The 228162-nt window shown below is 68.9% G+C and carries 214 protein-coding genes, 2 pseudogenes and 1 riboswitch (1 of these 217 only partly in view); of the genes and pseudogenes, 77 read left to right on the plus strand and 139 right to left on the minus strand.

Features of this window, described 5'->3' with window-relative positions; all coding sequences use genetic code 11:
• Positions 1–242: 242 nt before the first annotated feature.
• Positions 243–1397 carry a DUF2332 domain-containing protein gene (locus tag EV137_RS06140; protein WP_134127071.1) on the plus strand — a complete coding sequence of 385 codons (1155 nt, stop codon included), beginning with the start codon at positions 243–245 and terminating at the stop codon, positions 1395–1397.
• On the opposite strand, the gene pgsA is transcribed toward EV137_RS06140, so the two are convergent.
• The 7 genes from pgsA to EV137_RS06175 form a co-directional block, all read right to left on the minus strand.
• Positions 1398–2021, minus strand: coding sequence for a CDP-diacylglycerol--glycerol-3-phosphate 3-phosphatidyltransferase (gene pgsA, locus EV137_RS06145; RefSeq protein ID WP_134127073.1), 624 nt, complete (start codon positions 2019–2021; stop codon positions 1398–1400). It abuts the gene before it with no gap.
• A complete protein-coding gene (locus tag EV137_RS06150; protein ID WP_134127075.1) occupies positions 2018–3700 on the minus strand; it encodes a MiaB/RimO family radical SAM methylthiotransferase in 1683 nt (560 codons plus the stop codon). Before EV137_RS06150 ends, pgsA begins: the two co-directional genes overlap by 4 nt.
• Before the next feature lie 51 nt (positions 3701–3751).
• Positions 3752–4516 (minus strand): helix-turn-helix domain-containing protein, encoded by a 765-nt coding sequence (locus tag EV137_RS06155; protein WP_238175119.1) that lies wholly within the window; start codon positions 4514–4516, stop codon positions 3752–3754.
• A gap of 117 nt (positions 4517–4633) precedes the next feature.
• Positions 4634–5200, minus strand: a complete 567-nt coding sequence (locus EV137_RS06160) for a hypothetical protein (RefSeq protein ID WP_134127077.1) — start codon at positions 5198–5200, stop codon at positions 4634–4636.
• A gap of 4 nt (positions 5201–5204) precedes the next feature.
• A complete protein-coding gene (locus EV137_RS06165) occupies positions 5205–7820 on the minus strand; it encodes an FtsK/SpoIIIE family DNA translocase (protein ID WP_202870822.1) in 2616 nt (871 codons plus the stop codon).
• 73 nt (positions 7821–7893) lie between these two features.
• Entirely contained in the window at positions 7894–8688 is a 795-nt protein-coding gene (locus EV137_RS06170) for a DUF4184 family protein (RefSeq protein ID WP_134127079.1), read from the minus strand.
• Positions 8689–8718: 30 nt separating this feature from the next.
• Positions 8719–9246, minus strand: a complete 528-nt coding sequence (locus EV137_RS06175) for a DinB family protein (RefSeq protein WP_238175120.1) — start codon at positions 9244–9246, stop codon at positions 8719–8721.
• An 84-nt stretch (positions 9247–9330) separates the two neighbouring features.
• Positions 9331–9444, plus strand: a riboswitch (SAM riboswitch).
• Between the two features lie 17 nt (positions 9445–9461).
• On the opposite strand from EV137_RS06175, the gene EV137_RS06180 reads away from it, so the two are divergent.
• Positions 9462–10826: an aminotransferase class V-fold PLP-dependent enzyme gene (locus EV137_RS06180; RefSeq protein WP_134127081.1), complete on the plus strand. Its 1365-nt coding sequence runs from the start codon at positions 9462–9464 to the stop codon at positions 10824–10826.
• A gap of 10 nt (positions 10827–10836) precedes the next feature.
• Here the strand turns inward: EV137_RS06180 and EV137_RS06185 are convergent, their stop codons facing one another.
• Positions 10837–12894: a prolyl oligopeptidase family serine peptidase gene (locus tag EV137_RS06185; RefSeq protein WP_134127083.1), complete on the minus strand. Its 2058-nt coding sequence runs from the start codon at positions 12892–12894 to the stop codon at positions 10837–10839.
• A gap of 156 nt (positions 12895–13050) precedes the next feature.
• Between EV137_RS06185 and EV137_RS41305 the strand changes: the two genes are divergently transcribed.
• From EV137_RS41305 to EV137_RS06200, 3 genes are read left to right on the plus strand one after another with little or no spacing between them, the layout of a single operon-like run.
• Positions 13051–14889: a helix-turn-helix transcriptional regulator gene (locus tag EV137_RS41305; RefSeq protein WP_166679787.1), complete on the plus strand. Its 1839-nt coding sequence runs from the start codon at positions 13051–13053 to the stop codon at positions 14887–14889.
• A 48-nt stretch (positions 14890–14937) separates the two neighbouring features.
• Complete coding sequence (locus tag EV137_RS06195; RefSeq protein ID WP_238175121.1) at positions 14938–15693, plus strand: mycothiol-dependent nitroreductase Rv2466c family protein; 756 nt, start codon at positions 14938–14940, stop codon at positions 15691–15693.
• Positions 15690–16331 carry a maleylpyruvate isomerase family mycothiol-dependent enzyme gene (locus EV137_RS06200; RefSeq protein ID WP_134127087.1) on the plus strand — a complete coding sequence of 214 codons (642 nt, stop codon included), beginning with the start codon at positions 15690–15692 and terminating at the stop codon, positions 16329–16331. The genes EV137_RS06195 and EV137_RS06200 overlap by 4 nt, the downstream gene beginning before the upstream one ends.
• Before the next feature lie 8 nt (positions 16332–16339).
• On the opposite strand, the gene EV137_RS06205 is transcribed toward EV137_RS06200, so the two are convergent.
• Positions 16340–17866, minus strand: coding sequence for an alkaline phosphatase D family protein (locus EV137_RS06205; RefSeq protein ID WP_134127089.1), 1527 nt, complete (start codon positions 17864–17866; stop codon positions 16340–16342).
• A 197-nt stretch (positions 17867–18063) separates the two neighbouring features.
• On the opposite strand from EV137_RS06205, the gene EV137_RS06210 reads away from it, so the two are divergent.
• Entirely contained in the window at positions 18064–19143 is a 1080-nt protein-coding gene (locus tag EV137_RS06210) for a fatty acid desaturase family protein (RefSeq protein ID WP_134127091.1), read from the plus strand.
• Between the two features lie 75 nt (positions 19144–19218).
• Positions 19219–20301, plus strand: a complete 1083-nt coding sequence (locus tag EV137_RS06215; protein WP_238175122.1) for a fatty acid desaturase family protein — start codon at positions 19219–19221, stop codon at positions 20299–20301.
• On the opposite strand, the gene EV137_RS06220 is transcribed toward EV137_RS06215, so the two are convergent.
• The 3 genes from EV137_RS06220 to dapA are packed head-to-tail and all read right to left on the minus strand — an operon-like array spanning position 20275 to position 23957.
• Entirely contained in the window at positions 20275–21306 is a 1032-nt protein-coding gene (locus tag EV137_RS06220) for a LacI family DNA-binding transcriptional regulator (RefSeq protein WP_131293231.1), read from the minus strand. The two genes, EV137_RS06215 and EV137_RS06220, sit on opposite strands and share 27 nt — an antisense overlap.
• A 45-nt stretch (positions 21307–21351) precedes the next feature.
• The gene (locus EV137_RS06225) at positions 21352–23046 is read right to left on the minus strand and encodes a ribonuclease J (protein ID WP_133786294.1); all 1695 of its coding nucleotides are present in this window, start codon (positions 23044–23046) and stop codon (positions 21352–21354) included.
• Complete coding sequence (dapA, locus tag EV137_RS06230) at positions 23043–23957, minus strand: 4-hydroxy-tetrahydrodipicolinate synthase (protein ID WP_134127093.1); 915 nt, start codon at positions 23955–23957, stop codon at positions 23043–23045. Before dapA ends, EV137_RS06225 begins: the two co-directional genes overlap by 4 nt.
• 218 nt (positions 23958–24175) lie before the next feature.
• On the opposite strand from dapA, the gene EV137_RS06235 reads away from it, so the two are divergent.
• The gene (locus EV137_RS06235; protein WP_133998466.1) at positions 24176–24697 is read left to right on the plus strand and encodes a hypothetical protein; all 522 of its coding nucleotides are present in this window, start codon (positions 24176–24178) and stop codon (positions 24695–24697) included.
• Here the strand turns inward: EV137_RS06235 and EV137_RS06240 are convergent.
• Positions 24688–25491 carry a metal-dependent hydrolase gene (locus tag EV137_RS06240; protein ID WP_311136375.1) on the minus strand — a complete coding sequence of 268 codons (804 nt, stop codon included), beginning with the start codon at positions 25489–25491 and terminating at the stop codon, positions 24688–24690. The genes EV137_RS06235 and EV137_RS06240 overlap by 10 nt on opposite strands.
• Positions 25492–25730: 239 nt before the next feature.
• On the opposite strand from EV137_RS06240, the gene argG reads away from it, so the two are divergent.
• Positions 25731–27164, plus strand: coding sequence for an argininosuccinate synthase (gene argG / locus EV137_RS06245; RefSeq protein ID WP_133998469.1), 1434 nt, complete (start codon positions 25731–25733; stop codon positions 27162–27164).
• Positions 27165–27300: 136 nt separating this feature from the next.
• Here the strand turns inward: argG and EV137_RS06250 are convergent, their stop codons facing one another.
• The 6 genes from EV137_RS06250 to paaA are packed head-to-tail and all read right to left on the minus strand — an operon-like array spanning position 27301 to position 31464.
• Positions 27301–27900, minus strand: a complete 600-nt coding sequence (locus EV137_RS06250) for a hypothetical protein (protein ID WP_134127097.1) — start codon at positions 27898–27900, stop codon at positions 27301–27303.
• A gap of 27 nt (positions 27901–27927) precedes the next feature.
• Complete coding sequence (paaE, locus tag EV137_RS06255; RefSeq protein WP_134127099.1) at positions 27928–29013, minus strand: 1,2-phenylacetyl-CoA epoxidase subunit PaaE; 1086 nt, start codon at positions 29011–29013, stop codon at positions 27928–27930.
• A complete protein-coding gene (paaD, locus tag EV137_RS06260) occupies positions 29014–29523 on the minus strand; it encodes a 1,2-phenylacetyl-CoA epoxidase subunit PaaD (protein ID WP_133998479.1) in 510 nt (169 codons plus the stop codon).
• On the minus strand, positions 29517–30251 hold the full coding sequence (gene paaC / locus EV137_RS06265) for a 1,2-phenylacetyl-CoA epoxidase subunit PaaC (protein WP_134127101.1): 735 nt from the start codon (positions 30249–30251) through the stop codon (positions 29517–29519). The genes paaD and paaC overlap by 7 nt, the downstream gene beginning before the upstream one ends.
• The gene (paaB, locus tag EV137_RS06270; RefSeq protein WP_133998486.1) at positions 30248–30559 is read right to left on the minus strand and encodes a 1,2-phenylacetyl-CoA epoxidase subunit PaaB; all 312 of its coding nucleotides are present in this window, start codon (positions 30557–30559) and stop codon (positions 30248–30250) included. The genes paaC and paaB overlap by 4 nt, the downstream gene beginning before the upstream one ends.
• Positions 30556–31464: a 1,2-phenylacetyl-CoA epoxidase subunit PaaA gene (gene paaA / locus EV137_RS06275; RefSeq protein ID WP_134127103.1), complete on the minus strand. Its 909-nt coding sequence runs from the start codon at positions 31462–31464 to the stop codon at positions 30556–30558. The genes paaB and paaA overlap by 4 nt, the downstream gene beginning before the upstream one ends.
• Positions 31465–31626: 162 nt before the next feature.
• Here paaA and EV137_RS06280 point away from each other — a divergent pair, with 162 nt between their 5' ends.
• The 3 genes from EV137_RS06280 (at position 31627) to EV137_RS06290 (ending at position 35251) form a co-directional block, all read left to right on the plus strand.
• Positions 31627–32811: a DUF418 domain-containing protein gene (locus EV137_RS06280; RefSeq protein ID WP_238175123.1), complete on the plus strand. Its 1185-nt coding sequence runs from the start codon at positions 31627–31629 to the stop codon at positions 32809–32811.
• A gap of 18 nt (positions 32812–32829) precedes the next feature.
• Positions 32830–33432, plus strand: a complete 603-nt coding sequence (locus EV137_RS06285; RefSeq protein ID WP_133998489.1) for a GNAT family N-acetyltransferase — start codon at positions 32830–32832, stop codon at positions 33430–33432.
• 121 nt (positions 33433–33553) lie between these two features.
• Entirely contained in the window at positions 33554–35251 is a 1698-nt protein-coding gene (locus EV137_RS06290) for an alpha/beta hydrolase (protein WP_134127105.1), read from the plus strand.
• A gap of 371 nt (positions 35252–35622) precedes the next feature.
• Here the strand turns inward: EV137_RS06290 and EV137_RS06295 are convergent, their stop codons facing one another.
• From EV137_RS06295 to EV137_RS06360, 14 genes are all read right to left on the minus strand, one after another.
• On the minus strand, positions 35623–38133 hold the full coding sequence (locus EV137_RS06295) for an ATP-binding protein (RefSeq protein WP_134127107.1): 2511 nt from the start codon (positions 38131–38133) through the stop codon (positions 35623–35625).
• A gap of 109 nt (positions 38134–38242) precedes the next feature.
• The gene (locus EV137_RS06300) at positions 38243–38686 is read right to left on the minus strand and encodes a hypothetical protein (protein ID WP_133998498.1); all 444 of its coding nucleotides are present in this window, start codon (positions 38684–38686) and stop codon (positions 38243–38245) included.
• A 1-nt stretch (position 38687) separates the two neighbouring features.
• Positions 38688–39434: a 4-hydroxy-tetrahydrodipicolinate reductase gene (gene dapB / locus EV137_RS06305; RefSeq protein WP_202870823.1), complete on the minus strand. Its 747-nt coding sequence runs from the start codon at positions 39432–39434 to the stop codon at positions 38688–38690.
• Between the two features lie 46 nt (positions 39435–39480).
• Positions 39481–41301 (minus strand): hypothetical protein, encoded by a 1821-nt coding sequence (locus EV137_RS06310; RefSeq protein WP_134127111.1) that lies wholly within the window; start codon positions 41299–41301, stop codon positions 39481–39483.
• 36 nt (positions 41302–41337) lie between these two features.
• On the minus strand, positions 41338–42345 hold the full coding sequence (locus EV137_RS06315) for an ABC transporter ATP-binding protein (RefSeq protein ID WP_133998508.1): 1008 nt from the start codon (positions 42343–42345) through the stop codon (positions 41338–41340).
• Positions 42345–43346, minus strand: coding sequence for an ABC transporter ATP-binding protein (locus EV137_RS06320; protein ID WP_134127113.1), 1002 nt, complete (start codon positions 43344–43346; stop codon positions 42345–42347). Before EV137_RS06320 ends, EV137_RS06315 begins: the two co-directional genes overlap by 1 nt.
• Positions 43343–44242 (minus strand): ABC transporter permease, encoded by a 900-nt coding sequence (locus tag EV137_RS06325; RefSeq protein WP_131341838.1) that lies wholly within the window; start codon positions 44240–44242, stop codon positions 43343–43345. The genes EV137_RS06320 and EV137_RS06325 overlap by 4 nt, the downstream gene beginning before the upstream one ends.
• Positions 44243–44250: 8 nt before the next feature.
• Positions 44251–45177 (minus strand): ABC transporter permease, encoded by a 927-nt coding sequence (locus EV137_RS06330; protein ID WP_133786276.1) that lies wholly within the window; start codon positions 45175–45177, stop codon positions 44251–44253.
• Positions 45174–46757: a peptide ABC transporter substrate-binding protein gene (locus EV137_RS06335; RefSeq protein WP_238175124.1), complete on the minus strand. Its 1584-nt coding sequence runs from the start codon at positions 46755–46757 to the stop codon at positions 45174–45176. The genes EV137_RS06330 and EV137_RS06335 overlap by 4 nt, the downstream gene beginning before the upstream one ends.
• Positions 46758–47051: 294 nt before the next feature.
• A complete protein-coding gene (locus EV137_RS06340; protein ID WP_134127115.1) occupies positions 47052–48803 on the minus strand; it encodes an ABC transporter ATP-binding protein in 1752 nt (583 codons plus the stop codon).
• On the minus strand, positions 48800–50566 hold the full coding sequence (locus tag EV137_RS06345) for an ABC transporter ATP-binding protein (RefSeq protein ID WP_202870824.1): 1767 nt from the start codon (positions 50564–50566) through the stop codon (positions 48800–48802). Before EV137_RS06345 ends, EV137_RS06340 begins: the two co-directional genes overlap by 4 nt.
• A 25-nt stretch (positions 50567–50591) precedes the next feature.
• Positions 50592–51767 (minus strand): ATP-binding cassette domain-containing protein, encoded by a 1176-nt coding sequence (locus EV137_RS06355; protein WP_238175125.1) that lies wholly within the window; start codon positions 51765–51767, stop codon positions 50592–50594.
• 8 nt (positions 51768–51775) lie between these two features.
• Entirely contained in the window at positions 51776–52291 is a 516-nt protein-coding gene (locus EV137_RS41310) for a 6TM ABC transporter family protein (protein WP_238175126.1), read from the minus strand.
• Positions 52292–52438: 147 nt separating this feature from the next.
• Positions 52439–53056 (minus strand): TetR/AcrR family transcriptional regulator, encoded by a 618-nt coding sequence (locus EV137_RS06360; RefSeq protein ID WP_202870825.1) that lies wholly within the window; start codon positions 53054–53056, stop codon positions 52439–52441.
• Between the two features lie 78 nt (positions 53057–53134).
• Here EV137_RS06360 and EV137_RS06365 point away from each other — a divergent pair, with 78 nt between their 5' ends.
• On the plus strand, positions 53135–53761 hold the full coding sequence (locus EV137_RS06365; protein ID WP_134127119.1) for a hypothetical protein: 627 nt from the start codon (positions 53135–53137) through the stop codon (positions 53759–53761).
• On the plus strand, positions 53758–54879 hold the full coding sequence (locus EV137_RS06370; protein ID WP_134127121.1) for a cytochrome P450: 1122 nt from the start codon (positions 53758–53760) through the stop codon (positions 54877–54879). The genes EV137_RS06365 and EV137_RS06370 overlap by 4 nt, the downstream gene beginning before the upstream one ends.
• Here EV137_RS06370 and EV137_RS06375 read toward each other — a convergent pair.
• Positions 54857–56044: an MFS transporter gene (locus EV137_RS06375; protein WP_134127123.1), complete on the minus strand. Its 1188-nt coding sequence runs from the start codon at positions 56042–56044 to the stop codon at positions 54857–54859. The genes EV137_RS06370 and EV137_RS06375 overlap by 23 nt on opposite strands.
• A gap of 79 nt (positions 56045–56123) precedes the next feature.
• On the opposite strand from EV137_RS06375, the gene EV137_RS06380 reads away from it, so the two are divergent.
• The 3 genes from EV137_RS06380 (at position 56124) to EV137_RS06390 (ending at position 57843) form a co-directional block, all read left to right on the plus strand.
• Positions 56124–56993: a LysR family transcriptional regulator gene (locus EV137_RS06380; protein ID WP_238175127.1), complete on the plus strand. Its 870-nt coding sequence runs from the start codon at positions 56124–56126 to the stop codon at positions 56991–56993.
• A 121-nt stretch (positions 56994–57114) separates the two neighbouring features.
• The gene (locus tag EV137_RS06385; protein WP_133998538.1) at positions 57115–57345 is read left to right on the plus strand and encodes a hypothetical protein; all 231 of its coding nucleotides are present in this window, start codon (positions 57115–57117) and stop codon (positions 57343–57345) included.
• A 33-nt stretch (positions 57346–57378) separates the two neighbouring features.
• Entirely contained in the window at positions 57379–57843 is a 465-nt protein-coding gene (locus EV137_RS06390; RefSeq protein ID WP_134127127.1) for a hypothetical protein, read from the plus strand.
• A 104-nt stretch (positions 57844–57947) separates the two neighbouring features.
• Here the strand turns inward: EV137_RS06390 and EV137_RS06395 are convergent, their stop codons facing one another.
• The 4 genes from EV137_RS06395 to EV137_RS06410 form a co-directional block, all read right to left on the minus strand.
• Positions 57948–59261 (minus strand): M16 family metallopeptidase, encoded by a 1314-nt coding sequence (locus tag EV137_RS06395; RefSeq protein WP_134127129.1) that lies wholly within the window; start codon positions 59259–59261, stop codon positions 57948–57950.
• Positions 59258–61471, minus strand: a complete 2214-nt coding sequence (locus EV137_RS06400; protein ID WP_134127131.1) for a polyribonucleotide nucleotidyltransferase — start codon at positions 61469–61471, stop codon at positions 59258–59260. The genes EV137_RS06395 and EV137_RS06400 overlap by 4 nt, the downstream gene beginning before the upstream one ends.
• 278 nt (positions 61472–61749) lie before the next feature.
• On the minus strand, positions 61750–62022 hold the full coding sequence (gene rpsO / locus EV137_RS06405) for a 30S ribosomal protein S15 (RefSeq protein WP_130379758.1): 273 nt from the start codon (positions 62020–62022) through the stop codon (positions 61750–61752).
• A 135-nt stretch (positions 62023–62157) separates the two neighbouring features.
• Positions 62158–63120 carry a bifunctional riboflavin kinase/FAD synthetase gene (locus tag EV137_RS06410; protein WP_133998550.1) on the minus strand — a complete coding sequence of 321 codons (963 nt, stop codon included), beginning with the start codon at positions 63118–63120 and terminating at the stop codon, positions 62158–62160.
• A gap of 119 nt (positions 63121–63239) precedes the next feature.
• On the opposite strand from EV137_RS06410, the gene EV137_RS06415 reads away from it, so the two are divergent.
• On the plus strand, positions 63240–64310 hold the full coding sequence (locus EV137_RS06415) for an SGNH/GDSL hydrolase family protein (RefSeq protein ID WP_134127133.1): 1071 nt from the start codon (positions 63240–63242) through the stop codon (positions 64308–64310).
• A 40-nt stretch (positions 64311–64350) separates the two neighbouring features.
• On the opposite strand, the gene EV137_RS06420 is transcribed toward EV137_RS06415, so the two are convergent.
• From EV137_RS06420 to rimP, 8 genes are all read right to left on the minus strand, one after another.
• Positions 64351–65256: an NAD-dependent protein deacetylase gene (locus tag EV137_RS06420; RefSeq protein ID WP_134127135.1), complete on the minus strand. Its 906-nt coding sequence runs from the start codon at positions 65254–65256 to the stop codon at positions 64351–64353.
• A 20-nt stretch (positions 65257–65276) separates the two neighbouring features.
• Positions 65277–66119, minus strand: a complete 843-nt coding sequence (locus tag EV137_RS06425; RefSeq protein ID WP_134127137.1) for an LLM class flavin-dependent oxidoreductase — start codon at positions 66117–66119, stop codon at positions 65277–65279.
• 34 nt (positions 66120–66153) lie between these two features.
• Positions 66154–67044, minus strand: a complete 891-nt coding sequence (gene truB, locus EV137_RS06430; protein WP_134127139.1) for a tRNA pseudouridine(55) synthase TruB — start codon at positions 67042–67044, stop codon at positions 66154–66156.
• Positions 67045–67064: 20 nt separating this feature from the next.
• Positions 67065–67502: a 30S ribosome-binding factor RbfA gene (gene rbfA, locus EV137_RS06435; protein WP_202870369.1), complete on the minus strand. Its 438-nt coding sequence runs from the start codon at positions 67500–67502 to the stop codon at positions 67065–67067.
• Between the two features lie 100 nt (positions 67503–67602).
• On the minus strand, positions 67603–70815 hold the full coding sequence (gene infB, locus EV137_RS06440) for a translation initiation factor IF-2 (protein WP_134127141.1): 3213 nt from the start codon (positions 70813–70815) through the stop codon (positions 67603–67605).
• Between the two features lie 135 nt (positions 70816–70950).
• A complete protein-coding gene (locus EV137_RS06445; RefSeq protein WP_134127143.1) occupies positions 70951–71280 on the minus strand; it encodes a YlxR family protein in 330 nt (109 codons plus the stop codon).
• Between the two features lie 44 nt (positions 71281–71324).
• On the minus strand, positions 71325–72317 hold the full coding sequence (gene nusA / locus EV137_RS06450) for a transcription termination factor NusA (RefSeq protein WP_133786256.1): 993 nt from the start codon (positions 72315–72317) through the stop codon (positions 71325–71327).
• Between the two features lies 1 nt (position 72318).
• Positions 72319–72849 carry a ribosome maturation factor RimP gene (rimP, locus tag EV137_RS06455; RefSeq protein WP_238175129.1) on the minus strand — a complete coding sequence of 177 codons (531 nt, stop codon included), beginning with the start codon at positions 72847–72849 and terminating at the stop codon, positions 72319–72321.
• Positions 72850–72999: 150 nt separating this feature from the next.
• Between rimP and EV137_RS06460 the strand changes: the two genes are divergently transcribed.
• Both EV137_RS06460 and EV137_RS06465 read left to right on the plus strand, forming a co-directional pair.
• Positions 73000–73551 carry a cell division protein FtsK gene (locus EV137_RS06460; RefSeq protein ID WP_134127146.1) on the plus strand — a complete coding sequence of 184 codons (552 nt, stop codon included), beginning with the start codon at positions 73000–73002 and terminating at the stop codon, positions 73549–73551.
• Positions 73548–73961 carry a ferritin-like domain-containing protein gene (locus tag EV137_RS06465; RefSeq protein ID WP_134127148.1) on the plus strand — a complete coding sequence of 138 codons (414 nt, stop codon included), beginning with the start codon at positions 73548–73550 and terminating at the stop codon, positions 73959–73961. Before EV137_RS06460 ends, EV137_RS06465 begins: the two co-directional genes overlap by 4 nt.
• Here the strand turns inward: EV137_RS06465 and EV137_RS06470 are convergent.
• The 5 genes from EV137_RS06470 to hisD all read right to left on the minus strand — a co-directional run bounded on the left by EV137_RS06470 (position 73958) and on the right by hisD (position 79129).
• Positions 73958–75361 carry an alkaline phosphatase PhoX gene (locus tag EV137_RS06470; protein ID WP_134127150.1) on the minus strand — a complete coding sequence of 468 codons (1404 nt, stop codon included), beginning with the start codon at positions 75359–75361 and terminating at the stop codon, positions 73958–73960. The two genes, EV137_RS06465 and EV137_RS06470, sit on opposite strands and share 4 nt — an antisense overlap.
• 90 nt (positions 75362–75451) lie before the next feature.
• Positions 75452–76093 carry an imidazole glycerol phosphate synthase subunit HisH gene (hisH, locus tag EV137_RS06475; protein ID WP_134127152.1) on the minus strand — a complete coding sequence of 214 codons (642 nt, stop codon included), beginning with the start codon at positions 76091–76093 and terminating at the stop codon, positions 75452–75454.
• A complete protein-coding gene (hisB, locus tag EV137_RS06480) occupies positions 76090–76689 on the minus strand; it encodes an imidazoleglycerol-phosphate dehydratase HisB (protein ID WP_133786250.1) in 600 nt (199 codons plus the stop codon). Before hisB ends, hisH begins: the two co-directional genes overlap by 4 nt.
• On the minus strand, positions 76686–77804 hold the full coding sequence (locus EV137_RS06485) for a histidinol-phosphate transaminase (RefSeq protein WP_134127154.1): 1119 nt from the start codon (positions 77802–77804) through the stop codon (positions 76686–76688). The genes hisB and EV137_RS06485 overlap by 4 nt, the downstream gene beginning before the upstream one ends.
• Complete coding sequence (hisD, locus tag EV137_RS06490; RefSeq protein ID WP_134127156.1) at positions 77804–79129, minus strand: histidinol dehydrogenase; 1326 nt, start codon at positions 79127–79129, stop codon at positions 77804–77806. Before hisD ends, EV137_RS06485 begins: the two co-directional genes overlap by 1 nt.
• Before the next feature lie 147 nt (positions 79130–79276).
• On the opposite strand from hisD, the gene EV137_RS06495 reads away from it, so the two are divergent.
• The 3 genes from EV137_RS06495 to EV137_RS06505 are packed head-to-tail and all read left to right on the plus strand — an operon-like array spanning position 79277 to position 80536.
• On the plus strand, positions 79277–79948 hold the full coding sequence (locus EV137_RS06495; protein ID WP_133998591.1) for an LON peptidase substrate-binding domain-containing protein: 672 nt from the start codon (positions 79277–79279) through the stop codon (positions 79946–79948).
• A 38-nt stretch (positions 79949–79986) separates the two neighbouring features.
• The gene (locus tag EV137_RS06500; protein WP_133998594.1) at positions 79987–80223 is read left to right on the plus strand and encodes a ribbon-helix-helix domain-containing protein; all 237 of its coding nucleotides are present in this window, start codon (positions 79987–79989) and stop codon (positions 80221–80223) included.
• 10 nt (positions 80224–80233) lie between these two features.
• Entirely contained in the window at positions 80234–80536 is a 303-nt protein-coding gene (locus EV137_RS06505) for a type II toxin-antitoxin system PemK/MazF family toxin (protein ID WP_130379809.1), read from the plus strand.
• Here the strand turns inward: EV137_RS06505 and EV137_RS06510 are convergent.
• Both EV137_RS06510 and ilvD read right to left on the minus strand, forming a co-directional pair.
• Positions 80533–81315, minus strand: a complete 783-nt coding sequence (locus EV137_RS06510; RefSeq protein ID WP_134127158.1) for a phosphotransferase enzyme family protein — start codon at positions 81313–81315, stop codon at positions 80533–80535. The genes EV137_RS06505 and EV137_RS06510 overlap by 4 nt on opposite strands.
• Positions 81315–83165, minus strand: coding sequence for a dihydroxy-acid dehydratase (gene ilvD, locus EV137_RS06515; protein WP_134127160.1), 1851 nt, complete (start codon positions 83163–83165; stop codon positions 81315–81317). Before ilvD ends, EV137_RS06510 begins: the two co-directional genes overlap by 1 nt.
• Positions 83166–83287: 122 nt before the next feature.
• Between ilvD and EV137_RS06520 the strand changes: the two genes are divergently transcribed.
• From EV137_RS06520 to EV137_RS06530, 3 genes are all read left to right on the plus strand, one after another.
• Positions 83288–84157 carry a helix-turn-helix domain-containing protein gene (locus EV137_RS06520; protein WP_134127163.1) on the plus strand — a complete coding sequence of 290 codons (870 nt, stop codon included), beginning with the start codon at positions 83288–83290 and terminating at the stop codon, positions 84155–84157.
• Between the two features lie 10 nt (positions 84158–84167).
• Positions 84168–86000 carry a DNA helicase RecQ gene (gene recQ / locus EV137_RS06525; protein WP_133998606.1) on the plus strand — a complete coding sequence of 611 codons (1833 nt, stop codon included), beginning with the start codon at positions 84168–84170 and terminating at the stop codon, positions 85998–86000.
• Positions 86001–86079: 79 nt separating this feature from the next.
• Positions 86080–86649 carry a dihydrofolate reductase family protein gene (locus tag EV137_RS06530; protein ID WP_134127164.1) on the plus strand — a complete coding sequence of 190 codons (570 nt, stop codon included), beginning with the start codon at positions 86080–86082 and terminating at the stop codon, positions 86647–86649.
• Positions 86650–86653: 4 nt separating this feature from the next.
• On the opposite strand, the gene EV137_RS06535 is transcribed toward EV137_RS06530, so the two are convergent.
• Positions 86654–87523 carry a LysR family transcriptional regulator gene (locus EV137_RS06535; RefSeq protein ID WP_134127166.1) on the minus strand — a complete coding sequence of 290 codons (870 nt, stop codon included), beginning with the start codon at positions 87521–87523 and terminating at the stop codon, positions 86654–86656.
• Positions 87524–87623: 100 nt separating this feature from the next.
• Between EV137_RS06535 and EV137_RS06540 the strand changes: the two genes are divergently transcribed.
• Entirely contained in the window at positions 87624–88325 is a 702-nt protein-coding gene (locus EV137_RS06540) for an SDR family oxidoreductase (protein WP_134127168.1), read from the plus strand.
• Between the two features lies 1 nt (position 88326).
• Here the strand turns inward: EV137_RS06540 and EV137_RS06545 are convergent, their stop codons facing one another.
• From EV137_RS06545 to EV137_RS06595, 11 genes are all read right to left on the minus strand, one after another.
• A complete protein-coding gene (locus EV137_RS06545; protein ID WP_134127170.1) occupies positions 88327–88698 on the minus strand; it encodes a VOC family protein in 372 nt (123 codons plus the stop codon).
• 166 nt (positions 88699–88864) lie between these two features.
• Positions 88865–90697: a DUF3352 domain-containing protein gene (locus tag EV137_RS06550; protein WP_134127172.1), complete on the minus strand. Its 1833-nt coding sequence runs from the start codon at positions 90695–90697 to the stop codon at positions 88865–88867.
• Between the two features lie 47 nt (positions 90698–90744).
• Positions 90745–91365 carry a hypothetical protein gene (locus EV137_RS06555; protein ID WP_238175130.1) on the minus strand — a complete coding sequence of 207 codons (621 nt, stop codon included), beginning with the start codon at positions 91363–91365 and terminating at the stop codon, positions 90745–90747.
• Positions 91366–91398: 33 nt separating this feature from the next.
• The gene (dnaE, locus tag EV137_RS06560) at positions 91399–94947 is read right to left on the minus strand and encodes a DNA polymerase III subunit alpha (RefSeq protein WP_134127174.1); all 3549 of its coding nucleotides are present in this window, start codon (positions 94945–94947) and stop codon (positions 91399–91401) included.
• 183 nt (positions 94948–95130) lie between these two features.
• Positions 95131–95457, minus strand: a complete 327-nt coding sequence (locus tag EV137_RS06565; RefSeq protein WP_133998626.1) for a hypothetical protein — start codon at positions 95455–95457, stop codon at positions 95131–95133.
• Positions 95457–97127 (minus strand): glycoside hydrolase family 13 protein, encoded by a 1671-nt coding sequence (locus tag EV137_RS06570; RefSeq protein WP_134127176.1) that lies wholly within the window; start codon positions 97125–97127, stop codon positions 95457–95459. The genes EV137_RS06565 and EV137_RS06570 overlap by 1 nt, the downstream gene beginning before the upstream one ends.
• A gap of 106 nt (positions 97128–97233) precedes the next feature.
• Positions 97234–99546: an ATP-binding protein gene (locus tag EV137_RS06575; RefSeq protein WP_134127178.1), complete on the minus strand. Its 2313-nt coding sequence runs from the start codon at positions 99544–99546 to the stop codon at positions 97234–97236.
• Between the two features lie 47 nt (positions 99547–99593).
• A complete protein-coding gene (locus tag EV137_RS06580; protein ID WP_134129408.1) occupies positions 99594–100502 on the minus strand; it encodes an RluA family pseudouridine synthase in 909 nt (302 codons plus the stop codon).
• A gap of 23 nt (positions 100503–100525) precedes the next feature.
• Positions 100526–101137, minus strand: coding sequence for a signal peptidase II (gene lspA, locus EV137_RS06585; protein WP_134127180.1), 612 nt, complete (start codon positions 101135–101137; stop codon positions 100526–100528).
• Positions 101110–101796, minus strand: coding sequence for a TraR/DksA family transcriptional regulator (locus EV137_RS06590; protein WP_133998638.1), 687 nt, complete (start codon positions 101794–101796; stop codon positions 101110–101112). The genes lspA and EV137_RS06590 overlap by 28 nt, the downstream gene beginning before the upstream one ends.
• Before the next feature lie 186 nt (positions 101797–101982).
• The gene (locus EV137_RS06595; RefSeq protein ID WP_134127182.1) at positions 101983–102258 is read right to left on the minus strand and encodes a DUF167 domain-containing protein; all 276 of its coding nucleotides are present in this window, start codon (positions 102256–102258) and stop codon (positions 101983–101985) included.
• Between the two features lie 280 nt (positions 102259–102538).
• On the opposite strand from EV137_RS06595, the gene ileS reads away from it, so the two are divergent.
• The gene (gene ileS / locus EV137_RS06600; RefSeq protein WP_134127184.1) at positions 102539–105697 is read left to right on the plus strand and encodes an isoleucine--tRNA ligase; all 3159 of its coding nucleotides are present in this window, start codon (positions 102539–102541) and stop codon (positions 105695–105697) included.
• A 143-nt stretch (positions 105698–105840) separates the two neighbouring features.
• On the opposite strand, the gene EV137_RS06605 is transcribed toward ileS, so the two are convergent.
• The gene (locus EV137_RS06605) at positions 105841–106317 is read right to left on the minus strand and encodes a MarR family winged helix-turn-helix transcriptional regulator (protein ID WP_133998647.1); all 477 of its coding nucleotides are present in this window, start codon (positions 106315–106317) and stop codon (positions 105841–105843) included.
• A 46-nt stretch (positions 106318–106363) separates the two neighbouring features.
• On the opposite strand from EV137_RS06605, the gene EV137_RS06610 reads away from it, so the two are divergent.
• On the plus strand, positions 106364–106819 hold the full coding sequence (locus EV137_RS06610; protein WP_134127186.1) for a pyridoxamine 5'-phosphate oxidase family protein: 456 nt from the start codon (positions 106364–106366) through the stop codon (positions 106817–106819).
• 113 nt (positions 106820–106932) lie between these two features.
• Here EV137_RS06610 and EV137_RS06615 read toward each other — a convergent pair whose 3' ends face one another.
• The 6 genes from EV137_RS06615 to EV137_RS06640 form a co-directional block, all read right to left on the minus strand.
• Positions 106933–107682, minus strand: a complete 750-nt coding sequence (locus tag EV137_RS06615; RefSeq protein ID WP_130379855.1) for a DivIVA domain-containing protein — start codon at positions 107680–107682, stop codon at positions 106933–106935.
• A gap of 135 nt (positions 107683–107817) precedes the next feature.
• Positions 107818–108123: a YggT family protein gene (locus EV137_RS06620; protein ID WP_130379857.1), complete on the minus strand. Its 306-nt coding sequence runs from the start codon at positions 108121–108123 to the stop codon at positions 107818–107820.
• Between the two features lie 38 nt (positions 108124–108161).
• Positions 108162–108731: a cell division protein SepF gene (locus tag EV137_RS06625; RefSeq protein ID WP_133998653.1), complete on the minus strand. Its 570-nt coding sequence runs from the start codon at positions 108729–108731 to the stop codon at positions 108162–108164.
• Between the two features lie 71 nt (positions 108732–108802).
• Positions 108803–109516 (minus strand): YggS family pyridoxal phosphate-dependent enzyme, encoded by a 714-nt coding sequence (locus EV137_RS06630; RefSeq protein WP_134127188.1) that lies wholly within the window; start codon positions 109514–109516, stop codon positions 108803–108805.
• Between the two features lie 76 nt (positions 109517–109592).
• Positions 109593–110321 (minus strand): peptidoglycan editing factor PgeF, encoded by a 729-nt coding sequence (gene pgeF, locus EV137_RS06635; protein WP_134127190.1) that lies wholly within the window; start codon positions 110319–110321, stop codon positions 109593–109595.
• Positions 110322–110330: 9 nt separating this feature from the next.
• Positions 110331–111236, minus strand: coding sequence for a S41 family peptidase (locus EV137_RS06640; RefSeq protein ID WP_134127192.1), 906 nt, complete (start codon positions 111234–111236; stop codon positions 110331–110333).
• A 57-nt stretch (positions 111237–111293) separates the two neighbouring features.
• Between EV137_RS06640 and EV137_RS06645 the strand changes: the two genes are divergently transcribed.
• Positions 111294–111818 carry an ArsR/SmtB family transcription factor gene (locus EV137_RS06645; RefSeq protein ID WP_134127194.1) on the plus strand — a complete coding sequence of 175 codons (525 nt, stop codon included), beginning with the start codon at positions 111294–111296 and terminating at the stop codon, positions 111816–111818.
• 435 nt (positions 111819–112253) lie between these two features.
• On the opposite strand, the pseudogene ftsZ reads toward EV137_RS06645, so the two are convergent.
• From ftsZ to mraZ, 13 genes and pseudogenes are all read right to left on the minus strand, one after another.
• Positions 112254–113450, minus strand: a pseudogene (gene ftsZ / locus EV137_RS41315) (cell division protein FtsZ); the annotation flags it as partial.
• Between the two features lie 159 nt (positions 113451–113609).
• A complete protein-coding gene (locus EV137_RS06655) occupies positions 113610–114350 on the minus strand; it encodes a cell division protein FtsQ/DivIB (RefSeq protein ID WP_134127198.1) in 741 nt (246 codons plus the stop codon).
• A gap of 18 nt (positions 114351–114368) precedes the next feature.
• Positions 114369–115841: a UDP-N-acetylmuramate--L-alanine ligase gene (gene murC, locus EV137_RS06660; protein WP_133998674.1), complete on the minus strand. Its 1473-nt coding sequence runs from the start codon at positions 115839–115841 to the stop codon at positions 114369–114371.
• Positions 115838–116926 carry an undecaprenyldiphospho-muramoylpentapeptide beta-N-acetylglucosaminyltransferase gene (gene murG, locus EV137_RS06665; protein WP_134127200.1) on the minus strand — a complete coding sequence of 363 codons (1089 nt, stop codon included), beginning with the start codon at positions 116924–116926 and terminating at the stop codon, positions 115838–115840. Before murG ends, murC begins: the two co-directional genes overlap by 4 nt.
• A gap of 22 nt (positions 116927–116948) precedes the next feature.
• On the minus strand, positions 116949–118199 hold the full coding sequence (gene ftsW / locus EV137_RS06670) for a putative lipid II flippase FtsW (protein WP_134127202.1): 1251 nt from the start codon (positions 118197–118199) through the stop codon (positions 116949–116951).
• Positions 118200–118214: 15 nt separating this feature from the next.
• On the minus strand, positions 118215–119645 hold the full coding sequence (murD, locus tag EV137_RS06675) for a UDP-N-acetylmuramoyl-L-alanine--D-glutamate ligase (RefSeq protein ID WP_375372030.1): 1431 nt from the start codon (positions 119643–119645) through the stop codon (positions 118215–118217).
• 124 nt (positions 119646–119769) lie between these two features.
• Complete coding sequence (gene mraY, locus EV137_RS06680) at positions 119770–120846, minus strand: phospho-N-acetylmuramoyl-pentapeptide-transferase (RefSeq protein WP_133998687.1); 1077 nt, start codon at positions 120844–120846, stop codon at positions 119770–119772.
• Positions 120843–122234, minus strand: a complete 1392-nt coding sequence (locus EV137_RS06685; protein ID WP_134127206.1) for a UDP-N-acetylmuramoyl-tripeptide--D-alanyl-D-alanine ligase — start codon at positions 122232–122234, stop codon at positions 120843–120845. Before EV137_RS06685 ends, mraY begins: the two co-directional genes overlap by 4 nt.
• A complete protein-coding gene (locus EV137_RS06690; RefSeq protein ID WP_134127208.1) occupies positions 122231–123757 on the minus strand; it encodes a UDP-N-acetylmuramoyl-L-alanyl-D-glutamate--2,6-diaminopimelate ligase in 1527 nt (508 codons plus the stop codon). The genes EV137_RS06685 and EV137_RS06690 overlap by 4 nt, the downstream gene beginning before the upstream one ends.
• Positions 123758–123837: 80 nt before the next feature.
• Positions 123838–126081 carry a peptidoglycan D,D-transpeptidase FtsI family protein gene (locus tag EV137_RS06695; RefSeq protein ID WP_238175132.1) on the minus strand — a complete coding sequence of 748 codons (2244 nt, stop codon included), beginning with the start codon at positions 126079–126081 and terminating at the stop codon, positions 123838–123840.
• Positions 126082–126085: 4 nt separating this feature from the next.
• Positions 126086–126724 (minus strand): cell division protein FtsL, encoded by a 639-nt coding sequence (gene ftsL / locus EV137_RS06700; protein WP_202870826.1) that lies wholly within the window; start codon positions 126722–126724, stop codon positions 126086–126088.
• Positions 126724–127689: a 16S rRNA (cytosine(1402)-N(4))-methyltransferase RsmH gene (rsmH, locus tag EV137_RS06705; protein WP_133998699.1), complete on the minus strand. Its 966-nt coding sequence runs from the start codon at positions 127687–127689 to the stop codon at positions 126724–126726. The genes ftsL and rsmH overlap by 1 nt, the downstream gene beginning before the upstream one ends.
• A 243-nt stretch (positions 127690–127932) precedes the next feature.
• Positions 127933–128364, minus strand: coding sequence for a division/cell wall cluster transcriptional repressor MraZ (gene mraZ / locus EV137_RS06710; RefSeq protein WP_131341982.1), 432 nt, complete (start codon positions 128362–128364; stop codon positions 127933–127935).
• 569 nt (positions 128365–128933) lie between these two features.
• Between mraZ and EV137_RS06715 the strand changes: the two genes are divergently transcribed.
• The 3 genes from EV137_RS06715 to EV137_RS06725 all read left to right on the plus strand — a co-directional run bounded on the left by EV137_RS06715 (position 128934) and on the right by EV137_RS06725 (position 133545).
• On the plus strand, positions 128934–129839 hold the full coding sequence (locus EV137_RS06715; protein WP_238151032.1) for an AAA family ATPase: 906 nt from the start codon (positions 128934–128936) through the stop codon (positions 129837–129839).
• Between the two features lie 3 nt (positions 129840–129842).
• Positions 129843–131129 (plus strand): DUF58 domain-containing protein, encoded by a 1287-nt coding sequence (locus EV137_RS06720; protein WP_133998703.1) that lies wholly within the window; start codon positions 129843–129845, stop codon positions 131127–131129.
• A gap of 97 nt (positions 131130–131226) precedes the next feature.
• The gene (locus EV137_RS06725) at positions 131227–133545 is read left to right on the plus strand and encodes a transglutaminase TgpA family protein (RefSeq protein ID WP_238175133.1); all 2319 of its coding nucleotides are present in this window, start codon (positions 131227–131229) and stop codon (positions 133543–133545) included.
• On the opposite strand, the gene EV137_RS06730 is transcribed toward EV137_RS06725, so the two are convergent.
• From EV137_RS06730 to EV137_RS06740, 3 genes are all read right to left on the minus strand, one after another.
• Positions 133542–133979, minus strand: coding sequence for a GNAT family N-acetyltransferase (locus EV137_RS06730; protein ID WP_133998709.1), 438 nt, complete (start codon positions 133977–133979; stop codon positions 133542–133544). The genes EV137_RS06725 and EV137_RS06730 overlap by 4 nt on opposite strands.
• Positions 133980–134085: 106 nt before the next feature.
• Positions 134086–134502, minus strand: a complete 417-nt coding sequence (locus EV137_RS06735; RefSeq protein ID WP_238156975.1) for an SCO2097 family morphological protein — start codon at positions 134500–134502, stop codon at positions 134086–134088.
• A gap of 242 nt (positions 134503–134744) precedes the next feature.
• Positions 134745–135521, minus strand: a complete 777-nt coding sequence (locus EV137_RS06740; RefSeq protein WP_133998712.1) for a methyltransferase domain-containing protein — start codon at positions 135519–135521, stop codon at positions 134745–134747.
• A gap of 172 nt (positions 135522–135693) precedes the next feature.
• Here EV137_RS06740 and EV137_RS06745 point away from each other — a divergent pair, with 172 nt between their 5' ends.
• Entirely contained in the window at positions 135694–136053 is a 360-nt protein-coding gene (locus tag EV137_RS06745; RefSeq protein ID WP_133998717.1) for a cupin domain-containing protein, read from the plus strand.
• Between the two features lie 47 nt (positions 136054–136100).
• On the opposite strand, the gene EV137_RS06750 is transcribed toward EV137_RS06745, so the two are convergent.
• From EV137_RS06750 to EV137_RS06765, 4 genes are all read right to left on the minus strand, one after another.
• Positions 136101–137315: a DUF480 domain-containing protein gene (locus EV137_RS06750; protein WP_202870827.1), complete on the minus strand. Its 1215-nt coding sequence runs from the start codon at positions 137313–137315 to the stop codon at positions 136101–136103.
• A 63-nt stretch (positions 137316–137378) separates the two neighbouring features.
• Positions 137379–137651 carry a hypothetical protein gene (locus tag EV137_RS06755; RefSeq protein WP_134127212.1) on the minus strand — a complete coding sequence of 91 codons (273 nt, stop codon included), beginning with the start codon at positions 137649–137651 and terminating at the stop codon, positions 137379–137381.
• A 31-nt stretch (positions 137652–137682) separates the two neighbouring features.
• Positions 137683–138156, minus strand: a complete 474-nt coding sequence (locus EV137_RS06760) for an SAV_6107 family HEPN domain-containing protein (RefSeq protein WP_134127214.1) — start codon at positions 138154–138156, stop codon at positions 137683–137685.
• Entirely contained in the window at positions 138153–138662 is a 510-nt protein-coding gene (locus EV137_RS06765) for a DUF6504 family protein (protein WP_133998727.1), read from the minus strand. Before EV137_RS06765 ends, EV137_RS06760 begins: the two co-directional genes overlap by 4 nt.
• Before the next feature lie 364 nt (positions 138663–139026).
• Here EV137_RS06765 and EV137_RS06770 point away from each other — a divergent pair, with 364 nt between their 5' ends.
• Entirely contained in the window at positions 139027–139590 is a 564-nt protein-coding gene (locus tag EV137_RS06770) for a DM13 domain-containing protein (RefSeq protein ID WP_133998730.1), read from the plus strand.
• Between the two features lie 10 nt (positions 139591–139600).
• Positions 139601–140071 carry a YbaK/EbsC family protein gene (locus tag EV137_RS06775; RefSeq protein WP_134127216.1) on the plus strand — a complete coding sequence of 157 codons (471 nt, stop codon included), beginning with the start codon at positions 139601–139603 and terminating at the stop codon, positions 140069–140071.
• A gap of 3 nt (positions 140072–140074) precedes the next feature.
• Here EV137_RS06775 and EV137_RS06780 read toward each other — a convergent pair whose 3' ends face one another.
• Together EV137_RS06780 and EV137_RS06785 are read right to left on the minus strand one after the other, a co-directional pair.
• Positions 140075–140809 (minus strand): nucleotidyltransferase domain-containing protein, encoded by a 735-nt coding sequence (locus tag EV137_RS06780; protein WP_133998737.1) that lies wholly within the window; start codon positions 140807–140809, stop codon positions 140075–140077.
• A gap of 10 nt (positions 140810–140819) precedes the next feature.
• On the minus strand, positions 140820–142742 hold the full coding sequence (locus EV137_RS06785) for an N-acetylmuramoyl-L-alanine amidase (RefSeq protein WP_134127218.1): 1923 nt from the start codon (positions 142740–142742) through the stop codon (positions 140820–140822).
• 163 nt (positions 142743–142905) lie between these two features.
• On the opposite strand from EV137_RS06785, the gene EV137_RS06790 reads away from it, so the two are divergent.
• The 3 genes from EV137_RS06790 (at position 142906) to EV137_RS06800 (ending at position 147150) form a co-directional block, all read left to right on the plus strand.
• The gene (locus EV137_RS06790) at positions 142906–143517 is read left to right on the plus strand and encodes a DUF4126 domain-containing protein (protein WP_134127220.1); all 612 of its coding nucleotides are present in this window, start codon (positions 142906–142908) and stop codon (positions 143515–143517) included.
• On the plus strand, positions 143517–144824 hold the full coding sequence (locus tag EV137_RS06795; RefSeq protein ID WP_134127222.1) for a phytoene desaturase family protein: 1308 nt from the start codon (positions 143517–143519) through the stop codon (positions 144822–144824). The genes EV137_RS06790 and EV137_RS06795 overlap by 1 nt, the downstream gene beginning before the upstream one ends.
• Positions 144825–144978: 154 nt before the next feature.
• Entirely contained in the window at positions 144979–147150 is a 2172-nt protein-coding gene (locus EV137_RS06800) for a HelD family protein (protein WP_166679789.1), read from the plus strand.
• A gap of 6 nt (positions 147151–147156) precedes the next feature.
• Here the strand turns inward: EV137_RS06800 and EV137_RS06805 are convergent, their stop codons facing one another.
• Positions 147157–147687 carry a SixA phosphatase family protein gene (locus EV137_RS06805; protein ID WP_133998752.1) on the minus strand — a complete coding sequence of 177 codons (531 nt, stop codon included), beginning with the start codon at positions 147685–147687 and terminating at the stop codon, positions 147157–147159.
• 4 nt (positions 147688–147691) lie between these two features.
• On the minus strand, positions 147692–148609 hold the full coding sequence (gene metF / locus EV137_RS06810) for a methylenetetrahydrofolate reductase [NAD(P)H] (protein WP_133998755.1): 918 nt from the start codon (positions 148607–148609) through the stop codon (positions 147692–147694).
• A 57-nt stretch (positions 148610–148666) separates the two neighbouring features.
• On the opposite strand from metF, the gene EV137_RS06815 reads away from it, so the two are divergent.
• Positions 148667–149737 (plus strand): polyprenyl synthetase family protein, encoded by a 1071-nt coding sequence (locus EV137_RS06815; protein WP_134127224.1) that lies wholly within the window; start codon positions 148667–148669, stop codon positions 149735–149737.
• On the opposite strand, the gene EV137_RS06820 is transcribed toward EV137_RS06815, so the two are convergent.
• On the minus strand, positions 149738–150157 hold the full coding sequence (locus EV137_RS06820) for a helix-turn-helix domain-containing protein (RefSeq protein ID WP_133998762.1): 420 nt from the start codon (positions 150155–150157) through the stop codon (positions 149738–149740). It abuts the gene before it with no gap.
• A gap of 76 nt (positions 150158–150233) precedes the next feature.
• Between EV137_RS06820 and EV137_RS06825 the strand changes: the two genes are divergently transcribed.
• Positions 150234–150587 carry a DUF4180 domain-containing protein gene (locus EV137_RS06825; RefSeq protein WP_134127226.1) on the plus strand — a complete coding sequence of 118 codons (354 nt, stop codon included), beginning with the start codon at positions 150234–150236 and terminating at the stop codon, positions 150585–150587.
• Here EV137_RS06825 and EV137_RS06830 read toward each other — a convergent pair.
• From EV137_RS06830 to thiE, 3 genes are read right to left on the minus strand one after another with little or no spacing between them, the layout of a single operon-like run.
• Positions 150570–150995 carry a barstar family protein gene (locus tag EV137_RS06830; RefSeq protein WP_134127228.1) on the minus strand — a complete coding sequence of 142 codons (426 nt, stop codon included), beginning with the start codon at positions 150993–150995 and terminating at the stop codon, positions 150570–150572. The genes EV137_RS06825 and EV137_RS06830 overlap by 18 nt on opposite strands.
• 56 nt (positions 150996–151051) lie before the next feature.
• On the minus strand, positions 151052–151420 hold the full coding sequence (locus EV137_RS06835; protein ID WP_238175134.1) for a guanyl-specific ribonuclease: 369 nt from the start codon (positions 151418–151420) through the stop codon (positions 151052–151054).
• Entirely contained in the window at positions 151417–152055 is a 639-nt protein-coding gene (thiE, locus tag EV137_RS06840) for a thiamine phosphate synthase (protein WP_238175135.1), read from the minus strand. Before thiE ends, EV137_RS06835 begins: the two co-directional genes overlap by 4 nt.
• Positions 152056–152098: 43 nt before the next feature.
• Between thiE and thiO the strand changes: the two genes are divergently transcribed.
• From thiO to EV137_RS06865, 5 genes are all read left to right on the plus strand, one after another.
• On the plus strand, positions 152099–153226 hold the full coding sequence (gene thiO, locus EV137_RS06845; RefSeq protein ID WP_133998774.1) for a glycine oxidase ThiO: 1128 nt from the start codon (positions 152099–152101) through the stop codon (positions 153224–153226).
• Between the two features lie 168 nt (positions 153227–153394).
• A complete protein-coding gene (locus tag EV137_RS06850) occupies positions 153395–154333 on the plus strand; it encodes a lytic transglycosylase (RefSeq protein ID WP_134127232.1) in 939 nt (312 codons plus the stop codon).
• Between the two features lie 74 nt (positions 154334–154407).
• Positions 154408–156357, plus strand: a complete 1950-nt coding sequence (gene pknB, locus EV137_RS06855) for a Stk1 family PASTA domain-containing Ser/Thr kinase (protein ID WP_134127234.1) — start codon at positions 154408–154410, stop codon at positions 156355–156357.
• Positions 156358–156387: 30 nt separating this feature from the next.
• Complete coding sequence (locus tag EV137_RS06860) at positions 156388–157278, plus strand: DMT family transporter (protein ID WP_134127236.1); 891 nt, start codon at positions 156388–156390, stop codon at positions 157276–157278.
• 13 nt (positions 157279–157291) lie between these two features.
• Complete coding sequence (locus EV137_RS06865; RefSeq protein WP_134127238.1) at positions 157292–158500, plus strand: glycoside hydrolase family 15 protein; 1209 nt, start codon at positions 157292–157294, stop codon at positions 158498–158500.
• A 9-nt stretch (positions 158501–158509) separates the two neighbouring features.
• Here the strand turns inward: EV137_RS06865 and EV137_RS06870 are convergent, their stop codons facing one another.
• A complete protein-coding gene (locus tag EV137_RS06870; protein WP_133786185.1) occupies positions 158510–159580 on the minus strand; it encodes a glycoside hydrolase family 172 protein in 1071 nt (356 codons plus the stop codon).
• Positions 159581–159744: 164 nt separating this feature from the next.
• Between EV137_RS06870 and EV137_RS06875 the strand changes: the two genes are divergently transcribed.
• The 3 genes from EV137_RS06875 to EV137_RS06885 are packed head-to-tail and all read left to right on the plus strand — an operon-like array spanning position 159745 to position 162007.
• Positions 159745–160236: a SigE family RNA polymerase sigma factor gene (locus tag EV137_RS06875; RefSeq protein ID WP_134127241.1), complete on the plus strand. Its 492-nt coding sequence runs from the start codon at positions 159745–159747 to the stop codon at positions 160234–160236.
• Positions 160226–161470 carry a hypothetical protein gene (locus EV137_RS06880; protein ID WP_134127243.1) on the plus strand — a complete coding sequence of 415 codons (1245 nt, stop codon included), beginning with the start codon at positions 160226–160228 and terminating at the stop codon, positions 161468–161470. Before EV137_RS06875 ends, EV137_RS06880 begins: the two co-directional genes overlap by 11 nt.
• 33 nt (positions 161471–161503) lie before the next feature.
• Entirely contained in the window at positions 161504–162007 is a 504-nt protein-coding gene (locus EV137_RS06885) for an SRPBCC domain-containing protein (protein WP_166679790.1), read from the plus strand.
• A 5-nt stretch (positions 162008–162012) separates the two neighbouring features.
• On the opposite strand, the gene EV137_RS06890 is transcribed toward EV137_RS06885, so the two are convergent.
• On the minus strand, positions 162013–162531 hold the full coding sequence (locus EV137_RS06890; RefSeq protein ID WP_134127247.1) for a hypothetical protein: 519 nt from the start codon (positions 162529–162531) through the stop codon (positions 162013–162015).
• A 379-nt stretch (positions 162532–162910) separates the two neighbouring features.
• Between EV137_RS06890 and EV137_RS06895 the strand changes: the two genes are divergently transcribed.
• Positions 162911–166039: an amidohydrolase family protein gene (locus tag EV137_RS06895; protein ID WP_238175136.1), complete on the plus strand. Its 3129-nt coding sequence runs from the start codon at positions 162911–162913 to the stop codon at positions 166037–166039.
• Between the two features lie 150 nt (positions 166040–166189).
• On the opposite strand, the gene EV137_RS06900 is transcribed toward EV137_RS06895, so the two are convergent.
• From EV137_RS06900 to EV137_RS06945, 10 genes and pseudogenes are all read right to left on the minus strand, one after another.
• Positions 166190–167311 (minus strand): Gfo/Idh/MocA family protein, encoded by a 1122-nt coding sequence (locus EV137_RS06900; protein ID WP_134127249.1) that lies wholly within the window; start codon positions 167309–167311, stop codon positions 166190–166192.
• Between the two features lie 53 nt (positions 167312–167364).
• Positions 167365–168345, minus strand: coding sequence for a serine hydrolase domain-containing protein (locus EV137_RS06905; RefSeq protein WP_134127251.1), 981 nt, complete (start codon positions 168343–168345; stop codon positions 167365–167367).
• Positions 168346–168362: 17 nt separating this feature from the next.
• On the minus strand, positions 168363–169121 hold the full coding sequence (locus EV137_RS06910; RefSeq protein WP_202870828.1) for an SAM-dependent methyltransferase: 759 nt from the start codon (positions 169119–169121) through the stop codon (positions 168363–168365).
• Between the two features lie 532 nt (positions 169122–169653).
• Positions 169654–170295, minus strand: a complete 642-nt coding sequence (locus EV137_RS06915; RefSeq protein ID WP_134127255.1) for a hypothetical protein — start codon at positions 170293–170295, stop codon at positions 169654–169656.
• A gap of 178 nt (positions 170296–170473) precedes the next feature.
• Positions 170474–170689, minus strand: coding sequence for a hypothetical protein (locus tag EV137_RS06920; protein ID WP_134127257.1), 216 nt, complete (start codon positions 170687–170689; stop codon positions 170474–170476).
• A 1102-nt stretch (positions 170690–171791) separates the two neighbouring features.
• Positions 171792–172769 carry a ribose-phosphate diphosphokinase gene (locus EV137_RS06925; RefSeq protein WP_133998812.1) on the minus strand — a complete coding sequence of 326 codons (978 nt, stop codon included), beginning with the start codon at positions 172767–172769 and terminating at the stop codon, positions 171792–171794.
• Between the two features lie 37 nt (positions 172770–172806).
• The gene (locus EV137_RS06930; RefSeq protein ID WP_134127259.1) at positions 172807–173829 is read right to left on the minus strand and encodes a threonine aldolase family protein; all 1023 of its coding nucleotides are present in this window, start codon (positions 173827–173829) and stop codon (positions 172807–172809) included.
• Positions 173826–175199, minus strand: a complete 1374-nt coding sequence (locus EV137_RS06935) for a class II 3-deoxy-7-phosphoheptulonate synthase (protein ID WP_238175137.1) — start codon at positions 175197–175199, stop codon at positions 173826–173828. The genes EV137_RS06930 and EV137_RS06935 overlap by 4 nt, the downstream gene beginning before the upstream one ends.
• 43 nt (positions 175200–175242) lie before the next feature.
• Positions 175243–175635 (minus strand): annotated as a pseudogene (locus EV137_RS06940) (DUF2237 family protein).
• A 36-nt stretch (positions 175636–175671) separates the two neighbouring features.
• The gene (locus EV137_RS06945; protein WP_133998821.1) at positions 175672–176436 is read right to left on the minus strand and encodes a lysophospholipid acyltransferase family protein; all 765 of its coding nucleotides are present in this window, start codon (positions 176434–176436) and stop codon (positions 175672–175674) included.
• 345 nt (positions 176437–176781) lie between these two features.
• Here EV137_RS06945 and EV137_RS06950 point away from each other — a divergent pair, with 345 nt between their 5' ends.
• From EV137_RS06950 to EV137_RS06965, 4 genes are read left to right on the plus strand one after another with little or no spacing between them, the layout of a single operon-like run.
• Entirely contained in the window at positions 176782–177576 is a 795-nt protein-coding gene (locus tag EV137_RS06950) for an alpha/beta hydrolase (protein ID WP_238175138.1), read from the plus strand.
• Positions 177569–178279 carry a hypothetical protein gene (locus tag EV137_RS06955; protein WP_133998825.1) on the plus strand — a complete coding sequence of 237 codons (711 nt, stop codon included), beginning with the start codon at positions 177569–177571 and terminating at the stop codon, positions 178277–178279. The genes EV137_RS06950 and EV137_RS06955 overlap by 8 nt, the downstream gene beginning before the upstream one ends.
• A gap of 56 nt (positions 178280–178335) precedes the next feature.
• Positions 178336–179577: an ornithine cyclodeaminase, nickel-pincer nucleotide-dependent gene (locus EV137_RS06960; protein WP_134127261.1), complete on the plus strand. Its 1242-nt coding sequence runs from the start codon at positions 178336–178338 to the stop codon at positions 179575–179577.
• Positions 179578–179602: 25 nt separating this feature from the next.
• Positions 179603–180028: a YybH family protein gene (locus tag EV137_RS06965; protein ID WP_134127263.1), complete on the plus strand. Its 426-nt coding sequence runs from the start codon at positions 179603–179605 to the stop codon at positions 180026–180028.
• On the opposite strand, the gene EV137_RS06970 is transcribed toward EV137_RS06965, so the two are convergent.
• Entirely contained in the window at positions 180025–180543 is a 519-nt protein-coding gene (locus EV137_RS06970) for a hypothetical protein (protein WP_134127265.1), read from the minus strand. The genes EV137_RS06965 and EV137_RS06970 overlap by 4 nt on opposite strands.
• Positions 180544–180636: 93 nt before the next feature.
• On the opposite strand from EV137_RS06970, the gene EV137_RS06975 reads away from it, so the two are divergent.
• A complete protein-coding gene (locus tag EV137_RS06975; protein ID WP_134127267.1) occupies positions 180637–181386 on the plus strand; it encodes an enoyl-CoA hydratase-related protein in 750 nt (249 codons plus the stop codon).
• A gap of 40 nt (positions 181387–181426) precedes the next feature.
• On the plus strand, positions 181427–182170 hold the full coding sequence (locus tag EV137_RS06980; protein ID WP_134127269.1) for a phytanoyl-CoA dioxygenase family protein: 744 nt from the start codon (positions 181427–181429) through the stop codon (positions 182168–182170).
• On the opposite strand, the gene EV137_RS06985 is transcribed toward EV137_RS06980, so the two are convergent.
• The 7 genes from EV137_RS06985 to EV137_RS07015 form a co-directional block, all read right to left on the minus strand.
• A complete protein-coding gene (locus EV137_RS06985; protein ID WP_134127271.1) occupies positions 182160–182855 on the minus strand; it encodes an endonuclease/exonuclease/phosphatase family protein in 696 nt (231 codons plus the stop codon). The genes EV137_RS06980 and EV137_RS06985 overlap by 11 nt on opposite strands.
• Complete coding sequence (locus EV137_RS06990) at positions 182852–183994, minus strand: ROK family glucokinase (protein WP_133998846.1); 1143 nt, start codon at positions 183992–183994, stop codon at positions 182852–182854. Before EV137_RS06990 ends, EV137_RS06985 begins: the two co-directional genes overlap by 4 nt.
• 81 nt (positions 183995–184075) lie before the next feature.
• The gene (locus EV137_RS06995; RefSeq protein ID WP_134127273.1) at positions 184076–185035 is read right to left on the minus strand and encodes an ROK family glucokinase; all 960 of its coding nucleotides are present in this window, start codon (positions 185033–185035) and stop codon (positions 184076–184078) included.
• Positions 185026–185427 (minus strand): hypothetical protein, encoded by a 402-nt coding sequence (locus EV137_RS07000; protein ID WP_134127275.1) that lies wholly within the window; start codon positions 185425–185427, stop codon positions 185026–185028. Before EV137_RS07000 ends, EV137_RS06995 begins: the two co-directional genes overlap by 10 nt.
• Positions 185424–186728, minus strand: coding sequence for an ArsA family ATPase (locus EV137_RS07005; RefSeq protein WP_133998855.1), 1305 nt, complete (start codon positions 186726–186728; stop codon positions 185424–185426). The genes EV137_RS07000 and EV137_RS07005 overlap by 4 nt, the downstream gene beginning before the upstream one ends.
• 4 nt (positions 186729–186732) lie before the next feature.
• Positions 186733–187164, minus strand: a complete 432-nt coding sequence (locus EV137_RS07010) for an SRPBCC family protein (RefSeq protein ID WP_131342091.1) — start codon at positions 187162–187164, stop codon at positions 186733–186735.
• Between the two features lie 4 nt (positions 187165–187168).
• Positions 187169–187630 (minus strand): polyketide cyclase / dehydrase and lipid transport, encoded by a 462-nt coding sequence (locus EV137_RS07015; RefSeq protein WP_133998858.1) that lies wholly within the window; start codon positions 187628–187630, stop codon positions 187169–187171.
• Positions 187631–187735: 105 nt separating this feature from the next.
• Here EV137_RS07015 and EV137_RS07020 point away from each other — a divergent pair, with 105 nt between their 5' ends.
• From EV137_RS07020 to EV137_RS40415, 6 genes are all read left to right on the plus strand, one after another.
• Positions 187736–189523 carry an AMP-dependent synthetase/ligase gene (locus EV137_RS07020; protein WP_133998861.1) on the plus strand — a complete coding sequence of 596 codons (1788 nt, stop codon included), beginning with the start codon at positions 187736–187738 and terminating at the stop codon, positions 189521–189523.
• Between the two features lie 93 nt (positions 189524–189616).
• Entirely contained in the window at positions 189617–190531 is a 915-nt protein-coding gene (locus EV137_RS07025) for an ABC transporter ATP-binding protein (RefSeq protein ID WP_202870829.1), read from the plus strand.
• Positions 190528–191292, plus strand: a complete 765-nt coding sequence (locus EV137_RS07030; RefSeq protein WP_134127277.1) for an ABC transporter permease — start codon at positions 190528–190530, stop codon at positions 191290–191292. Before EV137_RS07025 ends, EV137_RS07030 begins: the two co-directional genes overlap by 4 nt.
• A 24-nt stretch (positions 191293–191316) precedes the next feature.
• On the plus strand, positions 191317–192552 hold the full coding sequence (locus EV137_RS07035; protein ID WP_134127279.1) for a sensor histidine kinase: 1236 nt from the start codon (positions 191317–191319) through the stop codon (positions 192550–192552).
• Entirely contained in the window at positions 192545–193186 is a 642-nt protein-coding gene (locus EV137_RS07040) for a response regulator (RefSeq protein WP_134127281.1), read from the plus strand. Before EV137_RS07035 ends, EV137_RS07040 begins: the two co-directional genes overlap by 8 nt.
• A gap of 58 nt (positions 193187–193244) precedes the next feature.
• Positions 193245–193670, plus strand: coding sequence for an STAS domain-containing protein (locus EV137_RS40415; protein WP_370342332.1), 426 nt, complete (start codon positions 193245–193247; stop codon positions 193668–193670).
• A gap of 51 nt (positions 193671–193721) precedes the next feature.
• Here EV137_RS40415 and EV137_RS07050 read toward each other — a convergent pair whose 3' ends face one another.
• Genes EV137_RS07050 through EV137_RS07060 form a run of 3 tightly spaced genes read right to left on the minus strand, consistent with a single transcriptional unit; the run spans position 193722 to position 196882 of the window.
• Positions 193722–194627 (minus strand): carbohydrate ABC transporter permease, encoded by a 906-nt coding sequence (locus EV137_RS07050; RefSeq protein ID WP_134127285.1) that lies wholly within the window; start codon positions 194625–194627, stop codon positions 193722–193724.
• Positions 194624–195526, minus strand: a complete 903-nt coding sequence (locus EV137_RS07055) for a carbohydrate ABC transporter permease (protein ID WP_133998880.1) — start codon at positions 195524–195526, stop codon at positions 194624–194626. The genes EV137_RS07050 and EV137_RS07055 overlap by 4 nt, the downstream gene beginning before the upstream one ends.
• Positions 195527–195529: 3 nt before the next feature.
• Entirely contained in the window at positions 195530–196882 is a 1353-nt protein-coding gene (locus EV137_RS07060) for an ABC transporter substrate-binding protein (RefSeq protein ID WP_133998883.1), read from the minus strand.
• Positions 196883–197059: 177 nt separating this feature from the next.
• Between EV137_RS07060 and EV137_RS07065 the strand changes: the two genes are divergently transcribed.
• Together EV137_RS07065 and EV137_RS07070 are read left to right on the plus strand one after the other, a co-directional pair.
• Complete coding sequence (locus EV137_RS07065; RefSeq protein WP_134127286.1) at positions 197060–198790, plus strand: glycoside hydrolase family 36 protein; 1731 nt, start codon at positions 197060–197062, stop codon at positions 198788–198790.
• 10 nt (positions 198791–198800) lie between these two features.
• Positions 198801–199805 (plus strand): LacI family DNA-binding transcriptional regulator, encoded by a 1005-nt coding sequence (locus EV137_RS07070; RefSeq protein ID WP_133998889.1) that lies wholly within the window; start codon positions 198801–198803, stop codon positions 199803–199805.
• On the opposite strand, the gene EV137_RS07075 is transcribed toward EV137_RS07070, so the two are convergent.
• Genes EV137_RS07075 through EV137_RS07085 form a run of 3 tightly spaced genes read right to left on the minus strand, consistent with a single transcriptional unit; the run spans position 199802 to position 201647 of the window.
• The gene (locus EV137_RS07075; protein WP_134127288.1) at positions 199802–200839 is read right to left on the minus strand and encodes a zinc-binding dehydrogenase; all 1038 of its coding nucleotides are present in this window, start codon (positions 200837–200839) and stop codon (positions 199802–199804) included. The genes EV137_RS07070 and EV137_RS07075 overlap by 4 nt on opposite strands.
• Positions 200840–200862: 23 nt before the next feature.
• On the minus strand, positions 200863–201237 hold the full coding sequence (locus tag EV137_RS07080) for a DUF2255 family protein (protein ID WP_134127290.1): 375 nt from the start codon (positions 201235–201237) through the stop codon (positions 200863–200865).
• Positions 201234–201647, minus strand: coding sequence for a (R)-mandelonitrile lyase (locus EV137_RS07085; protein ID WP_134127292.1), 414 nt, complete (start codon positions 201645–201647; stop codon positions 201234–201236). Before EV137_RS07085 ends, EV137_RS07080 begins: the two co-directional genes overlap by 4 nt.
• 101 nt (positions 201648–201748) lie before the next feature.
• Here EV137_RS07085 and EV137_RS07090 point away from each other — a divergent pair, with 101 nt between their 5' ends.
• Positions 201749–202609: a helix-turn-helix transcriptional regulator gene (locus EV137_RS07090; RefSeq protein ID WP_134127294.1), complete on the plus strand. Its 861-nt coding sequence runs from the start codon at positions 201749–201751 to the stop codon at positions 202607–202609.
• Here EV137_RS07090 and EV137_RS07095 read toward each other — a convergent pair.
• Positions 202606–203478, minus strand: a complete 873-nt coding sequence (locus tag EV137_RS07095) for a LysR family transcriptional regulator (RefSeq protein ID WP_133998904.1) — start codon at positions 203476–203478, stop codon at positions 202606–202608. The genes EV137_RS07090 and EV137_RS07095 overlap by 4 nt on opposite strands.
• A 70-nt stretch (positions 203479–203548) precedes the next feature.
• On the opposite strand from EV137_RS07095, the gene EV137_RS07100 reads away from it, so the two are divergent.
• The gene (locus tag EV137_RS07100; protein ID WP_134127296.1) at positions 203549–204289 is read left to right on the plus strand and encodes an SDR family NAD(P)-dependent oxidoreductase; all 741 of its coding nucleotides are present in this window, start codon (positions 203549–203551) and stop codon (positions 204287–204289) included.
• Here the strand turns inward: EV137_RS07100 and EV137_RS07105 are convergent.
• On the minus strand, positions 204249–205451 hold the full coding sequence (locus EV137_RS07105; protein WP_238175139.1) for an MFS transporter: 1203 nt from the start codon (positions 205449–205451) through the stop codon (positions 204249–204251). The two genes, EV137_RS07100 and EV137_RS07105, sit on opposite strands and share 41 nt — an antisense overlap.
• A 67-nt stretch (positions 205452–205518) precedes the next feature.
• On the opposite strand from EV137_RS07105, the gene EV137_RS41320 reads away from it, so the two are divergent.
• From EV137_RS41320 to EV137_RS07120, 3 genes are read left to right on the plus strand one after another with little or no spacing between them, the layout of a single operon-like run.
• Positions 205519–206496, plus strand: coding sequence for a DUF5937 family protein (locus tag EV137_RS41320; protein WP_238175140.1), 978 nt, complete (start codon positions 205519–205521; stop codon positions 206494–206496).
• Between the two features lie 26 nt (positions 206497–206522).
• The gene (locus EV137_RS07115; protein WP_202870830.1) at positions 206523–207194 is read left to right on the plus strand and encodes a DUF1345 domain-containing protein; all 672 of its coding nucleotides are present in this window, start codon (positions 206523–206525) and stop codon (positions 207192–207194) included.
• A 39-nt stretch (positions 207195–207233) separates the two neighbouring features.
• Complete coding sequence (locus EV137_RS07120) at positions 207234–208205, plus strand: EamA family transporter (RefSeq protein ID WP_133998917.1); 972 nt, start codon at positions 207234–207236, stop codon at positions 208203–208205.
• Here the strand turns inward: EV137_RS07120 and EV137_RS07125 are convergent.
• From EV137_RS07125 to EV137_RS07155, 7 genes are all read right to left on the minus strand, one after another.
• Positions 208198–209358 (minus strand): alanine--tRNA ligase-related protein, encoded by a 1161-nt coding sequence (locus EV137_RS07125; protein WP_134127300.1) that lies wholly within the window; start codon positions 209356–209358, stop codon positions 208198–208200. The genes EV137_RS07120 and EV137_RS07125 overlap by 8 nt on opposite strands.
• Before the next feature lie 229 nt (positions 209359–209587).
• The gene (locus tag EV137_RS07130; RefSeq protein WP_134127302.1) at positions 209588–210706 is read right to left on the minus strand and encodes a glycosyltransferase family 4 protein; all 1119 of its coding nucleotides are present in this window, start codon (positions 210704–210706) and stop codon (positions 209588–209590) included.
• Positions 210703–211950: a M48 family metallopeptidase gene (locus tag EV137_RS07135; protein ID WP_134127304.1), complete on the minus strand. Its 1248-nt coding sequence runs from the start codon at positions 211948–211950 to the stop codon at positions 210703–210705. The genes EV137_RS07130 and EV137_RS07135 overlap by 4 nt, the downstream gene beginning before the upstream one ends.
• On the minus strand, positions 211943–213427 hold the full coding sequence (locus tag EV137_RS07140) for a hypothetical protein (protein ID WP_134127306.1): 1485 nt from the start codon (positions 213425–213427) through the stop codon (positions 211943–211945). Before EV137_RS07140 ends, EV137_RS07135 begins: the two co-directional genes overlap by 8 nt.
• 88 nt (positions 213428–213515) lie before the next feature.
• Positions 213516–214577, minus strand: a complete 1062-nt coding sequence (locus tag EV137_RS07145) for a C40 family peptidase (protein WP_134127308.1) — start codon at positions 214575–214577, stop codon at positions 213516–213518.
• Between the two features lie 213 nt (positions 214578–214790).
• Entirely contained in the window at positions 214791–215021 is a 231-nt protein-coding gene (locus tag EV137_RS07150) for a hypothetical protein (RefSeq protein ID WP_311136370.1), read from the minus strand.
• Positions 215022–215140: 119 nt separating this feature from the next.
• Positions 215141–216448, minus strand: a complete 1308-nt coding sequence (locus EV137_RS07155; protein ID WP_133998935.1) for an NYN domain-containing protein — start codon at positions 216446–216448, stop codon at positions 215141–215143.
• Between the two features lie 174 nt (positions 216449–216622).
• Here EV137_RS07155 and EV137_RS07160 point away from each other — a divergent pair, with 174 nt between their 5' ends.
• From EV137_RS07160 to EV137_RS07170, 3 genes are all read left to right on the plus strand, one after another.
• A complete protein-coding gene (locus tag EV137_RS07160) occupies positions 216623–218428 on the plus strand; it encodes a DEDD exonuclease domain-containing protein (RefSeq protein ID WP_134127310.1) in 1806 nt (601 codons plus the stop codon).
• A 95-nt stretch (positions 218429–218523) separates the two neighbouring features.
• On the plus strand, positions 218524–218811 hold the full coding sequence (locus EV137_RS07165) for an Lrp/AsnC family transcriptional regulator (RefSeq protein WP_133786133.1): 288 nt from the start codon (positions 218524–218526) through the stop codon (positions 218809–218811).
• Between the two features lie 128 nt (positions 218812–218939).
• Positions 218940–221891: a hypothetical protein gene (locus tag EV137_RS07170; protein ID WP_134127312.1), complete on the plus strand. Its 2952-nt coding sequence runs from the start codon at positions 218940–218942 to the stop codon at positions 221889–221891.
• A 103-nt stretch (positions 221892–221994) separates the two neighbouring features.
• Here EV137_RS07170 and EV137_RS07175 read toward each other — a convergent pair whose 3' ends face one another.
• On the minus strand, positions 221995–222327 hold the full coding sequence (locus tag EV137_RS07175) for a hypothetical protein (RefSeq protein WP_166679792.1): 333 nt from the start codon (positions 222325–222327) through the stop codon (positions 221995–221997).
• A 361-nt stretch (positions 222328–222688) separates the two neighbouring features.
• Here EV137_RS07175 and EV137_RS07180 point away from each other — a divergent pair, with 361 nt between their 5' ends.
• Both EV137_RS07180 and EV137_RS07185 read left to right on the plus strand, forming a co-directional pair.
• Positions 222689–223009, plus strand: coding sequence for a hypothetical protein (locus tag EV137_RS07180; RefSeq protein WP_134127315.1), 321 nt, complete (start codon positions 222689–222691; stop codon positions 223007–223009).
• Positions 222982–223656 carry a hypothetical protein gene (locus EV137_RS07185; protein ID WP_238175141.1) on the plus strand — a complete coding sequence of 225 codons (675 nt, stop codon included), beginning with the start codon at positions 222982–222984 and terminating at the stop codon, positions 223654–223656. The genes EV137_RS07180 and EV137_RS07185 overlap by 28 nt, the downstream gene beginning before the upstream one ends.
• A 49-nt stretch (positions 223657–223705) precedes the next feature.
• Here EV137_RS07185 and trpD read toward each other — a convergent pair whose 3' ends face one another.
• The 3 genes from trpD to EV137_RS07200 are packed head-to-tail and all read right to left on the minus strand — an operon-like array spanning position 223706 to position 226151.
• Positions 223706–224761, minus strand: coding sequence for an anthranilate phosphoribosyltransferase (gene trpD / locus EV137_RS07190; RefSeq protein ID WP_134127317.1), 1056 nt, complete (start codon positions 224759–224761; stop codon positions 223706–223708).
• A gap of 6 nt (positions 224762–224767) precedes the next feature.
• A complete protein-coding gene (locus tag EV137_RS07195) occupies positions 224768–225187 on the minus strand; it encodes an Rv3143 family two-component system response regulator (RefSeq protein ID WP_133998957.1) in 420 nt (139 codons plus the stop codon).
• A gap of 46 nt (positions 225188–225233) precedes the next feature.
• Entirely contained in the window at positions 225234–226151 is a 918-nt protein-coding gene (locus tag EV137_RS07200; protein WP_134127319.1) for a cytochrome c oxidase assembly protein, read from the minus strand.
• Positions 226152–226233: 82 nt separating this feature from the next.
• Here EV137_RS07200 and ctaE point away from each other — a divergent pair, with 82 nt between their 5' ends.
• The 3 genes in view from ctaE to qcrA are tightly spaced (at most 17 nt apart) and all read left to right on the plus strand, a layout consistent with a single transcriptional unit that may run on beyond the window.
• Positions 226234–226896: an aa3-type cytochrome oxidase subunit III gene (gene ctaE, locus EV137_RS07205; RefSeq protein WP_133998964.1), complete on the plus strand. Its 663-nt coding sequence runs from the start codon at positions 226234–226236 to the stop codon at positions 226894–226896.
• Positions 226893–227759 (plus strand): cytochrome bc1 complex diheme cytochrome c subunit, encoded by an 867-nt coding sequence (gene qcrC / locus EV137_RS07210; RefSeq protein WP_133998967.1) that lies wholly within the window; start codon positions 226893–226895, stop codon positions 227757–227759. The genes ctaE and qcrC overlap by 4 nt, the downstream gene beginning before the upstream one ends.
• A gap of 17 nt (positions 227760–227776) precedes the next feature.
• A protein-coding gene (gene qcrA / locus EV137_RS07215) for a cytochrome bc1 complex Rieske iron-sulfur subunit (RefSeq protein WP_370342795.1) crosses the window boundary here: on the plus strand, positions 227777–228162 show its 5' end (the start). Its footprint extends 640 nt past the window's final position; 386 of the gene's 1026 nt are visible here — the first part of the coding sequence; the start codon lies at positions 227777–227779; its stop codon lies beyond the right edge, outside the window.

Consider the following 228162-nt stretch of genomic DNA (forward strand, 5'->3'; position numbering starts at 1 on the left):
CGGCACCAGCTGAACCACCCCTCCGACACCAGCTGAACCACCCCTCCGACACCAGCTGAACCACCCCTCCGACACCAGCTGAACCACCCCTCCGACACCAGCTGAACCACCCCTCCGACACCAGCTGAACCGCCCCTCCGGCACCGGCTGGGTCGCCTCTCCGGGCCGAGCAGTGCCCCGGACAGCCCCGGCTCGGTTCAGGTCGCGGCCTGGGTGGGGTGTGCGTGGCTAGACTCGTTCGAATGCCGGAGGCGACTGGTGGGAGCGCGAAGAGTGGGGTGCGCGGGCGTCCTCTCGCGCAGGCGTATCGGCGGTTCGGTGAAGGCGATGGGCTGAAGATTTCGCCGCTGTACGCGCGCATGGCGATTGCCCTGAGCGAGTCACCTGATGCGCTACGCGTGATCGAGAGTGCGCCGGCCCGACGCCGGCATCCGACCGCGATCCTCGCCGCACTTCACCATCTCGCCCTGTCCGGCCAGGCCCCTGACCTGGCCGAAGCCATCGCCGCCGCAAACGCCACCGCCACCGCCACTGCCGCTGCCAATGCCAATGCCACGACGGATGCAGCCGGGCTGGATGTGGTTGGGGCGGTGGGTGTTGAGGTGGTTCGGCGGGCGGGGGACTTGGTTTTGGAGGTTGGTGCCGGGCGGAAGGTTCGGGGGGACGAGGGTGGACGGCATGCGGTGCTGTATCCGGCCGTTGCTGAGGTGGCACGGCGGGTTGGAGCAACCTCGGTCGGGCTGATCGATGTGGGGCGGGCGGCTGGGCTGAATCTGACGGTTGATCGGGTAGGGATCTCGTACTCCAACGGGCAGTCGTTGGGTGACGCAGGTTCTGCGGTGCAGGTGTCGGCGTCAGTTGTGGGTGATGGGCGCGTGCCGCAACATGCGATGCCGGAGGTTGTGGCTCGGGTTGTGGTCGATGTTGACCCGATTGATGTGACTGAGGTGGACGAGGCGCGCTGGCTGCGGGCGTGTGTACCGCCGGATCAGGTGCAGCGGTTGACCAGGCTCGACGCGGAACTGGCGTTGGCGGAGGCGGCTCCTCCGGTGCCGGTGCGAGGTGGCGTGGTCGACGTTCTGCCGGATGCGATCGCCTCGGTGCCTGACGACGTACTCCCCGTGGTGATCACGACCTGGGCGTTGTCGGGGCTGGATCTCGATGGGCGGTTGCGGTTTCTGCAGCGGCTCGACGAGGCGGCCACCCGGCGGCCGGTGGCGTGGGTGTCGGTCGAGGGGGTCGGGGTCGCGCCGGGGATGCCGACGTACGGCGATCGACGGGCGTCGGGGCACAGCATCATCGGCCTGGGCGTGTTCGAGCACGCCTCAATGCATGCCACGGCGGTTGGCCGCTGCTGGCTCCGCGGCGAGATGCTTGCCTGGCTGGCCGACTCGTAGCTACGGGAGCGGACGTTTGGCCGCGGCTCTGAGGCGGAGGGCTCGGGAGAGGTAGTCGAGGCCGGTGGCGAGCGTTACCACGACGGCGGCGGCCATGATCGCTACTGCGGGCCAGTGGATCAGGGCCAAGTGTTGCCATGGGAGGAGGTAGAGGCCCAGCGCTACCGCCTGGAGGACCGTCTTCAGCTTGCCGCCTCGGCTGGCGGGCATGACGCCGTGGCGGATGACCCAGAAGCGGAGGGCGGTGACGCCCCACTCGCGGACCATGACGACGACGGTAACCCACCACGGGAGTTCGCCGAGGTACGAGAGGCCGAGGAACGCGGCGCCGGTCAGGGCCTTGTCGGCGATCGGGTCGGCGATCTTGCCGAAGTTCGTGACCAGGTTCCAGCGGCGGGCGATGTCGCCGTCGAAGCGGTCGGTGACGATGGCGACGACGAACGCGGCGGTCGCGAGGAGCCGGTCGCCGGTGGCGTGGCCGCCGTCGCGGAGCAGAAGCCAGACGAACAGCGGCACCAGGACCAGCCGGAGAACCGTGAGCGCGTTCGGCACGTTCCAGGCGCTGGGCGCGTGGAGATGGCCGCCGGCTGCGTGCGGCGCCGGGTTCGTCTCCGGGTTGGTCACGCGGTCAGGTTAGCTGCCGAGCGGGCGTCTGGGGTGTCCACGAGTGCCGCGAACTCGGCGATCAGGTCGACACCGTCGTTCGACACCACCTTCGCGGAGACCAGATCCCCGACCCGGATCCCCTCCGGGAGACCGGTCACCGTCGTCATGCCGTCCACCTCGGGGCCTTGGTGCGCCGCACGGCCCTCGGCGTCGCCGGAGTCCGTCGAGTCGAGGGACTCGACGAGAACCTCCAGGAGTTCGCCGATGCGGGATTCGGCGCGCGCAGAGGTGAGGTCTTCGGCCAGGCGGGTGACGCGGTCCAGGCGGTCGGCGATGGTGTCCTCGTCGAGTTTGCCGTCGTACGTCTCGGCCTCCGTGCCGTCCTCGTCGGAGTAGCCGAAGACGCCGATCGCGTCCAGGCCAGCGCGGGAGAGGAAGTCGCAGAGGATGTCGACGTCCTCTTCGGTCTCGCCGGGGAAGCCGACGATGACGTTGCTGCGGATGCCGGCGGTCGGGGCGGCGGCGCGGACCTGGGCGATGAGTTCGAGGAAGCGCTCGGAGTCGCCGAAGCGGCGCATCCGGCGCAGGAGCGGGCCGGAGGCGTGCTGGAAGGACAGGTCGAAGTACGGGACGACGCCGGGGGTGGCGGTCATCGCGGCGATCAGGGTGGGGCGCATCTCGGCGGGCTGCAGGTACGAGACGCGGACGCGGGTGATGCCGGGGACCTGGGCGATCTCGCCGACCAGGGTCTCGAGGAGGCGGAGGTCGCCGAGGTCCTTGCCGTAGGAGGTGGAGTTCTCGGAGACCAGGAAGAGCTCCCGTACGCCGTTCTCGGCGAGCCACTCGGCTTCGCGGAGTACCTCGGCCGGACGGCGGGACATGAAGGCGCCGCGGAACATCGGGATCGCGCAGAACGCGCAACGGCGGTCGCAGCCGGAGGCGAGTTTCAGCGGGGCCATCGGGCCGCCGTCGAGGCGACGGCGCATGACGCGGGGGCCGCTGGCGGGGGCGGTCGCGAGGTCGGGGGCGTCGATCTTCAACTCTTCCGGTGCGCCGGTGACGAATCGTCCCTTGAGTTCGCCAGGAGCATCCGAGCCGACCGGCCGGAGCGCCTCCGGGATGTGGTCACCGAGCACAGCCGTCCGCCCGCCGCCGGCGGAGGTCGCTGCGGAGGCCTCGGTGTTTCCGGTGGAGGTCGCGGCGACATCTGTCGTGGCGGACGGGTCGCCGTGGCCGGGGATTGCGACACCGGCAGTGGTGTGGCGATCGGCCGGGGCCAGTGGGAGGAGCTTGCGGCGGTCGCGCGGCACGTGGGCCTGGTGCTTGGTGCCGGCGAGGATCGCGCGGAGGCGGTCCGAGATGTCGGTGTAGTCGTCGAAGCTGAGTACGGCGTCCGTCTCCGGGAGAGCGTCCGCGAGTTGCTCGCCGTACCGCTCGGCAAGGCAGCCGACCGCGACGACGGCCTGCGTGCGTCCGGAGTCCTTGTAGTCGGCCGCCGCGAGCAGCGTGTCGACGGAGTCCTTCTTCGCGGCCTCGACGAAGCCGCAGGTGTTCACCACCACCGTGTCCGCCTCGGCGGCGTCGTCGACCAGTTGGAATCCGCCGGCTTCGAGCCGGCCGGCGAGTTCCTCGGAGTCGACATCGTTACGGGCACAGCCCAGCGTGACCAGGGCGACGGTGGTGGGTGGCGTAGTCATCCCCACGAGTATGACGCGCTGTGCACGTCCGTACCTAACTCAGAAGCCTGATTACTGGTTGGCGGTGGTCTTGCTGAGGGTGCCGTTCGGGTGCGCGGTGAACTTGTAGAGCTTGGTGGGGATCCGCTTGCCGTTGAGCACGACGACGAGGTTGCCGGGGTTGCCCACGGTCACGCGGATGTCGCCGGCGCTGGTGACGGACTGCGCGATGCCCGGGCTGAGGCGGCCCTGGAAAAGGCGGCGATTCTTCCTGTCCCGGATTGTCAGGTACGTACCGTCGCCCGTCGCGGTCAGTCTCAGCGCGGTCTGCAGCGCCGGTGGTTTGGCCGACGTCGGCTTCTTCGTGGGTCGCACCGTCGGCTGCGGCGATGCCTTCGGGGTCGGTGTGGTGACCGTTGCCGTGGTGGTCGCGGTCTTGGACGCGTTGGCCTCGATGTCACTGGGCAGCGTGAAGAGCCGCACCATCCCCCAGCCCATCAGGATCACCAGGATCGCGCCGACCACCAGGGCCCAGCGCGGACGGGCCGGGCGGAGGGTCGGGGCCTTGGCAGCGGCGCGTTCCTCGCGCCGGGACTTCTCCTCCTCGACGGCATGTTCGGCGTCGAAGCTGGCGAGCAACGGTGCGGGGTCAGCCTTGACCACGCGAGCGATCGACCGGATGTGCCCACGGGCGTAGAAGTTCCCGCCGCAGCGGGAGAAATCGTCGGCCTCCATGGCGATCAACAACCCGGATCTGATCCGGGTGGCGGCGCTCAGCTGCTCGATCGTCATGTCGGCCCGTTCGCGGGCCGCCGTGAGCTCGCTGCCGATGCTCACGTCCCCACCATCCTCTCCTCGTCCGACCTGTTCGCGCGGACCATCGACAGCCGGTGCATCGATATCAACACAACGACATCAACTCAACGGCTTGGGTTCGTCGGGGTCACGGACGAGTCAGAGCTGTTCCCTGACCGGACATCTGGCATCGGCCAGCATGTGCAGTGCCTGCACCACTTCCCCGTTGGACGGCCGGGCCGTCAGACCGAACGGTATCGCGAGTGAGGATCCGGTCAGGCGGCGGTTGGCATCGGTTGTCTTGCGGGTCGAACTCGGCAGCGCACCGAGGACGGGCCCAGGATCCTGCAGATGTACGGCGATCCGCCCGTCGTCGAGCGGATGCCGCCGCTGCAGCACCGTCACCTCTTCGATGTCCTCCCACCGGGTACCCACCCACTCGCTGCCGATGCGCAGGCGGATGCCGACGTCGTCGGCGACCAGCATGTCCCCCACGGTCAGCGCGCGGGCGCACACCACGGCGAGTACGGCGAACGCGGCCGCCACGATCCAGCGCAGGATGCCGGCCGGACTCGAGGACGCCGACGCCGCGAAGCCGATCGCGACCAGGGCCGCGCCGGCGGCGAGCCCGCCGTGCACCCTCTGCGAAGCGCGAACCGTGAACGGCACGGGCTCGGGGTCGACGTCGAATCTGTCGTGCCTGGGCAGTGCGCTCGCGGCGGTCACGGTCTCACTCTCCTCGGAGGGTGGTGATGAAGTCCTCTAGGTCGTCGGGCTTGACCAGGACGTCCCGGGCCTTCGAACCCTCACTGGGACCGACGACGCCGCGGCTCTCCAGGATGTCCATCAGCCGCCCGGCCTTGGCGAAGCCGACGCGGAGCTTACGCTGCAGCATCGACGTCGAGCCGAACTGGGTGGAAACAATCAGCTCCGCTGCCTGCACCACCAGATCGAGGTCGTCGCCGATCTCGTCGTCGAGGTCCTTGCTCGGCCCCGGCGCCGCGGTGACGTCCTCGCGGTACGTCGGCTCCAGTTGCGCCTTGCAGTGCTCGACGACGCCGTGGATCTCGGACTCGTCCACCCATGCGCCCTGGATACGCATCGGCTTGCTCGCACCCATCGGAAGGAACAGGCCGTCCCCCTGACCCACCAGCTTCTCCGCGCCCGGCTGATCGAGGATGACCCGACTGTCGGCCAGCGACGAGGTCGCGAAGGCGAGCCGTGACGGCACGTTCGCCTTGATCAGACCCGTGACGACGTCGACCGACGGCCGCTGCGTGGCGAGCACCAGGTGGATGCCGGCGGCCCGGGCCAACTGGGTGATGCGGACGATCGAGTCCTCGACGTCGCGCGGTGCGACCATCATCAGGTCGGCGAGCTCGTCGACGATCACCAGCAGATACGGGTACGGCGTCAGCACGCGCTCGGATCCGGGGAGCGGCTTCACCTTCCCGCCGCGGACCGCCTTGTTGAAGTCGTCGACGTGCCGGAACCCGAACGCGGCGAGGTCGTCGTACCGCATGTCCATCTCGCGGACGACCCACTGCAGCGCCTCGGCCGCCTTCTTGGCGTTGGTGATGATCGGCGTGATCAGGTGGGGGATGCCCTCGTAATGGTTCAGCTCGACCCGCTTCGGGTCGATCAGGATCATCCGTACCTCGTCGGGCGTGGCCCGCATCAGGATCGAGGTGATCAGCGAGTTGACGAATACCGACTTACCGGAGCCGGTCGCACCCGCGACCAACAGGTGCGGCATCTTCGCCATGTTCGCGACCACGAAGCCGCCCTCGACGTCCTTGCCCAGCCCGGCCACCATCGGGTGGTGGTCGTTGCGGGCGGTCGCGGACCGGATCACGTCGCCGAGGCTGACGGTCTCCTTGTCGACGTTCGGGATCTCGATCCCGATCGCGGACTTGCCCGGGATCGGCGACAGGATCCGGACGTCGGCCGACGCGACGGCGTACGCGATGTTCTTGGAGAGCGCGGTGACCTTCTCGACCTTGACCGCGGAGCCGAGCTCGACCTCGTACCGGGTGACTGTCGGGCCGCGGGTGTAGCCGGTGATCTGCGCGTCGATGCCGAACTGCTCGAACACCTCGGTCAGCCGGTCGACCACCGCGTCGGACGCCTTGGTCCGCGCCTTGTGTATCGAACCCGGCTTGAGCATCTGCCCGTCGGGCAGCGTGTACGTGATGTCGCCGGACAGGCTGAGCTGCTCGACACGCTGCGGCAGCGGCGTGTGCGGCGGCGGCTCAGGTGCCGGTGCCGGCGGCTTGGCCGGAGCGGGAGCCTCGAAGGCGGGCTCGACTGCGGCGGCGGAGGGTGCGTCGTCGACGTCGTAGGGCTCCTCGACCACCGGCTGCGCCTTCGCCTTGCGGCCGCGCTTCGGGGTCTCCTCGAGCACCGGTGAGTCGTACGGCTTGATGGTCGGCTCGCCGTCCTCCTCGAGCTCGGCCTTGGCGCGCCGCTGCTTGCGGGTCAATCGGACCGTGTCGTCGGTCGGAGCCGCCATCACGGACGGAGCGTCCTCCGGCAGCTCGGTCCGCCCCATCAGTACGTCGAACGCCGCCCGGAACCGCAGCGGGATCGCGTAGACCGGCGTCCCGGTGATCACCAGGGCGCCGAAGATCGACAGCAGCACCAGCAGCGGTGCTGCGACGTACTGCGTGAGCAGGTCCGAGAGGAACGACGAGACGAAGTACCCGATCGCGCCGCCGGCGTCTCGCAGCGGTCCGTCGGCCGGGTTGCTCGGCCGCGGCAGGCCGTTGGCGATGTGGATCAGGCCCAGTACGCCGAGGCTCACCGCGGTCCACCCGATGACCTGACGGCCGGCCGGGCCGTTGCGGTCGGGGTGACGCAGCGTGCGGATCGCGATGACCACCAGCATCAGCGGGAGGGCCCAGCCGAGCATGCCGATGCTGCCACCGACCACGGTCCGTACACCGTCGCCGACCGAGCCCGGGAGATCCCACCAGATCGCGGCAGCCACGACGACCGCCAGGCCGATCAGGAACAGGCCGGCACCGTCACGGCGATGCTCCGGCTCCAGGTCACGGGCGCTGTGGCCGATCCCCCGCACCATGCCGCCGAGCAGGTGCGCGATCCCGATCCAGATCTTCACCACCCCGCGGCAGAGCGCGAGCATGGCGGCCGCGAACGGGCCCGGTCCGCTGTTTTTGGGCGTGCTGGTCCGCGCGGCGGTGGATCCACCGCCGCGCTTCGTGCTCTGCCCACGCTTCTGGGCGCCTGACGGACGGGAGCGTCCACCGGCAGCCGAACGGGCCGTGCTCGGCCGTTTAGCTGCCGACTTCTGCGCCCGCGCCGGGGAAGACGTGCGGGTCGCCATATCGATCAGGCTACCCCGACTACCCCTTGAGTCCCATGTGTCACACGCCGGTCACACTGCCCCATCCGTAGCGTCACGGAACGTGTGTTCGCCGTCGCAATCGCTCCAGGTGCCACACAACGACGTACGCACCCACAGCGATCAGACCGCCGGACATGAGGCCATTGAGCACCGTGCGTACGCCGATTTCGCCGCCGAACCCGCCGTCGACCCTGCCGAGTTCCACGACCGCTCCCCCGACGGCCAGACCGATGGCCGCGACGTAGACGAGGTATCGCATCCATGCCGGCATGCGCTCGTCGACAGGCTGCGGTGCCGAACGGCGGTACCAGCGATAGAGCCACGCCGCGAGGACGAGGCAGCCGCCCAGTGTGCTGACGTACTGGAGGATGCGGTTGACGTCCCACGCTCCTGTCACCTGAGCCCGGAAGAACCCGGGGAACTGGCGGACGAAGTAGCCGTCACCGTGGGTGAACGAGTCCCAGACGACGTGAGTGACCGCTCCCACCACGGCTGATACGACCGTCCAGAGCACGACAGCGACGCTGGGGATGCGGAACGGCCGGCGAAAGGTCTCCAGCCGACTGGCGAGCAGAGGTGGTGCGAGAGCAATCAGGGGCCGCTTGAGGCCCACGTTGAAGACAGCAAGCAGCAGCACTGCCAGCAACGGGTCCAGCCACAAAGCAGAGGTGAACTCGTGGGTGAGCGTCAGCGTGAAGTTGCCGTTGATCTGCCGCGTGGCGATCCGGTAGATCGGGTCGACGTACAGCAGGTCAGGCGCCACCGCACCGGCCACCAGAGCTGACGCCACGAAGGGCCGGCGGAACAGCGGGAGCACGGCCGCAGGGTGGGCGAGGGTGAACGGCACGGCGGCAGCCTAGGGGTGCGGCAGGTCGTGTTACGCGCCTGTGGTGCCGTCGAGTTGCTCCCGCAAGAGGTCGGCGTGACCACAGTGGCGGCCGTATTCGCCGATCAGGTGGATGTAGATCATCCGCAGCGTCGACTCCGTGCCGTTGAACGTGAAGCGGTCGTCCAGCGAGTGACCGGCGGCAGCGTCGTCAGAGAGCTTCCACTCGGCGATCAGACCGTCGTACGCCGCCTGCGCGTCAGCAGGGTCGATCAGCTCGAAGTCCGCGTCCTTGCCGAGCTCCGGCGCGAACAGCGGCTCGGCGGGCTCGTCGGCGAAGTGGATGCGGAACCAGATCCGCTCGACCTTCGTGAGATGCCTGATCAGGCCCAGCAGCGACAGGTTGGACGGCGGTGACGGCCGTTCGGCCAGTTGCTCGGCGGTCAGCCCCGCGCACTTGAAGAGCAGTGTGGTGCGGTAGAACTGCAGGTAGCCGTGCAGCAGTTCCGCTTCGGGTGCGGTCAGCGAGCCGTCCGGTCGCTCGACGGCAGGTGCTCTCCAGGTCATCAAGTTCCTCACGTTGTCCCACGATGTGTTCGGCCATCTCATCACATGAGATGGGCACTGGCGGTGCCCGTATCCCGTTCGTTACCGTTCTCGGCAGGTCATGAGTGTCAGCGACAAGCCCCGGCTAGCTGGCCGGCAACCCTCCTCCGCGGTGGGGTGCCCCGGGTGAAGACCAGGCCGTGCGGATACCCCGTTCGGCAAGTGCGGACTTCCCTGGGAGCAGCATCATGTCGATCCTGTCCATTCTCGAGCCGGCCAGTACGACGACGCCGCGGCCGGCGATCGCCCGGCTCGCGACCGGCAGCATCCCGGCCACGGTCGGCTCGGACCTCTTGGTCCCGCTCGCCGACGGCCGGGTCACCGACTACGCGAACTTCGACCACGGTGCGAGCGCGCCGTGTCTGGAGTCCGTCCGGGCCAGCGTCGAGGCCGCGCTGCCGTCGTACGCGTCGGTGCACCGCGGCAACGGGTACGCCTCGCGGATCACCACCCAGTGGTACGAGAGGGCGCGCGCCGAGGTGCACGCGTTCGTCGGAGCGCGTGCGGACGACCAGGTGATCTTCACCCGGCAGACCACCGACGCCCTGAACCTGCTGGCCCGCGCGGTGCCGGTGGACGCGACCGTGATCGTGTTCGAGTCCGAGCACCACGCGGCGCTGCTGCCCTGGCCGGCCGAGCGGACCGTTCGCCTGGCCGCGCCGTCGAGCCCGGCCGAGGCCGTGACCCGTGTCGCCGACGCGCTCCGCCAGGCGCCTGAGGGCCCGCGGCTCGTGGTGATCACCGGCGCGTCCAACGTCACCGGCGAGATCTTCCCGATCGCCGACATCGCCAAGGTGGCCAAGGCACACGGCGCGCGCGTCTGCCTGGACGCCGCGCAGCTCGCCCCGCACCGCCCGGTGGACATCGCCACCCTGGACGTCGACTGGGTCGCCCTGTCCGGTCACAAGCTCTACGCGCCGTACGGCGCGGGTGCGCTGATCGGCCGCTCCGACTGGCTCGACGCCGCCGACCCGTACCTGCACGGCGGCGGCGCGACCCACGCGGTCACGAGCGACACCGTGGTGTGGACGACCGGCCCGGCCCGCCACGAGGGCGGCTCCCCGAACGTCATCGGTGCCATTGCCCTGGCGAGTGCGTGTGCCGCGATCAGCAAGCACCGCGACGCCATCGAGCAGCACGAGCGCAGCCTGCTGGCCCGCTTGCGCGCCGGGCTCGCACAGATCGACAACGTCACGACGTACTCGATCTTCGGCGAGGACGCGGACCGTGTCGGCACCGTCTGTTTCACGGTCGCCGGTCTGACCTCGACGCTGGTGTCCGCGGCGCTGAGCGCGGAGTACGGCATCGGTGTCCGGGACGGCAAGTTCTGCGCACACCCGCTGGTCGGCCACCTCCTGTCCGGCTCCCCCGAGCACGGTACGGCGGTCCGCGCCAGCCTCGGCCTCGGGACGACCCGTGAGCACGTGGACCGGCTCGTCGACGCGGTACGCACGCTCGCCACGAGTGGCCCGCGCACGGAGTACACGGAGAACGCGCACGGCTGTCAGCCGGCGGACGATCCCCGCGATCTCCAAGCGCCCCGCATCTGGTGAAGCAGCCCTCCTACTGCTCAGGAGGTACGAGACCTACGTGGTGAGCAGCGAACGCCAGTAGGTCCGCCCACTCCGCCGCGATCATCGCGGCGGGCTTTCCGAAGCCATGGCCGGTGTTGACCTCGACCCGGGTCAAGACAGGCCGCGGACCGGACTGGGCATGCTGCAGCGCCGCGATGAACTTGTGGCTGTGCAACGGAACCACCCGGTCGTCGTGGTCACCGGTGACCACGAGAGTCGCCGGGTACGACGTACCGTCGCTGATGCGATGCAGTGGCGAGTACGCCAACAGGTCCTCGAACTGCTCCGGATCGTCCGGCAGACCGAAGTCGGACGCCCACGCTGCTCCCACGGTGAACAGGTGGAACCGCAGCATGTCCATGACGCCCACGCCGGGCAGTGCGACTGCGAACAGGTCCGGCCGTTGCGTCATGACCGCGCCTACGAGCAGTCCGCCGTTGCTGCGACCGTGAATGGCCAGCTGCTCCGGTGTTGTCACGCCGGTGTCCCGCAGGTGTTCAGCGACCGCGATGAAGTCGTCGAACACGTTCTGCTTGTTCTTGAGTCGCCCCGCGTCGTGCCACTCGGCTCCGTACTCACCGCCGCCACGCAGGTTCGTGATGACCAGTACGCCGCCTGCAGCAAGCCACGCCGGCCAGCCGGGGCGGTAGTCGGCCTCGACCGGGATGCGGAATCCGCCGTACCCCCACATAAGCGTCGGACGCGGCGCGTCGAAGTCCAGGTCGGACCGGGTGATCAGGAAGTACGGCACGTCGCGGCCAGGAGCGATCCGGCGCCTCACGGTGACCTGCGGCGATGTGAATCCGCCGGAGCCACGGACCAGCTCCGGCAGTGCGCGTACGTCGCCTGACCCGGTCGAAACGGCGTACGACAGCGTGGGGTCGGTTGTCGTCGACAGCCCGATGAAGAGCTCGTCGTACTCCGCTCCGGCGTTGAGGCCGACCACTCCCCCGCCAGGTACGTCGACCACACGCCGGCCGGACCCGTCCAACGCGTAGAGCGTCAGCACCGGCTGTGCGTCGACGAGCGTCAGCGTTGCCAGGCCGTCCGCAGTACCGCGAACTGCCTGCAGTGTCGACTCTCCCTCCGGGATGAGGTCGGTGAACTCACCGTCCAGCGTGGAGAGCACCACGCGGCCCCGGGACGCGTCCCGGTCGGTGCGCAGTACCAGCTGGTCGCCGGACATCCGTACGAAGGCGATCTCGTCGATGAACTCGTCGACGACCTTCACCGGCTCGCCCAGCCCGTCCGAGCTGATCGGGTACACCCAGAGCCGCGTGCTCGGGTCGGTCCCCTCGGTGATGTGGACCACCAGGTAGCGGTCGTCGTCGGACACCTCAGGCGTGATGAAGTACTGGTCCTGGCCCGGGAAGCTCAGCACCAGCTCGTCCTCGGACTGCGGCGTGCCGACCCTGTGCAGCATCAGCCGCCCACCCGAGAGCGACGCCGTCCCGGTCCCCTCGCTACGCCCGCTCGCCGGGTAGTGCAGATAGAGGTACGCCGAACTGTCCGGAAGCCAAGTCGCCTCGCTGAACTTGGCTTCCGACACCACATCGTCGACCGGAGTACCAGTGGCGATGTCGAGCAGCCGGAACGTCGTCCAGTCGCTGCCGCTCTCGTTGATGCCGTACGCGAAGTACTTCCCGTCAGGGCTGACGGTAAATGACCCCAGCGAGTCGGTGCCGTCCTCGGAGAGGGTGTTCGGGTCGATCAACACGCGGCCGCGGGACAGCAGCTCGTCGAGCGAATCGGCAACGTAGATCACGTCCTGTGCCTGCGTGCCGTCGTTGCGCCCGACGAAGTACCAGCCCGCCTTCTTGACCGGTACGCCGGCGCGTGGGCGCGCGAGGATCGCGGACATGGTGGTCTGGAACCAGGCACGCTCCGAGTACCCAGCCAGCTCGGCCTGCGTGTAGTCGTTCTGCCGGTTGACCCAGTCCTGGGTATCGGCCGAGTCAGGGTCTTCCAGCCAGCGGTACGGGTCAGTGATCTGGTGCCCGTGCAACGTCTCGACCACATCGTCGCGGCGGCTCTCCGGACCGGTCATGGGGCCTCCCGGCCTGGACTGAGGAGTGGAGGGAGCGAAGCGACCGGAGCGACGAGGGAAGGGCGGGAGTTACAGCCCCATGACCCGCCGCGACGGAGTCGCGGCATCGATACTGTCATGCTGACAAACCTAACCTGTGACGGTCACACTGCGAGCGTGATTGATGACCTGCTCCTGGGCGCCGCTGCGGTGGCCGGTGAGCGGGTGCGTCTCGACGTCCTCCAGCAGGTCGTCGGCCTGCCACCCAACGACTTCCTGAACGCCTTGGATGCACTGGTCCGTGCTGGTGCTTTGGTCGTCACGGCTGGCGAGGCCTGGTTCGCCGACGAGTCGGTACGCCGGGATGCCGAGGCACGGCTGTCCCTGACCGAGCGCGCCGACCTGCACCGCCGTACCGCTGAGGCCGTCGACGCACCGGCCGAGGCCCTGCGTCACTGGTCCGCAGCCGTCGCAGTGACACCAGATCCACGAGAACGAGCGCGTCTGCAACTCAACCTCGCAAAGGCAGCTGTGCGCGCCGGTGACCTCCCGGCAGCACACGCCGCCGTCCGGGCCGCGGTCACGACCGCACGCACCTTGCAGGACCTCATCCTGCTCGCGGACGCAGCAGTGACGTTGGAGCCGATCGGCCAGTCCGCGTGGGACGGCGACATCCACCAATGGTGCACCGAAGCGCTGGCGGCGCCCGGCCAGTCAGCAGAGCGCATGGTCCGGCTACGAGCCCGGCAAGCACAGGCGGCCATTTACCTTGGCCGCTGGTCAGAGGCTTCGACTGCGAGCAGCGAGGCCCTCAGCCAAGCCGAGAGCATCCACGACGACGAGCTGCTCGTCGAGGCGCTCACTGCACGCCAACTCGCCACCAGCGGACCTGACGACGTCGACGAACTGGCCACCGCAGCACGCCGCATGATCGGACTCGGTACGTCGACCGGACGCGCCGAGATCGAGCTCCGCGGACGCCTGTGGCAGGTCGACGCGCTGTGGTACGCCGGCGACCTGGCCGCGATCGCAGCCGAGACAGGCCGACTCGCGAGCTGTGCCGGTCGTGTCAGCGGTCCGCACGGCCGCTGGCACGTGCTGCTGACGCGGGCCTCGCTCGCACTGGCCCGGGCTGAGTTCGAGGATGCCGAAGCCCTGCATGAGGACGCACTCACCGGCTTCCGGCAGATCGATCACCCGGCGGCGCATGGCGCCGAGGTCGCGTTCCACATGCTGCTAGGCCACCACCGCGGTCACACCGAGGACCTGCTGAGCCCAGCGACCTGGCAGTTCGGGACGGATGTCCGCTGGGACCTGTCCGCCCGCCTGGCCCGCGCGTTCGTTCTCGTGGACGCAGGTCGGTTCGACGAAGCAGCCGCGGCGTACGAACGCTGCGGCCGCCCGGAGTCCTGGCAACCGATGCGGGCCGCCGAGCTCTTGATGGACGCCATCGCAGCGCGAGTAGCAGCCGCACTCGGCCGCACAGACGACGTACGGCTCTTTCGTGCCCGGCTAGAACCCCGTCGTGGCCGGTACGTCGTCGGCGGCGCCGGCGCGACCAACTTCCTCGGTCCGGTCGAGCTGGTGCTCGGTGCGTGCGCTGCCGCGCTCAGCGACTGGGATGCGGCCGCTGCAGACCTCCAGAAGGCCGGTGCGCTCTGCCGGGCGATCGGTGCGCCCGGCTTCGCGGTCGAGGCCGCCTGTCTGCTGGCCGACGTGTACGAGCGGTCCGGTGATCTGGTGCATGCCCACGCACTGGCCGCCGAGACGCTGCCCCTCGCGAAGACCCTCGGCATGACTCCCTGGGTGGAACGACTGCACAGATCGCCGACCGACCCGCTGAGCCAGCGCGAGCGAGAGGTCGCCGGTTTGGTCGCCAAGGGCCTCAGCAACCGCGAGATCGCCGCCGCACTGGTCATCTCCGAACGAACGGCCCAGAACCACGTCCAGCACATCCTGACCAAGCTCGGCTTCGCGAACCGCGCCCAGGTCGCTGCCTGGGTGAGTAAGGGATGAGCAATTCGGACGATGCGCGGCGTACCTCCGCGGCGGACGCTGAGCTTCATGACGCGACACGACCAGAACGGCGCCGACCTCGACCTGTGGGACCAGGTCACCAGGACCTACTTTACTGAGCGCCTGGGCGTCGTCCCCACCAATGACACCCGCCAATACCAGCGCACAGCACCAGGCGTCGACCTGTACGTCGACCCCGTCTGCCCGTACACGTGGGTGGTGGCCTGCTGGCTGCGAGAGGTCGCCCAGCACCGCGACCTCGACCTCCGCTACCACGTAATGAGCCTGCTCATGCTCAACGAAGGCCATGACGACACCTACAGCCGACAGTTGGACGCGTCGACCGGCCCGTCCCGGGTAGCGACCGCAGTCGTCACGCACCACGGCAGTGAAGCGTTCCGGACCTGGCACGGTGCTTTCGGCAACCTGATCTTCGACCACTGGCGCTACCCGACGCCGACGGAGTACCGCGACGCCTCGGTAGCAGCTCTGAGCGAGGTCGGTCTGCCCGTGACGCTCGCGGACGCCGCCGACACCACGGAGTACGACGAGGCCCTGCGCCGCAGCCACAACGAAGGCACTCTTCCGGTGGGGATCGACGGCGGTACGCCGGTTGTCCACATCGACGGGACCGCCTTCTTCGGACCGGTCCTGAACGCGGTCCCCCGTGGCGACGACGCGCTCCGCCTGTTCGACGGCGTACGGCTGCTTGCGGGGTGTCCTGACTTCTACGAACTGAAGCGCACGCGCTCCACACCGCCCGATGTGAGCTACCGTCCGATGGAGGGGAAGGCACCGCGATGAACGACGATGAACTCTGGGCCGCGATCGATGCGCAGCGCCGGCGCACGACCGACCTGCTCGCCACGCTCACACCGTCAGACTGGTCCCACCGCTCGCTGTGCGACGGCTGGACCGTACGCGACGTCGCCGGTCACCTCACCCTCCAGCAGATGACCATCGGTGGCGTACTCCGCCTGACGCTGAAGCATCCCGGCATCCACAGCCTCAACTGGATGATCCAGACCTCCGCCCGTGACCAGGCAGCCCTGCCGACCGAACAGCTCATCGGCGAGATCCGCGGCATGGTCGGCTCCCGGCGGCACAACCTCGGCGTCACTGCGCGAGAGACGCTGATCGACATCGTCGTTCACGGGCAGGACATCGCGATCCCACTCGGCCGGACACTCCCGGTTCCGCCGGAGGTCGCCGCGACGGCGGCCTCGCGGGTGTGGGAGTGCCGAGGCACGCGGCTGTCCAAGGTCTTCAAACCGGTGCCGTACGACGGTCTGAGACTGGTCGCCGACGACATCGACTGGAGCGTAGGCGACGGGCCGGATCTCCGCGGTCCCGTGCTGTCGTTGCTCCTGCTGCTCACCGGACGTCGCGTCGTCCTGCCGCAGCTCGACGGCCCCGGCGCGGAGGTCCTACAGCGTGTATGACGTCGTACTCAAGGACGGGCCGGGGTGAGGTCCTTGGTCCAGAGCACCGTGCCGAACAGGTTCCGCACTGAGACCGTGAAGACGCCGGTCCGCGGGTCGATCCGGGTGTGCCCGAAGAACTGGTTGCCGGACGCCGGTGACTGGCTCGGGAAGTCGGCCGCCTTCGACCACACCACCTCAGGTCCGAACGTGCTGTCCAACGCGTTCGGCCCGAAGGTGCCGGCGTTGATCGGCCCGGCCACGATCTCCCAGAACGGGTCGAAGTCGGTGAACGCCGCGCGCGACGGGTCGTAGTGGTGCGCCGCCGCGTAGTGCACGTCGGCAGTCAGCCAGATCGCATTGCGGACCTTGCGCTTCTTGAACTGGCTGAGCACCCAGGCGATCTCGTGCTCACGACCGCCGGGCGCCCCCGGCAGACCGTTCGCGACCGCCTCGATCAGGTTGCCGTCCGGAACCAGCACGCCTAGCGGCATGTCGCTGGCGATCACCTTCCAGGTCGCCCGCGACGCCGCGACCTCACGCACCAGCCAGGCGGCCTGCTCGGCACCGAGCATCGCGACCGGCCCGACCGTCGACGGCACCGGGTTCGCGCCGCGGAACGTGCGCATGTCCAGGCAGAACACGTCGAGCAGCGGGCCGTGGCTCACCTTGCGGTAGATCCGGTCCCGCCCGCCGACGTGCTCCATCGGCAGGTACTCGAGGAACGCCTTCTTCGCCCGCGCCGCGAGGACGTCGACCCGCTTCTCGGCGTACCGGTCGTCGGTGAGGATCTCCCCCGGGTACCAGTTGTTCAGCGTCTCGTGGTCGTCCCACTGCGCGACCAGCGGTACGTCGGCGTACAGCGAGCGCACGTTCTCGTCGAGCAGGTTGTACTTGTACCGGCCGCGGTACTCGGCCAGGGTCTCGGCGACCTTCGACACCTCCTCGGTCACCACGTTCTTCCACACGGTGCCGTCGGCAACTTTCAGCTCGGCCTGGATCGGGCCGTCGGCGTAGATGTTGTCGCCGGAGTGCAGGAAGAAGTCCGGCCGGGTGTCGTGCATCGTCTTGTAGGCGATCATCCCGCCGAGCTCGGGGTTGATGCCGTAGCCCTGCCCCGCGGTGTCGCCGGTGAACACGAACGACACCGGCCGGTTGCGGCCCGGGGTGCTGAACGAGCCGTCGAGCGTCTGACCGATGCGGCCGTTCTCGTCCTCGAAGCCGAGGCGGTAGTCGTACCGCTGCCCCGGGCGCAGGCCGCGCAGCGGCAGCCGAGCGGTGAAGTCGTCCGCGGCGTCCGTCTTCGGGCCACGCAGGCAGACGGCCTTGTCGAAGCGGCCGTGGCTGGTCAGCTGGACGACCAGCCGGCCGGGGCGGTCGGCACGCGACCAGACGACAGCCGAGTTCGGCGTCACGTCGGCGCTCGCGATACCGGACGGCAGAGCGGCCCGATCACGACGGACAAGGTTCGGGGCCGCGACTGCGACACCAGGTACGGCGAGGGACGCTCCGGCGACCGTGGACGCGGCAAGGAGTTGACGACGACTCAGTTTCATGACCCGAAGGTGCGCCTCGCGGATGACGGTCAGGTGACAGCCGGGCGAACTGAGCCTCAAATCACCCCCGGGACTCGGCCACCGCCTTGCGTGCGGCTACCGGGCGTGGTTCCGTTGAAGGCCTCAGCACCTCCTTGTGACGCTGCCCCAGACCTGGTGGCGCATCGGCCGATGCACTACTGGAATGGGGCATTCCCATGTCGCAGCTTCTTGCCGAAGACCATGACCCCTTGCGGGCTCAGAACAAGTACACCCATCTCTACACCGACCTGCTCCGGACCGTCCGCGAACTCGGACTGCTCCGGCGGCGTCGCGGGTACTACTTCACCCGGATCGGCCTGGTCCTGGCTGCCTTCGCCGGTGTCTGGGTCGGCGTCGGACTGCTCGGCAACTCCTGGTTGCAGCTGCTGATGGCTGGTGCGCTGGCGCTGGTGCTCACGCAGGTCGCCTTCCTCAGCCACGACAGCGCGCACCGGCAGGTCTTCGACTCCGCCGCCTGGAACGACTGGACCGCCCGCCTGCTGGCCGGTGGTCTCGTCGGGATGAGCGCTGCGTGGTGGAAGTCGAAGCACAGCCGCCACCACGGTGCGCCGAACCAGCTGGGGAAGGACCCGGACATCGCCATCGGCGTCGTCGCGTTCACCCCTGAGCACGTCGGCAGACGCAAGGGCTTCCAGGCCTGGCTGACCCGCCGCCAAGGCTGGCTCTTCTTCCCCTTGCTGACTCTGGAAGGCCTGAGCCTCTACGTCTCGAGCATCCAGCACCTGTTCCGACGCGGAGCGAGCACGGTCGAGCGCATCGAGGCCGCGATCGTGGTCACCCGGCTCGCCGGTTATCTGACCGTGCTGTTCCTCGTGCTGCCGATCGGCAAGGCCGGAGCCTTCCTCGGGCTGCAGCTCGCCGTCTTCGGCGTCTGTCTCGGCGGTTCGTTCGCCCCGAACCACAAAGGCATGCCGCTCGTCCCCAAGACGATGAAGCTCGATTTCCTCCGCCGCCAGGTGCTGATGTCACGCAACATCCGCGGCGGCGTCCTCACCGACTTCGCGATGGGCGGGCTGAACTACCAGATCGAGCACCACCTGTTCCCGAGCATGCCGCGGCCCACGCTGCGCAAGGTCCAGCCGATCGTCCGCGAGTACTGCGAGCTGCACGGAGTGAAGTACACCGAGGTCGGCCTGTTCACGTCGTACAAGATCATCGTCGGCTACCTGAACAACGTCGGTCTGCGCGCCCGGGACCCGTTCGACTGCCCGCTGGCCTCGCAGTACGGGCGATAGCACTTTGCCGACCCGACCTCGTCGGGTCACGTGTCCGCAGAGGTGACGTTGCACGAGGTCACTAGGCTGACCGAGGTGAGTGCCCAGCAGCAGTACGTCAGCGTCTACACCGATCTCCTGCAGACCGTCCGCGACCTCGGTCTGCTCAGACGGCGGCAGGGCTACTACGTCACCCGGATGAGCATCGTCCTCGGTGCCCTGCTCGCGGTCGTCGCGTGCATGATCCTGCTCGGCAACTCGTGGCACCAGCTCTGGCTCGCCGGTGCCCTGGCGCTCGTGCTGGTGCAGGTGGCGTTCCTCAGCCACGACAGCGCCCATCGGCAGATCTTCCACTCCAACGCCCGCAACGACTGGACCGCGCGGATCCTCGCCGGCTGCGTCCTCGGGATGAGCGTCAGCTGGTGGCGCAGCAAGCACAACAAGCATCACGCCGCCCCCAACCAGGCGGACCGCGATCCCGACGTACAGCTCAAGGTGCTCGCCTTCACGCCCGACGCCGTCGTCGAACGCGGGCCGGTGGGCCGCTGGTTCGCCGCACGTCAGGGCTGGCTGTTCTTCCCGCTCCTCACGCTCGAGGGCGTCGGCCTGCACGCGTCCAGCCTGACGCACCTCCTCCGGCGCGGCGCGAGCCGCGCGGACCGCGTCGACGCTGCCGTCGTCGCGTCGCGCATCGCGGTGTACGTCGCTGCGCTCTACTTCCTGCTGCCGCCCGGAAAGGCCACCGCGTTCCTCGGTCTGCAGCTCGCCGTGTTCGGGGTCTTCCTCGGCGCCGCGTTCGCCCCGAACCACAAGGGCATGCCGATCGTGCCGGCCGGCATGAAACTCGACTTCCTCCGCCGCCAGGTGCTGACGTCACGCAACATCCGCGGCGGCGTCCTCACCGACTTCGCGATGGGCGGGCTGAACTACCAGATCGAGCACCACCTGTTCCCGAGCATGCCGCGACCGACGCTGCGGCGGGTGCGGCCGATCGTCCGCGAGTACTGCGAGCGGCACGGCATCGCGTACGCCGAGGTCGGCCTGTTCACGTCGTACCGGGTCGTCGTCGACTACCTGAACAACGTCGGCCTCCGCGCCCGCGACCCCTTCGACTGCCCACTCGCCGCCGAACTGCGGTCAGCAGGCGGGCCGTCAGCGGGCGGGCGGGATCTCGCCTGAGCCGCGGATCGTCAGTTTCACCGGGACGCGGACGGTGCGGCCGGGGCGGTGGGGCTCCGGGAGGCGCTCAGTCATCAGCTGGATCGCTGTACGAGCCATCACGTCGGCCGACTGCGCGACCGCGGTCAGGCCGGGGCTGAGCAGGTCCCCGAGCGCCAGGTCGTCGAAGGACACCAGCGCCACCTGGTCCCGCCGGCCCGCGAGGCCTCGCAGTACCTCGGCGGTGGTCATGTTGTTTGCCGACAGCAACGCCGTGGCCGGCTCGGAGCGGTCGAGGACGGCCGAGAGCGTGATGCCGATGCCCTCGGTGGTCGGCTCGGACAGGTGCACCAGGTCCTCGTCGACGACGATCCCGTGCCGGGCCATCGCCGCCCGATAGGCCACCACCCGCTCACGGGCGGTGAAGATCCGCTCGTCGTCACCGAGGTACGCGATCCGGCGGTGACCCTGCCGGACCAGGTGGTCGATCGCCTGGTCGATGCCGCCGGCGTTGTCCGCGAGGACGGCGTCCGCCTCGATCCCGTGCGCGGGACGGTCGATCGTGACAACCGCCATCCCGGCGTCGACGTGCGGCGCCAGGTACTCCTGGGTCTCCCCGATCGGCGCCATGATCAGCGCGTCCGGCCGCCGGGCGACGAACTCCAGGCAGACCTCCCGCTCGCGCTCCGGGTCCTCGTCGGTCAGGCCGATCATCACGACCGAACCGGACGAGCGGGCCCAGAGCTCGACCGCGCGCCCGAGCGAGGCGAAGAACGGGTCGCCGATGTCGCGGATCACCACCGCGATCGTCCCGGTCTTGCCGCGGCGCAGCATCCGGGCGGACTCGTTCGGGGTGTAGTTGAGCTCCTTGATCGCGGCCTGGACCTTGGCGGTCAGCTCCGGGCTGACGTTCGGTTCCTCGTTCACCACCCGGGACACGGTCTTCAACGCGACCCCGGCCCGGGCGGCGACCTCCTTCATCGTGGGCCGGCGCTGGCCCGTCCCGTTCACCCCGCTGACACTCATCGCCGGCCCACCCTTTCGTCGTCGCGCAGAGGTTACACCGGGTGACTAGCTTTCGACCACGACCGGAATGATCATGGGCCGGCGGCGGTGGGTGTCGCTGACCCATTTGCCGACCACCCGGCGGATCACCTGCTGCAGCTGGTACATGTCGTCCAGCCCGCTGCCGATCGCCTTCTCGATCTCCGCCTCGATCTTCGGCTTGAGGTCGTCGAACACGGTGTCGTCCTCGGCGAACCCGCGGGCCTGGATCTCCGGGCCGGCGGTCAGCTTGCCGGTCACCGAGTCCATCACCGCGATCACCGAGATGAAGCCCTCGTCACCGAGGATCCGGCGGTCCTTCAGCGAGGTCTCGGTGATGTCCCCGACGGTCGAGCCGTCGACGAACACGTAGCCGCAGTCCACCTTGCCGGCCACCACGGCCTTGCGGTCGATCAGGTCGACCACCACGCCGTCCTCGACGACCACCACGTTCTCCCGCGGTACGCCGGTCTGCACCGCCAGGTCGGCGTTCGCGTGCAGGTGCCGGACCTCGCCGTGCACCGGCATCACGTTGCGCGGCTTCACGATGTTGTAGCAGTACAGCAACTCGCCCGCGCTCGCGTGACCGGACACGTGCACCAGCGCGTTGCCCTTGTGGATCACGTTCGCACCGTGCCGGATCAGGCCGTTGATCACCCGGTACACCGAGTTCTCGTTGCCCGGGATCAGGGAAGACGCCAGTACGACGGTGTCACCCGGCTGCAGGTGTACGACGTTGTGGTCGTTGGCGGCGATCCGGGACAGCGCCGACATCGGCTCGCCCTGCGAACCGGTCGACACCAGCACCACCTGCTCCGGCGGGTAGTTGTCCAGGTCGCGCATGTCGATCAGCGTGTCGCCGGGCACGTTCAGGAAGCCGAGGTCCCGGGCCACGCCCATGTTGCGGACCATCGAGCGGCCGACGTACGCGACCTTGCGGTGATGCTTCACCGCGGCGTCCATCACCTGCTGCACGCGGTGCACGTGCGAGGCGAAACAGGCGACGATGATGCGCTGGTTCTTCGCCTTGGTGAAGACCCGGTCCAGGACCGGGGCGATGTCGCGCTCGTGGGTGGTGAAGCCGGGCACCTCGGAGTTGGTGGAGTCGACCATGAACAGGTCGACGCCCTCCTCGCCGAGCCGCGCGAACGCGCGCAGGTCGGTGATCCGGTTGTCCAGCGGCAGCTGGTCCATCTTGAAGTCACCGGTGTGCAGCACCACGCCGGCCGGTGTCTTGATCGCGACGGCGAGCGCGTCCGGGATCGAGTGGTTGACCGCGACGAACTCGCAGACGAACGGCCCGATCTGGAGCTTCTCGCCCTCGACCACGGTCTGCTGCGGCACGTTGCGGTGCCGGTGCTCCTTCAGCTTGCCCTCGAGCAACGCGAGCGTGAGCTGCGACCCCACCACCGGGATGTCGCCCCGCTCACGCAGCAGGTAGGGCAAGCCGCCGATGTGGTCCTCGTGGCCGTGCGTCAGGACGACCGCGACGACGTCGTCCAGCCGGTCCCGGATCGGCTCGAAGTCCGGCAGGATCAGGTCCACGCCGGGCTGGTTCTCGTCCGGGAAGAGTACGCCGCAGTCCACGATCAGCAGCTTGCCGTCGTACTCGAAGACCGTCATGTTCCGGCCGACCTCGCCGAGGCCGCCGAGCGGGATGACCCGCAAAGCGCCCGGAGCGAGAGGTCCGGGCGCGGAGAGATCTGGATGGGGATGGCTCATGCAATCAGTCCTGCCGTCTTGAGGTCGGTGGTGAGCCAGTCCACTTGCTCGGCGGTCGCCTCAACCAGCGGCAACCGAAGGGTCGCATGCTCGATGACGCCGGCCAGCTTGAGCGCGGCCTTCACCATGATGGCGCCCTGGGTCCTGGTCATGATCGTCTCGACGGCGGGCACCAGCCGTCGATCAATTTCCTGTGCTCCTGCGAGGTCGCCGGCCACCACGGCGTCGATCAGCTGCCGGTACTCCCGACTTGCCACGTGCGCCACGACACTCGCGATGCCGATCGCGCCGATCGCCAGTGAGGCGAGGTTCAGCTCGTCGGCACCGCAGTAGTAGAACAGATCGGTGTTCGCCAGCACCTTGGTGGTCCCGGCGATGTCGCCCTTGGCGTCCTTCACCGCGACGATCCGCGGGTGCTCGGCGAGCGTGATCAAGGTCTCGGACCTGATCTCCACGCCGGCCCGGCCGGGGATGTCGTACAGCATGTTCGGCAGACCGGTGGCGTCGGCGACCGCGGTGAAGTGCGCGCGCAGCCCTTCCTGCGGGGGCTTGTTGTAGTACGGCGTGACGACCAGCAGCCCGTCCGCGCCGGCGGCCTCGGCCTGCTTGGCGCACTCGATCGTGTGCGCGGTGTCGTTGGTCCCGACACCGGCGACGAGCTTGGCGCGGTCACCGACGGCCTCACGGACCGCCTCGATGATCCGGACCTTCTCCTGGTCGGACGTGGTCGGCGCCTCGCCGGTGGTCCCGTTCAGCACCAGGGCGTCGTTACCGCCGTCGACGAGATACGTCGCGACCTTCTGGGCGGCGTCCAGGTCGAGGGAGCCGTCAGGCCGGAACGGGGTGATCATCGCGGTCGTCAAACGGCCGAACGGCGGCGCTGACGAGGGCGTGGATGCTGGCGAGGACATGGGCCTCAGATTACCGCTCCCGAACCCTGAAGAAATGGGTAGGCCTGGTGGCTGTCCGCTCGGGGGTCCGGGCAGCCACCAGGCTCACTCGTCCTATCGGGCCCCGCCCGGCAGTCGTTACAGCTTCCACCAAAAAAATCCGGAAAAACTTCTGTAAATACTCTCTGTAAGCAAATGGCTGCGTCGTGTGAATGATCCGATGCTTTAGTCTCATCGGCGTGTCGACACCTTCTGCCACCCCTGCCACTCCTGCCACCCCGGCGGCCCGCCAGAGCCTGATCATGGTGTGCGCGTCGATGGCCGGGGTGATCCCGGTCATGACGCTCGCCCTGTGGTTCGTCCTCGCCACTGATGGGATCGGCGAGTTCCCGACGGACTGGCCGCCGCTTGTGGTGCTCGCCGCCGCGGTCGGCGCGTACTCCATCTGCGAACTGGTCGGCTTCCGCACTCCCCCGCTGGAGTACTCGAACCGCCCCGCCGCCGAGATCCAGGCAGACTCGTGGCGCCGTTTCACCACGTCGACGTTCACCCGCTTCGCGATCTGCGAGGCCGTGTTCCTGATCTCCGTTGCGTTGTCGTTCGTCGCCGAGAGCTTCTGGGTGGTCCTGATCGGGGCGGTCATCGCCCTGCCACTGTTCTTCTGGGAGGCGTGGCCGGGTGAGCGCAACCAGCGCCGGTTCGCGGCGGCGCTGGAGTCCGGCGGGATTCCGTCGTACCTGACCGGCCGCCTTCAGGACTGACCGGCGAGCCAGATCGAGGTCGCGTCGAACAGTTGCCGCAGCGCCTGGAGAGCGCCGGGGAGAAGCAGTACGCCGGCGAGGGTCAGCACCGGCACGATCACTACGTGCTCGAACCACTTGCCGGTGCTGAAGCGCAGCGGTTTGGGGAGGCGCAGCTCGTACCAGGTCTCGCCCCGGATGGGCAGCGGCCAGAGCCAGGGGCAGCCGGAGCGGGTCAGGCTGTCCCCTAGGCAGTGAACGAACATGCCGACGGCCACGGCGGCGCCGATCCAGCCGCCGATCTGACTGAGGCCGGCCTGCAGCGCGTCGGCGGCCGCTGTGCCGGGTAGCGCGTCGCCGGTGCCGACGACCGACCAGCCGGCTGCTGCGAGGACGGCCAGGATGATCCAGTCCCCGAGCGCGTCGGCGGCCAGGACGAGGCCGGTCACTGCGACAGCCAGCACTGCCCACTTGCCGCGGTCGCCGAGGCTTGCGGCGAGCATCCCGAGCAGGATCGCGGCGACGAGCGTATGAGTCGCGTGCCGGTGTTTGCCGGTGCTCTCCTCGTCGCGCGGGCCCTTCGTCACGTTGTAGAGGACGCCTGAGAACGCCCGTACCGCCGCCGACACCAGCCGGGTCACCGGGCCGAGCAGGCGCGATGCGCTCGCGCCCGGATGGTCCAGGTCCGGCACCAGCGCGTACCCGGCGGTGGCCGCCGCGAACGGCACCACTTCCGCCACCGAGGTCAGCCCGACCAGCGGCGCCACCGCCAACCCGGCACACCACCCCGACAAAGCATGCGACCGCCCCATCATCCCGCGCCTCACCCCTCCACTCACTCTCTCCACATCCTCCCCCACCAGCCCCACCAACCCCACGCATCACACGCCCCCACACGCCCGACGAACGCGTCTTTGAGTCCCCACCAACCAAATCTCGCCGCCGAATTCGGTTGGCCGGGACTCAAGGAGGGCTTGAAAGGGTTGATGGGGGCCCAAAGAGAGGCGTGAGGGGCGGCTTTGCATAATCATTCAGAGTGGTGCATACTTTTCCTGTGTCCAAGGTGCTTACTTCTTTGCCGGTCGGTGAGCGGGTCGGGATTGCCTTCTCGGGTGGTCTCGACACGTCGGTTGCGGTTGCGTGGATGCGGGACAAGGGTGCGATTCCCTGCACGTACACCGCTGATCTCGGGCAGTACGACGAGCCCGACATCGGGTCGGTCCCCGGCCGCGCGACGGCGTACGGGGCCGAGATCACCCGGCTCGTGGACTGCCGTGCGGCGCTCGTCGAGGAAGGGCTCGCGGCGCTGGCCTGCGGCGCGTTCCACATCCGGTCCGGCGGGCGGACGTACTTCAACACCACCCCGATCGGCCGGGCGGTGACCGGCACGATGCTGGTCAAGGCGATGCTCGACGACGACGTCCAGATCTGGGGCGACGGCTCGACCTTCAAGGGCAACGACATCGAGCGGTTCTACCGCTACGGCCTCCTCGCGAACCCGCAGCTGCGGATCTACAAGCCGTGGCTGGACGCGCAGTTCGTGCACGAGCTTGGCGGCCGGAAGGAAATGTCCGAGTGGCTGGTCGCGCACGGCCTGCCGTACCGCGACAGCACCGAGAAGGCATACTCCACCGACGCGAACATCTGGGGCGCGACCCACGAGGCGAAGACCCTCGAGCACCTCGACACCGGGGTGGAGACGGTCGACCCGATCATGGGCGTCGCGCACTGGGACCCGGCGGTCGAGATCCCCGCCGAGGACGTCACGATCGGCTTCGTGCAGGGCCGGCCGGTGACGATCAACGGCAAGGAGTTCGGTACGGCGGTCGACCTGGTCCTGGAGGCCAACGCGATCGGCGGCCGGCACGGGCTCGGCATGTCGGACCAGATCGAGAACCGGGTCATCGAGGCGAAGAGCCGGGGCATCTACGAGGCGCCCGGGATGGCGCTGCTGCACGCGGCGTACGAGCGGCTGGTGAACGCGATCCACAACGAGGACACGATCGCGAGCTACCACAACGAAGGCCGCAAGCTCGGGCGGCTGATGTACGAAGGCCGTTGGCTCGACCCCCAGGCGCTGATGGTCCGGGAAGGGCTGCAGCGGTGGGTCGGTACGGCGGTGACCGGCGAGGTCACGCTCCGGCTCCGGCGCGGCGAGGACTACTCGATCATCGACACCACCGGGCCCGCGCTCAGCTACCATCCGGACAAGCTGTCGATGGAGCGGATCGAGGACTCGGCGTTCGGCCCGGTCGACCGGATCGGCCAGCTGACCATGCGGAACCTGGACATCGCGGACTCGCGCGCGAAGCTGGAGCAGTACGCCGGTCTCGGCATGTTCGGCTCGTCCAACCCCGCGCTCGCGTCGTCCACCGAACTGATCGGCGAACTCCCGACGGGCGGCGCCGAAGCCATCGCCTCCCGCGGCGAGGCCACCGAGGAGGACGAGCTCCTCGACCGCGCCGCCATGGAATCCGGCACGGACTGAGTCACCCCCAGAGTCACCCCCAGAGTCACCCCCCAGAGTCATCCACAGAGTTTCAGTCGCAGGCCGCGGTTAACGGCATCCCGTGAGATGCAACCGCGACCTCGCGACTGAGCAGTCTGGATCGGCCAGGCTCCGGTCAGTGGCGGAGTTGTCCGCGCGTGGCCTTGGTCCGGTCGACCGGCTTCGCGGCGACGTCCTCGGCTGCGCCGGAGGTGCTCCGCGGTGGGGCGCCGGGCGGCGTCAGGCCGGCGCCGGCCTGACGACGGATGTCCGCCAGCTCCACCTGCAGCAAGTGCGCCCGGCCGGCGGCGCCACCCAGCACCAAGCCCGCCTGTCCCGCGGCCTGCTGAGCCAGGTCCTTGTACTGCCCGCGAAGAAGGCGATCGGCTCCCTGTCCGACGAGGTCACCCAGCCGGCCGTTGGCGGTCTGCACGGTCAGCTGCGAGACAGTCCTGGCGACGACCAGCGCGGCCTGCTGAGCGGCTGCGGAGCGTTCGTCGGCGGGCAACGCGTCGAGGTGCCGATGCGCGTCGATGTTCGCCTGAACGGCCGTCTGCAGACGGTGCCCAGGAGCCGCTGCGGACATCCGCTCCACGATCCCGTCCGCCGGCTGACCGTCCGCGAACTCGCGGGCGACCTCGGCCAGGAACGCGGGCCTCATCGTGTTCTCCACCGTCGCGATGAACTCACGTTCTTCGGTCGTGATCGGGCGCGGGGCGGGAATGGGTACGGCCATGCTCGGAAGTGAAGCAGATCGGTGGGGTCAGGCGTCGAAGTCCAGGGTGACGGTCGGGGTGGTCGGGTGGGACTGGCAGGTGAGAACGTAGCCGGCACGGATCTCGTCGGGCTCCAAGGCCCAGTTCGTGTCCATCCGGACGCTGCCGTCGAGGACCTTGGCGCGGCACGTGCCGCACACTCCGCCCTTGCACGCGAACGGAGCATCGGACCGTACGGCGAGAGTCGCGTCCAGCACCGCCTTCGAGAGCTCCCCCAGCGCGAACGTCGACCGGCGGCCGTCGAGGATCACCGTCACCTGGGCCGCGTCTTCGTCGACGGCGGCCTCCTCGATCGGCGCCTTCGGAGCCTCGTCGCCGACATGGAACAGCTCGGCGTGGACGTGTTCGCGCGCGACCCCCTCGGACAGCAGGAGGTCCTGCGCGCCGACGACCATCGCGTACGGGCCGCACAGGAACCACTCGTCGACGGTGTCCAGCGGGAGGATCGTCGCGAACATTCGCCGCAGGCGGTCCGCGTCGATGCGGCCGCTGAAGAGCTCCACCTCGGTCGTCTCGCGCGACAACACGTGCACGAGGTGCAGGCGCTCGGCGTACCGGTCCTTCAGGTCGGCCAGTTCGTCGGCGAACATCACCGAGCCCGCGGTCCGGTTGCCGTACAGCAAGGTCACCCGGCTGGCGGGTTCGATCGCGAGGACCGTCGCGACCAGCGACAGGACAGGCGTGATTCCGCTGCCCGCGGCAACGAACGCGTAGTGCTTCGCGTTGGCGGCGTCGAACGCCGTACCGAAGCGGCCGAGCGGGGTCATCACCTCGAGCTCGTCGCCGACCTTCAGGTCCTTGGCGGCGTACGACGAGAACTCGCCGCCGGGGAGGCGCTTCACCCCGATCCGCAGCACGCCTGATCCCGCGGGCGAGCAGATCGAGTAGCTGCGGCGTACCTCTTCTCCGGTACGGCGGATCGTGAGGTGCTGGCCCGCGGTGAACTCGTACTCGTCCGCAAGCTCCGGCGGTACGGCGAAGGTGATCGCGACCGCGTCGTCGGTGACGGGCTCGATCGCGGCGACCTTCAGCGAGTGGAACGTTGCACGCCGGCGAGGGGCGATGGTCGTCATCTAGATCGCCTTGAAGTGATCGAAGGGTTCGCGGCAGGAGTTGCAGCGCCAGAGCGATTTGCAGGAGGTCGAGCCGAAGCGGCTGAGCTCCGAGGTGTTGGGCGAGCCGCACAAGGGGCAGCGGATGCTCAACTGCAGCAGGACCGGGGCGTTGGCCCGGGACTGGGATGGAGGGAAGGGGGCGGGGGCGCTCGTGCCGGGTGGCGGGGCGATGCCGTAGTCCGTCAGCTTCGCCTTTCCTGCTTCCGTCATCCAGTCGGTCGTCCACGGCGGCGACAGGACCGTCTCGACCCTTCCGTGGACGTGCAACGCCTGGAGTGTCAGTTCGACCTCGTGGCGGATCAGGTCCATGGCGGGACAGCCGGAGTACGTCGGGGTGATCGTCACGACGACCTCGTCGCCCTCGTGCCGCACGCCGCGCAGTACGCCGAGGTCCGCGATCGTGAGCACCGGCACCTCGGGATCCACGACCTCGCCGACGGCCTCGAGGATCGCCGCGTCGGTCACCATGTCGCACCCGGATGCGAACGCGCCACGTGCTGCAGTTCGGCCAGCAGATAGCCCATGTGCTCGGTATGACGACCCGAACGACCGCCGGAGTGCTGGTACGACGATGTCGGCCGCTCACACGTCGACTCGTCGATGACCGCCGTCACGCGCCGGGTCCACTCCTCCTCCAGCGTGGACGGATCGACGGCGACCGACAGCTGCCGTACGACGTCGTCCGACGCGAACATCTCAGCGGTGTAAGGCCACAGCGCGTCCAGCGCAGCCTGCATCCGCCGGTGGCTCTCCTCGGTCCCGTCGCCCAGCCGCAGCACCCACTGCGTCGCGTGGTCGACGTGGTACGCCACCTCCTTGACCGCCTTCCCCGCCACACCGGCCAGCGTCTCGTCGGCACACGACCGCAGCTCGTCGTACAGCAGGTGCTGGTACGTCGCGAAGTACAGCAACCGTGCCATTGCGAACGCGAAGTCGCCGTTCGGCAGCTCGCACAACTGCAGGTTCCGGAACTCGCGCTCGTCCCGGAAGTACGCGAGCTCGTCCTCGGTGCGGCCGTCCAGCGAGCCGGCGTACTGCAGCAGCGAACGCGCCTGCCCCAGCTGGTCCAGCCCGATGTTGCCGAGCGCAACATCCTCCTCGAGCTGCGGCGCGGCCGCGATCCACTCGCCGGTGCGCTGCGCCGCGATCAGCGCGTCGTCACCGAGGCGAAGCGTGTATTCGAGCAGGTCGTTCACAGGTGCTCGACGCCTTCCGGGACCTCGTAGAACGTCGGATGCCGGTACACCTTGTCGCCGGCCGGGTCGAAGAACTCGTCCTTCTCGTCCGGCGAAGACGCAGTGATGTCCGACGCCCGCACCACCCAGATCGACACGCCTTCCTGGCGGCGGGTGTACACGTCCCGCGCGTTCCGCAACGCCATCGTCGCGTCCGGCGCATGCAGGCTCCCCACATGCGTGTGCGACAGCCCGCGGCGCGACCGCACGAACACCTCGTAGAGCGGCTCGACGCTGTGCTTGCTGATGAACTCGCTCCGTTCGTTCATGCGGCACGCTCCGCTCGCTTGGCCGCATAGGCGGCCGCGGCCTCGCGGACCCAGGCGCCGTCCTCGTGCGCCTTCACGCGATGCGACAGCCGCTGCTGGTTGCACGGACCGTTGCCCTTCACCACGTCGTACAGCTCGGTGTAGTCGGGCTCGGTGAACCGGTAGTGCCCGTCCTCGTACACCAGTCCGTCGTCAGGGACGCGCAGCCCGAGTACGTCGGCCTGCGGCACGGTCATGTCCACGAACCGCTGCCGCAGCTCGTCGTTGCTGTGCCGCTTGATCCCCCACGCCATCGACTGCTCCGAATGCGTCGACGCCGCGTCCGGCGGGCCGAACATCATCAGCGACGGCCACCACCAGCGGTTCAAGGCGTCCTGCGCCATCGCCTTCTGCGCCTCAGTGCCTTTCGACAACGTGTACAGGATCTCGAACCCCTGCCGCTGGTGGAACGACTCCTCCTTGCAGACCCGCACCATCGCCCGCGCGTACGGCCCGTAGGAGCAGCGGCACAGCGGGACCTGGTTGACGATCGCCGCGCCGTCGACCAGCCAGCCGATCGCACCGATGTCGGCCCAGGTCAGCGTCGGGTAGTTGAAGATGCTGGAGTACTTCTGCTTGCCGCTGTGCAGCAGGTCGAGCAGGTCCGCGCGGTCCACGCCGAGCGTTTCCGCGGCGGCGTACAGGTAGAGACCGTGGCCGGCCTCGTCCTGCACCTTCGCCATCAGGATCGCCTTGCGGCGCAGCGACGGCGCGCGACTGATCCAGTTGCCCTCCGGCTGCATGCCGATGATCTCGGAGTGCGCGTGCTGCGCGATCTGCCGGATCAGGGTCTTGCGGTACCCGTCCGGCATCGCGTCCCGCGGCTCGATCCGGCCGTCGGCGTCGATGGTCGCCTGGAAGTCCATACCGACAGCATATGTGACACTTTTTCTCAGAATCAACAACAGGTGTCACAAAGGTGGTGCTGGACCCACCCAGGAAGTGGGTTTGACGCACTGGGGACGGCCGGTCGGGGTCGCGAGGATTGAGTCAACAGCTCAACCCTTCCACAGTTTTCGGAGGACCCCGTGACTACAACCACCCTCCCGGCCGTCGATCATCGCGGCCCGGTCACCGGCCGGGAGCGTGCGCTCGCACCCGACCTGATCCGGGGCGCGATGCTGCTGCTGATCGGCCTGGCGAACAGCGCCAACTTCGCGTTCGCCGGCCAGCCCGGCGTGGAGAGCGCGCCGCACGGCTTCGAGCGCATCCTGAACTTCCTCAAACTCACCTTCGTCGACGCCCGGGCGTACCCGGTGTTCGCGGTGATGTTCGGCTACGGCCTCGTGCAGCTGGCCCGGCGGCAGCGGTCCTCGGGCGCCACCACCGGTGCTGTCCGGCGGATCCTGCTCAGGCGCAACGCCTGGCTGATCGGCTTCGGCGTCGTCCACGCGACGCTGCTGTACTTCGGTGACTTCCTCGGCGCCTACGGAATCGTGGGCATCATCTGCACGCTGTTCCTGCTCAACCGCGGCGACAAGTTCCACCGGATCGTCCTCGCGATCTGGGCGTTCATGACCGTCGAGGTCTTGTTCGTCGGGGCCAAGGCCACGCTCGCGATCGTCAACAGCTCCGGCCCCGCGCACGCGCTGACGAACTCCCCGAACCCGTCGCTGGCCGCCTCGTCCTACCTGGGCAGCCTGGTCGACCGGCTGCACGAGTACCCGCTGCACGCCGCGAGCGTCATCCCCTTCATCATCATCGTCTGGCTCGGCATCTGGGCCGCCCGCAAGCAGATCCTGGAGAACCCGGGCGCCCACAAGACCCTGCTCACCCGGGTGGCAGTCGGCGGTCTCGGCCTCACCGTCCTGGGCGGCCTGCCGCTCGCGCTGGTCGGAGCCGGCTGGATGCACGTCGACGAGAGTGCGGTGGACGCGCTGAGCCTGCTGTCCCACGTGTCCGGCATGTTCGGCGGACCTGGGTACGTCGCTCTGTTCGGCCTGCTCGTCCTGCGGATCCGCAAGCTGTCGCTGCCGGTCCGTGCGATCTCCGCACTTGGTCAGCGCTCGCTGTCCGGGTACCTCTTCCAGTCGGTCTCGTGGATGATCCTGCTGGCGCCGTTCACGCTGGACCTGCGGTTCGGAAGTACGGCGTACACCGCGGCGCTGGTCGCGATCGGCGTCTGGGTCATGTCGGTCGCCGGCGCTTATCTGATGAGCCGGCGTTCCTACCGCGGTCCGGCCGAGACCCTGCTGCGCAAGCTCGTGTACTGACTTGCGAGGATTGCGTTCATGAGTGACTTCGGCGTACCGGAACCGGCCAACCTCTCGGATCTGTCCGGCGACACTCCGGTAGCTGAAACGAGCGTCAGGCTCGCACTGCCCGCGGAGGCAGGAGAGATCGGCGAGATCCAGGTCGCGGCCTGGCGTACGGCGTACGCCGGGCTGCTGCCGGCCGACGTCCTCGCCGATCTCAACCCGGCGCAGTTCGCGGCCCAGTGGCGGGCCGCGCTGCTCGCTCCGGGCGAGGCGCGGAACCGGGTCATGGTCGCGCTGGCCGGCCGCACGCTGGTCGGCTTCGCGGCCATCACACCGTCCGACGACCCGGACGGCGACCCGCAGCACGACGCGTTGATCGCCGAGCTGGCGGTCAACCCGGAGGCGACCCGCGCCGGCCACGGCTCCCGCCTCCTGAACGCCGTCGTCGACACGGTCCGCGCCGACGGCTTCCGCCGGGTCACCGTCTGGGTCAACTCGACCGACGACGTACTCCGCGCCTTCTACACCGAGGCCGGCTGGGCCCCCGACGGCGCCCACCGCGAACTCGACCTCTACGGCGACGAGTCCGTCCGCATCAAGCAGATCCGCCTCCACACCGACCCCGGCACGGAGTAATCCCCCGCGGCCAATAGCAGGTCGCCGATCGGCGACGGGCCGGGGGTGGTGCTCGACGGCCACTGGTGGGCATGACAGATTGTCACGGACCGATCACGCATGGCCATCCGCTGGAGTCTGCATGAAGTACCTCACCCTGGCCGTCGGCCTGGGCCTGTCCGCTGCAGCCGTTCTCGTCGTTCCCGGTTCCGGTGCGACCGCCTCGACGCAAGAGGCGACCGTTGTCGACAAGCCACATCAGGTGGCGACCAAGTACCTCGAGCAGAAACCGCGCTGGTTGGAGTGCGGCGACGCCGAGCTCCGCACGTACTGCGCGAAGATCACCGTCCCGCGCGACTGGGCCAACCAGTACGCCGGGAACGACCTGCAGATCGCCGTCAGCAAGGTCGCCCCGGCCAAAGGCAAGCCGAGCCGGGTCGTGTTCGGCAACCCCGGCGGACCCGGTGGCGCCGGCCTCGGAATGGCGCCGTACCTCGCGAGCCAGGGACCGCTCGCCAAGGACCACCTCGCCGTCGGCTTCGACCCGCGCGGCACCGGCGGCAGCTCGAACGTGAGCTGCGACGGCGCCCCCGGCTTCACGATGGACGCGCGCGACCGCGCTCCCGCGACCCGCGACCTGATCGCCGAGGCCTCGGAGATGACGCAGACGTACTGCGACCAGCAGTCCCGCGGCCTGCTCCCCTACATCACCACCGCGCAGACGGTGCAGGACATGGACCTGATCCGGCGGCTGCTCGGCTTCGACAAGCTGGACTACGTCGGGTACTCCGGCGGCACCTGGCTCGGGGCGTACTACCAGACCTACTTCCCCGAGCACGTCGGCCGGTTCGTGCTGGACTCGAACACGGACTTCACCAAGGGCTGGCTGGACACGTTCGTCAGCCAGCCGCAGGCGTTCGAGCGCCGGTTCCGCGAGGACTTCGCGCCCTGGGCGGCCAAGTACGACGACCAGCTGCACCTCGGTTCGTCACCGGGTGCGATCATCCGCCTGTACGAACGGTTACGACGGGCCCTCAAGGAGGAGCCCGCGACCGAAGAGTTCCTGGACGGCGCGGTCAACGTCAGGTACGACGAGAACACCCTCGACCTGATGGTGACCGGGGATATGTACTCGAAGCTCGACTTCCATTCCCTCGCGGCCGACCTGCTATTTCTCCATGACCTTTCCGCGGCGCAGGCAAAGGGCGGTCCGCGGGCCGCGCAACGCAAGGTCGACGGGCTCTCGAAGGCCCGCCAGCAGCAACTGGTCGAACGCGCCGGCCGGTCCCCCGTCGGCCTCCGGATGCTCGGTGAGGACGACGCCGAGGACGCGACGTTCACCGCCATCACCTGCAACGACACGGTCTGGCCGCAAGGCCGCGAGTACGGCGAACAACTCGCCGCCCGTCTCGGTCCGCACTTCCCGCTGGTCGGCTGGACGATGTCCGAGAACCCCTGCTTCTACTGGGACCGTCCGAACCTGACCATGCCGACACCGACCGGCAAAGGCTTGCCCACAACGCTGATGGTGCAGTCCGTGCACGATCCCGCGACCAGCTACAGCCTCGCTGCGGCGGCCCACAGCCGGTACGCCGGTTCGCGGCTGCTGACTGTCACGCGCGAAGGCGACCACGGCATCTACGGCGGTGTGAACCGCTGCGCGGACCGGATCGTCAACACGTTCCTCACCACCGGGGTCGCGCCGGCCAAGGACGTGAGCTGCGCCGGCGAAGGCATCCCCGCACCAGTGGCCGAGGAGCCCGGTCTCGACGAAGGCGCCGGTGCTCCTTTACGAAAGGTCGCCGGATTCACAAAAGCTGTTTCCGGCTATCTGCCGTGACGAGCGCTTGAAAGCGGACTGCATTTCCCCTACGGACCGGCAGGTCGCGGTCACGGTCGGCGAAATCCGGCCGGGGATTTCGTTGTCAGGACAAATTTGTCAGGGCGATGTCAGGGTTGCGTCCCTGTGCGACGCAGCGTGATCACGGCACTCTTGAGGTAGCGCGGAGGAACCGATCGTCGACTGGGAGGGCCCGACGACTGGTGACCATCGCGGACGTGGCTTCGGCCGGCTGTGGTGTGGGGGGACTGCCTGGGGGGTCAGACAGAGGACACAGCCGGCCGGGCCACGAATCTGGATCCGCGCCCTCAGATCCCTCGCGGGGCATCGTCGATCCCCCAGGTCGTGGTGCTCCGCGAGGCACGCCCGGTTCAGAACGGATCGCGCGTCCGCTCCGCCGGTGTAGCTGCTGAGCTGGATTCCGGCGGCGGGTAACCGTCCGCAACCGCGGCCAGTGGCGCCGCGCGGCCGGCCGACCAAGCCGCCCGGAAGGCCCGCCGCTCGAGCGACGCTTCGACCGCGGCTCGCGTGGCCTCGCAACCGGCCTTCTCGATCTCCGGCACCGGCGCCCCGATGACCTCGCGGACTCCGTCGGCGGCACCGAGCAGAAATGCGGCGTACTCGCTGCGCTCGCGTTGCTGTGCGACCGCGGCGAGTTCCTCCAGCACACTGGCCGACCGCCACCGGTCCCCCAGATCCCGATGCTCGGCCAGGCTTTCGTCGAGCAGGTGTACGGCGCGGTCGGTCAGGCCACGCCGGCGTTCGACGATACCGAGCTGGTTCAGCGACCAGGCGGCACCCTCGCGATATCCGAGCCGTTGCGACAGCGCGAGGCTCTCCTGCAGCAGATCCTCGGCCTCGACCAGTTCACCGCCGTACTGCGCGATGGCGCCGAGGCTGATCAGCGACCAGGCGAGTCCTTCGCCGTCACCGACGGCCCGGAAGCTGTCGCGAGCTCGCCGGCACCGGCGCGCGCCGATCTCGAGGTCGCCGCGGAGCCAGGCCACGAAGCCGAGGTAATTGTGCGCCCAGGCCATTCCGACCCGGTCGCCGAGACTCTCGTACAGGTCGTAACTCTCGCAGTGCAGGTCCTCCGCCGCTTCGTAGTCGCCCCGTTCGCGTGCGACACCGCCGAGTCGTTGCAGCACCAACGCAGTGCCGGACGTGTCGCCAAGCGCCTTGTACTGCCGCAAGGCGGTCTTCAGTCGCTCGGTCGCGGCGTCGTACTCGCACTGGAGGAACGCCAGTGTCCCGGCGCCCAGGTTGGCCTTCGCATACACCGGCGCGAGCTCCGCGATCCGTTCGGGCGGCACCGACTCGCCGAGTTGCAGGGCACGCTCGAGCCACTGGCTGCCCTCGGCGTAGTGCCCGCGAAGGTAGCAGAACAGCCACAGCCCACCGGCCAGTCGCAACGCCTCGTCGATCGAGCTGGTCCGCAGCGCCCACGCCATCGCGGATCGCAGGTTCGCGAGCTCACCGTCCAACCGGTCGAGCCACTCCCCCTGTTCCGGTCCACGCAGCCGGCTCTCCGATTCCTCGGCCAGGCCGACGTAGTACTGCGCATGCCGCGCGGCTGCGTCGTCCGTCTGTCCAGCGGCCCGCAGGCGATCGGCCGCGAACTCCCGGATCACGCCGAGCATGTAGTACCGCGCGACGCCGTCGCGCCTGGTCACCCGGATCAGCGACTTGTCGGCCAGCCGCCCGATGAGGTCGAGAGCCTCGACCCGGGTCGCGGCACCGGGCATGACCGCTGCCGCCGCGCCCAGCGTCCAGCCGCCGGCGAACACCGACAGCCGGGCGAACACGTCCCGCTCGGCCTCGCTGAGCAGTGCATGGCTCCACTCGATCGCGCCGTACATCGACTGCTGGCGAGGTGACGCGGTGCGTGGACCGCCGGCCAGGATGCCGAACGACGTGTCGAGCTCGCTCGCGAGTTCCTCGATCGTCATCACGTTCGTCCGCGCCGCGGCCAGCTCGATCGCGAGCGGCATCCCCTCCAGGCGGCGTACCACGCGCGCGACCTGGTCGAGCTCGCCGGCCGGGTCGTAGCCGCGGGCGATGGCGCGTTCGACGAACAGCCGCACCGCTTCCGACGACGTCAACCGGTCCTCGTCGTGCGGCAGGGACAGGGCGGGTACGACGTACACGCTCTCTCCCGCCAGCCGCAGCAGCTCCCGGCTGGACGCGAGGATGGACAGGTTGGGGCAGGACTCGAGCAAGATCGAGCAGACCTGCCCGACCGTCGCGACCTGGTGCGAGCAGTTGTCGAACACCAGCAGCATCGTGCTCCGGCCGATCTGCTCGGCGATGTCCTCGACCAGCCGGGTGCTTTCCTGCCGATGCATGCCGATCGACGCGGCGACGGCGAGAGCGACCGCGGCGGAGTCGGTGACCGACGCGAGCGGCACCCAGCAGACGCCGTCGGGGAACTTGTCCGCCACGTCGCCGGCGAGTGCCAGGGTGAGGCGGGTCTTGCCGACACCACCTGGTCCGGTCAAGGTCAGCAAGCGAGTCAGTCGCTGCCCGAGCAGGCGCGTCGTCGCGGTCAGCTCGGTCGTCCGTCCGATCAGCTCGTTGGCCGGCGCGGGTGGTTGCCGCATCGGTAGGCGAACCGAGCCGGCCTCCTTGCGGGCTGTCGCGGTCAGCAGGGCCCGCTCCGGCTCACCGAGCTTCAGCGCGTCCGCGAGCAGACGCAGCGTCTGCGCCCGCGGCGCACGCCTGCGTCCTCGCTCCAACGCCGCGATCGCGTCGACGCTGAGACCGGCTCGTTCGGCCAGCGCTTCCTGCGACAGCCCCGCCTCGCGTCGGTGCCGGCGCAGTAGCCCGCCGAACCCAGCCCCCTGTACGTCGCCCGTGCCGCGGCGAGATCCGTCTGATGGCACAGGACGGCCCCACCCAGTCTCCGACCTTTACGTGGCGGCTGCCACGTACCTGCGAAAATATCGCGTTCCACACCCAGTTGTCAGTTATCCCGGGGAACTGCCCCGGAACTCATGCGGTCCGGCCGTGGTGCGCGATAGCCGTTCGCATGGCCTCGCGGGCCCGTTTCCGGTCCCCTGCGGCGTCGTACGCCGTCGACAGCCGGAACCACACCCGCCAGTCGTCGGGGGCCGCTTCCGCCTCTGACTTGTACCGTCCGAAGGCCTCGTCCGCCGCTGCCCGGTCCACCCGGCCCGACGGCCGGCGCGGCAGATCATCGACCGGCAGACCGCCGGCCGCCTCCAGCTCACGTGCCAGCACCTCGGTCCGGCGGCCGAACTGGATCTCGCGCCAGACCAGATACGCGCCGACCAGCGGGATCACCAGGACCGCGAGCCCGAGCACGACCGGCACCGGCGTACCGACCTTGATCAGCAGAACGCCCCGCCAGCCGATCAGCACGGCGTACGCGACGAACACGACCGCCAGGACGAACGCGGTCTGCTTGGCTCTCATTTCAGGAGAGGTCCATGAAGTGCTCGAGCCCGACGGTCAGACCGGGCGCGCCGCCGATCCGCCGTACGCCGAGCAGGACGCCGGCCATGAACGAGACCCGGGCCATCGAGTCGTGGCGGATCGTCAGCGTCTCGCCCTCGTCGCCGAACAGCACCTCCTGGTGCGCGATCAGGCCACGCAGCCGGACGCCGTGCACCCGGATCCCCTCGACGTCCGCGCCGCGGGCGCCGTCGAGTGCCGTCGTGGTCGCATCCGGGATCGGGCCGGAGCCGGCCTCCCGACGGGCGTCCGCGATCAGTTCCGCCGTACGCCGGGCCGTGCCGGACGGAGCGTCCACCTTGTCCGGGTGGTGCAGCTCGACGATCTCGACGGACTCGTAGTACGGCGCGGCCTTCGCGGCGAACTGCATCATCAGCACGGCCCCGATCGAGAAGTTCGGCGCGATCAGTACGCCGGTCTCCGGGACCTTCTCCAAGAGACCGCGAAGGGTGGCGAGCCGCTCGTCGTCGAAGCCGGTGGTGCCGACGACCGCGTGGATGCCGTGCTCGATGCACCAGGCAAGATTGTCCATCACGACCTCAGGCCGGGTGAAGTCGACGACGACCTCGGCGCCGGCCGCGGTCAGCGCGTCGAGCGCGTCGCCCTGGTCGAGCTGCGCGACCAGCTCACAGTCGGCAGCCTCCTCGACCGCGAGGCACGTCTGAGCGCCCATCCTGCCCTTGGCCCCGAGGACACCGACCTTGATCATGCGCAACCTTCCTGTCCGAACCCACGGCACCGAAGGCAACAGGATCTCATCCGGCCGCGTGGCCGGCCCGCTCGGCCTTCGGTATCCACACCTGCAGACCGATCGTCTGCCGCGCCGGGGCAAGTTGTTCGTAGTCCGCGTGAAAGTCCAGCCCGCAGACCCGCAGGGCGTTGATCTCGACGTCGGAGATCTCGCGGTTCAGGATGACGAGCGGCGGCCTGGACGGGCGCTCCCTGCGGCAGACCTCCTCGATACCGGCGGCGGTCCGCGCACGCTCCTTCGGCGCGATCCACGCTTCACCGAGCGGTCGACCGCCGAGCATCAGCACCAGGCCGGCCATCTTGTCGAACGCGAGCATCGGCCGCCCAGGCGGCTCGGTGTACGGGCGGAGATCGGCGGCCAGGCTGCTGAAGTTCTCCTCGGCCGGCGGCGACAGGTACAGGCCGTCCAACGCGGGGATCGTCGAGGCCGCGGTCAGCTGCGAGTGGCCGACAGAGCGATACGGGTACCGGAACAGGCCGGTGTACGCGATCGTCGATGTCGCGACCAGGGACCCGACCAGCACCAGTCCGACGGTCACCCGGGCCACGACCGGGGCCGCCCAGATGCCGGTCAGGACGGCGATCATGACCGCGGCCCAGGCGGCGAACGCGTTGAAGCCGATCGTGAAGAGCGGGGTGTTCGTGCCGAACGCCTGCACGAGCGGCAGCAGCACGAGCAGCGCGAGGATCACCCAGGTCCGCGTGTTCTCACGGCTGAGCCGGGAGCGGGGCGTGACGCCGAAGCGGCCCGCGATCACGGCGCCGGCTGCGGCCACGACGGCGACCAGTACGGCGGCCAGCAGGGTCTCGGCGTACATCAGGATGTGTTGCGAGCCGCCGACGGCGCCGTCGTCGACGATCACCCGTCGTACGGACAGGATCAGTGCCGCCAGGGCGAAGATCGCGGCGGCGATCCGGAGACGGCGCCAGCGGGCGATGACCGCTACGGCGGTCGCGAGGAGCAGGAGGCCGTGCGCGCTCAGTGTCCGGCCGATCAGTTTGATCGTGCTCGACCAGTAGAGTTGCAGCAGCTCGGCCGGCGAGTACGACGTACCGGCGATGAACTTGTTGACGTCGAGGATGCCCGGCACGGCCACGTTCAGCCGGACCACGAAGAGCTGTACGACGAGGGCCACGAGGGCCAGGCCGCCGAGCGCGAAAAGGATGCCGCGGGCAACGGCTCGCCCGCCCTGGCCGGCCAGTACGACCACCGCGGTGATCACGATCAGTCCGATCACGACGACCGACGTCCACTTGGCCAGCACCATCATGCCGATCACCAGTCCGGCGACGACGAAGATCCAGGACGGGACCGGCGTACCGCGATCGACCGCGGTCGCCATCCACAGCACGCAGGACACCAGCGTCAGCGCGCCGAGCAGCACCACATCGTTGTAGCCGGGCGACTGCGGCAGCCAGCTGTAACACATCCCGCCCGCGGCGAGGATGACCGCCGTACCCGCGGCCTCCCACAGCCGGGTCGGTGGCAGCCCCGGCCGTCGCCCGCGCAGCCAGCGCATGAAGCTGTAGCCGAAGACGAGATGTACGGCGACCACCGTGAACAGCCGGAAGAACCGGAGTTTCACGATGTCGTACCCGAGCCACTCGAACACCGGGCCGTACAGATACTGCACACCGGTCAGCGCCAACGGGTTGCTGTCCCACCACCGGTACGAGAGCAGGTAGTAGCCCTCGTCGGTGATGTCGAACCCTTCGTTGGCGGCCCGGCCCGCGGTGAGAATCCACCACGCCGCCAGCCCGCCGGCCACGACGATCACCCCGGCAAGCAGGACGAACCGTCTGCCTGCCGAGGAAACCGTACTCACGGCCGCAACCCTAGGCCATCACTCTGCAACTATTGCCTAGGCGTGGGAGTAGGCGGCCTGCGCATCCTCCGCGAAGTGGCACGAGACGGTCTGGCCGGACTTGATCTCCCGGAGCGCCGGTACATCGGTACTGCACTTGGCCTCCGCCCGCAGGCATCGGGTGTGGAACCGGCAGCCCGAAGGGGGCATGACCGGCGACGGCGGGTCACCGGCCAGCACGATCCGCTGCCGGCCCTGCCGCGCCAGACCGGGCTCGGCGGACAGCAGCGCCTGCGTGTACGGATGGGCGGGTACGTCGTACACGTGCTGGTGCTCGCCCAGCTCGGCGACCTTGCCGAGGTACATGACCGCGACCCGGTCGGAGACGTGCCGGACCACGGACAGGTCGTGGGCGACGAAGATGATGCTCAGGCCGAGCTCGCGCTGCAGCCGCATCAACAGGTTCACCACCTGCGCCTGCACCGACAGGTCGAGCGCCGACACGGGCTCGTCGCAGAGCAGTACGTCGGGGTTGAGCGCGATCGCCCGCGCGATCCCGATCCGCTGCCGCTGCCCGCCGGAGAACTGGTGCGGGAACTTGGTCTCGTCCTCGGGCCGCAGACCGACCAGCTCGAGCAGCTCGCGGACCCTGGTCCGGATATCGATGCCCTTGCCGACGTCGGGGTGCACCTCGAACGGCTCGCCCACGATCTCACCGACTCGCATCCGCGGGTTGAGACTGGAGTACGGGTCCTGGAACACGACCTGGACGTTGCGCCGCCAGCGCCGCAGCTCGCGGCCCCGGAGCTTGCTGACGTCCACACCGCCGTACTCGATCTGACCCGACGTCGGCTTCTCGAGTGCGGCGAGCAGCCGGACCAGCGTCGACTTCCCGCAACCGGACTCGCCGACGATGCCGAGCGACTCGCCCTTGCGCAGCGTCAGGTCGACGCCGTCGACCGCGCGGACGACGGTCTTGGCGCCGAAGTTCAGCGCCGGACTGATGTCGTAGTGCTTCACGACATCCTTTGCCACCAGCAACTCTTCTGAGGTCGATCCGGGCATCAGACAGCCTCCTTCGCGACGAGCGACGTACGGCGGATGCACGCGGCCTCACGTCCGGGCGCGATCGTCAGCAACGGCGGCACGTCGGCCGCGCAGTCGTCGACGGCGATCGGGCACCGGGTCCGGAACGCGCAGCCGGACGGGATCGCGTGCAGCGACGGCGGCGTCCCGGGGATGGTCGGCAGCTCGCGGCCCTTGAGCTCGGCCGACGGCATCGAGCCCAGCAGCCCTTCGGTATAAGGGTGTACGGGGTTCTCGAGGGCTTCTGCCGTCGCGGCCCGCTCGACCACGTGGCCGGCGTACATCACCACGACGTTGTCGGCGACGTCCGAGACCACGCCGAGGTCGTGCGTGATCAGCACCACGCCCATGTCCCGCTCGGCCTGCAGTTCCGCGATCAGCTCGAGGATCTGGGCCTGCACCGTCACGTCGAGCGCCGTGGTCGGCTCGTCGGCGATCAGTACGTCGGGATCCAGCGCGAGCGCCATCGCCAGCATCACGCGCTGCCGCATCCCGCCGGAGAACTCGTGCGGGTAGTCGCCGACCCGTTTCGCCGCGGCCGGGATCCGCACCTGGTCGAGCATCTCCGCGGCCTTCTTCATCGCGTCGCGCTTCGACATCCCGCGGTGCACCCGGTAGCACTCGGCGATCTGGGTCCCGACCGACTGCACCGGGTTCAGCGCCGACAGCGAGTCCTGGAACACCATCGTGATCCGGTCGCCCACGACCTTGCGGCGTTCCTTCGTGGTCATCTGGATCAGGTCCGCGCCGCGATACTCCGCCGTGCCGGACACGATCCGGCCCGGCGGCATCTCCAGGATCCCGGTCAGTGCCTGCGTCGAGACGCTCTTCCCGGACCCGGACTCGCCCAGGATCGCCAGCATCTCCCCCGCCCGCACCTGCCAGGACACCCCGTCCACGGCCCGCACCGGGCCCCGCGGCGTATCGAACTCGACCGACAGGTTCTCGACCTTGAGCAGTACTTCGCCAGTAGCAGTCATCGCATGAGTTTCGGGTCGAGGGCGTCCCGGATGGAGTCGCCGATGATCATGAACGAGATCGTCATCGTGGAGATGAACAACGCCGGCCAGATGAACAGGTGCGGCGTGTCCCGGTACGACGCCGCGACGCCGAACTGCGAGCCCCACGAGATCGACGGCGGTTGCAGCCCGACCCCGAGGAACGTCAGCGCGGCCTCGAGCCCGACCATGCCGCCGATGCCGAGCGTGGTCATCGCCAGCAGCGGCGCCATCGCGTTCGGGAACACGTGCTTGCGCAGGATCCGCACCGGCGGCACGCCGATCGACCGGGCCGCGAGAACGTACTCGCGGTTGCGGACCGAGAAGACCGTGGCCCGCATCAGCCGCATCCCGCCCGGCCAGCCGATCAGCAGGATGACGCCGACGATGATCCAGATGCTCCGGTTCGCGACCGAGTTCAGGATCACGATCAGCACCACGATGCCGGGGATCGAGAACAGTACGTCGGCGGTCCGCGAGATCAGGCCGTCCACGAAACCCGGGAAGTACCCGGCCAGCAGGCCGAGCGATCCGGCCAGCACGAACACGCCGAAACTCGCGCAGATACTGACCAGCACCGACGGCCGCGCGCCGTAGATGACATTGGCGAAGTAGTCGCAGCCCTGGATGTCGAACCCGAACGGATGCCCCGAACTGCGGCCCTGCCGGCTCTTGGCCAGTTCGCAGAACCGCGGATCGGCGGACGTGAACAGCTTCGGCACCGCCGCCATCGTGAAGAACCCGAGCAGCAGCAGGCTGCAGACGATGAACTGCGGCTTGCGCAGCAGGGCCCGGAGCAGCTCGCGGTTGGACAGGGTGCGGCCGTCGCCGAGTTCCTGCGCCTCGGCGCCGACCGCCGCGGAGATCTGTTCAGACATGGCTTACCTCAAACATTGCGCACCCTCGGATCCAGGACGCCGTACAGGAGGTCGATCAGCAGGTTGATCAGGATGAACGAGATGAACGCGAGCGTGGACAGCAGCACCACGACCCCGCCCTCCTTCAGCTTGATCGCCTGGAACATGAACTGGCCGAGTCCCGGCAGGTTGAAGATGCTCTCGGTGATGATCGCGCCGCCGAACATGCCGGCCAGGTCGAGCCCGATGAACGTGACCACCGGCAGCAGCGCGTTCGGCAGGATGTGCCGCCACAGCACCCGCTGCTCGCCCAGTCCCTTGGCCCGCGCGGTCTTCACGAAGTCGGCGTTCACCGTCTCCACGATCGACGTCCGCAGCAGCCGGGCCAGGCCGGCGAACCCGAGGACGCCGATCACCAGCGCGGGCAGCAGGTACGCGTGCGGGAACCCTTCCAGCACGCCGGACACCGGGAACCATTTCAGCTCGACCCCGAACAGGTACTGCGCGGCGAAGTACGCCACCAGTCCGGGCACCGCGAGCAGCACGAGTGTTGCCAGCAGCAACGACCGGTCGACCCAGCCGTTGCGCTTGAAGCCGGCGTAGATGCCGAAGAACAGTCCGAGCGTCCACTGCACGGCGTTCGCCAGCAGCGTCAGCTTCAGCGTCACCGGGATCCGCAGCCGGAGCTGGTCGGCGATATCCGCACCCGCGAACGTCGTACCGAAGTGCCCGGTGAGGATGTCCTTCATGCTCAGCAGGTACTGGACGATGAAGGGGTCGTCCAGGTGGTACTGCGCGCGCTTGGCGGCGAGCACCGCGGCGGGGATCGGCTTGTCGCCGGCCAGCTCCCGCAGGGGGTCTCCGGGCATCGCGAAGACGAGCGCGAAGACCCCCAGCGTCACCAGCACACCGATCGGTACCGCCGCCAGTGCACGGCGCAGGACGAAACGGATCACTTGAAGGTGGCCCAGAGCGCCGAGACGCCGACGAACTTCGAGACCCGCGGCTCGATCTTCGCCGAGTGCAGGTACGCGTTCGACTTCGTGTAGAGCGGGATCAGCGGCATGTCCTCGAGCGCGATGTCCTCGGCCTGCTGGTACAGCTTGATCGCCTTCTCCGGATCCGGTTCGGCGTCACCCTTGGCCAGTACGGCGTCCAGCGCCGGATTGGCGTAGCCGGCGAAGTTCGCGTCACCGTTGGACTTGAACATCGGCGTCAGGTAGTCCTCGATCGACGGGTAGTCGTGACCCCAGCCGCTGAAGCGCAACCCGTCCAGCTTGCGGCTGTCGGCCAGCTCGCCGATCTCCGATCCCTGCTTACCGGTGTACTTGACGGTCAGGCCGAGGTTCTGCCGGAGCATGTTGCCGATCGCCTCGGCGAAGATCTGGCCGGTCGCCGACGAGGTGTTGTAGTTGATGTTCACCGGGCCGGAGAAACCGCCGGCCTCCTGCAGCAGCTGCTTGGCCTTGGCGGCGTCGAAATCGCAGTACTTGCAGGCGTTGTCGCGGTACCCGGCCATGTCCGGCGCGACCAGACCCTTGGCGGGCTCGGACAGGCCGACCAGGTCCGCGAAGGCCTTCCGGTCGATCGCCATCGAGAACGCGTGCCGCAGCTTCGGGTTCTTGAACCGGGCGTCCCAGGCCGGGATCACCAGGTAGTTGGCGCCGGAGCTGATGCTGGTCACCCATTGGTCGGGGGCGTCGGTCTTGAAGCTCTTCACCTTGGTCGGCGGCACATCGACGAAGTCCACGTTGCCGGCCAGGAACTCGTTGTACGCCGTGTCCGCGTTCGGGATGAACCGGTACGTGATCTCGTCGGCCTGCGGTACCAGCGGGCCCTTGTAGCCGTCCCACTTGGCCAGCTTGATGTCGTCACCGGCGTTCCAGTCGGCGGCGAGCTTGAACGGGCCGTTGCCGATCGGCTTGCGCTTGTACGCGTCCGGGTTCTTCCGCACTTCTTCCGGCAGCGGCGCGAGGCCGAGGTACTGCAGCGTCAGGCCGAACTGCGAGAACGGCACCTTCAGCTTGACCGAGAAGGTCAGGTCGTCGATCTGCTTCAGGCCGCTCAGCGCCTTCACCGCCGTCGGCTTCGGTGTGGCACCGTCCGGGGTCGGCGGGTTCAGGGCGTCGTACCCGTCGACCTTGGAGAAGAAGCCGTTGTTCTTCCAGGCGTTCGAGCCCATCGCGGTCATGTTCCAGCTGTCCACGTAGTCCTTCGCGGTCAGCGGCTGGCCGTTCTGGAAGGTGTTGCCGGCCTTCAGCTTGATCGTCCAGGTCTGGCTGGTCTTGTCCGGCGTGACCGAGTCGGCCATCACGTTCTGCAGCTTGCCGGTCTCCGGGTCCGTGGTCACCAGCGGGGCGAACATCGCCATCGCGACCTGAATGCCCGGACTGCCGTTCTCGTTCAGCGGGTTGATGTACTCCAGCGGGTCGGCAGCGATCGCGATGACCTCGCTCTTGCTGCCGGAGCCGCCGCCGGAGCCGCTGCTCTTGCCGTCTCCACACGAGGCGAGCACGAGAGCCAATCCCAGTGCCACCCCCACTACCCCACTCAGACGTCGCACGGTCAAACCAACTTTCCTCGGCGGGAGGGCCGCTAGGCGGGCGGATCAAGCGTCATGGTGGCTGGTCGAAACTGCACATGTCAACGTTGTCAGGTGCAAAGCGGCGGCGTGTAACTCAGGCGTTACTTTGCCAAGACCTCAGATGACCAGCCCACAGTCGCGGAGCGAGCGTCCACTTAATCAGATCAGTACGCCAGAGTCATCTGATGACAGGTCAGATCCTGGCAAAACTCATCTCTGCGCACAGTTGCGCACTCCGAGCACTTGTCAGCGGTAACCGGCCGCTTGCAGACTGTAGAGCTCGGCGTAGGTGCCGCCCGTTGTCATCAGTTCGTCATGCGTACCGCGCTCGGTCACGAGGCCCTTCCCCAGTACCACGATGAGATCCGCCGAGCGCACGGTCGAGAAGCGATGTGAGATGAGCAACGTGATCCGCCCGTCCGCACGTCCGGCCCGTGCCTCGGCGGCCAACCGGTCGAAGACGGCCGCCTCGGTCTGCGGGTCCAGTGAGGCGCTCGGTTCGTCCATGATCATCAGCAGCGGCGCCGGGCGGACGAGTGCGCGGGCGATCGCCAGCTTCTGCCATTGCCCGCCGGAGAGTTCGACGCCGTCGACCCACGAAGTACCGAGTTGGGTATCGAGGCCCTGCGGCAACGTGTCCACGAAGCTCGCGTCCGCCTTCGTGAGGGCGGTTCGCACTTGGTCCGGCGGCTCGGACAGTCCACCGACCGCGACGGCCTCGCCAACCGTCAGCTGGTATCTGACGAAGTCCTGGAAACCGGCGCTGACCTTCTGCCGGTACTCCTCGAGGTCCATCGTGGCGAGATCGACGCCGTCGACCAGCACCGCACCCGTGGCGGGCCGGTACATACCGGTGAGGAGCTTGACCAGGGTCGACTTGCCCGCGCCGTTCTCGCCGACGATGGCGACCGTGCGACCGGCAGGGAGGAACAGGTCGGTCCCGGGGAGGGCGAGGCGATCTGAGCCGTAGCCGAAGGTGACCTGCTTCAGCTCGATGCCGTGCGTCAGACGATCCGGCGTCGGCACGGTGCCGGGTTCCTCTTCGGCCTGCTGTGCAAGCCAGAAGTAGTGCTCGGCCGTTGTGCGCACGCGCAGTACGGTGCCTGCGAGGTCGAGGACGCGGTTCGCCGCGCTCACCACGGCGCCGGCCAGTGCGAGGGCCAAGGCCACGTCACCTGGGGTGACACTCGCCTCATGAAGGATCAGCACCATTGCGGCGACGTACGCGAGCGGGAACACCGACCAGCCGACGGACCCGATCAGGACCGAGCGGAAGAGCGCCTCGTGGGCGATTGAGTTGGCCTTGTCGGATGCGTCGCGGTGGTGCCTCAACAGCTCGTCGCCCATTGAGGCGACGTGTAGTTCCTGTGCCGACGTCGGGGCGACCGACAGCATGAACAGCTGTTGTGCGAGCCTGCGTTGCGAAGCGGCCTCCAGCTCCGATCGTCGGCGAATCCGTTCGGCCCGGCGGCTCAACCACAGCGAGGGAATCGCTACCAGCGGCAGCACCACGAGTATCGGCATCAGGTCCGCCAGCAGGACAGTGCTGATCACCAGTTGGGCCACGACGAACAGGCCGATGAACGGCATGGTGACGCTGTCCGCGAGATCCGGTGCCTCCCGCCGCAGTGTCTGTAGCCGGTCCAGGAACTCGGGTCGCTCGAAGTGCTGGATCTGCGGTGCACCGGCGGCCAGCCTCAGTACCCTGCGCTCGGCGACGAAGCTGGAGCGCTCGCGCATCCGGATCGTTGCCCAGCGATACCCGATCGGGGCCACCAGTACGAAGGTGAGTGCGACGCCGACCGCGATGCCTCCGGCAACTATCTGCCGCGGTTCGCCGGACACCACGCCGTCGACCAACGGCCGTACGCCGAGCGCGACGAGCAGCGGGCTGATGAAACTCGACATCGTGACGACTGTGTAGAGCGTGAACAGGCCGGGACCGATCTCCCAGCCGAGGCCGATCAGCAGACGCGCGGTGGCGACCCATGACTTCATTCCGGGCCTCCCTCGAAGCGAGCCGCCTGAAGGCGGAACAGGTGGGCGTAGGTGCCGTCTCGCTCGAGTAGCTCGTCGTGCGATCCCCGCTCGATCACCCTGCCTTCGTCGAGGACGACGATGGACGAGGCCTGGCGCACGGTCGAGAAGCGGTGCGAGATCAGGATCGTGGTCAGCCCTGCGGTCAGGTCGAGGAAACGCCGGTAGAGCTCGGCTTCGGAGCGGGCGTCCAGGTGCGCCGCCGGTTCGTCCAGTACCAGTACGGATGCACCCTGTTGGACGGCGTACAGCGCTCTCGCGAGGCCGAGCCGTTGCCACTCGCCGCCGGACAGCTCGACACCGCCGTCGAACTCCGCGGAGAGCACCGTCTCCCCGCCGTTCGGCAGCGCCTCGACGATGCTCTTCGCTCCTGCACGCTCGACTGCGATCCCAATGTCTGCGTCACCGCGACCGAACCGGACATTGGCGTGCGCCGACATCGGCAGCCGCACGGGCTGTTGGAAAACGACCGCCAGTCTGCGCCGCCAGTCGTCGGTGTCGAGATCCTGCAGCTCGACGCCGTCGATCAGGACTGTGCCCTCGTTCGGTTCGTACAGACCGCAGAGCAGCTTGACGAGGCTGGTCTTGCCGGCACCGTTCGCGCCGACGACTGCGAGCGATTTCCCGGCCGGAATGACCAGGTCGAGGTCCTTCAGTACCCGCCGGTTCGTGCCCGGATAGCCGAAAGACACGTTGCGGAAGGCGATCTCGCGTTCCGGCATGCCGGTTGCCGGCTGCGATCCATGAGCGATTGTGGCCGTCGGTGCGATCGCGCCCATCGCCTCGTCGTACCGATCGAGGGTTGCGAGGGCGAGTTCCGTCTGCAGGCCGGACCACGACGACTGCTGGATGCCGCCCAACGCGATCAGGAACGTCTGGACGTACGTCGCCGTCGGGCCGACGGCGAGGCGCCCGGCCATCGCCTCGCGGACCACGAGCACGATGCCGCCCAGCACGACAACACCCAGGAACGCAGTCGCAATGAGCGGACGACGGCCGGCCGGAGTCAGGATCCGCTGCATCGTCGCGGCCCAGGTCTCGCCATGGCGACCGACGAGGAACTCCGGCAGTCCGAACAGGCGGATCTCCTTGGCGGCCGGCGGTGTGGTTCCCAAGTCGTTGAAGTACCGCATCCGGCGCGCCGACTCTGTCGCGCCGTAGTGGTGCCCCGCTTCGGTGCGGGACGCGACCCGGTCCTCGTACGCCGCCCACACACCGGCCACGAGCAAACCCGCGCCGAGCCACCAATGGAATCCGGCGAGGATGACGCCCGAGGCCAGCAGAATGATCCGGCCGGTGGCCAATCCACCGATCGTGTTCGCGAGCCGGCCCGGCCGCGCCCAGTCCGCCCGGAAGGTGTCACGCCCAACTTCCACGAGCGCCGCCGTCGCAGGATCCTCCAAGTGCCGAACGCCGCTAGGCGCGGCCACAGCCCGCATCAACTCGTGCTGCAGCCGCGCATCCACCCGCTCCCCCAACGCAGTAGCCGCTGCCCGCTGCAACGCCCCACCGAGCCACTGCAGCAACAAACACACACCGGCCACCACAGCCCACCCCACCGCGTGACCCCGATCCCCCCGAGCAACCCCCGCAACCACCTGCCCCAGCGCCACCGCAGTCCCCACCGGCGCCCCAGCCGCCAACACCACCATGCCCGTCGTGAGCACCACCAGCCCGCGCCCCGCTCCCCAGGCCACGCCCGCAAACCGCCAGAGCCCACTCACCACCCAAGTCAACAACACGAGGCGTTCACCGGGTATGGGTGAGGGCTTGGGTGGCGAACAGGCGGGCAAAGCGGGTGGTTGGGTCGGTCATCAGTTCGTCGTACGTGCCTTGCTGGGCGACTGTGCCGTTGTCGATGACGTAGATGCGGTCCATCTCGCGGAGGGTCCAGGCTCGGTGGGAGACGACGATCGTGATGCGGTCGGCGCTGGTACGGCGGAGGTCGGTGAAGATCTCGTGCTCCGCCTTGGCGTCGATCGCGGAGGTCGGCTCGTCGAGGATCCAGACGCCGGCGTCACGCAGCCGGATCCGCGCCAGCGCCAGCCGCTGCCACTGGCCGCCGGAGATGCCGGTGCCGCCCCATTGCTGACCGAGTTGCATGTCGAGTGGGAGATCGGCGGCGAAGGTGCCGGCCAGCGCGTCGCGGATGGCCTGGTCCGTGACGACATCCGGCGCGCCGAGGCCGACCGCGTCCCGGAGCGTGAACTCGAAACGTCCGAACTCCTGCACCAGCAGGCCGAAGTGTGCGAGCCGCTCGTCCTCTGCCAGCGCGTCGGCATCTGCTCCGTCGATCAGCACCCGCCCGCTGTCGGGGGTCAACGCACCGACCAGCAAGTTGATCGCGGTCGACTTGCCCGCCCCGTTCACGCCGACGAGCGCAATCATTTCGCCTCGACGAGCTTCGATGGACACGTCCCGAAGGCTCGGCTCGGCGGTGCCCGGGTAGCCGAACGTGACGTTGTCCAAGGCAACGGAATCGACGCGTCGGACCACCGCACTGCGCGGGCCGGCAGGCACGCTGCGCACGAACCTGCGGTAGATCGCGGCCTGCGGAGCCGCGGTGACGATACTGCCGAATGCGTACCCACACTGGCGAATCGCGTTCAGTCCGGTGATCGTGCCGGCCACCGCCGCAGCCGCCGCGCCCCCAGTCGCACCGCCGCGCACCAAAGCGACCAGCGCACCCCCGAACAGCAGCACCGTGACCAGCGCCGCACCCAGCTCGTACAACAACGCCGCACGAATCATCCGATCGAGGACCCAGGTCGCCCCCGCACGACTACCAGCGACGAGACCGGCCACTTTCCACCCCGAACCCAGCACCGCCAGCTCGGTCCCGGGGCGCTGCTGGATCAGTTGCTCGGTCGCGTATGCCGCTCTGCGTTCGTGCTCGGCGACCCACGGCCAGCCCTGGGCCTCCATCCTCGAGATCAACGTGAACGCGAGAACGGTGGCGCCAACGCACCAAGCACGAGCAGGCCGGAGACGAGATTGATCGACGCGATCGCCAGGCACAGTACGACGGACGTCACCGCCGCGCTGAGCAACTGCACCGGCTTGCCGGCCACGTCACTGATCGGATGCGTCGCACTCTGACTCGCTTCCAGATCGCGAACCGTCTCGGGCTCGGCCAGCCGGCTCGGGCTCAGCCGGGCGGCGACGCGAGCAAGCTCGATCCGCAACTCGAGCCGGAGACGCAGCATCATCCGCTGGCCGACGCAGTTCGACACCTGGGTCAGCGGATACATCGACCCGACCACCACGGTCAGCCCGAGCAAGGGACGCCAGACGTCACCGCTGTCGACCAAGTCGCGGATCAGCACGACCTGCGCACCGGGCAGAATTGCCAGCAGTAGTTGGAGAACCGAGTACGTCGTGAGCCATCCCGGGGTGATCCGGACGGCGTCGGTCAACGATTCACGGGCAGTACGGAACGCGTCGAGCACGATGATCCTCGCAAGGCAGGCCGGAGCCGCACCGGTGTTCCGGCGCGGATCGCGTCGGCCGCAAATTGCATGTCATCCCAGCAAGCAGGCCCAGCCCGTGCATCCAGGGATCCAGTGGCAGATCACGCATGACGTCTTCGGTTCAACCTATCCCGGCGGGAGGAGCTGGGTCACCAGGGCGTCCGCCGTCCAGCTCTCCCAGCGGGACGGGTCCCAGCCGCGGCGGGCCGTCAGCAGGTGGTACAGCTCAGGGCTCAGCAGGGCGAGCGTGATGTCGGTCGCCATCGCCGTGTCGAGACCTTCGCGGAGGGCCGTCTTGGCGGCGAGTGCTGCGGTCATCCGCTCCATCACGACGGCACGCTGGGCATTGTTGGTCTCCCAGAGCTCATGGATCTCCGGATCAGCAGTGGCCGCATGCGCGACGACCTGGAGAATCGGCGCGACCCGCTCGTAGACCTCGCGGGCCAGCCGTGTCTGCGTGCGCAACTGCGCCACCGGATCCGGGTCGTCGATCGCCGCCAGCACCTGCGGACGCTCCAGGTTCGGTACGGGCTCGTCGTCGCCGGCCACCGCCACGTCGAGGAGCTCGCCGAGCAGCGCCCGCTTGGTGCGGAAGGTGAAGTACAGCGTCTGCACCGCCATGCCGGCCTCGTCGGCGATCGCCTGCATCGACGTCGCGGCGTACCCCCGGGTCGTGAACAGCGTTTGCGCCGCCCTGCGCATCCGCTGCCGGTTGGCCTGGGTCTGTTCCGCTCGTCGTGTCATGGACGGACAGCATAGCAGTTGACTAGAGCGAGCCTCTAGTGATTCGCTAGTGGAACACTCTAGCGAAAGCAGACCGCCATGACCGAGACCCTCCCCGCGCCGACCGGCCTGCGCCGGCAGTTGCGCGCCACCGCCCGCTTGACCGCCTTCAGCGGCGGGCCGCTGTTCTGGCTCGGCACCCTGCTGCATCCCGCCCGCGACGGCTGGAGCATCGCAGCGGTCGGCGAGCGGTACGGACTCACCCACGACCTCCAAGCCCTCGGCCTCGGCCTGCAGGTCGTCAGCCTGGCCAGCATGATTGCGCTGAGCAACCAACGCCGTGAGCTCCGGTCCTGGTACGCCGCGATGGCCGGGACGCTGTTCTGGTTCGCGTTGATCGTCTTCGACGGATCGCACAACCCGGTGCGCGCGGAGTACGCGCCGAGCATGGTCCACGAGCCGGCCGACCTGAGCACACCGGCCGCACTCATCGTGTTCCCGGCGCTGCTGATCTTCCCGCTGGGCTACGTCTGGCTCGGGCGGACGCTGAGCCGGCGGGGGCTGCGTCTGGCCGGCATACTCCTCGGCGTCGGCGCCATCGCTTACACCCTCGGCGGCCTGTTCATCTTCACGTCCGGTCCGCGCTTCGGGTTGATCCAGATCTTCGAGGTCGCCGGCGCGACGCTGTACGCAATCGGCTACTTCTTGCTGGGACGCCGCGCATGACCCCCACCGAGATCCTCCAGGACCTGATGTCGCCTGCGGGGCGTGCCGATCCGTTCCCGCTGTACGCCGCTGCGCATCGCCTCGGCCCGCTGCTCCCGGTGACCGACGACATCTTCCTGGTCGTCGGGTACGCCGCCGTGAACGAAGTCCTGCGCAACCCGGTGTTCGAGATCCCGGCCGAGCCGTCGAGCCAGCCGTCGCTCGAATTGATGCAGCGCTCGATCCTGCGCGCGAATCCACCGGACCACGGGCGGATGCGCTCACTGCTCTCGCAGGTCTTCACACCGCGCCGGGTCGCGGGGCTGCAGCCTGCCATCGAGGCCGCGGTCGACGAGCTGCTCAACGGGCTTGCGGCGGAGGTCGACTTCATGGACAGGTTCGCGTTCCAGCTCCCGGTGACAGTCATCTGCGAGCTGCTCGGCGTACCGACGGACGACCGGCATCGCTTCCGCCCACTCGCCTCAGATCTCACAGCGGCGCTCGAGCTCACCGATGCGTCGGACGCCGCTGCTGACGCGGCGGCCCGAGAGCTGGGTGAATACTTCGCTTACCTGATCCAGGACCCGCCGCCCGACGGCCTGGTCGCTGCGCTGGTCGCCGCCCGGCAGCGCTTGTCGGACGAGGAACTGCTCGCCAACCTGATCCTGTTGCTGGTGGCCGGCTTCGAGACCACCACGGATCTGCTGGGCAACGGCCTGGCGATCCTGCTCCGACAGCCCGATCTGCCAACGAATGCAGCCTTCGTCGAGGAGGTACTGCGCTACGACTCCCCCGTGCAGGTGACGACCCGCGTCGCCCGGGAACGCTCGGAGATCGTGGGCACGCCGATTCCAGCAGCGAGCAATCTCGTGCTCTTGCTGGGTGCGGCGAATCGTGACCCCGAGCGCTTCCCCGACCCCGACAGGTTCGACCCACTGCGCCCCGGCAACAAGCCGTTGAGCTTCGGCGCCGGCGCGCACATCTGTCTCGGCAACAGCCTCGCCCGGCTGGAGGCCACGGTCGCCTTCGACCGCCTGCGCCCCTTCACGATCACACCGAACGGCGAACCGACCCGGCGCGACCGCCTGGTCCTGCGCGGCTACCAGACCCTACCGATCAGACTCTCGGGCGGCCGGTGACGAGCGTGAGCAGGAGCGACGCGGCGATGAGCGTGATGCCGAAGTAGATGACGCTGTTCACGCCTGCGTGGTCGGCGAACAGGCCGCCGAAGAGTGCGCCGAGGGCGATCGAGGTGTTGTACGCCATCGTGTTGAGCGACATGGCTGCCTCGAAGGTCTCGGGAGCGGCGGCCTGCGTGAGGTTCACCTGGCACAGCTGGACCACGCCGAACGACGTACCCCACAGCACCAGTGCGACGACCTGACCGACAGGCCACTGACCGACGGTCAGCAACAGCAGCAGGGCCGCGGCGGCACCCGCACAGCCCGCCATGAAACCGGCGCGGCTGTTCCAGGACACCACTCGTCCGCCGATGAAGTTGCCGGCCGCCCCAGCCGCGCCGTACGCCATCAGCACGGCGGTGATGAACGCCGGTGACGCGGACGACTCGCCTTCCAGGAAGGGCCGGACGAAGGTGTACGCGCCGAAGTGCCCGAGGACGAACAGCATCACCATCAGCATCACCACCCGAAGTCGCGCGTTGCTGACCGGGAGCGCGAACACTGCCCGCACGGGCACCGCGTTGTCGGACGGCAACGAGGGAATCGCGACGACGACCGCGACCAGGACGAGCAGGCTCAGCCCCGACCAGATCAGGAACGTGGCGCGCCAGTCGGTCCGGCTCTCGAGGAAGATCCCGAGCGGGATGCCGACGACCGCCGCGACCGAGATGCCGGACATGACGACCGCGGCCGCCTTGCTCGCGTCCCGCTCGGCCACCAGGCGCATCGCCATGCTGACGCCGATCGCCCAGAACACCCCGCTGGCGAACCCCATGCACAGCCGGGTGGCCAGCATCAACGGGAAGTTGGGCGCGATCGCGGTCACCAGGTTTCCCACGGTCAGCACCGACAACAGGACGGCCAGCAGGAGGCGGCGATTGACCCGCCGGCTCCACGCGACGATGAACGGTACGCCGAGGCCGGCCGAGACGCCGTACAGCGTCACCATCAGGCCGGCGACCCCGACCGGGACGCCGAGGCTGGTACTCAACGGGGTGAGGAGGCCGACGGGCATCAGTTCGGTGGTCAGGAAGACGAACAGGCTGGCGGTGATCGCGGCGACCCCCAGCCACGAACGAGTCGTCGAGGCCCGCTGCTTCGTGAGGACGGGTTGATTGGTCACCCTGGCAGTTTCCGGCCGGGACGATCAATGAGTCCAACACATGTTCGTCACGCCATCGATCGTGATTCAAGATAGTTCCATGGAACTCCAGCAACTCCGGTACGTCGTCGCGGTTGCCGAGACGAACAACTTCACCCGCGCCGCCGAACGGTGCCTGGTCGTGCAGTCTGCGCTGAGCCACCAGATCGCCCGCCTGGAACGGGAACTCGGCGCACGCCTGTTCGACCGCACCAGCCGACGTGTGCGCCTGACACCGGCCGGTACGGCGTTCCTGCCGGCGGCCCGTCAGTGCCTGGACGCCGCCGAGCGCGCCGCCGCAGAGGCCGCCGCCGCGGTCGGTCTGGTCCGCGGACGGCTCGCCGTCGGGCTGATCCCGACCGTCGCCGCGGTCGATATTCCAGCCGCGCTACGGGACTTCCGGCGTGAGTATCCCGACGTCCGGATCTCGCTGCGCGTCGGTGCGAGCGAGAAGCTGGCCGACCAGGTCAAGGAAGGCATCCTCGACGTTGCGTTCCTCGGACTGCCCACCACCGCTCGGCCCCAGGGCGTGGAGACGCGTGAACTGGCCCGCGACCGGCTGGTCGCGGTGGTTCCGCCCGATCACGCGCTCGCGGCCGAGTCGTCGGTGACGCTGCAGCGCCTCGCGAGTGAGGTGTTCGTGGACCTGCCGCCCCGGACAGCCGGTCGTCTGCAGAGCGACCAGGCTTTCGAGGCCGCGGGACTCGTCCGCGACGTCGCCTTCGAGGTGAGCACCGCCGAGCTGATGGCGCGGCTCGTCAGCGAACGGCTCGCCGTTGCCCTGTTCGCCTCGACCTACGCACCACAATTGACCGGCGTCGCCACGGTCGAGATCACCGACGCACCAGGCCGGATCGAGTACGTCGTCTGGAGCGCGGCCGGCCGCTCCCCCGCCGCATCCGCCTTCCTCACCCTACTTGGAATCAGCTGACCATTCAGACCAGTGTCTTCTTTGTCGGCGGTGATGTTGCCGCGGGCAATCGACTCGAGCTCACCGCGATCACGTCCAGGACCTCAGGAGCCTATCCTTCCGCAATTCAGTCTCCAGTTCGGTGGATCGCCAGCAGGTCTTCCAACCGAATGCCAAAATCTGGAGTGTCGACACATCCAAGCTGCCGAAGGGCTCAGCCATTGCAGACAATGACTCGGCCGGTCACGTCAGTGTCTTTCGCTACCCCGAGCAGATCAAAGCCGCAGTGGTGCAGAGTGGTCCAGAGAACTTCCTCGAGCAGCTCGGGCTGAAGCCGATGGAGGAATTCGGTTCGTACCGTCTACCGAAGTGAGAACCCGACATGACGTCCCCGATGTCGCTTCAATTGGCCGGGCATGAGGTTCTGGCCAGACGCTGGAGCAAGCTACGGGCCGATGTCATCGTCCTCGAACGTCTGGCCAGGGCTGGAGGCGCTGCACGATGGTTCATGGTGCGCTCACCCCAAGAGGTGACGGAGCTGTACGACAAACTCTTGCCCGGAAGCCGTGTCTCCTTCTACTTCGCAGGTGGTCCGCACGTGGGAAGGGACGACGAGCGCACCCGGCAACAGATGTTCGAGGAGATCACGTCAACCGGCGAAATCGTCCTGGGATACCCCAGCGCATCCGACATCGTCGTGGAGATGGACATCATCAGCGGTCCCAGCGAGTTGACCGAGCATTTGATGCACCACCCCGGCGGGGAACTGGTGATCTGGGGTACCTGGCCGGCTCAACTGGACGACGGAGACAAGACCGTAACCCTGAACCTGGTCGACGCCGACGGAGTGCTGCGGTCACATCCGCACTAAAGCGAGCAACACCAACCGAGGCCGTATCGGTCCGCCCGACGATGATGCGCCGGTCCCCAGGCCATCCTCACACCGGTGTGCGCTTGTCCAGAGGCTCTTGAGATTCAGAGGGTGAAGGCGGTGGTGGTTTCTTTGAAGGGGCCCATGACGGTGAGGGCGGGGGTGCCGGCGTAGAGGTCGGCGGCCAGGGCCGTCACGTCGTCGAGGGTGACCGAGTCGATGCGGTGCAGGATCTCGTCGACGGTGGGGAGTTCGCCGTACACGAGTTCGGCCTTCGCGATCCGGGTCATCTTGGCGCCGGTGTCCTCGAGGCCCATCACGACCGAGCCGCGCATCTGGCCCTTGCCGCGGAGCAGTTCGTCGGGGGTGATGTTGCCGCGGGCAATCGACTCGAGCTCGCCGCGGATCACGTCCAGGACCTCGGGAGCCTTCTTCGGCAGACAGCCCGCGTACACGCCGACCATGCCCGCGTCGGCGTACGCCGAACCGAACGTGAACACCGAATACGCCAGTCCGCGCTTCTCCCGCACCTCCTGGAACAACCGCGACGACATCCCGCCGCCGACGATCCCGTGCAGTACGCCGGCGATGTAGCGGCGCTCGTCGCTCCGGACCAGCCCGGGCATCCCGAGCACCAGGTGCGCCTGCTCGACGTCACGGTGGTGCACCTGCACCCCGCCGTACGTCGGAACGGTCTTGCCGGAACCACGTCGTACAGCGGCCGGCTCGGCCTCGGCCGTCACCCAATGACGCTCGAACGCCTTGCGAACCAGGCGAACCACGTCGGCGTGGTCGACGTTGGCGGCCACCGAGACGACGATGTTGGAGGGCTTGTAGCGGCGCCGGTACCAGCCGACGACCTGCTGGCGGGACAGCCCGGCGACCGATTCCGGCGTACCGGTGATCGAGCGACCGAGCGGGGACTTGCCCCAGAGCTGTTCGGCGAACAGGTCGTGGATGTGGTCCGACGTCTCGTCGGCGTGCATCGCGATCTCTTCGTCGATGACGTCGCGCTCACTCTCCACGTCCGCGTTCGTCAGCGTGGCGGAGGTGATCATGTCGCAGATCACGTCGACCGCGAGCGGCAGGTCGGAGTCGAGCACCCGCGCGTAGTAGCAGGTGTACTCCTTGCCGGTGAACGCGTTCATCTCGCCGCCGACCGCGTCGATCGCGGCGGAGATCTCCAGTGCGTCGCGGCGCTCGGTGCCCTTGAACAGCAGGTGTTCGAGGAAATGCGTCGCACCGGCCAGCTGCTCCGGCTCGTCGCGGGAGCCGACGCCGACCCAGAGGCCGAACGTGACCGAGCGGAAGCCCGGCACCGACTGGGAGAGCACGCGAAGCCCGGAGGGCAGGACGGTCCGTTTGACCGGACCGCCCGCCTCCGGGCTCAGCAAGGTGCTCGTGATTGCGCGAGTCACTCGGCGGCGTCTGCCTCCGCCTTCTTGTCGTCCTCACCCTCGATGACCGGGATCAGCGAGAGCTTGCCGCGGTCGTCGATCTCGGCGATCTCGACCTGCAGCTTCTGACCGACCGAGAGCACGTCCTCGACGGCCTCGACGCGCTTGCCACCGGCCAGCGGACGCAGCTTGCTGATGTGCAGCAGGCCGTCCTTGCCCGGCAGCAGGCTGATGAACGCACCGAAGTTGGTCGTCTTCACGACCGTGCCCAGGTAGCGCTCGCCCTTCTCCGGCATGGTCGGGTTCGCGATCGCGTTGATCGCGGCCCGGGCCGCCTCGGCCGACGGGCCGTCGGTCGCGCCGATGTACACGGTGCCGTCGTCCTCGATCGAGATGTCGGCGCCGGTGTCCTCGGTGATCTGGTTGATCATCTTGCCCTTCGGGCCGATGACCTCGCCGATCTTGTCGACCGGGACCTTCACCGAGATGACCCGCGGCGCGAACTCGCTCATCTCACCCGGCGCGTCGATGGCCTTGGCCATCACGTCCAGGATCGTCAGGCGGGCGTCCTTGGCCTGGGTCAGCGCGCCGCCGAGCACGCTGGCCGGGATGCCGTCCAGCTTGGTGTCCAGCTGCAGGGCGGTGACGAAGTCCTTCGTACCGGCGACCTTGAAGTCCATGTCGCCGAACGCGTCCTCCGCGCCCAGGATGTCGGTGAGCGCGACGTACTGCGTCTCGCCGTCGATCTCACCGGAGATCAGGCCCATCGCGATACCGGCGACCGGGGCCTTCAGCGGCACACCGGCGTTCAGCAGCGACAGCGTCGAGGCGCAGACCGAACCCATCGAGGTCGACCCGTTCGAACCGAGCGCCTCGGACACCTGGCGCAGCGCGTACGGGAAGTCCTCGCGGGACGGCAGCACCGGCACCAGGGCCCGCTCGGCCAGCGCGCCGTGACCGATCTCGCGGCGCTTCGGCGAACCGACCCGGCCGGTCTCACCGGTCGAGTACGGCGGGAAGTTGTAGTTGTGCATGTACCGCTTGCGGGTCTCCGGGGAGAGCGTGTCCAGCTGCTGCTCCATCCGGAGCATGTTCAGCGTGGTGACACCCATGATCTGGGTCTCGCCGCGCTCGAACAGCGCCGAACCGTGCACCCGCGGGAGCACGCCGACCTGGGCCTTCAGCGGCCGGATGTCGGCCAGCCCGCGGCCGTCGATGCGGACCTTCTCCTTCAGCACCCGCTGCCGGACCAGCTTCTTGGTCAGCGAGCGGAAGGCTGCGGACAGCTCCTTCTCGCGGCCCTCGAAGTCGGCGGCCAGCTTGTCCACCGTGGCGGCCTTGACCGCGTCGGTGGCGTCCTCACGCTCGTGCTTGCCGGCGATCGTCAGCGCCTGCGCGAGCTCCTCGCTCGCGGAAGCCTCGACCGCGGCGAACGCGTCGTCCTGGTAGTCCGGGAAGACCGGGAACTCACCGGTCGGCTTCGCGGCCTTGGCCGCCAGCTCGGACTGCGCGTCGACCAGGGTCTTGATGAATGCCTTGGAGGCCTCGAGGCCCTCGGCGACGATCTCCTCGGTCGGCGCCTGCGCGCCCGCGGCCACCTTGTCGAAGGTGGTCGGGGTCGACTCGGCCTCGACCATCATGATCGCGACGTCACCGGACTCGGTGACACGACCGGCGACCACCATGTCGAAGACGGCGTCCTCGAGCTCGGTGTGCGTCGGGAAGGCGACCCACTGGGTGCCGATGAGCGCGACGCGGGTGGCGCCGATCGGGCCCGAGAACGGCAGCCCGGCGATCTGGGTGGACATCGACGCCGCGTTGATCGCGAGCACGTCGTACAGCTTGTCCGGGTTCAGCGCCAGGACCGTGATGACGACCTGGATCTCGTTGCGCAGGCCGGACACGAACGACGGCCGCAGCGGGCGGTCGATCAGCCGGCAGGTCAGGATGGCCTCCTCGGAAGGACGGCCCTCCCGGCGGAAGAACGAGCCCGGGATGCGGCCCGCGGCGTACATCCGCTCCTCGACGTCCACCGTCAACGGGAAGAAGTCGAACTGGTCCTTGGGCTTCTTGCTGGCCGTGGTGGCCGACAGCACCATCGTGTCGCCGTCGAGGTAGGCAGCCGCGGAGCCCGCGGCCTGCTGGGCCAGACGGCCCGTCTCGAAGCGGATGGTACGGGTGCCGAAGCTGCCGTTGTCGATGACGGCCTCAGCGAATTCGGCGCCCTCCATGGGCGCACGTGTGGATCCCGACACGGGATACCCCTCTCTCACAGTGTGACGACTGCGAGGCGCGAGCTTCCGGGATGCCGGTCTTCGATCGAGGCTCGCGGGTCTGTGCCAACCATCTGGCTGTACCCGAAAGCCACTACCGAGGACCGGTCGTGGTCCCGCCACGCGCTTCGCGTCGCCTCGTACGTCTTACGTGATTCGATATTCAGTTGTTCCACACCAAGGCGTGGATACGCCAGGAGCGGCCACCCGAGTCTCGGGGGCCGCTCCTCGCGAAGTCATCGGCGAAGGCCGAGCCGCTCGATCAGGGACCGGTAGCGGTTGATGTCCTTCTTCGCCAGGTAGTTCAGCAGCCGGCGGCGCTGACCGACCAGGAGCAGCAGGCCACGACGGCTGTGGTGGTCGTGCTTGTGCTCCTTCAGGTGCTCGGTGAGGTGAGCGATGCGGTGCGTCAGGAGCGCAACCTGGACCTCGGGGGACCCGGTGTCGCCCTCGGTCAGGGCGTACTCGCCCATGATCTTCTTCTTCGTTGCGGCATCAACAGATGACACAGGAGTCCTCTCGATTTCCGTTGCGCGGCGCACCGGGGCATTCTTCACCCGAGCACTCTCGATCCGCGGCCGTTCAGACGGCAGCAGCCAGCGTATCAGCCTGTGGACGCGCCCCCTAATCAGCCCTGCCGGTGCCTAATCGGCCCTGAGCAGGCGTCGCGCACCGTCGACATCGGCCTTCATCTGCACCAGCAGCTCGTCGATGCTGTCGAACCGGATCTGCGTACCGCGCAGCCGGGCCACGAAATCGATCGCGACCGTGGCGCCGTACAGCTCGAGGTCGTCGCGGTCCAGCACGTACGACTCCACCCGGCGGTCCACGCCGTCGAAGGTCGGGTTGCTGCCGACACTGATCGCCGCGGGCAGCGGATCCGGGTACGCCGGGGCGCCCGGTGCCGGTGTCAGCACGGTGAGCCATCCGGCGTACACGCCGTCCTGCGGGACCGCTGCGCCCGGGTCGGCCGGGATGTTCGCCGTCGGGTAGCCGAGCTCGCGGCCGCGCTTGTCGCCCTCGACGACCACGCCGGTGACCCGCAGCGGGCGGCCGAGCGCCTCCGCGGCGGCCTCCACGTCGCCGTCGGCGAGCCGCTGCCGCACGTACGTCGACGACCAGGGCTGCTCGTCCCCCGCGAGGCTCAGCCCCTCGACCTGGAAGCCGTACTGCGTTCCCGCCTGGACGAGCGTGTCGACGTGGCCGGCTGCCTTGTGGCCGAAGCGGAAGTTCTCACCCACCACGATCGCCTTCGCGTGCAGCGCGTTCACCAGCGTGCGCTCGATGAACTCCTCCGGCGACCAGTGCGACACCTCCTTGGTGAACGGGAGGATCAGCACCGCGTCCGCGCCGGCCTCGCCGAGCAGCTCGGCGCGCCGGGCGGGATCACTGAGCTGCAGCGGCGCATGGTCGGGCCGCAGGACCCGCATCGGGTGCGGGTCGAAGGTCATCGCCACCACCGGCAGACCACCCAGCTCGGCCGCACGCGCGCGGGCGTGCGCGAGCACCTCCTGGTGACCCCGGTGCACGCCGTCGAAGTTGCCGATGGTGACGACGGTCGGCCCGAAGTCCGGGCTCACCTCGTCCAATCCGTGCCAGACACGCATGGCAGCAGGATTCCATGCCCCGCCTCCCTTGCGTCCACCAGGTCCGCGATCACCCCTTGTAATCATGCGGTGACTCAACTTATGGTGGGCCGCGCACTGGATGAGCCCGGGGAGGTCTCGTGAAGCTACGCCGTCTGGTTGCTGTCTGCGCTGCACTCGCTCTGGTGGCCGGCCTACCTGCCGCTGCCGCCACCGCTGCGCCGAGCTCCACGACATCCACCGGCTTCGAGCGGTACGTCGCACTGGGCGACTCGTACACGTCCGCGCCGTTCGTCCCCGTGGCCGACCTGTTGTCGCTCGGGTGCGCCCGCTCGTACAGCAACTATCCGAAGCTGCTGGCCGGGGCGCTCGGCGTCCACCGGTTCACCGACGTGAGCTGCGGCGGGGCGGACACCACGAACATGACCCAGCCGCAGCGCACGATCCTCGGCACCGCCGCGCCGCAGTTCGACGCGCTGACGCCGGACACCGACCTGGTGACGCTCGGGATCGGCGGCAACGACTTCGGTGTCTTCGGCGACATCATCGGCACTTGCCCCGGGCTGCGAGCCTCCGACCCGACCGGAGCGCCGTGCAAGGCGCACTTCACCGTCGACGGCGTGGACACGCTGAAAGCCAAGATCGCCCAGACGCAGACCCGGATCGCGATCGTCGTCCAGGGCATCCGGGCGAGGTCGCCGCAGGCCACCGTCGTGCTGGTCGGCTACCCGAAGATCGCGCCGGAGCACGGGACCTGCCCGTCGATCCTCCCGTTCGCCGACGGCGACTACGCGTACCTGTACTCGATCGAGGAGGAGCTGAACGCGGCCGTCTCCGCGGCAGCCGAGGCCGGCGGAGCGACGTACGTCGACACCTTCGGGCCGTCCACCGGGCACGACGCGTGCGCCCCGGACGGTCAGGCGTGGATCCAGGGCAAGGACATCAACCTGCTGCGGGCACTGAACTACCACCCGCGCTTCGAGGGTGAGGCCGGCATGGCCGCGCTCACCTACAAGACGCTCATCGGCGCACAGCCGGTCGTCACCGCCGCCGAGCAGGCCGCGTGGGCCGCCCGGGCGCGCACGCTGGCGAAGCAGGCCGCCGCATCACCCCGAGCCGCGTCACCCCGAGCCGCATCACTCCAGGCCGCTCTCTCCCCCAAGGCCCTCGAGGCCTCCCTGAACCGCGTACGGACCAGCGCGCAACGCTGACCCTTTCCAATCCGTACTGCGGACCACGGGCCGGGCCACCTCACGCGTGGCTCGGCCCGCTGGCTTCTTCCAGCAGTTCCGTCAGCGCCGTCAGGGCCCGTCCGAGCGGGAGATCGACGCGGTACGTCGCGTACGGGTCGCCGCGGGTCAAGCCCTGGTTGACGATCAGCACCGGCGTACCGGCCTTGGCGGCGTGCCGGACGAAGCGGAACCCGGACATCACGGTGAGGGACGAACCGAGGACGAGGACGGCGTTCGCGTCCTCGATCAGCCGGTAGCAGCGCTCGACGCGGCTCCTCGGGACGTTCTCGCCGAAGAACACCACGTCGGGTTTGAGCACGCCGCCGCAGACCGTGCACGGAACGACGGTGAACGTGCGGACGACGTCCTCGGGGAGTTCGACGTCGCCGTCCGGGTTGATGCGGGTCGCCTCGGCCGTGAACGCCTGGTTGGCGGCGCGGAGGCGGCGGTCGAGAACCTCGCGGGCGGACGTCGTACCGCAGCCGAGGCAGATCACCCGGTCGAGGTTGCCGTGCAGTTCGATCACATCGCGGGCGCCGGCCGCCTGGTGCAGTCCGTCGACGTTCTGCGTGATGATGCCCCTCAGGTGGCCGCGGGCCTGGAGGGCTGCGACGGCGCGATGGCCGTCGTTCGGGGCGGCGCGGGCGATGGTGCGCCAGCCGAGGTGGCTGCGTGCCCAGTACCGCCGGCGGGCGGCCTCGCTCGCGGTGAAGTCGCCGTACGTCATCGGGGTGTGCGTCCGCAGGCTGCCGGTCTCGCCGCGGTAGTCCGGGATCCCCGATTCGGTCGAGATGCCGGCGCCACTCAGTACGACGACGCGCCCGGCGGCCACGGTCTGCGCGACCGGGCCGATGTCCGTCGCGCCCGGCTCCAAAGCCAGCACCTCAGGGCCCGGGGACCACTCCAACGTCGGACGAGAACGCACCACTCCAGCGTACGTGCAGATCAATCGACGCGTGGCGGACCCGCTTTCAGGCGGCGCTCGGCAGCCTGGCGGACGGTGACCGGATCCATCGAGGACCAGTCGGCGTCGATCCACCAGGTCGCGCCCGCCTCGGCCCACGGACGGACCGTGTCCGCTGCCTTGGCGTCGCCGGCGTGGGTCGTGCCTTCCGCGACCACGTCGTACCCGTCCATCGTCAGGCCCTGTGCCTCGCGTTCCTTGCGGATCCAGTCGACGCCCTCGGCCACGACCTCTGGCGTCACCTCGCCGTCGCCGACGTACGCCGGGAGCCAGCCGTCCTGCAGCGCCGCGCGGCGCATCGACTTCGGCCGCGGCCAACCGCCCACGACCCAGGTCGGGACCCGCGGCTGCTGCACGGGCGGCGGTGGCGCCGGTGGCATCAGCTCGGCGATCTTGCGGGCCTGGTAGTGCTTGCCGGAGTACTCGAACGGTTGGTCGCGCCACAGATGCGGCAAGAGCTCCAGCGACTCGTCCATGAGCTCCGCGCGGACCTTCCGTCCGGGATCGTCCTCGAACAGCCAGAACCGGTCGTCTCCCGTCACGCCCAGCCCGACCGAGAGGATCACCCGGCCGCCGCTGAGGTTGTCGACGGTCGAGACCTGTCCCGCCACGTCCCACGGTTTTCGGCGCGGCAGCGGCGTGAGCATCGTCCCGAGCCTGATCCGCTCGGTCGTCATCGCCGCGGCGCCGAGCATGACCCAGGCGTCGATCCCCCAGATCGACTCCCACACGAAGAACCCGTCCCAGCCGTGCGCCTCGGCGATCGGCGCGAGCTCAGCCGCGGCCCGCGCATCGCCGTACGCCATCACGAACCCGTATTTCATGCGACAGGACGGTACGCCGCCCCACCGACAGAAATCAGCTGACGAAGACCGCGGTGGGTTTGGCGACCGGGCCGTGCGGTTCGTAGAGCGCCAGGAAGGTGCCGTCCGGGGCGAACATCGCGGTTTGGCCGACGGGCAGTTCGAGGCCTGGCAGTGGGCGGCCGGTGCGGATCGCGGTCGACTGGGCGTCGTCGGCGTCGTACCGCGGGAAGGTGCCTGCGGCAACGTCCGCGATCGGGAGCCAGTCGAAGGACTCGGCGAGGGACTCCAGAGTGTGCGCCGTCGTGAGGTCGAAGGATCCGACCCGGGTACGGCGCAGCGCGGTCAGGTGACCGCCGACGCCGAGTTCGGCGCCGAGGTCGCGGGCCAGCGCCCGGATGTACGTGCCGCTGGAGCAGTCGACCGAGATGTCGACCGAGATCCCGTCGGCGTCGGGCCGGACGTCGAGGACGTCGTAGCGCGACACGGTCACCGCCCGGGCCTTGAGCGCGACCTCTTCGCCGGCTCGCACCCGTTCGTACGCACGCCGGCCGTCGACCTTGATCGCCGACACCTTCGACGGGATCTGCGAGATCTCCCCGCGGAACCCCTCGACGGCCGCCGAGATCGCCTCGGCGGTGATGCCGTCGACGGGAGCCGTGGACATGATCTCGCCCTCGGCGTCGTCGGTCGTCGTGGTGGCGCCGAGCCGGATCGTGGCGTCGTACGACTTGTCGGCCAGCTGCAAGTGGCCGAGCAGCCGCGTCGCCCGGTTCAGGCCGACCACCAGGACACCGGTCGCCATCGGGTCCAGCGTGCCGGCGTGACCGACCTTCCGGGTGCCCGCCAGCCGGCGGATCCGGGCGACGACGGTGTGCGAGGTCAGGCCGGCAGGCTTGTCGACGACCACGATCCCGTCCGACGCCGGCGTGAAGTCAAGGCTCAACGACGTACCCCAAGTCCCACTCAGTCCTGCTCGTCCTCGTCGTCGTCCTTGTGCTTGTACGGATCCGCGTCGCCGGCCGGCTTCGCGCCCGCGGCGGCCTTGGCCACCTCGGCGTCGGCCGTCCGGGCCTTCTCGAGCAGTTCCTCGATGTGCCCCGCGGTCTCCGGCACGGCGTCCAGGAAGAACGCCACGCTCGGGGTGTGCCGCAGACCGAGCGCCTTGCCGACCTCGCTGCGGATCAGGCCCTTCGACGACTCCAGAGCGGCCGCGGTGCTCGCGCGGGCCTGCTCGTCGCCGTACACCGTGTAGAAGACGCTGGCCTCGCGCAGATCGCCGGTCAGCCGGGCGTCGGTGACCGTGACGAATCCGAGCCGCGGGTCCTTGACCCGGCGCTCCAGCAGCTCCGCGACGAGCACCTGGATCCGGTCGGCCAACTGCTTCGCCCTTGCTTCACCCATCAGGGCTCACCCCTTCATTCATGAACAACGTCCGGAGAGGCGACCAGCGCCTCTCCGGACGTTACTCCGGTGCCCCTGGGATCAGGGGCACCACCTGCTGTCAGCTCCGCGGCTTCTCGCGCAGCTCGAACGCCTCGACGACGTCGCCGATCTTGATGTCGTTGAAGTTGTTGATGGTCAGACCGCACTCGAAGCCCTCGCGGACCTCGGACGCGTCGTCCTTGAACCTCTTCAGCGACGACAGCTCGGTGTTGTCGACGACCACCGCGCCGTCCCGGATCAACCGGACCTTCGCGTTCCGCTTGAGCAGGCCGCTGGTCACCCAGCAACCCGCGATGTTGCCCACCTTCGAGGAGCGGAAGATCTCCCGGATCTCGGCCTGGCCGAGGGTGACCTCTTCGTAGATCGGCTTGAGCATGCCCTTCAGGGCGGCCTCGATGTCGTCGATCGCCGAGTAGATGACCGAGTAGTACCGGACATCCACGCCTTCGCGCTCGGCCAGGTCCCCGGCCTTGCCCGCCGGCCGCACGTTGAAGCCGATGATGACGGCGTTCGACGCGATGGCCAGGTTGACGTCGTTCTCGTTGATCGCACCGACACCGCGGTCGATGATCCGCAGGTTGACCTCGTCGCCGACCTCGATCCGGACCAGCGCGTCTTCCAGCGCCTCGACCGAACCGGACACGTCGCCCTTGAGGATCAGCAGCAGCTCCTGGGCCTCGCCCTTCTCCATCGAGGCCATGAAGTCCTCGAGGGTACGACGGACACGACGCTTGGCGTTCGCGGCCGCACGGGCACGGGCTTCGCGCCGCTCGGCGATCTGCCGGGCCCGGCGGTCGTCGTCGACGACCAGGAACTTGTCACCCGCACCTGGTACGGCGGTCAGACCGAGCACCAGGACCGGACGCGACGGGGTCGCCTCCTCGACGGTGTTGCCGTGCTCGTCGAGCATGGCCCGGACCCGGCCGTACGCCGGACCGACCACCATCGAGTCGCCGACCCGGAGCGTGCCGCGCTGCACCAGCACGGTCGCCACCGGACCACGGCCCTTGTCGAGGTTCGCCTCGATCGCGATGCCTTCGGCGTGCATCTTCGGGTTGGCCCGCAGATCCAGCGCCGCGTCCGCGGTCAGTACGACGCCCTCGAGCAGGCCGTCGATGTTGATCCGGGACTTGGCCGAGACGTCGACGAACATGGTGTCGCCGCCGTACTCCTCGGGGACCAGGCCGTACTCGGTCAGCTGACCGCGCACCTTGGTCGGGTCCGCCGCCGGGACGTCGATCTTGTTCACCGCGACCACGATCGGGACACCTGCCGCGCGGGCGTGGTTCAGCGCCTCGATCGTCTGCGGCATCACGCCGTCGTCGGCCGCGACCACCAGGATGACGATGTCGGTGGCCTGCGCACCACGGGCACGCATGGCCGTGAAGGCCTCGTGACCCGGGGTGTCGACGAAGGTGATCGCCCGCTCCTGGCCGTCGACCTCGGTGGTCACCTGGTACGCACCGATGTGCTGGGTGATCCCGCCGGCCTCGTCGGCCACGACGTTCGCCATCCGGATCGCGTCCAGCAGCTTCGTCTTACCGTGGTCGACGTGACCCATGACGGTCACCACCGGCGGCCGCGGAGCCAGGTCGCTGTCGTCGCCCTCGTCGTTGCCGAAGTCGATGTCGAACGACTGCAGCAGCTCGCGGTCCTCGTCCTCCGGCGAGACGATCTGGACGTCGTAGTTCAGCTCGGTACCGAGCAGCTCGAGCGTCTCCTCGTTCACCGACTGGGTCGCGGTCACCATCTCACCGAGGTGGAACAGCACCTGGACCAGCGACGCCGGGTCGACTCCGACCTTCTCGGCGAAGTCCGTCAGCGACGCACCACGCGGCAGCTTCACGACCTCGCCGTCACCGTGCTTGACGCGCACGCCGCCGACGGCCGGAGCCTGCATATTGTCGAATTCCTGGCGCTTCGCCCGCTTCGACTTCCGGCCACGACGCGCCGGACCGCCCGGACGCCCGAAGGCACCCTGCGTCCCGCCACGACCGCGGTTGCCCGGACCCGGACGGCCACCGCCGCCACCGGGCGGGCCGCTCGGGCCGCCGCCACCGGGACGGAAGCCGCCACCGGCGCCGCCACCGCCACCGCCACGCGGACCGGCACCCGGGCCGCCGCCGGGACGACCACGGCCGCCGCCACCGCCGCCACCGGGACCGCCGGAGCCGCCGCCGGGACGGCCGGTGAACGTACCGGCCGAGGACTTCGGCATCATCGCCGGGTTCGGACGCGGGGCGCCCGGAACACCACCGGAACGCGGACGGTCGCTACCGCCGCGCTCGCCGCCGCCACTGCGACCCTGCGGCGGACGCGGAGCCATCCCGGCCGGGCTCGGAGCCTGCCGGTCCCCACCGCCGCCACCCGGGCCGGGACGTGCGCCACCGCGCTGCATGCCCTGGGTCGAGCTGAACGGGTTGTTGCCCGGACGCGGCGCACCCGGACGCGGACCGCCGCCACCCTGGCCGCCCTGACGGGGCGCACCGGGACGCGGGGCGCCCGGACGAGGCGCACCCGGACGCGGACCTGCACCCGGACCACCCTGGCCACCCGGACGCGGACCAGCACCCTGGCCGCCGCCCTGACCGCCCGGACGCGGGCTCGCACCCGGCGCCGGACGCGGACCCGGACGGGCCGCGGACTCGCCACCGGTACGACGCGGCCCAGTGGACGGAGCCGACGGGGCCGACGGGCCACGGGTCTCCGGGGCTGCCTTCGCGGCCGGAGCCTCGAACGACGGCGCTGCCGGGGACTCCGTCCTCGCCGCCGGAGCGGACTCGACCGGAGCCGACTCGACCGGGGCAGGCGCAGCCGGCTCGGCCGGAGCGGACTCCTGGCGCGGACCCGGCTTCGGGCCCGGACGCGGACCCGGCTTGATTCCCGGCGTCGACTTCACCGGCGCCGACTCGGCCGCAGGGGCCGCAGCCGCCGGGGCCTCGGCGACCGGAGCCACCTCGGTGCGCACCTCAGCGGCCGGCGCGGTGCGCTCGGCCGGAGCCTTCGGGGCAGCCGGCTGGGCCGGCTTGGGCGCCGGTGCGACCGGTGCGGTCGCCTGCGGCGCGGCAGACGTGCTGGCGGCGGCCTTCTTGGCCGCACGCTTCTTCGGCGGGTTCTTCTCGAACTCCTCCGCCAACCTCCGAACAACCGGTGCCTCGATGGTCGAGGATGCCGATCGGACGAACTCGCCCATGTCGTTCAGTCTGGTCAGAACGACCTTGCTGGTAACTCCGAGCTCTTTCGCGAGCTCGTAGACCCGGACCTTTGCCACTACTCTCCCTCTGGTCCGAGCCTGGGCGCGGACCGTTAGTTGACGTACATGCTCATCGCATTGCACTCATCGTTCGACACTCATCGAGTGGTCATGAGTCGATGACCCGCCTTCATGTCGGTCACGACGGTCCGGTCAGACCGCCGCGGACGGCCGGGTGGCCGCCTTTTGCACTGCTTCTTGCTTATCACGCTGCGCGACGTACTCCCGCAGCCCGGTCACGTCGAGCGGACCCTGGACCTTGAAGGCCCGTGGGAACGCCTTGCGCCGGACGGCCAACTCGAAGCACTCGATCGCCGGGTGCAGATGCGCCCCGCGACCGGGTGCCCGACGACCGGGATCCGGAAGGACAAGTCCTTCGGACACCGTCATCCGCAGCAGGTCAGTCGGACTGCACCGTCTCCGGCACCCGATACAGGTGCGCTCCCGAAGCTTCTCAGGGCGCGCGTCTGCAGTTTCTGTCACAGTTCCTCGGGGTGTGGTGACGACTCAGTCGACCGACCGAGAGATCAGTCTACCTTCTCGCTCTCACCAGTCACATCGGTATCCGGCCGGATGTCGATCCGCCAGCCGGTGAGCCGGGCGGCGAGGCGGGCGTTCTGCCCTTCCTTGCCGATCGCCAGCGAGAGCTGGTAGTCGGGTACGACGACGCGCGCGGCACGGGCCGCGGCGTCCACCACCTCGACAGACGTAACCTGCGCCGGGGACAGCGCATTCCCGACGAAGGTCGCCGGATCGTCGCTGTGGTCGATGATGTCGATCTTCTCGCCGTGCAGCTCGTGCATGATGTTGCGCACCCGCTGACCCATCGGCCCGATGCACGCGCCCTTGCCGTTCACCGACGGGTTCAGGGTCCGTACGGCGATCTTGGTCCGGTGCCCCGCCTCGCGGGCGATCGCGGTGATCTCGACGGTGCCGTCGGCGATCTCCGGGACCTCCAGCGCGAACAGCTTCTTCACCAGGTTCGGGTGGGTCCGGCTGACCGTGATCTGCGGTCCCTTGAAGCCCTTCCGGACGCCGACGACGTACACCCGCAGGCGGGAGCCGTGCTCGTACTTCTCCCCCGGCACCTGCTCGGGCGCCGGCAGTACGGCCTCGATCTTGCCGAGGTCGACCATCACCGACCGCGGGTCGCGGCCCTGCTGGACGACACCGGAGACGATGTCGCCCTCCTTGCCGGAGAACTCGCCGTACCGCACCTCGTCCTCGGCGTCGCGCAGCCGCTGCAGGATGATCTGCTTGGCCGTGGTGGCGGCGATCCGGCCGAAGTCGGCGGGGGTGTCGTCGTACTCCCGGGCCAGCGTGCCGTCCTCGGCCAGTTCGCGGGCGAAGACGGTCACGTGCCCGGTCTTGCGGTCCAGCTCGGCGCGGGCGTGCTGCTGCGCGCCCTCGGTGCGGTGGTACGCGACCAGCAGCGCCTGCTCGATCGCCTCGACGACCACGTCCAGGGAGATGTCCTTCTCCCGTTCCAGCGACCGCAGCACGGCCATGTCGATGTCCATGTCAGTTCTCCTCCACCGTGCCGTCGGCAGGTGTTTCTTTTTCGTCGTTGCCGGCGGTCCGGTTGAACTCGATCTGGATCTTGGCCTTGGCCACGTCGGCGTACGCGACGCTCTGCCGCTTGCCGTCGACGTCCAGTTCGGCCGCCTCCTCGGAGGCGGACTTGATGCGGCCGGTCAGCTTCGTGTCGTCGCTCAGCGTGACCGCGACCAGCCGGCTGATGTTGCGGCGCCAGTGCCGGGGCAGGGTGAGCGGCCGGTCGACGCCGGGGCTGGAGACCTCCAGCGTGTAGGCGCCCTCGCCCATGATGTCGTCGGCGTCGAGCGCCTTGGAGATGGCCCGGGTCACCTCGGCGATGTCGTCCAGGCTGATGCCGCCGTCGCGGTCGACCAGGACGCGCAGCAGGCGGCGGCGCCCGGCCGGCGTGATGTCCGCTGCCTCCAGGTCGCAGCCGAACTGCTCGACGATCGGCCGCAGGAAATTCTCGAGGCTCGTGGTGTCCGTGTGGCTCGTGGGGCCCGGCTTTCGGCTCACAGGTTGACCTGCCTCTCTCCAGTTGTGCACCCGTTCGGCTCCCGGCGGTTCGGCCGAGAGCAGTAGCCCACCATATCCGCCCGGTGCTTCGATCCAGGTCATCGGCTCTCCCGAACCGGTCGTGGGCGCCGCACCGGGTATCGTTCCGCCGTGCCTGAACGCCGCCTCAGCCGACGTACCGTCTTCGTCACCGCCGCCCTTGTCCCGGGCGCGGTCGCGCTGGCCGGTTGCAAGGACGACGCCTCCGGGGCCGGTACGCCGGGAACGAACGGCGCCGTGAACGGCACGCCGACGTCACCGGGGCCGACCGGGGAGACACCGACCGTCGACCCGGCAGTCGTCGCGGCGCTCAGTACTGCGGCGACCCAGGTGACTCAATTGTCCCAGCTCTACGCAACCGCGAGCCGGAAGTTCCCGGCTTTGCGGGCCCGGCTCGCCGCGGGCGCGAAGTACCACGTGAGCCACCTGGCGAAGCTCAAGGAGACCGAGGGTGTGGCAGCCAAGGCAGCCAGGTCTGCGGTCCCGGCGAGTGCGCAGGCCGCGCTGGCCGCCATCGCCCAGCAGGAGAAAGCCGCGGCCGTCGCTCACGCGGCAGCCGCAGCCAAGCTGTCCGGCGCTCCGGCCCGCCTCCTCGCCGAAATCGCCGCGTCCGAAACCCAACTGTCCTCGACCCTCACCCCGAAGAAAAAGGACGCCCCATGAACGAGGTGGAAGCCCTGCAGGCCGCGCTTGCCGGTGAGCATGCCGCGTTGTACGGCGTGGGCGTCGCCGGGGGGAAGCTCAGCGGGGCCAGGTTCCGGGACGCGACCGACACGTTCGAGGTCCACCGCAACAACCGCGACCACTTGAGCGCGTTGCTGGTCGCCGCCGGCGAGACCCCGGTCGCGGCCGAACCGGCGTACGACCTCCCCCAGGTTGTCAGCAGCACCGCCACGGCAACCGCTCTCGTCCTGCTGATCGAGCGCCGGATCGCCGCGGTGTACGGCGACCTCGTCGAGGCCGCCGAACAACCCGCGGTACGGACGTTCGCGATCGAGACCCTGCTCGGCTACGCGACCAGCCAACTCACCTGGGGCGGCACCCCGCTCCCCTTCCCAGGCGCGATCGCCTAACGCCTACGGCGCCATGGGCCGGTGATCGCGTAGGTGATGCCCGGTGTGTAGACGTTGAAGAACATCGTGCGGCCGTCGGCGGAGAAGCCGACCCCGGACAGTTCGCCGTACTCCGGCTCTTCCGGGGTGCCGTTGTTGACGCGGTTGCGGGCGAACTTGAAGACTTCGCCGTCCTCCGTGGTGCCGAGGATGTGCTGCTCGCCGAGGCCGTCCTCGCACATCATCAGCCCGCCGTACGGCGACATCGTGATGTTGTCGGGGGCATCGAACTCGGGGTCGTCGGAGCCGGGCTTCGGGCGGGTGAAGATCACCTCGAGGCGGAGCGTCCGCTTCCGCGGGTCGAGCCGCCAGACCTGGCCGTCGTGGTCGACCTTCGGGCCGAGCTCGGTCCGGGCGAACGACGACACGAAGTACACGCACCGGTCCAGGTCGCCCCACCAGCAGCCCTCGAGCTTGTAGCCGCCGGTGATCGGCTTGGCGTAGTCCTGCGCCCGGACCGACTCGGTCTTCGCCAGCGGATCCGGCACCGTTACCCACTGCACGTCGTGGAACTCGGCGCCGGCCTCCTGCACCACCGACAGGTCCGGCAGGCCGGGGATGTGCATCGCCTGCAGTTCGCCGCCGGCGCGCAGCGAGCCCCAGCCGCCGCGGGTACGGTTCGGCAGGAAGCGGTAGAAGCCACCGAGCGGCGCGACGAACGCGTCCTCGGTCTCGTAGACGATCCCGGTCCGCGGGTCGATCGCGACGGCCTCGTGCTGGAAGCGGCCCATCGCGGTCAGCGGATGAGGGTCGACGTTGCGGCGGTCGTCGTACGGGTCGACCTCGAAGATGAAGCCGTGGTCCTTGGTGTACCCGCTCTGTCCGGCCTTGAGCTCGGTCTCCTCGCAGGTCAGCCAGGTACGCCAGGGCGTGGGGCCGCCGGAGCAGTTGATCGCCGTACCGCCGAGGCTGACGAACTCCTTCTGGGCGCCGTTCTGCCGGTCGACCACCAGCGTGCTGGTGCCGCCGGCAGCGGCCGGGTCGTAGGTCCGCTCGGCCGGCGCGACGACCTTGATCTTCGACGTCGGGCTGCACTCGTGGTTGCGGACCAGGCGGGAGCCGCCGTCGCGGTCCGGGAACACGCCCATACCGTCGAACCGGCTCGGGATCGGCAGCCCGTCCGGCCGGACGGTGCCCTCGCGGGACAGGATCTTGTAGCTGAACCCGCGCGGCAGGTCGAGCATGCCGTTCGGGTCCTCGATCAGCGGTCCGTAACCGATCTTCGGGCCGGACGTGCCGAGCGCGGGCTGTGCCGTGTAGAGCGCGTCGACCGAGCCGGCCACCGTGACCGCGACCCCGGCCGCCGCCGCGCGGCCGACGAACTGACGCCTGGACAGGGAACTGGACTGCGCTTCGGACATGGGCGGTCTCCTCGCTCGACGACAAGCAGTGGTGACCAGTGAACGTACGGTAAACAACAACCGAACGGCAAGAGAACGAGTGTCACTCGCTTACAAGGACCGGACCCAGTTCTCGAGCAGCGCCGCGCCCGCGTCACCGGACTTCTCCGGGTGGAACTGGGTGGCGGACAGCGGGCCGTTCTCGACGGCGGCGACGAAACGATCGGCGCCGTACGTCGTCCACGTCACGAGCGGCGCGACCGACTCGCGGGCGTCCAGCAGCTGCCACTCGCGAACGCCGTACGAATGGACGAAGTAGAACCGCTCCTTCTCGATGCCGTCGAACAGCTTCGTGCCGGACGGTACGTCGACGGTGTTCCAGCCCATGTGCGGGACCGGCTGGTCGTCCTTCGGCTGCAGGCGTTCGACGGTGCCGGGCCACTGCTCGCAGCCCTCGGTCTCGACACCGTGCTCGATACCGCGGGCGAACAGGATCTGCATGCCGACGCAGATCCCGAGCACCGGACGGCCGCCGGTCAGCCGGCGGTCGACCGCGACATCGCCGCGGACCGCCTTCAGGCCGGTCATGCAGGCCTCGAAGGCGCCCACGCCCGGGACGAGCAAACCGTCCGCGTTGCAGGCCGCGTCGAAGTCGGCGGTCACCGTGACGTCGGCGCCGACGCGTTGCAGCGCCCGCTCCCCCGACCGGATGTTGCCGGAACCGTAGTCGAGCAGGACGACCTTCTTGCTCACAGGGCGCCCTTGGTGGACGGGATGCCGGGCTGCCGCGGATCCAGCTCGGCTGCGGCGCGGAGCGCGCGGGCGAACGCCTTGAACTGCGCCTCGACGATGTGGTGCGGGTCGCGGCCGGACAGCACCCGGATGTGGACGCAGATCGCGGCGTTGAACGCGAGCGTCTCGAACACGTGCTGGGTCAGCGAGCCGGCGTAGTCGCCGCCGATGATCGCGTACACCTGACCGTCCGGCTCGCCGGTGTGCACGCAGTACGGACGCCCGGACAGGTCGACCGTGCAGTGCACCAGCGCCTCGTCGAGCGGCACGGTCGCGTCGCCGAACCGGCGGATCCCGCGCTTGTCGCCGAGCGCCTCGCGCAGCGCCTGACCGATCCCGATCGCGGTGTCCTCGACCGTGTGGTGCGCGTCGATCTCCAGGTCGCCGACCGTGTTCACGTGCAGGTCGAGCAGCGCGTGCTTGGCGAGCGCGTTGAGCATGTGGTCGTAGAACCCAACGCCTGTCGAGATATCGGCCCGGCCTTCGCCGTCGAGGTTCAGCTCGACGAGGACCTTGGACTCGCTCGTCTCCCGGTCGATCCGGGCAGTCCGACTCATGTCAGCCTTCCTACGTCAGTCTTGAGGATGCGCTCCAGTGAAGCGCGGAACGCGGCCATCTCGTCGCCGGTGCCGATCGAGACCCGCAGCCAGCCGTCCGGACCGGTCTCCCGGATCAGTACGCCGTCGTCCAGCAACGCCTGCCAGACCGCGTGCCGATCCGCGAACGTACCGAACAGGACGAAGTTCGCGTCCGAGTCGACCGCGCGCAACCCCAGCGACCGCAGCCAGTCGACGGTCTCGTCCCGCTCCACCCGGAGCTGCTCGACCCGGCCGAGCAACTCGTCGGAGTGCCGCAACGCCGCCCGCGCGACCGCCTGGGTCACCGCGGACAGGTGGTACGGCAACCGAACGATCCGCAACGCGTCCACGAACTGCTTGCTCGCGGCAAGATATCCGACCCGCCCGCCCGCCATCGCGAACGCCTTCGACATCGTGCGCGCGACCGCGAGATTCGGGTACGACGGCAACAAGCTGACCGCACTGGGCGTGCCGGTGCGGCGGAACTCGGCGTACGCCTCGTCGACCACGACCACGGCGCCCTGTGCAGCGGCCTGCGCGACGATCGCCTCGGTCACGTCGATCGGCAGCGCCGTCCCGGTCGGGTTGTTCGGCGAGGCGAGCAGCACCACCGACGGGCGGTGCCGCGAGATCGCCGCCAGCGCCTTGCTCTTGTCCAGCGTGAAGTCCTCGGCGCGGCGGCCGGTGACCCAAGCGGTGTTCGTGTCCCGCGCGTACTCCGGATACATCGAGTACGTCGGCGCGAACGAGAGCGCCGTACGACCAGGACCGCCGAAGGCCTGCAGGACGTGGAGCATCACCTCGTTGGACCCGTTCGCCGCCCAGAGCTGCTCCGGCTCGAGGTGCGCGCCGGACTCGCGCCCCAGGTACGCCGCGAGATCCGCACGGAGGCCGATGAACTCGCGGTCCGGGTAGCGGTTCATGCCACGGGCGGCCTCGGTGACCGCCGCGGCGATGTCTGCGACCGTTGCTTCGCTCGCCGGGTACGGGTTCTCGTTGACGTTCAGGAGCACAGGGACGTCGAGCTGCGGGGCGCCGTACGGCTCGAAGCTCTTCAACTCCTCGCGGATCGGCAGCCCGTCGAAGCGGCCCATCACCGCTCCTCTGGGAAGCGCACGGACACCGCGGCGCCGTGGGCGGGCAGGTCCTCGGCGTGCGCCAGCCTGACGACGTGACCGGCGACGTCGTGCAGTGCGTCGCGCGAGTAGTTGATCACGTGGACCGCCTTGAGGAAGCTGCGCACGGACAGGCCGGACGAGTGGCAGGCGCACCCGGCCGTCGGGAGGACGTGGTTCGAGCCGGCGCAGTAGTCGCCGAGCGACACCGGCGACCAGCTGCCGACGAAGATCGCGCCGGCGTTGGTGATCAGGCCGGCGCGCTCCTCGGCGTCCACGGTCTGGATCTCCAGGTGCTCGGCGGCGTACGCGTCCACGACCGCAGTGCCCTGGTCGAGGTCGTCGACCAGCACGACAGCCGACTGCTGACCCTTCAGCGCCTCCGTCACGCGGTCCTGGTGCTTGGTTTTCGGGACCTGGATCAGGAGCTCGGTCTCGACCGTGGCGACCAGCGACTCGCTCGGCGTGACCAGGACACTGGCGGCCATCGGGTCGTGCTCGGCCTGGCTGATCAGGTCGGCGGCGACGTGCTTCGGGTCGGCGGAGTCGTCGGCGAGGACCGCGATCTCGGTCGGGCCGGCCTCGGAGTCGATACCGACCTCACCCAGCAGGAACCGCTTGGCCGCGACCACGTAGATGTTGCCAGGGCCCGTGATCAGGTTGACCTTCTTGCAACCGTCGAAGCCGTACGCGAACCCGGCGATCGCCTGCGCGCCGCCCATCGCGTACACCTCTTCGATCCCGAGCAGCGCGCACACCGCGAGCACCGTCGGGTGCGGCAGGCCGCCGAACTCCTTCTGCGGCGGGGAGGCAACAGCAAGAGACGGTACGCCGGCCACCTGAGCCGGAACGACGTTCATCAGGACGCTCGATGCGAGCGGCGCACGGCCACCCGGGACATAGAGCCCCACGCGCTGGACCGGGACGAACCGCTGGGTCACCCGCCCGCCCGGCGCGGGCTCGGAGGCGATGTCGGCGGTGAGCTCGTCCTGGCTGACCTCGCGGACCCGGCGGATCGACTCCTCGAAGGCGCTGCGCACCTCCGGGTCGAGCTCCTCGAGCGCGGTCTTCAGCGCCTCGGCCGGGACCCGGATGTCCTCGACGCGCACATGGTCGAACTTCTCGCCGTACTCCCTGATCGCCTCGAGGCCGCGATGGCGGACGTCCAGGCAGATGGGTCGGACGACGTCGAGAGCCTTCTCGACGTCGAACACGGCTCGGGGAACGAGGGCATTCACTTCGGCTTGGAGGTCGAAGACCTCTCCGGCCGCCACTCGGCCCCGCAGGTCGACGCGGCGAATCATGGCGCCAGTCTAGTGGCGCGGGCCGGGCCGCTCGGCCCCATATCCACACCTCGGCCGCGAGCGACGCCGTACCGGCCCTGTCACTGGCCCTGTCACTGGCTCTGTCACGGGCCGTGATGTGGGCATATGTCCACTAGGCTCGTTGCCATGGACTCCCGCCTGCCGTTGCTCACTGTCGACACGGTGATCTTTCCCGGCCTGGTGGTCTCGATTCCGGTGACCGACGTCCAGGGCCGTGCGGTGGTCCGGGACCTGGTCGAGAACGGCGGCGAACTGGTCTGCGGCGCGCTCGCGGTCCGGGACGGGTACGAGCTGGGTGAGCGGGTGTTCCGGTCGTTGTACGGGACCGGCTGCGCGGCGACGATCTCCGAGATCTCGCTGGACGCGGACGACGACGGACCGGTCGAGGTGACGCTGACCGGCAACCGCCGGTTCAAGGTGAGCGAGCTGGACGGCGGCGGCGACTACCTGGTCGCGGATGTCGAGTGGCTGCCCGACGACCTCGGCGACGACCCGCTGGGTACGGCGACGATCGCGCTCGAGAGGTTCCGCAAGTACGCCGAGGCGGTCAGCGAGATCAGCCGCCCCGGCCTGCACCTCGGCGACCTCCCCGACGACCCCGGCACCCTGTCGTACCTGATGTCGGCCGCGATGAAACTCATGACCCCCGACCGCCAGAAGCTCCTCGAAGCCACCGACATCACCACCCGCCTCGTCCAGCTCATCGCCCTCATCGACACCGAACTCTCCGCAATCACCGCCCTCCCCTCCCTCCCCGCCACCGACCTCATCGCCTGGTCCGCCCTCTCCCCCAACTAGCCGTACCGATGTGAATCCCATAGCGGTATGGTTGTGGTATGAGTAAGCAGATCACGGTCCGGCTGCCGGACGACCTGGTCGACTTCATGGACGAGCTCGTCGCCACCGACAAGGCGACGAGCCGGGCCTCTGTGGTCGCCCGGGCGATGGTGCGTGAGCGGCGCCGCGAGCTGGCCGCCCGCGATCTCGCCATCCTGAACGAACAGGGTGAGTACGCCGACCTCGAGGGCCTCGCCCCCGCGGCCGCGGGCACCGTGCTCAGCGACCTCGACTGAGTACGACGTCGTGCGTCCACTGCACATCGCCCGGCTCGACAAGCCCCGGCCGGTCGTCGTGCTGACCCGTGAACTGATCCGCCCGCGCCTCACCAACGTGACGGTCGCGCCGATCACCAGCACGATCCGCGGCCTGTCCACCGAGGTCCTGGTCGGCCCCGACAACGGCCTCGACCACCCCAGCGCGATCTCCTGCGACAACATCCAGACCATCCCGAAGTCGCAGCTCGGCCGCCTGATCGGCTACCTCCACCCCGACCAGGAACCAGCCCTCGCCGAGGCGATCAACCTCGCCTTCGACCTCGAGTTCTAGCCGTCCGCGAGCAACGTCGTCCGGTTCGCCAGCACGTAGGCCGCGGCGGCTCGATACCCGCCGGCGTGATTCTCGTCCCGGTGGACGTCGAACGCCGGATCGCCCGCCCGCACCTGCTGCTCGATGTACGCCGCGAACGACAGCAGCCTGATCCCGATCAGATCCACCAGCTCGGCCGGCGCGACCCCGAGGCCGTACGAGGCGCAGAACAGGCGCAGCCGCCCGGCCCGGTCGGGCTCCTCCGGCCAGCCGAAGGGCTCCAGCGAGGCTGCTGGGTGGAACGGCACGAACTGGTGCGCGGCGTACGCGAGATCCCACCGGCGGTTCGACGGGCGGATCGTGTCCCAGTCGATGATCCCGGTGACCTCGGGGCCGTCGAAGACGAGATTCCAGGGAGCCAGATCGTGGTGCCCGACACAGTCGATCCGAACCGGCACCGCGACCTCCAGCTCGCGCCAGTCCTCGGGCTCGACCGGCTCGAATCCCTCGGTCGCGTCGTGGAGCCGGCGGATCGCGCGGGCCACACTCACCAGCGCCCGATCCGACCGGAGCTCTTCCGTCAGCGGCGGGTATCCCGTGGTTCCGGGGAGGTACGACAGCGTCTCCGTCGCACCGTCCACCGCCACCAGCCGAGGGGCCAGGTCGAATCCGACCCGCTCGAAATGCCGGAGCAGTGCATGCGTGTTCGCCGAACCGCTCCTGCGGCGCACGGTGCCACCTTGCCGCACCGGCTTGGCGAACCGGCCGCCGGGCATGACGTCGTCCATCGGGTCTTTCATTACCCCAATTTGGAGATGTCCCGGACCGCGCCCTTGTCGGCGCTGGTGGCCATGGCGGCGTAGGCGCGGAGGGCGGTGGTCACCTTGCGGTCGCGGTTCTTCGGGGCGTAGACGCCGCCGAGTGCCGCCTCGCGTGCGGCCAGTTCGTCGTCGTCCACCAGCAGCTCGATCGAGCGGTTCGGGATGTCGATCCTGATCCGGTCGCCGTCCTGGACCAGCGCGATGGTCCCGCCGGACGCCGCCTCGGGTGACACGTGCCCGATCGAGAGTCCCGACGTACCGCCGGAGAAGCGGCCGTCGGTGATCAGCGCGCAGACCTTGCCCAGGCCGCGGCCTTTCAGGTACGAGGTCGGGTACAGCATCTCCTGCATTCCCGGGCCGCCCTTCGGGCCCTCGTACCGGATCACGACGACGTCACCCGGCTGGATCTGCTTGGTCAGGATCTTCTCGACGGCCTGCTCCTGCGACTCGCACACCACCGCCGGACCCTCGAACGTCCAGATCGACTCGTCCACACCGGCCGTCTTCACGACACAGCCGTCGACGGCCAGGTTGCCCTTGAGCACGGCGAGACCGCCGTCCTTGGAGTACGCGTGCTCGCGGTCGCGGATGCAGCCGTTCACCGCGTCGTCGTCCAGGGTCTCCCACCGCTCCGACTGCGAGAACGCGGTCGCGGACCGCTTGCAGCCCGGCGCCGCGTGCCACAGTTCGACGGCCTCCGGCGACGGCGAGCCGCCGCGCAGGTCCCACGTCTTCAGCCACTCGTCGATCGAGTCGCTGTGCACGGTGTGGATGTTCTCGTTCAGCAGGCCGGCGCGGTGCAGCTCACCGAGGATGGCCGGGATGCCGCCGGCGCGGTGCACGTCCTCCATGTAGTACGTGCCCTGCGGCGCGACGTTCGGCGCGACCTTCGCCAGGCACGGGACCTTCCGCGAGACCGCGTTGATGTCGTCCAGGTCGAAGTCGACCTCCGCCTCCTGGGCAGCCGCGAGCAGGTGCAGGATCGTGTTGGTCGACCCGCCCATCGCGATGTCCAGGGCCATCGCGTTCCCGAACGCTTCCTTGGAGGCGACGTTCCGCGGCAGCACGGTGGCGTCGTCGTTGTCGTAGTACCGCTTGGTGATCCGTACGACGGTCTCGCCGGCCTTCTCGTACAGCGCCTTGCGGGCGGTGTGGGTGGCCAGCACAGAGCCGTTGCCCGGCAGCGAGAGGCCGATCGCCTCGGTCAGGCAGTTCATCGAGTTCGCGGTGAACATGCCGGAACAGGAACCGCAGGTCGGGCAGGCGTTCTCCTCGATCCGCAGGATGTCGGCGTCGGAGACGTTCTCGTTGACGGCCTCGGACATCGCGTCGATCAGGTCGAGCTTGCGGACCGTGCCGTCGACGAGCGTCGCGCGGCCGGCCTCCATCGGGCCGCCGGAGACGAACACGGTCGGGATGTTCAGCCGGAGCGCCGCCATCAGCATGCCGGGCGTGATCTTGTCGCAGTTCGAGATGCAGACCAGCGCGTCCGCGCAGTGCGCCTCGACCATGTACTCGACCGAGTCGGCGATCAGGTCCCGGGACGGCAGGCTGTAGAGCATGCCGCCGTGGCCCATCGCGATCCCGTCGTCGACCGCGATCGTGTTGAACTCGCGGGCGATCCCGCCGGCCGCGTGGATCGCCTCCGACACGATCCGGCCGACCGGGGCGAGGTGCGTGTGGCCGGGGACGAACTCGGTGAAGCTGTTCGCCACCGCGATGATCGGCTTCCCGAAGTCCTCCCGGGCTACCCCGGAGGCCTGCATGAGCGCGCGGGCGCCCGCCATGTTGCGGCCGTGGGTGACAGTGCGGGACCTGAGAGCGGGCACGACGACATCTCCTTGCTACGTGAACGTACCTACCGATCCTGCCACGCTCGTCCGGATGGCGGTACGCGGGTCCCGGATCCTGGAGGGCCGGTTCTGTCCGTGGCCAGCTCTAGTCTGGATCCATGGCCGGGATGGAGCACCGCACGCGTCCGTTGCACGCGGCGCTGCGCCCGTACGTCGGCGACGTCATCGGATATGCGTACGACGCAGATCCCCCGGACCTGCACCGTGGTCTGCCCTCGCGCTACCTGACGCTCGTCGTCACGGTCGACGAGCCGCTGGGCGTCGCGTGGCCGGGCGGTCCGGTGGAGAAGTACGACGCATTGATCGGCGGGCTGCACTCCACCGCCGTGCAGATCGGTCAGACACCCAGCCGGGCCGGTGTGCAGCTCTCACTCACTCCCGCGGCCGCTCGCGTGCTGTTCGGGCTGCCTCCGGGTGAGCTCGCGTCGGCGGTCGTAGGGCTCGACGAGGTGCTCGGACGACCGGCCCGCGAGCTGACCGAGCACCTGCGTGCGGAGACGAACTGGTCGACCCGGTTCGACGTGCTGGAGGACATGTTGCTCCGGCGGCTCGGTGCGCGCCGGCCGAGTGCGGTTCGTCCGGAGCTCGACTGGGCGTGGCAGCGACTGTGCGCATCGAGCGGCGCAATCGGCGTACAGAAGCTGGCGGCCGAGGTCGGTTGGAGCCGGCGGCACCTCACCGACCGGTTCACGTCCGAGTTCGGCCTCCCGCCCAAGGTCACGTCCCGGGTGCTGCGCTTCGAGCGGGTCACGACCTACCTGCGCAGGCACCCGCTCACCCGGCTGTCGGAGTTGTCGGCCGCCGCTGGGTACGCCGACCAGTCGCATCTGACCCGTGAGTTCCGGGCGATCGCGGGCTGCTCGCCGCGGCAGTGGATGACCGAGGAACTCCCGGCCCTGCCGGCCGATTTCACCCGTAATCCACAGGGTCCGGCGATCGCGCCAGCATCGCCGGCGCGATCTCACTAAACTCGCCGACGTGAGCGACACGACCGAGCTGCCCGATTCCGAAGCCCTTCAGGTCCTCCGGCGGGTGTTCGGGTACGAATCCTTCCGCGGTGAGCAGGCCGACATCATCGACACCGTCGTCGCGGGCGGTGACGCGCTGGTGCTGATGCCGACCGGCGGCGGCAAGTCGCTGTGCTACCAGATCCCCTCGCTGGTCCGGTCCGGCGTCGGCGTGGTGATCTCGCCGCTGATCGCGTTGATGCAGGACCAGGTGGACGCGCTGACGGCGCTCGGCGTACGGGCGGGATTCCTGAACTCCACGCAGGACTTCGAGCAGCGGCGTGAGGTCGAGCAGGCGTTCCTGGCCGGCGAGCTCGACCTGCTGTACCTGGCGCCCGAGCGGCTGCGGGTCGAGGCGACCGTGCGGCTGCTCGACCAGGGCAAGATCGCGCTGTTCGCGATCGACGAGGCGCACTGTGTGTCGCAGTGGGGGCACGACTTCCGGCCGGACTACCTGATGCTGTCCGAGCTGCACGAGCGCTGGCCCGACGTACCGCGGATCGCGTTGACCGCGACGGCGACCGAGGCGACCCACCAGGAGATCGCGACCCGGCTGAAGCTGGATGAGGCGAAGCATTTCGTCGCGAGCTTCGACCGGCCGAACATCCAGTACCGGATCGTCCCGAAGGACAACCCGCAGCGGCAGCTGCTCGACCTGCTCCGCACCGAGCACGCCGGCGACGCGGGCATCGTGTACTGCCTGTCCCGCAACAGCGTCGAGAAGACCGCGGCCTTCCTGACCCAGAACGGGATCGAGGCCGTGCCGTACCACGCGGGCCTGGACAGCCGGACGCGCGCGACGAACCAGGCGCGGTTCCTGCGCGAGGACGGGCTGGTCGTGGTGGCGACGATCGCGTTCGGGATGGGGATCGACAAGCCGGACGTCCGGTTCGTCGCGCATCTCGATCTGCCGAAGTCGGTCGAGGGGTACTACCAGGAGACCGGTCGCGCGGGGCGGGACGGGCTGCCCTCGACGGCGTGGCTGGCGTACGGGCTGCAGGACGTCGTACAGCAGCGGAAGATGATCGACACGTCCGAGGGTGACCTCGCGCATCGGCGGCGGCTGAGTTCGCATCTCGACGCGATGCTGGCACTGTGCGAGACCGTGCAGTGCCGGCGGTCGCAGCTCCTGGCGTACTTCGGTCAGCACGGCGACACCTGCGGGAACTGCGACACCTGCCTGACGCCGCCGGAGTCCTGGGACGGGACGATCGCGGCGCAGAAACTGCTGTCGACGGTGTACCGGCTGCAGCGCGAGCGCGGGCAGAAGTTCGGGGCCGGTCAGCTGATCGACATCCTGCTCGGCAAGGAGACCGAGAAGGTCAAGCAGTTCCGGCACGACCAGCTGACGGTGTTCGGGATCGGCACCGAGCTGAAGGATGCCGAGTGGCGTGGCGTGATCCGGCAACTGCTCGCGCTGCGGTTGCTCGCCGTCGAGGGCGACTACGGCACGCTCGTGCTGACCGAGGAGAGCGGCGAGGTGCTCGGCAAGCGGCGCGAGGTGATGATGCGCCGCGAGCCCGAGCGGGTCCGGTCGTCCAGTCGGTCGTCGGGCGGGAAGAAGGCGGCGGCCGATCTGCCACCGGAGGCGGCGCCGGTGTTCGAGCGGTTGCGCGCGTGGCGGGCGGCCGTGGCCAAGGAGCAGGGCGTTCCGGCGTACGTCATCTTCCACGACGCGACACTGCGGCAGATCGCGACCGACCGGCCGACGTCGCTGGCCGAGCTGGGCACGATCAGCGGCATCGGCGAGAACAAGCTGACCAAGTACGGCGACGGCGTGCTGGAGACATTGGCCGCGGAGTGATGTCGAAACGCGCTCCCGGTCTTCGACGCCCAGGCACAGGGTGCGGACCGGCCGAGCCCGCGAAGACCGGAGAACGATCATGTCCTCATCCGTGCTGTTGATGTCGATGTCCGCCGACGGCTACATCGCCGGGCCGGACGACCGGCCCGGCAACCCCGGCGGCGACGACTTCATGCGGTTGCACGAGTGGTACCTGGACGCGGACGGCGAGGTGGGCCGTCCGGAGGGTGAGCCCGGCGAGATCTGGGACGAGCTGAACGCCACAGGCGCGGTCCTGGTCGGCCGTCGTACGGCGGAGCAGGTCAACTACTACGGCGGCGACCACCACGGCGTACCGATCTTCGTCCTCAGCCGCGACCCGTCACCGGTCGACTACGAGAACGTCCACGTCGTGGGCGACATCGAGACCGCGATGGCGCAGGCCAAGGCCGCGGCCGGCGACAAGGACGTGCTGGTCCACGGCGCGGTCACCGCACAACTGGCGCTGGCGGCCGGGGTCCTCGACGAGCTGCAGCTCAGCCAGGTGCCGGTCCTGTTCGGCAGCGGTCTGCGACTCTTCGACGTACTCCCCGAACGCGTCGAGCTCGAGATCGTCCGGGTGATCGACACTCCGCAAGCGACCCACCTGCGCTACCGGGTACGACGCTGATCAGCTAGGGCGTCCAGCTGACCGAGGTGGCGAGGGTGGCGAAGTCCTGGAGGAGACGGGAGCGACGGCTGGCGATCCACGCGAGGCAGACCGTGTTCGGGGCGAGGTTGTCGACCGGGACCGTGACGACGTCGGGGCGTTGGTAGAAGGCGGCTACGGACAGCGGGATGATCGAGACTCCGTGGCCCGTGGCGACGTGTTCGAGTTTCTCCTCGACGCTGCGCAGGACGGGGACCGGCTTCGCCGTACGGGTGCGGAGCTCGACGGCGATGTCACGCCATTCCGGTACGGCGTCGGGGTCCTGCAGCAGGTGCTCGCCGGCGAGGTCGGTGATGTCGATGACGGGCTTGCCGGCCAGGCGATGGTCGGCCGGCAGCGTGGCGACCCGTGGCTCCTCGAACAGCGGGCGAACGGTCAGCCCGGCCTGATCGATCGGAAGCCGGACGATGCTCACGTCGACGCGACCGTCGTGCAGTACGTCGACCTGGTCGTCCCACGTGGTCCTGATCAGCTCGATCTCGAGGTCGGGATGCGTCATACCGAACGCGCGGACCGCTTCGGTCACGGTGAGCCCCGGCATGAAGCCGATCGTGAACGTCTTCGAACCGCGCGCGGCGAGCGCCACCCTGCGCCGGGTGGCGTCAGCGGCTGCCAGCAACGGACGGGCGTCGTCGAGCAGTTGGCGACCGGCCGCTGTCAGTTCGGTGGCTCGCTTGGTGCGCACGAACAACTGGGCCCGGACCTCGTCCTCGAGTGCGCGGATCTGCCGGGACAGCACGGGCTGCGCGATGTGCAGCCGCTCGGCCGCGCGCCCGAAGTGCAGTTCTTCGGCCACGGCCACGAAGTACCGGAGCTTGCGGAGATCGAGATCCATAATACCTTCAGGGTATTACAGCGACCGGAACAGGTCTTGGACGCCGGTCCCCGGACGGCCGCATCGTGGAAGCGAAATCCCAACCACGAAAGGCAGTTCCGTGACTCTGCAGGACCAACGCGTCGTCGTCCTCGGTGGTACGTCGGGGATCGGACTCGCGACCGCTCGACTCGCCGCCGCCCAGGGCGCGACCGTGATCGTTGCCTCCAGCAACTCGGAGTCGGTGCGGAAGGCGCTGGCGACCCTCCCCCGCTCGGCCACCGGCGCCGCCGTCGACCTCACCGACTCCGCGGCCGTGGCGGCGTTCTTCGCCGGACTGGATCCGTTCGACCACCTCGTCTTCACGGCCGGCGAGGCATTGACGTTGCTCGAGGTCGGCACGATGGACCTCGACGAGGCCCGTGCCGCTTTCGAGCTGCGGTACTTCGGCGCGCTCGGAGCCGTGAGTGCCGCCGTACCGAAGCTCCGCCCGGGCGGTTCCGTCGTCCTCACGACCGGCGCCGCCGCGGACCGGCCCGGCCCCGGCTGGTCGGTCGCCGCGAGTATCTGCGGCGCGGTGGACTCCCTCGTCCGCGCCCTCGCCGTCGAGATCGCCCCGCTCCGCGTCAACGCCGTCAAACCCGGTGTCGTCCGTACGCCGTTGTGGCGCGACGCCCTCGACTACGACGAGACCGCGCAGCATCTCCCGGTCGGCCGGGTCGGTGAGCCCGAGGACATCGCCGCCGCCTACATCTACCTGATGAACCAGCCGTACGCGACCGGCTCGATCGTCAGCGTGGACGGCGGACACGTCCTCGTCTGAGTCAGGCCTGGGAGATGTAGAGCCGGTTCCCGTCGGGGTCGCGGAGGCTGAACATCGGCGGTACGCCGGGCCACTCGAGCAGCTCGTCGGTGTCGACACCGGCGTCGAGGAAGTGCTGATGCGCCGCCTTCGCGTCCGGGCTGGCCATCCGGATGCCGGTGTCGACGCCGGCCGGATTACCCTCGCCCGCCGGCACAAGCGCGATACTCCCTGCCGACCCCGCCGGCGCGACCACGATCCACCGCCCGCCGAACTGCGGCAACGGCGCATCCATCAGCACCTCGAACCCCAGGGTCTCGGTGTAGAACGCCACCGCCCGGTCCTGATCGGTCACCGGAACGCCGACGGTCATGATCTCGCTGATGTGGTTCATCCTGGTTCTCCTTCTCGTGAAGAGGTGCTTTCACTCCGGAGGTAGAACCAGATCCACGGTTTTCGACATCGCCCGGCAAAGAATTCTCGCGCGGTCGGGCACTGGAAGCAGACAGAAGCCCCGGACGCCTGAGGGCAGGCGATCCGGGGCTCCTTCTACGGCGTGGTTACTTCGCGACGACCCGCAGACTGATCTCCGCCTCGCCGTCGCCGGTGGAGCGGGTCACGATGCCGGCCGAGCGGAGCGCGGCCAGGTCCTTGTCGTCGGAGAACCGGTCGCTGACCGCGCCGGCCGCCTCGAAGTCGACGTACCCGATCATCACCGCGCCCTTGGTGTCGGGCAGCGCCTGCTTGAAGTTCTCGGTCTGACCGAGGTTGCCGCCCTTGAGCACCTGCTCGGCGTAGTCCTTGCTGGTCGAGACGACGAGCGTGTCGTCGTCCTTCGCGGTCTCGATCGGGACGTTGGCCGACGAACGCTCCCGGAGCAGCGTGGTCAGCTTCTGCACCACCGGCTCGGCCTTCGCCGGATCGGTCTCCATCCGGGCCGCGACCTTCGGGCCGTTCGCGGTGTCCTTGTCGATCGAGACCGACAGGTTCTTGCCCGCCAGGCTCTTCAGGTCGTCCGGCAGCTTCAGGCCGGTCTCCTGGGCGATCTCGTCGATCATCGGCTGGAGCTTGTCGCCGCCCGCCTTCTGCACCTGCGCCCAGGCGGTGTCGATCAGGTTCTCGCCACCGGAGATCGCGATCGCGCCCGCCGTACCGTCCGGCAGCTTCGTGACCAGGTCACCGGCGTCGGCAGCGCCCACCTTGACGCTCTTGTCGCCGTGCGCGATGCCCTTGAGTTCGACGTACGACGCGTCGAACCGCAGCGCCACCGCGGCGCTGGCGTCACCGAGGCCCGACAGCTGGCCGGCGTCGACCTTGCCGCTGATCGAGGCCAGGCCCTTGGCGTCCGCCCAGCCCGAGATGAAGCCCTGCTCGCCGAGCTTGTCCATGTCCGCGCTGAACTTGGCGTTCTTGCTCAACGGGTTGTCCTTCGCCGCGGCGATCGCCGAGTCGACGGTCGCCTGGTCCTCGGACAGCAGCATGTAGCCGTTGCTGAACGCGCGACCGGGCTTCTTGTCCTCGTTCGCCAGCAGCTTGTCCATGCCCTTGGTCGCGGCGTCCTGGTCCTTGACCTGGACCGCGACCACCGGAACCGGGTCGTCCTTGCCCTCGGCCGGCGGCAGCGCGGCGAAACCGGCGCGGTCACCCAGCCACGGCTTGATGTCCTTGGCGTAGTCGACGTCGGCCAGGTCGTCGCCGGCGGACTTCTTGATCTGCTCGAACAGCTTCTGCTTCAGGTCGTCCTGGTCGCTGGTGAGGCCGAGGTTGTCCTTCACCGACGGGAACTTCATCATGAACCGGATCGCCGCGACCTTCTGGCCTGCGGACGGGTTCAGGTCCACGCGGACGTATCCGACCGCGGTGCCCGGCAGCACGTCGGACGGCTGCTTACCGCCGCCGCCGAGCTTGCCGTAGGCAAAGATCCCGCCGCCCGCGACCACCAGCACCATCGCCAGTGCGGCGATGATCGGGATCAGCTTGCCGCGCTTCTTCTTCGGCTCCGGCTGCCACTGCGGCGGACCGCCGAACCCAGGACCCTGCGGCGGCTGCCCGCCGACATGCATCTGCTCGTACGACGCCTGACCCGGCTGACTCGGCTGGCCGTAACCACCCTGGCCGTACGGCGCACCGTGCTGCGGACCCTGGGGACCTTGCGGGCCCTGCGGGCTTTGGGGACCGCCGTACTGCGGGCCGCCCTGTTGTGGAGCACCGTACTGCTGGCCGCCGTACTGCTGGCCCTGCTGCGGGTAACCCTGCTGACCCGGCTGCGAGCCCTGCTGGCCCTGCTGTGGCCAGAGGTTCTGCCCCTGCGGGTTCTGACCCTGCGGCGGACCGTACTGCGGCTGCTGACCGCCGGCACCTGGGTACGTGGGTGGTTGGTTCTGGTCGGACATATGCTCCCTCGCTGGCTCCGGTGGCCTCACCGCCGGACCTGCAAAGGCTAGTGGACCGGCGGTCCAGAGTCGGACGCAGCAGGTTGCGAAGTGGTTGCAACCGGATCCGCGCGCCAGGTAGTGGCCGCGATGATCGCGCAGGCCAGCGCAGCGCCGACCAGCCAGGACGCCGCCGGAGTCCAGGTGTGCAACTCCAGCGGGGCCGAGACCAGGTCACCCGGGTGAGCAGCCCGCAGCCGCGGCTCGAGCGGGTCGTGCCCGAGCAGCATGCCGACACCCCACGACACCCCGGCGCCAAGGCACGCACCGAGCGTGACAATCGCAACGGACCACGGACCGTAGTTACGCAGCCACCAGAACAACGCGGCGCCGAGCACCACAGCCGCCACGAACCCGATCGCGGTGAACATCCCGTCCGGCCCGAAGATCCGCGTCATCTGCTCCTCGCCCAGCGCACCGCCCTGCTCATCCACGGTGTACTGCGCCAACGGGGAGAACTGCTGCCACCCCCACCCGGCCACGACCCCCGCGACCAGGAACACCACCACGGTCACCAGAACCGCCTTGGCCCACGGCAACCGCGCCTCCTCCACCACAGTCCCCCCGAACGGGTTCAACGACGGCGGTGCCAAGTACGGCGACGACTGGGACGACTCCGGATGACTCACGACGCCAGTGTGACGCATGGGATCCACCATCGATCAGCTGGCCAGGCAGGAGGGGCCCAGGAGGGCTTTCAGATCGGCCATGAGGGACGAGGTGGGGGTCACCCGGAAGCGGTCGCCGATGCGCATGACCGTGGTTTTCTGCCGGGCCTGGAGGCGTAGGTGGACCTCGGTCATGCCGGGGTGGGAGGTCAGGATGTCCTTCAGCTGGTCGACGACCGGTGGGGTGCAGCGGTTGACCGGCATCGTGAGGACGACCGGGCCGCTCGGGCCCTCGGTGAGGTCGGGGACGACGACCTCGTCGCCGCTCAGTTCGAGCCGGTCCTCGCGGCGGCGTACCCGGCCCTTCATCAGGATGATCGCGTCGTTGGTGAGCAGGTGCGCGTGCAGCTGGTACGCCGAGGAGAACATCATCACCTCGATCGAGCCTTCGAGGTCCTCGATGGTGACGATCGCGTAGATGTCGCCGCGCTTGTTCACCTTCCGCTGGACCGCGGTCACCAGGCCGCCGATCGTCACCCGGCTGCCGTCCGGCCGCTCCTCGTCGGCGAGCAGCTGACCGATCGTGCAGTCGCTGCCGTTGGTGAGCACGTGCTCGACGCCGAACAGTGGGTGGTCGGACACGTACAGCCCGAGCATGTCGCGCTCGTGCGCCAGCTTGGTGGCCTTGTCCCACTCCTCGATCTCCGGAACGGTCACGGTCAGGCGGCTGTTGCCCTCGCCCTCGTCCGCGTCGTCGTCGCCCATCGAGAACAGGTCGAACTGGCCGTGCGCCTCGTTCCGCTTCAGGTCGATGGCCTCGTCGACGGCCTGCTCGTGCACCGCGACGATCGCCCGCCGGGCGTGGCTCATCGAGTCGAACGAGCCGGCCTTGGCCAGCGACTCGATCACGCGCTTGTTGCAGACCGGCAGCGGCACCTTGTCGATGAAGTCGACGAAGTCGGTGAACCGGCCCTTCTCCTCGCGGGCCCCGACGATCTCGGCGACCACGTTCACGCCGACGTTGCGGATCGCGGACAGGCCGAAGCGGATGTCGGTGCCGACCGGCGTGAAGTTCGAGTCGGACTCGTTGACGTCCGGCGGCAGCACCTTGATGCCCATCCGGCGGCACTCGTTCAGGTAGATGGCCATCTTGTCCTTGTCGTCCTTCACGGACGTCAGGACGGCGGCCATGTACTCGGCCGGGTAGTTCGCCTTCAGGTACGCCGTCCAGTACGAGACGAGACCGTACGCCGCGGAGTGCGCCTTGTTGAACGCGTAGTCGGAGAACGGGACCAGCACGTCCCAGAGCGCCTTGATCGACTGCTCGGAGAAGCCGTTCGCCTTCATGCCCTCGGAGAAGCCGACGTACTCCGCGTCGAGCACCTCGCGCTTCTTCTTGCCCATCGCCCGGCGGAGCAGGTCCGCTTTGCCGAGCGTGTAGCCCGCGAGCTGCTGGGCGATCGCCATCACCTGCTCCTGGTAGACGATCAGACCGTAGGTCGTCCCCAGGATCGGTTCCAGCGCGACCGCGAGCTCGTCGTGCGGATAGCTGATCTCCTGCTGCTTGTTCTTGCGCAGGGCGTAGTTGGTGTGGCTGTTGGCACCCATCGGACCGGGGCGGTAGAGCGCGCCGACCGCGGAGATGTCCTCGAAGTTGTCCGGCCGCATCAGCCGCAGCAGCGCCCGCATCGGGCCGCCGTCGAACTGGAACACCCCGAGCGTGTCACCGCGGGCGAGCAGCTCGTACGTCGGTTTGTCGTCGAGCGTCTTGGCCAGCTCGTCGAGGTCCAGCGTGATGCCGCGGCTGGCCTCGACGTTCTTGACCGCGTCGTCCATGATCGTCAGGTTCCGCAGGCCCAGGAAGTCCATCTTGACCAGGCCGAGCGTCTCGCAGCTCGGGTAGTCGAACTGGGTGATGACCTGGCCGTCCTGTTCCCGGCGCATGATCGGGATCAGGTCGATCAGCGGCTCGCTGGACATGATCACGCCGGCCGCGTGCACACCCCACTGGCGCTTCAGGTTCTCCAGGCCGCGGGCGGTGTCGACGATCTTGCGGACGTCCTGGTCGGCCTCGTAGAGCTGGCGGAACTCGTTCGCCTCGGAGTACCGCTTGTGCTGGGGGTCGAAGATTCCCGACAGCGGGATGTCCTTGCCCATCACCGACGGCGGCATCGCCTTGGTGATCCGGTCGCCCATCGCGAACGGGTAGTCCAGCACCCGGCCGGCGTCCTTGATCGCCTGCTTGGCCTTGATGGTGCCGTAGGTGACGATCATCGCGACCCGGTCGTCGCCGTACTTCTCGGTGACGTAGCGGATCACCTCGGGGCGGCGGCGGTCGTCGAAGTCGATGTCGAAGTCGGGCATCGACATCCGCTCCGGGTTCAGGAAGCGCTCGAAGATCAGGCCGTGCTGGAGCGGATCCAGGTCGGTGATCTTCATCGCGTACGCGCACATCGAGCCCGCACCCGAACCACGGCCCGGTCCGACCCGGATGCCGTTCTCCTTCGCCCAGTTGATGAAGTCCGCGACGACCAGGAAGTACCCGGCGTACCCCTTCGAGGTGATGACCTCGATCTCGTACTCCGCCTGCTTGCGGACCTGGTCCGGGATGCCGGCCGGGTACCGCCGGTGCAGGCCGGTCTCGACCTCGGCGACGAACCACGACTCCTCGTTGTGACCCTCGGGGCACGGGAACCGCGGCATGAACCGGCCCTCGCCCTCGGTGAAGCTCACGTCGCACTGCTCGGCGATCAGCAGCGTGTTGTCACACGCCTCGGGGAAGTCCTTCCAGACCTCGCGCATCTCCGCCGCGGTCTTGACGTAGAACTCGTTCGCGTCGAACTTGAACCGGTTCGGGTCGGACAGGGTCGAGCCGGACTGGACGCACAGCAGCGCGGCGTGCGCGGTCGCGTCCTCGGGCTTGGTGTAGTGCAGGTCGTTGGTCGCGACCAGCGGCAGGCCGAGCTCCTTGGCCAGCTTCAGCAGGTCGCCCTGGATGTTCCGCTCGATGCCGAGGCCGTGGTCCATCAGCTCGCAGTAGTAGTTCTCCCGGCCGAAGATGTCGCGGAACTCCGCGGCGGCCTCGACGGCCTCCTTGTACTGCCCCAGCCGGAGCCGGGTCTGCACCTCGCCGGACGGGCAGCCGGTGGTCGCGATCAGGCCCTGGCCGTACGTGTTCAGGAGCTCGCGGTCCATCCGGGGCTTGAAGTAGTAGCCCTCGAGGCTGGCCAGCGAGCTCATCTTGAACAGGTTGTGCATGCCGGAGGTGTTCTTCGCCAGCAGCGTCATGTGGGTGTAGGCACCCGAGCCGGACACGTCGTCACGGCCGGAGTTCGCGTCGCCCCACTTGACCCGCTTCCGCTCGCTGCGGTGCGTGTGCGGGGTCAGATAGGCCTCGACGCCGATGATCGGCTTGACGTCGTACTTCTTCGCGGTCTTCCAGAACTCGTAGGCGCCGAACACGTACCCGTGGTCCGTGGTCGCGATCGCCGGCATGCCCATCTCCTGGGCGGTTTTGAACAACTCGTCGATCCGCGCGGCGCCGTCCAGCATCGAGTACTCCGTGTGCACGTGGAGATGCACAAAACTGTCGCTGGACGCCATATCGACGCAGACCTCCCAGGGCGCGATTCAGGTGGACCAGCACAGCCTATGCGGGCCCGGGGACAGTTCTGAATCGGCTCACCGGCGAGCCCTGCACCGCCCGCTATCCGGGCGCCGCGAACCGGAGGTGGAGCGGCCGACCTGGCGTCGAGCAGGGGTCTCAAGGACGCCAGGTCAGCCGGTTCAGGGGGCCGCCGCCGCGACCATCAGGTGCACCGCTCCGTGGTGCTCGAGGTTGTTTCTCATCGTTCGGAGCCCGCCGTCGGTCAGGTGGTGTGCGGTCGGCACCACCACCGCCCAGACGTCGTTGTCGCGCCGCACCTCGTCGAGCAGCGCCTCGAACGCCGCCGGAGCAGTGGCCGGACGTTCGAGGTAGACGGTGCCGAGGGCGAATCCTTCAGCCAGCGCGAAGGCCGCCAGGCTCACCCTGGCCGCGTCGATCTCGTCGGCCGTCATGAGCACGTGTGCACGGATGTAGCCGAGCAGCAGCGGGCGCGTACAGCTGTCCATCAGCGTTCCGCCTCGAGCAGGACCCAGGCGGCGGTGTTCGGGGGGAGCTTCTCGCCGGCACCGTCGAGCACAGCGGCGTCGCTGGCGAGGAGCAGGGGGCCGTCCACCGGGTTGCAGACGGGCTTGGGCGAGCAGTTCACGACGCAGGCGAAGCCGTCGCCCCGGGTGAACGCCAGTACGCCGGGCTCGGTCGGAAGCCACCGGAAGTCGTCCGACCGGAGTGCGGGGAGGCGGTGGCGCAGAGCGAGCGCCTCCCGGTACAGGTGCAGCATCGAGTCGCCGCGGTCGAGCATCCGGTCCACCGCGTGCTCCGCGAACCAGCCGGGCTGCGGCAACCACGTCGTACCGGCCGAGCCGTCCGGCGAGAAGCCGAACACATCGTGGTCCGCGGTCCACGGCAGCGGGACCCGGCACCCGTCCCGCCCGCGCCGTACGCCACCTGTGCGGTGGAACATCGGGTCGGTCAGCACGTGGTCCGGGAGATCCGTGACCTCCGGCAGGCCCAGCTCCTCACCTTGATAGAGGTACGACGACCCCGGCAGCGCGAGCATCAGCAGCGCGGCGGCTCGGGCCCGGTCCAGCCCGAGGTCCAGATCGCCGGGTCCGGCGCCGGGTGCACCTCCGGCATACCGGGTGACCGACCGCGGCATGTCGTGGTTGTTCAGCACCCAGGCGACGGAGGATCCGGACCCGGCGATCGTCCGCAGGCCCCGCTCGATCACGCCGTACAGCGACCGCTCGTCCCACTCGGCGCGCAGGAACTCGAAGAAGAAGGTCTGGTGCAGCTCGTCCGGACGCTGGTACTGCGCGAGCTGGTGCGTGTCGAGCACGCCGACCTCACCGACCAGGACCCGTTCGCGGCCGGTCCGCTGCGTGTACTCCTCCGCGACGGCTCGCCAGCCGCGCCAGACATCGTGCACCTCGGGCTGGTTCCAGGCATGCGGGTTGATCGGGTCACCGGTGAGCTCGTCGTGATCCGCGTGCTCGTGGTCCGGCAACCCTTCGGCCTTGTGCAGCCCGTGCGCCACGTCGATCCGCAGCCCGTCGACACCCCGGTCGAGCCAGAAGCGCAGCACCCCTTCGAAGTACGACGCGACCTCGGGATGCCGCCAATTGAAGTCGGGCTGCTCGGCGGCGAACGTGTGCAGGTACCACTGGCCGTCGGGCACCCGCTGCCACGCGGACCCACCGAAGATCGACCGCCAGTTGTTCGGCGGCTCGTCGCCCCGGCCGTCCGCGCTGTGCTCGTTCCTGCCTTCGGCAAAGTGAAAGCGGTCCCGCTCCGGGCTCCCGGGACCGGCCGCGAGCGCCGCCCGGAACCAGTGGTGCTCGATCGAGCAGTGGTTCGGGACGACGTCGATGATCACCTTGAGGCCGAGGCGATGAGCGTCGCGGACCAGCCGGTCGAAGGAGTCCAGCGTTCCGTAGTCCGGGTGGACGCCGCGATAGTCCGAGACGTCGTACCCGTGGTCGTGCAGCGGTGACGGGTAGAAAGGGTTCAGCCACAGCCCGTCGACACCGAGGCTGCGCAGGTACGGCAATCGGGACCGGACGCCATCCAGGTCGCCGATACCGTCGCCGTCGGAGTCCGCGAAACTGCGCACGTAGACCTGGTAGACCACGGCGCTTCGCCACCAGTTCAGCGGTGGGCGACTCGTCTCGGCAGACATCCAGGACCTCGGCAACGGTGTGAGGGGCAACGTTGTCAGCAAGGATTGCCAGGCCGGACACCGAAGGCATCGGGACACCTACGTATTTCGGTACGGAGAGAGCGCTCTACCGGTCGGGGTGTTCGGCGAGCCAGCGCCCGACCTGCGCGCGGGAGGTGAAGCCGAGCTTGCTGAGAATGTGCTCGACGTGGGTCTCGGCGGTGCGCTGGGAGATGACCAGGCGAGCGGCGATCTCCCGGTTGCTCAGCCCTTCGCCGATCAGCCCCGCGATCTCGTACTCGCGGCGCGTCAGCCGTCCTGCCATCCCCGGCTTCGCCGTCCGGGCCGACTCGGCCTCCTCCCCCAGTGCCAGCGCGACAGCCTGCTCGAAGGAGTACGCCGCGCCGCGCGCGAACGCACTCTCGAACGCGGCGTCGCCGATCGCGCTCCGGATCCGCGACTCGGTCCGGTCGTCGAACTGGCTGTACGGCGTGGTCTCGTCGACATGCGCACCGCTGGACCGCCACACCGCCCGCGAGGCCCCCATCAGACGAGCCGCGTTCTCGTCCGGCGCCGCGGACCCGCCGCACCAGGACAGCGCCTGCACGCAGAAGCCGATCCCGGTGCGGTCGTTGAGCGGCTGCCACAATCGGATCGCGTCCCGCAGCGACCGCGTCGCCGCCACGATCTGGTCGTGATCGCGCCATTGCACGATCCCGACGCTCCACAGCGCGTACGCCTTCGACGACTCGGCGCCATGGGCCTCGGCCAGGTCGTACGCCGCCTGGCTGAACTCCGCGACCCGCGGATCCCCCAGGAAGAACGTTGCCGCGGACAACAGGATCAAGACGTCGAACTCACCGAGCGCGTCCCCCACGGCGCGATAGCCGGCCAGTGCCGGCCCCAGGCGATCGATGGCTCCGGCCAGATCACCCTGGTAGATCGCCGCGTGCCCCGACACCTCCGCGATCCGGGCCCGCAGCCGATCGTCGTCGTACCGCTCGGCGAGCTCCTCGCACTCGGTCAGCAACCGGCCGAGCTGCTCCGCCTCGCCGAGGAACATCGCGAGGTAGCTGCCCGCCCACAACCCCAGCGCCCGGACCGGTGTCTGCTCCGGCGCGGCATCGAGCGCGCGGGTCAGATAGCGGTGGCCCTCGCGCAGGAAACCGGCGAACCAGAAGTTCCAGATCGGGGCCGCGATCTCCAGCGCGGCCGGACCCTCGCCCGGCTCGGCCAGGCAGAAGTCCAGCGCGGCCCGCACATTGTCGCGCTCGCGACGCATCCGCAGGTACCAGTCGCCCTGCCGCGGGCTGAAGCAGTCCGTCTCCCATTGCGCGGCCAGGGTGCGGTAGTGATCGCGGTGCCGGAGCCGGTACTCGCGAGTCCGGTCGGCCAGCCGCAGGCGGCCGTAGTGGCCGATCGTCGTGAGCATCTCGTACCAGGCGGTCGGGTGCGCACCGGCCGTTCGGCGGGTGATGATCGACTTGTTCAACAGGCCGGCGACCAGGCCGAGCACGTCGTCGCGGTCGATGCCGTCACCCGAGCAGACCTCCTCCGCGCCCTCCAGGTCGAATCCGCCGGAGAAGACCGACAACCGATCCCAGAGCATCCGCTCCGCCGGCGAGCACAGGTCGTAGCTCCAGCCGACGGCAGCGTCCAGTGCCTGTTGCCTCGGCGGCCCGGCCGGGCGCCCGCTCGTGAGCAATCGGAAGCGGTCCTCGAGTCGATCGATGATCTGCGGCAGCGACAAGGTCCGCATCCAGACCGCCGCGAGCTCCAGCGCCAGCGGTACGCCGTCCAGCCGCCGGCACACCTCGATCACCTGAGCCCGGTTGGTCTCGTCGATCACGAATTCGGGCAGTACCGCACGGACCCGATCCGCGAAGAGAACCAGTGACTCGTACTGGTCGGCGTCGGCGGCCGGGGCCTCGCCGGGTGGCGTCGACAACGGAGGAACCGACAGGACCTGCTCGCCTTCCACTCCGAGCACATGCCGGCTGGTGGCGAGAATCCGGAGCTGGGGTGCGGCCGCGAGCAGCTTGCTGACGATCACGGCGCACGCCTCCGCGACCTGCTCACAGTTGTCGAGCACCAGCAGCAGGTGCTTGTCCTCCAGGTACTCCGCGAGATCCGCGGTCGGATTGGCCGAGACCTGACTCAGCTCGAGCGCGTTCGCCAGCGTGAGCCCGAGCAGACCGGCGTCGTGCAGCGCGGCGAGTTCGACGAACCACACGCCGTCGGCGAAGGTACGCCGTACCTCCGTGGCCATCCGGAGCGCCAGCCGGGTCTTGCCGACCCCACCGGAACCGGTCAGGGTCAGCAGCCGGCTGCTCGACAAAAGTCGCCGGGTGGCAGTCAGCTCGCGACGCCGCCCGACGAAACTCGTCAGCTCGGCCGGAAGCCGCCCACGAGCCGTCCCCGTGACCTTGGACTCGGCCATGCCTCAGCGTAGGCCAGGTCCGGCCGGATCTCTGCCGCTCGACGCGGCTACTGGGCGTCGACGAGGAGATCGAGCGCGTGGTCGAGGTCTGCGGGGTACTTCGAGGTGAACTCGACGTACTCGCCTGTGCCGGGGTGGGTGAAGCCCAGGCGCATCGCGTGCAGCCACTGGCGGGTGAGGCCGAGGCGTTCGGCGAGGACCGGGTCGGCGCCGTACGTCAGGTCGCCGCAGCACGGGTGGCCGATCGCGGACATGTGGACGCGGATCTGGTGGGTGCGGCCGGTCTCCAGGGTGATCTCCAGGAGGGTGCCGTACCGGAACGCCTCGAGGGTCTCGTAGTGCGTGATGCTCGGCTTCCCGCCGGCCACCACGCCGAACTTGTAGTCGTGGTGCGGGTGCCGGTCGATCGGCGCGTCGACCGTGCCGGTGAACGGGTCGGGATGACCCTGCACGAGTGCGTGGTAGATCTTCTTGACCGTGCGCTCCTTGAAGGCGCGCTTCAGGACGGTGTACGCGTACTCCGTCTTCGCGACCACCATCAGCCCGGATGTGCCGACGTCCAGCCGGTGCACGATGCCCTTGCGCTCGGCCGCGCCGCTCGTGGAAATGTTGAAGCCCGCTCCGGCCAGGTGCCCGATCACGGTCGGGCCGGTCCATCCGGGCGACGGGTGCGCGGCGACACCGACCGGCTTGTCCACGACGACGATCTCGTCGTCGTCGTACACGATCCGCAGGTTGTCGACGGTCTCCGGTACGACGGTCACCTCGGACGGGGGTGCCGGCAGCTCGACGTCGAGCAGGACGCCGGCCGCGACCCGGGACGACTTCGGCGCCGTGGCCCCGTCGACCTGGACCAGGCCGGATTCGATCAGCTCGGCGGCCTTCGTCCGGGAGACACCGAACAGCCGGGACAGGGCAGCGTCCAGGCGCTCCCCCGCGAGACCGTCGGGCACCATCACGGTCCGGGAGCTCCCTGGTGTCACTGCCGGTGCTCCCTGGTCCCGTCGAGTTTGATCCCGCGCAGCGTCTGGATCACCAGCAGTACGGCGGCCGACGTCACCGCCATGTCCGCGACGTTGAAGATCGCCCAGTGCGGGGTCTGCAGGAAGTCGACCACGTGCCCGTGGAACGGCGACGGTTCCCGGAAGATCCGGTCCAGGATGTTCCCGACCGCACCGCCGAAGAGCAGGCCGAACGCGACCGCCCAGCCCGCCGACCCGAGCTTGCGGGACAGGTAGACCACCCCGAGCGCCACGGTGATCTGGATCGCGGCGATGTACGGCGTGTAGCCGGCACCGAGGCTGAACGCGGCGCCGGAGTTCCGGATCAGGTTGAACTTGAGCAGCGAACCGACCACGTTCACCGGCTCCCCCGGCGTCAACTGCGCCAGCGCAATCGCCTTGGTCACCTGATCCAACAACAAGACCAGCAACCCAACCCCGCCAAACACCACAGTCCACTTCCACGAGTGACCGGCCGGCGACGACGGAGAACCGGCCGAGGGGGTGTCGGCCGGTTCCGGGGTGTCTGGGGTCCCCGCCTGGTGGGACGAGGCGGTGTCGTTCAGCGGCGTTCCTGGCGTTCTTTGCATGAGACGCACAGTGTCGCACGCGGGAACGCCTGCAGCCGACCCTTGCCGATCGCGTTGCCGCAGTTGTCGCAGACGCCGTAGGTGCCGTCGTCGATCCGGGTCAGCGCGAACTCGATCTGGTTCAGCATGTCGCGGGCGTTGTTGGCCAGCGTCAGCTCGTGGTACCGCTCGAGGGTGGTGGAGCCAACGTCCGCCTGGTCGTTGCCGGCGCCGTCGCTGCCGTCCCGGAACAGGCCCGCGATCTCCTGCTCGGCGTCCTTGATCTCCTGCTTGAGGTGCTCGACCTCACCCTCCAGCTCCGCGCGCAGCTCGGCCAGCTCGGCCGCGGTCCACGGGTCTTCGCCCGGCTTCACCTTGAAGGTCTCGGCCGTGTGTGCTGCGGACTTCGCCGGCGCCGTCGCCGGTGTCCTGTTCTCGTTCGTCTTCATGGCCACCCTCTTCGTCGGAGCTTTCTTGGCAGGGGTCTTAGCCGCTGTCTTCTTGGCCGCGGTGGTCGATGACGACTTCTTCACCGCGGAGGTCTTCTTGGCCGGCGAGGTCTTCGCCGCACCGTTGCGAGCCGTCGTCTTCTGGACCGGTTCGGACTGCTTGCCGGCGGCGCTCTTCTTGGCCGCGGCAGAACGTTGGGGGGCGGACTTCTTCCGTGCCGATGTAGCCATGTCAGCTACCCCCTGCCTTCCGTCGGAGACTGAAGCGGACTGGTCGCAAGACAGTAGGCCACGCGAACACCGCGTGCCAGTCCGACGCGCAGACCGTGGACATACGGTAGTCGGTTCTTCAAGTCCGCTCGATGTTCCGCGCGTCACAACCACATTGCGGACATCACTGTCCGTAACGATCCCAGGTCAGCCCAGCAAAAGTTCGAGCTGTGCCCGGATGTCGTTCGCCTCCCCCTCTACCTCGACCAGCTTGTCCCTGCTGGTCGCACCACGTACCAAGGTCACCGCGGAACGCCGTACGCCGAACTCCGCAGCGACCGCCGTCAGGACAGCCTTCGTCGCCTGTCCCTCCACCGCCCGGGCTGCCACCGCGACCACCAGCGCCGGCCCGGACGGACCGTCGTACCGGCCGCCGACCGCGGTCCTGGAAGCCCCCGGCTTCACCCGCAGCAGAATTCTCATACCAGAATTCTCACCCGACCACTGATTAACGATTCGTAGTCACCCGGTACGACGCCGTACACTGATGACCGCGAACCGCAAGGCAGTGATGGGGCCATCACCCCGGAGCCGCCGGAAGAACAGTCCGTAGGGACCTATTAGAACCGGCAGCGTGTCGTCAAGGAAGTGGGTGACCGGACTTTCGGTCGCCAAGGAGGGTGGTACCGCGCGGTAGCCAGGCGACAGGCCCGGCACTTCGTCCCTCGTCCAGTCAGCAGGCACGGACGAAGGACGCAGAAAGATGGCGGAAGCGCATCACCCTGGTACCCCGTGGCGGCAGGTTCCCGCCCAGGTCGACTTCCCCGCGCTCGAGCGCGAGGTGCTCACCCTCTGGGACGAGCACGACACCTTCGCCAAGAGCCTCGAGCAATCCGTCGGCGGTCAGCCCTGGACGTTCTACGAGGGCCCGCCGACCGCGAACGGCATGCCCGGCACCCACCACATCGAGGCCCGCGTCTTCAAGGACGTGTTCCCGCGCTACCGGACCATGAAGGGGTTCTGGGTCGAGCGCAAGGCCGGCTGGGACTGCCACGGCCTCCCGGTCGAGGTCGCGGTCGAGAAGGAGCTCGGCTTCAACGGCAAGCCCGACATCGAGGCCTACGGCATCGCCGAGTTCAACGCCAAGTGCCGCGAGTCCGTGCTGCGGCACGTCGACGCGTTCAACGAGCTCACCACCCGGATGGGCTACTGGGTCGACCTCGAGCACCCGTACAAGACGATGGACCCGGAGTACGTCCAGTCGGTCTGGTGGTCGCTCAAGCAGATCCACGACAAGGGCCTGCTGGTCGAGGACTACCGGATCACGCCGTACTGCCCGCGCTGTGGCACCGGTCTGTCCGACCACGAGCTCGCCCAGGGGTACGAGACCGTCGTCGACCCGTCGGTCTACGTCCGCTTCCCGCTCACCTCCGGCCCGCTGGCCGGCCAGGCGTCGCTGCTGGTCTGGACGACGACCCCGTGGACACTCGTTTCGAACACCGCGGTCGCCGTACACCCAGAGGTCGAGTACGTCGTCGCCACCGACGGCACGGAGTCGCTGGTTGTCGCCAAGCCGCTGCTGGACCGACTCGGCGAGGGCTGGACGGTCACTGGTGAGTACGGCGGTCGCGAGATGGAGCGGTGGACGTACCAGCGGCCGTTCGAGCTCGTACCGTTCGACGAGCCGGCGCACTTCGTCGTACTGGCGGACTACGTCACCACCGAGGACGGCACCGGTCTGGTGCACCAGTCTCCCGCGTTCGGCGCGGACGACCTCGCGGTGGGCCGCGCGTACAACTTGCCGGTGGTGAACCCGGTGGACACCACGGGTCACTTCAACGCCGACGTACCGCTGGTCGGCGGGCAGTTCTTCAAGAAGGCCGACGAGGACCTGGTCAAGGACCTGAAGGACCGCGGCCTGCTGTTCAAGCACGTGCCGTACGAGCACCCGTACCCGCACTGCTGGCGCTGCCACACCCCGGTCATGTACTACGCCCTCCCGTCCTGGTACATCCGCACCACCCAGGTGAAGGACGCCCTGCTCCGCGAGAACGAGAAGACCAACTGGTACCCGGACTCGGTCAAGTGGGGCCGGTACGGCGACTGGCTGCGCAACAACATCGACTGGGCCGTCTCCCGCTCGCGCTACTGGGGTACGCCGCTGCCGATCTGGCGCTGCGGTGAGGACCACCAGGTGTGCGTCGGATCGCTGGCGGAGCTCGGTGAACTGGCCGGCCGCGACCTGAGCGCGACCGACCCGCACCGACCGTACGTCGACGACATCACGTTCGACTGCCCCACCTGTGGCGCCGAGGCGCGCCGCGTGCCGGAGGTGATCGACGCCTGGTACGACTCGGGCTCGATGCCGTTCGCGCAGTGGGGCTACCCGTGGGCGGAAGGGTCGAAGGAGAAGTTCGCGGAGACCTACCCGGCGGACTTCATCTCCGAGGCGATCGACCAGACGCGTGGCTGGTTCTACACGCTGATGGCGGTCGGCACGCTGGTGTTCGACGAGTCGTCGTACCGCAACGTCGTCTGCCTCGGGCACATCCTCGCCGAGGACGGCCGGAAGATGTCCAAGCACCTGGGCAACATCCTGGAGCCGATCCCGCTGATGGACGACCACAGCGCGGACGCGGTGCGCTGGTTCATGGCCGCGTCCGGGTCGCCGTGGAAGGCGCGCGGCATCGGGCCGAACGTGCTGAACGAGATCGTCCGGAAGGTGCTGCTCACCTACTGGAACACGGTCGCGTTCCACGCGCTGTATGCCCGGCTGGCCGGCTGGTCGCCGGCGGATGCCCCGGCCGTCGCGGATCGCTCGGTGCTGGACCGTTGGCTGGTCAGCGAGACGCACCGGCTGGTTCGGGACACCGACGAGGCGTACGAGGCCTACGACACGCAGCGGCTCGGTCAGCTGATCAACTCGTTCGTCGACGTGCTCTCGAACTGGTACGTCCGTCGCTCGCGCCGCCGGTTCTGGGCCGGTGACGCCAGCGCGCTGGCCACCTTGCACGAGACGCTCGAGGTCCTCACCCGGGTGATGGCGCCGCTGACGCCGTTCGTCACCGAGCGGGTCTGGCAGGACGTGTTCCGCCCGGTCACGTCCGGTCTGCCCGAGTCGGTGCACCTGACGAGCTTCCCGACGTACGACGAGACGCTGATCGACGACGTACTGGCGCAGCACGTGTCGATGGCGCGCCGGGTCGTCGAGCTCGGCCGGTCGGCGCGCGCCGAGGCGAAGGTGAAGACGCGGCAGCCGCTGGCCCGTGCACTGGTCGGATCGGCCGCGATCGCCGACCTCTCCCCCGAGCTGCTGCGGGAGATCGCAGACGAGCTCAACGTGGGCACGGTCGCGCCGCTGTCCTCGGCGGGCGCGGACCTGGTCGAGTTCTCCGCGAAGGGCAACTTCCGGGAGCTCGGCAAGCGGTTCGCCAAGCAGACCCCGGTAGTGGCGGCCGCGATTGCCGCTGCCGACGCGGGCGCGCTGGCCGCCGCATTGAAGGAGTCGGGTACGGCGACCGTCGTGGTCGACGGCGAGGACGTCCAGGTGGGCGAGGCCGAGGTCCTGGTCTCCGAGCGGCCGAAGGAAGGCTGGTCGGTGGTCAACGAGCAGGGCGAGACCGTTGCCCTCGACCTCGAAGTCACGCCGGAGCTGAAGCAGGCCGGCCTGGCGCGCGAGGTGGTCCGCACTCTGCAGGAGGCCCGGAAGAACGCCGGCCTCGAGGTGTCGGACCGGATCAAGGTCTGGCTGACCTCGACCGACGCCGAGCTGACCGATGCCCTCGGCAAGCACGCCGACGAGATCGCCCGCGAGGTCCTCGCCGTCGACCTCACCCAGACGGCGCCCCTCGACACGCTCGTCGACGTTGCCGAAGGCACCGAAGAGGATCTCCAACTCACCTACTGGCTCACCAAAGCCTGACCCCCACCACCCCGTCCCCGCTCTCCGCATTTGCCTGGCAGACCCAGCAAATGAGGGGTTGCCCATCGAGATGGAGGGTTGCCCACTCAGAATTTCGGGCGGCAACCCTCCATTTGAAGGGGCAAGCCCCGACATCCGCCAGGTCAACGCGGCGGGCGTACGGCGCGGGCGCGCAATGACGGGCTCGCGCCGAGCTGGTCGATCAGGTCGACGAGCAGCAACCGCGCCTCCTCGACCCGGTCGTCCCCCAGAGTCTGACGAACCTCCGCGTCCAGAGCCGCACGGTGTTTGCGGGCGGCTGCGATCACGGCTTGGCCGCGATCGGTCAGTACGACGATGCGCGCGCGAGCATCGGCCGGGTCGGGCCGGCGGCTGACGTAGCCGCGGCTCTGGAGGTCGGCGACCGACTTCGAGGCAGCCTGCTGCGTCACGCCCAGCTTCTCCGCGAGTGTGCTGATCGTCACCGGCCCCCCGACCAGATGCTGGAACACCACCCCATCCGCGAAGCGCGAATCCGCGAACCCCTCGCCCCCAAGTCGTCGCTGCAGCTCGTCGGCCAGCGCCCAGCCGGCGAACAACGATGCCAAGGACAGGTCCGCGTCAGCGGGATCGAACTCCATGACCCGAAATATACAACCGGGGTTGTGTATCGGCTAATCTACAACCATGGTTGTGCAAAAGGAGTTCCTGGACAGAGCGCACCGGATCGTCTGGTGCACGGTGGCCACGGTCGGGCCGGACAATCGGCCGCGGACCCGCATCCTGCACCCGATCTGGGAGCTGTACGACGAACTGGCCGGCTGGATCGTCACGCGCGCGACGCCGGTGAAGGTGCGGCACCTGGCGCACAGCTCGTATGTCAGCTGTTGCTACTGGGAGCCCGGTCATGAGGTGGCCGTCGCGGACTGCGAGGCGGAGTGGGTCACGGATGGGGCGACCCGGCAACGAGTGTGGGAGCTGTACCGGGACGCTCCCGCACCACTCGGCTACGACTTCTGGAGTGTGTTCCCCGACGGACCGAACGGGGAATCACCGTCACTCCTGCGGCTTACGCCGTACCGGCTGCGGCTTGCTGATGCCGAGACGCTCAGCGGCCGGAAGGTTCCACCGGTCTGGCCCTGACTCCGAGTCACCGATGAAGGACCCTGTGTCAGAGGTGGCCAGACATGGCGAAGAGGCGGTGCTGCCGGAAAGCACCGCCTCTTCAACAAACAAACCCAGCGACTACGTCTTGTTCAGACGCCGTGACCGTGCGCCTGCGCACGCGCCTCCGGCCGGAAGCCGTTGCGCGGGCTGAGCGTGTCGTCGCCGTTGCCGAGCGCCTTCAGCTGCTCGGTGAAGTACGTCTTCAGGCGGCTGCGGTACTCACGCTCGTAAGCGTGCAGGTCGTCGATCGTGCGCTCGAGCTGACCCTTCTGCTTCTCCAGCGTGCCGAGCATCTGCGCGCGGCGCTCGGCGATCTCGCCGTCGAGCTTCTCGGCGCGGGCGCGGGCCTCACCGGTCATCCGGTCGGCCTTGCCGCGGGCCTCGTTCTCCAGGCGCTCCGCCTTGGCGCGGGCCTCGCCGATGATCTTGTCGGCGGTGTCCTTCGCCTCCTGGACCAGGTCGTCGGAGTGCTTGGTGGCCATCTCCAGCAGCCGCACTGCGGAGCTGGAGGCGTCACCGACAGTGCCGGCCGCCGCAGCCGCGGTCGGAGCGGCCACCACCGGCGGCTTCTCCTCGGGCTTCTCGACCACGACCGGGGGCTTCGGCTGCTGCACGACTGGCGGCAGCGCGGCGGTCTGGTCGACCGGGCGCTGCTGGTCAGCACCAGCGCGCTGAGCCGCCGCGAGCTTGGCCCGCAGCTCCTCGTTCTCGGCGAGAAGTCGCTCGAGCTCGGCTTCCACCTCGTCGAGGAAGGAGTCGACCTCTGTGACGTCGTAGCCCTCCCGTAGTCGGACGGGCGTGAACTGCTTCGAGCGGACGTCATCCGGCGTCAGCGGCATCTTTCACCTCGTTTGTCTGTGTCTTGGCGGAGTCCCCGTGGCCCTCGCCTTGGCGACTCAGTAGATCACGTTATCGCTTCGTTGTCTTATGACGGAATCCGGGCTCTATCTACCCAGTCTTCGCGGTCCTCACCCTCACAACGATCGAAGGGCCGTCGAGTTGATCGCCATCGCCACCGACACCATGACGAACAGCATCAGCATCGACAGGTCGATCCGGATTCCACCGGCCCCGATCGGGGGCAGGATCCGCCGCAGCGGCTTCAGGAACGGGTCGGTGATCGAGTAGATCAGCTCGAAGAACAGCAGCAGCGGCCCCTTGGGGTGCCACTGCGGAGCGAACATGACGATCAGGCTGAGTACGAACCGTGCCACCAGCACCAAGAAGAAGGCGAGCAGTACCCAGTACAGAACGATGAGGACGAGCGCGAGAGCATCCATGTCGACAACGAGTGTAGAAGACGGCGGAAGCGCCGGCCTCAGCTCTGGTTGTAGAACCCGTCCGCAGCGATCTTTTCCTTCTCCTCGGCAGCCACCGTCACGTTCGGCGGGCAGACCAGGAACACCTTGGTGGTGATCCGCTCGATCGAGCCCCGGCAGCAGAAGATCAGGCCGGCCGCGAAGTCCACCAGCCGCTTGGCGTCGGAGTGGTCCATCTCGGTCAGGTTCATGATGACGGGCGTACCGTCGCGGAAGTGCTCACCGATGACGCGCGCCTCGTTGTAGCTGCGCGGGTGCACGGTGGTGATGCGGGCCAACTCGGTAACCTCCGGGGACGACGCGACACCGCGCCGGTCTGGGAACTTGCTGACCGTGGCGCCGCTGTGGTCCTGACGGTCCTCGCGGCCCTGGAACTGAGGCTCGGTGCGAGGCTCGCGGCTCTCCCGGCCGGCGGGTACCGGCTCGGTCTCGTGGGAGTCCCCGTCGACGGCTTCGTCCTCGTACTCGTCGTACTCGTCGTCGTAGGTGTCGTCGTACCGCGCGTTGTAGCGCTCCCCGTCCTCGACCAAGCCGAGGTACACACCCATCTTGCGCAGTGCGCCGCTCATGGCCCTCCAGCACCTCGATCCGGTTCGACGACAACAGTGAGCAGAAAGCAAAAACCTGCTCGATGTCGACACTAACCGAGTGGAGGACGCGTACCGAGTAAGGCGCGCCCGAGCCGCACGTGTGTCGCACCGTGCTTGATCGCGGCCTCCAGATCGCCGGTCATCCCGGCCGAGATCCAGTCGGCGCCGGGATGTTCGGAGCGTAGCCGCGACGCTACTTCACGCAGTCCACCGAAGGCCTCCTCGGGGTCCGAACCGAGGGGCGCGACGGCCATCACTCCCCCGAGCTCGAGACCGTCGGCCGTCGCGATCTCCGCGGCCAGTTCCGGTACGTCGGCCGGCGCGACACCGCCCCGACTCGCGCCGGTTGCCGCGTCGGCGGATCCGTACGCCGCAAGGCTCACCTGGATCAGGCAGCGCAACGTTTTCTCCTCGGCCACAGCCGCCTTGGACAGCGCCTCGACGAGTGACGACCGGTCGACCGAGTGCACGACCGATGCGTACCGCGCGATCGAACGGGACTTCTTCGACTGCAACTGCCCGACGAAGTGCCAGGTGAGGTCCGGGCAGTCCGGCGCCTTCGCCTTCAACTCCTGCTCGCGGTTCTCCCCGACGTCCTGGATCCCGAGGCCCGCGAGCGCCCGTACGTCGCTGACTGGGAAGGTCTTGGTGATCGCGACGAGGGTGACCTCGTCCCGGGCTCTCCCGGCCGCCTGACAGGCCTTCTCGATCCGCTCCTCTACCTGCTCGAGGTTCTCGCGAAGCTCGTCGGCTCGTGTGCTCATCCACGTCCTCGCTTCGCTCCGGGCGCGGATGAGACACGGAGTACGCTGTGCTTTTTGATGCCCTCGCTCCGCTCGGTCATGGCGCGACCAACTTGATCAGCCCCGCCATCCGCCCGCTCTCGGGACCTTCGCGGCGGTACGAGTACAGGTTCTCGGACTCGATCGTGCAGGCAGTCGCGTCGACCACCTCGACACCGAGCTCGGCCAGTTGCGCCTTCACTCCGGCGGCCACGTCGATCGCGGGCGTTCCCCAACTGGTCTCGGAGTACGACGCCGGCACCCGCTCCGCGACCTCGGCCCGCATCTCGTCGGGGACCTCGTAGCAGTTCCCGCACGCATACGGTCCGAGGACGGCGGTGATCGTCGAGGCGCCGAGCTCCTGCATCGCGTCGACGGTCGCCGGGACGATGCCGACGTACATGCCCTTGCGGCCGGAGTGCGCGGCGCCGATCACGCCGTCGCCGGACAGCAGCACCGGTAGGCAGTCGGCCGCGCGAACGGCCAGCACCACATCGGATCGCGTCGTCACCAGACCGTCGGCCTTCGGCATCGGCCGAGTGGGAAGGTCGTCGCCGGGCCGTACGACGTGCACGTCACGGCCGTGCACCTGGCTGACCCGCACCACGTTCTCCGCGGGCACCCCGAACTCGGACGCGATCAGCCCGAAGTTCGCGATCACCCCGTCGACGTCCGGCCCCGAGGCACTGCCCAGGTTCAGTTCGCCGTACGGCGGTTTGCTGGCGCCGCCGAAGCGGTCGGTGAACGCGAACCGAACACCCTGGCGAACCTCGTCGTAGCCGAACACGACTGAAGGTTACCCAGCGGCAGCCGTCGCGCGGCGGTAGGCCTCGGTGAAGGCGTCGGCCGCGGGGACGTCGACATCGGGAACGACGCCGGTGCCTTCCCAGTTGGTCCCGGAGATCTGATTGACCGAACGCGCCACCGGCACGGTCGCCTCCAGCTGATCGTGCAGTCTGAAGCCCTGGCGCGGATGCGCGCCGCCGCCCGTCCGCTCGCCGACGATCACCGCGCGCTTGAGTTGCTGCAGGTTGTACGCCACCTCCTCACCGCCGGAGAAGGTCGCCGAGCTGGTCAGCACCCAGATCGGCTTGGTGCCGCCGAAGCGCGGCCCCGGCACGTACGGCACGGTCCAGAACTGTCGCAGCGTCCCCTCGGACGGCTTGACCAGATCCTGCAGATGGATCGGTTCGCCTGCGTCGAACAGGTAGCTGCAGACGAAGGCGACCTGATCGGGCGACCCGCCCACACAGCGGCGCAGGTCGATGAGCAGCGAGTCCGCCGACGCGAGCAGCGTCATCGCGGCGGTCAGGGCCGCACCCGCATGGCTCGGGTCGTACAGCAACGGCCGGATCTCCAGCAGGCCGACGTTCCCGTCCAGTCGTTCGACCCGCGCGATCCCGCCGGCGTCACGCTCGGCCAACCGGCGCCAGTGTGCTTCCTCGGCCACCGGGTCCGTCTCGTCCGGCGGCCCGTCCTGATGGAACTTGAGCCGCAGGTGCTTGTCGCGGTTGCCGAGCTGCAGGTCGGCCGTGACCCGCTCGGCCAGCTGCTCCGGCGCCTGAAGGCCGTCGTACCGGCCCTCGGCGGACGCCGCGGCGAGCCGGTTCGCGACCTCGGCGCCGACCTCCGGAAAGACGTAGTGCTCGGCGACCAGCGCGCCCAGCCGGCCGACGACGGTCCTGATCTCTTCGGTGTGCATGACGAGGAGTAGAGCAGGCGGATTGACAAAGTGTCAAGAATTCTCGACGCTTGATTCATGGCCGAGATCATCGATCACCTGGACGTGTCGAGCGCTGCGCAGTTCAAGGCGCTCGGGCACCCGCTACGGCACCGCTTGCTGTTCGCACTCGGGCAGGATGCGGCCACGATCAGCCAGCTGGCCGCTGCGCTCGGGACGGCGAAAGGCAACGTCGCCCACCATCTGGGGGTGCTCCGCGACGCCGGAATGGTGCACGTGGCCGAGACGCGGCAGGTGCGGGGTGGGACCGAGCAGTACTACCGGAGGTCGGTGCGGCGGTTCGGCTTCTCCGGTGAAGGCGCGCGGGCCAACAACACTGTCGCGCTGCAGGCAGTCGCGGCCGACCTGGAGACCGCCGACCCCGACCCGATGTTCACGGTGCGGAACCTGCGGCTGACCGCAGCCCAGGCGGAGGAACTCGCCGCCACGCTGCAGCAGCTGGCCGACGACCTCGCCGACGCCGGCCCAGGAGAGTCGCGGTACGGCGTGGTCGTGTCCGTCTACCGTCCTCGCCAGGCCACGACGCCCGGCGAGGACAGCTGACTACTTGAGGAAGTCGGGGATGTCGAGGTCTTCCTCGGGCTCCGGCCTCTTCGGCTTGACCGGCTGGCTCGGCTGCGCAGACTGGGCGGACTGACCGGTCTGACCGGCGGCGTTGCTCGGGCCGTGGGTGGGCCAGGAGTGCTGGGTCGACGGCGAGGCCGGGGTGTGCGGAGCCGGCTGGGCCGACTGCTGGCCGGACTGCACGGTGCGGACGCCGTCACCCGCCTGCGGGCGCGCGGAATTCGTCGTCCCGGCACCGGGCCGTGGCTCGGTCGGTGCGGGCACCGGCACTGTGTCGTCGGTCGGGGTGGCCGGGTTGCCGGGCGTCACGCCCGACGGCTGGCCGGCACCTGGCTGCGCCTGCCCCGCGCCCTGACCGGCTCCGGGCGTCGGACCCTGCTGGCTCTGCCCTGCCTGAGCGGAAGGCTGACCACCCGGCACCTGGCCGGACTGCGCCTGGCCGCCGGAGAACTGACCACCGGAGAACTGGCCACCGGACTGCTGTCCTCCGCCCGGCTGTGCGCTCGACGGCTGGCCGCCCGACGGACCGCCGGTGGGGGGCTGGCCGGACTGCTGGCCGGCCGGTGTTGTCGTGCCGCCGGCCATCGGCGCCGAGTAGCTCTGTGCGGCCGGGCGGGACGACTGCGGGCGGGCCTGGTTCATCGCCTGCTCGCGGCGTTTCGGCATCCCGCCGTCGAACCCGGCCGCGATCACCGTGACCCGCACCTCGTCGCCGAGGGCGTCGTCGATGACCGCGCCGAAGATGATGTTCGCGTCCGAGTGCGCGGACTCCGAGACCAGCTGGGCCGCCTCGTTGATCTCGAACAGGCCGAGATCGGACCCGCCGGCGATCGACAGCAGCACGCCGTGCGCGCCCTCGATACTTGCCTCCAGCAACGGCGAGGAGATGGCCGCCTCGGCGGCCGCGACCGCACGGTCCTCGCCGCGCGACGAGCCGATGCCCATCAGCGCCGAGCCGGCGTTCGACATGACCGCCTTGACGTCGGCGAAGTCCACGTTGATCAGGCCGGGCGTGGTGATCAGGTCGGTGATACCGGAAACACCCTGCAGCAGGACCTGGTCGGCCTGCTTGAACGCGTCCAGCACGGACACGGCGCGGTCGGAGATGGTCAGCAGCCGGTCGTTCGGGATGACGATCAGGGTGTCGACTTCTTCGCGGAGGGTGGCAATGCCGTCCTCGGCCTGGGTCGCGCGCCGCTTTCCTTCGAAGGAGAACGGCCGCGTGACGACACCTATGGTCAAGGCGCCGAGCGACCGGGCGATCCGCGCCACCACGGGCGCGCCGCCGGTGCCGGTGCCGCCGCCCTCGCCTGCGGTGACGAAGACCATGTCGGCGCCCTTCAGCGCCTCCTCGATCTCCTCGGCGTGGTCCTCCGCGGCCTTCTGCCCGATCGCCGGGTTCGCACCGGCGCCCAGGCCACGGGTCTCCTCGCGGCCGATGTCGAGCTTGACGTCCGCGTCGCTCATCAGCAGCGCCTGGGCGTCGGTGTTGATGGCGATGAACTCCACGCCTTTCAACCCGTGCTCGATCATCCGGTTGACGGCGTTCACGCCGCCGCCGCCGATGCCGACGACCTTGATGAGTGCCAGGTAGTTCTGCGGTGCCGCCACGTCCGCGCCTCTCGCCTCGTTCGTTTCCCGTTGTCCAGCGAAAAGACTGAACCTCAAGTGGATGCTTAGACTTATGTCAACTTTAGATTACGTCGCACGCTACGGGACGGCTTCTGGCGATGTCCACGCGCCTCGCCGCCCATACCGCGATGTGATCCGTCACCGCTTTTCCCCTTTGGTGACAGGAAGATCGGGCGCCGAGACGTCGTACACCTTCGCCTGCCGCTTCATCAGCACGCTGAGTACCTCGGCCTTGCGCTCACTGTCATCGGAACTACCCCAAACGACCTTGACGCCGGAGCTGAGGTTGAGGGTGATCGAGTCCGGCGACGCCGCCGAGATCGACCCCACCTGCGCCCGCAGCGTGTCCGGAAGGGCCGCCGACACCGTCACCACCGAGTGGATCGTGACGTCCCGCCGGACCCCCGTCACCTTCGCCTCCGGCAGCCCGGCCGGCCGGTCCGGCACCGTGCGGTACGTCGTACCCGTCGCGTCCACCAACTCGTACCGCGAGCCGTCGGTGACCACCACGACCGGGACCCGCTCGGTGACCACGATCACGATCTTGCGCGGCCATGCCCGGGTCACCTGCGCGTCCGCGACCGCCGGAATCGTCCGCACCCGGTCCGCGATCGACCGCAGGTCGACCTTGGCCAGCGGTGTACCCGTCGGCGCGGCCGCGACCTGCTCGATCGTTGCCACCGGCACCGTGTCGGCACCGCTGATCCGGACCCCGGAGACCGCGAACGCGGAGGAGAAGTAGAACAGCCAGACGACCAGACCGGCCAGCACGACCAGTCCGCCGCCGATGGCCCAGGGCAACCAGCTCCGCCACCGCACCAGCCGTTGCCGGCGCGCGAACTTCTGCTGTGCCCGAGCCAGATCGACGCTCTGGCTCATTCAACAAACCCCACCCTTTTACTCCACCACAGGTACCGGCGTTGCCTCGGAAGGCTCGCGGGCCGATTCACGAGCACTGGCGCGTTCGGCCAGCAGACCAACGACTTCCGGGCCGATCAGCGTCACGTCGCCTGCGCCCAGCGTCACCACCAGGTCGCCCGCCTGGGCGAGGTCCGTGACCAGCTGCGGTACGGCGGACCACGACGGCTCGAACCGCACCTGCTCGGGTTTCAGCGGCACGTGGTTCGCGATCAGGGCGCCGGTGACACCGGGCTCCGGGTCCTCGCGGGCCGCGAAGATGTCCATCACCACGACCTCGTCGGCCAGTGCCAGCGCCTCGGAGAACTCGGTGGCGAAGATCCGGGTCCGGCTGAACAGGTGCGGCTGGAAGCACGCGATCACACGCCCCTCCCCTGCCACCTGGCGAGCCGCGGTCAGGTCGACGGCCAGCTCGGTCGGGTGGTGCGCGTACGAGTCGAACACCCGCACGCCGTCCTCGAGACCCTTGAACTCGAACCGCCGGCCGGTGCCCGTGAACGACGCCAGCCCCTCGGCCAGGTCGGCCGCGGAGAACCCGAGCCCGAGCCCGACGGTCAAAGCCGCCGACGCGTTCAGCGCGTTGTGCTTGCCGGCCTGCTGCAGGTTCACGACGGGCAGCTTGCGTCCGCGGTACACCGGCACGAACGACTGCGTCGCCCCGGTGGCGGTGATCTCGGTGACGCGCAGGTCCGCGTCCCCGGCCTCGCCGTACGTCCGGACGTCGATTCCGCGGTCCCGCGCGTACGACGCCAGCGCGCGGGCGCCCGCGTCGTCCTGGCAGATCACCATGAACCCGCCGGGCAGGACCCGGCCGCAGAACTCCTCGAACGCCTTCCGGTAGCTGGCCTCGTCGCCGTAGTTGTCCAGGTGGTCCGGCTCGACCGACGTGACGATCGACACCTCGGGCCCGTAGGTCAGGAACGACTTGTCCGACTCGTCCGCCTCGGCGACGAACAGGTCGCCGGTGCCGTCGTGGGCGTTCGACCCGGACTCGTTCAGGTTGCCGCCGATCGCGTACGACGGGTCCGTGCCGCAGTGCTGCAGCGCGACGGTCAGCATCGAGGTGGTCGTGGTCTTGCCGTGCGTGCCGGCGACCGCGATCGTCCGGCGGCCGACCATCACCGACGCGAGCGCGGCGGCCCGCGGCAGGATCGGGATCCCGGCCGCGCGGGCGGCGACGACCTCGGGGTTGGTCTCGCGGATAGCGGTCGACACCACCACGGTGTCGACGTCCTTCACGTGCTCGGCGGCGTGGCCGACCCAGCAGGTCGCGCCGAGCGCGCGGAGCGCTGCGAGCACCTTGCCGTCCTTGGCGTCCGAGCCGGACACCTCGATCCCGCGCGACGCCATGATCCGGGCGATCCCGGACATGCCGGCGCCGCCGATTCCCACGAAGTGCACCCTGCCCAGCTTCTCGGCCGGTTGCAGCGTGTCAGGTGCGGTGACGATCACGACGCAGACCTCACCACATCGAGGATGATCCGCGCCAATCGGTCGTCGGCGTCGGTCCGGATCACACCGGTCGCAGCTGTGGACATGGCTGTCAGACGCTCGCGGTCGAGCAGAAGTTGCGGCACGTTCGCGCGCACCCAGTCCGCGGTCAGCTCGGCGTTGTCGATCAGCACACCTCCACTGACGTCGACGACCGGCTTCGCGTTCAGTCTTTGCTCACCGTTACCGATCGGCAGCGGGACGTAGATCGCGGGCAGGCCGACACCGGACACCTCGGTGACCGTGTTCGCACCCGAGCGGCACACCACCAGGTCCGCGGCGGCGTACGCGAGGTCCATCCGGTCGACGTAGTTCAGTACGACGTACGGGAGCGGACCGGTCTGCGGCACCTCGAGGGTGTTCTTCGGGCCGATCGCGTGCAGGACCTGGATCCCGGCCGCCTGCAGGTCCGCGGCGGCGCCCGAGACCGACTCGTTGATCCGCTGAGCGCCCTGCGAGCCGCCGGTCACGAACAGCGTCGGCGCGTCCGGGTCGAGGCCGAAGAACTGCCGGGCCTCGGCGCGCAGCGCGGCCCGGTCCAGCGTCGAGATCGCCCGCCGGATCGGCAGGCCGACGTACTCGGCGTGCGGCAGGTCGGTGCCCGGGAACGAGGTCTTCACGTGCTGCGTGCAGTACCGGGCGGCGAACTTGTTCGCGATCCCCGGGACGGCGTTCCCCTCGTGCACCACGATCGGGGTCTTCCGCCGCCAGGCGGCGACGTACGCCGGGGTGGAGACGTAGCCGCCGAAGCCGACCAGCACGTCCGCCTTCGCCTCGTCGAGCACCTTCCTGGCCGCGCTCACCGAGGACAGCAGCTTTCCGGGAACAACCAAGAGCGCGGGCGTGGGCTTGCGCGGCAGCGGCACCGGCGGGATCAGCTCGAGCCGGTACCCGGCCTCGGGGATCACGCGGGTCTCGAGGCCGCGCTCGGTCCCGAGGGCGATGATCTCGATCGTCGGGTCGATCCGGCGCAGGGCGTCTGCCGTGGCGATCAGGGGTGAGGTGTGGCCGGCGCTACCGCCACCTGCCAGAACAATGCTGGGCACAGCTTTCAACGCTCCCGCGGGTTCATTTGTACGACATACGCCGCGAAGGCAGCCAGCCGAAACGAGGTCGCCGGGTCTCTTTCAGGGCGGCCTGCGCGCCGGGCTCGGCCTTCGCGAAGGACAGCAGCATGCCGATCGCGATCAGCGTCGGCAGCAGTGCGGAACCACCGTACGACAAAAGCGGGAGCGGGATACCCACGATGGGTAGCAGTCCGATCACGGCGCCGAGGTTGACCAGCGTCTGCGCCATGATCCAGATCGTGATCCCGGCCGCCGCATAGCGGACGAACGGCTCGGTGTTCCGGGTCGCGATCCGCACCCCGGCGTAGGCCAGGGTGAGGAACAGGGCGAGCACGGTGAGCGACCCGACCAGGCCGAGCTCCTCACCGATCACCGAGAAGATGAAGTCGGTGTGCGCCTCCGGCAGGTTGCCCCACTTCTGCCGGCTGTTGCCGATCCCGACGCCCCACCAGCCACCGGTCGAGAGCGCGTAGAACGAGTGGTACGCCTGCCAGCCGATCCCGGACGGGTCGGTGAACGGATCCATGAACGACGAGACCCGGTCCATCCGGTGCTTCGCCGTGAGGACGAAGTACGTCGCGACCCCGCCGACCACCACGATCGTCGCGACGAACAGCCGGGTCGGCGCGCCGACGATCCAGATCATGCCGATCATCACCGCCATCAGCACCAGTGCGGTGCCGAGGTCGCGCTGACCGACGATCAGCGCGATGACCAGTCCGCACACCGGCACCATCGGGATCAGCAGGTGCTTCCACTGGGTGAGCAGCTTCTCCTTGCGGGCGTACAGGTCCGCACACCACATCACCAGGGCCAGCTTGGCGAACTCACTCGGCTGGATCTGCAGCGGACCGCCGAGATTCAGCCAGTTGGTGTTGCCGTTCACACCGACGCCGAGGCCCGGGATGTAGGTCAGCACGAGCAGGAACATCGAGCCGAGCAGAGCGACGTACGCGAGCATGCGGAAGTGCCGCGGTGTCATCCGGGAGGCGACGTACGCCATCGGCAGGCCGACACCGACCCAGATGACCTGGCGGACGAAGATCGTGTAGCTGTTGCCGTTCGCGCGCAGCGACAGCACGCTGGACGCCGACAGCACCATCATCAGGCCGAGCACCAGCAGCAGGCCGGTCGCGCCGAGCACGATGTGGTACGACGTCAGCGGCCGGTCCAGCACGTCCCTGATCGCCGCGATCCACGCGCGCTCGCTGCCCTGTTTCTTCTGGTCCGGCTGATCTGCGATCGACGTCACGCGATCACCTCCGGATCAGTTGGCGAGGGAGCGAACTGCTTCGGCGAAGGCGTCGCCGCGGGCTCCGTAGTTGGCGAACATGTCCCAGGATGCGCAGCCGGGTGCGAGCAGCACGGTGTCACCCACCTGTGCGAGCTTCGCCGCCTCCCCCACCACGATCTCCATGGCTCCAGTGTCCGTTGACTCGACGACGATCCTCGGGACATCCGGTGCGTGTCGCTCCAGAGCTTCGGCGATCACGTCCTTGTCCTGTCCCAGCAGTACGACGGCGCGCAAACGTTGGCGTGCCGCGACGACGAGCTCGTCGAAGGTCGCGCCCTTCGCCTGACCTCCGGCGATCCACACCACGTGCTCGTAGGCGAGCAACGACGCCTGTGCGGCATGCGGGTTGGTGGCCTTCGAGTCGTCGACATAGTTGACCCCGGCAACTTCCGCGACGTGCGCGATGCGGTGCTTGTCGGGCCGGAACCCGCGCAGCCCGTCGCGGATCGCGGTCGCCGGTACGCCGAACGCGCGAGCAAGCGCCGCTGCCGCCAGCGCGTTCGCCACGTTGTGCGGCGCGGGCGGTGTGATGTCGGAAAGGCTCGCGAGCTCCAGAGCCGACGTGGCGCGCTGCTCCACGAACGCGCGGTCGACGAGCAGGTCGTCGACGAGGCCGAGCATCGAGAGGCCCGGCGTACCGAGGGTGAAGCCGATCGCGCGGCAGCCCTCGATCACGTCGGCATGCTCGACCAGGTGCTCGGTGGCCGGGTCCGCGACGTTGTACACGCACGCGACCTGGCAGTTCTCGTAGATCCGGCCCTTGTCCTGCGCATACGCCTCGAGCGAACCGTGCCAGTCGACGTGGTCCGGCGCGATGTTCAGCACGGCGGCCGAGTGCGCCGACATCGAGTGCGTGAAGTGCAGCTGGTACGACGAGAGTTCGACCGCGATCACGTCGTACGGCTCGGGGTCCATCACGACCTCGAGCAACGGTAGCCCGACGTTGCCCGCGGCAACGGCCCGGTGGCCGGCCGCCTGCAGGATCGCGGTCAGCATCTGCACGGTCGTGGTCTTGCCGTTGGTGCCGGTGATGCACAGCCACGGCGCGGCGTTGGCCGGATCCCGCAGCCGCCAGGCCAGCTCGATCTCGCTCCAGATCGGCACGTCCCGCTCGGCTGCCTGCGCGAGCAGCGGCGCGTGCGGCGGTACGCCGGGCGACGTGACGACGACGTCGACGTCCTTCGGGAGTTCCGTCGTACTGCCCGGGCCGAGGGTGATCGTGGCGCCGAGCGTCTCGAGGATCTGCGCCTTCTCGCGCAGTGCCTCGGTGTCCCGGTCGTCGAGGACGACGAGGTGCTCGGCGCCGGCCTGGATCAGGGAGTCGGCGCAGGCGTAGCCCGCCGTACCGAAGCCGAGCACGACGAACCGGGTCGTCGCCCAGCCGTCGGACGTGCGTGTCTCCATGGTCACGGGGCCTCCCGGTCTGGACTGAGGAGCGGCGGGAGCGTAGCGACCAGAGCGACGAGGGAAGACCGGGAGCAACAGCCCCGTGACCCGCCGCGACGGAGTCGCGGCAATTCAACACAGCTCATCCGGTCACCCATTCCGCGTAGAAGACCCCGAGTCCGATCACCACGAACAGCCCTTGGATGATCCAGAAGCGGATCACCACGTTCACCTGTTCCCAGCCGAGCATCTCGAAGTGATGCTGCAACGGCGCCATCCGGAAGAGCCGTTTGCCGACGCCGGCGGTGCGCTTGGTGATCTTGAAGTAGCCGACCTGCAGGATCACCGAGGCGGTGATGAGGACGAACAGGCCGCCGAGCAGCAGCACCAGCAGCTCGGTCCGGGTCATCACGGCCATCCCGGCCAGCGCGCCGCCCAGGGACAGAGACCCGGTGTCGCCCATGAAGATCTTGGCCGGTGACGCGTTCCACCACAGGAACCCGAACAGCGCCCCGGTCAAACAGGCGGCGACCACGGCCAGGTCGTGCGGATCTCGCACCTCGTAACACTTGGTGCCCGGAGCGGTCTGGCAGCTCTGGCCGAACTGCCAGATGCAGATCAGTGTGTAGGCGCCGAACACCATCATCGACGCGCCGGTGGCCAGCCCGTCCAGGCCGTCGGCGAGGTTGACGCCGTTCGACATGCCGGCGATCAGCAGCAGGATCCAGATCACCACCACGATCAACGGCAGTTCCAGCCAGCCGATGTCGCGGATGAACGAGATGAACGGCGACGCCGGCCGCTGCCCGCGGTCGTCCGGGAACTGCAGCGCGAGCACCGCGAACACCACCGCGACCATGGTCTGGCCGGCCAGTTTCGCCTTGCTGCGCAGGCCGAGGCTGCGCTGCCGGAAGATCTTGATGAAGTCGTCCACGAAGCCGACCGCGCCCATGCCGGCGAACAGGAACAGCACCAGGATCGCCGAGGCGCTCGGCGGCGTCATGGTGAACAACTTCGCCGCGAAGTACCCGACGATGGTCGCGGCGATGAACACGGTGCCGCCCATGGTCGGCGTACCGCGCTTGACCTGATGCGACTTCAGCCCGTCGTCACGGATCTCCTGGCCGTAGCCGCGGCTGGCCAGCCACTTGATCGCGTACCGGGTGCCGAGCAGCGTCAGCACCATCGCGACGGCGCCGCCGAACAGGATCGAGATCACTGGGCGTCCTCCACCAGCGCGTCGGCGAGGCTGCGCAGTTTCGCCGCCTTCGACGACTTGACCAGTACGACGTCACCCGCGCGGAGCTCTTGGCGCAGCAACTCCAGCGCCTCGGGGATGGTCTCGACGAACGCGGACTCGTTGCCCCACGAACCTTCCAGCGAGGCGCCGAGGTGGATCGGTTTCGCGCCCTCGCCCACCACGAGCAGCCGGTTCACGTCCAGCCGGACAGCCAGCCGGCCGATCGCGTCGTGCTCGTCGGCCGAGGTGTCGCCGAGCTCGAGCATCTCGCCGAGCACCGCCCAGGTCCGCGCACCGCGGGACCGGCCGATCGCGGCCAAGGACTTCAGGGCCGCGCGGGTCGACTCCGGGTTCGCGTTGAACGCGTCGTTGATGATCGTCACGCCGTCCGGCCGCTCGGTCAGCTCCATCCGCGCCGCGGACACCCGCTCCGCGGCGTTCAGGCCGTCGGTGATCTGCTCCGGCGTCAGACCGATCGCGACGCAGACCGCCGCGGCGGCCAGCGCGTTCGAGACGTAGTGCTCGCCGATGAACTGCAGCTGGACGGGGGCGCTGAAATCGCCGATCTGCAGCGTGAATGCGGGCCGTCCCTCGCCGTCGATCTTCACGTCCGTGGCCCGGACCTCGGACTCCGGCGCCTCGCCGAACGTCAGCACCTGCTGCCGAGTCCGGCTGCGCATGGCGGCGACCCGGTGGTCGTCGGCGTTCAGGATGGCGGTGCCGCCCGGCCTGACAGCCTCGATCATCTCGCCCTTGGCGAGCGCGATGTTGTCCTGGGAGCCGAGCTTGCCGATGTGCGAGGTGCCGACGTTCAGCACCAGGCCGATCTGCGGCGGCGTGATCCCGGTCAGGTAGGTGATGTCGCCCAGGCTCCGCACCCCCATCTCGGCGATCAGGTACTTCGTTGTCGCGGTCGCCTGCAGTGCGGTCAGCGGGTGCCCGATCTCGTTGTTGAACGAGCCTTCCGGCACCACGGTCTCGCCGTACGGGCGGATCAGCTGCCCGATCAGGTCCTTGGTGCTGGTCTTGCCCGAGGATCCGGTCAGCGCGATCACGGTCAGATCGGGCAGCTTGCCGATGACGTGGCGCGCCAGGTCGCCGAGCGCCCGCTGCGCGTCGTCGACGACGATGCACGGGCTGCCCTCGATCGGCCGCGTGGTGAGCGAGACCATGACGCCGGCCGCGGTCGCCGCGCCGACGAAGTCGTGGCCGTCCACGCGTTCACCGGGCAGGGCGACGAACAGTCCACCCGGCCCAGCGGCTCGTGAGTCGATCACCACCGCGCCGTCCACAACGGCCGCGGGCTCGACGCCCACGAGCTCGCCGCGGACGGCGTCGGCGATCTCGCCGCAACTGACAGGGATCACCGGTCTGCCTCCAACAGCTCACGCACAGTTTCGCGGTCGTCGAACGGATGGATCACACCGCCGACGTCCTGGCCCGTCTCATGACCCTTGCCGAGGACGACGACGGTGTCGCCCGGGCCGGCCAGCTCGATGGCCGACGCGATCGCCTGCCGGCGGTCGCCGATCTCGTGCAGGTCGGCGCCCGGAACGGCCTCCCGGGCTCCCGCGAGCGCGGCGGCCCGGATCGCGGCCGGGTCCTCGCTGCGCGGGTTGTCGTCGGTGACGATCACGACGTCCGCGGCTTTGGCCGCCTCGGCGCCCATCGCGGGCCGCTTCCCCGGGTCCCGGTCACCACCGCAGCCGACGACCGCGAACAGCCGGCCCTTCGTCGCAGTCCGCGCGGCCCTCAGCGCCAGCGCGACCGCGTCCGGCGTATGCGCGTAGTCCACGATCACCGCCAGCCCGTCCGCACGGGTGAACGTCTCCATCCGCCCCGGTACGGCAGCGGTCCGCAACCCGGCCGCGATCGCCTCGGCGGGTACGCCGACCTGCCGCAGCATCGCCGTGGCGAGCAGGGCGTTGGCGACGTTGAAGTCACCCGGCAGCGCGATCTCCACGGTCAGCGTCTCGTTCGGCCCCTGGATGTCGAGCACCGTCGTACCGTGCTCGGACCGGTGCCGGCCGGCGACCGTCCAGTCGGCGGCACCGGTCGTCGACACCGTGACCAGTGGTACGACGGTCTGCGCGGCGAGCCGGCGCCCGTACTCGTCGTCGATCGTCACCACCGCGACATCGCACCGCTCCGGGGTGAACAACGACGCCTTCGCCTGGAAGTACTCCTCGAACGTCTTGTGGAAATCCAGGTGGTCCTGCGTGAGGTTCAGGAACCCGGCGACCGCGAACCGCGCCCCGTCGACGCGGCCCAGCGCCAGCGCGTGGCTCGACACCTCCATCGAGCACCACGCCACCGCCCGTTCCCGCATTACCGCGAACAGCGCCTGCAGGTCGGTGGCCTCCGGAGTGGTCCGGACGCTCTTCACGACCTCGTCGCCGATGCGGGTCTGGATCGTCCCGATGAGCGCCGTCGGACCGAGCCCCCGCAGTACGGAGTCCAGCAGGAAACTGGTGGTGGTCTTCCCGTTGGTGCCGGTCACGCCGAGCAACCGGAGCTCACTGGTCGGCTCGCCGTAGATGCGCGACGCGATCGCGCCGAGGACGCTCCGCGGCCGGTCGGCGACCAGCACCGGAAGACCGGTTGCCGCAGCGCGGTCCGCGCCGGCCGGGTCGGTCAGTACGGCGACCGCACCGGCCTGCTGGGCTCTCGCGACGAACTCCGCGCCGTGCGTGACCGCGCCGGGCAGCGCGGCGTACAGGTCGCCGGGAAGGATGGAACGCGAGTCGAGGGAAACGCCGGTCACGGTCGCCGGCGACATTGCCGGGACCGGAACATGTGCGACGCTCGCGAGGTCGGCGAGGCTGACCGGCACGACGTGCCGAGGCCTGATCGCTGCGACCGCGCCGCCGGCGGCGGTAGGGGTGGACACGGGCCCTGAGGCTACCGCTCCGGACCCTGTGACTCCTATCTGACCCTGCGTCACCAGGCTGTGGCCCACCAGGCTGGGCGTCACCGCTTCGATGAGGTCCATGTCAGCGGGATGTTCGGCTGCTGCGCCCCGGTCGGCGGGACGACGTACTTCTGCAGCGCGTAGCTCATCACGTCTCGGAACACCGGTCCTCCTTGGAGACCACCACCCCGGGCACCCTGGGGATCGTGCAGTACGACGTACGTCACGAACCGTGGGTTGTCCGCAGGAGCGAATCCGGCGAAAGAAGTCGCCCAGGCGCCGTACTTGCCGGTCCCCGGAACGACCTGCTGCGCGGTACCGGTCTTGCCGGCCACGAGGTAGCCGTCGATCGCGGCCTGCGGGGCGGTGCCCTTCTTCGCGGTCACCGCTTCCATCATCGTGGTGACTTCCTTGGCGGCCTTCTCGCTGACCACCCGGCGGGCCGGCGCGGTCTGGTTCGGGATCAGGGAGCCGTTCGCGTCGATGTAGTTGCGGACCACCTTCGGCGGCACGTACACACCGCCGTTCGCGACCGCGTTCACCGCGGCGGCCTCCTGGACGGCGTTCACCGACAGCCCCTGGCCGAACGCGACGTTCGAGCGGGTGATCTCGGGCCACTCGTCACCCGGCGACAGCCGGCCCTTCGTCTCGCCCGGGAAGTTCAGCCCGGTCGGCTCGCCGAAGCCGAAGTCGTGCAGGTACTTCACGAACTGCGCGATCGGCATCTTCTGCGCGGCCATGATCGTGCCGACGTTCGACGACTTCGCGATCACCCCGGAGATGGTCAGGTTCATCGTGTCGTGCGACCAGTGGTCCTTGATGATCCGGCGCTGCACCTCGATGCTGCCGGGAACCTGCAGCTTGGTGTTCAGGTCGATGATCCCGGCGTCGGCCAGGGCGGCCATCGTGACCACCTTCTGCACGCTGCCCGGTTCGTAGCTGCGCTCCAGGGCCGGGTTGTTCAGGTCCGCCGACGTGTACTTCTTGTTCGGATCGAAGCTCGGGTAGTTGGCCATCGCCATCAGCTCCCCGGACTTCACGTCCATCACGACCACCGTGCCGGCGCTGGCCTTGTAGTCCTCGACCGCCTTCTGGATCCGTTTCTCGGCGAAGTACTGCAGGTCGCTGTCGAGGGTCAGCTGGACACCCAGACCGGGCTTCGGCTCCTGCACGGTGTGGTTCGCGTTCGGGATCTTGTTGCCCCTGGCATCGACCTCGTACATCGCCTGGCCGTCCTTACCGGACAGCTTGTCGTTCAGTCCGTACTCGAGACCGGACTGGCCCTTGCCGTCGGAGCCGGTCACGCCGACCAGGGTGGCGGCGATGCTGCCGTTCGGGTGGCTGCGGATCGGGTCTTCCTCGGTGTACAGCCCCGCCAGCATCGGGGCCTGCTGCTCCTTCGGCTTGCCCTTGTTCTGCTCGGCGATGGGCACGTTCGCGGCCTTGATCTCGGCCTGGATCGTGCTCCAGACCGTCGGGCTCACCTGGCGCGCGAGGTACGTGAAGCGGCCGGTGCCCGACATCGCGGCGACCAGCTTCGCGGTCGTCGTACCGGGCAGCTTCGGGGCCAGGATCGCGGCCAGCTGCTGCGCCACGGGCTTGGTCTGCTGCGGGTCCGCAGTGATCGCGACGGCGTCCTCGGTGACCGCCAACTCGACGCCGTTGCGGTCCTCGATGGTGCCGCGGCTCGCGTGCAGGATGTACGACCGGGCGTTCTCCTTGGTCGCCGCCTGCGCGTAGCTGTCCGGGTCCACGCCCTGGAGCAGCACGAGGCGCCCGGCGAACAGCGACAGGACGAACGCCATCACCCCGAAGGTCATCCGCAGCCGCAGCGCCGGCCGGCCGAGCCGCAGCATCCGTGGCGCCTTCTTGACCTTCCGCTTCTTCGGCCGTGGCGCGGGCCTGTTCTGCGGCGGCCGCTTCTTCCCGGAGGTCTTCTTGACCGGCCGCTTGGCCGCGACCTTCTTGACCGGTCGCTCACCGGTCTTCTTGGCGGCAGTCTTCTTGGCGGCTGTCTTCTTTGCAGGTGTCTTCTTTGCAGCAGGAGTCTGCTTGCGAGGAGCCGGCGGTCGCCTCGCGGCGGCCTTCTTCACCGGGCGTGGTGCAGCCGCCGCCTGTGCGCGCTCCTGCTCCTCGCGGGCTTTGCGGAGGAGGCGTTCGCGGGTGGACTCGGGCCGTTGCGGGGTGGTGCGGCCACTGTCCGTAGCGGATGGACGACGGGGCTGAGCCTTGCTGGGCGGGTTCCCTCGGCCCGGTGCGGCACCACGCTTGCGTGGCGGCTCGTTTCCCCGTCGGTCCGTCATCCGATCATCCCCGTGTGGTCGTGGCGGGCTTCTTCGTCGTGGCCGGCGGCTTGGTGGTGCCGGTCGGCGGCTTGGTCGTGCTCGTGGGCGGCTTCGTGCTGGTCTGCGGCTTCACCGGAGTGACCGGCTTGACCGGTGTCACCGGCTTCACGGGCGTCACCGGCTTCACGGGCGTCACCGGCTTGGTGGTCGCCTTGCCGGTCGGCGTGCTCGGGCCGAACATCGCCGTACCGGCCCCGGCCTTGCCTTCCGCCGGTACGCCGAGCACACGGCCGTCGGACAGCCGCAGGAACACCGGGTTCGGATTCGGCACCATGCCGAGCCGCAGCGCACGGTCGGACAGGTTCTGCGGCGACTCCAGCGTCCGGACCTGCTTCTCCAGCTGTTCCTGCTGGTCCCGCAACTGGTCGGCCTGCGAGCTCAGCTTGGTGATGTTGAACGTGCCGCTCTGCAGCTCCGTGTTCAGCAGCAGCAGACCGACCAGTCCGGCGGCCAGCAGCGACACCACGAAGATGACGAACGGCATCCGGGGCGGCCGGAACGGCGCGCCGTAGACCACCCGCAGCCGCGGCTGCGTCTTCTTCCCTGTGCTACCAGCGACCGGCGTCACCCGCGCTTTCTGCGGGCTGAAGACAGTACTCATCAGGCGACCAGTCCCTTCTCCCGGATCCGCTCGGCCGCCCGCACGCGAGCCGAGGCGGCGCGCGGGTTGACCGCGACCTCCTCCTCGGTCGGCCGTTCGGCGCCCCGGGTCAGTAGCTTCAGATACGGTTCGTGCCCGGCCGGGATCACCGGCAGGTCGTCCGGTACGTCGGACTTGGTGCCCGGCGCGAACGCCTGCTTGGTGATCCGGTCCTCGAGCGAGTGGTAGCTCATCACCACGATCCGGCCGTGCAGCGCGAGCGACCCGAGCGCGGCCGGCAGCGCGCGACGCAGTACGTCGAGCTCGCCGTTCACCTCGATCCGCAACGCCTGGAAGGTCCGCTTGGCCGGGTGTCCCCCGGTGCGGCGGGCCGCCTGCGGGATCGCGTTGCGGACCAGCTCGGACAGTCGCGCGCTGTTCGTGAACGGTTCGGTCTCCCGCTCCCGCACGATCCGGTCCGCGATCCGGCGGGCGAACTTCTCCTCGCCGTACTGGAACAGGATCCGGGCCAGGTCGGCCGCGCTGTAGGTGTTGAGGATGTCGGCCGCCGTGGTCGGGCCGGTCGGGTCCATCCGCATGTCCAGCGGCGCGTCCTGCGCGTAGGCGAAACCGCGGTCGGCCTCGTCCAGCTGCATCGACGAGACGCCCAGGTCGAACAGGATGCCGTCGATGGCCGGTACGTCGAGGTCCTCGAGCACCCGCGGCAATTCGTCGTACACAGCGTGCACGAGGGTGATCCGCTCCGCGTACGGCGCGAGCCGGTCGCCGGCCAGGCGCAGCGCGGCCGGGTCCCGGTCGAGGCCGATCAGCCGGACCTCGGGGAACTGCCGCAGGAACGCCTCGGAATGACCGCCGAGGCCGAGGGTGGCGTCGACGACGACGGCCCCGGGACGCGCGAGCGCCGGCGCCAGCAGCGCGACCACGCGCTCCAGCATCACCGGCACATGCCGCTCCGCAGCGTCCATCTCGACCCTTCCCGTCACTTCCCTGCCCCTGCGGGAGCGACCCTGCCCCCGCAGGTCATGTGTGGTGCGCAGACAGGCGATAGACAGCACCGTCCGGTCAGATCGCGGGTACGCCTTCCGGGGAAGTACCTGCTGGTCTTGGCGCCGGGGAAGTGACGCCAACACTCCAGGTCGGAAGTCGGACCCGTGATCTCACCGGACGGTCGGTGTCTCGCGGTCCTCGCACACTGTTCAGCTTGAAGTTCAGAAGATGCCGGGCAGTACTTCCTCGGACAGGTCGGCGAACGCCTGCTCCTGCTCCTGCGAGTACCTGTTCCAGTTCTCCGTGTTCCAGATCTCCACCCGGTTCATCGCCCCGATGACGACGCAGTCGCGATCCAGTGACGCGTAGTCGCGCAGCATCGGCGGAATGGTGACCCGGCCCTGCTTGTCCGGCATCTCGTTCGAGGCGCCGGCGAACAACATCCGTAGGTAGTCCCGCGCACCCTTGTTGGTGATCGGAGCCTGCTTCAACTGCTCGGTCAGCTGGACGAACTCACGCTCCGGCCACACGGACAGCGATCGCTCCTGTCCACGCGTGATCACCAGACCGTCGGCCAGCTCGTCCCGGAACTTCGCCGGCAGGAACAGCCGTCCCTTGTCGTCGAGCTTGGGGAAGTGCGTTCCGAGGAACACGCTCCACCTCCCCGTTGCGGACTCTCCGACTCAGGCGGGTGCTTCCACCACTTCAGTTCCACTGCGCTCCACCTTACTCCACTTTCCACCACCGTCAACCAACTTCCGCCCCATTCCGCCCCCGCGCCGCCTGAATCCGAGCCCGATGTCCCGCGTGTCGTTGCCGCCTCAACCGTCTCCTCCTCCACTTCCCTCCACCGCGTTCCTCCACTTCGCTCCACCACATCGCTCCACCGGGCTGAACCACTCGGGGCAGATCTGCGTGAACCTTCCGGGCGGTCGGAACGTCGTACGCGGCACGCACTGCTTTCGTCGCCCGTACGCTTGGAGGGAACTTGTTTCCGACCCCGCCGTGAGGGCGTGCGCCGATGAACCCCGACATGAACACCGAAACGCCAGGTAACGAAACTCCCGCGGCTCTAGGCCCGACCCCTACAGCGGGTGAGAATGTGTCGGCAGTCAACGAATGGGGAGGACACCGAGTGAGCACCACCGCGACCAGCTCGCCGCTGGCAGGAGCCGGGGACTTCGACGAGCTGTCCGAGGTGGCGGGCCGTGTCCGCCGCGCCATGGAGCAGGTGATCGAGGGCAAACCCGACGTCGTCGAGGTCGCCATCACGGTCCTGCTGGCCGAGGGGCATCTGCTGATCGAGGACGTGCCGGGCGTCGGCAAGACGATGCTGGCCAAGGCGCTGGCGAAGTCGATCGACTGCACCGTGCGCCGGATCCAGTTCACGCCGGACCTGCTGCCGTCGGACATCACCGGCGTCTCGGTCTTCAACCAGGAGATCCGCGACTTCGAGTTCAAGCCCGGCGCGGTGTTCGCGAACATCGTCGTCGGCGACGAGATCAACCGGGCCTCGCCGAAGACCCAGGCCGCGCTGCTGGAGTCCATGGAGGAGCGCCAGGTCACCGTCGACACCACGACGTATCACCTCGAGTCGCCGTTCATGGTCATCGCGACGCAGAACCCGATCGAGATGGAAGGCACGTACCCGCTGCCCGAGGCACAGCGCGACCGCTTCATGGCCCGCGTCTCGATGGGCTACCCGGAGCCGGCCGCCGAGCTGCGGATGCTGGACGGGCACGCGGCCGACGACCCGCTGGCGAACCTCCAGCCGGTCACCGACGGCCAGCAGATCCTCCGGCTGGTGAAGACGGTGCAGTCGGTGCACGTGTCCGAGTCGGTGAAGGAGTACGCCGTTGCGCTGGTCGGCGCGACCCGCCGCTCGCAGGAGCTGCGGCTCGGCGCCAGCCCGCGGTCGACGTTGCACCTGATCCGGGCGGCCCGTGCGGCCGCCGCTCTCGACGCACGGGAGTTCGTGCTGCCGGACGACATCCAGGAGCTCGCGGTACCGGTGCTCGCGCACCGTGTGCTGCCGGCGGCCGAAGCGCATCTCGGTGGGCGCGGTGCGGCCGACATCATCTCCGGGCTGGTCGCCAGCGTGCCGCTCCCCCGCACCCGCCGGGACTGAGACATGCGGCAGGCATTGCGCGGACTGACCACCAGAGGTCGAGCGTTCGTCGCGGCCGGTCTCACTGCTTCACTGTGCGCGCTGCTGCTCGGCCAGAAGGACCTGCTGCGCGTCGGCATTCTCCTGGCCGCGCTGCCGGTCGTGGCAGCGCTGGTCGTCGGCCGGACCCGACTGAGGCTCCAGGTACGGCGCAGTCTCGCGCCGGATCAGGTGCCGGTCGGGACGCAGGCGACCGTGGAGCTGACACTGAGCAACCAGGGCCGGATGCCCGCGGGGCTGCTGCTGCTCGAGGACCGTATTCCTTATGTACTAGGCCATCGGCCGCGGTTCGTCGTCGACCGGGTGAGCCCGAACTGGCGTCGTACGGTCACCTACCCGGTCAAGTCCGACGTACGGGGACTGTTCCAGGTCGGGCCGTTGATGCTGACGGTGGCCGACCCGTTCGGGCTGGTGGAGACGAGCCGGACGTTCACGCGGAGCCAGCACCTGCTGGTCACACCGCGGGTCTACAAGCTTCCCGAGATCCGGCTGGGCGCTGACCGGGCCGGATCGGGCGAGAACCGGCCGCGGGCGATCGCGGCCGCCGGCGAGGAGGACGCGACGGTCCGTGAGTACCGCGACGGCGACGACCTGCGCCGGGTGCACTGGCGGTCGACCGCGCGCCGCGGCGAGCTGATGGTCCGCCGCGAGGAGCAGCCCTGGCAGAGCCGGTGCTCGCTGTTCCTGGACGCGCGGACGATCTCGCACCACGGGCACGGTCCGTCGTCCAGCCTGGAGTGGGCGGTCAGCGCGGCCGCCTCGATCGGCATCGACCGGATGCGGCGCGGCTACGTCACCACGCTGCTCGGCGGGCCGACCACGCTGTCCGCCATCACCCACCGCACTTCCGCGGCGGTGCACCAGCCGCTCACGCAACAGCAACTGCTGACCGAGTGCGCGACCGTCGAGGAGCACAAGTACGCCGAGCTCGGTCCGCTGCTGACCGTCGACCGGCACGCGCAGGATCCGAGCCTCGTGATCGCGATCCTCGGCGCCTGCGGGACCGAGGACATCACCGCCCTGAACCGGTGGCGGACCAGCCAGGCGACCGGCGTCGCGCTGGTCCTGGACGCTGCCAGCTGGGCGGTCGGCGCCGAGGCGACCGAGAAGGCGGCCCGCCTGACCGCCGCCACGGACGCCACCGAGAACGAGCTGCGCCGGAACGGCTGGCGAGTAGCCAGAGTCCGCCGCGGCGACCACCTCCCCACCGTGTGGTCCGGCCTAGGACTACGGAGCGGAAGGATCGCATGACAGTGCATATGCCACCCCTCCGGCGCGGCGGGTCATCGGGCTGGAACTCCCGATGACCGGTCACGCAAGGATCTCCATTGCTGCTTGGGGAGCGACCGTGCTCGGGTCGCTCGTGCTCACGCCGGTGTTCTCCGGGCCGTTCCTGTTCATCAGCGCGTTCCTGTGCGCGCTGGTGACCGGTGTCGGCGTCCTGTTGCAGAACCTGCGGACCCCGCGGATCGTCGTACCGATCGTCCAGCTGCTCGTGCTGATCGAGCTGCTGTCGCTGTTCTTCCTGCACAGCACGATGAAGTTCGGGCTGTTCCCGCTGAAGGCGACCGCGATCGAGTTCAACTCGCAGGTGGTCGACGCGATGGACTCGATCAACCGGTTCAGCGCGCCACTGCCCCAGGACTCGCACCTCACGCTGTTCGCCGTGTCCGTGATCTCGGCGACCGGGTTGCTGATCCACATCATCGCCGTCCAACTGCGGCAGGCCGCATGGTCCGGGTTGCTGCTGCTGATCATGTACACCGTGCCGGCCGCGACGGTGCACGGCGGGCTGCCGTGGCTACTCTTCATCCCGCCGGCGATCGGCTACATCGTCCTGCTGTCCGCGGAAGGCCGCAGCCGGCTCAGCCGCTGGGGCCGCCGGATCTCGGGTGTCTCGCACCTCGACGCGGCCGAGCCCGTCGAGGCGTCGGCGCTCGGTCAGGCCGGCCGGCGGATCGGGCTGACCGTGGTCGCGATCGCCGCGCTGCTGCCCGCGTTGCTGCCGACGCTGCCGGAAGGTGTCATCGGCAACGGCCTGGCCGGCGGCGGGACCGGCTCCGGGATCGGCGCGAGCATCTCGTCGACCGACCCGATGCTGGACATGGGCAAGAACCTGAAACGCGGCGAGAACGTCGTCGCGCTCACCTACAAGGGCGGCCCGACCGGCGGCACGTACCTGCGGCTGACCGCGCTCGACCTGTTCGACGGCAACACCTGGCGGATCGCGCCGCGTTCCCCCGGACACAAGCTGAACGGCGGCGAACTGACTCCGCCGCCGGGCTACACCGGCGACCTGACGAAGGTCGAGCAGTCCTCGATGGAGATCGACGTCACCCGGACGTTCCGCTCCCAGTTCGTCCCGGTCCCGTACCCGCTGCACTCGATCTCGCTGAAGCGTGACTGGCGGTACGACGCCGGCGCGCTGGACGTGGTCTCGTCGAACGGGTCGATCGTCGGCGGCAAGAAGTACAAGCTGACGTCGTACGACCTGACGCCGACCCCGGACCAGCTGCACGACGCGATCACCACCGGCGCCCCGGACCAGTACACGAGCGTCGTACCGGGGAAGACGCCGCTGGACATCAAGCAGAAGACGTCCGAGATCACCGCCGCGGCCAAGGACAACAAGTTCGAGGCGGCCGTGCTGATCCAGAACTGGTTCCGCAGCGGCGGCGGCTTCACCTACAGCACGCAGAACTCCAAGGGCAGCGGGATGGCCGCGCTCGAGGACTTCCTGCTGAACAACAAGCAGGGGTACTGCGAGCAGTTCGCCACCGGGATGGCGCTGATGGCGCGGATCATCGGGATCCCGTCCCGGGTCGGGATCGGCTTCCTGCCCGGAACGGCCGGCAAGGACGGCGAGTTCACGGTCAAGATGCACGACATGCACGCCTGGCCGGAGCTGTACTTCCAGGGCGTCGGCTGGGTCCGGTTCGAGCCGACGCCGTCGGCGCGGGTCGCGGCCACGCCGAACTGGACGGTCGCCTCGACCGAGAACCCGACCAGCCCGACGACCGCGCCGACCAACGTGCCGACGACGCCGGGCTCCCGGGAGACCCCCGGGATCAACAGGCCGAAGAACGACCCGAACCTGCCGAGCGACAGCGGGACCGCGATCGTTGACTCCGGCAACTGGTTCACCAACGGCGGCGGCAAGGCGATCGCCGGCGGGCTCGGTGTGATCCTGCTGCTGTGCATCCCCTGGCTGGTCCGCACACTGACCCGGCGACGGCGCTTCCTGCGACCGCCGGGACGTGCCGGAGCCGAAGGGTTGTGGGCGGAGATCCGGGACACGTCGCGGGATCTGGGCCTCGACTGGTCCGACATCTCGACGCCACGGCAGACCGGCCAGTGGCTGACGTCCCAGCTGCCCGAGGACACCCGTCCGTCCGCGCGCCGCCTGGCCCGCGGGATCGAGGCGATGCGGTACGCCGGAGACACGGATCTCGAGCTGGACCTTCGCGACGACGCAACCGCCGTACGGCAAGCGCTCTGGTCGCGGGCCCGTGTCCGTCGCCGCTGGCGGGCGCGGCTGCTGCCGCCGTCCTGGCGTTGGTACCTCAGCCGAGGCACCAACGAGGCGTCCGATCTCCTGGACGAGTTCGACCTGCTCCTGGCCCGTCTCCGCTCCGGACTCCTCCCGAAGCGGGCGCGCACCAACTAGCTGAGCGGGATCTGGTAGAGGATGAATCCCCGGTTCTCGGCCACCTGGTCGTAGAGCCGGCGGGCTGTGGCGTTGGACTCGTGCGTCGACCAGTAGACGCGCCCGCACGCACGCTCGCGGGCCCACTCGGTGACGGCGTCGATGAGCGCTCGCGCCGCACCGCGACCGCGGGCCTCCGGCGCCGTGAACAGATCTTGCAGATAGCAGGAGTCGGGCGCCGTCGTACTCGCGTGGGTCAGGAAGTGCACGATCCCGACCAGCTTTCCGTCCAGGCGTGCCCCGAGCGCGTGTACCTCCTCGTCACGCTCGAACCTGGTCCACGCGTGCTCGAAGAACTCGTCCGGCATCGTGCGGCCGTAGAACTCGTTGTAGCCGGCGAACAAGGTCTGCCAGACGTCGCGGTCAGCCTGCTCGAGGCGTCCGATGGTGAGCATGGGAGAACAGTGCCATGCTCACGGGGCCGGGGTGCGGTGATGGGACAAAAAGAACCACACCCGCTCCACCAGGGCACGGGTGTGGTCGAAGATCAGGGTCGCGCGCTCAGAGATCCTCGTCGCGGCGGCGGCGCCAGCGGTCTTCCATGCGCTCCATGAAGCTGCCGGACGAGTCGTGTTTCGTCCGGTGCCGTTTGGTCGGCGGAGGCGGCGGGATGTCGTCGGACTCTCCCGCGTTGCTGATCCGCTTCATGCTCAGCGCCGCGATGTACAGGCAAGCCACCATCATCACGAAGCCAATGACCCCGATGATGGTGTTGGGGATGATCGCACCGGTCATCAGCACCACGATGCCCAGCACGAATCCAACGCCGGCAAGCACTGCCCGGCGCTTGTAGTACAAGCGCACATTGGTCCCACGCATGGCGGAAACGAACTTCGGGTCTTCCGCAGCAAGGGCACGTTCGAGCTGCTCGAACTGGCGCTGCTCTTCTTCCGAGAGGGGCACCGTCGATCCCTCCATGATGAGCGCGATCTCGATAGGCCGCCTCCAGTCTAGGCCGCGCCCGCGTCACACGAAACCCTGACCGGCTGTCCAGCGCGTCACGGTCCGGCAACTGCCCCGGCCAGGCCGGTCCCAAACCTGTGTCCTTCGGCGTGTCGTTCACAGCCGGTTGACGACAACCACCCCGCTGACCGTGCCGGAGGTAGCCTGCTCGTCACCCTCCGTCGCGAGGTCTCAGGCCGGCGCAACTGCCCGCGGGCTCAGCGCGTCGCGAGAATGTGCAGCTGCGTCGCCAGCGCGCGGAACGCCGGATGCCGGCTCGCGGCCCGCTCGAGCTCGGCCAGCGAATCGGCGGCCCCCGGTTCGGAGTCGACGAACGCGGACGGCACCAGATCGGCGAAGGTCCGCACGCCGTGCACGGTATGTACCAGGAACCCGGCATCCGCCAGCTGCGCCGTGATCCCGGCCTCGTCGAACCGCCGCGGCATCGGGTCGGTCGCGCCCCAGCGCCCGTCCGGATCCTGCAGTGCGATCCGCGCCTCGGCCAGGTGACCGGCCAGCGCCCGGGCCAGGACGACCGCGTTGCGCTGGGCAACCAGCAGACTCAGTACGCCGCCTTCGCGCAGCACCGACGCCATCGCCTGCAGCGCCTGGACCGGGTCGTCGACGACCTCGAGAACTCCATGGCACAAGACGGCGTCCGCGCTCGACTCCCCCGCCAGCCCGGGGAGCTCGGCCGCATCGCCCTGGACGCCGCGAACCAGCTCACTCACGCCTTCGTCCCGGGCGCGGCGCTCCAGCGAGGCCAGCGCGTCCGGGCTCGGGTCGACCACCGTCACCCGGTGCCCCTCGACCGCCAACGGAACCGCGAACCCGCCGGTGCCGCCACCCAGGTCGACGATGTCCAGTCCAGCACGGTCCTGTCCAGCACGGTCCGGTCCAGGGGCGGGATCGGTCCGTTCGCGTGCCGCCAGCGCGACCCGCAGCGCCTCGCCCACCAACGCCGTCCGCACGCTGCGCCGCCGCCGATCCACCATCAACCCTCCAGCCGGTCCCCCATCACCACCCACCGCGCCACACCCTACTTCCCTCCCGCCCGGTCCATCCCGCCGACCGTCGTAAGCAGTTCATAAGTCCCGGGATCTGTCCCTGGAGGCGCGATCGGCGCACTCTCGGTTCAAGGGGACAGCCGATCACCAGGGAGGGATCATGGCCATCTTCAGCAAGTCGTTCGACGAGCCGGACGAGCAACGTTCACCGGACAAGACGAGCGTCGACGTCGTCAAACTGCCGGGTGCGAGTGTCGCCCGGATCACCTTCCAGCCCGGCTGGCGCTGGTCCGAGTGCATCCGTCCGGTCATCGGCGGCGACTCGTGCCAGGTCCGCCACGTCGGAACCCTGCTGTCGGGCGAGATGGAGGTCGTCCACGACGACGGCACCAAGGCGAACCTGGTGCCGGGCGTCGCCTATGTGATCGAACCAGGACACGACGCCTGGGTCGTCGGCAACGATCCGGCGGTCAGCCTCGAGTTCGAGTCGCTCGCGGCGGAGACGTACGCCAAGGCCTGACCCGCCGGCCGATCCGGCTGAGGCAGCAACCGGAGGGAGCTGCTGCCTCAGGACGGGGTGCGGGCGATGACGTACAGGCGGCGGGTCGTTTCGGCGCGGGTGGCGATCGGGCCGCGCAGGTACCACTCGGTGTCGATGAGGCCGGCGCCTTCGACAACACTCACGATGTACGCCGGGTCGTGCAGGACGTAGTCGAGATTGACCTCGTGACCGAGCAGCTCGTCGACGTGACTGATCTCGTCGCCGGCATGCAGCGCGAGCACCAGCCAGCCGCCCGGGTCGAGCGGCCGTGTCAGCGCCGAGATCGCCTCGGGGAGCTCGGATGCGGCCAAGTGGATGAGCGAGTACCAGCCGAGGACCGCCGCCCAGCCGGAGCTCGCCGGCGGCCGGCCGAGGCGTCGCAGGTCGCCGACCTCGAACCTCAGGTGCGGAAAGCGCCGACGAGCCTCGGCAACCATCTCCGGCGACAGGTCGACGCCGGTGGCGTCCGCGTCCCGGTCGGCGAGGTACGCCGTGACGTGCCCCGGACCCGAGCCGACCTCGACGACCGGGCGACCGTTGGCGTGGGCAATCACCCGGTCGAGCAGCCAGCGTTCGAACGGCAACGCGTCGAGCTCGTCCAGCAACTCGTCCGCGTACGTCGCAGCAACAGCGTCGTACGCCGAACGCACGCGGGCGTCACGCTCGTCCGCACCGTCGGCGATGACCGTGTCCCGGTCGACGCTCTCGACGACAGCGGCGGCCGCCTCCGCCTCGGGCACGGGGCCGAGGAGGTGGACCCAGCGGCGATCGTGCTGTCCGACGCGACGTTCGAGTTCGCGTACCAGCGGTTCGGGGCGCGCAGCCATCCGTCGCAGGCACGCTTCGACATCGCTCCGGTCCTCGAACTTGTACAGCCGCTCGGTCCGCGTCCGCAGTTCGCCCGGCGCCTGGGCACCGCGCAGCAGCAACACCGTGATGAGCGCCCGCTCGTCCTCCTCGAGCTCGAGCTTCTCGTCGAGGATCTGGTGGTACTTCAAGGTCCGCCGGCCTACGTCTGCCCAGACGATCCGCAACAGCTCCCGATCGCGCAGCGCCCGTGCGGTCCGCTCCACGGTGCCCTGGTCGTAGTCGACGACCGGATCCCGGTTGCTGGTCTGATTGCAGGCCGTCCGCAACGCGTTCGCCGTCAACGGGTACGACGCCGGCACCGTGGTCTGCTTCTCCAGCAAGCTCCCGAGAACCCGCTGCTCCTCGACATCCAACACCGGAAGTCCACTCACCCCGCCGACCTTAGACGCTGTCCGGCCGACCTTTGAACACCTTTCTGAACAGCTTTTGGTGACTCAGCCGGGTTGGTAGGTCTCGGGGAGGGTCAGGGGTTCGAAGGCGGTGCCGTTGCAGGTGGGGCACAGAAAGTCCGCTCGGATGCCGGACCGGTCCTCGGACTGGATGCCGGAGCCGGCGCACTGCGTGCACAGGCCGTCGTGCCAGGCGTCGCCGGACAGCGCCTGGTGAGGTCGGGGGTAATGCGTGTCCGGCAGGTAGCACTCGGCGCCGGTGAGGGCGTGGACGCGACCACACAGGTCCTTGCCCAGACCTCTCGATGGTTCGCTCACTGTCGGGATCTCCTCACAGCATGGGTGGGATCTAGCTGGCTTGCATCCAGGGCTGGGTCAGGACGGACTGAGGGTCGGTGGTCGCGGTGAGCACCGGGGTGGTGGAGAGGCGCAGGCTGGCTTCCACCTGGGTGTAGAACGTGTCGACGGCGCGCACCAGGTCGTCCGCCTCGCGGGTGCTGACGGCGCGCACCAGGCCGGCCTCGGCGGCGGCACGCTGGGCGGCGCCGGCGGCGAAGAACGTGGCCCATTCGCCGAACTCGGGCGCGACCTCCGCCAGCAGCACCCAGGCGTTGCGCTGGATCCTGCGGCGGCTGCTCGAGCGGACCGGACGGGCGCGGACAGCGAGCACCGCGGCCGCGACCCGGAGCGCCGCGACATGCGCGCTCGAGTAGCGGATCAGGTGGTCGGTGGTCTCCGTTGCCTCGGCCAGGGCGGCGCGGGCACGGGACAGCTCTCGGCTGGCCGCGCCGGCCGCGGCCGGCGATACCGGTGAAACAGTCATCGGTCGCTCACCCTTTCCAGTTGCCAACGACCCGAGACCGGGTCGTGGGCGAGATCGAACATCTCCTGCCGCCCGTACCTTCCGCAGCCGGCCTCGACGCGGAAGACCGCTCGCTCCGGTCCCCACTCCGCGTCCAGCACGCCGACCGCTGCCGGGGTCCTGCCGTCCGGTGCGGGGAGCGTGGCAGCGGCGCGCGAACGGGGGGTGGCCGCCGCTGCCACGCCGGCTGTGTGCGTCCGGGCCGGACGAGACGTCGTACGGGCCGCCGAGCACGCCTCGGCGACGGTGGCCGCATCGATCCGCGCGAGCGAACCGGCGTGGGCGCGGGGGTCGTGAATCTGGCCGGTGCCGATGACGCCGCGCTCCCACCAGGCGGCGGTCTCGGTCCACTGGGACCTGAGCGCGCGGACCCGCCAGAGCCGGCCGCGCCAGAGGAACTGGTCGGGGGTCTGCACACCGTCCACGGGCACCGTGTGCACCTCGACGGCGTCGTCGAACTCCCACATGCTCCATCGCCTCCTGTTCGTCCCCGGCGCTGCTTCAGATCTGGCTCTGCGTCGAGGACCGGGCCCCGAGTCGGCGGCCCGGCGGGTGGACACGGGGTGGGGGTCGAGGACCACCCCGGTGCCCGGCCCGCCGGGACCACCGGATTCCGATGCGGCCGCAACTCCGCACCGGAGCCGTTCAGCTGTCCGGCTCACCTCGGTCCGGCCTCCCGACGAAACCGGGACCGAGGCAATCGAACATCTGTTCGAACAATGGAAGCGTAGCGCCGCCCGCCGACAGTCGTCAACGGTCCGTAACCTCGGCGCGTCGCCGCGGCAGGGCTCCGGCCGCCAGACTGGAAGCACCGAGGCGAAGGGACGCACGATGCGGAAACGGACAGCCGGAATCGCCGCGGCGGCGGTCGCCGTCGTGGTGGCAGCGGTCGCGCTGCCGCTCTTCCAGCCGTGGCGGCTCGCCACCGACAAGGTCGTCGACGAGGCGGTGCCCGGCGCTGTTCCGATCTCCACGACTTCATCGTCGACGACGCCACCGACAGTTTCCGTCGAGCCGGAGCAACCGACGTCGCAACCGCGGCCGCGGCCGAAGGTGCTCCTGACCGGGAAGCTGATCACGCACGAACACCGGACGTCCGGCACGGTCGCCGTGCTCGCTCTCCCCGACGGCAGCCGCATCCTCCGGCTCGAGAACCTCGACACCTCCGACGGCCCGGACCTCAAGGTCTGGCTGAGCGACGCCGGGGTCGTTCCGGGCCGCGCGGGCTGGCACGTCTTCGACGACGGCAAGTACCGCAGTCTGGGCAGCCTCAAGGGCAACCACGGCAACCAGAACTACGTGATCCCCCGCGACCTCGAGCTGGGGAGCTTCCGCAGCGTCGCGATCTGGTGCGACCGTTTCAACGTTTCGTTCGGCGCCGCCGCCCTCGCATAAGCTCAGATCCGTGAGCAGTCATCCCAATGTGCAGAAGGTGGCGGACGCCCTGGCGGCGGCCGGGGCCACCGGCGAGATCGTGATCCTGGACGAGGCGGTGCCGACCGCGGCGGCCGCGGCGGCCGAGCTCGGTTGCGAGGTCGGCGCGATCGCGAACAGCCTGATCTTCGCCGGCGACGGCGCCCCGGTGCTGATCCTCACCTCGGGCGCACACCGGGTGGACACCGCCAAGGTCGCGGCCGAGCTCGGGATCGCGAAGCTGAAGCGGGCCACGCCGGAGTTCGTCAAGGAGCACACCGGTCAGTCGATCGGCGGCGTCGCCCCGGTCGGGCACCCGGGCCGCGTTCCGACGTACGTCGACACCGCGCTCGAGCGGTACCCGGTGATCTGGGCTGCCGCGGGCATCCCGCACTCGGTGTTCCCCACGACGTACGCCGAACTCCTCGAGCTGACCGACGGCACGCCGATGACGGTCAACTGAGCACTACCGACCGAGTACGGCGGGAATCGCGGTCCGGACGAAGCGCCGGGCGAGCCCGGCGCGGGTGTGCCGCCACCAGGGGCCGGTCCGGACATCCGTCCCGTAGCGGCGGCGCCTGATGTCCTCGACGACGTCCGCGGGCGCCCCGAGACGGGGCAGGACGTCGAAGGCGGCGCGCTTGGTGATCAGGTCGCCGGTGGCCAGCGTGACGTGTGCGCGGGCGATCGTGAGCAGGCTGAGGTCGACCCAGATGTCGGCGTACCAGTTGCTCCGCTTCCGGGTGGCAGGCAGCCAGAACTCCCGCAGGTCGCGGCGGATGAACGCGAACAGTTCCTCGTCGGTGGTCGCCGGCAGCAACTGGCCCGGGGCCGGTCCGTAGAGCGTTCGGTTGCCGATAGCAAGCTCCCGGCGGGTCACCGGCGTCACCGGGCGGTCGAAGTACCGCCCCTGCGCGAACGTCGGGTGCCGCACCGAGGCGTCGGCCAGCTGGGACTTGAGCATGTAGGAGCAGTGCAGCTTGGCCGCCAAGGGGTCCGAGCTGATCAGCTTCCGGTGCAGGTCGGCCACAGCCTGGGTCGGCGGCGAAGAGACGACGGCGACGACGTCCAGGTCGCTTCGCCCCAGTTGATAGTCCCCCAGCGCCAGTGAACCGTGCAGCCAAACCGCTTCTACAGCAGCGACTTCACGGACAGACGTGACAAAGCCGTCCAGCAAGGGCTGGACGGCTTCGTCGATCACGGCAGACAGATTAAACGGCTGGTCGCACGTCCACGTCGGCGGCCCGTACGTAGGCCATCCGGTGGCCGAACCAGATCTGGTAGTACTTGTCCTTCCCGAGCACCTGGACGTGGTCCGCCGGCGGCTGCCCGGCGAACGTCACCGCACGGTAGTAGTCGGTCTCGATGTCCAGGTCACCCACCGGGTAGGCCTGCCCCGCACCGATCGAGTACTGCAGCGGCGTCACCGTCTGGTAGGGAATCCCGGCCGGGTACGCCGACTGCTCCGGGTAGGCACGGCCGTACACCGGCACCGACGTGAGACCGGCCTTCGGCTTCACGACGAGACCCGGCTTCGCGAACGCGTCCGGAGCCGACGCCGGGCTCTTGAACCAGGCGAGTGCCCCCAGGTACCAGACGGCTACCCAGTCGCCCTGGCGCTGTGCGACGACGTACTTAGAACCCGCAGCGGCCCGGGAGCCCATGTCGGAGACGACAGTGGTGCCGTTGGAACCGTCAGGGTGCAGACCGAGGTCCTTGACCAGCGGAGCGTTGTCGTCAGGCGCCTGGCGCAGGTAGACGAAGTTGGTGCCCTGCGGCTTGCACGTCGTACCGGGGGCGTCGCAGTTGGTGATCACCTGGACGTTGTCCTCGAAGCCCGGCTTGATCGTGACGATCGACCCGGCGCGCACCGGGAACACGGACTTGCCCCAGATCGGCGCACCCATCAGGTCCATGTAGTGCTCCCAGTCCCAGAACGGTCCCGGGTCCCAGTGCATGCCACGGACCGTGGACGGGACGGTGCCCGGCACCTGGTCGTGGCCGATGATGTGCGCGCGGTCGAGCGGGATGTTGTTCTTGGCGGCCAGGTAGGCCACCAGCTTGGCCGAGTTGCGGTACAGCGCCTCGGTGTACCAGGTCGCGCCCTGGGCCGCGAAGCCCTCGTGCTCGATGCCGATGCTGTGCATGTTCACGTACCAGTTGCCGGCGTGCCACGCGACGTCCTTGGCCTTCACGTGCTGCCAGATGTGGCCGTCCGACGAGCGCATCGTGTACTGCCAGCTCACGTACGTCGGGTCCTGGACCAGGTTCAGCACACCCTGCCAGCCACCCTCGGTGTCGTGGATGACGATGTAGTCGATCTTGCCGGTCTTCGGCCGGTTGGCGAGGTCGTGGTTCCCGTAGTCGCCGTCTCCGAACTCCGAGTACGGCGCCGGCAGCCACTCGCAACCGAGCGACGGCGGGCACTCCACGTCGGACGTGGACGGCTGCACACCGGCCGGCAGCGACAGCTTGCCGATCTGCGACTTGTCCGGCGTCACGGCGACCGCAGGCATCACGATCTGCTGGCCCGTGTTCGTCGTACGGGCCGCACCCTTGGCCATGATCGAGTAGACGTCGTCGGCGAACCCGGCCGCGCCGACCTTGTCCCCTGCCTCGGAGTACGACGCCACCGCGCCGTACCACTGTGCCGGGGAGGTCTCCGCGCCGACCGGCAGGCCGAGCGACTTCTGGTACGACGCCAGCACCGCGGCGCCACCGTTGATGTTGGCGGTCACGTCATTGCGCAGTGCGCTCTGGTCGAGGCCGGTCAGCTCCGACGCCTTCTGCAGCGTCTGCAGCGACTCGGCCGTGGCGACCTTCTGCTTCCCGGACAGGTCCGCCACCTCGGACGCACCGAGTGCGGTGAGGTGCATCGGGCCGTAGCCACCGGACGTGCTGGGAGCGCCGGCATGGTCGTCCCAGCGGGACTCGGCGTAGGAGACGGCCAGCAGGACCGACTCCGGTACGCCGTACTGAGCGGCGGCCGCACTGTACGCCGACGCGGCGACAGTGGACGGTGCGGGCGCCGGGGACGACGCCTGGGCTGGTATACCTCCCAACGACACGCCGACCAGGGCGGCCGGCAGCGCTACCGCAGCGAGTGCGGCAAGAATCTTCGGACGACGCAGCATGATTGTTCTCCTGAACCCGTAGGGCGGGATGCCGGTCACACAGACCGGCAGCCTAGTCACTGTGGGTCGGGGCGACGCGGATGTCAACGGTTAACCAAAATTCACGTCGTCGAGTTCGATACTGACGAAATCATGCCGGTGCCGAGGGTTACGGAGTACGACGATGGAAGCGCTGCCGTTGGCGGTCACGACAGGCTGGGCCAGTGGGGTGAACGCCTATGCCTGTGTGCTGATTCTCGGTCTGCTCGGCCGGTTCGCGGGGGCGGACGACGTCCCGCACTCGCTGACCACGGCCCCGGTCCTGATCGTCGCGGGTGTCCTCTTCGCGGTCGAGTTCGTCGCCGACAAGATCCCGTACGTCGACTCCGCGTGGGACGCGATCTCGACCGTCGTCCGGCCGGCGATCGGCGCGGTCCTCGCCGCGCTGATGTCCGGTCAGGCGAGCACGCTGCAGCAGGCCCTGATCGCGACCACCGGTGGCGTGGTGGCGCTGCTCTCGCACGCGGTGAAGTCGAGTCTGAGGCTCGCGATCAACACCTCCCCCGAGCCGGTCACCAACATCGCCGCGTCATCCGGTGAGGACGTCGCTGTCGCCGGTGTGATGTCGTTGGCCGCCTTTCATCCGGAGATCGCGCTCGTCATCGCGGGTGTGCTGCTGATCCTCGGACTCATCGGGGTGTACGTCGCGTTCAGGTTCATCCGGCGCGGTTATGTCAGATTCAAGGCGTGGCGCGAGAAACGTAGTGCCCCTGCGACTGGGAGCAGTGCTGTCTGATGGCGAAGGTGATTGTCGTGGGGGCCGGGCTGGCCGGTCTCGCGAGTGCTGTGCGGCTGGCCAAGCTCGGCCACCAGGTGACCATCTGCGAACGCGACGAGCACCTCGGCGGCGCGCTTGGCCGGGTAGAGGCGGACGGGTTCACCTGGGACGCCGGCGCCGCCAGTACGACGCTGCCGGCCGCGCTGCGCGACCTGTTCCGCAAGAGCGGCCGTCCGATCGAGAGCCTGGTCCAACTGGACCCTGTGTCCGAGCCACGTCGGCACATGTTCACCGACGGCTCCGTACTCGACCTGCCCGTCAGCGACCGCGGTGCACAGGAAGAAGCGTGGACCGACCTGGCGGGTGCACCCGTTGCCGCGCAGTGGACCGCACTGGTTGACGCGTACGGCGACACGTGGCAGATCCTCCGCAAGACCTCACTGGAGCCACCGCTCGAGGACAAGCTGCCGATCAAGACCATTCGCGCCCTCAAGCCCTGGCAGTCACTGGAGAAGGTCGCGCAACGCGAGCTGACCGACGACCGCGCCCGTGCAGTACTCCGGCACTTCGCAGCCCAAAGCGGATCGGACGCCGGCCTCACACCGGCGTACGTCGGCGTCTGGTCATACCTGGAGCGCACCTTCGGCCGCTGGACGATCGCTGGAGGTTTCGGCGCACTCGCCGATGCCCTGGTGCAGCGCGCCAGCGAGCGGAAGATCACTGTGCGCACTAGTGCAGAGGTGGTCGCTGTCTCGACGTCAGGTGGCGCAGTGACCGGCGTACGGCTCGCTGACGGTGAGGAGCTGCTCGCCGACATCGTGGTGAGCGACGTCGATCCGCGGGTCCTGTACGAGTCGCTCGTCGACGACCCCGTCGCCAAGAAGACCCGTAAGCGGATCCTGTCGACACACCAGGCGCAGGCGGCGTACGTCGTACATCTCGGTCTGAAGGACCCGGTGCCGCAGCTGCCGTTCGAGACCGTGCTGCACGGAACGCCGACCGTGGTCGTCCGCACAGGTGGCACAGCACCCGCCGGGCACCAGGCCTGGTCCGTGCTGGTCCACGGCTACCCCACTGACGACGTACTCGACCTCTTGGTCGCCCGTGGCCTGCCTGTCCGGGAGAACGTGGTGTCGCGGCAGACGTCGCCGTCGTGGTGGACCGGTGTGGCCTGGGAGGGCTACAAGACCGCCCGTCGCCGGGCCGCGAACGTCTCGCCGGTGAAGGGCCTGTACTGCGTCGGAGCGGGCGCGCACCCGGGCTCCGGTGTGCCCGCCACCACACTCGGCGCCGCCATCGTGGCCGACGCCATCGGGAAGGCCTGAGACCGCTGTGTGGTTGGACAGGGAAGCCAACTAAGATTGGTTGTTCCTGTGTTCTGAGTCGGGGCGGGTCCCGGCCGTAGAGAGGACCTCGGTGGATCAAACCCCCACATCGGCCGATCACGACAACCATGGCGGCCTTGACGGCCCTGATGGTGTGGAGCGTGCTGAGCTGGCGGCGGAGCAACAGCATGTCGACCGGGTCTACGGCCGGGTCGAGGAGGCCGCGCGGTCGGCGTCCCGGATCGCGGTCGAAGGCCACCAGCGCGGCCAGGCGCAGAACGTCGGGCGTGTCCGCGACGAGGAGCAGACCGGTCTGTACGAGCGCGACGTGCTGGTGTTCGCCGCCGCGCGCCGGATCGCCGAGCTGGACGCCGAGCACGAGGGCCTGGTGTTCGGCCGGCTCGACTCCGACCACGGCGATGACGAGCCGGCCGCCACGACCGCGGACGGGCTCGACAAGCTGTACGTCGGGCGTATCGGTGTCCGCGACGCCGAGTACGAACCGCTGGTGATCGACTGGCGCGCGCCCGCGGCCGAGCCGTTCTACCGCGCGACCCCGACGGACCGGCAGAAGGTCGTCCGGCGCCGCGTGCTGCGGAACAAGGGGGCGCGGATCGTCGGTCTCGAGGACGACCTGCTGGCGCCGGAGCGGGCGCCGGAGGACCTGCCGGTGATGGGCGAGGGCGCGCTGATGGCCTCGTTGTCGCGGGCCCGTGGGCACACGATGCGCGACATCGTCGCCACCATCCAGGCCGAGCAGGACGAGGCGATCCGGGCACCAGCCCGCGGCGTCACCGTCATCGGCGGTGGACCGGGCACCGGCAAGACAGTGGTCGCTCTGCACCGCGCGGCGTACCTGCTGTACAGCGACCGCCGGCGCTTCGAGCGTGGCGGCGTACTGGTCGTCGGACCGTCGGCAGCGTTCATGGCCTACATCGAGCGAGTCCTGCCGAGCCTCGGTGAGAACACGGTCTCGCTGCGTGCTGTCGGCGAGCTGGTCGACGGCGTGAAGGCTACTGCGGTCGACAACGCCGCAGCGGCTGCTATCAAGGGCTCGCTGCGGATGCGCGCGGTGCTGGCACGTGCCGCCCGCGACCGGGTGCCGAACGCGCCGACGAACCTGCGGATCTTCCTCGGCGGCGCCACCGTCGAACTGGACGCCAACCAGCTCGACAACGTACGACGGAATGCGCTGCGCCGCACGGCCCGCAACCGGGCCGCCGCCGAGGCACGGAAGGGCCTGATCGCCGCGCTGTGGCAGCGGTTCCCGGAGGACCTGCGCAACGGGCCTCTCGGCGACCGCGAGGCGTTCGGCGACCGTGTCGCCGACACACCGGCGTTCCGCACGTTCTTCAGCCAGTGGTGGCCGGTGCTGACCCCGGAAGCGGTACTGCGGTGGCTCGGTGACGCCCGCCGCCTTCAGCGCTGGGCCCGCAACGACCTGACCCCCGCTGAGGTCGACGCACTCGCTACGGCGATCCGAACGACCGATGAGTTCACCATTGCCGACGTCGCGTTGCTGGACGAGCTGACCGCGTTCCTGGGACGTCCTCCGATCGTGGAGAACAACGACGAGGAGTTCGACTGGCTCGAAGGGCTGTCGGACGGCGTCAACGAAGTACTGACCACCTCAGAGCGCCGCGTCCGGGCTGCTGCGGCACGGGAGGCCGAGGAGCCGGAGGAGTACGCGCACGTGCTGGTGGACGAGGCGCAGGACCTCTCCCCCATGCAGTGGCGGATGGTGACGCGGCGCGGACCGCAGGCCAGCTGGACGATCGTCGGCGACCCGGCACAGAGCTCCTGGCCCGACCCGGACGAGGCGCGGGCCGCGATGGACTCGATGCTGTCGCACCTGCAGCGGCACGCGTTCCGGCTCTCCACCAACTACCGGAACTCGGCCGAGATCTACTCGTTCGCCGGCGAGGTGATCCGGCAGTCCATCCCGGACGCGGACCTGCCGAACGCGGTCCGCAGTACCGGAGTGGAGCCGGAGCACCGGATCTTCGACGCCGGCAAGGTCGCCGAGGCCGCTGGTGACGCGGCGGTCGAACTGCTCCAGGTGGTCGAGGGCACTGTCGGCGTCATCGTGCCGCCGGCGCTCCGCCCGGTCGTCGACCCGGTCCTCGCGGAGCTGAACGACCCGCGGGTCGTCGCGGTCAGCCCGCTGGATTCCAAGGGCCTCGAGTACGACGCCGTGGTCGTCGTCGAACCGGACCGGATCGTCAGCGACACACTGGGCGGCGTACGAGCTCTCTACGTGGTTCTCACCCGCGCCACCCAGCGCCTCATCACCGTCAACAGCACGACCCGCTGGCTGCCGTCCTAGGGTCCCTCAGGCGCGCGGTACGACGTACGACACGAGGTCGGCGTCGTTGGCCGCGAGGTCGGCCCAGCGGGTGGTGAGGTGCAGGATCGCGAGGCCCGTGGTCGGGTACTTCTGGGTGAGCTCGACGCGCTCGGGGCTGGTGCCGTCGAGTGCGAGCTCGTCGGCAAGCCACGGGATGCCCGGCGCGTGGCCGACGACGATCACGGTGCGGGCCTCGGCCGGGGTCTCGTGGACGACGTCCAGGATGCCGTCGGTGTCGGCGTTGTAGAGGCGCTTGTCGTACCAGACGTCCTTCGCAGTGACGCCGGCCTCGGCGACGTACTTCCAGGTCTCGCGGGTGCGCTTCGACGGCGAGCACAGGACCAGGTCCGCTTCGATGCCTTGGGCAACGAGGTGCCGGCCGGCGGCGCTCGCGTCGGCGCGGCCGCGGTCGGCCAGCGGGCGTTCGAGATCCGGCAGCGTCTCCGGCGGCACCGCCTTGGCATGCCGGAGCAGGACGAGAGTGCGGTCGATCAACAGGTCCGACGGGTCAGCCATTGGGTCAGGATACGACGGCTGCCGTGAGGTTGCGGAACACCTGACGCGTTGCCGTGGATCTGTTCAGGGTGATGAAGTGGATGCCGGGCGCGCCGCCCGCCAGCAAGCGTTCGCACAACTCGGTGGCGATCTCGACACCGACCTCGCGCACGGCGGCCGGGTCGTCCTCGACGGCGAGCAGCCGGTCGGTGACGGCGGTCGGTAGCGCCATGCCGGTGAGTTCGGCCATCCGCTGGATCTGCTTGATGTTCGTGACCGGCATGATGCCCGGCAGCACCGGAATCTCGCAGCCGAGCGCGGCAGCGCGGTCGACGAGCCGGAAGTAGTCGTCGGCGCCGAAGAACATCTGCGTGATGGCGTAGTCGGCACCGGCCTGCGCCTTCGCGGCGAGCACCTGCGCGTCCGCCTCGAGCGAGGCCGCCTCCGGATGCTTGTCGGGGAAGGCAGCGACGCCGACGCAGAAGTCGCCCAGCGAACGGATCAGCTCGACCAGCTCGGTGGCGTGGTTGAGGCCTTCAGGGTGCGCGACCCACGGCTGGTTCGGTCCGCCCGGCGGGTCGCCGCGGAGCGCGAGCATGTTGCGGACCCCGGATCCCGCGTACGCGCCGATCACGGAGCGGAGCTCGTCGCGGGAGTGCGCGACGCAGGTCAGGTGCCCGAGCGGCGTCAGCGACGTGTCCTGCGCGACCCGCTCGGTGACCCGGATGGTGCCGTCACGCGTCGTCCCGCCGGCGCCGTACGTGATCGAGACGAAGGTCGGGCGCAGCTGCTCGATCTCGCGGATCGACCGCCACAGCACCTCCTCCGCCTCGGGGGTCTTCGGTGGGAAGAACTCGAACGAGAAGGACCGGTCTCCGGACGCCAGCAGCTCGCGAATCGTCGGCGCACCGCCGGGAAGCGTCGAAGGAAGACCGTTCGCCATGACGTCAGGTTACCCGCGGTGGCCAGTCGCGTCTGCCCACCGACTACGCTCCGAGACGTGTATGGCGATGTGGACATCCCGGCCGAGATCCAGCGTGCACTGAGCGGGTTCCTCGACCAGCAGGAGGAGCGGCTGACGGCGATCGGCCCGGAGCTGGCCGAGCAGGTGCAGGCCGCACGGGACGCGACCAGCGGCGGCAAGCGGTTGCGTCCGTCCTTCTGCTACTGGGGTTTCCGGGCCGCGGGCGGCGATCCGGCCCAACCGATCCTGACCGCCGCGGCGAGCCTGGAGATGCTGCACGTCAGCGCGCTGGTGCACGACGACGTGATGGATTCCTCGGACGTACGACGGGGTGCGCCGGCCGCGCATCGCCGGTTCGAGGCGCTGCAGCGGGAACGGTCCGCGAAGTCCGGACACGGTGCGGATCCGGTCGGATTCGGCGTCGGCGCCGCGATCCTGCTCGGCGACCTGTGCCTCATCTGGGCCGACGAGCTGCTGCACACGTCGGGATTCGACGCGGCCGCTTTGGCCCGGGCGGAGCAGTACTTCGACGCCGTACGGGTCGAGGTGACGGCCGGGCAGTACCTCGATCTGCTCGCGCAGGCGAGTGGCGAGTCGGACATGGATCTGGCGTTGCGCGTGCTGCGCTACAAGTCGGCGACGTACACGATCGAGCGGCCGCTGCACGTCGGTGCCGCGTTGGCCGGCGGGGACGCGCAATTGATCTCGTCGCTGTCCGGGTACGGGCTGCCGCTGGGCGAGGCGTTCCAGCTGCGGGACGACCTGCTCGGGGTGTTCGGGGATCCCGCGGTGACGGGCAAGCCGGCCGGGGACGATCTGCGCGAGGGCAAGCGGACGGTCCTGATCGCGTACGCCGTCGACCACGCGTCGGAGATCCAGCTGACCGAGTTCGACCGGCTCTTCGGGCGTCCGGACCTCGACGACGACGAGATCCAGCTGCTCCGCGAGATCCTCCAGGACTCCCGCGCCGTACAGGCCTGCGAAGACCTCATCACCGACCGCACCGAGGACGCCCTCGACGCCCTCGACCGCGCTCCCCTGGCCGACGACGTCGCCCGCAAGGCCCTCACGGACCTGGCCGTCGCTGCGACCTCGCGGGTGGTCTAGCTACTGCTCCGCCAGCATGTTGATGAGGCGGAGGAGATCCGCGGTGGCGGGGAGGTTGCCGAGGACGATGACCTTGAGGACGGCTCGCTCCTCGTCGTAGATCGTCTCGGCCTTGAGGTTGACCGCTTCGGGCTGGTTGAGCGCGCCGTGGATGTGCGTGCTGAGGCGGTCCGCGGTGGCGCGGTCGACCGCGTCGATGTGCACGATGCTGGACGCCTCGACGTGCCGCGCGGAGCGGTCGACTTCGATCACGGCGGCCGGCGTTCCGGTGAATTTCTCGAGGTCTTCGCGGGTGATCCGGTACTGCTTCCCGATCCGCACCGCCTTCAGGCGCCCGTCGCGGACGTAGTTCCGGATCGTCCGAACGTGCAGGCCCAGCTGGTTCGCCACCTGCTCCACCGAATACAGCTCCTGGGCCATCTTCTCAGCGTAAGGCACGTTCCTTAGAATTCCCTATAAATAGCTGATTAGAGGCACTTAAGGTATTTTGAGGTACATGGAGCTACTGGCTGGAGTGCGGGTCCACGTGAGTGACACATCGCTCGGCGACGAGAGCGACGCCGTGCAGCTGATCGTCGACGCGCATTACGCGCATCAGGCCGAGTGGATCGCGTTTGCGCCGGAGCAGTTGGGCGACGCGTTCTTCGAGCTGAGCACTGGGCTCGCGGGCGCGATCACGCAGAAGTTCGTGATGTACCGGATGGGCTTGGCTGTCGTCGGTGACATCTCGGAGCGGGTCGCGGCGAGCAAGCCGCTCGCGGACTGGGTGCGGGAGAGCAACCGCGGTCGCAATCTGCTGTTCGCCGCGGACCTCGGCGAACTGGAGGAACAGCTACAGGACCGGCAGTGAGCTCAGCAGGTCAGGTGTTTCCGACTCGGCGATGAGCACCCGGAGCTGGCCGGAGTTCGTGGTGTCCTCGGCGAAGATCTGGAGCGCGACGTCGACCGTGTCGTGGTCGTGTTCGAGCAGGTGCAGCAGCCCGGTCCACAACACGACCTCGGGCGCGCCCGTCGACCGGTCGCTCAGCGAGTCGGCGAGCGCGTCCCAGTTCCGGCCGAACCAGCGCGGCAGGTCGAACGCGGTCGCACACAGGTCGAGGAAGCCGGTCTTGTCGTGGATCTCGGCGGTGTCGAGAAGCACGAACCCGAACCCGGCGGCGGCAGCATCCCGGCGTACGTCGGCAACACCCGGGGCGGACGGCCAACGGTAAACACCCGGCCGCAACCCTTCGGCCAGCAACGTGCTCAGCGAGGTCATGAAGTTCCCCCGTCTTCCGCGATCCGGCGGAAGGACTTGTAATGGTCGTCCGTGTACTAACGCTCGCCGGCGTTCCCGATCACGATGCGGCGGGCGCCTCGGTCCTTCTCCCCCGGCGTCTTCACCGTGTACTCGTGGTAGTAGCCGCGGTCGTGCTTCGGGAGGATCTTCTCCAGGTTGCCGAACACCACACCATCGCGGCTGTACGGGTACGGTCCGCCCTGGTCGATCAGCTTCAGCGTGTCCCGCCCTTCCTTCGGCAGGTCCGCCACGGCGACGTACTTGAGACCGCTCGTCGGATCGAGGTCACCCGACGACGCCTTCTTGTCGGCCGAACAGCCGAACAGCGACGCCGCCAGGGTGATCACCAGCATGGCGATCACCACGACGGCGACGATCCGTGCGGCCTTCGGGTTGTTGATCACCGAAGCCTCCGACTGAACTCGGCGGCCGCCTCCCCCGGGTCGTCCGCCTCGGTGATCGCCCGTACGACGACCACGCGCGTGGCCCCCGCGTCCAGTACCTCGTCCAGCCGCTCCAGATCGATGCCACCGATCGCGAACCACGGTTTCGACTGTTTGCGACCGGCCGCGTACGAGACCAGGTCCAGACCGGCGGCCTGACGCCCCGGCTTGGTCGGGGTCGCCCAGGTCGGCCCGACGCAGAAGTAGTCCGAGCCGACCTCATCGGCCGCGGCGTTCACCTGGCTGAACGTGTGCGTCGAGCGCCCGACGACCGGACCGGGCCCGACGATCGCGCGAGCGGCATGCACCGGCAGGTCACGCTGTCCCAGATGCAGTACGTCGGCGCCCGCGGCGAATGCGATGTCAGCGCGGTCGTTGACGGCCAGCAGCTTGCCGTGCCGCCGGCACGCGTCCGCGAACACCTCCAGCGCGGCCAGTTCGTCGGCCGCCTCCATCTCCTTCTGCCGGAGCTGCACGATGTCCACGCCGCCGGCCAGCGCGGCGTCCAGGAACTGTTCGAGGTCGCCCTGCTTCTCGCGCGCATCCGTGCACAGGTAGAGCCGGGCATCCGCAAGACGGTCGGTGTGGTCAGTCACACCCCAAAGCCTGCCATGCCGCGCCAGACGTAGGGTTGAAGCCATGCCTGATGTGGTGGTTGTAGGTGCCGGGCTGATCGGTCTGGCGACGGCGTGGCGACTGGCCGCAGACGGTATCCAGGTGACGGTATGTGACCCAACACCCGGCGCGCAGACGTCGAACGTCGCGGCCGGCATGCTCGCCCCGGTCACGGAGGTGGAGTACGGCGAGGACGACCTGCTGGCGCTCAACCTGGCCTCGGTGAACGCCTGGCCCGCCTTCGCCTCCGAGCTCGAAGAACTCACCGGACAGCCCGCAGGCCTCCACCAGACGGGCACACTGTCCGTCGCGTACGACGTGGACGACGCAGCAGCGCTCCGTAGGCTCGCCGAATACCAGCGACGCCTCGGCCTCGAGGTGGAGGTGTTGTCCGGTCGCGACGCCCGCCGCCGCGAGCCCATGCTCGCCACAGGTGTCTCCGGTGGCGTCTGGGTCCCAGGTGACCATTCCGTCGACAACAGGCAGGCGGTAGCGACTCTGCTCCGCGCCGTCGAGCTCTCCGGCGTACAGCTCATCCGCCAACGCGTTACCCGAGTCATCACGTCCGGTACGACGGCACTCGGCGTACAGCTCGAGAACGGCGACACGGTGCACGCAGGTCATGTGATCGCGGCAGTAGGTCCGTGGTCGTCGCAGCTGGACGGCGTACCCGAGGAGCTTCGTCCGCCGGTGCGTCCGGTGAAGGGTGAGGTACTGCGGTTGCGGGTCCCGGAGGCGTACCGCCCGGCGCTCCAGCACACTGTGCGCGCCACAGCCCGTGGCTTCTCCGTCTACCTCGTCCCACGACCAGGTGGCGAGCTGGTGATCGGTGCGACCAGCACCGAGCTCGGCTACGACACCCGCGTGCTGGCCGGCGGTGTGTTTGCCCTGCTCCGCGACGCGCGCACCGTGCTCCCGGTCATCGACGAGCTCGAATTCGTGGAGTCGATCGCGGGCCTCCGCCCGGCGACACCGGACAACGCACCGATACTCGGCCCGTCCGGTGTGGATCGGTTGCTGTGGGCAACCGGTCACTATCGCAACGGCGTGCTGCTGACGCCGGTCACCGCGCAGATCCTCGCGGAGACCGTCCGCACCGGAACGCTCCCGGACCTCGGAAAACCCTTCCTCGCCAGCCGGTTCGGTCACTGACTCACCGTTGCCCGCGGCAACCGGAAAGATTGTGAACGACAACAATGTAGTTCAGCCTTGAATTGTAACCTTTGCGTTACAGGCGTAACACCAACCCCATTCGCCCCTGTTGTCACATCCGTACCAGCACATACGGTCAAGTGACGTTCACACGGGGAGTTGGTTGCGATGCGCAACGTCGTACGGATCTTGAGCGGCCTGGCGGTACCGGTGCTGACCGCGGCGGTGATCACCGCCGGCTCGCCCGGCTTCGGCGCGTACAAGGTCAAGGAGGGTGACACCCTCAGCCACATCGCCGGCCGCTACGGGACGACGGTCTCGACACTGGTCGCGCTGAACAAGCTGCCCGGCAACGGCAACGCGATCTACGCCGGCGAGGTGCTCAAGGTCCCCGGCAAGGGGTTGACGACCACCACGACCAGGACGCGCTCGAAGCTCGGCCGGGTGACGTACGTCGTGAAGCCCGGCGACACCGTCTCCGGGATCGCGAAGCGCTTCAAGTGCTCGCAGGCCAACCTGCTCGCCGCGAACGGGCTGAAGGCCGGCGCCCGCATCTACGCGGGCAAGCCGCTGCAGGTGCCGGTGAAGGTCCGCCCGAAGCCCCGGACCGACAACACGTTCGCGGGGCGCACGTACGCCGACCACGTCGTCGCAGCGGCCAACCGCAATCGGGCCACCCTGAAGAAACGCAAGCTGCCGACCCGGACCCAGATGCGCTCACTGATCGTGAGCACCGCGAAACGGTACGGCGTCGACCCGGAGCTCGCGCTCGCGGTCAGCTGGCAGGAGTCCGGCTGGAAGCAGCGGGTCGTCTCCCCGGCCAACGCGATCGGCGCGATGCAGGTCATCCCGTCGACCGGCCGGTTCGCCTCCCGGGTCGTCGGCCGCGAGCTGGACCTGCTGAAACCGCGCGACAACGTCACTGCCGGCGTCGTCCTGCTGAGCCGCCTGACAGGCGCCGCCAAGCTCGACATCGCGGTGGCCGGCTACTACCAGGGCCTGGGCGGCGTGAAGAAGAACGGCATGTACGCCGACACGAAGCTGTACGTGAAGAACGTCCTCCGCATCAAGGCCCAGCTGGAACGCGGGTGGGACCCCCTGCGGTGAGCCTGGCGCTGTCAAGCTGAGGCGTTATCTACACTCTCTGAGCAGACGGTTTGGGGAGAGGCGGCTCACCGCAAGTGACGGACGACGTGGACACGCAGGTCAGCGACCGCCTCGTCGGGCGCGTGCTCGACGGTCGGTACCGCGTGGACGCGCGCGTCGCGAAGGGCGGCATGGCCACCGTCTACGAGGCGCTGGACATGCGGCTGGACCGGACCGTCGCGCTCAAGGTGATGCACGACGGGCTCGGTGACGACGCCCAGTTCACCCGCCGGTTCGTGGCCGAGGCCCGCGCCGCCGCCCGGCTCTCGAACCCGAACGTGGTGGCCGTCTTCGACCAGGGCGACGACAACGGCACGCTGTTCCTCGCGATGGAGTACGTGCGCGGCCGTACCTTGCGCGACGTTATCCGCGAGGAGGCGCCGCTGTCCCCTGCCCGTGCGCTGGACCTGCTGACACCGGTCCTGTCCGCACTGTCGGCCGCCCACGACGCCGGCATCGTGCACCGCGACATCAAGCCCGAGAACGTCCTGATCTCCGACAAGGGCGTGGTGAAGGTCGCCGACTTCGGTCTGGCCCGCGCGGTGAGTGCCAGCGGCAACACCGCCACCCAGGGGCTTCTGATGGGCACGGTGTCGTACCTGGCGCCGGAGTTGGTCACAGACGGTAGTGCGGACGCCCGCTCGGACGTGTACTCGGCCGGCATCCTCCTGTACGAGATGCTCACCGGCAACAAGCCACACTCCGGTGACACCCCGATCCAGGTCGCCTACGCCCACGTGCATGCCGACGTACCCCCACCGTCGCTGGAGCAGCCGAGCATCCCGCCGTACGTCGATGCGCTCGTGCAGCGCGCGACCGCGCGTGACCGCGACCTGCGGCCGACCGACGCGCGGGTGTTCAGCCGGCAGGTGCACCGGGTGCGCAGTGCGCTCGACGAGGGGCTGCCGGACGACCCCGAGCTGACCGGTGACCTGACGGTGCCGATTCACCAGATCCGGCAGGACAGCGGGTACGACGACGGATACACGCGCGGCCAGGTGCCCCCGGACAGCCGGCCGATTCGCCACGACACGATCGTCGTACCGGTGGACCACGGGCGGCCGACCGGCGCTCCGGCCAAGACACCCGCACCGCCACGGCGCAGGTCCCGGGGGCCGATCGCGCTGATTCTGATCCTCGCGGCCGCGATCGGCATCGGTACGTCGGCCTGGTACTACGGCATCCACCGGTACACAACCACGCCCGACCTGGTGAACATGGAGCCCGCCGCCGCGAACGCGAAGGCGGCGGAGAGGGGCCTTCGAACGAGCCTCGACAACCAGGACTACTCGGAGGACGTGAAGAAGGGTGAGGTCATCCGCACCGACCCGAAGGCAGGTGACCGGATCCGGAAGAACGGTGACATCGGTCTCACTGTTTCCAAGGGACCGGAGCGGTACCGGGTGCCCCAGCTCGTCGGTCTGCAACTGGATGCCGCGCAGCAGGCACTGTCGCCGATCAAGCTGATCACCGGGCAGATCATCGAGCAGTACAACGAGACCGTGCCGCAGGGCAAGGTGATCGCGATCAGCCCGAAGTTCAACACGATCGTGAAGCCGGGGACGGCGGTGAACTTCGCGGTCAGCAAGGGCAAACGGCCGATCACCGTGCCGGACCTGACCGGCAAGTCGTACAAGGACGCGAAGAAGACGCTGACCAGGCTCGGGTTCGTCGTCGGGCGCACCACGCAGTACGACGAGAAGGTCGCCGAGGGCAACGTGATCAGCCAGAGCCCGAACAACGGCACGCTGTTCGCCAAGGACAAGGTCTCGCTCGTCGTGTCGCTCGGCCCGCCGCTGGTCGAGGTCCCGGACGTGAAGCGGAAGACCACTGCCGACGCGCAGAAGATCCTCGGCGACGCGGGCTTCAAGGTGACAGTGCAGAAGGCGCCCTTCAATCTCGGCCTCAACATCGTCGCGGCCCAGAGCCCCGGCGCCGGCCGGAAGGTGAAACCCGGCAGCACGATCGTGATCACCGTGCTCTGATTTTGGCCTACCCGCGACGGATCTGATCTGATGTCCGGCGTGAACCACCCGCGTCTCGCCGTACTGGCCCTGCTGTCGGTTGCGGCCGCGTGGGGATCGACGTTCTTCCTGACCAAGGACCTGCTCACCAGGATGGACGTCGCCGACTACTTGGCGTTGCGGTTCCTGATCGCGTCGGTCGCGCTGGTGCTGGTCCACCCGCCCGCGATCGCGCGGCTGAGCCGCCTGGACCGCGGCCGCGCCGTTGCCCTCGGCATCACGTACGGCATCGCCCAGCTCCTCCAGACCGAGGGCCTGCGGCACACCTCGGCGAGCGTCTCCGGCTTCGTCACCGGCATGTACGTCGTCTTCACCCCGCTGCTCGGCGCGGTCATCCTGCGGCACAAGATCGGCCGCTGGGCCTGGGTCGCGGTGGTCCTCGCCACGACTGGTCTCGGCGTACTGTCCCTGCGCGGACTCAGCCTCGGCCAGGGCGAGCTGCTGACGCTGGCGTCCGCCGGCCTCTACGCGCTGCACATCATCGGCCTCGGCGCCTGGTCGACGTCGAGGAACGCGTTCGGTCTGTCGTCGCTGCAGATGATCGTGATCACCTGCGTCTGCGCGATCGGCGCCCTGCCCGGCGGGTTCTCGGTGCCGAGCACCGGCGGCGACTGGGTCAGCGTGATCTACATGGCGCTGGTCGCCGGAGCCCTCGCGCTGATCGTCCAAACCTGGGCACAGGCACACCTGACTCCCACTCGCGCGGCGATTGCGATGACAATGGAGCCAGTGTTCGCCTCGGCGTTCGCGGTGCTGTTCGGCTCCGACAGCCTCACCTGGCGGATGCTGGTCGGCGGCGCTCTGGTCGTGTCGGCCATGTATCTGGTCGAGCTGGCACCACGGCGTAAGTTCGAGGCGGAAGTGCAGCACCTGGCGCAGTAGATTCGGGGGGACCATGCGGGAGAGTCGTCGGCGGGACCGGTGGTTCCCGTACGTCGTGATCGCCCTCCTGCTCGCGATACTGGCCGCCGGGACCGCCACCAACCTGGTCCGCAACCCGCAACCCCGCCTGGTCGCCGACGGCGTCCCCGGTGACACTGCGCCCGCACACACCAGCTCTTCGCTCAGGAGCGACAAGTACGACGAGCTGGTCCGGCACGCGCTGGCCGACCTCGACGCGCTCACCCTCCCGAACGGCGCGACCCTGGCCGGCTGGGACGGCCCGTGGCGGTACGTCTGGCCGCGGGACGCGTCGTTCGTCGCCGCCGCCCGCTGCGCGATCGGCCAGTACGACCAGGCGCTCGACGTACTGTCGTTCCTGGACCGCGTCCGGCCGTCGACCGGTCGCTGGCAGGCCCGCTACACCGATGCCGGCCGACACGTCGACGACGGTCGCGAGCCGCAGCTGGACGCCTCCGGGTGGGTGCTGTGGGCCACGTGGTTCTGCCGCTTCGGCAAGCGGTACTGGGACCTCGTCGAGGAGTCGGCCGACCAGATCCTCAGCGAACTGGGGCCCGACGGGCTGCCTGCGCCTTCCCCTGACTACTGGGAGCGCTCCGAGAAGGAGTTGACGATCGGAACGGTCGCCCCGTTGCTGACGGGCCTGCGGTCGGCCGTGCGGATCGCCACCGAGGAGAAGCGCCCGGCCGAGGCGACCCGCTGGCGGGAAGGTCTCGACAAGTTGTCTGCGGCAACCGACCGGGTGTTTGGGCCGGACTATCCGCGGACAGCGGCCCGAGCCAGGAGCTTTGTCGAGCCAGGTGTCGAACCGATCAGCGTCGGCGGCGGTGCCGACGCGTTCGTTGCAGTACTGGGGCCGCCGTTCGCCCCCGATCGGCCCGTCATGTCCACGGCGATCAACCAGGCGCACGCCGTACTCACGCAGCCCAACGGTGGCGTGACGCCTGGCGAATCGTGGCGTGCTGACGGTGTGTCCTGGACACCTCAGACCGCATTGTTCGCGTTGAGCGCTGCCGCGCGCGGGGATCGCTCTGGAGCCGAGGCACTGCTCTCCTGGCTCGACCAGCACCGGACCAGCAGCGGTGCGCTGCCCGAGAAGGTCAACCGGGACCTGGAGCCGGCCGGCGAGGCCCCACTCGCGTGGACTGCCGCACTGGTGGTTCTCGCCGACACAGCTCTCCAGAACCCGCTGCCGGTCCCGTAGTTCCTTTGGCTAGCAGATCTCCATCACGTCGTGCGTTGGCGCGTCCGGTCGCGCCGTACTCGTCTTGCCCGAGTAGAAGAACGCCGTGGACGAGATGTCGTCCTGCAGCGGCAGGTACCGTCCGCCGGAGCGCCAGCCGAGCGCCTGCACGTCAACGCGCAGCCGCTCCTTGAAGCGGATCGGGTCTGGCAGGTGGAAGCGGTACATGCCGAAGCGCTGCTGGCTCTGGTACTGCCCGTCCGGCCGGATCACCTGCGGCATACCGAGGTACGGCGTACTGAACTCGGTATAGCCACCCAGGTGGGGTACGTCGAAGTTCCACGCGCCACCGAAGTAGTCCTCGGTACCTGTGCCGCAGATGGTCGGGAACTCGTCGTCACCGTCCAGGTAGAACTTCACCTCGCCCTCACCCCACCAGCCGGTGCTGTTGACGCCCCAAGCCAGGTAGGTGCCGACGTAGTGCCCGGGCCCTTCCACACCGTCCAACAACGTGTGCACGGTCTTGGAGGGCAGCGGGTTGCTCCGGCGCCACTGCGCGTGCAGGTACGCCGACTTGTCCGGCACAGCGCCCAGCCAGTAGTCCACCTGGAAGTACACGACCACTGCCTCGTCGTGCGTGTTCTCGATGGTCAGCTGCGCCTGGGACTGGAACGGCATCTCCCAGTAGCAGTTGAAGCCGCCATTGGGGTTCACCGCCACCGGTAGCGAGCTCACCTGCGCGAACTTGCCCCAGCCGGAGCAGAAGAAGTCGCCGACCGGCGTCTCGATCGCGGGCGCGGCGTCGCCGTCCCAGAACGCCCGCAGTACCAACCGGCGCCAGTGGTCGACGTGCGTGGTCAGCCAGATGTGCGTGATGCAGCCGGACCCGGCGATGTCGGCCAGCGTCACGGTCTCCCCCGGCCCGATCTCGATCGACGGCGAGACCTTCCACCCCTGCCCGAGGTCCCGCGCCGCGTGCGCGCCGGTCCCCTCGGTCCGCCGTCCACCCTGACCGGGCTCGCCGGTGGGGTTCTCCGCACTGATGGAGCGCGACTCGACGTCGGCGAGCGCGCTGATGCCGCTGAGGTTCCCAAGAGTCATACCCGCGACCCTAGCGGTCCACGAGCTTCTGAGAAATCGATTGCTCATGCCGTGGACTCAGCCGTGGACTCAGCCGTGGACCCAGCCTGGACTCAGCAGATCGGCGCTTACTGTCGTTTGTAGTGGTGTAGGCCGGTCACCCACCGGCCGGGACAGGGGGCGACGTGACCTTCGACGAGTGGACCCGCACCGGTCTGCCGCCGCTGCTGCGATTCGCGACCGTGCTGTGCGGTACGCCGTACCTGGCCGAGGACGTCGTACAGGACGTGGCGATCAAGGCCCAGCGCAGATGGGACCGGATCGGCGGGCTCGACCACCCGGAGGCGTACCTGCGCCGGATGGTCGTCAACGAGTACCTGTCCTGGCGCCGGAAATGGTCGCGGTACGTGCCGAGCGACGACATCGAGACGGGCAGCAGCCCGGACCACGCCGACCGCACCGCCGACCGCGATGAGCTGATCGGTGAGTTGGCCAAGCTCCCACGGCGGCAGCGCGCCGTCCTGGTGCTGCGGTACTACGGCGGTCTGACGGACAACGAGATCGCCGAAACCATGGGCTGCTCGCCGGGCACCGTGCGCGCGCACGCGTCACGTGCCCTGGCGACCCTGCGCATCCAGTTCACCAGCGTGGCGGAGGAAGTGCATCATGCGTACTGAGGAAGACGTGCGAGACGCCTTCGACCACCTGGCCGGCACGGCGCCGCATCCCGGCCAGATCCGGCAAGCACTCGAGCTGGGCGGCCGGCGTGCTGCACACCGACGTACTGCGCTCATCGCCGTCACCGCGGTTGCCACTGCGACCGCAGCGGTCGCGGCTGTCCTCACGCCGCACTTGTTGCTGTCGGGCAACGACTCGGCGGATCAGGAGACCAGGACCTCGGCCTGGGCCAGGTGGGTCGGACTGAGCCTGCCGAAGAACGTCTACGCGACGACCCAGGTCTATGGCGCGAACCGGCAGGACTCTGAACTGCAGGTGGTGAACGGAACCCCGTGGCCGACGTTCTGCCAGCTCCAGGTGCATCGCAACGGCGATTTCGACCCGGGCCGGATCCCGCCGGGCAGCCCCACGGTCGCGCTCGGCGGGCACCAGGCCCGGATCGTGACGTCGACCAAGAACGCACCGTTCCCGCCCGGTCCCCAGGGCTACCGATTCCCTCTCTCGGGCGACCCGATGCAGACTCTCGTCTGGCAACCTGCCGAAGGGCTGTGGGCCTTGCTCAACTGCGAGTCGCAGCGCCGGCTCGGCACGCGCAAGATCCCGACGATCGACGGCCCGTTCGATCCGGACGTCACGATGGCGTCGACCATCGCGCGGTCGCTGTCGGTGGGTCCGCAGCAGCTCGGCTCACCGTTCGTCGCGGACGAACTGCCTGACGGGCTTGCCGCACGGCGGATCACCTCTTCGCCCGCAACGGGCAACGTCGCGGGATCCGGCGAGGACTTCGCGGTCATGTTCAGTGACGGCAACCCGGGCACGGGCTACCGGAAGCCGCCGTCCGGCTGCTCGCTGTCCTTCAAGAGTCCGCCGCCAAAGGTCTGTCCCGAAGGGAACCAGGCCTATCAACCGCAGGTCGGCGACGACATCGAGATCCGTTATTCCACCGGCGAATTCTGGGACAGTTCGAGCCGGCATGCGGCGCCGGTCGCGATCATCCAAGGGATGAAGGCGTACTACGTCTACGCCACCGGATTGGCAACGTCGCAGACCAAGAACACGGTGCCGCCCTACGACGCCGTACGGCTCGAGGGCAACGGGGTCGCGATCACGATCCGCAGCCTCGCCCCGAAACCGTCACTCAACGACCTCCGCGGCATCGCCGAGAACCTACAGCTGACCAGTTCACCCCAGAACCCGGCCACCTGGTTCGACGCCGCGACTTCGATTCCATGAGCGCTTATATTCATGATCGGTTATATTGTCGGCATGGACAGGCGGCGTGGGACGGTGTTCGCAACGGACGACGGCCGGACGGCGATCCGGTTCGAGCGGGTGCTGCCGCATCCACCGGAGCAGGTGTGGCAGGCGATCACGGATCCGGCCCGGCTGTCCGCGTGGTTCCCGGCGGTGGTGGACCTGGATCGCCCCGTGGGAAGCGCGTTGTACTTCGGGGTGACGGCGGAGCAGCAGCGGCGGTACGGGATGGCGGACGACCCGGACCGCACGCCGAACGGGCGGCTACTCCGGAGCGAGCCGCCGGAAGTGCTGGAGTACGAGTGGTCCGGTGAGATCCTCACCTGGGAGATCACTCGTACTGCGACCGGCAGCCTGCTGGTGTTCACCAATGTACTCACGGAGCCGGACGCCGCCGGGCCGGCCACGGCGGGCTGGGAGGCAGGGCTGGAGGTTGTCGAGGCTCAACTCGATGGCAAGCCCATCACTTGGGACCCGTTGGATCGGGCCGAGGAGTTGAGTGCCGCCTACGAATAGCGGGTTCAGCAGGCGCGGACCTTGGCGTCCAGGCCGTGGGTGAAGGAGAGGCAGGCCCAGGGGCGGCCCTGGTCGCGCTTGGCGCGGATGACGAGCGGGTAGGCGTCCGCGCCGCGCGCCTGCGGGTTCTTCTCGGTCGGGAGTGTGCCGACCGCTCCCCCGCGTGCTTCTGCCGCGGCCTGCACGTCTGCGACCGACACCGCGCTCCGGGCGTTCTTCTGCGCCGCGTTCTTCGCGTCTGTCGCGACCTGTAGCGCGAAGTCGATCTCCGGCGGCTTCGACCAGGCCGTCTGTGACACCGGGATGATCAGCCCGAACATCCCCAGCCCGACGCCCGTCACGATCTGCCGCAGCCGCCGGGTCTGGTCGGTGGCCAGCAGCGCGGCGCAACAGACCGCCAGCAGGGCGGTGAGGCCGCGGAGGATCCAATGCCGATCGAGCCTGCTGTCGACCGCGAGCCCGGCCACGACGGCGATCAACAGACAGAGCCCGGCCGCACCCAGCGCCCGAGCCCGCGGAGACATTGCCGCCCACGGAGACCGAGCCGGCGGAGACACAGATTGCATGACGCGACGATAGACGGCGGTCGCTCGCCGCAAGGCACCGCCCGCTGGGACTAGGGACAACCTACGGTGACTGGGAACAGGCTATTGCTTGTCTCCACACACCGGGGCCAAGCCAGGTAGGTGCCGACGTAGTGCCCGGCAGCGGGTTCTGGAGAGCAGTCTTGGTCCCAGTCCCGAGCCTGGTCTGCACCGACGGCGCGGATCAGGGCCTGCCTTGCCGCTTGTCGCACTTTCCGGGCCGTTGGGCGCGGGACGCGCCGGTCAGGTTCATGTGACGCCGACGGTGCTGGCAGATTCGGAGGAGTCCCACCGCCCTCGAGGGATTGGATCCGATGACGTGACCGAGAACCCTGGTTCCTGGAGCATTTCGCGGCGGCGCGCGCTGCAGCTCGGCGGAGGTGCCGCCGCCGTCGGCGCCGTACAACTTCCGGCGCTGCCCACCGAGGCCGCCGGCGTCTCAACTGGCCGACAGGCCGTACTGAGTGAAGGCACGAACCTCATGGCGTCCGTGTCGCCGGACGGGAAGTGGCTGGCGTTCGACCTGGTGACGGCGATCTGGGTGACGCCGGCCGCAGGCGGTACGTCGCGCCGGCTCACCGACGACCTGCAGGACGCGACCCGCCCGCGCTGGTCGCCGGACGGACGGTCGATCGTGTTCCAGTCGTACCGCGACGGGAACTTCCACCTCTGGTCGATCCGGCCCGACGGCAGCGGCCTGCGGCAGCTGACCAGCGGGCGGTACGACCACCGCGAGCCGCACTTCACGCCCGACGGCCGATCGATCGTCTTCTCGTCCGACCGCGGCGGCTTCGGCGACGGGGGCAACACCGCGGGAAGCTACGGCATCCACCGGCTCGACCTCGCGACCGGCGCGATCGTCGCGCTGACCGACACCACGAGCGAGGAGGCCGAGCCGACCGTCTCCGCCGACGGCCGGAAGATCGCCTTCACCGTCGACACGAGTTCGATCGTCGAACTCGACCTCGCCTCCGGTGTCCGCACGACGATTGTCAACAATCAGACCGGTATCACCCTGTTCGGGCCGTCGTACTCGCCGGCGGGCCAGCTTGCGTATGTTCGCCTGTCCGGTCCGGCCTGCGATCTGATTGTCGACAATCAGCAAGTCACCAATGGACAGGATGTCTTCGCGGTCCCACCGTCCTGGGCGTCGACAGACCTCTTCTACACGGCCGACGGCACGGTCCACCGGTACAACGTCGACGCCGGCGGCGAGCACAGCGTCGTACCGTTTGCCGCCACCGTCCCCGTGACGTCACGGCGGCCGCGGCCGAAGGCTCCTGATCTCGAGTCGACGGGCAAACGGGCGGTGCAGGGGATCGCGAGCCCGACCGCGTCGCCGGACGGAAAATGGCTCGCGTTCCGCGCGTTGAACGCCCTGTGGCTGGCGTCGATCGACGGCAGGACACCACCCCGCAAGGTGGTTGCCGACGGCTACTTCAATTCGGACCCGGACTTCTCGCCGGACGGCAAGAAGTTGCTCTACGCAAGCGATCGCGACGGCACAGCGGACCTGTGGCTGCACGACCTGGCGACCGGCACCGACACCAAGCTGTCGGGTCTCCCGGGTGCCCAGACCGCGCCGCGTTTCGCACCCGACGGGCAGCGGATCGCCTACCAGGACCAGGACGGCATCGCCTGGGTGCTCGACCTCGCATCGGGCGAGGTCCGGCAGCTGACGCCGACCCTGTTCCAGCCGGGGCGGGTCAGCTGGTCGCGCGACGGCAAGACGCTCGTCCTGGCCGCGGTGAAGCCGTTCTCCAAACGTTTCCGCGAGGGCACCAGCCAACTGCTGTACGTCGATGTCGCGTCGACCGCGCTCGAGTACGTCGAGCCGATGCCGTTCCGCTCGCTCGCCACCCGCGGCGACGACGGCCCCGTGTTCTCACCCGACGGCAAGCAGCTGGCCTTCGTCGTGGAGAGCCTGCTGTACGTCGTACCGGTCGATGCTCGAGGCCGCTTCACCGGCGAGCCGCGCGCCGTGACCAACGAAGTCACGGACTCCCCCGTGTGGCTGAACAACCACACGTTGGCCTACCTGAACAACGGACGGTTGCGCACGACAACTGGTGAGACGATCAAGCTCGACCTGCAGTACCGGCGCGCGACAGTCAACCAGCACGTCACGATCCACGCCGGCGCCTTGTGGGACGGACGCGCGACCACGCTCCGCCGGGACGTCGATCTGATTGTCGACAATCAGCGCATCGCCGCCGTACGACCGCACAGCGGCCGCGCCGACATCGACGCGTCCGCATTGACCGTGATGCCCGGGTTGATCGACGCGCACAACCACTGGCATCTGCGCGGACGGGCCTGGGGCGCGCGGCAGGGGAACCTATGGCTCGCGTACGGGATCACGAGTACGCGCTCTCCGGGCGATCCGGCGTACCAGATGCAGGAGACCCGGGAGGCGCTCGTCAGCGGGTCCTTGCGCGGACCGCGGTACTTCGCGACCGGTGAGGCGATCGACGGGTCGCGCGTGTACTACAACTTCATGCGGCCGACGTTGTCACTGCGGCAGCTCGGTCTGGAACTCGATCGGGTCGAGGGGCTCGCGTACGACCTGGTGAAGACGTACGTGCGGTTGCCGATCGAGTATCAGCGGCGGGCGATCGCTTACGTGCACCAACTCGGGCTGCAGTTGTCGTCGCATTACCTCTATCCCGCGGAGCATCTCGGGATGGACGGGATGGAGCACACCGGCGCGACGAACCGGCTCGGGTACTCACACACGGTCAGCCGGCTGGGACGCGCGTACGCCGACGTGGTCACACTGTTCACGCGGGCCGGCCTGTCCGTGACGCCGACGCTCTTCAACTCGACGATGGCGCACGTCGACGATCCGTCCCTGCTCACGGACCGACGTACGACGACGCTCTACCCGTCCTGGGAGTACAACGCATTGATCACCGAGGTGAACACCGCGAAGGGCCCGGCCGGCGTCACCACGCGAGAACTGCTGCGCGGGAACGTCGACATGGTCCTCCGCATCCACCGCGGCGGCGGGCTGGTCATCTCCGGCACCGACACTCCCCTCGACAACATGGCCGTGTCGCTGCACGCGAACCTCCGCTCGATGGTCGCGGGCGGCTTCACGCCGTACGAGGCGCTCACGACAGCGACGCGCAACCCGGCGAAGTGGCTCAACCTCGAGGACAAGCTCGGCGTCGTGAAGCCTGGAGCCCAGGCCGACCTGTCCTTCGTCAGCGGAGACCCGTTGGCCGACATCCGCGCGGCCGCCGCCGTACAACAGGTGATGATCGCCGGCAACCACCACACCGTCGACGACCTACTGGCGCCGTACGCGTCCACCAACAACCTGCAGCCCACCGTCCACACCGCCAACGCCCCACAACCCCTGACCCGCAACCAAGCTCATGCCCATGACGCCGACTACTGGTGGCACGAACCCGAATGGCTCCACCGAGCCTGCTGCGAAAGCTAGAAGAGCATGCAGTAGTTGTGCAGGTCGACAGTACGTATACGTCCACTGTCCGGCGATCCGGCAGACCGCACGGCGTGCGGTGACGGGTATGAGACATATACGTACTGTCGAGCTGCCGCTTCCTGTGAACCGCGTCCCTGCGAATGCCGCTCAGAAGGTTGTTGTGAGGTCCTGGGTTTGGCCGGTTGCTGCCGCGCGGTACGCGGACTCGATGATGTCGATGACGTGGCGCGCGTGTTCGGCGGTGACGATCGAGGGCTTGCCGTCGCGGACCCAGTCGACGAGCTGCATCACGTCCTCGTACACGTGCTGCTCCTCGATCTTCCGGTGTACGCCGGTCACGTGCGGAAGGAGCGCCTGGTTTCCGGGCCCGCGGGGCGACTGTTCGGACGGGTTGCGGTTGGGGAAGTCGAACGGTTCGCCGTTGAGCAGAAGCCCGTCGATCGTTCCCGCCGTACCGTAATAGGCGCCGCCGAACCCTCCCCGCATCCCGCCCGCGGCGGTGCCGGTCGCAACGCAGAACAGGTTGTCGCCGAAGTCGATCAGGATGACAGTGTTGTCGTCGGCATCAGTCTGTACGTCGACGCCTCCGCTCGTGCGGACAGGGACGCGTACGCCGGACATTGCCGTGACCCGCCGCGCCGGGCCGAGGATCCCGGTCACGGAATGCAGCGCGTAGACCGTCATGTCGTACAGCGGTCCGCCGCCGGGTTTGCGGAAGTACCACGACGGATCGATGTTCGTGAGTACGTCGTTCCCGCCGCGCACGGACTCGTCCTCGTGGTAGGTGCCGAACGCCGCACCGCAGCTCACCCACGACAGCGTCCCGATCGCGCCCTCGGCGATCAGCTCCCGCGTCCGCACATGATGCGGCCGCAGCATCTCCCCCGGTGACGCGACGATGCGCAGATCGTTCTCCGCCGCGAGCTCGATCAACTCGGTCGCCTCCGCGACGGTCAGCGTCATCGTCTTGTTGAAGTGCACGTGCTTGCCGGCCTGCAACGCGAGCTTGCCCTGCTCGTAGTGCAACCCGATCGGAGAAGCGATCGTCACCGCATCGACGTCGCCGCGCGCCAGCAACTCTTCGTACTGGACGAACGCCCGATCGACCCCGAACTTCTCGGCCGCCGCTTCCGCCCGCCCCGGCACCGGGTCACACACCGCTGCCAACGACACCCGGCCGGCCAGATCCGGCTGCCCCAGGTGTGGAAGGAGCCCGCGAACCGAGATACTCCCCGCGCCGACAACACCGATCCGCACAGAATCCGCCATACCGGCAATGCTATTGGCGTTCACCGAGCCCTGCGGCCGTGCGCGTTTCTGCTTCAGATGCCGAGCTCGTCGTTGAGGACCTTGATGATCGGCCAGGCGCCGTCGGACCAGTTCGAGATGACGGTGTAGGTGATCGCTGACGAGCGCTTGTGCAGGCTGGCGAACGACACGCCTGCGTCGTACCCCTCCAGCCAGACGGCATCGCCTGTCGCGTGGAGGTGGAACCCGAGGCCGTAGCGCCTGGACTCCTCCGGCCAGTCGCTGCGCGGCCGCACCATCTCGGCGACGTGCTCCGGGGAAACGATCCGTCCGGCGAACAGTGCGTCCCACAAGGCGCTGAGGTCGGCAGCGGTCGAGTAGATGCCGCCGTCTCCGTTGCCGAGCACGGGGAGATGGAACACGTTCGTTCGCAGGCCGTCGACCGACAGGTAGCCGAGGGCGGCGCGGCCTGGGAGTTCGTCGGAGCGTAGGAACTCCGTGTCGACCATGCCCGCCGGCTCGCAGACCAGCGTACGAACCAGCTGGTGGAAGTCGATGCTGCTCGCCCGTTCGGCCAGCAGGGCGAGGACGACGTAGCCGCCGTTGTTGTACACGAACCGCTCGCCGGCCGGGAACACGGTCTTGTGCCCGCCCAGCACTGGCAGGAACTGTTCGGTCGTCGCAAGCTCGTGAACCGACACCGGCATCACGTAGTCGGTGATGTCGCCGTCTTCAGGGAAGTAGTCGCCGATCCCGGACCGGTGCGCCAGCAGGTGCTCGATCGTCACGTCATCGGCGATCAGCGGCAGGTCCTTGCCGAGCAGCGAACGAGCGGTGGTCTTGAGCTCGAACGTCCCACGCTCAATCAGGCTCATCACCGCGAGCGCCGTGAGACTCTTCGTTCCACTCGCCGTCGCGAACTGGGTCTCGACCGTATTGACGATCCCATGCGCCCGATCGGCGTACCCATAAGCCGTGCAGACCTCAGTCACACCCGCCCGATCGACACGAACCACCCCTGAGAACCCGGTGCGCTCAACCGCCCTCTCCAACACGATGCTGAAGCTACCAGCTACGTGTTGTGATGGGCGATGACTCGGGTGAGGCCGAGGGTTCGGCCAGCGTCGGCGTGGAGCATTTGGGCTTCCTCACGTCCCGGCGTACCGCTGTCGCGATCGCATGCTTCGTTCCACTGCAGCCAGTCCCGCCACCCGTCGGGGAGGCGATCGGCGACCTCGACGGTGACCAGGCCGGTCTTCTCCCAGTGCCGGCGCCACCAGACTGGGCTGTGCCAGGCGCAGAAGTCCCACTGCCAGTACAGCGCGAGGTGTGGCGGCGGAAGCATCTCGTACTCCTCGGCAAGACCGGGCTGGATGATGCCGATCCGACCACCAGGTTTCACGAAGCGCGAGTAGTAGCCGAGGTAGAGGTCGTCGGTGCCGAAGTAGTGGTAGGCGCCGATGCTGACGAGCGCATCGAAGAACCCCTCGGCGAACGGCAACGCGTGAGCCTCGGCATGCACCGGATGCACCCGCCCCTCGAGCCCCGCCTCAGCCACCCGCCGCAGGTTCTCATCGGGCTGCACCCACAGGTCGGCAGCCCAAACCTCAACCCCGAACTCCTTGGCGAGAAAGATCGAACTCAGCGCAGTGCCACACCCCATGTCCAGCACCCGCATCCCAGCCTCAAGCGACATGAGCTCGGTGAGAGCCTCCGCCTGCCACACCGGGTTCGGCCCCATCGCCCCATCAACCATCCACCGCCCCGGGTACGCCGCAGCCCGCGGATACCGCTCATTCCTCAGCAGCACGTCAAGCTCAGCATCATCCACGCCACCGCACTCTGCGCGACCACCTGGGCCCAGGCAACCGGTTATTGGGCCCTGCTGTCCGATGTGTGCGTGGAGATCAGCCCGAGCCGAGGTCATGGGACAGGCAATGGTGGGTCGGCACCTGCTATTGCCTGTCCCCAGTCACCGCCGCCTGTACCCAGTCACCGCTGCCTATCCCCACTCCCGACCGCCGCCCCGCCAACCGTCGCCCAGCCCGGTCGCTGCGCCCCTGCGGCGACCAAACGACGGGTTAACCCCGGCTCTTCTGACGCGCTTCTCGGACCGCGGTTGTGCAGAACGCCTACGAGGTGATGCGCCGGCGCAACCGACCGGGTATCTACGCGGAACGACTGTCTTGTCCGGGGATCAGGCCGAGTCGTGGCGTTTGGTTGGCACCGGGAACCGCGAGTCGTGGATCGAGGCTGCGATTGGCCACCGAATCCCACGACTCGAGGATCGGGGGTGGCTGCGGTAGGGCGGTGGAGGGGCGCCGGAGCAACCCAACCACCCACACATCCGTCACAAGCGCCAGCTATTCGCTGACAGTGAGGTCCAGCGGCGCCAACAGCATGCTCCCGGTCTCAGTCTGCAGTACGACGACCAACGTCCACTGGCCCGGCGGGACGGCGTATCCCAGCTCAGGAACCATCGAAGCCGTCCCGATCAGGACAGGGACCGGACGAGTCTGCTGAGGTGCGATCTCGAAGCCCACCCGTGCCAGGGTGTGCGGGCCGGCGAAGCGGCCGACCACGGCGCCAGAGCTGTTGGTCACTGCGGAGGACAACTCGCCATTGGTGATCAACAACTCCGTGCGCTCGGTGCGATTCGTGATCAGCAGGTCCCGGTGCGCGTGTCGTCCACTTCGGACCGTCAACGGAGCGAGCGGTTCGACGCCGAACCCAGCGCCTTCAGCTGGCTCGCCGTGGACCTGGAGCAGGTGCGCATTCCCCAACAGTTCTCGGCCCGGAAACCTCATCATCCCAACATGCAGATCGAGCAGGTCGCCGTACCTCGCGTGGAAGTCGGCAGCGATGTCGGTCGCCCACGCGGCCAGCCCAATCCGAATCCGCTTCTCCGACCGCTCGCTGTCGGGGTCAGGCAGGAACATGAACGCGTCCGGCGATTCCTCGAGCAACCGCCGCAACTCCGCCCGCAAGCTGTCCCAGCCACCCACAACCCGACCATAACGCCTTCACCTACAGCCAAAAGACGCCGCAGCCGTGGCACGCACAATGTCAGCCATGCTCCCGCTCTCCAGGGTGGCGATCGAGCTCGACGACGAGGAACCCGCGTCGTGCGCCGCACCACCACCCTGCCGGTCCGCAACATCAAGGCCGACCGACCACGTCACGTCACGTCTCGTCGCAATAGACCTCGACCGCCGTCGGTAGCGCCGACTCCAGGACAGGCCATTCCGGACGCTGGTTCACCGAGGCGACCCAGTCCGGTAACTGTTTCCCGTCGCCGGGGAACCACCACTCCGAGTGTGATCCCAGCACCTCGAGCCGAGGCGTCGGCAGGTACTGGAGATCGCAGTGGAACTGCAGATACTCGTCGGAGTCAGGCAACCCCGAACTGCCTGGTCAGATCGAAGTGAAAGCGGGGCTCGCCGGAGAAGTCATAGATCCCGAACTGGTACAGGAGACCATCGGAGTCTGGCTCCCTCGGCACATCGAACTCGACTCTGCTGAACGAGCCGAACACCGACCACGCGCTCGCCGCGGACAACGACCCCACCGTCAGGCCCGCCTGATGCACAAGGGTGCGAAACACCTCGGGAGAACCCCACGGACTCGGCTGCCGACCACGCATCAAACGACCCCAATCCCATGCACCAGTTGAGCAACCTACGGCAACGGGCCGACCACGGCGGCCTCTCAGTTTCCTAGACGAGGTGTCAACTATCAACTGGCACGTAATCGTCAACCATGCGTTCCCCAATACTTTGGTCTGGGCCGGCGCGATCGACAGGTTGCGTCGCCGCCGAGCTGACCGGTGATTGCCAGGCGGTCTGCGGCCCGCCGATCCCGGCGACTTCAACGCTCAGCTGCAGGGGTGGTTGCTGAAGGCAACGCCGGATGACCGTCGGGGCGGCAGCGCCGCGTGCATTAGGCTGCGACATCGAGCGCGCCCCGCGATCGCTGTGCTCAGTCGCAACCCGCTCACCGGAGGGACTCGAGGATCCCGCGGACCACGAGGAGCTCAATGACGACGAACGTGATCAGTGAAAGCCCGTTCGCTGACGATGTGCGCGCCGTGGCTGCGCACTACGGCGTGACGGAGAGAACGTGGTGCCGGCTCCGACTCAGGGCGAGGTGAACCTGACGGTCTTCCTCGGCGGTTGTTATCGGTTCGCTTGTAGCCGAGCGCTGGATGCGTGGGCGGGAAAGTAGCAGTCGCCAGCGGCACGGGTCAGTTGGGTGCGGGCTTTGGTTGGTAGTCGCCCGCGAGCGGTAGCGAGCAGATCGCCGGCGGCAGCCGGCAGTTGGGAGTACGGCGCTAAGCCGGGGGCGGTGGGAGCGCGCGGAGTGGGTGCGCTGAGGAGCGGAGCGACGAAGTTAGCGCCCGCGTAGCACGCGGGGGTTAGACCACATTCCTACTCATCACAGCCGTCTGCTCCAACCACATTCCCACCATCACAACCGCATCCCTCACAAGCTCCCCGGCGTACTAGAAGGGGAGTTTGGGTTGGGGTGGGGCGTGGGTGGGGTCTACGCCGTCGAAGAGGCTGCTGACGGATTCGCCGTCGTGGATTCGTTTGATGGCTTCGGCGAAGAGGCCGGCTACTGAGGTGACTTGTAGGTCGGGGAAGCCGGTGGGGCGGGGGACGGTGTCGGTGCTGATGACTTCGGTGATGGAGGGGTGGGAGCGGAGGCGCTCGACCGCGGGGCCGGCGAACAGGCCGTGGGTGCAGGCTACGGCGGCCGACGTGCAGCCGCGGTCCTTGAGGCGGTCCAGGAGTTCGATGATGGAGCCGCCGGTGGCGATCTCGTCGTCGAGGACGATCGCGCGTTTGCCGGCGACGTCGCCGACGATGGTGTCGATGACCACGCGGTCGTCGGCGAGCCGCTGCTTGCTGCCGGCCGCGACCGGGAGCCCGAGCAGGCGGGCGAACTGCGTTGCGGTCTTCGCGTTGCCGAGGTCGGGGCTGACCACGACGGTGTCGGACAGGTCGCGCCCGCGGAAGTGGTCGGCGAGGATGCCGATCGCGGTCAGGTGGTCGACCGGGACCGAGAAGAAGCCGTGGACCTGGGGAGCGTGCAGGGACATCGTCAGGACGCGGTTGGCGCCGGCCGTGGTCAGCATGTCGGCGACGAGCCGGCCGCCGATCGAGATCCGGGAGGCGTCCTTCTTGTCGGACCGTGCGTATGCGTAGTGCGGGATGACGGCGGTGATCTGCTGCGCCGACGCGCCGCGGGCGGCGTCGATCATCAGCAGTAGCTCCATCAGATGGTCCTGCGTCGGCGGTACGAGCGGTTGCACGATGTACACGTCTCGTTGCCGGCAGTTCGCCTGCAGTTGGACCTGCAGGCAATCGTTGCTGAAACGATGGATCTCGACCGGAGACAACGGTACGCCGAGATCTTTACAGATCTGCTCCGCCAACTCGGTGTGGGCACTTCCGCTGAACACGACGATCTCTCGCACGGCTCTCCCCGAACGCTGCGACCCCGACAGCTGAACCCTAACCGATCAGCCGCGCGAGAATTTCCGCGGCCGTACGGCAATCGGCTGCCGACGCGTCGAGGTGCGTGACGACCCGCAGCTGCGTCGCCCCGACACCACCGATCAGTACGCCGGCGTCGCGAGCGCCGGCCACCACCTCGGCGACCGTGCGACCGGTCGCGGCCAGGTCGGCGACGACGATGTTGGTCTCGACCTGGTCGGGCTTCACCGAGCCGGGTGCCGCGTCGGCGAGCACCTCGGCGATCGCGCGGGCGTTCGCGTGGTCCTCGGCGAGGCGCTCGACGTTGTGTTCGACGGCGTACAGCCCGGCCGCCGCTAGTACGCCGGCCTGCCGCCAGCCGGCGCCGAGACGCTTCCGCCAGATCCGTGCCTCGCGGATCAGCTCCACAGAGCCCACGAGAACGGAGCCGACCGGCGCGCCGAGGCCCTTGGACAGGCAGACACTCGCCGCGGCCGCTCGCGAGGCAAAAGACGCGACGGGCCGTCCAGTGGCGACACCAGCGTTCCACAGTCGGGCGCCGTCGAGGTGCAGCGGGATACCGCGCGCATCGAGTTCGTCCGCGAGTACGTCGTACCCGTGCTGGATCGACCCGCCGCCGAAGTTGTGCGTGTTCTCGACCGAGACGGCCGACGTGACGACGAAGTACGGACCGAGGTCGGGCGCGATCAGCGCGCGGATCTGCTCGAGGTCGATCTGCCCGGACGACGCGCTCCACGTACGGGTGGTGACACCGCTCACGGCCGCGTGCGCGCCGAGCTCGGCCCGCGCGATGTGCGCACTCGCCTCACACAGCACCTCACCGCCGGGCGGCACCAAAGAACGTACGCCGAGGATGTTTGCGAGCGACCCCGTGACGGTGAAGAGACCGGCCTCGTGCCCGAGCAGCCCGGCGACCCGTTCCTCCAACGCGTTGACGGTCGGGTCCTCGCCGTACACGTCGTCGCCGAGCGGGGCCGACGTCATCGCGGCCAGCATGTCCGCGGACGGGCGGGTGACGGTGTCCGAGCGGAGGTCGATCATGCCTGTGCGCCGCGCAGGCGTTCCGCGACGAGGAAGGCCAGCTCGAGGGACTGGTGCCGGTTCAGCCGCGGGTCGCAGGCGGTCTCGTACCGGTTCACGAGGTCCTCCGCGACCAATTCCTCACCGCCGCCGAGGCACTCGGTGACGTCGTCGCCGGTGAGCTCCATGTGGACGCCGCCCGGCCACGTCCCGACCTGCTCGTGGGCGTCGAAGAAGCCTTGCACCTCGTCCATCACGTCGTCGAAGTTGCGGGTCTTGTACCCGTTCGGCGTCTCGTAGGTGTTCCCGTGCATCGGGTCGCACACCCACGCGATCGGTGAGCCGTGGTCGCGGACCGCCTCCAGCAGCGGCGGCAGCGCCGAGCGGATCTTGCCCGCGCCCATCCGGGTGATGAAAGTGAGCCGTCCTTCGATGCCCTTCGGGTTCAGCTTGTCGATCAGGGCCCGGATGTACTCCGGCGTCGTGGTCGGACCGATCTTCACGCCGAGCGGGTTCGACAGCGAGGCGAGGAACTCGACGTGGGCGCCGTCCAGCTGACGGGTCCGCTCCCCCACCCAGAGCAGGTGGCCGGACACGTCGTACGGCTGCTCGGTCCGCGAGTCGATCCGGGTCAGGGCGTGCTCGTACTCGAGGATGAGCGCCTCGTGCGACGCGTAGAAGTCGACGGTCCGGAACTCGTCCGAGGTCGCGCCGCACGCTCGCATGAAGGCCAGCGCGCGCTCGATCTCCGAGGCCAGCTGCTCGTAGCGGCGGCCGACCGGGGAGGACTTCACGAAGTCCGTGTTCCAGGCGTGCACCTGGTGCAGGTCGGCGTACCCGCCGGTGGTGAACGCGCGGGTCAGGTTGAGCGTCGCCGCGGCCGCGTTGTAGACGCCTCGGAGCCTGGCAGGGTCCGGGATCCGCGACTCGGGGGTGAAGTCGAAGCCGTTCACGGCGTCACCGCGGTACGACGGGAGCGTCACGCCCTCGCGGGTCTCCTCCCCGGACGAGCGCGGCTTGGCGTACTGCCCCGCGATCCGGCCGATCTTCACGACCGGCACGCTGGCGGCGTACTGCAGTACGACGGACATCTGCAGCAGCACCCGCAGCTTGGCCCGGATGTTCTCCGCGGTCACGCCCGCAAACGTCTCCGCGCAGTCGCCGCCCTGGAGGATGAACGCCTCACCGCGGGCGACCGCACCGATCTTCGTCGTCAGGTCGTCGCACTCACCGGCGAACACCAGCGGCGGCAGCGTCCGGAGTTCCGTGATCACCTGCTCCAGCACACCCTGATCCGGCCACTCCGGCTGCTGCAGCGGCTTCAGCCCCCGCAACTCGTCCAGCGTAGGAACCCCGGGAACCTCACCCGCCGTCAACGTCGCAAATTGCATGCCCTCAGCCTAGTTGACCCCCTTCACACGCTGCGTGCGCGTCTCAGGTGAGGGAGCTGGGGTCCTGGGGGACGTCTACGGCTTGGGCGCGGAGGGCAGACAGGGGGATGGTGTCCAGGGCGCGGACGTGGGTCGATGCGAGTACGACGGGGGCCGGGGAGCCGGCGTGGTACGACTGGAGCCAGCGGGCTGCTACGACGCACCAGCGGTCGCCCGGCTTCAGGCCCGGGAACTGCCACTAGGGGCGCGGGGTGATCAGGTCGTTGCCGATCGAGGCCTGGTGGGCCAGAAAGTCCGACGTCATCACCGCGCAGACGGTGTGGTTGCCGAGATCCTCCGGACCGCTCGTGCAGCAGCCGTCGCGGTAGAACCCGGTCACCGGATCGGTGCCGCACTCCTCGAGCGGCTCACCGAGCACGTTCAGGTCGTTGTCCATGACGGCAATCCTCGCCGTACGACAGCCGGAATGCGGTCAGCTGGCCTTGGTGTCGCCGAGGCGGACGTGCTCGTCGATCGACTCGCCGGCCTTGAGCAGTTCCTTGGCCTTGTCGGCGTACATGTCGACGTACTCCTGGCCGGACAGGTCCATCAGGGCGTACATGATCTCGTCGGTGACCGAGCGCAGGACGAAGCGGTCGCGCTCCATGCCCTCGTAGCGGGAGAAGTCCAGTGGCTCGCCGAACGCCACGCCCGGGCGCACCAGGCGCGGCAGCAGCCGGCCCTTCTCGCGGTAGAACATCTTCGGCCGGATCGAGCCCGGCGGCTGCAGCTTCTCGGTGTCGATCATCGCGACCGGGATCACCGGGACGCCGGCCACGATCGCCATCCGGGCGACGCCGGTCTTGCCCTTGTACAGCCGACCGTCGGGCGAGCGGGTGCCCTCGGGGTAGATCCCGAACAGGCCGCCCTTCTCGAGGATCCCCAGGCCGGTGTTCAGCGCGGCCAGCGAGGCGCGGCCGCCGGAGCGGTCGATCGGGATCTGGCCCACGGACCGGAAGAACGTGGCGACCAGCTTCCCCTTCAGGCCGGGACCGGTGAAGTACTCCGATTTGGCCGGGAAGACGATCTGCCGGGGAATCGAGACCGGCAGGAAGATCGAGTCGCAGAACGCCAGGTGGTTGCTGACCAGCAGCGCCGGACCGTCGGTCGGCACGTGCTCCGTCCCGGTCACCTTGGGCCGGAAGAGCAGCCGGACCAGTGGTGCGACCAAGAACCGTCTGAGGAACAGGTACAGCATCCGCCTCGACCTCCGTCACTCGCCCGACACTCACCAGCACTCATTGAGAGCCCACGTCACCATCGTCGGCCCGTACCTGCGTCCGGCACCAGTGCCCGCCGGTGGCGGTCACGCGACAACTCCGGCGCGCCACCTTCCGGTGCGGACACTACGTTCCAGCTTCCCCCTCAGGCAATGTCACCGCCAGGAATGCGAGTGTTGCTCACCGTGTTGTCACCTGGATGCAGACTGGATGCAGACTCGTTGCGGCCCAGATGCGACGATTGTCACGCGCCTCAGGGCCCAGTTGTGAAGGCCCGGTGGTACGGCGCAGTTGTGAGGACAGTGAACGGCGAGGAGTCGAGCGTGCCAGTGCAAGCCCACGCGGAGGAGTTCCGCAGTCCCGGCACCGGGGGGAACGCCGCCGTCGGCGTACTGCTGAGCCACGGATTCACCGGTTCGCCGCGGTCGATGCGGCCGTTCGGTGAGCACCTGGCCGCCGAGGGGTACGGCGTCGCGGTACCGCGGCTGCCCGGTCACGGGACCAGCTGGCAGGAGATGAACAAGACCGCCTGGCCGGACTGGTACGCCGTACTCGACAACGAGTTCGAGCGGCTGCGCAAGGAGCACGACAGGGTCTTCCTGGTGGGGCTGTCGATGGGCGGCTGCCTGGTACTGCGGCTTGCGGAGCAGCAGGGAGCGGACGTATCCGGTCTGGTCCTGATCAACCCTTCGGTGCGCACCGACGACAAGCGGCTCGCGCTGCTGCCGGTGCTGTCCAGGCTGGTGCCGTCGTTCCCGGGCATCTCGAACGACATCAAGAAGCCCGGCGTCGACGAGGGCGCGTACGACCGGATGCCGCTGCGGGCGCTGCACTCGCTCTCGCAGCTGTGGAGGATCACCCGGGACGATCTGGCGAAGATCACGCAGCCCGTGCTGTTGTTCCGCAGTACTGTCGATCATGTGGTGGAGCCGAGCTCGGGGCGGGCAGTGCTGTCCTCGATCTCGTCCCGCGACGTGACCGAGACCCTGCTCGAGGACAGCTACCACGTGGCAACTCTGGACAACGACGCACCGCGGATCTTCGCGGACTCGACAGCCTTCATCAGCCGGCTGAGCGAGCCCCAGAGTGAGTCCAAGATTGAGCACCGCAATGCGTGACAACGGACTGACCGCGACGTCGTACACGTCGCTCGGTGGCATCGATCCGCTGGTCGCGGAGCCGGTGCTCGACGCGCTCAAGGCGGCCGGCATCGCGGCGTACTGCGAGAACCAGAGCGAGGCCCTGCGTGAGGTCGCGGCGCCGGAGGAGGCCGAGGAGCCGGTCCGGATCCCGGTCGGGTACGACGAGATCTTCGTCGACGCCGAGGCGGTGGAGCGGGCCCGCCCGGTGATCGACCGCAGTACCGAGGACGCCGAGTGGCAGTCGTTGGTGGAGCAGTTCAACCAGCCGTCCGCGCCGGGGCACGACGGCGGCGAGGAGACGGTGGCGCGCTGGCCGGCGAGCGAGGACGTCGACGACAAGTACGAGCCGCTGATCGACGTACCGGCCGGGCTCACCGTCGAGGAGAAGAAGACAGAGGACGCGGAGCCGCCGGCCAGGAAGGCCGACGACCCGCACGACCACTACGTCCCGCCGGAGCCCCCGCGCGGGCCGCGGCTGGACTGGATCAGCCGGCTCGCCTGGCTCGGGCTGCTCGGCGGCCCGCTGCTGCTGATCCTGGCCGCCCTGCTCGACTTCGGCACCGGCCGGATCACCACGCTCGCGGTCACCGGATTCATCGGCGGCTTCCTCACGCTGGTCTTCCGGATGAAGGACCGGCTCCCTCCGGGCGACGGCGGTGACGACGGAGCCGTCGTCTGAGTTAGAGTGCGGATCGTCGGACAATCTGACGACATCACTCGTTTGGGAGGGCACCCGTGCAGGTCACCGAGACCGTCGAGATCACCGGCCACCTGATGGACTCCGGGCTGCTGTCCCGGGTGCTCGACGACATTCGCGGGTACGGCGGCGAGTACACGCTGGACAAGTTCGATCTCGGCTACGACAAGGACGACCCGTCCACGGTCCGGATGACGGTCGGCGCGGAGGACGAGGAGTCGCTGCAGCGGCTGCTGATGCGGATCCAGACCAAGGGCGCGAACCTGGTCGACCCCGGTACGCCGGAGATCACCGAGGTCAGCCAGGACGGGGTGTTCCCGGACGGGTTCTACTCGACCACGAACCTGCCGACGAGCGTCCGGCTCGGCGGTCACTGGGTCACCGTCCAGAACCCGGAGATGGACTGCGGCCTGCTCGTCGAGGGTGACCCTGAGTCCGGCACCGTACGGACCATTCCGATGTCCGAGGTCCGGGCCGGGATGAGGATCATCACGAGTGCGCAGGGCGTGCGGGTCACGCCGCCGATCGTGACGAGCACCGAGGACGGATTCGGCTTCATGGAGTCGGACGTGTCGTCGGAGAAGCCGCAGCGGGTGCTGGTCAAGCAGGTCGCGGACGGGATGCGCGAGGCGAAGGCGAACGGGCAGAAGGTGCTCTGGGTCGGCGGGCCCGGCATCGTGCACACCGGCGCCGCGCCCGCGATGGTGGCGATCGTGGAGGCCGGGTACGTCGACGTACTGTTCGCCGGCAATGCGCTCGCGACGCACGACATCGAATCGTCGCTGTACGGGACGTCGCTCGGCGTGGATCTCGCCCGCGGGCGGGGTGTCGAGCACGGGCACGAGCACCACATCCGGGCGATCAACACGATCCGCAAGGCCGGGTCCATCGCGGCGGCGGTCGAGCAGGGCGTGCTGACGTCCGGGGTGATGCACGCGCTGGTTCGGCAAGGTAAGAGTTTCGTGCTGGTCGGGTCGGTGCGTGACGACGGGCCGCTGCCGGACGTCTACACCGACGTACTCGAGGGCCAGCGCGCGATGCGGGCCGAGCTGGACGGCGTCGGGTACTGCCTGATGGCCGCGACCATGCTGCATTCGGTTGCCACCGGCAACATCCTGCCGGCGTCGATCCCGTTGACCTGCGTGGACATCAACCCGGCGACGGTGACCAAGCTCGCGGACCGCGGCTCGTCCCAGGCCCGCGGGATCGTCACGGACGTCGGCCTGTTCATCGAGCACCTGGCCCGCGAACTCTCCCCGTCGTACGCCGACATGAAGTGACCCCATCGCCGTACACGCTGGTCCTATGCTGAATCAGGACTTCGAGTCGTTCCTGCGGCGCTTCGAGGAGGCCAACACCGCGTTCGTCAACGGCGATCCGTCGTTGTGGTTGCCGTTGGTGTCGCGCAGCGAACAGACCTCGATCTTCGGCGGGTTCGGCGGCCAGGAGGTCGGCTGGTCCGAGATCGGGCCGCGGTACGAGTGGGCGTCCTCGCAGTTCCTCCCCAGCGGCGCGAAGATCGAGTTCGAGTACCTCGTCAAGCACGTCGGCGCGGACACGGCGTACACGGTCGCGATCGAGCGCGGCACCGTCCAGCACGTCACCCAGCCGGCCCCGGTGCCGCACCTGCTGCGCACGACGATGGTGTTCCGGGCCGAGGACCGCGCGTGGAAGATCACCCACCGCCACGCCGACCCCCTCAACCCCACCTCGGCCCCGACGGGGCCTTAACGGCTGAGGTCGCGGTGCCCGCCGGGGCGATAGCCGCTGCCCTCCCGACGGCCCCACTCCGGAGCGCTGCCGGCCCGCACTTCCGGTCCGCCGGCGTCCAGGCCGAGCGACATCGCCTTGCCGGCGTCGGGACCGTGCTGAACCGTCCGCTGCAACGCCTCGGCGAACTCGATCACCTCTCGGACCTCGTCCTCGACGTCGAAGTCGTTGCGGGCCAGGCTCCGCATGCCCGCCCGCGGAAAGTTGTGCCGCAGGACCACAGCCTCCGTGTAGGTCTTGTCCGGCTCGATGAACGCGTTGTCGCGATCGGGTGCCACCAGCAACTGCTGCTGCTCCGCATGCGAGCTCTGACCGACGGCGTGCAGCCAGCCGTCGTCGTACCGCTTGGTCTCGGAGAACTCGGACCCGTTCGCCTCGCAGGTGGCCCGCACCGCTTCGATCAGATCCTTGCCTTTGATCGGCCGATCGAACCGGACCGTCTGGCGGACGTTCGAGCCACTGATGTCAATCGTCATCCCGGCACCCTTTCACGTCACCGGGGCGACCTGTCTGCACCGTCACGTCCGCCTGGGCATGACGCCTGGACCGCGAGCGTGTTGGATGGCGGTATGACGGAACTCGTGCACCTGGACACCGATGGCGGCGTTGCCACGATCACGCTCGACTCGCCGCACAACAAGAATGCGTTGTCGCAGCAGTTGACCGGTGAGTTGCTGGCGCGGCTCGAGGCGGCGGGTGGGGACGATGCGGTGCGGGTGATCGTGGTTCGGTCGGCGCTGGACGTGTTCTGCTCGGGGGCCGATCTGTCCGAGGCGACGACCGTCGGGATGGGCGTCGGCGCGCAGCGGATGGTCGACGTGCAGCGGGCGATCGTGGCGAACCCGAAGCCGGTCGTCGTGCGCGTCGCGGGCCCGACGCGAGCGGGTGGCATCGGGATCGTGGCGGCGGCCGACATCAGCGTCGCCGGGGAGAGCGCGACGTTCGCGTTGACCGAGGTCCGGCTGGGGCTCGCGGCGGCGACGATCTCGCTGACGGTCCTCCCCCGGCTCACGGACCGCGCGGCGGCATACACGTTCCTGACCGGCAACGCCTTCGACGCCCTCGAGGCGGCGCGTCTAGGCCTGCTCACGCTGACGGTGCCCGACAGCGAACTGGACGCCGCCGTCGACACGGTGCTCACGTCGCTCCTGAAGGGCGCACCACAGGGCCTGCGCGAAACCAAGAAGCTCCTCAACCGCGAGTTGCTCGCCGACATAGATGCCCGCGGCAAAGACCTCGCCGACCTGTCCGCATCCCTGTTCGACTCCCCCGCCGCCCAAGAAGCCATGCTCGCGTTCCTGAACCGCAAGAAGAGCTAATTCGTTTGCCGCACACCGATGCCGCTGCTGGACTGGCGGCATGCGGCAGCTCACCGAGGCACAGCGCACGCAGTTCCGGAACCAGGGGTACGTCGTAATACCCGGCGTACTCACCGACGACCAGATCGCCGCCGCTCGCCGCATTGTCGGCGAGATGCTCGAACGCCAGCCGCCGGAGGGTGTCGGCGCGCACTTCCTGTGGCCCGCCCTCGACGACGGACACCCGCTGCTGGCGTTGTACCGCGCAGCTGGGATCGCGGAGCTGGCCGCGCAGTTGCTGCGGCCGGAACTGGAGCTTCTCGAGCCCGACCAGGCCCAGGTCGCGACGACGATCCCGCCGTGGCCGCACCGGCCGGGCGGACCGCACGTCGACGGGATCACGCCGGGTCTGGAAGACGGCACGCCGGGGACGTTTACGATGCTCGCCGGATTGTGGCTGACTTCTCACGAGGAGCTGGACCGGGGCAATCTCTACCTCTGGCCGGGGACGCACCTTCGCTTCGGCGAGTACCTTGCCGACCGTGGCGCCGACGCGCTGTCCCGGGTCGACGAGATGAATCCGGGCCCCTACCCCGACATCCCGCTCGGCGATCCGATCCAGGCCACCGGAGCGGCCGGCAGCGTGCTCTTCGCGCACTATCTGCTGGCGCACAACATCGGCGGCCACTCCGGCAGCGCGGACGACGTACGCCGGGAAACCCTGTACTACCGGCTCCGGACCACGACGCATCGCGCCAACTGGCGGGCCGCGGTCACTGATCCGCTGCTCGAGTTCAGACCCTGATCTCGATCAGCATCGGGAGGTGGTCGGAGGCGGCGGCGAGGTCCTCTGCGGAAGCGGGTGTCGGGAGGATGCGTCCCTGCAGCGTCGGCGACAGGTGCGCGCCGTCGATGCGTTTGTGGGGATTCGTGGAGCTGAAGGTCGGGCCCGCGTCGGCGCCGAGGTCGGTCAGGCCTTCCTCGGCCAGTCGTTTCCACACCGGGCCGTCGGGTTCCTCGTTCAGGTCGCCGGCCAGCAGGTACGGCGTGCCGAACGCGCGGCATCGCTTCAGGATCTGCTCGAGCTCGCGCTGACGGCCGAGGATGTGCAGGCCGAGATGACAGCAGACGACAGCGACCGTCGTCGTGCCGACGAGGACCTGACCGCCGACGGCGCCGCCGGGCAGCTGGGTGGCGACGAAGTTCAGGCGCCGGCGGACGAACGGCCGCCAGACCCGCCAGCGCAGCGGATCGCCGAGCTCGATGCCGTCGGCAACCAGGATCGCGTTCCGGGCGGCGGCCGCGACGTACCGCATCCCGAAGGTGGCGGCCATCGCCCGGCGCTTGCGACGGGTGCCGAACCAGGTCGGCGCCTCCTGCACGAGCATCACGTCCGGCGCGCACGCCCGCACCACGCGAGCGAGCGCCGTACGGTCGTCTCCCCACCGGTGCACGTTGTACGACAGCACCCGCAGGGCGCCGTCACTCATGCCTCAGGGTCGCCGTTCAGGTCAGCCGGGTGCAGGTCGGTGTCCTGCGCCGCGGCGCGCATCCCGGTACGCCGTCCCGCGGTCTTCCGGGCCGCCCGCTCGAGGCGGGTCGACCGTCCGCGCGCCGCAGCCGTCTTCGCGGTCACGGCAGTGGTCTTCACCCGGACCCGGCGCAGCCACGTCGCCTCTTCACGCGCCAGGTCGGCCGCACCGACCAGGCCCGCCTCCGGCCCGAGCACCGCGCGCACGATCCGCGCCTCCGGGCGGAATCCGCGGCCGGTCAGCGTCCGCTTGAACGCCTCCCGCGCCGGCGCCAGCAGCAGCTCGCCCGCGTCGGACACGCCACCGCCGATCACGAACGTGCCCGGGTCGAGCGCGGCGGCCAGGTTCGCGAGGCCGATGCCGAGCCAGCGGCCGACGTCCTCGAGCAGCTCGACCGCGACCGGGTCGCCGTCCTTGGCCAGCGCGGTCACCATCGGGCCGTTGATCTTGCGCGGATCGCCCTCGGCCGCCCGCAGCAGGTTGTGCGCGACCGGCGAACCGGACAGCGCCAGCTCACGGGCCTCCCGGGTCAGTGCGTTGCCGGAGGCGTACTGCTCCCAGCAGCCGCGGTTCCCGCACTCGCAGCGGTGACCGCCCGGCACGACCTGCATGTGCCCGAACTCGCCCGCGATCCCGAACTTCCCGCGCTGCAACGCGCCGTCGTTCAGGATCGCGCCGCCGATGCCGGTGCCGAGGGTGACGCACACCAGGTGGCTCTCGCCCTGACCGCCGCCGAACCGCCACTCGGACCAGGCGGCCGCGTTCGCGTCGTTCTCGACCACGACCGGCAGGCCGAGCCGGCGCTCGACCGCGTCCCGCAGCGGCTCGTGCCGCCAGGCGAGGTGCGGTGCGAACAGCACCGACGACCGAGTGCCGTCGACGAACCCGGCGGCGCCGATGCCGACCGCGATCACGTCGTGCCGCGACTCCAGGTCGCGCACGATCTCCGCGATCGCGTCCTCGGTCTCCTTCGGGTCCGTCGTCGGCGTGTCCCGCCGCAACCGGTCGAGGATGTTGGCCTCCGGGTCGACCACCCCGGCGGCGACCTTGGTCCCGCCGATGTCGATCCCGATCGTCAGTGCCTGCGTCAACGCCAAGGTTCGACCTTCCTCGCGACCCCCGCCGGGCCAGGATGTGTCCCGGGTCCAGTATCCCAGGTCAGGACAATCATCGGGGCGTCACAGCGTCGGGACCGGGCGCCGGGCCAGGTCGGCGGCGCCGATCAGGCCGGCGTCGTTGCCCAGCTCGGCGAGGGTGAACGGCGCGTGCGGGCGGTTGGCCTTGGCGGGCAGCACCTTCTCGAACGCCTGCACCGCGGACTTCATGATCAGATCCTTCGCCGCGCTCACACCGCCGCCGATCACGACCAGCGACGGGTCGAAGATCGTCGCCAGGCTCGCGACGCCCTCACCCAGCCAACGGCCCAGGTCGTCGAGCAACTCGACCGCGCACGGATCCCCCTGCACCGCCGCGTCGGTGATCATCGGGCCGGTCAGCTCGGCAGGGTCGGTGATCCCGCACACGCTCAGCATCTGCACCGCCGCCAGCGACCCCGACTCGGCCTGCGCCCTGCCCTCGCGCACCAGCGCCTTGCCGGAGGCGTACTGCTCGAGGCAGCCGCGAGAACCGCACCCGCACCGGTGTCCACCGGGTACGACGCGCATGTGGCCGAGCTCGGCCGCCACGCCGTGGGCGCCGCGCAGCATCTCGCCCTCGATCACCACGCCGCCGCCGATCCCGGTGCCGACCGTGATGCAGACCATGTCCTCGACGTCCTTGGCCGCGCCGAACGCGAACTCGCCCCAGGCCGCCGCGTTCGCGTCGTTCTCGACCACGACCGGGACCTTCAGCTGCTCCGTGACGCGTGCGCCGAGCGGCTCGTCCCGCCAGGCCAGGTTCGGCGCGAACAGCACCGTCGACCGGTCCGAGGAGACGAACCCGGCCGCGCCGATCCCGACCGCTTCCACGGCGTGGTTCGCGATCAGCTCGGCGGCCGCGTCGCAGATGGCCGCCGCGGTGGCGTCGACCGAGTCGGCCGGGGTGTCGCGATGCGTGCGCGCGATGATCGCGCCGTGCTCGTCGACCACGCCGGCCGCGATCTTCGTACCGCCGACGTCGATGCCGATCGTCAGTCCCATGGTTCGGGGTCCTCACTCACGTCGATCCGGTCCACCCGGGACCGAGTCGATTCTTGGGCCGCTTCCTCCTCCGGTGGCGAGGAGCGCGACGCTGCGTCCTCCCGCGTCTGCCGGGCCGCGTCCGCGGCGGCCTCCAGCAGAGACCTCAGTGAGCCGAGCACGTGCGCGGCGGCTGTCGACAGCTGCTCGATCGTCTCCGGGCTGGTGTTCCGCACCCGGTGGATCAGCTGACAGACCGGGCACCACACACAGTCGGGACCCAACTTGTGCTCGTGCTCTCCAGTGTCATGCTTGGCCTCGTCGGCAGGCGGCGCGTCATGGGCAGCGTTCTGCAGTACGGCGAACAGCTTCGCCGCCTCCTCAGCGACCGAGCCGACCGGTTCTTTCGTCACCGCGCCGCCTCGCGACGGGTCAGCGCCTCGTGGTACTCGGCCGCCAGGCCCTGTGCCAGCTCCTGGGCCGACTCGAGCGGCCCGGATCCGCTCGGGACCTCGGGAGTGACCGGTCGCGCGACCTCCCGCGGCGAGAACCGCACCTGCAACCGGCCTTCGTCCAGCCGCGCGCCCGCGACCACGCCACGCGCCAGGGCGGCGGGCAGCGGCAGCACCCGGCGGTACGACCCGACGGTGATGATCAGCTCGTCCCCGTGCCGCGCGAGCTCCAGCTCGTCGGCGGATGCCAACGGCAACGGCATCGTCAGCGTGTACGTCCGCCCGTCGGTGTCGATGTGGCGATCCACCCAGAGCGACGTGTCGTCCGTGGCGCGCGCGAACGGGTCGTCCCCGCCGTACATCTCCACCGCGAACGCGGCCAGTTCCTCGACGCCGACCGGCTCACAGACGCGGTACGGCGACTCCCAGATCGGCAACGGCCGGAACGAGTCCGCGACCTCCTCGAGAATCCCCCGCTGCGCCGCAACCCACTGCCGGCGCCACGTGTCGGCCCCGGCGGCCGGGAAGACCCGGTTCGCCACGACACCGTCCACGCGGTACCCGTACAGCGACAGCCGGGTCAGCGACCGCCGGGCCTCGGCGACCACGACTGCCTCCGGCGTCAGCACCAGCCGCACCGAGGCGTCCGGTCCGGCCAGCAGCGTGCGGATGTCGGACAGGTCGGCCTGCAGGCGCCGCAGCGCGTCGAAGACCGTGTCGTCCGGCATCGGGATGCTCGACCCGCGGCTCAGGAACGGCCGGAACGTCCGCATCATCTTGCGCTCGGCGTTGAAGATCCGTTCGAGGTACCAGTTCAGGGCCTCGGGCAACGCCAGCAGCCGCAGCGTCTCCGCGGTCGGGGCGCAGTCGACGACGATCACGTCCCAGCGGCCGGACCGGACGTGGTCGCGGACCTCGAGCAGCGCGAGCACTTCCTCGGCGCCAGGGAGCACGGTCAGCTCCTCGGCCTCGACCGGGTCGACCCCGACCATGTGCAGCACCGACCGCAGATACGCCTGGATGTCACCCCAGGACCGCTCGAACTTGCGCTGTGCGTTGATCTGCTGGACGAACAGCAGGTCGTCGATCTCGGTCGGCTCCGGTCCGACCTCGGAGTCGAACGCGTCCGACAGCGAGTGCGCGGCGTCCGTCGACAGCACCAGCGTCCGCAGCCCGCGCAGTGCCGCGAGCGTGGCCGTCCCCGCGGCGGAGGTCGTCTTGCCGACGCCGCCCTTACCTGTGTACAGCAGTACCCGAGTCACTGGATCAGGACTCGACGCGCTTCTTGAGGCCCTTGAGGGCCGTGTCGATGATGACCTTCTCGGCCTTCCGCTTGAGCATGCCGATCATCGGGATCGCCACATCCACAGCCAGCCGGTACGTCACCTCGGTCCCCTCGGCTCCCAGATCCTTCAGGACGTACGCGCCGTCCATCCCCTTCACCATCTTCGCCTCGACCAGCGTCCAGGTCACCTCGTTGCGGGACCAGACGTAGGCCAGCGTGTACTCGTCGGAGATCGCGCCGGCGTCCACCTTGAACCGCACCTTGTTCGGCCGGCCGGCCTCGTCGGTGGACAGCACCTCGGTCTCCCGCATCGAGTCGGCCCATTCCGGGTAGGCCGCGAAGTCCGCGATCACCGCCATGATCTCTTTGGGGGTCGCGTTCACCTGGATGGTCGAGGTGGTCTGTTCCGCCATCGATTCACCTCTTCGCTTTGCCCGGGGTCTGCGGGACGACCGGACCCCCCGATGGGCCCGTGTCCTCCCCGGAGACTATCGCGGGATCGGATCCGGTACGGCGTTCGCCCGCCGCGCGGCCCGCTTCGAGTTCGTCCTTGAACGCCCACAGCCTCTCCCGGTACGCCGCGACGTACCGCTCCTTCAAGCGCTCGACCGCGCGGCCGCGGACCGGCTTCGCGGGATCGGCCCGCAGGTACCAGTGCACGACCACCCCGTCCCGGACCGCTTCCAACCACCATTCCGCCGTACCGATCGCGGCGCCGGTGACCACCCACCGGACCCCCTCGCGACCGCGCCGCTCGGACGGCGTCAGCGTGAGCTCCGGCCACCACTCACGCCAGAGGGTGTCCGAACCGAGTCGCTCGGCGACGTAGGCTGGATCAGCAACGACCAGGTCGTCGCAACTGATGTCGAGCAATGGCATGGCTAGAACCTAGTTCCGTGGGTCACATAAACCTGGCTACTTGTGGGTAGGTGACTGTAGCGTGCGCCGGAAGTCGACAATTCGGGACCGACTGAGGAGACGCGGATGCGTGAGTACACCGTTCCTGCTGTGACAGAACCGCCCACCGGGAGCCTGAGCGACCCGGTGTGGGCGAACGCGTCCTCTCATCCTGACACCGCGGTGTTCAGCCGCCGTACAGGGTCGACCTGGACCGATGTCACCGCGGCGGAGTTCGCGCAGCAGGTGACCGGCGTCGCGAAGGGCCTGATCGCGGCCGGGGTGAAGCACGGCGAGCGGGTCGCTCTGCTGAGCGCGACGCGCTACGAGTGGACCCTGATCGACTACGCGATCTGGAGCATCGGCGCGGTCACCGTGCCGATCTACGAGACCTCCTCGACCTCGCAGATCCAGTGGATCCTGACGGACTCCGAGGCGGTCGTCGCCGTCGTCGAGAACGCGACCCACGGCGCGGTCGTCGAGTCCTCCCGGGCCGAGGCGCCCGCGCTGCAGGAGGTCTGGCAGATCGAGGCCGGCGCCGTCGACCAGCTCACCGCGCTGGGTCAGGACGTCACCGACGCCGAGTTCGACAAGCGCCGCTCCGCGGTCGCGCCGTCCGACCTCGCGACTCTGATCTACACCTCCGGTACGACGGGACGCCCGAAGGGCTGCAAGATCAGCCACTCGAACTTCCTCGACGAGCTCGGTCCCGCGGTGAAGATCCTCGACGACCTGTTCGACACCACCGGCGCGAGCACCTTGCTGTTCCTGCCGCTCGCGCATGTGTTCGCCCGGATCATCCAGGTCGGCTGCGTGATGAAGCGGGTCAAGGTCGGGCACACCGCCGACGTGAAGAACCTCGTCGAGGATCTCGGCGCGTTCCGGCCGACGTTCATCCTGAGCGTGCCGCGGGTGTTCGAGAAGGTGTTCAACTCGGCCAGCCAGAAGGCGCACGCCGACGGCAAGGGCAAGATCTTCGACGCTGCCGCGGAGACCGCGATCGCGTACTCGCAGGCGCAGGACAAGGGCGGCGCCTCGTTCGGCCTGAAGGCCAAGCACCTGCTCTTCGACCGACTCGTCTTCGGCAAGCTGCGAGCAGTGCTCGGGGGCCGGGTGCAGTACGCCGTCTCGGGCGGCGCCCCGCTCGGGGACCGGCTCGGGCATTTCTTCCGCGGTATCGGCGTACCGGTCCTGGAGGGCTACGGCCTGACCGAGACCACCGCCGCCGTATCGGTGAACCTGCCCGACGACCTCCGCATCGGCACGGTGGGCCGGCCGCTTCCTGGTGTGACGGTCGGTGTCGCGGACGACGGTGAGCTGCTCTTCAAGGGCGGCCAGGTGATGCAGGGCTACTGGAAGAACGACGAAGCGACCGCGAACGCGATCGACGCGGACGGGTGGTTCCACACCGGCGATCTGGGCGAGTTCGATGTCGACGGGTTCATCAAGATCACCGGCCGGAAGAAGGAGATCCTGGTGACGGCCGGCGGGAAGAACGTCGCGCCGACGATGCTCGAGGACCAGATTCGGCTGCACCCGCTGGTCAGCCAGTGCATGGTCGTCGGCGACGGCAAGCCGTTCATCGCGGCGCTGATCACGATCGACCCGGAGAACATCGTTCCGTGGGCGACCGAGCGGGGGAAGCCGACCGACCCGGCGGCCCTGACCCAGGACGCCGACCTGATCGCCGAGGTGCAGAAGGCGGTCGACGACGCGAACGCCTCGGTCTCGCACGCCGAGGCGATCAAGAAGTTCTCGATCCTCCCGATCGACTGGACCCAGGAGTCCGGCGAGCTGTCGCTGAAACTCTCGTTGCGCCGGCACATCGTGATGGACAAGCACGGCGCCGACGTCGAGGCGCTCTACGCGAAGTAAGAAGTTGTAGCCGCGGCATCACCCGAATGGCTGATGCCGGGACCAGCTCGTCGGGCGATGTGCGGGCGGTACGCCGTCCGCGAAGCTCGACGTATGACCAGTACATCTCCCATCGTCGAAGTCAGCAGCCTGCGCAAGGCGTACGGCGGGCGCGCTGTCGTCGACGACGTGTCGTTCACTGTCGACGAGGGCGAGATCTTCGGGATCCTCGGGCCGAACGGCGCCGGTAAGACCACGACCGTCGAATGCGTCGAGGGGCTGCGCATCCCTGACGGCGGGCGGATCCGGATCGCCGGGCTCGACCCGGTCGCCGATCATGCCGCCGTTACGCAGGTGCTCGGCGCGCAACTGCAGGAGAGCGAACTGCAGGCCAAGCTCACGGTCCGCGAAGCCCTCGAGCTGTACGCCGCCCTGTACCCGAACCCGGCCGACTGGCGGCCGCTCGCCGAGCGACTCGGCCTGACCGGCAAGCTGAACACCCGGTTCGGTGCCCTCAGTGGTGGCCAGAAGCAACGACTGTTCATCGCGCTCGCGCTGATCGGCAACCCGCGCGTCGTCGTACTGGACGAGCTGACCACCGGTCTCGACCCGCGTGCCCGGCGGGACACCTGGGAGATCGTCGAGGACGTCCGCGCCGGCGGCGTCACCGTCCTGCTGGTCACGCACTTCATGGAGGAAGCGCAGCGGCTGTGCGACCGGATCGCCCTGATCGACACGGGCCGGATCACCGCCCTCGACACCCCGCAGGGGCTGATCAGCCGGACGGCGGGCTCCACGATCATCTCGTTCACCCCGTCGGCGCCGCTCGACGACGCGGACCTGGCCGCGCTGCCGGCGCTCGCGTCGATCGAGGACAAGGACGGCCGGATCACCCTCGGCGGATCCGACGAGACCGTCACCGCGCTGCTGTCGCTGCTCGCCCGGCACCGCATCACCGCCCACCAGCTCCGCGTCACCGACGCCACCCTCGACGACGCCTTCCTCGATCTCACAGGAGCCACCAAATGAGCACGATCACGGCGGTACGCCGTCCTTCGCCGCGAACCGCCGTACTGCGGGCCGAGGCGCGACTGTTCCGCCGGGAGGCCGGCAGCTTGTTCTGGACACTCGGCTTCCCGCCGCTGCTGCTGGTGATCCTCGGGTCGATCCGGAGCTTCCGGAAGTTCGACGAGGGGCTCGGGATGCGGGTCATCGACGTGTACGTGCCGACCCTCGTCCTGGTCGCGCTGATCGTCACCGGCCTGCAGGCGATGCCGCCGGTGATCACCGGCTATCGCGAACGCGGCATCCTGCGCCGGATGTCCTTGACCCCGGTCCGGCCGTCCGCGCTCCTCACCGCACAGATGGGGCTGAACGGCGCCGCGGGTGTGCTGTCCGCGCTGGTCTGCCTGACGATCGGTCGCCTCGCGTTCGACGTACAGCTGCCGAAGCAGGCCGCCGGCTACGCGCTGGCGTTCCTGCTCACGGTCACCGCAGCGCTGGCCCTCGGCGCTCTGATCTCGGCGCTCGCTCCGACCGCACGGCTCGCGGCCGGCATCGGCATGGTGGTGTTCTTCCCCAGCCTGTTCTCCGCCGGCCTGTGGGCTCCCGTGCAGTCGATGCCGCACACGCTGCGGGAGATCGTCGTACTTCTCCCGTTCGGTGCCGCCTCGCAGGCGCTCGAGCAGGCCGCGGCCGGGCACTGGCCGGCCTGGTCCCATCTGGGCGTGCTGACCGCGTGGGCGGTGGTCCTGACGGCGGCGGCCGCACGATGGTTCCGGTGGGAGTAGGCCCGGTTCGTGCACACTGGACGAGTGACAACGGCGGACAGCGACCTCGATCGGCACGAGGCGGCGTTCCATCGTTGGGCTCCGTACTTCCTGCTGGGCCTCGGCTCCTTGCTGGCCCTGGCGACCGCGGACCAGATCATGCCGTCGAGCCGGGAGCAGATCACGGCATGCGTTCTGGTCGGCGTCGCTCTGCTCCTGCAGCTGTGGTGGAGCCGGAGCGGCCGCCTGCACCGCGGGCCGAATGCCGTGTCCGTGACGTACTACGTGATCCGCTGGGCGATCGCGGCCGTGCTGACGATGCTGAGCGGCTTCTTCGCGTTCTACGTGGCGGCGGGCTACTACGACGCCGACGAGGTGATTCCCGGCCGGAGGCGGCGGCGACTCGCACTCTTCGCCTGCTCGATCCCGATCGCCAGTGCGCAGACCGGAAGCTTCCCTCCCGAGGGACGCACAGGTTGGCTGGCCTTCGCCGGTCTGCTGGTCGCGAACAACGCTTTGGTGACCGTCGCGAAACACCTCGCCGACCAGCAGGAGGCACGGTCGACGGCGCGGGCCGTCACGATCGCCGAGCTCGAGCGGGCGCACGAGGAGAACGCCGCGTTGCAGGCCCAACTCCTTGTCCAGGCAAGGGAAGCGGGCATCGCGGACGAGCGGCGCCGGTTGGCCGCGGAGATCCACGACACCATCGCACAGGGGCTGACCGGCATCATCGCGCAACTCCAGGTGGTGGCGAACTCGTCCGACCCGGCGACCGTCAAGGCGCATGTCGGCCGCGCGACCGATCTGGCCCGGCACAGCCTGGGCGAGGCGCGCCGCTCGGTGCAGAACCTCGCTCCGGCGGGTCTGTCGTCCGACGGTCTCCCCGAGGCGCTTCGCAAGACCGTCGACCAGTGGTCCGAGCGGACCGGCGTACCTGCCGAGTTCACCCTGACCGGTACGGCGCAGCACCTGCACGGTGAGTTCTCGGCGACAGTCCTGAGGATCACGCAGGAGGCCCTGGCGAACGTGTCGAAGCACGCCGCGGCGACCCGCGCCGGCGTGACGCTCAGTTTCATGGACGACGAGGTGACGGTGGACATTCGCGACGACGGCAAGGGCTTCGATCCGCTGGCCCTCTCTGCCCGGACCGGCACCGGCGGCTTCGGCCTCGACGGGATGCGGGCCCGCGCCGAACGCATCGCCGGCTCTCTGACGGTCGAGTCCGAGCCAGGGTTCGGTACGGCGGTCTCTGCTCGCATACCGTTGGTGCTCGATGTCTGAGTCATCTGGGATCTCACTGCTTCTCGTCGACGACCACCCGGTGGTCCGCAACGGTCTGCGTGGCATGTTCGAGTCCACGCCCGGATTCACCGTGCTCGCGGAGGCGTCGAACGGCGTCGAGGCGGTCGAGCTGGCCGCGGACCTGACCCCGGACGTGATCCTGATGGACCTCCGGATGCCGGGTGGCGGCGGGCTCGACGCGATCACCGAACTGACCCGCCGCGGCATCCGCTCGAAGGTGCTGGTCCTGACGACCTGGGACACCGACACCGATACGCTGCCGGCGATCGAGGCGGGCGCCACCGGCTACCTGCTCAAGGACGCGCCGCAGGACGAGTTGTTCAACGCCGTCCGCCAGGCCGCGGCCGGTCGTACGGTGCTCTCCCCCGCGGTTGCGTCGCGGCTGGTGTCGGCAGTCCGCTCGCCGGCGCCGAGCCCGTTGGCCGCGCGCGAACGGCAAGTCCTGGAACTGGTCGCGAAAGGTACGTCGAACCGCGACATCGCCCGCGAACTGTTCATCAGCGAGGCCACGGTGAAGACCCATCTCAGCCATGTCTTCACCAAGCTCGGTGTCACCGATCGTGCCGCAGCCGTGGCCAAAGGCTACGAGCAGGGAATCCTCGGTCGCGACTGACGAACGCTTGAACTTCGACGTGCCCGCAGCGCAGGTTAGCCGCGGGGTACTGGGACGCATGAATCCACCCCGTGCGATCAGGTCCGCCCACCGACCGGCAGCGGCGAGCGGACCATTCGTCTGTAGCTGGAGCGCTGTCGGCGACTGTGCGGTCGTCCGGGTGGCGGGCACTGTCGACGTCCGGACCGCCCCCACTTTCGCGCACGAACTCCAGCACGTGATCACCACCAAGCTGCCGCGCCTCGTCGTCGACCTGCGACGCGTCACGGCGATGGAGGCCACCGGCCTCGACGTTCTCGCCGACGCGCACGAACTGGCGGTCCGGCACGGCGGCTGGTTGCGCGCCTCCGGAGCCGGCCAGTGGCTGGCCGACCTCACCCGTGCCACCGGCGCCGGCCGGCCACTCGATCACTATCCCACCTTGGCGGAAGCGCTCCCGGCGTACCGGCCGGCGATCAGCGGGCTCACCTCCCACGCCACGTAGTTCGCACGTCCGGCATCGCCCGACGGGCTGATGCCGGACGTGCGATACCTGTCAGGTCTTGGAGCCGGACAGAGCGATACCTTGCACGATCTGGCGTTGGGCGATGATGAAAATCAGCAGCATCGGCAGCGCCGCCATGGTCGTGGCCGCCATCAGGCTCGTCCAGTCGGAGGAGTAGGCGCCCTTGAACTGGTTGACCACGAGCGGAATCGTGAAGTTCCGATCGCTGTTCAGGAAGATCAGCGGAGAGAAGAACGAGTTCCACTGCCCGAGGAACACGAAGATGCCGAGCGCCACGAGTGGGGTACGCAGCAGCGGCAGGATGATGGTCGTGAAGATCCGGACCCGCCCCGCGCCGTCGATCGAGGCGGCTTCCTCCAGCTCCAGCGGAATGCCGCGGACATATTGGCGCAGGAGGAAGACGCCGAAGGCGTTGAACAACGACGGCGGGACGATCAGCGCCAGATGGGTGTCGATCCAGCGGAGCTGCCCCATGATGACGTAGAGCGGGATCACGGTCAGCTGGAACGGAACCATCAAGGTGGCCAGGAAGACGCCGAAGATCACTTTTCGACCCGGAAAACGGATCCGCGCGAAGGCGTAGGCGGCCATCGAGCAGGTGATCAGGGTGAAAACCGTGACCAGGCCGGCGATATAGACACTGTTGAGGTACGCGCGCGCGAAGTCGGCGCCCTGCCACGCGGTGACGAAGTTCTGCGGCTGCCAGACCTTCGGCAGCAGCTTCGGCGGCTGGGCGAAGATCTCGTCCAGCGGCTTCATGGCCGAGAACAACATCCACAGGAACGGCACGAACATCACCAGCGAGCCCGCGACCAGCAGCAGGTGCAGCGGAATCCAGGACGGCTTGAACCGCCCCCCGCCCAGGCCATGAGAAGTATTCTTTCGACGCGCCGCCTCGAGGTCCCGGGCGGCGATCTCGCTTGATGAGGAAGTCATTCGGTGTAATGCACCCATCTCTTCTGAGCAAGAAACTGGAGACCGGTCAGGGCCAGCAGGACGAGGAACAGGTACACCGCGATGGCCGCGGCGAACCCGAACTTGAACTCACGGAAGGCGATGTTCACGATGTCGTACACGATCGTGTGGGCGTTCGCCGGCGCTGTGGTGTCGAAGAAGAAGTAGATGTAGTCGAACACCTGGAAGGACCCGATGATCGAGGTGATCGACAGGAACAGGATGGTCGGCGACAGCAGCGGCACGGTGATCTTGCGCAGCTTCTGCCATTCCGAGGCGCCGTCGATGTCGGCGGCCTCCATCAGGGTGGGCGAGATGTTCTGCAGACCGGCGACGAACATCACGATCATGTAGCCGAGGCCCTGCCAGATCGACACCAGGACGATCGCAGGGATCGCTGTTCCCGGATCCTGCAGCCAGTCAGGTGGGTTGGGCACCCCGAGCGACTTCAGCAGCGCGCTGATGGGACTGATCTCAGGGTTCAGCAGCCAGAGCCAGATGGCGCCCACCGCGACGGTCGACGTGACCTGCGGCGCGAAGAAGAAGATCCGGTAGAACGGCGTCAACCGACCCGCCTTCTGAATGAAGAACGCGAAGAAGAAGCCGGTGATCAGCAGTCCGGGGACCTGGAGGGCGGTGAACCACGCGGTGTTCAGCCAGGACTGCCGCAGCTGCTCGTTCTGCCAGACACCGATGAAGTTCTGCAGCCCGACGAACGTGCGCGAACCCAATCCGTCCCAGCTCGAGAACGACAGCACGATGGCGAAGACCAGGGGACCCACCATGAAGGCGATCAGGCCGATGAGCTGCGGGGTGAGAAAGGCGTATCCCCACAGCGCTTCGGTCCGCCGTCTGCGCTTCACATCGACTGCGAGCGCCATGTCTCACTTCCCGTTGTTGATGTACTTGCAGATCTTGTCGGCCCAGACCTTCGCGCTGTCGCCGGCCTTGATCGACTTGTCCATCTCGGTGCCGAGGTTGGCTCCGACCTCCGCCTTGGACGCGATGGCCGACGGGATGGCGTAGCCGTTCTTGGCGGTGTCCGTGAACCAGGCACAGTGCTCGGGCTGCTTGTTCTCCAGCACGACCTCGTCCAGACCCGAGACGGACGGCACGGCGTTGCCTCCGCCGGAGAGCCGGGCCTTCTGACCGTCCTTGTTGACGAACCGGGTGGCGAAGTACATCGCGGCTTCGGGGTCCTTGGCCTTGGCGTTCACGGCCATGGCGGCGGTGTAGACGATCACCGGCGGGACGGTCTTCCCGTCGGCGGACGCGAACGGCGCGATGTCGTAGCCGAACTTGAGCTTCTTGAGGTTCGGGAGGATCCAGCGTCCCACCTGGCAGCTGGCGAGTTGCTGGCTGTAGAACAGGGCGTCGATGGCCTGCCCCTTCGGCAGCGACCCGCCGTACGTGATGTTGCCGCTGGCCATTCCCTCCCAGAGCCACTCGAGGGTCTCCATCGACTTCGCGTCCTCGTTGAAGATCATCTTGTTGCCCTCGACGACCTTGCCGCCGAACGCGGTCATCCAGCTGAGCATGGGGCCGAAGCCGCCTTCCAGCACCATGCCCCGCTTGCCGGTGGCCTTGATCTTGGTCAGGAAGTCGTCGACGGCGTCCCGGTTCCAGCCGCCGGATTCGTGCAGCTGCGCGGGGTTCTTGGTGATGCCGGCGGCCTCGCACATGTCCTTGTTGAACCAGAACACGATCGGGTTGCAGTCGACGACCAGCCCGTAGGTGCCCGGGCTGCCGTCGGCAGGCTTGCACCAGCCCATCAGGTTCGGATACAGGTCGTCGATCTTGACCGGCGCGTCCGGCTTCGACGTGAACTCGGTGAAATCGGCGACCTTCTTGGACTGGATGAGCCGTTGCATGCCGGAGTCCTGCACGTAGAAGACGTCCGGAGCACTGCTGCCGGCGAGCTGGGTGAGCAGCTTGGCGCCGTAGTCGCCGACCACCACCTGGAAGGTGACCTTGGTCCCGTGCGCGGCCTCGTAGTCCTTCGAGATCTGCCGGAACCGCTCGGCCTCGCCCGGGTTCGCCCACGAGGCCCAGGTCACGGTGCCGCCCTTGCCTCCCGCGCCGCCGGCGCCGTCCTTGCCGGCGGCCGAGGTGCCGCCCGCACTACCGCCGGCGCAGGCGGTGAGCACTGCGCTCGACCCCACTCCGGCAAGGGCCGCACTGGCCAGGAAACTACGACGTGTAATCGGTCGCCCGAAGGGCCCTTCATTCATCGGCATGACAGTTCTCCTTCTCATGGTTCGGTTTTCGGCAGACGGCCACACCGGCGAGGTCGGAGCTGAGAGCCGGCCCGGCGGCTCCTCGAAGAAGGCGGATATTAGCGGTAAAACCTAGAGACGCAAGGCAATTCCGTCAATACCTCCGGAGCATTTAGTTTTACCGCTATAGTCCGGCCCGTGACGACATTTGAGATCCGGTCCCCCGACGCTCGCACCGTGCGGACCGGAAGCCTGACCGGCCCCGGCACGATCACCCCGCGTCCGGCGGCCGAGCCCGGTGTGCTCCGGTACGACGTGACGCCCGACGTGGCTGCCGGCGGACCCGTGACGCTGCGCTGGACCTGGCCGGCTGACGATGCCGTGACGCTCTGGCGGCCGATGCAGGATTCCCGGCGCAACCTCCCCACGGACTGGGGCTCGCACCGCGAGGTCCGCTCCGTCCGCTCGGCCCCGGTCGCGTCTCTCGTCAACGGACAGGACAGGGCGATCGCCACAGTCTCTTTGTCGTCGAACGTCCATGGGTGTGACTTCGCCGTCGGGGTGAGCGAGGAGACCGCGGAGCAGCTGATCGAGCTGACCGTGACGGATCTCGAGGGCGAAGGCTTCGCTCTGCGGATCGATTTGCGGGCCCAGCACTTCGCCGAGGCGTTGCGTGCCGTGACGACGGAGTGGGCGGCCGAGCTGGGCGACCGGATCGCCGACGTGCCGCCGGTCGCGCGACAGGCGATGTACTCGACCTGGTACAGCGACCACCAGCACGTCTCAGCCGAGTCGGTGGAGCGACACGCTCGCGCGGGTTCGGCGTACGGCACCCAGGCGGTCATCGTCGACGACGGCTGGCAGACGGACGACACGCGGCGCGGGTACGCGTACTGCGGCGATTGGGAGCCGACCAGCCACAAGTTCCCCGACATGGCCGAGCATGTACGTCGCGTGCACGCGCTCGGCCAGCAGTACGTGCTGTGGATCGCGCCGCCGCTGATCGGCGTGCACTCGAAGGCCTGGGACAAGCTGAAGGACCGCACACTCGGCTTTGCCGACGGCGAGGTGACCGCCGTCCTCGACCCCCGCTACCCCGAGGTACGTGAACACCTCCTGGAGTGCTGCGTTCGTCCAGTGCGGGACTGGGGCATCGACGGCCTGAAAATCGACTTCATCGATTCCTGGGCGCGGAGCAGCGTCCCTCCGGCGCCGGGCGGTGACTGCTCCTCCGTCGACGAAGGCGTGGAGCGGTTCTTGCAGGCCGTCACCGACGAGCTACGGAAGCTGCGGCCCGACGTGCTGATCGAGTTCCGTCAGGACTACGTGCACCCGAGGCTCTGGCAGTTCGGCACGTTCCTGCGCGCCGGCGACTGCGCGCTCGACGCGGTGGAGAACCGTGTCCGTACGATCGACTGCCGCCTCCTCGCCGGTGACCGGGCGGTGCACTCCGACATGCTGATGTGGCACTCGTCGGCGTCGGCGGAGAACGTCGCGCAGCACTTCATCGGCGCGTTGTTCAGTACGCCGCAGGTGTCGATGGAGCTGGACACGTTGCCACCCGAGCACGAGCAAGTGGTCCGGTACTGGCTCGGGTTCCTGCGCGATCACGCCGACGCACTGCTGCACGGCGTACTGATGCCGTCGCGACCGGATGCGCGGTACACGCAGGTTCGTGCGGTCGGTGCGACGGAAACGGTGGTTGCCGTGTACACGAATCCTGTCGTGCGGGTACAGGAGTCGTGCACCGTCGTGGTGAACGGTGGCGCCGAGCGGCGACTGTACGTCGAAGGTGCGTGCGACCGGCTTGTCGACCTCGTAGTGTCTGACTGTTCGGGCCGCGAGGTGCACCGAGAGACGACGACTCCGCCTGAGGTGTGGACGATCGACGTTCCGGTGGGTGGGTCGGCCCGGATCGTGTGGGACTAAGGGGGAACGGTTGGCTGACGAGAAGCCGCGGCGTACGACTGTCGCGGACGTCGCCCGATTGGCCGGGGTGTCTGCGATGACGGTGTCGAACGTGCTCAACGCGCCACACCGCGTAGCGGCACCGACCGTCCGGACCGTGCGCGCCGCGATCCAGGAACTCGGGTACATCCCGAACCACGCTGCCCGCGCGTTGTCGTCCGGACGCAGCCAGGTGATCGGCCTGCCGATGTCCTTCGAGGACGACCTCGTGGACGACGACAACCCGGGCCTGGGCGGGTTCCTGCACAGCCTGCTCGGCGGCCTGGTCAAGGCGTCCGCGATCTCGGGGTACGGCGTCCATGTTGTCGAGACCCCGGTCGACCACGCGACCGAGATCGTGCTGTACGACAAGCTGATCGCGGCACGGCAGGTCGACGCGATCGTCGTCTCGGAGACGATGCCGCACGACGAGCGGATCGATTTCCTCAGCCGGCGGCGGTTCCCGTTCGTGGCGTTCGGGCGGACCGGGCCCGAGCATCGGCAGTGCTGGGTCGACGTGGACAACGAGTCGTCGATGGCCGGCGTCGCCGCGCATCTGCGGTCGACCGGCCGGAAGCGGGCGGTGTACCTGGCGACGGACAGTCCGCTGCCGTGGGTGCATCAGCGGCGGGACGGGTTCGTCCGGGAGTTCCCGTCGACGGTTGCGCGATCGTTCGGTTCGCTCGAGGCGGTAGCGGCGTACGTCGAGGAATTGGACCCGCCGGACGTTTTCGTTGCGGACAACGACGCGTTCGCGGTGGTCGCGATGCGGGCACTGCAGCGGCGCGGGATCACGGTCGGTCAGGACGTTGCGGTCACCGGGTTCAACGACTTCCCGTTCGCGAGCATGCTCGACACGCCGCTCACGACCGCCCGGATCCCGCTGCGGGACATCGCCGCCTGCCTGTTCGACCGCGCCCTGCGGGAGATCAGCGGCGAGCCGGACGAGCCGGGCAGGCTCGTCACGGCACCGCTGGTGGTCCGCTCGAGCGCCTAAGGCTTGACGAGTACCTTGAGCGCGGTGCGTTCGTCCATCGCGCGGTATCCGTCGGCCACGTCAGCGAGTGCGACCTCGCTGTCGAACACCTTGCCGGGGTCGACGTTGCCGGCGAGGACGTCGGGGAGCAGGGTTTCGATGTAGGCGCGGGCAGGCGCGGGGCCGCCGGTGAGGGTGATGTTGGGGCGGAAGAGGCTGGAGAACCCGACCGGAGCATCGCTGTACTGCGGTACTCCGACGCGGCTGATGACGCCGCCGGCCCGGACAACGCCGACCGCCTGGTCGTAGGCGGGCCGGTGACCGACCGCTTCGAGTACGACGTGCGTACCGTCGCCGCCGGTGAGGTCCCGTACGCGGGCGATGCCCTCCTCGCCGCGCTCGGCTACGACATCTGACGCGCCGTACTCACGGCCGAGGTCGGTGCGGGCGGTGTGGCGGCCCATGAGGATGATCTGCTCGGCGCCGAGGCGCTTCGCGGACAGGACGGCCAGTAGGCCGACCGCCCCGTCGCCGATCACCGTCACACTTGTACGCGGGCCGACGTTCGCCTTGATTGCCGCGTGATAGCCCGTGCCGTACACATCGGACAGCGTGAGCAGCGACGGGATCAGCGGTGAGGTCTCCTCGACCGGTACGGCGACGAGGGTGCCGTCCGCGAGCGGGACCCGGACGGCCTCGGCCTGACCGCCGCCGACGTCGCCGGCGTTCCAGAAACCGCCGTGCCGGCAGGACGTCTGCAGGCCCTCACGGCAGAAGTCGCAGGTGCCGTCGGACCAGGCGAACGGCGCGATGACGAAGTCACCGGCCTTGATGGTGGTCACATCGCTACCGGTGTCTTCGACGACACCGACGAACTCGTGCCCCATGGAACTGCCGTCCGGGGTCGCCGCCATCGAGTGGTACGGATGCAGATCGGACCCGCAGACACAGGCCCGCACAACGCGAACGATCGCATCGGTCGGTTCTTTGATGATCGGCTCAGGCACGTCAACAACACGAACATCGCCCGCGCCGTACATGTAAGTAGCTCGCATGAGAATCCTTCGGTGGTCTGCGGTTAGTCAGGGAGGAGCCGCAGGGTGCTGGCCGCGGCGGTCTGTCCGACGACGCTGCCGACGATCCGTGGGCCGTACCGGTCGTACTTCGAGTGGTAGGCCGCGTCGACCGCGCTGTGCACATCGCCCTCCGGGACCTCGAAGACGACGTCGCGCTCGATCCCGCCGGCCTGGATCCGGCCGCGGCCGCTGATCGTGGCGCGCCGGAACCACGGGTTGTCCGTGCCGTAGGCGGACCGGACGTAGAGCTCGTCGCCGGCACGCACCACCCAGATGGTCACGAACGGCCGAAGAGACCCGTCGGTCCGCCGGGAGCTGACCTGCAGCTCGGTCGCCCGTCCGACCCGCTCCAGTTCCTGCTCGCTCCATCCACTCACCTCGCCGACACCGCCTTTTCGTAGTCGGTGTCGGTGAGGTGTTCACCCCAGGTCGTCTCCGGTACGTCGGGATTGCCGGTGCCTTCCCAGATGGCCAGGTGGGTCATGAAGCAATCGGCGGTCGCGCCGTGCCAGTGCCACTCCCCCGGCGGGGTGTGCACGGTGTCGCCGGGGCGCATCACGATCACCTGTCCGTCCCGGGTACCGACCAGGCCGACGCCCTCGGTGACGTGCAGCGTCTGGCCCATGGCGTGCACATGCCAGGCGGTGTGAGCGCCTGGTGCGAAGTGGACCGCGTTCACGCGGGCACGAGACGGCTCCTCACCGCTGTAGATCTGGTCGAACCAGACCTCGCCTACGAACCAGTCGCCGGGGCCTTTCCCGGTCGCGGGCTTCGTCAGTTTCTCCATGTCTGCCAGTGAACGGTCTGCCGCGTACCAGCGGGAGTCACTGTCGTTACAGGTAATGCCAGTACCTCCTTCAGGTTCGGGGGCCCGTCTACGGTGGAGGCATGGACAACCGAGCTGCGATCCGCGAGTTTCTCGCCTCGAGGCGAGCGCGGATCACGCCCGAGCAGGCGGGACTGCCGGCGTACGGCGGCAACCGCCGGGTCAAGGGGCTGCGCCGCGAAGAGGTCGCCATGCTGGCGGGAATGAGCATCGACTACTACGTGCGGCTGGAGCGCGGGAACCTGGGTGGGGCCTCCGACACCGTCCTGGAAGGCCTTGCCCGGGCGCTGCAGCTCGACGACGCCGAGCGCGCTCACCTGTTCGATCTCGCCCGCGCCGCCGAACCGGCTCCCGCGCGCAGTCGCAAGACCGCGCCCGCGACCGTTCCGGCGAGCGTCCAGCTCGTGCTCGACTCCGTGACCGATGCACCGGCCTGGGTCCGCAACGCCCGCCACGACATGCTCGCGGCGAACCGGATGGCCCGCGCGCTCTACGCTCCGCTGCTCGCGGACCCGCGGCGCCCCGCCAACAGCGCCCGCTTCGCCTACCTCGACCCGGCGTCACACGACTTCTTCCGGGATTGGGAACGCGTCGCCGACGACATCGCCGCCATGCTGCGCTCCGAAGCCGGGCGCAATCCGCACGACAAGCTGCTGATCGAACTCATCGGTGAGCTGTCGACCCGCAGCGAGGACTTCCGCACCCGCTGGGCGGCCCACAACGTCCGCTTCCACCGCACCGGCCTGAAGAAGCTCCACCACCCGGTCGTCGGCGACCTGGACCTGACGTTCGAGGCGATGGAGTTCCCCGCCCACCCGGGACTCACCCTCGTTGTGTACGTCGCTCCCGTCGACAGCCCGACCGCCGACAGCCTCAAACTCCTCGCCAGCTGGGCCGCCAGCACGGAGGTACCCCAGCACTAGGGAGCACCTGACCGCCTGACTGCCACCTCGACGAACTTGGCGAGGTCTGCGGAGCGACTGCCGGCCGGCCAGACGACCAGCATCTGGTACGGCTCGACGTCGGTCACCGGGCGGTAAACGACGTCCGGCCGGATGTTGCGCTCGGCCATGGACTGCGGAACCAGCGCAACCGCCTGCCCGAACGCGACCACCTCCAGCAGTTGCGACGAGTCCTGCACGATCGGCCCGTCCACCGAGTCGTCCGGCCGCGCCGACCAGTAGTTGCGCTCAGCAACATTGGCCCGGCTCCACCGCGGCGCCGGAATTCCCGCCAGATCATCAGCCGCGAGCACCTCCCGCGCCGCCAACTCGTGCCGCGCCGGAAGCGCGGCAACCCGCGGTTCCGTGTACAGCAGCTCGGTTTCCAGCCCGTGGTCGTCGAACGGCCGACTCACCAGCGCAACATCCGCCCGTCCGTCCCGAACCATGTCGGCCTGCTCCCCGAACCCGCTCACCACCACCTGAACACCCGGCAGCTCATCCTGGAGCTCGGTCACAATCCGATGCAGCACTTCCGTGGCCACACCGGGTTTCGCCGTCACCACGAGTCCTCCGGACGACTGGCCGGCCCGCTGCGTCCGTCGTACCGCCGAGTCGAGCGCGTCCAGCACCGGCCCCGACTCCTTGAGCAGGGTCTCCCCCGCCTCGGTCAGCGCGAGGCGAGGGCCGGAACGGTCGAACAGGTCGACGCCGAGACGGTGCTCGAGCTGGCGCATCGCACGGGACAGCGGCGGCTGCGCAATCCCCAGACGCTCGGCGGCGCGGGTGATGTTCAGGTCTTCGGCGACCGCGCGGAAATACCGCAGTTCGCGGATCTCGGGTTCCGGCATACCTCCAGGGTATGGCGGACCACCTGATCGGTGTTGGTCCGCGGGGGTGGGTCCGCGCTGGACTGGAGGCATGAATCAGAACGAAGTCGCCCTGGTGACGGGCGGGAACAAAGGCATCGGCCACGAGATCGTGCGCCAGCTCGCGGCCCGCGGGCTCACGGTGTATCTGGCCGCAAGGAACCCGGCGCTGGGTGCTCGCGCCGCGGAGGAGCTGGCCGGCGACGTGCGGTTTGTCCAGCTGGACGTGACCGACGTGGAGTCGGTCGCTGCGGCCGCCAAGCAGGTCGAGACCGACTCCGGCCGGCTCGATGCGCTGGTGAACAACGCGGGCATCGTGTCGGAATGGGGTACGGCGGTCGCCGACATCAGGGCCGAACAGGTGCGATCGGCGTACGAAGTGAATGTGTTCGGCGTGGTCGCGGTGATCAACGCCTTCGTACCGCTCCTGCGGCGATCGCCGAACGCGCGGATCGTGAACATGTCGAGCGGACTCGGCTCGGTCAACCTCCTCTCGGAACTCGACGGCCGCCTCGCATCCCAAGGACTGCTCGCCTACAGCTCGTCGAAGGCAGCGCTCAACGCCCTGACCCTGGTCTACGCAAGCGCCCTGCGCACGGACAACATCAAGGTGAACGCCGCCACACCGGGCCTCGTACCAACCGACCTGAACACGCAGGCATCCGTACCACGCGGCGAGCGAACCGTGGCCGACGGAGCAGCCGTCCCGGTCGCTCTCGCAACACTCCCGGCCGACGGACCCACCGGCGTCTTCAGAGGACCTGACTCACTGGCCGACGTGGCCCCGTGGTGAGCGCCTGACGGGCTATCAGCAAGGTGATCGTGGTGCCGAGGATGCCGGCTGCTGCCATGGTGGCGTTTGGGGCGACGAAGGAGCCGACGACGCCGCCCAGGGCGATACTGACGCCCTGGATGGCCATCAGTCCGCTGGTTTGGACGGTGAACAGGCGGCCGCGGTACGACGGGTCGGCGTGCTGCAGGATCAGCGGATCGATGCCCTGGTTGAAGGCGTAGCCGGTGCCGGAGATCGCGAGGAGTACTGCGGCGACCGGGATCGGCGGCGTGGTCAGGAACGCGATCGCGGGCAGCTGGCTGGTCAGGAGGAACGGGACGACGAGCCGTCGCCGCGCGGAAGGGGTGAACCGCGCGACGACGAGCTCGCCGAGCACGCTGCCGACGGCGTACCCGGTGAACAACGCGCCGGCGGCAGCGGCTGCGACGCCGACCTGGGCGGTGTAGGCGACGGCCAGTCCGTCCGGGACGGACGAGAACGCCGGGGCCACCCAGGTCAGCAGGATCAGGTTGCGAAGTTTGGCGTTGGCGAACAGCATCCGCAGCCCGGTCCACGAGTCGCGGACCGTGTTGCTCGTGCGCTCCCCCGGCGGCGTGTACGGCGTACCCGTCGCGATCAGCACCGCCGACGCGACGAAGGTCACCGCGTCGAGCGCCAGCAGCCAGTTCGCGCCGACCACCGCGACCGCGATACCGCCGAGCGCGAATCCGGTCAGCACCGCGACCTGACTGATTGCCCTCAGCAAGGATCTGCCGACCGGGAAGAGATCGGCCGGCAACAGATGCGCGAGACTGGCGGCCCGCGCCCCCGCGAAGATCGGCGCGACGATCCCGGTCACCAGCAACAGTCCGAGCAGGCCGCCCACCGGCATTCCCGGTAGCAGCATCAGTCCGATGGCCACAGCGCTGAGCACATCGCACGCGACCAGGACCCGGCGCGCGGGGAATCGGTCCGCGATCGACGAGAACAACACGCCACTCACGGCGTACGGCAGGAACGAGCAGGCCAGGACGAGGGCCGACAGCAACGGCGATCCGGTCCGCTCGAAGATCAGGATGGACAACGCGACCTGCGCCGCCACAGTCCCCAGCATCGAGACGGTGTGGGCGGCGTACACGGCGCGCAGGCCGGGAAGGCTGAGTACAGCTCGGTAGGACCTCACGCGGCGAGAGTGCACGCGTCCGGGGTGGGCGGCGTAGAGTTTTGGTTGTGGCCGAAAGTTCGGGTTCGTGACGGTACTGCGGTTCACGCAGGCGGACGCGCTGCGGTGCCGGTTCGGGGCGTCTCCGTTGTGGGAGACGATGTCCGCGGTGCGGGTGCTGAACGGATCGAAGCACCGGCCGTTGTACGCCGATTGGATCGCGGCGAAGCGGGAATCGGCAGCGCAACTCGACCTGCGCGGACTGAAGGCGGTGCAGCCCCGCGTGGGGTTCACGCCGGACTTCCTGACCCCGCCGCCGAAGGCCTCCCGAGCGAAGTTCGCGACCGAGATCGCCCGCGTCCGTAGTACCCCGCTCGAGACGGTTCGCACCGAACTGGTCCGGTCACGCGAGGAGTTGAAGAACCCCGGAGCGCCGGAGATCGACAAGATGCTGGACGATCTGGCCGGCAGCCGCGCGCGGCTCGCCGACGAGATCGAGGGCGCCTGGGAGACCCTGATCAAGCCGGACTGGCCGTTGATCAGCCGCGTCCTCGAGGACGACATCGCGTACCGCGGTCAGCAGCTGACCGACGGCGGCCTGGCCGGGCTGTTCGACGATCTGCACCCGACCCTGGACTGGGAGGACGACCGTCTCATCGCCGCCCGCTACCGCTCCGAGGATCGCGATCTCGCCGGACAGGGCCTGCTCCTGGTTCCCGGGGTCTTCGCCTGGCCGTACCTCGTGATCGTCGCCGACCCGGCGTACCACCCGACGCTCGTCTATCCGGCCCGCGGCGCGGCCCGCCTGTGGTCCGACGCTCCTGCCCCACCGGACCCGCTGGCCCGCCTCCTCGGCCGCACCCGCGCGACCCTCCTCGTAGCGCTCGACCCACCCGCCACGACCAGCGCGCTCGCCGCCCAGTACAACCTCGCCCTCGCCACGGTCGCCGAACACTTGTCGGCGTTGTACGACGCGGGTCTCGCGACACGTCGTCGTACCGGTCACCAGGTCCACTACCGCCGTACGGAAGTGGGACAGGCCGTCATCGACGCCTCCGTCGGATAACAGGCACGCGGCGCGAGAATGCTGAGATGAACAAGCCGACGAAGGTGCGTCCGCCCAGCACCCGCCACACGCGGCGCTGGCCGGCCTCACTGGCGGTGGTCGCGGTTCTGGCGCTGCAGGTGCTCGTGCCGACGCAGATCAACGCGCTGCCGCGGTGGCTCATGCCCTTGCTCGGTGGACTTCTGCTGCTGCCGCTGGTGTGGATGAACCCGTTCCACCTGCGCCGCGACGAGCCCTGGCTGCGGTCGGTCGAGCTCGTCCTGCTCGCGGTCCTGGTCGCTGTGAACGCGTACTACCTGGCCGGAATGATCTTCTTCCTGAACAACGGAGAAGCAGGAGACGGCAAGGTCCTGGTCAAGAGCGCGCTGCTGATCTGGGTGACGAACGTGGTCGCGTTCGCAGTCTGGTACTGGGAGATCGACCGCGGCGGGCCGTTCGCCCGGGCGCCCGAGCACGAGCGTGAGACCGAGCGCGCGGATCTGCTGTTCCCGCAGATGACCGTCGACCTGGACGGGTGGAAGGGCTGGCTGCCCGGGTTCACCGACTATCTGTTCGTCTCGTTCACCGCCGCGACCGCGTTCAGCCCGACCGACACGATGCCGCTGACGGCCCGGACGAAGATGCTGATGGGTATCCAGTCGGCGATCGCGCTGCTCACCGTCGCGATCGTCGCGGCCCGCGCGGTGAACGTCCTCTGAGATCACCCTCGACAGCGATGTAATGGGCATGAGAGCGTTATGGCCATGTACAGCTCGAAGTCGGTGGGGTTGGGGTTCGCGGTGTTCTCCGCGGTCACGTTCGGCGGGTCGGGTCCGTTCGCGAAGGCGCTGATCGGCGCCGGTTTCACGCCGCAGCAGGCGGCCTGGTTACGGATCCTCGGCGCCGCCGCGGTGCTGGTTCCGCTCGTGCTGGTCTTCCGCGGTCGCGCCGGGCTGCGCTCGGCGCGGGCGTCCTGGAAGGCGCTGGTGCTCTACGGCCTGACCGGGATCGCCGGCTGCCAGACGCTGTTCTTCGTCGCGGCCAGCCGGTTGCCCGTCGGCGTGGCGCTGATGCTCGAGTTCTCCGGGCCCGTGCTGGTGGTGGCGTGGCTGAAGTTCGGCCAGAAGGTCGCCGTACCGCGGTCGGCCGCGATCGGAGTGAGTATCGCGGTCGTCGGTCTCGCGACGGTGGCGGAGATCTGGTCCGGGTTGCGGATCGACCTGATCGGTCTGCTCGCCGGCCTCGGCGCGGCGGCGTGCCAGGCGACGTACTTCATCCTGATCGACAAGCTGACCGGCGCCGCGGATCCGCTCGTCATGACCGCGGCCGGCAGCGTGGTCGGCGCCGTCGTGCTGACGCTGATCGCGGCGCCGTGGGGTACGCCGTGGCACGTGCTGGTCGACTCGATCGCGATCGGCCAGCGGCACGCTCCCGGCTGGGTGATGGCCGCGTGGCTGATCCTGGTGAGCACGGTCGTCGCCTACCTGGCAGGCGCTGCCGCCGTGCAGCGGCTCTCGGCGCCGATCGCGGGTGCGGTCGCGTACGTCGAGGTGGTGGCGGCCTGCGTGTTCGCGCTGATCCTGCTCGGCGAGACGCTGCGGACCAACCAGATCATCGGCGGCGTGATCGTGCTTGCCGGCGCGTTCGTGGCCCAGTCGTCGGTGGGGAAGGTCGCGTCTCCGGAGATCCCCGACGCTTCCCCCTCCGACGTACTGGATCCGGTCATCTGAGCGAGTCCACCAGTTCCCGCGGCAGGCCGTGGGTGTCGTGCAGGTACTCGTAGTCGGTGTCGTCGAGGGACTTGTGGAACCGTTCGTGGCTCAGCACCTTGCGGCCGCGGTCGAGCAGGTTGCTGAACCGGATCTCCTCGTCGATCAGGATCCGCCGGATCAGCGTCACGGTCTCGCCCTGGTGGAAATGACCGAGCGTGTGCTCGAACAGCTCGATCGGCAGGTCGGACAGCGACCGCGACTCGTCGGTCTGCCAGAGGATTGTCAGCAATCTGCGGATCAGCCGGCGCAGCACGTACCCGCGACCGGTGTTCGACGGGTGCACGCCGTCGCCGACAATCACGATGCTGGACCGCAGGTGATCGATGACGATCCGCTGCGAGCGCTCGTCCAGCGTCCACAGCTTCGGGATGATCCGCATCCACGGCTCGAACAGCGAGGTCTCGAACACCGACTGCCTGCCCTCCAGGAGCATCGTGAGCCGCTCCAGGCCGAGACCGGTGTCGATGTTCTGCTGCTCGAGTTCCTCGAGGGAGCCGTCGTCGTGGCGGCGGTACCGCATCATCACGTGGTTCCACACCTCGACCCAGCGGTCGTCGGTGGTCGGCGTACCCTCCGGCTCCCTGTCATCACCGTCGCCGGTCCACACGAAGATCTCCGAGTCCGGACCGCACGGACCGGTCGGGCCGTTCGACCACCAGTTGTCGTCGATGGTCAGCTCGATCGGTAGCCCGAGCTCCTGCCAGGTGCGGAGCGACTCCTGATCCAACGGCACCTGATCGTCGCCGCCGAACACGGTCACGTACATCCGCCGCGGGTCCAGACCGAACCGGGTGGTGAGCAGCTCGTACCCCCAGCGCAGAGTCTCGGTGCTGCCGTAGTCCCCCAGCGACCACGAGCCCAGCATCTCGAACACCGTCAGGTGGGTCGGATCCCCCACCTCGTCGAGATCGGTGGTTCGCAGGCATCGCTGGATGCCCACGAGTCTGCGTCCCAGTGGATGTGGTTCGCCTTCCAGGTACGGCGTGAGCGGATGCATCCCCGAGGTCGTGAAGAGCACGGGATCGCCGAGCCGCGGAATGAGCGTGGACCCGGTCGTCGGGACGTGGTCGCGGTCGATGAAGAAGTCGATGAAAGTCCTGCTGATGCTCATGGTTCTCGTCCTTGTCGAATTCAGGACCGGAACCAGACCACCGGGCTACTTCAAACAACAACACCGGCGAACCGTTTCCGGTCGCCGGTGGAAGATTCAGAATGTCAGGCCGCGGCAGCCGGAGAGCGTGAAGCTCGTACGGCTGCGGCAAGTCGGAACATTCGGTGCATGCCGGCCAGAGTACACGATTTCCACCATCCGCTGTCCACCCTTTCCCGACACCCCCGGGTCAGGCGTCCAGCAGTTCCCGCAGGACGGCGCCCGACCTCCCCCAGGTCCACTCGTCCTCGATCCACTTCCGCCCAGCGGCCCCCAGGGCAGCACGGTCCTGGGCATTCGTCAGCAGTTCGACCAGGCGGACGCCTACGGCAGCTGGGTTGTACGGGTCGACCAAGTACCCCGTCGTACCGTGCACCACCGTGTCGGCCGCGCCACCGGAATCCCCGACCACCACGGGCTTTCCGGTCGCGGACGCCTCCAGCGTGACGATGCCGAGCGCCTCCGGTTCCAGCCCGAACCGCCGCGTCCGGCACGGCATCGCGAACACATCGGCAGCATCGACGTACGGCGGAATCTCGGGCCACGGAACCGGCCCCGTGAACACCACCGCGTCCGCCACGCCGGCGGTCACCGCCAACTCCTCGAGGTATTCGCGGTCCGGCCCACCGCCCACCAGCAGCAGCCGCGCGTCAGGCACCGACCGCTGGACCCGCGACCACGCGCGGATCAGCGTGTCCTGCCCCTTCCGGCGAATCAGCCGCGACACACAGGCAACCACCGGACGGCCGTCCAGCCCGAGCCCCTCGCGGATCTGCTCTCCCCCACATCCCGGAGCGAACCGGCTCGTGTCGACCCCTGGCGTCAGCCTCCGCATCCGTTGCGCTGCCGCCGGCGACAACGCCGGAGCGATCCGTTCGGCACACCACGACGACACCGTCGTCACCGTGTCGGCCGCATCACCGATCCGCCGCAACGCCCGCCGGGCCCCGGGTACGCCGGCCCACCACGTCTCATGCCCGTGCGTCATCGCGACGATCCGCCGCGCACCGGCCCGTCGCAACGCCGGACCCATCAACCCGAGCGGAGCGGCCGCGCCGAACAGGATCCGGTCGGCGCCGTGCTCACGCATCAGCCCGACGGCCCGCTTCGTGACACGGGCCGTCGGCAACAACATCGACGTCCGGTCCCGGATCACGGGGAACGGTAGCGTCGCGTCGTACGCCGTGTCCCCTGGCTCGCGGGAGGTGTAGACGACGACGTCGGGCAGTTCGTCGCACAACGAGCGGACGAACGTCTCGATCCCGCCCTGGCGCGGCGGGAAGTCGTTGGTGACGACCAGGACGGTCATCGTCGAGCCAGCGGTGGGACCTTGCCGCCGTTCTCGGCGGCCCAGGCACGACCCATCGCGATCCGCTCCGGCGCGGTCGGGTGGCTGGCGAACATCCAGTACCGCCAGGCGCTCGGGTCGAGTCCCGAGATGTTCCGGACGGCGAGGTCGTGCTGCATCGCGACGAAGTCCTGCGGATCGTCCGTCAGGCGGAGCGAGTGGTAGTCGGCACGCGCCTCGATCTTGCGGCTCACCAGATTCTGGACAGGGCTCGCCAGCGTGGTACCGGCCACGATCAGCGCGACCAAGACCGCCGTACGCCGCGGGTCCGCGATCCGGGCCCCGAGCAACAAGTACAGCACCGTGATGCCGAACGCCGTACCGAGCACGCCGATCAACGTGCCGTGCAGTACGTCGTCCTCGGCGGCGTGACCGAGCTCGTGCGCGACCACGAGCCGGACCTGCGCGGGCGGCGTGTCCTTCAGGAGCGTGTCGTAGACGACCAGCCGACGGGTCGAGCCGAAGCCGGACACGTACGCGTTCAGGGCGGTGGTCCGCTTCGACGCGTCCGCGACCAGCACATCCTTGAGCGGTACGCCGTCCTCGGCCGCGAGCTTCAGGAAGTCGTTGCGCTGGGCACCGGCCGGCATCGACGTGAAGTCGTTGAACCGCGGCTCGATCAGCACCGGGTAGGCGAACGACACGCCCAGCACGAGCAGCGCTCCGGCGATTGCCCCGGGCAACCACCAGCCCTGGCGCCGGCGTTTCGCCAACCCCACCAGGACAATCGCGAGTACCCCCACCCCGAGCGAGGTGATCGCCCAGTTCACGCCGCGGTCCCAGACCCACAACCGCCAGTTCTCCACGGACAACCCGTACTTCAGGCTGACTCGCTGGGCGAGTACGTCGGTAGGCACGGTGAGCAGGTTGGTGATCAGGGCGATCCCGGCGACCGTGACCGGTACGGCGAGGAACCACCAGCGGATGCGCAGACCGTCGTACAACCGGCGACCCAGCGGGCTGAAGCCGATCACCAGCGGGACCACGACCGAGATGATCCAGGACGCCGTCGACCAGCGGAGGATCTCGTGCCGGAACGCGTTCTGGCGGGCGATCTCCGCGGCCGTGAAGTCCAGCGCGGCGTCCGGCTTCGGCAGGTCGATCAGGTGCCACGGCGTGGTGACCGCGATCGTGAAGACCAGCGCGAGCGCCAGCAGTCCACCCGCGGCGCGCGGCGCCCATGGACTGGAAGGTTTCTCAGGCACCGGCGAGCCGCTCGAGGTACTTCTGCCACTCCGCGACGAACTCGGCCTCGGTCATCCCGAGCACCGACTTGAACGCGTCCGGCAGCCCGGCCGAGGTCTTCGACGCGTGCACCGCCCGGTAGAACCTCACCAACTTGTCCTGTCCCTCGCGCTCGGCGATCAGCCTGCAGGCCAGCCACGCCGACTCGTACGCCTGCGGCAGCTCGGTCGCCGACGCCGCGAACGCCTCCGGGGTCGGCAAGGTGGCCGGCACCTTCCCCGCACGCACCGCCTTGAACAACTCCTTCGCCGCCGACTCGTCCTGCACGGGTACGGCGGTGAAGGCGACATAATCCGCGAAGCCTTCGGCGAGCCACAACGGCACCGGCGAAGCGGTCGCGGTCGACGCGACGTGCGTGGTCTCGTGGGTCAGCACGATCCGCCGGCCCTGCTTGCCGAGCTCCTCGAACAGCTTCGGATTCGCGACGATCCGCACCGGCGCGCCGATGGCGGGCGTGTCCAGCTCGGCCATCGTGACGGCGGCGATCTGGGTGTACGTGTTCGGCTGTGCGCCCAGGACACCTTCCATCTGGGTCTGTTTCGCGGGCAGGTAGACGACCACCTTCTGCCGCCAGCCCTTGCCCCACACCTTCGTCACCGACTCGACGGCCTTGTCGGCGACCGAAACGTAGCTTCTCGCCTCCGATTCCGAGTCGAGGCTGATCACCAGGCTGTGCTTGCCCTTGGCCAGGGCGATCGGGCCGAGCGCCCAGACCGGCCGACGCTGCCCCGCCACGAACCGCTCCGAGAACGAGGCGGCGTACGTCTTCCCGTCGCGGGTCACGAACGTCACCGGGAGGGTTTCGCGCGCGGGCTTCACGTCGTACCCGGAGAGCTGCCAGGAGACCTCGACCTGCGCCAGCCAGGACTGCGTCCCGCCGAGTTCGGCCTGCCGGTCCGGGGTCAGGGCAGCGCTGTCGTCGCTCACGTAGCGTAGCTGGAAGGTACCGAGCGGGAGCGTGCTGAGATTGCTGAAGATCGTCCGCGCGCTGGCCCGGAACGCCGTGGCCTTCGGGTCGATGGTGTTCAGGAACTCGGTACGGTCCTCGTTCTCGACCGCGTCGGTCATCTTCTGCAGCACCGCCTCACCGGCGACCGCCCGCTGTACGCCGGCCTGGGCCTGATCGGGCGTGGTCGGCGAGGACTGCGACGGCTGGTGCGCTGCGACGCCGTTCGGGTCGGCCGGGGCGTTGGCGATGTGTTCGAGCCCGGCGTACCCGGCACCGGCGACCAGGCAGACAGCGACACCGAGCGCGATCTTCTTCAGGATCGGCGCGAACGGCGGGCGCTGCGGACCGTCGGGGTACGACTCCGACAGGTGATCGAGCGGCTCCTCAGCGTCACTGGCCGACGGGATCACCGGCAGCGGAACCGTATCGCCGTGCTCGTCGATCACCTCGGCCCCTCGCTGCTCACCTGCCCCAGTCAGGCGGGACACCCGGCCTCCTCCGACACTACGGCATCACCGTGAAACGGATCGGCTCCGGGGAGAACCCCGGAGCCGATGAGCATGTCAACGTCGCAGGTCAGCCCGGACGGACCGCGGTGTTGTACGGGTTCTCGTCGAGCGGGGCGATCTCCACGCTCTTACCCGGACGGGGAGCGTGCACGATCCGGCCGTTGCCGAGGTAGATGCCGACGTGGCTGATCGGGCTGAAGAAGAAGACCAGGTCGCCCGGCATGAGCTCGGACTTGCTGACCCGGCGGCCCTCGCCGGCCTGCGCCTTCGACGAGTGCGAGAGGGAAACGCCGGCCTTGCCCCAGGCGTACATGGTCAGGCCCGAGCAGTCGTACGAGTTGGGACCTGCGGCGCCCCAGACGTAGGAGTCACCGAGCTGGGACAGGGCGGCGTTGATCGCGATCTTCGCGCGGCCACTGGCCGGAACGTTCGGCAGGTTCTTGTCATCGCCGGTCCGGTCGCCGTCACGGGTCGGGCGCTGCTTGCGCGCCTCCTCCGCCTCCTTGGCGTTCTCTTCCTCGATCCGCTTGCGCTCGGCGTCGCTGAGCTTGTCGAGCACCTTCTGGGCGGCGTCGAGCTTGGACTGGAGCTGAGCCTTGAGCGCGTCCTGCTTCGCCTGCACGGCCTGCAGCGCGGCCAGCTCGGTCTGTGCGCTCGCCTGCAGGTCGGTCAGCTTGCCCTGCGCGACCTGGTAGCGACGCAGCGCCGAGTTCTGCTGGCCGGCGAAGGCCTGCGCGGTGGACGCCTGGCTGAGGAACTGGTCGGGGTTGCTCGACAGCAACAGCTGCGCCGTCGTGGAGATGCCCGAGGTCTGGTAGCCGGCCACCGCGAGGGAGCCGATCTGCCGCTTCACCGAGTCCACCTGGGCCTGCTGCTTGGCGATACCGGCCTGCAGGGCCTTCACCCGGGCGGACGACGCGGTGATCTGCCCGCGTAGGTCGTTGGCCGACTCACCTGCCTCTTCGGCCTGGTGCTGGAGCGTGGCGATCTGCTGCTTCGCCTGCTCCAGAGTGGGCTTCGGGTCGGCGTCCGCCGCTCCCTGGATGAAGATCACTCCCGCGACGACAGCGGTGCTGGTGATGGCGGCGAGGGCGATTCCCCTGGTGCGGTTGATGCGTCCGATGGACACAGCCCGGTCGGTCCCTTCCTCTGCTCGCGCCGTCCCCGTTGACCAGGCCTGCCGCGGACAGCTGTCCACGGATCCGCCGGATCACTCCCTCGGCTTGCTGCTGCCCGGTCGGCCGGAGCGGCCGACACCCTGAGGCAACGAGAGGTAACAGTAGTGACCGTTTCGTGACCAGTGCAATTCGCCCCTCGGGTTTGATCCAAAATTTACGAAGGATCACCCTGACCCAACGGCCGTTTCGTCTTCTCCGGCAGGCGATTCGGCAGCAATGTCCGGCTCGACACTACTGACCGCGTGCACGAGGCGCAGCGGTGGGACCAGGCCCGAGTCCGCGAGCGCGTCCAGGGCGGCCTTCTCGTCGTCGTCGATGCGCAGGCTGCCGGACCGTTCCTCCGAGAATCCGAGCACCACCGTGACGACGCAGTCCTGGCACCCCGGGCCCTTCATCACACAAGCGTCGCAGTCGATCAGCACAACATCCTCCAAGTGGGGAAGCACCCGGACTTGCATCCGGCTGAGAAGGACGCTAGAGAACCCCGCCGACAGTTTTTGTTGCCCGCCAGGGCCTACGTGCGTGCGATGCGTGCGGTCAGGCTGCTCGCGGACAGTGCGCGGGCGCCGAGTTTGATGATGCTTTCGGCAACCTCACGGTCGGTGGAGACGACCACCACCGGGCGGCCGGGAGGCTCGGCGCGGACCAGTTGCCGGATCACCTCGTCGGCGATCACCCCGGCCGGACTGAACCGCACACGCACACCACGCGGTGGATTCAGCTGCACCGGCCCCGACAGTTCGGCGCCGTCGAACACCACAGTGACCTCGATCCGGCGTTGCGCGACCAGTGCACCCAGAGCTGTGACGAGTCGCTGACGCTGCGAGTGCAACGGCGAGTTCGGCCAGGCGGTCTTCGTCACGTTGTAGCCGTCGATGATCAGATGCACCTGCGGCAACGCCAGCAGTTCGTCGAACAACGCCGGGTCGTCCTCAGGCGCCGTACGTCCGACCGGGGCCGCGTCGGGCTCGGAGCCGGCCACGGTGTCCGCCGGACGGAGCTCTCCCCCGGGCGGCAACGCCAGCTCGCGGCGCAGGCCGCTCGCTGCCTCGAGCACCGTGTCGAGCAACAGCCGGGTGCGCGTCGACGCGAGCTCCCGCTCCTGTCCCGCCGTACGCCGGGCCGCGTGCTCGACCGCTTCCAGTTCGGTGATCCGGGTGCGGAGCTTGCGCAGTTCACGCTCGACTTCGGCACGTGCCGCGTCGACGCGTTCGTCGGCGCTCTCGGCCTCTTTGGTGCGTTGCTCGACCTCGGTCTGCAGGCCGGTGATCCGCTGCCGTGCCTCGTTGAGCTTGCGCCGGAGCGTGACGTTCTCGGCCTTGAGCTCGTTGACCTGTTCACGAAGCCGTTCGCGGACCTGCCGGGTCTCGGTGCGCGCCTGGTCGAGCTGGTCGGCGAGCCGGTTGACGGCTTCCTCGTCGGCGCGCGGATTCTCCACCGGGACCTGGGCGGCCGCGGCGACGCGCTGCTCCCAGTCGTCCGGGCGCAGCAGGTACGCGAGCGCGGCGACCTCCACCGGATCCGCGGCCGGTACGGCGACACCGTCGGCCACCGCATCGCCGAGCTCCGGGTGCTCCCGCCGTACCTCGAACGCGGTGAGCCGGCGGAAGTGGTCGTCGGTCTCCAGGATCGGCCCGAGCACCGAGGCGGACAGCTTCGCCCGCTTCGCCGGCGCGAAACTGGCGAACCGGCGCAGCGGCGCGGGGATGTCGGACGCGGGCAGCTGGCCGAGTGCGTGCGCGGCGAGGGTCAGGACGCGTTGCCGGACCGGTTCAGGCAAAGTCGTAGCGGCGGAGCTCGCGGCGGTGCCGGCCTCAGTCACCGGTCCGCAGTCCGGCCGGAACGATGAGCTGGCTGGGCCAGTGACGCAGACCACAGCGAACGGGCATCCGGCCCGGAATCGCGGTGATCGCCTGTGTACGCATACAGAGAGCCTAGTCGACTCGCAGGCGTGTCACCTGCGGAATTGTCGGTGGCGGCTCTTAGCGTCGTGGCCATGACCAGCCCAGCGCATGCGCCGGCCCAGGATTCCGGAGCGCATCCGTTGCTGCCGATCCGCGGTGTGCAGCACAGCTTCGACGACCTGGGGACGCCGTTGCGGGACGTCACGTTCTGCGTCGTCGACCTGGAGACCACGGGCAATCCGCCGGGCGAGGGCGGTATCACCGAGATCGGCGCGGTCAAGGTGCGGGCCGGCGAGGTGATCGGCGAGTTCCAGACGCTGGTGAACCCGTCGGAGTCGATCCCGCCGTTCATCGCCGTACTGACCGGCATCACGAACGGGATGGTTGCCACGTCCCCCCGGATCGAGTCGGTGCTGCCCGCGTTCCTGGAGTTCGCGCGAGGCTGCGTGATGGTCGCCCACAACGCGCCGTTCGACATGGGCTTCCTGAAACACGAGAGCCTGGTGCACGGGTACGACTGGCCCGACTTCGCGGTCGTCGACACGGCGCTGCTGGCGCGTCGCGTGATTACCCCGGACGAGGCGCCGAACTGCAAACTCGGCACGCTGGCCAAGCTGTTCCGGACCACGACCACGCCGAACCACCGCGCACTGTCCGACGCCCGCGCCACCGTCGACGTGCTGCACGGGCTGTTCGAGCGGGTCGGGTCGTTGGGCGTGCAAACGGTGGAGGACCTGCAGACGTTCTCGTCGCGGGTCGCGCCGGCCGTCCGGGCCAAGCGCCACCTGGCCGAGTCGTTGCCGCACGCACCGGGTGTGTACCTGTTCACCGACGACCGCGGCGAGGTGCTGTACGTCGGGAAGTCCAAGGACCTGCGCACGCGGGTCCGCTCGTACTTCACCGCCTCCGAGACCAGGAACCGGATCGGCGAGATGGTCGGCATCGCGACGGCCGTCCGCGGGATCGAGTGCGGGACGCCGCTGGAGGCCGAGGTACGGGAGCTGCGGCTGATCGCGGAGCACAAACCGCGGTACAACCGGCGGTCCAAGTTCCCGGAGCGGCAGCACTGGCTGAAGGTCACGGTCGAACCGTTTCCGCGGTTGTCGCTGGTCAAACAGGTGCGCGACGACGACGCCGGGTACCTCGGGCCGTTCAGCTCGCGGAAGACGGCCGAGCGGGCGATGGCCGCGCTGCACGAGGCGTTCCCGATCCGGCAGTGCACCGCGCGGATGTCCAGGCACCCGCAGTTGTCGCCGTGCGTGCTGGCCGAGATGGGTCGCTGCGTCGCGCCCTGCGACGGGCGGATCTCGATGGATTCGTACGGCGAGTTCGTCGAGGCGCTGCGGTCGGCGCTGACCGTGGACCCGACACCCGTGGTGGACGCGCTCGACCGGCGGATCGACGTCCTGTCCGCGGACGAGCGGTTCGAGGACGCCGCGGTCCATCGGGACCGGCTGAGCGCGTTCGTGCGGAGCTCGGCGCGGATGCAGCGGATGGCGTCGCTCACTGGATGCGCCGAGATCTGTGCCGCCAGGCGCACCGACGACGGCGGCTGGGAGTTGCACGTGATCCGGCGCGGGCGACTGGCGGCGGCCGGGTTCAGCCCGCGTGGGACCGACCCGCGGCCGCATCTGGAGATGCTGCGCGCTTCGGCCGAGACGGTGCTGCCCGGGATCGGGCCGGTCGCGGCGGCGTCACCGGAGGAGATCGAGCTGATCCTGCGCTGGCTCGAGCTCCCGGGCATCCGCCTGGTCGAGATGGACGGCACCTGGACCTGCCCGGTCGGCGGCGCCGGGCGGCACCTCACGCGCCTCGACAACTCGCACACCGACAACCACAAGCACCCCACCGAACGTCGCCGCAACCTCCGCCCGCTGGGCCCTGCTCGGGTTGGTTAGGCCTCGACGACGGCGACGGCGGTGCGGCGCCTCGGCCACACTATGCTTCGGCCCATTGAGGTGTGAGTTCTGGACGGGTGTTAGGAGAGGACGGCATGGTCACCGCGATCGTGTTCATCAAGGCCGACGTCGCACGGATCCCTGAGGTCGCCGAGCAGGTGGCGGCCATCGACGGCGTCAGCGAGGTGTACTCCGTGACCGGCGGGCTCGACCTGATCGCCCTCGTCCGGGTCGCGCGGCACGACGACCTGGCCACCGTCATCCCCGAGCACGTCAACCGGGTCCCGGGGGTGCTGAGCACCGAGACGCACATCGCGTTCCGCGCCTACTCGAGCCACGACCTGGAAGCCGCCTTCAGCCTGGGCCAGGAGGACGGGATCTAGTTCCTCTGGGACTGACTTTCCGATCCGACTGACACGAGCTGAAGTTACGGTGAATACATGAACGTCCGGGGTCAGTTTCTTGCCGAGCAGGTCCGCGCCTTCGCGCCGGTGCCGAAGCGAGGACGCGGATGAGCAACCCGCCCGCCGGCTGGTACCCCGACCCCACCGGCCAGCCGCACACGATCCGCTTCTGGAACGGGGAGAAGTGGACCAACAAAACCGCACACGAGGACGAGGCCGCGGCCCTGGCCGCGGCAGCCGAAGAGTCCACGGCCAAGGACGACCCCACACCGACCCCACACCCAGCGGAGCCCGCCTCTTCGCAGCCGACCGAGCCCGCCCAACAACAACCCCGGCCAACGCAACCGGACCCCGAGCCCGCCCAGCAACAGTTCTGGCCCGCGGAGCAGAACGCGCAGCCCGAGTCCGCTCAGCAGCCGTGGTCAGCCGACCAGTTCACGTCGTACGACCAGCCCAACCCAGACACCGAGCAGACTCAGCAGCAGCCGTGGTCAGGTAACCAGCAGCCCTGGACAGCAGATCAGCAGCCGTGGTCGGCAGACCAGTTCAGCTCGTACGAGCAGGCTGACCCGAACACCGAGCAGACCCAACAGCAACCGTGGTCTGCACAACAGCCGTGGCCGGAGCAACAGTCCACCCCCGCCGACCAGTCGCAGCAGCCGTGGACCGCCACCCAGCAGCCCTGGTCGGCCGACCAGTTCAGCTCCTACGACCAGCCCGCCCCAGACGCCGAGCAGACCCAGCAACAGTCCTGGCCTACTCAGCCGGAGCCGACGCCGCAGCAGTCGCCCCAGCAGGGCAACCCGAGCGCGCCCACCCACGAGCAGTCCCACCAGCAGCCGTGGTCCGCACAACAGCAGTGGCCGGAGCAACAGTCCACCCCCGCCGACCAGCCGCAGCAGCCGTGGACCGCCACCCAGCAGCCCTGGTCAGCCGACCAGTTCACGTCGTACGACCAGCCCACGCCGGACCAAACCCCGCAGCAAGCGACCCCTCAGAACTGGGGCGCCGAGCAACAGCCCGTTCAGCCTGTGCAGAGTGAGTCGCAGGCGCCCGGGTTGCGGGCGGTGCAGGAGACCGGCGCCGGCGACGCGGCTCAGGCCGACCAAGCGAGCGGAGGCGGATGGTGGCAGCCTGCCCCCACCCCGCAACTGTGGAGCTCACCGTCCACGGGCAACGACGCGCCTGCATCCGGCGGCGCACGCCTGCGCGCAGTCTCCCCGGCGCAGCCGGACCCGTCCGCACAGACTGACGCTGCGCCCACGGCGTCTGCTGGTGAACCTGCGCCCTCGGCCGCTCCTACTGCCAAGGCTGCGTCCTCGGCCGCTGCTGGTGAGGCTGCGTCCTCGGCGTCTGTTGAGGAGGAACTGAGCGCGGCGGATCGTGCCCGCGCGACCTGGGGTGCGCCGGAGTTGGCGCCCGCGCCACCGGACCACTGGACGCAGCGCGAGATCTCGGAGTTCGAAGCAGCACAGGCCGCGGCGGACGCCGACGTACAGCCGGAGGAACAGTCCAGCGGCTGGACCCTCAAGCTCGCCCCCGAACCGGCGGCCGGTCAGCAGGCGGCCGACGCACAAGCACCGCAGACCGCGGACGGCCGAGCCGCTGAGACAGCGGACGAGCAAGCGGCACAGGTCGCGGACGAGCAAGTGGCGCGGGTGGCTGATGAGCGGGCCGCGGACGAGCTGGCTGCGGACGAGCTGGCTGCGGAGCAGGCGGCGGATGAGGCAGAGGCGGCCGGCCTGCAGCCGAACTGGGGAAGCCAGTCCGGAGACGAGCAGGACCAGGAGGCTACTGACATCCCCGCGTGGGGTGTCGAGACTGCGGACGACGCTGACCCGAAGACGTCGAAGCAGGCCGCTCCCCTCTGGACCGTGCCAGGAGCGCCGGACACTGCTCCGGACCAGCCGGTGCAGCTCTGGGGCGACCAGCCTCAGCAGCCGACGCCTGCTCAGGACCAGAACTGGAACGGACAGCAGGTTGGCAGCCAGGGCACCGGCGCGGCACCCGCTGCGCAGCCGGGACAGGTGTGGGGCTCGCAGCAGGCAACCGCAGGCGCGCAGACGGGCCAGCAGGGCGGCGATCAGTCGTGGGGCGGGCAGTCCTGGCCTGTAGAGCAGCCCAGCAACCAGCAGAACGTGCAGCAAACCGCGCAGCCGCAGTGGGGCGTCCAGCAGGGTGCTGGAGTGCAGCAGAGTGGTCAGCAGCCGTGGGGCGATCAGCAGACGCAGCGTGCCTGGGGTGACGACGGCAACGAGGCTTGGGGCGGCCAGACCGACCTGAGTACCGGTGTCGGCAAGCGGGACGGCAAGAGCAAGAAGAAGTCCAAGAGCTCCGGCGGTGGTGGTCCGTTCGGCGGGAAGATGCCGTTGATCATCGCCGGCGGTGTCGCGGTCGTGCTGCTGATCGTCGCCGCGGTGGTACTGCTCACCAAGGGCGACGACACGACGGCGAACCCCGATCCGACCGGTACGCCGACGCAGAGCGGCTCGCCCTCTCCGACGAACCAGTCCAGCACCAAGCCTGGTCAGTCGAAGGACCCGAAGCTGCACGAGGGCGCCGGGCGGATCGCGTCGGACGCGATCTCGTTCCCGCGCCGCAACCCGCCGTGGTCGGACCGCAAGCGCCTCGTCCAGCAGCTGATCAACTCGAACGGCCAGCGCATCGTGCTGAAGGAAGACGTCGTCGAAGGGGACGACTGGAGCGCGGACATCTTCGTCGGCGCGCTCGGTACCGGGTCCGGGTTCAACGGCGACCCCAAGGCGACCGCGGCGTCGCTGTCGATCAAGCTGCGCGAAAACATGTACGGCAACATCCCGGTGACCTTCAAGACGGTCGCCAACGGCCCCGTGAAGCGGACCGAGAAGGCGGGCTGGGTCTTCCAGCAGACCGTGACCGCGACGACGACCGCGGTGACCGATCGGGTGCTTACCCTGACGGTGGCCGTCTTCGACCTCGGTGACGGGACCGCGGTCGCGTACATCAGCGGCATCCCGAACAACCGCCCGGACCTGAAGAAGGCCGCGGACCAGGCCTACCTAGGAATCAACGTTGGCTGAGAACGAAGACCAGAACCCGACGCGCCCCAACACCCCGGCGGGCACGTCGGACAGCTCCGCACGCCCGGGACAGGACGGTTCGTCGGATGCGCTGTTCGGGCAGTCACCTGCCCCGGCGCCTCCTCCCCCGCCACCGGTCCGGCCGCAGCACGCAGCCCCACCACAACAGCATTGGACCAGCCAACCGCCGCAGCCGGCGAACCCCCAGCAACCACAGCAGCCGGGCACACAACAGTTCGGCGCACCGCGGCCGGGCGCGCCGCAGTCGGGTGGCCAGCAGCCAGGTCCGCAGCAGGCTGGTGGGCAGCATGTGCGGCCGCAGCACGCGGCTCCTCCAGTTGGTCCGCAGTACGGCGGCCAGCGGCCGGTACCGCCTCAGCCGGGGCAGCCGGGGCAGCCGGGGCAGGCACAGCCGGGCCAACCGCAAGCCGGGCAACCACAATCACCTCCCGGACAGCCGGGTCCTGCACAGCCGGGGCAGATGTGGGGTGTGCAGCAGCCGGGTCAGCGGCCCGGTGGCTGGCAGGAGCAGGCGACCGGGCCTCAGCCTGGCCGGCCGCAGTTCGGTCAGCAGAACTCACCGAACGGCGGTCCGCAGACTCCTCAGCAGCGCGGACCGCAGGGTCCTCACCAAGGCGGTCCGCAGGGTCCTCAGCAGCGTGGGCCGCAGGGTGGGCCGTTGGCGTTCACCGAGGTGATCTCGCGGGCGGCTGGACCGTACACCGCGGGAGCGGCCGGGCAAGGTGCTGGAGCGGCCGGGGGTGCTGGGCCCGGTGGGCAGGGTGCTGGAGCGCCCGGTGGGCAAGGTGCTGCTGCGGGCGGGCATGGCGCTGGGCAAGGTGCTGGGGCCGTCGGTGGGCAGGTTGGTGCGCACGGTGCCGGTCAGTCCGGTGGGCAGGGGCTTTGGTCGGCAGGCGCGCAAGCAGGTGGACAGGGTGCGGGAGCGCATTCAGCCGGGCACCGTGCAGGTACTCCCGGTGGGCACTCGGGTGGGCACGGTGCGAGTACGGCCGGGGCGCACTCGGCTGGGCATGCTGCTGGAGCGGGAGGTAACGGGCGGGCTCGGGCCATTGGGGCTGTGGTTCTCGTGGTGGCTGCGTTGGCTGCGACCGGCTTGAGTGTGGGATGGGTCTGGACCAAGGCCGAGGCCGTTTCCCCGGTGCCGTTGCCCACCGTGGGGAAGCCGATGGAGACGGTCAATCCGTCGGCGAAGCCGACGAAGACGCCGACGCCGTTCGGCAAGGTCCTCGGGACCGAAATGGTTGCTGCGAACAACGACACGATGCCGATCATGAGTTCGGCCTGGGGCAACAACTACGAGCGCGCCGGCCTGTGGGGCGGCGCCGCGATCTGGCTGACGGTGCACAGCAACTACGACAAGGGCAAGAGCTGGGGCAACTACGTCGCCTTCGGCCAACTCCCGCCGGACATCACGTACACGAACACCGCGGCCGGCCTCAAGCAGGCGTCGATCCAGGTCGGCGGCCGCGCGCTCTACAACCTGTACGACAAGGACGCGCAGGTCATCAAGGGCAGCGCCACGCACAAGGCGATCTCGGTCAACGGCCACCCGGGCCACGAGCTCGTCGCGAAGGTCGCCGTCAAGGTGCCGAAGCTGCCGGAGACGTTCTCCACGATCATGATCGCGGTGGTCGACCGCGGTGACGGTACGGCGGCGGTGTCGATCGCCGACATCGCCGGTTCCACCCCGGCCTGGCAGAACGTCTGGCGCTACAAGGTCTCCCAGATCAAGCTGAGCAAGTAGAAAGGGCCGGCGGGGAAAATCACCCGCCGGCCCTTCTGCTGTGACAACCTCAGCCGCGCACCTCGGCGCAAGCAGCGATCCACCGGTCCAGCACGTCCTTCGCCGCCCCGGAGTCGATCGCCTCGGCCGCGCGGTCCATCCCGGTCCGGATCCGCTCCGTCACGCTGCCGGTCTCCGGCGTGTACGCCGCCAGCGCCGCGCCGGCGTTCAGCAGTACGACGTCCCGCACCGCCCCCGGCTCACCGTCGACGAGTGCGCGCACGACCTTCGCGTTGAACGTCGCGTCAGCGCCCTTCAACGCGTCCGCGGACACGGGCTCGATGCCCAGCTCCTGCGGATCCAGCGTGATCGGACCCTCGACCTTGCCGCCGCCGACGACCCACACCTGCGACGTCGTACGCGTGGTCAGCTCGTCCAGCCCGTCGTCGCCGTGGAACACCAGCGCATCGATCCCGCGACGCGCCAGTACGCCGGCCATCAGCCCGGCGATCCGCCCGTCGCCGACGCCGACCGCCTGCGCCGACGGGTTGCCGGGATTCGCCAGCGGACCGAGGAAGTTGAACGTGGTCGGCACCCCGAGCTCACGGCGCGGTACGGCGGCATGCCGCAACGCGGGGTGGAACGCCGGAGCGAAGCAGAACGTGATCCCGGCCCGCTCCCCCACCTCGGCCACCTGTTCCGCGGTCAGGTCGAGCGGGATGCCCAGTTCCTCGAGGACGTCGGCCGCGCCGCAGGCCGACGACGCCGCGCGGTTGCCGTGCTTCAGCACCTTCGCGCCGGCGCCCGCGGCGACGATCGCGGACATCGTGCTGATGTTCACGGTGTGGGCTTGGTCACCGCCGGTGCCGACGACGTCGAGCGTCCGGCCGGGCACCGAGATCCGGGTGGCGAAGTCGCGCATCGTCGCGACCAGTCCCTCGACCTCGGTCACCGTCTCGCCCTTGGAACGCAGCGCGATCACGAACCCGGCGAGCTGCGCGGGCGAGGCCGCGCCGGACAGGATCTGCTCCATCGCCCACGCGGTGGCGGACGCCTCCAGGTCCTCATGCCGCAGCAGCGGATTGAGCACCTGGGGCCAGCTGTAGGCGGCCCCTGGATCGGACATGGCGCGTCAGGCGGTGGTGGCAGGCAGCTTGGCCAGCCGCTGGCGGAGCAGGTCCGCGGTGACCTCGGCCAGCTTGATCGGGTCGATCGGGTGCGACACCGCGCCCTCGGCCCGCGACCAGGTCGCCAGCCACGCGTCCTGCGGACGGCCGGTGATGACGAGCACCGGCGGGCACTGGAAGATCTCGTCCTTCAGCTGCCGGGCGATCCCCATGCCACCGGCCGGGACGGCCTCGCCGTCCAGGATGGCCAGGTCGATCCCGCCCTTGTCCATGGTCTTGATGACGGCCGGCTCGGTGGCGCACTCGACGTACTCGAGCTCGGGCAGATCGGCCGTCGGCCGCTTGCCGAGGGCCAGCCGGACGGACTCCCGCGTCGTACGGTCGTCGCTGTAGACCAGGACCTTCAGCGGACGCTCTGAACTCATCGATCCATCCCAAGCTTGTTCAAAAGACGACTGGACACCCGGAATGCTACCGGGGCGCCTGTCCGGCCCGGCGAGCCTGTTCCTCCAACCGGTCCAGGCGGCGGTCCTCACGGCGCGCCTCACGCTGTGACTCACGCACCCATTGGACGAACAGTACGGCGAAGAACACCACGCCCACGATGTCGCCGGAGCCCCACAGCAGACCGCCCGCGATGTACTGGTCACGCAGCGGCGACGGCGACCAGGAGCGGCCGAAGCTGGTGTACCAGTCCTCGGCGATCAGCTTGTCCGCGGACATGATCGTGATGCCGAGGAACGCGTGGAACGGCAGTGTGAGGAACGTCAGGATCAGCCGGAACGGGTAGATCACCCGGCCGGGCACCGGGTCGAGCCCGAGCAGCGGCCAGAAGAACAGCGAGCCGACCAGGATGAAGTGCACGTGCAGCAGGTCGTGGAGGACGGTCGACCGGAGCGTGGCGTCGTACCAGCCGCTGAAATAGAGCACCCAGGGGCTCAGGACGAACAGCGTGAAGCCGATCATCGGGAAGCAGATCACCTTCGCGAACCGCGAGTGCAACACGGAGAGCAACCATTTCCGCGGCTGCCGCGGCAGCGTCCGGAGCGCCAGCGTGACCGGCGCGCCGAGCGCCATCGCGAGCGGCGTCAGCATCGACAGGATCATGTGCTGCACCATGTGCACGCTGATCAGGACCGTGTCGTAGGTGCCGAGCGCCGACTGGGTGGCGATCACGGCGCTTCCCAGCCCGACGCCGACGAACGCGAACGTCCGGCCGCGGGACCACTTGTCACCGCGTTTGCGCAGCTTGTGGACGCCGTACAGATAGACCGCGCCGAGGACGACGATCACGGCGAGTAACACCGGTTCGAAGGTCCATGCCGTCAGCAACCGGAGCGGTGTCAGCGGCTCGATCCGGTCGCCGGGCGTGGCGTGAAGGGGAAGCACGCTTCCACAGTAGAAACCATTAGTTGCCGACATGCATGGGGGTGGTCGTGTCAGTTGATACGAGGACCGACATAATGACCGCGTGGCCACTGCAACCGCGCTCCCAGCGTCTCGTGAACACGGACACCACGACCGTCCCAGCATGGTCAGTGTCGGCACGATCGTCTGGCTCTCGAGCGAACTGATGTTCTTCGCCGCCCTGTTCGCGGCGTACTTCACGATCCGGTCGGTGACGACCGCCGCAGCCGCTCCGGGCACGGAGACGCTGTGGGAGGTCATGACGCACCACTTGAACGTCCCGTTCGCCTCGGTGAACACGTTCATCCTGGTCGCGTCGTCGTTCACCTGCCAGGCCGGAGTGTTCGCCGCCGAGCACGGCAAGGTGGGCCGGGTCGGCTCGCTGGCGAACCCGCGGAACTGGGGCATGCGTGAGTGGTTCATCCTCACGTACCTGATGGGTGCCGTCTTCATCGCCGGACAGGTGACCGAGTACGCCGAGCTGATGCACGAGGGCATCTCGATCTCGTCGAACGCGTACGGGTCGGTGTTCTACCTGGCCACCGGCTTCCACGGTCTGCACGTGACCGGCGGCCTCATCGCTTTCGTGTTCGTCCTGGCCAGGACGTACATGGCTCGTAAGTTCACCCACGAACAGGCCGTGACGGCGATCGTCGTGTCGTACTACTGGCACTTCGTCGACGTGGTCTGGATCGCCCTGTTCGCGACCATCTACCTGCTCAAATGAGTGAGAAGAGACCTTCCTTGTCACCGGCGCGCTTTCTCTCCGCGCGACGACGGCACCGGTCCGCCGGCCTCGTCGTGCTCCTGTTCGGCCTCCTGGCAGTGGGGTCGGCGTACGCCGCCTTCGCCCCTGACAACGCGGTGGCGGACAACTCGGCCCAGTCGCAGCAGATCGAGGAGGGCAAGAAGCTCTTCGCGGTCGGCTGCTCCAGCTGCCACGGCCTGAACGCCGAGGGCGGCGGGAACGGCGAGGGCAAGATGGCCGGCCCGTCGCTGATCGGCGTCGGCGCGGCCGCGGTCGACTTCCAGGTCGGCACCGGCCGGATGCCGGCGATGCAGCCGGGCGCGCAGATCCCGCGCAAGGCCCCGGCGTACTCGCAGGAGGAGATCGAGGCCCTGGCGGCGTACGTCGCCTCGCTGGCCCCCGGCCCCTCGGTCCCGGGCTCGGAGTCGTACGACGTGAGCAAGGCCACCGACGAGCAGGTCACCCGTGGCGGCGAGCTGTTCCGCACCAACTGCACGGCCTGCCACAACTTCGCCGGTCGTGGCGGCGCGCTGCCGAACGGCAAGTACGCGCCGTCGCTGATGGGCGTCAGTGAGAAGCACATCTACGAGGCCATGCTGACCGGCCCGCAGCAGATGCCGGTCTTCTCCGACCAGGTCATGCAGCCGGAGGACAAGCGCGACATCATCGCGTACCTGAAGGCGCTGGAGACCCAGAAGGACCCGGGCGGCTTCGGACTCGGCCGGCTCGGCCCGGTGTCCGAGGGCCTGTGGGGCTGGTTCGTCGGCATCGGCCTGCTGGTAGCGGTAGCGGTCTGGATCGGCGCCAAGGGCGTCAAGGCCAAGGGAGCGAAGGCCAAGTGAGTGACAAGAATCTGCCGGTGAAGCCGGAGGACGAGCACGGCGCCGTCGAGGTGGCCGAACCGATCCCGGACCCGGGTCTGGAGCCGCACGAGCCGCGGATCACCGACATCGACCCGAAGGCGGCCGACCGCGTCGAGCGCCAGGTGTCGGGCATGTTCGGCCTGGCGACGCTGCTGGTGGTGGGCTCCTGCGTCGCGTACTTCGCCATCCCGCGGGACTCGATCCTCGAGTTCGGCCCGCTGTCCGGCAACGCGAACAACATGGTCATCGGCCTGTGCATCGGGCTCGCGCTGTTCCTGATCGGGGCCGGCGCGATCCAGTGGGCCAAGAAGCTGATGGTCGACGAGGAGATCTCCGAGGAGCGCCACCCCGCGCACTCCTCGCCGCAGCAGATCGCCGAGAT

It is taken from the genome of Kribbella pratensis (assembly GCF_004366075.1).
Lineage (GTDB): Bacteria > Actinomycetota > Actinomycetes > Propionibacteriales > Kribbellaceae > Kribbella > Kribbella pratensis.

Excerpts from the sequence above, each read along its gene's own strand:
- EV137_RS06140 (WP_134127071.1), top strand. The coding sequence starts at position 243 with ATGCCGGAGGCGACTGGTGGGAGCGCGAAGAGTGGGGTGCGCGGGCGT.
- EV137_RS06150 (WP_134127075.1), bottom strand. The coding sequence starts at position 3,700 with ATGACTACGCCACCCACCACCGTCGCCCTGGTCACGCTGGGCTGTGCC.
- EV137_RS06165 (WP_202870822.1), bottom strand. The coding sequence starts at position 7,820 with ATGGCGACCCGCACGTCTTCCCCGGCGCGGGCGCAGAAGTCGGCAGCT.
- EV137_RS06180 (WP_134127081.1), top strand. The coding sequence starts at position 9,462 with ATGTCGATCCTGTCCATTCTCGAGCCGGCCAGTACGACGACGCCGCGG.
- EV137_RS06185 (WP_134127083.1), bottom strand. The coding sequence starts at position 12,894 with ATGACCGGTCCGGAGAGCCGCCGCGACGATGTGGTCGAGACGTTGCAC.
- EV137_RS06195 (WP_238175121.1), top strand. The coding sequence starts at position 14,938 with ATGACGCGACACGACCAGAACGGCGCCGACCTCGACCTGTGGGACCAG.
- EV137_RS06200 (WP_134127087.1), top strand. The coding sequence starts at position 15,690 with ATGAACGACGATGAACTCTGGGCCGCGATCGATGCGCAGCGCCGGCGC.
- EV137_RS06205 (WP_134127089.1), bottom strand. The coding sequence starts at position 17,866 with ATGAAACTGAGTCGTCGTCAACTCCTTGCCGCGTCCACGGTCGCCGGA.
- EV137_RS06210 (WP_134127091.1), top strand. The coding sequence starts at position 18,064 with ATGTCGCAGCTTCTTGCCGAAGACCATGACCCCTTGCGGGCTCAGAAC.
- EV137_RS06220 (WP_131293231.1), bottom strand. The coding sequence starts at position 21,306 with ATGAGTGTCAGCGGGGTGAACGGGACGGGCCAGCGCCGGCCCACGATG.
- EV137_RS06225 (WP_133786294.1), bottom strand. The coding sequence starts at position 23,046 with ATGAGCCATCCCCATCCAGATCTCTCCGCGCCCGGACCTCTCGCTCCG.
- dapA (WP_134127093.1), bottom strand. The coding sequence starts at position 23,957 with ATGTCCTCGCCAGCATCCACGCCCTCGTCAGCGCCGCCGTTCGGCCGT.
- EV137_RS06240 (WP_311136375.1), bottom strand. The coding sequence starts at position 25,491 with ATGATGGGGCGGTCGCATGCTTTGTCGGGGTGGTGTGCCGGGTTGGCG.
- EV137_RS06250 (WP_134127097.1), bottom strand. The coding sequence starts at position 27,900 with ATGGCCGTACCCATTCCCGCCCCGCGCCCGATCACGACCGAAGAACGT.
- paaE (WP_134127099.1), bottom strand. The coding sequence starts at position 29,013 with ATGACGACCATCGCCCCTCGCCGGCGTGCAACGTTCCACTCGCTGAAG.
- paaD (WP_133998479.1), bottom strand. The coding sequence starts at position 29,523 with ATGGTGACCGACGCGGCGATCCTCGAGGCCGTCGGCGAGGTCGTGGAT.
- paaB (WP_133998486.1), bottom strand. The coding sequence starts at position 30,559 with ATGAACGAACGGAGCGAGTTCATCAGCAAGCACAGCGTCGAGCCGCTC.
- paaA (WP_134127103.1), bottom strand. The coding sequence starts at position 31,464 with ATGGACTTCCAGGCGACCATCGACGCCGACGGCCGGATCGAGCCGCGG.
- EV137_RS06285 (WP_133998489.1), top strand. The coding sequence starts at position 32,830 with ATGAGTGACTTCGGCGTACCGGAACCGGCCAACCTCTCGGATCTGTCC.
- EV137_RS06290 (WP_134127105.1), top strand. The coding sequence starts at position 33,554 with ATGAAGTACCTCACCCTGGCCGTCGGCCTGGGCCTGTCCGCTGCAGCC.
- EV137_RS06300 (WP_133998498.1), bottom strand. The coding sequence starts at position 38,686 with ATGAGAGCCAAGCAGACCGCGTTCGTCCTGGCGGTCGTGTTCGTCGCG.
- dapB (WP_202870823.1), bottom strand. The coding sequence starts at position 39,434 with ATGATCAAGGTCGGTGTCCTCGGGGCCAAGGGCAGGATGGGCGCTCAG.
- EV137_RS06315 (WP_133998508.1), bottom strand. The coding sequence starts at position 42,345 with ATGCCCGGATCGACCTCAGAAGAGTTGCTGGTGGCAAAGGATGTCGTG.
- EV137_RS06320 (WP_134127113.1), bottom strand. The coding sequence starts at position 43,346 with ATGACTGCTACTGGCGAAGTACTGCTCAAGGTCGAGAACCTGTCGGTC.
- EV137_RS06325 (WP_131341838.1), bottom strand. The coding sequence starts at position 44,242 with ATGTCTGAACAGATCTCCGCGGCGGTCGGCGCCGAGGCGCAGGAACTC.
- EV137_RS06340 (WP_134127115.1), bottom strand. The coding sequence starts at position 48,803 with ATGAAGTCATGGGTCGCCACCGCGCGTCTGCTGATCGGCCTCGGCTGG.
- EV137_RS06355 (WP_238175125.1), bottom strand. The coding sequence starts at position 51,767 with ATGGAGGCCCAGGGCTGGCCGTGGGTCGCCGAGCACGAACGCAGAGCG.
- EV137_RS06360 (WP_202870825.1), bottom strand. The coding sequence starts at position 53,056 with ATGACACGACGAGCGGAACAGACCCAGGCCAACCGGCAGCGGATGCGC.
- EV137_RS06365 (WP_134127119.1), top strand. The coding sequence starts at position 53,135 with ATGACCGAGACCCTCCCCGCGCCGACCGGCCTGCGCCGGCAGTTGCGC.
- EV137_RS06370 (WP_134127121.1), top strand. The coding sequence starts at position 53,758 with ATGACCCCCACCGAGATCCTCCAGGACCTGATGTCGCCTGCGGGGCGT.
- EV137_RS06380 (WP_238175127.1), top strand. The coding sequence starts at position 56,124 with ATGGAACTCCAGCAACTCCGGTACGTCGTCGCGGTTGCCGAGACGAAC.
- EV137_RS06400 (WP_134127131.1), bottom strand. The coding sequence starts at position 61,471 with ATGGAGGGCGCCGAATTCGCTGAGGCCGTCATCGACAACGGCAGCTTC.
- EV137_RS06410 (WP_133998550.1), bottom strand. The coding sequence starts at position 63,120 with ATGCGTGTCTGGCACGGATTGGACGAGGTGAGCCCGGACTTCGGGCCG.
- EV137_RS06425 (WP_134127137.1), bottom strand. The coding sequence starts at position 66,119 with ATGAAATACGGGTTCGTGATGGCGTACGGCGATGCGCGGGCCGCGGCT.
- rbfA (WP_202870369.1), bottom strand. The coding sequence starts at position 67,502 with ATGGGTGAAGCAAGGGCGAAGCAGTTGGCCGACCGGATCCAGGTGCTC.
- nusA (WP_133786256.1), bottom strand. The coding sequence starts at position 72,317 with ATGGACATCGACATGGCCGTGCTGCGGTCGCTGGAACGGGAGAAGGAC.
- EV137_RS06465 (WP_134127148.1), top strand. The coding sequence starts at position 73,548 with ATGAACGAGGTGGAAGCCCTGCAGGCCGCGCTTGCCGGTGAGCATGCC.
- EV137_RS06470 (WP_134127150.1), bottom strand. The coding sequence starts at position 75,361 with ATGTCCGAAGCGCAGTCCAGTTCCCTGTCCAGGCGTCAGTTCGTCGGC.
- hisB (WP_133786250.1), bottom strand. The coding sequence starts at position 76,689 with ATGAGTCGGACTGCCCGGATCGACCGGGAGACGAGCGAGTCCAAGGTC.
- EV137_RS06485 (WP_134127154.1), bottom strand. The coding sequence starts at position 77,804 with ATGGGCCGCTTCGACGGGCTGCCGATCCGCGAGGAGTTGAAGAGCTTC.
- hisD (WP_134127156.1), bottom strand. The coding sequence starts at position 79,129 with ATGATTCGCCGCGTCGACCTGCGGGGCCGAGTGGCGGCCGGAGAGGTC.
- EV137_RS06495 (WP_133998591.1), top strand. The coding sequence starts at position 79,277 with ATGGACTCCCGCCTGCCGTTGCTCACTGTCGACACGGTGATCTTTCCC.
- EV137_RS06500 (WP_133998594.1), top strand. The coding sequence starts at position 79,987 with ATGAGTAAGCAGATCACGGTCCGGCTGCCGGACGACCTGGTCGACTTC.
- EV137_RS06510 (WP_134127158.1), bottom strand. The coding sequence starts at position 81,315 with ATGAAAGACCCGATGGACGACGTCATGCCCGGCGGCCGGTTCGCCAAG.
- EV137_RS06520 (WP_134127163.1), top strand. The coding sequence starts at position 83,288 with ATGGCCGGGATGGAGCACCGCACGCGTCCGTTGCACGCGGCGCTGCGC.
- EV137_RS06530 (WP_134127164.1), top strand. The coding sequence starts at position 86,080 with ATGTCCTCATCCGTGCTGTTGATGTCGATGTCCGCCGACGGCTACATC.
- EV137_RS06535 (WP_134127166.1), bottom strand. The coding sequence starts at position 87,523 with ATGGATCTCGATCTCCGCAAGCTCCGGTACTTCGTGGCCGTGGCCGAA.
- EV137_RS06545 (WP_134127170.1), bottom strand. The coding sequence starts at position 88,698 with ATGAACCACATCAGCGAGATCATGACCGTCGGCGTTCCGGTGACCGAT.
- EV137_RS06550 (WP_134127172.1), bottom strand. The coding sequence starts at position 90,697 with ATGTCCGACCAGAACCAACCACCCACGTACCCAGGTGCCGGCGGTCAG.
- dnaE (WP_134127174.1), bottom strand. The coding sequence starts at position 94,947 with ATGGCGTCCAGCGACAGTTTTGTGCATCTCCACGTGCACACGGAGTAC.
- EV137_RS06565 (WP_133998626.1), bottom strand. The coding sequence starts at position 95,457 with ATGGACAGCTGTACGCGCCCGCTGCTGCTCGGCTACATCCGTGCACAC.
- EV137_RS06570 (WP_134127176.1), bottom strand. The coding sequence starts at position 97,127 with ATGTCTGCCGAGACGAGTCGCCCACCGCTGAACTGGTGGCGAAGCGCC.
- EV137_RS06575 (WP_134127178.1), bottom strand. The coding sequence starts at position 99,546 with ATGGCCGAGTCCAAGGTCACGGGGACGGCTCGTGGGCGGCTTCCGGCC.
- EV137_RS06580 (WP_134129408.1), bottom strand. The coding sequence starts at position 100,502 with ATGGTGCCCGACGGTCTCGCGGGGGAGCGCCTGGACGCTGCCCTGTCC.
- lspA (WP_134127180.1), bottom strand. The coding sequence starts at position 101,137 with ATGCAAAGAACGCCAGGAACGCCGCTGAACGACACCGCCTCGTCCCAC.
- EV137_RS06590 (WP_133998638.1), bottom strand. The coding sequence starts at position 101,796 with ATGGCTACATCGGCACGGAAGAAGTCCGCCCCCCAACGTTCTGCCGCG.
- EV137_RS06595 (WP_134127182.1), bottom strand. The coding sequence starts at position 102,258 with ATGAGAATTCTGCTGCGGGTGAAGCCGGGGGCTTCCAGGACCGCGGTC.
- ileS (WP_134127184.1), top strand. The coding sequence starts at position 102,539 with ATGGCGGAAGCGCATCACCCTGGTACCCCGTGGCGGCAGGTTCCCGCC.
- EV137_RS06605 (WP_133998647.1), bottom strand. The coding sequence starts at position 106,317 with ATGGAGTTCGATCCCGCTGACGCGGACCTGTCCTTGGCATCGTTGTTC.
- EV137_RS06610 (WP_134127186.1), top strand. The coding sequence starts at position 106,364 with ATGGTTGTGCAAAAGGAGTTCCTGGACAGAGCGCACCGGATCGTCTGG.
- EV137_RS06615 (WP_130379855.1), bottom strand. The coding sequence starts at position 107,682 with ATGCCGCTGACGCCGGATGACGTCCGCTCGAAGCAGTTCACGCCCGTC.
- EV137_RS06620 (WP_130379857.1), bottom strand. The coding sequence starts at position 108,123 with ATGGATGCTCTCGCGCTCGTCCTCATCGTTCTGTACTGGGTACTGCTC.
- EV137_RS06625 (WP_133998653.1), bottom strand. The coding sequence starts at position 108,731 with ATGAGCGGCGCACTGCGCAAGATGGGTGTGTACCTCGGCTTGGTCGAG.
- EV137_RS06630 (WP_134127188.1), bottom strand. The coding sequence starts at position 109,516 with ATGAGCACACGAGCCGACGAGCTTCGCGAGAACCTCGAGCAGGTAGAG.
- EV137_RS06640 (WP_134127192.1), bottom strand. The coding sequence starts at position 111,236 with ATGCACACCGAAGAGATCAGGACCGTCGTCGGCCGGCTGGGCGCGCTG.
- EV137_RS06645 (WP_134127194.1), top strand. The coding sequence starts at position 111,294 with ATGGCCGAGATCATCGATCACCTGGACGTGTCGAGCGCTGCGCAGTTC.
- EV137_RS06655 (WP_134127198.1), bottom strand. The coding sequence starts at position 114,350 with ATGAGCCAGAGCGTCGATCTGGCTCGGGCACAGCAGAAGTTCGCGCGC.
- murD (WP_375372030.1), bottom strand. The coding sequence starts at position 119,645 with ATGGAGACACGCACGTCCGACGGCTGGGCGACGACCCGGTTCGTCGTG.
- EV137_RS06695 (WP_238175132.1), bottom strand. The coding sequence starts at position 126,081 with ATGACGGACCGACGGGGAAACGAGCCGCCACGCAAGCGTGGTGCCGCA.
- ftsL (WP_202870826.1), bottom strand. The coding sequence starts at position 126,724 with ATGAGTACTGTCTTCAGCCCGCAGAAAGCGCGGGTGACGCCGGTCGCT.
- rsmH (WP_133998699.1), bottom strand. The coding sequence starts at position 127,689 with ATGGACGCTGCGGAGCGGCATGTGCCGGTGATGCTGGAGCGCGTGGTC.
- EV137_RS06715 (WP_238151032.1), top strand. The coding sequence starts at position 128,934 with ATGGAGCAGGTGATCGAGGGCAAACCCGACGTCGTCGAGGTCGCCATC.
- EV137_RS06720 (WP_133998703.1), top strand. The coding sequence starts at position 129,843 with ATGCGGCAGGCATTGCGCGGACTGACCACCAGAGGTCGAGCGTTCGTC.
- EV137_RS06730 (WP_133998709.1), bottom strand. The coding sequence starts at position 133,979 with ATGCTCACCATCGGACGCCTCGAGCAGGCTGACCGCGACGTCTGGCAG.
- EV137_RS06735 (WP_238156975.1), bottom strand. The coding sequence starts at position 134,502 with ATGGAGGGATCGACGGTGCCCCTCTCGGAAGAAGAGCAGCGCCAGTTC.
- EV137_RS06740 (WP_133998712.1), bottom strand. The coding sequence starts at position 135,521 with ATGGTGGATCGGCGGCGGCGCAGCGTGCGGACGGCGTTGGTGGGCGAG.
- EV137_RS06745 (WP_133998717.1), top strand. The coding sequence starts at position 135,694 with ATGGCCATCTTCAGCAAGTCGTTCGACGAGCCGGACGAGCAACGTTCA.
- EV137_RS06760 (WP_134127214.1), bottom strand. The coding sequence starts at position 138,156 with ATGACTGTTTCACCGGTATCGCCGGCCGCGGCCGGCGCGGCCAGCCGA.
- EV137_RS06765 (WP_133998727.1), bottom strand. The coding sequence starts at position 138,662 with ATGTGGGAGTTCGACGACGCCGTCGAGGTGCACACGGTGCCCGTGGAC.
- EV137_RS06770 (WP_133998730.1), top strand. The coding sequence starts at position 139,027 with ATGCGGAAACGGACAGCCGGAATCGCCGCGGCGGCGGTCGCCGTCGTG.
- EV137_RS06785 (WP_134127218.1), bottom strand. The coding sequence starts at position 142,742 with ATGCTGCGTCGTCCGAAGATTCTTGCCGCACTCGCTGCGGTAGCGCTG.
- EV137_RS06790 (WP_134127220.1), top strand. The coding sequence starts at position 142,906 with ATGGAAGCGCTGCCGTTGGCGGTCACGACAGGCTGGGCCAGTGGGGTG.
- EV137_RS06795 (WP_134127222.1), top strand. The coding sequence starts at position 143,517 with ATGGCGAAGGTGATTGTCGTGGGGGCCGGGCTGGCCGGTCTCGCGAGT.
- EV137_RS06805 (WP_133998752.1), bottom strand. The coding sequence starts at position 147,687 with ATGGCTGACCCGTCGGACCTGTTGATCGACCGCACTCTCGTCCTGCTC.
- metF (WP_133998755.1), bottom strand. The coding sequence starts at position 148,609 with ATGGCGAACGGTCTTCCTTCGACGCTTCCCGGCGGTGCGCCGACGATT.
- EV137_RS06820 (WP_133998762.1), bottom strand. The coding sequence starts at position 150,157 with ATGGCCCAGGAGCTGTATTCGGTGGAGCAGGTGGCGAACCAGCTGGGC.
- EV137_RS06825 (WP_134127226.1), top strand. The coding sequence starts at position 150,234 with ATGGAGCTACTGGCTGGAGTGCGGGTCCACGTGAGTGACACATCGCTC.
- EV137_RS06830 (WP_134127228.1), bottom strand. The coding sequence starts at position 150,995 with ATGACCTCGCTGAGCACGTTGCTGGCCGAAGGGTTGCGGCCGGGTGTT.
- thiO (WP_133998774.1), top strand. The coding sequence starts at position 152,099 with ATGCCTGATGTGGTGGTTGTAGGTGCCGGGCTGATCGGTCTGGCGACG.
- EV137_RS06850 (WP_134127232.1), top strand. The coding sequence starts at position 153,395 with ATGCGCAACGTCGTACGGATCTTGAGCGGCCTGGCGGTACCGGTGCTG.
- EV137_RS06860 (WP_134127236.1), top strand. The coding sequence starts at position 156,388 with ATGTCCGGCGTGAACCACCCGCGTCTCGCCGTACTGGCCCTGCTGTCG.
- EV137_RS06865 (WP_134127238.1), top strand. The coding sequence starts at position 157,292 with ATGCGGGAGAGTCGTCGGCGGGACCGGTGGTTCCCGTACGTCGTGATC.
- EV137_RS06870 (WP_133786185.1), bottom strand. The coding sequence starts at position 159,580 with ATGACTCTTGGGAACCTCAGCGGCATCAGCGCGCTCGCCGACGTCGAG.
- EV137_RS06880 (WP_134127243.1), top strand. The coding sequence starts at position 160,226 with ATGCGTACTGAGGAAGACGTGCGAGACGCCTTCGACCACCTGGCCGGC.
- EV137_RS06885 (WP_166679790.1), top strand. The coding sequence starts at position 161,504 with ATGGACAGGCGGCGTGGGACGGTGTTCGCAACGGACGACGGCCGGACG.
- EV137_RS06890 (WP_134127247.1), bottom strand. The coding sequence starts at position 162,531 with ATGTCTCCGCGGGCTCGGGCGCTGGGTGCGGCCGGGCTCTGTCTGTTG.
- EV137_RS06900 (WP_134127249.1), bottom strand. The coding sequence starts at position 167,311 with ATGGCGGATTCTGTGCGGATCGGTGTTGTCGGCGCGGGGAGTATCTCG.
- EV137_RS06930 (WP_134127259.1), bottom strand. The coding sequence starts at position 173,829 with ATGATCGACCTCCGCTCGGACACCGTCACCCGCCCGTCCGCGGACATG.
- EV137_RS06935 (WP_238175137.1), bottom strand. The coding sequence starts at position 175,199 with ATGCAATTTGCGACGTTGACGGCGGGTGAGGTTCCCGGGGTTCCTACG.
- EV137_RS06945 (WP_133998821.1), bottom strand. The coding sequence starts at position 176,436 with ATGCTGTACCTGTTCCTCAGACGGTTCTTGGTCGCACCACTGGTCCGG.
- EV137_RS06955 (WP_133998825.1), top strand. The coding sequence starts at position 177,569 with ATGCGTGACAACGGACTGACCGCGACGTCGTACACGTCGCTCGGTGGC.
- EV137_RS06965 (WP_134127263.1), top strand. The coding sequence starts at position 179,603 with ATGCTGAATCAGGACTTCGAGTCGTTCCTGCGGCGCTTCGAGGAGGCC.
- EV137_RS06970 (WP_134127265.1), bottom strand. The coding sequence starts at position 180,543 with ATGACGATTGACATCAGTGGCTCGAACGTCCGCCAGACGGTCCGGTTC.
- EV137_RS06975 (WP_134127267.1), top strand. The coding sequence starts at position 180,637 with ATGACGGAACTCGTGCACCTGGACACCGATGGCGGCGTTGCCACGATC.
- EV137_RS06980 (WP_134127269.1), top strand. The coding sequence starts at position 181,427 with ATGCGGCAGCTCACCGAGGCACAGCGCACGCAGTTCCGGAACCAGGGG.
- EV137_RS06985 (WP_134127271.1), bottom strand. The coding sequence starts at position 182,855 with ATGAGTGACGGCGCCCTGCGGGTGCTGTCGTACAACGTGCACCGGTGG.
- EV137_RS06995 (WP_134127273.1), bottom strand. The coding sequence starts at position 185,035 with ATGGGACTGACGATCGGCATCGACGTCGGCGGTACGAAGATCGCGGCC.
- EV137_RS07010 (WP_131342091.1), bottom strand. The coding sequence starts at position 187,164 with ATGGCGGAACAGACCACCTCGACCATCCAGGTGAACGCGACCCCCAAA.
- EV137_RS07015 (WP_133998858.1), bottom strand. The coding sequence starts at position 187,630 with ATGCCATTGCTCGACATCAGTTGCGACGACCTGGTCGTTGCTGATCCA.
- EV137_RS07020 (WP_133998861.1), top strand. The coding sequence starts at position 187,736 with ATGCGTGAGTACACCGTTCCTGCTGTGACAGAACCGCCCACCGGGAGC.
- EV137_RS07025 (WP_202870829.1), top strand. The coding sequence starts at position 189,617 with ATGACCAGTACATCTCCCATCGTCGAAGTCAGCAGCCTGCGCAAGGCG.
- EV137_RS07030 (WP_134127277.1), top strand. The coding sequence starts at position 190,528 with ATGAGCACGATCACGGCGGTACGCCGTCCTTCGCCGCGAACCGCCGTA.
- EV137_RS07040 (WP_134127281.1), top strand. The coding sequence starts at position 192,545 with ATGTCTGAGTCATCTGGGATCTCACTGCTTCTCGTCGACGACCACCCG.
- EV137_RS40415 (WP_370342332.1), top strand. The coding sequence starts at position 193,245 with ATGAATCCACCCCGTGCGATCAGGTCCGCCCACCGACCGGCAGCGGCG.
- EV137_RS07050 (WP_134127285.1), bottom strand. The coding sequence starts at position 194,627 with ATGACTTCCTCATCAAGCGAGATCGCCGCCCGGGACCTCGAGGCGGCG.
- EV137_RS07055 (WP_133998880.1), bottom strand. The coding sequence starts at position 195,526 with ATGGCGCTCGCAGTCGATGTGAAGCGCAGACGGCGGACCGAAGCGCTG.
- EV137_RS07060 (WP_133998883.1), bottom strand. The coding sequence starts at position 196,882 with ATGCCGATGAATGAAGGGCCCTTCGGGCGACCGATTACACGTCGTAGT.
- EV137_RS07075 (WP_134127288.1), bottom strand. The coding sequence starts at position 200,839 with ATGCGAGCTACTTACATGTACGGCGCGGGCGATGTTCGTGTTGTTGAC.
- EV137_RS07085 (WP_134127292.1), bottom strand. The coding sequence starts at position 201,647 with ATGGAGAAACTGACGAAGCCCGCGACCGGGAAAGGCCCCGGCGACTGG.
- EV137_RS07090 (WP_134127294.1), top strand. The coding sequence starts at position 201,749 with ATGGACAACCGAGCTGCGATCCGCGAGTTTCTCGCCTCGAGGCGAGCG.
- EV137_RS07095 (WP_133998904.1), bottom strand. The coding sequence starts at position 203,478 with ATGCCGGAACCCGAGATCCGCGAACTGCGGTATTTCCGCGCGGTCGCC.
- EV137_RS07100 (WP_134127296.1), top strand. The coding sequence starts at position 203,549 with ATGAATCAGAACGAAGTCGCCCTGGTGACGGGCGGGAACAAAGGCATC.
- EV137_RS07115 (WP_202870830.1), top strand. The coding sequence starts at position 206,523 with ATGAACAAGCCGACGAAGGTGCGTCCGCCCAGCACCCGCCACACGCGG.
- EV137_RS07120 (WP_133998917.1), top strand. The coding sequence starts at position 207,234 with ATGGCCATGTACAGCTCGAAGTCGGTGGGGTTGGGGTTCGCGGTGTTC.
- EV137_RS07125 (WP_134127300.1), bottom strand. The coding sequence starts at position 209,358 with ATGAGCATCAGCAGGACTTTCATCGACTTCTTCATCGACCGCGACCAC.
- EV137_RS07130 (WP_134127302.1), bottom strand. The coding sequence starts at position 210,706 with ATGACCGTCCTGGTCGTCACCAACGACTTCCCGCCGCGCCAGGGCGGG.
- EV137_RS07150 (WP_311136370.1), bottom strand. The coding sequence starts at position 215,021 with ATGAAGGGCCCGGGGTGCCAGGACTGCGTCGTCACGGTGGTGCTCGGA.
- EV137_RS07160 (WP_134127310.1), top strand. The coding sequence starts at position 216,623 with ATGACCAGCCCAGCGCATGCGCCGGCCCAGGATTCCGGAGCGCATCCG.
- EV137_RS07165 (WP_133786133.1), top strand. The coding sequence starts at position 218,524 with ATGGTCACCGCGATCGTGTTCATCAAGGCCGACGTCGCACGGATCCCT.
- EV137_RS07170 (WP_134127312.1), top strand. The coding sequence starts at position 218,940 with ATGAGCAACCCGCCCGCCGGCTGGTACCCCGACCCCACCGGCCAGCCG.
- trpD (WP_134127317.1), bottom strand. The coding sequence starts at position 224,761 with ATGTCCGATCCAGGGGCCGCCTACAGCTGGCCCCAGGTGCTCAATCCG.
- EV137_RS07195 (WP_133998957.1), bottom strand. The coding sequence starts at position 225,187 with ATGAGTTCAGAGCGTCCGCTGAAGGTCCTGGTCTACAGCGACGACCGT.
- qcrC (WP_133998967.1), top strand. The coding sequence starts at position 226,893 with ATGAGTGAGAAGAGACCTTCCTTGTCACCGGCGCGCTTTCTCTCCGCG.